168 protein-coding genes, 1 tRNA gene and 1 other RNA gene (1 of these 170 only partly in view) are annotated in these 193442 nt (G+C 71.3%); 108 read left to right on the forward strand and 62 right to left on the reverse strand.

Features of this window, described 5'->3' with window-relative positions; all coding sequences use genetic code 11:
- Positions 1-1040: the 5' portion of a glutamate--cysteine ligase gene (locus EDF19_RS16905; RefSeq protein ID WP_123682034.1), read on the reverse strand. The gene continues 91 nt to the left of window position 1, outside the view; the window shows 1040 of its 1131 coding nt (coding positions 1-1040); its start codon is at positions 1038-1040; its stop codon lies beyond the left edge, outside the window.
- A gap of 127 nt (positions 1041-1167) precedes the next feature.
- Between EDF19_RS16905 and aroA (EDF19_RS16910) the strand changes: the two genes are divergently transcribed.
- The 8 genes from aroA (EDF19_RS16910) (at position 1168) to trmD (ending at position 10733) form a co-directional block, all read left to right on the forward strand.
- Entirely contained in the window at positions 1168-4413 is a 3246-nt protein-coding gene (gene aroA / locus EDF19_RS16910) for a 3-phosphoshikimate 1-carboxyvinyltransferase (RefSeq protein WP_123682035.1), read from the forward strand.
- Complete coding sequence (locus EDF19_RS16915; RefSeq protein ID WP_123682036.1) at positions 4410-5585, forward strand: acyl-CoA dehydrogenase family protein; 1176 nt, start codon at positions 4410-4412, stop codon at positions 5583-5585. Before aroA (EDF19_RS16910) ends, EDF19_RS16915 begins: the two co-directional genes overlap by 4 nt.
- An 83-nt stretch (positions 5586-5668) precedes the next feature.
- A complete protein-coding gene (locus EDF19_RS16920) occupies positions 5669-6511 on the forward strand; it encodes an SDR family oxidoreductase (RefSeq protein ID WP_123682037.1) in 843 nt (280 codons plus the stop codon).
- Between the two features lie 4 nt (positions 6512-6515).
- Positions 6516-8651: an FAD-dependent oxidoreductase gene (locus EDF19_RS16925; protein WP_123682038.1), complete on the forward strand. Its 2136-nt coding sequence runs from the start codon at positions 6516-6518 to the stop codon at positions 8649-8651.
- A 164-nt stretch (positions 8652-8815) separates the two neighbouring features.
- Positions 8816-9232, forward strand: coding sequence for a 30S ribosomal protein S16 (gene rpsP / locus EDF19_RS16930; RefSeq protein ID WP_123682039.1), 417 nt, complete (start codon positions 8816-8818; stop codon positions 9230-9232).
- 4 nt (positions 9233-9236) lie between these two features.
- A complete protein-coding gene (locus tag EDF19_RS16935; protein ID WP_111086067.1) occupies positions 9237-9473 on the forward strand; it encodes an RNA-binding protein in 237 nt (78 codons plus the stop codon).
- A 19-nt stretch (positions 9474-9492) separates the two neighbouring features.
- Complete coding sequence (gene rimM, locus EDF19_RS16940; protein WP_395860610.1) at positions 9493-10038, forward strand: ribosome maturation factor RimM; 546 nt, start codon at positions 9493-9495, stop codon at positions 10036-10038.
- 5 nt (positions 10039-10043) lie between these two features.
- Positions 10044-10733: a tRNA (guanosine(37)-N1)-methyltransferase TrmD gene (trmD, locus tag EDF19_RS16945; RefSeq protein ID WP_123682041.1), complete on the forward strand. Its 690-nt coding sequence runs from the start codon at positions 10044-10046 to the stop codon at positions 10731-10733.
- Between the two features lie 149 nt (positions 10734-10882).
- Here trmD and map (EDF19_RS16950) read toward each other — a convergent pair whose 3' ends face one another.
- Complete coding sequence (gene map, locus EDF19_RS16950) at positions 10883-11674, reverse strand: type I methionyl aminopeptidase (RefSeq protein WP_123682042.1); 792 nt, start codon at positions 11672-11674, stop codon at positions 10883-10885.
- 167 nt (positions 11675-11841) lie between these two features.
- Between map (EDF19_RS16950) and rplS the strand changes: the two genes are divergently transcribed.
- From rplS to EDF19_RS16995, 9 genes are all read left to right on the forward strand, one after another.
- Positions 11842-12198, forward strand: a complete 357-nt coding sequence (rplS, locus tag EDF19_RS16955) for a 50S ribosomal protein L19 (RefSeq protein WP_123682043.1) — start codon at positions 11842-11844, stop codon at positions 12196-12198.
- Positions 12199-12343: 145 nt separating this feature from the next.
- Entirely contained in the window at positions 12344-13087 is a 744-nt protein-coding gene (gene lepB / locus EDF19_RS16960; protein ID WP_123682044.1) for a signal peptidase I, read from the forward strand.
- The gene (locus EDF19_RS16965) at positions 13084-13791 is read left to right on the forward strand and encodes a ribonuclease HII (protein ID WP_123682045.1); all 708 of its coding nucleotides are present in this window, start codon (positions 13084-13086) and stop codon (positions 13789-13791) included. The genes lepB and EDF19_RS16965 overlap by 4 nt, the downstream gene beginning before the upstream one ends.
- Before the next feature lie 105 nt (positions 13792-13896).
- Positions 13897-14220 carry a DUF2469 family protein gene (locus tag EDF19_RS16970; RefSeq protein WP_111086072.1) on the forward strand — a complete coding sequence of 108 codons (324 nt, stop codon included), beginning with the start codon at positions 13897-13899 and terminating at the stop codon, positions 14218-14220.
- A 106-nt stretch (positions 14221-14326) separates the two neighbouring features.
- Complete coding sequence (locus tag EDF19_RS16975; RefSeq protein ID WP_123682046.1) at positions 14327-14677, forward strand: Lsr2 family protein; 351 nt, start codon at positions 14327-14329, stop codon at positions 14675-14677.
- Between the two features lie 120 nt (positions 14678-14797).
- Entirely contained in the window at positions 14798-15220 is a 423-nt protein-coding gene (locus tag EDF19_RS16980) for a YraN family protein (protein ID WP_311317125.1), read from the forward strand.
- Complete coding sequence (locus tag EDF19_RS16985) at positions 15217-16740, forward strand: YifB family Mg chelatase-like AAA ATPase (RefSeq protein WP_123682048.1); 1524 nt, start codon at positions 15217-15219, stop codon at positions 16738-16740. The genes EDF19_RS16980 and EDF19_RS16985 overlap by 4 nt, the downstream gene beginning before the upstream one ends.
- Positions 16737-18008 (forward strand): DNA-processing protein DprA, encoded by a 1272-nt coding sequence (dprA, locus tag EDF19_RS16990; protein ID WP_123682049.1) that lies wholly within the window; start codon positions 16737-16739, stop codon positions 18006-18008. The genes EDF19_RS16985 and dprA overlap by 4 nt, the downstream gene beginning before the upstream one ends.
- A gap of 25 nt (positions 18009-18033) precedes the next feature.
- On the forward strand, positions 18034-18966 hold the full coding sequence (locus tag EDF19_RS16995) for a tyrosine recombinase XerC (RefSeq protein ID WP_123682050.1): 933 nt from the start codon (positions 18034-18036) through the stop codon (positions 18964-18966).
- 101 nt (positions 18967-19067) lie between these two features.
- On the opposite strand, the gene EDF19_RS17000 is transcribed toward EDF19_RS16995, so the two are convergent.
- On the reverse strand, positions 19068-19637 hold the full coding sequence (locus EDF19_RS17000; protein ID WP_185022919.1) for a murein hydrolase activator EnvC: 570 nt from the start codon (positions 19635-19637) through the stop codon (positions 19068-19070).
- Between the two features lie 362 nt (positions 19638-19999).
- Between EDF19_RS17000 and EDF19_RS17005 the strand changes: the two genes are divergently transcribed.
- The 10 genes from EDF19_RS17005 (at position 20000) to EDF19_RS17050 (ending at position 28850) form a co-directional block, all read left to right on the forward strand.
- The gene (locus tag EDF19_RS17005) at positions 20000-21442 is read left to right on the forward strand and encodes a sugar porter family MFS transporter (RefSeq protein WP_123682052.1); all 1443 of its coding nucleotides are present in this window, start codon (positions 20000-20002) and stop codon (positions 21440-21442) included.
- 298 nt (positions 21443-21740) lie between these two features.
- Complete coding sequence (gene rpsB / locus EDF19_RS17010) at positions 21741-22670, forward strand: 30S ribosomal protein S2 (RefSeq protein ID WP_123682053.1); 930 nt, start codon at positions 21741-21743, stop codon at positions 22668-22670.
- 83 nt (positions 22671-22753) lie between these two features.
- Positions 22754-23581 carry a translation elongation factor Ts gene (tsf, locus tag EDF19_RS17015; protein ID WP_123682054.1) on the forward strand — a complete coding sequence of 276 codons (828 nt, stop codon included), beginning with the start codon at positions 22754-22756 and terminating at the stop codon, positions 23579-23581.
- Between the two features lie 134 nt (positions 23582-23715).
- Positions 23716-24435, forward strand: a complete 720-nt coding sequence (pyrH, locus tag EDF19_RS17020) for a UMP kinase (RefSeq protein WP_123682055.1) — start codon at positions 23716-23718, stop codon at positions 24433-24435.
- A 47-nt stretch (positions 24436-24482) separates the two neighbouring features.
- The gene (gene frr / locus EDF19_RS17025; protein ID WP_123682056.1) at positions 24483-25037 is read left to right on the forward strand and encodes a ribosome recycling factor; all 555 of its coding nucleotides are present in this window, start codon (positions 24483-24485) and stop codon (positions 25035-25037) included.
- Positions 25037-26047 (forward strand): phosphatidate cytidylyltransferase, encoded by a 1011-nt coding sequence (locus EDF19_RS17030; RefSeq protein ID WP_260217258.1) that lies wholly within the window; start codon positions 25037-25039, stop codon positions 26045-26047. Before frr ends, EDF19_RS17030 begins: the two co-directional genes overlap by 1 nt.
- Positions 26048-26127: 80 nt before the next feature.
- A complete protein-coding gene (locus EDF19_RS17035; protein ID WP_123682057.1) occupies positions 26128-26676 on the forward strand; it encodes a DivIVA domain-containing protein in 549 nt (182 codons plus the stop codon).
- A gap of 147 nt (positions 26677-26823) precedes the next feature.
- Positions 26824-27762, forward strand: a complete 939-nt coding sequence (locus EDF19_RS17040; RefSeq protein WP_260217259.1) for a lytic transglycosylase domain-containing protein — start codon at positions 26824-26826, stop codon at positions 27760-27762.
- Positions 27763-27774: 12 nt separating this feature from the next.
- The gene (locus tag EDF19_RS17045; RefSeq protein WP_260217260.1) at positions 27775-28077 is read left to right on the forward strand and encodes a hypothetical protein; all 303 of its coding nucleotides are present in this window, start codon (positions 27775-27777) and stop codon (positions 28075-28077) included.
- Positions 28074-28850: an alpha/beta hydrolase gene (locus EDF19_RS17050; RefSeq protein ID WP_123682058.1), complete on the forward strand. Its 777-nt coding sequence runs from the start codon at positions 28074-28076 to the stop codon at positions 28848-28850. The genes EDF19_RS17045 and EDF19_RS17050 overlap by 4 nt, the downstream gene beginning before the upstream one ends.
- Positions 28851-28938: 88 nt before the next feature.
- Here the strand turns inward: EDF19_RS17050 and EDF19_RS17055 are convergent, their stop codons facing one another.
- Complete coding sequence (locus EDF19_RS17055; protein WP_123682059.1) at positions 28939-30777, reverse strand: DivIVA domain-containing protein; 1839 nt, start codon at positions 30775-30777, stop codon at positions 28939-28941.
- A 206-nt stretch (positions 30778-30983) separates the two neighbouring features.
- Here EDF19_RS17055 and EDF19_RS17060 point away from each other — a divergent pair, with 206 nt between their 5' ends.
- Together EDF19_RS17060 and EDF19_RS17065 are read left to right on the forward strand one after the other, a co-directional pair.
- Positions 30984-32726: a hypothetical protein gene (locus EDF19_RS17060; protein WP_148071140.1), complete on the forward strand. Its 1743-nt coding sequence runs from the start codon at positions 30984-30986 to the stop codon at positions 32724-32726.
- The gene (locus EDF19_RS17065) at positions 32723-33730 is read left to right on the forward strand and encodes a tetratricopeptide repeat protein (RefSeq protein ID WP_123682061.1); all 1008 of its coding nucleotides are present in this window, start codon (positions 32723-32725) and stop codon (positions 33728-33730) included. The genes EDF19_RS17060 and EDF19_RS17065 overlap by 4 nt, the downstream gene beginning before the upstream one ends.
- 76 nt (positions 33731-33806) lie before the next feature.
- Here EDF19_RS17065 and glgB read toward each other — a convergent pair whose 3' ends face one another.
- From glgB to EDF19_RS17080, 3 genes are all read right to left on the reverse strand, one after another.
- Complete coding sequence (gene glgB / locus EDF19_RS17070) at positions 33807-36368, reverse strand: 1,4-alpha-glucan branching protein GlgB (protein ID WP_260217261.1); 2562 nt, start codon at positions 36366-36368, stop codon at positions 33807-33809.
- A complete protein-coding gene (locus tag EDF19_RS17075; protein WP_185022920.1) occupies positions 36365-38365 on the reverse strand; it encodes an alpha-1,4-glucan--maltose-1-phosphate maltosyltransferase in 2001 nt (666 codons plus the stop codon). Before EDF19_RS17075 ends, glgB begins: the two co-directional genes overlap by 4 nt.
- 173 nt (positions 38366-38538) lie before the next feature.
- A complete protein-coding gene (locus tag EDF19_RS17080) occupies positions 38539-40695 on the reverse strand; it encodes a glycogen-debranching protein (protein ID WP_123682185.1) in 2157 nt (718 codons plus the stop codon).
- Between the two features lie 59 nt (positions 40696-40754).
- Between EDF19_RS17080 and EDF19_RS17085 the strand changes: the two genes are divergently transcribed.
- The 4 genes from EDF19_RS17085 (at position 40755) to EDF19_RS17095 (ending at position 43267) form a co-directional block, all read left to right on the forward strand.
- A complete protein-coding gene (locus tag EDF19_RS17085; RefSeq protein WP_123682062.1) occupies positions 40755-41936 on the forward strand; it encodes a cysteine desulfurase family protein in 1182 nt (393 codons plus the stop codon).
- A 283-nt stretch (positions 41937-42219) separates the two neighbouring features.
- Positions 42220-42714: a GNAT family N-acetyltransferase gene (locus EDF19_RS17090; RefSeq protein WP_221180693.1), complete on the forward strand. Its 495-nt coding sequence runs from the start codon at positions 42220-42222 to the stop codon at positions 42712-42714.
- 77 nt (positions 42715-42791) lie between these two features.
- On the forward strand, positions 42792-42989 hold the full coding sequence (locus EDF19_RS18870) for a hypothetical protein (RefSeq protein ID WP_148071141.1): 198 nt from the start codon (positions 42792-42794) through the stop codon (positions 42987-42989).
- An 11-nt stretch (positions 42990-43000) separates the two neighbouring features.
- On the forward strand, positions 43001-43267 hold the full coding sequence (locus EDF19_RS17095) for a hypothetical protein (RefSeq protein WP_123682064.1): 267 nt from the start codon (positions 43001-43003) through the stop codon (positions 43265-43267).
- 18 nt (positions 43268-43285) lie between these two features.
- Here EDF19_RS17095 and EDF19_RS17100 read toward each other — a convergent pair whose 3' ends face one another.
- Complete coding sequence (locus EDF19_RS17100) at positions 43286-43915, reverse strand: hypothetical protein (RefSeq protein ID WP_123682065.1); 630 nt, start codon at positions 43913-43915, stop codon at positions 43286-43288.
- Between the two features lie 77 nt (positions 43916-43992).
- Positions 43993-45198 (reverse strand): glycoside hydrolase family 16 protein, encoded by a 1206-nt coding sequence (locus EDF19_RS17105; protein WP_185022921.1) that lies wholly within the window; start codon positions 45196-45198, stop codon positions 43993-43995.
- A 199-nt stretch (positions 45199-45397) separates the two neighbouring features.
- Here EDF19_RS17105 and prfB point away from each other — a divergent pair, with 199 nt between their 5' ends.
- From prfB to EDF19_RS17140, 7 genes are all read left to right on the forward strand, one after another.
- Positions 45398-46507: a peptide chain release factor 2 gene (prfB, locus tag EDF19_RS17110; protein ID WP_123312314.1), complete on the forward strand. Its 1110-nt coding sequence runs from the start codon at positions 45398-45400 to the stop codon at positions 46505-46507.
- A 61-nt stretch (positions 46508-46568) separates the two neighbouring features.
- Positions 46569-47324: a cell division ATP-binding protein FtsE gene (ftsE, locus tag EDF19_RS17115; protein WP_123682067.1), complete on the forward strand. Its 756-nt coding sequence runs from the start codon at positions 46569-46571 to the stop codon at positions 47322-47324.
- Positions 47321-48235 carry a permease-like cell division protein FtsX gene (ftsX, locus tag EDF19_RS17120; protein ID WP_123682068.1) on the forward strand — a complete coding sequence of 305 codons (915 nt, stop codon included), beginning with the start codon at positions 47321-47323 and terminating at the stop codon, positions 48233-48235. Before ftsE ends, ftsX begins: the two co-directional genes overlap by 4 nt.
- Before the next feature lie 257 nt (positions 48236-48492).
- Complete coding sequence (gene smpB, locus EDF19_RS17125; RefSeq protein WP_123682069.1) at positions 48493-48969, forward strand: SsrA-binding protein SmpB; 477 nt, start codon at positions 48493-48495, stop codon at positions 48967-48969.
- A 102-nt stretch (positions 48970-49071) separates the two neighbouring features.
- Positions 49072-49448: a transfer-messenger RNA gene (ssrA, locus tag EDF19_RS17130) on the forward strand.
- Between the two features lie 157 nt (positions 49449-49605).
- On the forward strand, positions 49606-50454 hold the full coding sequence (locus EDF19_RS19260) for a hypothetical protein (protein ID WP_185022922.1): 849 nt from the start codon (positions 49606-49608) through the stop codon (positions 50452-50454).
- A 126-nt stretch (positions 50455-50580) separates the two neighbouring features.
- Entirely contained in the window at positions 50581-52248 is a 1668-nt protein-coding gene (locus EDF19_RS17140; RefSeq protein WP_221180694.1) for an APC family permease, read from the forward strand.
- Here the strand turns inward: EDF19_RS17140 and EDF19_RS17145 are convergent.
- Together EDF19_RS17145 and EDF19_RS17150 are read right to left on the reverse strand one after the other, a co-directional pair.
- Positions 52245-53552: an LLM class flavin-dependent oxidoreductase gene (locus tag EDF19_RS17145; RefSeq protein ID WP_123682070.1), complete on the reverse strand. Its 1308-nt coding sequence runs from the start codon at positions 53550-53552 to the stop codon at positions 52245-52247. The genes EDF19_RS17140 and EDF19_RS17145 overlap by 4 nt on opposite strands.
- 3 nt (positions 53553-53555) lie before the next feature.
- Entirely contained in the window at positions 53556-54953 is a 1398-nt protein-coding gene (locus tag EDF19_RS17150) for an O-acetylhomoserine aminocarboxypropyltransferase/cysteine synthase family protein (RefSeq protein ID WP_123682071.1), read from the reverse strand.
- A 191-nt stretch (positions 54954-55144) separates the two neighbouring features.
- On the opposite strand from EDF19_RS17150, the gene EDF19_RS17155 reads away from it, so the two are divergent.
- Positions 55145-56362: an amidohydrolase family protein gene (locus EDF19_RS17155; RefSeq protein ID WP_123682072.1), complete on the forward strand. Its 1218-nt coding sequence runs from the start codon at positions 55145-55147 to the stop codon at positions 56360-56362.
- 163 nt (positions 56363-56525) lie between these two features.
- Here the strand turns inward: EDF19_RS17155 and EDF19_RS17160 are convergent, their stop codons facing one another.
- The 4 genes from EDF19_RS17160 to EDF19_RS17180 form a co-directional block, all read right to left on the reverse strand.
- A complete protein-coding gene (locus tag EDF19_RS17160) occupies positions 56526-57059 on the reverse strand; it encodes an NUDIX hydrolase (protein ID WP_123682073.1) in 534 nt (177 codons plus the stop codon).
- A gap of 154 nt (positions 57060-57213) precedes the next feature.
- Positions 57214-57927, reverse strand: a complete 714-nt coding sequence (locus EDF19_RS17170; protein ID WP_123682074.1) for a M50 family metallopeptidase — start codon at positions 57925-57927, stop codon at positions 57214-57216.
- A 198-nt stretch (positions 57928-58125) separates the two neighbouring features.
- Entirely contained in the window at positions 58126-59940 is a 1815-nt protein-coding gene (gene glmS / locus EDF19_RS17175; protein WP_123682075.1) for a glutamine--fructose-6-phosphate transaminase (isomerizing), read from the reverse strand.
- Positions 59941-60357: 417 nt separating this feature from the next.
- The gene (locus tag EDF19_RS17180) at positions 60358-63054 is read right to left on the reverse strand and encodes a LuxR family transcriptional regulator (RefSeq protein WP_123682076.1); all 2697 of its coding nucleotides are present in this window, start codon (positions 63052-63054) and stop codon (positions 60358-60360) included.
- A gap of 533 nt (positions 63055-63587) precedes the next feature.
- On the opposite strand from EDF19_RS17180, the gene EDF19_RS17185 reads away from it, so the two are divergent.
- Entirely contained in the window at positions 63588-65090 is a 1503-nt protein-coding gene (locus EDF19_RS17185) for an MFS transporter (RefSeq protein ID WP_123682077.1), read from the forward strand.
- A gap of 28 nt (positions 65091-65118) precedes the next feature.
- On the opposite strand, the gene hisN is transcribed toward EDF19_RS17185, so the two are convergent.
- From hisN to aroA (EDF19_RS17205), 4 genes are all read right to left on the reverse strand, one after another.
- Complete coding sequence (gene hisN / locus EDF19_RS17190; protein ID WP_123682078.1) at positions 65119-65901, reverse strand: histidinol-phosphatase; 783 nt, start codon at positions 65899-65901, stop codon at positions 65119-65121.
- Positions 65902-65920: 19 nt separating this feature from the next.
- A complete protein-coding gene (locus EDF19_RS17195; RefSeq protein ID WP_123682079.1) occupies positions 65921-67093 on the reverse strand; it encodes a hypothetical protein in 1173 nt (390 codons plus the stop codon).
- A 429-nt stretch (positions 67094-67522) separates the two neighbouring features.
- Positions 67523-68632, reverse strand: a complete 1110-nt coding sequence (gene rsgA, locus EDF19_RS17200) for a ribosome small subunit-dependent GTPase A (RefSeq protein WP_123682080.1) — start codon at positions 68630-68632, stop codon at positions 67523-67525.
- A gap of 3 nt (positions 68633-68635) precedes the next feature.
- On the reverse strand, positions 68636-70009 hold the full coding sequence (aroA, locus tag EDF19_RS17205) for a 3-phosphoshikimate 1-carboxyvinyltransferase (protein ID WP_123682081.1): 1374 nt from the start codon (positions 70007-70009) through the stop codon (positions 68636-68638).
- Positions 70010-70153: 144 nt separating this feature from the next.
- Between aroA (EDF19_RS17205) and EDF19_RS17210 the strand changes: the two genes are divergently transcribed.
- From EDF19_RS17210 to EDF19_RS17220, 3 genes are all read left to right on the forward strand, one after another.
- Positions 70154-70909 (forward strand): sigma-70 family RNA polymerase sigma factor, encoded by a 756-nt coding sequence (locus EDF19_RS17210; RefSeq protein ID WP_123682187.1) that lies wholly within the window; start codon positions 70154-70156, stop codon positions 70907-70909.
- Positions 70906-71148, forward strand: a complete 243-nt coding sequence (locus tag EDF19_RS17215) for a zf-HC2 domain-containing protein (protein ID WP_123682082.1) — start codon at positions 70906-70908, stop codon at positions 71146-71148. Before EDF19_RS17210 ends, EDF19_RS17215 begins: the two co-directional genes overlap by 4 nt.
- A 75-nt stretch (positions 71149-71223) precedes the next feature.
- Complete coding sequence (locus tag EDF19_RS17220) at positions 71224-71664, forward strand: GNAT family N-acetyltransferase (RefSeq protein ID WP_123682083.1); 441 nt, start codon at positions 71224-71226, stop codon at positions 71662-71664.
- Between the two features lie 18 nt (positions 71665-71682).
- Here EDF19_RS17220 and EDF19_RS17225 read toward each other — a convergent pair whose 3' ends face one another.
- A complete protein-coding gene (locus tag EDF19_RS17225) occupies positions 71683-75420 on the reverse strand; it encodes a multifunctional oxoglutarate decarboxylase/oxoglutarate dehydrogenase thiamine pyrophosphate-binding subunit/dihydrolipoyllysine-residue succinyltransferase subunit (RefSeq protein WP_185022923.1) in 3738 nt (1245 codons plus the stop codon).
- A gap of 166 nt (positions 75421-75586) precedes the next feature.
- Between EDF19_RS17225 and EDF19_RS17230 the strand changes: the two genes are divergently transcribed.
- On the forward strand, positions 75587-77026 hold the full coding sequence (locus tag EDF19_RS17230) for a GuaB1 family IMP dehydrogenase-related protein (protein WP_123682084.1): 1440 nt from the start codon (positions 75587-75589) through the stop codon (positions 77024-77026).
- A 96-nt stretch (positions 77027-77122) separates the two neighbouring features.
- Here EDF19_RS17230 and EDF19_RS17235 read toward each other — a convergent pair whose 3' ends face one another.
- From EDF19_RS17235 to EDF19_RS17250, 4 genes are all read right to left on the reverse strand, one after another.
- Positions 77123-78160: a hemolysin family protein gene (locus EDF19_RS17235; RefSeq protein WP_123682085.1), complete on the reverse strand. Its 1038-nt coding sequence runs from the start codon at positions 78158-78160 to the stop codon at positions 77123-77125.
- Between the two features lie 55 nt (positions 78161-78215).
- On the reverse strand, positions 78216-79610 hold the full coding sequence (locus EDF19_RS17240; RefSeq protein ID WP_123682086.1) for a hemolysin family protein: 1395 nt from the start codon (positions 79608-79610) through the stop codon (positions 78216-78218).
- Positions 79611-79766: 156 nt separating this feature from the next.
- On the reverse strand, positions 79767-80849 hold the full coding sequence (locus tag EDF19_RS17245) for an NADH:flavin oxidoreductase/NADH oxidase (RefSeq protein ID WP_123682087.1): 1083 nt from the start codon (positions 80847-80849) through the stop codon (positions 79767-79769).
- 10 nt (positions 80850-80859) lie between these two features.
- On the reverse strand, positions 80860-81492 hold the full coding sequence (locus EDF19_RS17250; RefSeq protein ID WP_123682088.1) for an HAD family phosphatase: 633 nt from the start codon (positions 81490-81492) through the stop codon (positions 80860-80862).
- Positions 81493-81516: 24 nt separating this feature from the next.
- On the opposite strand from EDF19_RS17250, the gene EDF19_RS17255 reads away from it, so the two are divergent.
- Positions 81517-82377: an ADP/ATP-dependent (S)-NAD(P)H-hydrate dehydratase gene (locus tag EDF19_RS17255; RefSeq protein WP_260217263.1), complete on the forward strand. Its 861-nt coding sequence runs from the start codon at positions 81517-81519 to the stop codon at positions 82375-82377.
- Between the two features lie 264 nt (positions 82378-82641).
- Here EDF19_RS17255 and EDF19_RS17260 read toward each other — a convergent pair whose 3' ends face one another.
- Positions 82642-83352: a YceI family protein gene (locus EDF19_RS17260; protein WP_123682090.1), complete on the reverse strand. Its 711-nt coding sequence runs from the start codon at positions 83350-83352 to the stop codon at positions 82642-82644.
- 62 nt (positions 83353-83414) lie between these two features.
- Here EDF19_RS17260 and EDF19_RS17265 point away from each other — a divergent pair, with 62 nt between their 5' ends.
- Both EDF19_RS17265 and EDF19_RS17270 read left to right on the forward strand, forming a co-directional pair.
- Positions 83415-84674 (forward strand): glycosyltransferase 87 family protein, encoded by a 1260-nt coding sequence (locus tag EDF19_RS17265; protein ID WP_185022924.1) that lies wholly within the window; start codon positions 83415-83417, stop codon positions 84672-84674.
- The gene (locus EDF19_RS17270) at positions 84671-84979 is read left to right on the forward strand and encodes a thiamine-binding protein (protein ID WP_123682092.1); all 309 of its coding nucleotides are present in this window, start codon (positions 84671-84673) and stop codon (positions 84977-84979) included. The genes EDF19_RS17265 and EDF19_RS17270 overlap by 4 nt, the downstream gene beginning before the upstream one ends.
- A gap of 23 nt (positions 84980-85002) precedes the next feature.
- On the opposite strand, the gene EDF19_RS17275 is transcribed toward EDF19_RS17270, so the two are convergent.
- Positions 85003-85191 carry a hypothetical protein gene (locus EDF19_RS17275; protein ID WP_148071142.1) on the reverse strand — a complete coding sequence of 63 codons (189 nt, stop codon included), beginning with the start codon at positions 85189-85191 and terminating at the stop codon, positions 85003-85005.
- Between the two features lie 124 nt (positions 85192-85315).
- Between EDF19_RS17275 and EDF19_RS17280 the strand changes: the two genes are divergently transcribed.
- Together EDF19_RS17280 and EDF19_RS17285 are read left to right on the forward strand one after the other, a co-directional pair.
- Positions 85316-85501, forward strand: coding sequence for a hypothetical protein (locus tag EDF19_RS17280; protein WP_123682094.1), 186 nt, complete (start codon positions 85316-85318; stop codon positions 85499-85501).
- 425 nt (positions 85502-85926) lie between these two features.
- Complete coding sequence (locus EDF19_RS17285) at positions 85927-87192, forward strand: MFS transporter (protein ID WP_123682095.1); 1266 nt, start codon at positions 85927-85929, stop codon at positions 87190-87192.
- 187 nt (positions 87193-87379) lie between these two features.
- Here EDF19_RS17285 and EDF19_RS17290 read toward each other — a convergent pair whose 3' ends face one another.
- The 6 genes from EDF19_RS17290 to EDF19_RS17315 form a co-directional block, all read right to left on the reverse strand.
- Positions 87380-88051: a response regulator transcription factor gene (locus tag EDF19_RS17290; protein WP_017888182.1), complete on the reverse strand. Its 672-nt coding sequence runs from the start codon at positions 88049-88051 to the stop codon at positions 87380-87382.
- Between the two features lie 115 nt (positions 88052-88166).
- Positions 88167-89489, reverse strand: a complete 1323-nt coding sequence (locus tag EDF19_RS17295) for a hypothetical protein (protein ID WP_123682096.1) — start codon at positions 89487-89489, stop codon at positions 88167-88169.
- On the reverse strand, positions 89486-90643 hold the full coding sequence (locus EDF19_RS17300; protein ID WP_123682097.1) for an ATP-binding protein: 1158 nt from the start codon (positions 90641-90643) through the stop codon (positions 89486-89488). Before EDF19_RS17300 ends, EDF19_RS17295 begins: the two co-directional genes overlap by 4 nt.
- A gap of 223 nt (positions 90644-90866) precedes the next feature.
- Positions 90867-92066, reverse strand: coding sequence for a homoserine O-acetyltransferase (locus EDF19_RS17305; protein WP_123682098.1), 1200 nt, complete (start codon positions 92064-92066; stop codon positions 90867-90869).
- A 342-nt stretch (positions 92067-92408) separates the two neighbouring features.
- Complete coding sequence (locus tag EDF19_RS17310; RefSeq protein WP_123682099.1) at positions 92409-93740, reverse strand: bifunctional o-acetylhomoserine/o-acetylserine sulfhydrylase; 1332 nt, start codon at positions 93738-93740, stop codon at positions 92409-92411.
- Positions 93741-94199: 459 nt separating this feature from the next.
- The gene (locus EDF19_RS17315) at positions 94200-95291 is read right to left on the reverse strand and encodes an acyltransferase family protein (protein ID WP_123682100.1); all 1092 of its coding nucleotides are present in this window, start codon (positions 95289-95291) and stop codon (positions 94200-94202) included.
- A gap of 155 nt (positions 95292-95446) precedes the next feature.
- Between EDF19_RS17315 and EDF19_RS17320 the strand changes: the two genes are divergently transcribed.
- The 5 genes from EDF19_RS17320 to EDF19_RS17340 all read left to right on the forward strand — a co-directional run bounded on the left by EDF19_RS17320 (position 95447) and on the right by EDF19_RS17340 (position 98957).
- The gene (locus EDF19_RS17320) at positions 95447-96223 is read left to right on the forward strand and encodes an SDR family oxidoreductase (protein WP_123682101.1); all 777 of its coding nucleotides are present in this window, start codon (positions 95447-95449) and stop codon (positions 96221-96223) included.
- A 173-nt stretch (positions 96224-96396) separates the two neighbouring features.
- Complete coding sequence (locus tag EDF19_RS17325; RefSeq protein WP_185022925.1) at positions 96397-96930, forward strand: phosphoribosyltransferase; 534 nt, start codon at positions 96397-96399, stop codon at positions 96928-96930.
- Positions 96927-97646 carry a Type 1 glutamine amidotransferase-like domain-containing protein gene (locus EDF19_RS17330; protein ID WP_123682102.1) on the forward strand — a complete coding sequence of 240 codons (720 nt, stop codon included), beginning with the start codon at positions 96927-96929 and terminating at the stop codon, positions 97644-97646. Before EDF19_RS17325 ends, EDF19_RS17330 begins: the two co-directional genes overlap by 4 nt.
- 5 nt (positions 97647-97651) lie before the next feature.
- The gene (locus EDF19_RS17335; RefSeq protein WP_123682103.1) at positions 97652-98335 is read left to right on the forward strand and encodes a uracil-DNA glycosylase; all 684 of its coding nucleotides are present in this window, start codon (positions 97652-97654) and stop codon (positions 98333-98335) included.
- 10 nt (positions 98336-98345) lie between these two features.
- On the forward strand, positions 98346-98957 hold the full coding sequence (locus EDF19_RS17340) for a GNAT family N-acetyltransferase (RefSeq protein ID WP_123682104.1): 612 nt from the start codon (positions 98346-98348) through the stop codon (positions 98955-98957).
- Positions 98958-99026: 69 nt separating this feature from the next.
- On the opposite strand, the gene EDF19_RS17345 is transcribed toward EDF19_RS17340, so the two are convergent.
- Positions 99027-99743 (reverse strand): FadR/GntR family transcriptional regulator, encoded by a 717-nt coding sequence (locus EDF19_RS17345; protein WP_123682105.1) that lies wholly within the window; start codon positions 99741-99743, stop codon positions 99027-99029.
- A 205-nt stretch (positions 99744-99948) separates the two neighbouring features.
- On the opposite strand from EDF19_RS17345, the gene EDF19_RS17350 reads away from it, so the two are divergent.
- Together EDF19_RS17350 and EDF19_RS17355 are read left to right on the forward strand one after the other, a co-directional pair.
- Positions 99949-101514: a GntP family permease gene (locus EDF19_RS17350; RefSeq protein ID WP_123682106.1), complete on the forward strand. Its 1566-nt coding sequence runs from the start codon at positions 99949-99951 to the stop codon at positions 101512-101514.
- Positions 101515-101570: 56 nt separating this feature from the next.
- On the forward strand, positions 101571-102047 hold the full coding sequence (locus EDF19_RS17355; RefSeq protein ID WP_221180695.1) for a gluconokinase: 477 nt from the start codon (positions 101571-101573) through the stop codon (positions 102045-102047).
- Between the two features lie 78 nt (positions 102048-102125).
- Here EDF19_RS17355 and EDF19_RS17360 read toward each other — a convergent pair whose 3' ends face one another.
- Genes EDF19_RS17360 through EDF19_RS17385 form a run of 6 tightly spaced genes read right to left on the reverse strand, consistent with a single transcriptional unit; the run spans position 102126 to position 107533 of the window.
- The gene (locus EDF19_RS17360) at positions 102126-102509 is read right to left on the reverse strand and encodes a VOC family protein (protein ID WP_123682108.1); all 384 of its coding nucleotides are present in this window, start codon (positions 102507-102509) and stop codon (positions 102126-102128) included.
- A 33-nt stretch (positions 102510-102542) separates the two neighbouring features.
- Entirely contained in the window at positions 102543-103457 is a 915-nt protein-coding gene (locus EDF19_RS17365) for a L,D-transpeptidase (protein ID WP_148071143.1), read from the reverse strand.
- Positions 103457-105121: an ABC-F family ATP-binding cassette domain-containing protein gene (locus EDF19_RS17370; RefSeq protein WP_123682110.1), complete on the reverse strand. Its 1665-nt coding sequence runs from the start codon at positions 105119-105121 to the stop codon at positions 103457-103459. The genes EDF19_RS17365 and EDF19_RS17370 overlap by 1 nt, the downstream gene beginning before the upstream one ends.
- Complete coding sequence (locus EDF19_RS17375) at positions 105118-106029, reverse strand: biotin-dependent carboxyltransferase family protein (protein ID WP_123682111.1); 912 nt, start codon at positions 106027-106029, stop codon at positions 105118-105120. The genes EDF19_RS17370 and EDF19_RS17375 overlap by 4 nt, the downstream gene beginning before the upstream one ends.
- Complete coding sequence (locus EDF19_RS17380) at positions 106026-106766, reverse strand: allophanate hydrolase subunit 1 (protein ID WP_123682112.1); 741 nt, start codon at positions 106764-106766, stop codon at positions 106026-106028. The genes EDF19_RS17375 and EDF19_RS17380 overlap by 4 nt, the downstream gene beginning before the upstream one ends.
- On the reverse strand, positions 106763-107533 hold the full coding sequence (locus EDF19_RS17385) for a LamB/YcsF family protein (protein WP_123682113.1): 771 nt from the start codon (positions 107531-107533) through the stop codon (positions 106763-106765). The genes EDF19_RS17380 and EDF19_RS17385 overlap by 4 nt, the downstream gene beginning before the upstream one ends.
- A 67-nt stretch (positions 107534-107600) precedes the next feature.
- Here EDF19_RS17385 and EDF19_RS17390 point away from each other — a divergent pair, with 67 nt between their 5' ends.
- The 3 genes from EDF19_RS17390 to EDF19_RS17400 are packed head-to-tail and all read left to right on the forward strand — an operon-like array spanning position 107601 to position 110730.
- Positions 107601-108581: an NmrA family NAD(P)-binding protein gene (locus EDF19_RS17390; RefSeq protein ID WP_123682114.1), complete on the forward strand. Its 981-nt coding sequence runs from the start codon at positions 107601-107603 to the stop codon at positions 108579-108581.
- Positions 108582-108628: 47 nt separating this feature from the next.
- Positions 108629-109273 carry a dihydrofolate reductase family protein gene (locus EDF19_RS17395; RefSeq protein ID WP_123682115.1) on the forward strand — a complete coding sequence of 215 codons (645 nt, stop codon included), beginning with the start codon at positions 108629-108631 and terminating at the stop codon, positions 109271-109273.
- A gap of 11 nt (positions 109274-109284) precedes the next feature.
- On the forward strand, positions 109285-110730 hold the full coding sequence (locus tag EDF19_RS17400; RefSeq protein WP_123682116.1) for an amidase: 1446 nt from the start codon (positions 109285-109287) through the stop codon (positions 110728-110730).
- A gap of 291 nt (positions 110731-111021) precedes the next feature.
- Here EDF19_RS17400 and EDF19_RS17405 read toward each other — a convergent pair whose 3' ends face one another.
- The 3 genes from EDF19_RS17405 to EDF19_RS17415 form a co-directional block, all read right to left on the reverse strand.
- A complete protein-coding gene (locus EDF19_RS17405) occupies positions 111022-112677 on the reverse strand; it encodes an extracellular solute-binding protein (RefSeq protein WP_123682117.1) in 1656 nt (551 codons plus the stop codon).
- Between the two features lie 111 nt (positions 112678-112788).
- A complete protein-coding gene (locus EDF19_RS17410) occupies positions 112789-113682 on the reverse strand; it encodes a carbohydrate ABC transporter permease (RefSeq protein ID WP_123682118.1) in 894 nt (297 codons plus the stop codon).
- Positions 113679-114662 carry a sugar ABC transporter permease gene (locus tag EDF19_RS17415; protein ID WP_123682119.1) on the reverse strand — a complete coding sequence of 328 codons (984 nt, stop codon included), beginning with the start codon at positions 114660-114662 and terminating at the stop codon, positions 113679-113681. Before EDF19_RS17415 ends, EDF19_RS17410 begins: the two co-directional genes overlap by 4 nt.
- Before the next feature lie 110 nt (positions 114663-114772).
- Here EDF19_RS17415 and EDF19_RS17420 point away from each other — a divergent pair, with 110 nt between their 5' ends.
- The 4 genes from EDF19_RS17420 to EDF19_RS17435 all read left to right on the forward strand — a co-directional run bounded on the left by EDF19_RS17420 (position 114773) and on the right by EDF19_RS17435 (position 119636).
- Positions 114773-115894, forward strand: a complete 1122-nt coding sequence (locus tag EDF19_RS17420) for a substrate-binding domain-containing protein (protein ID WP_123682120.1) — start codon at positions 114773-114775, stop codon at positions 115892-115894.
- A gap of 83 nt (positions 115895-115977) precedes the next feature.
- Positions 115978-117042 carry a hydroxyacid dehydrogenase gene (locus tag EDF19_RS17425; protein WP_123682121.1) on the forward strand — a complete coding sequence of 355 codons (1065 nt, stop codon included), beginning with the start codon at positions 115978-115980 and terminating at the stop codon, positions 117040-117042.
- Positions 117043-117072: 30 nt separating this feature from the next.
- On the forward strand, positions 117073-118980 hold the full coding sequence (locus EDF19_RS17430) for a heparinase II/III family protein (RefSeq protein WP_123682122.1): 1908 nt from the start codon (positions 117073-117075) through the stop codon (positions 118978-118980).
- A complete protein-coding gene (locus tag EDF19_RS17435) occupies positions 118977-119636 on the forward strand; it encodes a ThuA domain-containing protein (RefSeq protein ID WP_123682123.1) in 660 nt (219 codons plus the stop codon). The genes EDF19_RS17430 and EDF19_RS17435 overlap by 4 nt, the downstream gene beginning before the upstream one ends.
- An 82-nt stretch (positions 119637-119718) precedes the next feature.
- On the opposite strand, the gene EDF19_RS17440 is transcribed toward EDF19_RS17435, so the two are convergent.
- The 7 genes from EDF19_RS17440 to EDF19_RS17470 all read right to left on the reverse strand — a co-directional run bounded on the left by EDF19_RS17440 (position 119719) and on the right by EDF19_RS17470 (position 127595).
- Positions 119719-121332 (reverse strand): DUF4832 domain-containing protein, encoded by a 1614-nt coding sequence (locus tag EDF19_RS17440; protein ID WP_123682124.1) that lies wholly within the window; start codon positions 121330-121332, stop codon positions 119719-119721.
- Positions 121333-121630: 298 nt separating this feature from the next.
- Positions 121631-122413, reverse strand: coding sequence for an ABC transporter ATP-binding protein (locus EDF19_RS17445; RefSeq protein WP_123682125.1), 783 nt, complete (start codon positions 122411-122413; stop codon positions 121631-121633).
- The gene (locus EDF19_RS17450; RefSeq protein ID WP_123682126.1) at positions 122410-123228 is read right to left on the reverse strand and encodes an ABC transporter ATP-binding protein; all 819 of its coding nucleotides are present in this window, start codon (positions 123226-123228) and stop codon (positions 122410-122412) included. Before EDF19_RS17450 ends, EDF19_RS17445 begins: the two co-directional genes overlap by 4 nt.
- Positions 123225-124100 carry an ABC transporter permease gene (locus EDF19_RS17455; RefSeq protein ID WP_123682127.1) on the reverse strand — a complete coding sequence of 292 codons (876 nt, stop codon included), beginning with the start codon at positions 124098-124100 and terminating at the stop codon, positions 123225-123227. Before EDF19_RS17455 ends, EDF19_RS17450 begins: the two co-directional genes overlap by 4 nt.
- Positions 124097-125050, reverse strand: coding sequence for an ABC transporter permease (locus EDF19_RS17460; RefSeq protein WP_123682128.1), 954 nt, complete (start codon positions 125048-125050; stop codon positions 124097-124099). Before EDF19_RS17460 ends, EDF19_RS17455 begins: the two co-directional genes overlap by 4 nt.
- Positions 125047-126591, reverse strand: coding sequence for an ABC transporter substrate-binding protein (locus EDF19_RS17465; RefSeq protein ID WP_123682129.1), 1545 nt, complete (start codon positions 126589-126591; stop codon positions 125047-125049). The genes EDF19_RS17460 and EDF19_RS17465 overlap by 4 nt, the downstream gene beginning before the upstream one ends.
- A 56-nt stretch (positions 126592-126647) precedes the next feature.
- A complete protein-coding gene (locus tag EDF19_RS17470) occupies positions 126648-127595 on the reverse strand; it encodes an alpha/beta fold hydrolase (protein ID WP_185022926.1) in 948 nt (315 codons plus the stop codon).
- A 58-nt stretch (positions 127596-127653) separates the two neighbouring features.
- Here EDF19_RS17470 and EDF19_RS17475 point away from each other — a divergent pair, with 58 nt between their 5' ends.
- The gene (locus EDF19_RS17475; RefSeq protein WP_123682131.1) at positions 127654-128586 is read left to right on the forward strand and encodes a siderophore-interacting protein; all 933 of its coding nucleotides are present in this window, start codon (positions 127654-127656) and stop codon (positions 128584-128586) included.
- On the forward strand, positions 128559-129389 hold the full coding sequence (locus EDF19_RS17480) for an ABC transporter ATP-binding protein (RefSeq protein ID WP_395860689.1): 831 nt from the start codon (positions 128559-128561) through the stop codon (positions 129387-129389). The genes EDF19_RS17475 and EDF19_RS17480 overlap by 28 nt, the downstream gene beginning before the upstream one ends.
- A gap of 403 nt (positions 129390-129792) precedes the next feature.
- On the opposite strand, the gene EDF19_RS17485 is transcribed toward EDF19_RS17480, so the two are convergent.
- Genes EDF19_RS17485 through EDF19_RS17505 form a run of 5 tightly spaced genes read right to left on the reverse strand, consistent with a single transcriptional unit; the run spans position 129793 to position 135211 of the window.
- A complete protein-coding gene (locus EDF19_RS17485; RefSeq protein ID WP_311317126.1) occupies positions 129793-130161 on the reverse strand; it encodes a Fe-S oxidoreductase in 369 nt (122 codons plus the stop codon).
- 2 nt (positions 130162-130163) lie between these two features.
- The gene (locus EDF19_RS17490) at positions 130164-131567 is read right to left on the reverse strand and encodes an NAD(P)/FAD-dependent oxidoreductase (protein ID WP_123682132.1); all 1404 of its coding nucleotides are present in this window, start codon (positions 131565-131567) and stop codon (positions 130164-130166) included.
- A 54-nt stretch (positions 131568-131621) separates the two neighbouring features.
- Positions 131622-132443, reverse strand: a complete 822-nt coding sequence (locus EDF19_RS17495) for an arginase family protein (protein ID WP_123682133.1) — start codon at positions 132441-132443, stop codon at positions 131622-131624.
- A gap of 42 nt (positions 132444-132485) precedes the next feature.
- A complete protein-coding gene (locus EDF19_RS17500) occupies positions 132486-133211 on the reverse strand; it encodes a PspA/IM30 family protein (RefSeq protein ID WP_123682134.1) in 726 nt (241 codons plus the stop codon).
- Between the two features lie 53 nt (positions 133212-133264).
- Entirely contained in the window at positions 133265-135211 is a 1947-nt protein-coding gene (locus EDF19_RS17505; RefSeq protein ID WP_185022927.1) for a YgcG family protein, read from the reverse strand.
- A gap of 284 nt (positions 135212-135495) precedes the next feature.
- Here EDF19_RS17505 and EDF19_RS17510 point away from each other — a divergent pair, with 284 nt between their 5' ends.
- Both EDF19_RS17510 and EDF19_RS17515 read left to right on the forward strand, forming a co-directional pair.
- Entirely contained in the window at positions 135496-135699 is a 204-nt protein-coding gene (locus EDF19_RS17510) for a hypothetical protein (protein ID WP_071255966.1), read from the forward strand.
- A gap of 109 nt (positions 135700-135808) precedes the next feature.
- The gene (locus EDF19_RS17515; protein ID WP_123682136.1) at positions 135809-136381 is read left to right on the forward strand and encodes a 4'-phosphopantetheinyl transferase superfamily protein; all 573 of its coding nucleotides are present in this window, start codon (positions 135809-135811) and stop codon (positions 136379-136381) included.
- On the opposite strand, the gene map (EDF19_RS17520) is transcribed toward EDF19_RS17515, so the two are convergent.
- On the reverse strand, positions 136362-137132 hold the full coding sequence (gene map, locus EDF19_RS17520; protein ID WP_123682192.1) for a type I methionyl aminopeptidase: 771 nt from the start codon (positions 137130-137132) through the stop codon (positions 136362-136364). The two genes, EDF19_RS17515 and map (EDF19_RS17520), sit on opposite strands and share 20 nt — an antisense overlap.
- Positions 137133-137164: 32 nt before the next feature.
- On the opposite strand from map (EDF19_RS17520), the gene EDF19_RS17525 reads away from it, so the two are divergent.
- Positions 137165-137437 (forward strand): helix-turn-helix domain-containing protein, encoded by a 273-nt coding sequence (locus tag EDF19_RS17525; protein WP_123682193.1) that lies wholly within the window; start codon positions 137165-137167, stop codon positions 137435-137437.
- Here the strand turns inward: EDF19_RS17525 and EDF19_RS17530 are convergent.
- From EDF19_RS17530 to EDF19_RS17545, 4 genes are all read right to left on the reverse strand, one after another.
- Positions 137434-138762, reverse strand: a complete 1329-nt coding sequence (locus EDF19_RS17530) for a M1 family metallopeptidase (protein WP_260217267.1) — start codon at positions 138760-138762, stop codon at positions 137434-137436. The two genes, EDF19_RS17525 and EDF19_RS17530, sit on opposite strands and share 4 nt — an antisense overlap.
- An 8-nt stretch (positions 138763-138770) precedes the next feature.
- Entirely contained in the window at positions 138771-142631 is a 3861-nt protein-coding gene (locus EDF19_RS17535) for a Pls/PosA family non-ribosomal peptide synthetase (RefSeq protein ID WP_123682138.1), read from the reverse strand.
- Between the two features lie 334 nt (positions 142632-142965).
- Positions 142966-143037 (reverse strand) — tRNA-Arg (locus EDF19_RS17540).
- Positions 143038-143171: 134 nt separating this feature from the next.
- Complete coding sequence (locus EDF19_RS17545) at positions 143172-143741, reverse strand: hypothetical protein (protein ID WP_123682139.1); 570 nt, start codon at positions 143739-143741, stop codon at positions 143172-143174.
- Positions 143742-143800: 59 nt separating this feature from the next.
- Here EDF19_RS17545 and argS point away from each other — a divergent pair, with 59 nt between their 5' ends.
- From argS to prmC, 9 genes are all read left to right on the forward strand, one after another.
- Positions 143801-145471, forward strand: a complete 1671-nt coding sequence (argS, locus tag EDF19_RS17550) for an arginine--tRNA ligase (protein ID WP_123682140.1) — start codon at positions 143801-143803, stop codon at positions 145469-145471.
- A 221-nt stretch (positions 145472-145692) separates the two neighbouring features.
- A complete protein-coding gene (locus EDF19_RS17555) occupies positions 145693-146445 on the forward strand; it encodes a DUF2993 domain-containing protein (protein WP_185022928.1) in 753 nt (250 codons plus the stop codon).
- 58 nt (positions 146446-146503) lie between these two features.
- The gene (gene lysA / locus EDF19_RS17560) at positions 146504-147937 is read left to right on the forward strand and encodes a diaminopimelate decarboxylase (protein WP_123682142.1); all 1434 of its coding nucleotides are present in this window, start codon (positions 146504-146506) and stop codon (positions 147935-147937) included.
- Between the two features lie 49 nt (positions 147938-147986).
- A complete protein-coding gene (locus EDF19_RS17565) occupies positions 147987-149294 on the forward strand; it encodes a homoserine dehydrogenase (RefSeq protein ID WP_123682143.1) in 1308 nt (435 codons plus the stop codon).
- Positions 149295-149366: 72 nt separating this feature from the next.
- A complete protein-coding gene (gene thrC, locus EDF19_RS17570; RefSeq protein WP_123682144.1) occupies positions 149367-150446 on the forward strand; it encodes a threonine synthase in 1080 nt (359 codons plus the stop codon).
- Positions 150447-150523: 77 nt separating this feature from the next.
- The gene (thrB, locus tag EDF19_RS17575; protein WP_123682194.1) at positions 150524-151462 is read left to right on the forward strand and encodes a homoserine kinase; all 939 of its coding nucleotides are present in this window, start codon (positions 150524-150526) and stop codon (positions 151460-151462) included.
- A 194-nt stretch (positions 151463-151656) separates the two neighbouring features.
- Entirely contained in the window at positions 151657-153933 is a 2277-nt protein-coding gene (gene rho / locus EDF19_RS17580) for a transcription termination factor Rho (RefSeq protein WP_123682145.1), read from the forward strand.
- A gap of 3 nt (positions 153934-153936) precedes the next feature.
- The gene (gene prfA, locus EDF19_RS17585) at positions 153937-155019 is read left to right on the forward strand and encodes a peptide chain release factor 1 (protein WP_110859015.1); all 1083 of its coding nucleotides are present in this window, start codon (positions 153937-153939) and stop codon (positions 155017-155019) included.
- A gap of 14 nt (positions 155020-155033) precedes the next feature.
- Complete coding sequence (gene prmC, locus EDF19_RS17590) at positions 155034-155921, forward strand: peptide chain release factor N(5)-glutamine methyltransferase (RefSeq protein WP_123682195.1); 888 nt, start codon at positions 155034-155036, stop codon at positions 155919-155921.
- A 36-nt stretch (positions 155922-155957) separates the two neighbouring features.
- On the opposite strand, the gene EDF19_RS17595 is transcribed toward prmC, so the two are convergent.
- On the reverse strand, positions 155958-156611 hold the full coding sequence (locus tag EDF19_RS17595; RefSeq protein ID WP_148071144.1) for an HAD family phosphatase: 654 nt from the start codon (positions 156609-156611) through the stop codon (positions 155958-155960).
- Between the two features lie 37 nt (positions 156612-156648).
- Here EDF19_RS17595 and EDF19_RS17600 point away from each other — a divergent pair, with 37 nt between their 5' ends.
- From EDF19_RS17600 to EDF19_RS17700, 22 genes are all read left to right on the forward strand, one after another.
- On the forward strand, positions 156649-157323 hold the full coding sequence (locus EDF19_RS17600) for an L-threonylcarbamoyladenylate synthase (RefSeq protein ID WP_123682147.1): 675 nt from the start codon (positions 156649-156651) through the stop codon (positions 157321-157323).
- Positions 157320-158546: an MraY family glycosyltransferase gene (locus EDF19_RS17605; RefSeq protein ID WP_123682148.1), complete on the forward strand. Its 1227-nt coding sequence runs from the start codon at positions 157320-157322 to the stop codon at positions 158544-158546. The genes EDF19_RS17600 and EDF19_RS17605 overlap by 4 nt, the downstream gene beginning before the upstream one ends.
- Positions 158543-159034 (forward strand): hypothetical protein, encoded by a 492-nt coding sequence (locus tag EDF19_RS17610; RefSeq protein ID WP_123682149.1) that lies wholly within the window; start codon positions 158543-158545, stop codon positions 159032-159034. The genes EDF19_RS17605 and EDF19_RS17610 overlap by 4 nt, the downstream gene beginning before the upstream one ends.
- A gap of 107 nt (positions 159035-159141) precedes the next feature.
- Positions 159142-160002 (forward strand): F0F1 ATP synthase subunit A, encoded by an 861-nt coding sequence (gene atpB, locus EDF19_RS17615; RefSeq protein WP_260217269.1) that lies wholly within the window; start codon positions 159142-159144, stop codon positions 160000-160002.
- 61 nt (positions 160003-160063) lie between these two features.
- Positions 160064-160300, forward strand: coding sequence for an ATP synthase F0 subunit C (atpE, locus tag EDF19_RS17620; RefSeq protein WP_027465781.1), 237 nt, complete (start codon positions 160064-160066; stop codon positions 160298-160300).
- A gap of 9 nt (positions 160301-160309) precedes the next feature.
- Positions 160310-160864 (forward strand): F0F1 ATP synthase subunit B, encoded by a 555-nt coding sequence (locus tag EDF19_RS17625; protein ID WP_123682150.1) that lies wholly within the window; start codon positions 160310-160312, stop codon positions 160862-160864.
- Positions 160865-160866: 2 nt separating this feature from the next.
- The gene (locus EDF19_RS17630; RefSeq protein WP_123682151.1) at positions 160867-161661 is read left to right on the forward strand and encodes a F0F1 ATP synthase subunit delta; all 795 of its coding nucleotides are present in this window, start codon (positions 160867-160869) and stop codon (positions 161659-161661) included.
- Between the two features lie 107 nt (positions 161662-161768).
- On the forward strand, positions 161769-163397 hold the full coding sequence (gene atpA, locus EDF19_RS17635) for a F0F1 ATP synthase subunit alpha (protein ID WP_123682152.1): 1629 nt from the start codon (positions 161769-161771) through the stop codon (positions 163395-163397).
- A complete protein-coding gene (locus EDF19_RS17640) occupies positions 163398-164300 on the forward strand; it encodes a F0F1 ATP synthase subunit gamma (protein ID WP_123682153.1) in 903 nt (300 codons plus the stop codon).
- Positions 164301-164347: 47 nt separating this feature from the next.
- The gene (gene atpD, locus EDF19_RS17645; protein WP_123682154.1) at positions 164348-165802 is read left to right on the forward strand and encodes a F0F1 ATP synthase subunit beta; all 1455 of its coding nucleotides are present in this window, start codon (positions 164348-164350) and stop codon (positions 165800-165802) included.
- A 1-nt stretch (position 165803) separates the two neighbouring features.
- Positions 165804-166067, forward strand: a complete 264-nt coding sequence (locus tag EDF19_RS17650) for a F0F1 ATP synthase subunit epsilon (RefSeq protein ID WP_110902146.1) — start codon at positions 165804-165806, stop codon at positions 166065-166067.
- Positions 166068-166072: 5 nt separating this feature from the next.
- The gene (locus tag EDF19_RS17655) at positions 166073-166834 is read left to right on the forward strand and encodes a YaaA family protein (RefSeq protein ID WP_123682155.1); all 762 of its coding nucleotides are present in this window, start codon (positions 166073-166075) and stop codon (positions 166832-166834) included.
- A 117-nt stretch (positions 166835-166951) separates the two neighbouring features.
- Entirely contained in the window at positions 166952-167518 is a 567-nt protein-coding gene (locus EDF19_RS19460; protein WP_260217271.1) for a hypothetical protein, read from the forward strand.
- A 25-nt stretch (positions 167519-167543) separates the two neighbouring features.
- Complete coding sequence (locus tag EDF19_RS17660; protein WP_260217272.1) at positions 167544-168365, forward strand: FHA domain-containing protein; 822 nt, start codon at positions 167544-167546, stop codon at positions 168363-168365.
- A gap of 3 nt (positions 168366-168368) precedes the next feature.
- Positions 168369-169190: a PP2C family serine/threonine-protein phosphatase gene (locus EDF19_RS17665; RefSeq protein ID WP_123682157.1), complete on the forward strand. Its 822-nt coding sequence runs from the start codon at positions 168369-168371 to the stop codon at positions 169188-169190.
- A gap of 132 nt (positions 169191-169322) precedes the next feature.
- Positions 169323-170735 carry a serine/threonine-protein kinase gene (locus EDF19_RS17670; protein ID WP_123682158.1) on the forward strand — a complete coding sequence of 471 codons (1413 nt, stop codon included), beginning with the start codon at positions 169323-169325 and terminating at the stop codon, positions 170733-170735.
- Positions 170708-176602 carry an Ig-like domain-containing protein gene (locus EDF19_RS17675; RefSeq protein ID WP_123682159.1) on the forward strand — a complete coding sequence of 1965 codons (5895 nt, stop codon included), beginning with the start codon at positions 170708-170710 and terminating at the stop codon, positions 176600-176602. Before EDF19_RS17670 ends, EDF19_RS17675 begins: the two co-directional genes overlap by 28 nt.
- A gap of 63 nt (positions 176603-176665) precedes the next feature.
- A complete protein-coding gene (locus EDF19_RS17680) occupies positions 176666-177637 on the forward strand; it encodes a MoxR family ATPase (RefSeq protein WP_123682160.1) in 972 nt (323 codons plus the stop codon).
- Positions 177638-177735: 98 nt separating this feature from the next.
- The gene (locus EDF19_RS17685) at positions 177736-179049 is read left to right on the forward strand and encodes a DUF58 domain-containing protein (RefSeq protein ID WP_260217273.1); all 1314 of its coding nucleotides are present in this window, start codon (positions 177736-177738) and stop codon (positions 179047-179049) included.
- Complete coding sequence (locus tag EDF19_RS17690; protein WP_123682162.1) at positions 179046-181436, forward strand: DUF3488 domain-containing protein; 2391 nt, start codon at positions 179046-179048, stop codon at positions 181434-181436. The genes EDF19_RS17685 and EDF19_RS17690 overlap by 4 nt, the downstream gene beginning before the upstream one ends.
- Positions 181437-181496: 60 nt before the next feature.
- Entirely contained in the window at positions 181497-183395 is a 1899-nt protein-coding gene (locus EDF19_RS17695; protein ID WP_123682163.1) for a zinc-ribbon domain-containing protein, read from the forward strand.
- Positions 183396-183460: 65 nt separating this feature from the next.
- The gene (locus tag EDF19_RS17700) at positions 183461-184153 is read left to right on the forward strand and encodes a hypothetical protein (RefSeq protein ID WP_123682164.1); all 693 of its coding nucleotides are present in this window, start codon (positions 183461-183463) and stop codon (positions 184151-184153) included.
- A 64-nt stretch (positions 184154-184217) separates the two neighbouring features.
- Here the strand turns inward: EDF19_RS17700 and EDF19_RS17705 are convergent, their stop codons facing one another.
- Positions 184218-185210 (reverse strand): asparaginase, encoded by a 993-nt coding sequence (locus EDF19_RS17705; RefSeq protein ID WP_123682165.1) that lies wholly within the window; start codon positions 185208-185210, stop codon positions 184218-184220.
- 36 nt (positions 185211-185246) lie between these two features.
- On the opposite strand from EDF19_RS17705, the gene EDF19_RS17710 reads away from it, so the two are divergent.
- The gene (locus EDF19_RS17710) at positions 185247-185756 is read left to right on the forward strand and encodes an OsmC family protein (protein ID WP_123682166.1); all 510 of its coding nucleotides are present in this window, start codon (positions 185247-185249) and stop codon (positions 185754-185756) included.
- Positions 185757-185762: 6 nt separating this feature from the next.
- A complete protein-coding gene (locus EDF19_RS17715) occupies positions 185763-186734 on the forward strand; it encodes an FKBP-type peptidyl-prolyl cis-trans isomerase (RefSeq protein WP_123682167.1) in 972 nt (323 codons plus the stop codon).
- A 99-nt stretch (positions 186735-186833) separates the two neighbouring features.
- Here EDF19_RS17715 and EDF19_RS17720 read toward each other — a convergent pair whose 3' ends face one another.
- The gene (locus EDF19_RS17720) at positions 186834-187214 is read right to left on the reverse strand and encodes a hypothetical protein (RefSeq protein WP_148071145.1); all 381 of its coding nucleotides are present in this window, start codon (positions 187212-187214) and stop codon (positions 186834-186836) included.
- An 11-nt stretch (positions 187215-187225) separates the two neighbouring features.
- On the opposite strand from EDF19_RS17720, the gene dxr reads away from it, so the two are divergent.
- The 5 genes from dxr (at position 187226) to ispG (ending at position 193065) form a co-directional block, all read left to right on the forward strand.
- Complete coding sequence (dxr, locus tag EDF19_RS17725) at positions 187226-188317, forward strand: 1-deoxy-D-xylulose-5-phosphate reductoisomerase (RefSeq protein WP_123682169.1); 1092 nt, start codon at positions 187226-187228, stop codon at positions 188315-188317.
- A gap of 123 nt (positions 188318-188440) precedes the next feature.
- The gene (locus EDF19_RS17730) at positions 188441-189775 is read left to right on the forward strand and encodes an RIP metalloprotease (RefSeq protein WP_185022931.1); all 1335 of its coding nucleotides are present in this window, start codon (positions 188441-188443) and stop codon (positions 189773-189775) included.
- Between the two features lie 24 nt (positions 189776-189799).
- Positions 189800-191302 carry a cytosine permease gene (locus tag EDF19_RS17735; RefSeq protein WP_123682171.1) on the forward strand — a complete coding sequence of 501 codons (1503 nt, stop codon included), beginning with the start codon at positions 189800-189802 and terminating at the stop codon, positions 191300-191302.
- On the forward strand, positions 191299-191865 hold the full coding sequence (locus EDF19_RS17740; protein ID WP_123682172.1) for a cysteine hydrolase family protein: 567 nt from the start codon (positions 191299-191301) through the stop codon (positions 191863-191865). Before EDF19_RS17735 ends, EDF19_RS17740 begins: the two co-directional genes overlap by 4 nt.
- A 66-nt stretch (positions 191866-191931) precedes the next feature.
- Positions 191932-193065, forward strand: coding sequence for a flavodoxin-dependent (E)-4-hydroxy-3-methylbut-2-enyl-diphosphate synthase (ispG, locus tag EDF19_RS17745; protein ID WP_123682173.1), 1134 nt, complete (start codon positions 191932-191934; stop codon positions 193063-193065).
- Positions 193066-193442 lie beyond the last annotated feature (377 nt).

A 193442-nucleotide genomic window follows, 5' to 3' on the forward strand; every position in this document is an offset into this window, starting at 1 on the left:
TACGAGGCGCCCTTCTCGATCATCGTGTCGAGGTGGTGCAGTTCGTCGAGGCAGCCGAGGCGTTCGGCCACCGGGTCGAGTCGCTGCACCAGGTCGTGGACCTCGTCGGTCACGAGCCGCTCGTCCCCGGCGGCGTTCGTGATGATCTCGGCTTCCATGCCGTAGCGGGCCGCGCGCCACTTGTTCTCGCGGATGAACCAGGGCTGCATCGTCGGCAGGGTCTCGCCGGCGTCGAGCCGGTCCGACATCGCGGTGACGAGGCACTGCACGAGCGCGGTGACGGCCCCGACCTCGTGCAGGGTGGAGATGCCGTCGGAGACGCGGTTCTCGAGCGTGCCCCACTTCGGTGACGGCCGGATGTCCCAGCGCAGGTCCTTGACGCCGTCGATGACGCCGGTGTGGGTGAGGTCGCTCACGACCTCCTCGAAGTTCGCCCAGGCGCCGAGCGCTGGCGGCAGCCCGCCGGTCGGCAGCTGCTGGAACATGAGCGCCCGGTTCGAGGCGTACCCGGTGTCGATGCCGGCCCAGAACGGGCTCGACGCGGTGAACGCCTGCAGGTGCGGGACGTACGCGAGCATCGCGCCGAGGATCGGCAGGGCCTTGTCGCGGTCGTCGATGCCGACGTGGACGTGGACGCCCCAGATGAGCATCTGGCGCCCCCACCAGCGGGTGCGGTCGATGAGGGTCGTGTAGTGCTCGCTGTCCGGGGTGATCTCCTGCTGGTCCCAGACCGCGAACGGATGCGTGCCGGAGCACATGACCTGGGCGTCGAGCGGTTCGGCCGCGTCGATGACCTCGCCGATGATCCCGGAGAGTTCGTCGGTCGCAGCACCCACGGTGCGGTGCACACTGGAGACGACCTCGACGGTGTTGGTCAGGAGTTCCTCGGTCACCCGTTCGTGATCACCGAGCCGTTCGTGCACGGCCGCGATCACGGCGGGGGCCCGGGGAGCGAGGTCGCCGGTCGCGCGGTCGACGAGCGGGAGTTCCCACTCGACGCCGATGGTCGACGGCCGTGACTCGGTGAAGCGGATGTCCATGCGACCATCCTGCCCGCCGCCTTGTCGGAAACGCACAAGGATCACCGCCGGGGGTCGTGCACCTCGTGTCCTCGGCAGTACCAGGTCGGTACTACCGTGGAGTTCGCTCATACGGAAGAAGGCACACATGCAGTTGGTCGTGCGCGGCACCTCCGCCCCGCTCGTCGGAGAGCTCGACATCCCGGTCTCGAAGTACCACGCCCACCGTGCGCTCGTGCTGGCGTCCCTGGCGAAGGGGACGAGCATCGTCTCCGGGATCAGCGCGACCCGCCAGGTCGAGTGGACCGTCGGCACGCTCCGGGCCCTCGGGGTCGACGTCAAGCGCCGGGGGAACGAGTACCACGTCACCGGACTCGGCGGCCGCTACGAGGCCACCGACGTCGTCGACCACGGCTCCCGTGGCGCCGACGGGATCCTCAACATGGGGTCCTCCGGCACCACGCTCTACTTCATGACCGGACTGGCATCCCTCGCGGACAAGCCGATGACGTTGTCCGGCATGAAGTACTTCCAGCGCCGGCCGATCAAGGCGCTCCTGACCTCGCTGACGCAGATGGGCGTCGAGCTCGAGGCGACGAACGACTGCCCGCCCGTGACGGTGCAGCCGAAGCGCCCCCGCGGCGGCGACGTCACCATCGCCGGCACCCTGTCGCAGTGGGTCTCCGGCCTGCTCCTCGTCGCGCCCTTCGCCGAGCAGGAGACCCGGATCCACATCACCGGCGGCCGCCTCAACGAGCAGCCGTACGTCGAGCTCACCGTGCGCATGATGCGGCAGTTCGGCCTGCGGGTCGAGGTCTCCGACGACTGGCTCGAGTACCGGATCCCGGCGAACCAGCAGGCCACCCCGCACGACTACGTCATCCCGCCGGACATCGGATCGGCGGCCTTCGGCATCGCCGCGGCCGGCATCCGCGAGTCGAACGTGCTGCTCCGCGGCATGACGGCGTTCACCACCGCCGAGACCGACCACCCGGAGAGCGAGTTCCTCGACCTCGCCACGGCGATGGGCGTGCCGATGCGGATCGACGAGGAGACCGGCTTCGTGCGCATCGAGCACGACGGCTCCCCGCTCCGCCCGCTCGACATCGACTGCCAGCCGATCCCCGACCTGCTGCCCGTCCTGTCCACGATGGCGACCTTCGCCGAGGGCACGACCCGGCTCTGGAACGTGGCGCACATCCGGCTCAAGGAGTCCGACCGGGTGGCGGCGATGCTCCAGCTCAACCGGATGGGCGGCCGCGCCGAACAGGGTGCGGACGAGCTGCGCGTCACCGGCGTCGGCGCCGAGGGGCTGCACGGTGCCCAGATGTCGTCGTTCAACGACCACCGCGTGCTCATGTCGCTCGCCGTCGCCGCTTCGAAGGCGAGGGGCACCTCGGGGCTGACCTACCCGCGGGCGTACCGGATCTCGTACCCGACGTTCCTCGAAGCGATGAACTCCGTCGGCCTGGACATGGAGGTCGGCGACGCGCTGGCCGCCCAGGTCGCACGGGACGACCGGATCGACGCGGCCGAGGCCGCTGCCGAGCGGACCGACCTCGGGACGACCGAGACGACCGCGCCGGACACCCGTGACCAGCACGAGCAGCCGCAGGCCGTGGCAGTGCCGGCCGCTGGCACCGCTGGTACCGCCGGCACGGCCACCACCACCGCCCTGCCCGAGCTCGCCGGCGTCGACGCCGACCCTCTCGTCCTGAGCGAGAAGGTCCGCGCGCTCTCGGTGAGTGACCCCGACGGCCTCGCGGTCATCGAGGTCGGTGGCGCCGCTCCGGTGAACACCACGTGGAAGGAACTGCAGGACGAGGCCGACAAGGTCTCCGCGCTCCTGCTCGAACTCGGCGTCCGCACCGGTGAGTCGGTGGCCATGCAGCTGCCGAACTGGCGCGAGTTCGTGTCCATCACGCTCGGCGCGATCCAGATCGGTGCCGTCGCGACCCCGATCATGCCGGTGTTCGGCCCCCGCGAGACGACGATGACCCTCGCCCGGTCGCGTGCCCGCGTCGTGTTCCTGCCGAACGTGTTCCGGAAGCGCCGCCCCGCGCTCGAGCTGCTCGACGTCATCGACGAGGCGCAGGCGCAGAAGCGTCGTCTCTCGGTTGAGCACGTCATCGTGCTCCGCTCCGAGGCACGCGGTCAGGCCGACTCCCCGACGAACCAGGCGCCGCTGCCCGCGGACGCCGCCGACCGGGTGGCCGCGAGCGACTGGAACTGGCGCTACTTCGACACGGCGCTGGAGTCGGTCCAGGTGGACGTCGACCAGATCACGTCGCACGCCCCGGGCCCGGACGACATCTGCCAGCTGCTCTTCACCTCCGGCACCACGGGGGAGCCGAAGGGTGTCCAGCACCCGCACCGCACGCTCGGCCTCGCCACCGCGATGCACGTCGCCCAGTCCGGGCTGACGAGCGCGGACCGGATCTACATCCCGTCGCCGCTCGCCCACCAGACCGGGTTCCTGTACGGCATGCTCCTGGCGTTCCGGCTCGGAGCACCGCAGGTCATCCAGCCGGTGTGGGACGGCACCGTGGCACTCGAGCAGGCATTCGGCGTCGCGGGGGCGTCGTTCGTGCAGTGCGCGACGCCGTTCCTGACCGACCTGGTCGACCTCGTCGAGGCCGGCGCAGCGCAGCCCGAGTCCCTGCGGATCTTCGTACCGACCGGTGCCGCCGTCCCGCGGGCGCTCGCCCAGCGCGCGGCGACGGTGCTCGGGACGGCGATCCTCGGCGCCTTCGGCACGAGCGAGACGTGCCTCGGTGCGCTGTCGAGCCCGACCGACGACCCGGCCGACGCGTACGGTCACGACGGCCGTGCCCTGCCCGGCATCCGGATCCGCATCGTCGACGACGCCGGCCACGAGCTGCCGGCCGGCACCGAGGGCAACTTCGAGCTGCACTCGGCGACGATGTTCGACGGGTACCTCGACCGACCGGACCTGACCGACGACGTGTTCACCGAGGACGGCTGGTACCGGACCGGCGACCTCGCGAAGGTCGACGAGAAGGGCTTCCTGTCGATCACCGGTCGCGTCAAGGACGTCATCAACCGCGGTGGTGAGAAGATCCCGGTCGTCGAGATCGAGAACCTGCTCTACCAGCACCCCCTCGTCACGGACGTCGCGATCGTCGCGATGCCCGACGCGCGGCTGGGGGAGCGGGCGTGCGCCTTCGTGGTCAGCGCCCGCGTCGGCGAGCCGCTCGACTTCGCCGGGATGCAGCAGTACCTCGACAACGCCGGCGTGAGCAAGTACTACTGGCCGGAGCGCCTCGAGTACATCGACGAGCTGCCCCGCAACGCGGTCGGCAAGGTCCAGAAGAACGTCCTGCGGGAGCAGGCAGCCGCGCTCGTCGCGACGAAGGAGAACGAGACACGATGACGATCAACGCCACCGACCAGGCGCTGGACGAGACCACGTTCCAGCAGCTCAAGGCCGAGGTCACCGAGTGGGTCCGCGGCCGCGGCGAGGAGTGGGCCGACGAGATCGAGCGCACCGGTCAGGTCGCGCCCGAGCTGTTCCAGGAGCTCAAGGACAAGGGGTGGCTGAGCCTCGCCGCCCCGACCGAGCTCGGCGGCCGGGACATCCCGTTCTCGCGCTACCTCGAGATCATGGAGATCATCTCCCGCTCGCATGCCTCCATCCGCATGCTCGTGCACGTCATCAACGGCACCTGGCGCGCGATGGCCCCGTACGCCACGCCGGAGCAGATCGAGCAGGTCGTCAAGCCGAGCGTCGCGGGCGACAAGCTCGTCGCGTTCACGCTGACCGAGGCGACCGCGGGCACCGGCGCGGACATCCGCACGACGGTCCGCCGCGAGGGCGACACCTACGTGATGAACGGTGAGAAGCACCTCATCACGTTCGGCGTGAAGGCCGACTACTGGCTCATCGCCGCTCGCCTCGAGGGCACCACCGGCCAGGACGGCACCGTCGCGTTCCTGATGCCGAACAGCGGCCTGCCGGGCGCCGAGGTGATCGACGACTCGGACACCATGGGCATCCGCGGCACCGACCACGCGATCCTGCGCTTCACCGACGTGCCGGTGCCCGCCAGCGCGCTGCTCGGCGCCGAGGGCCAGGGCCTCGAAGTCGCACTCGGCGGCTTCCTGCTGCCGAGCCGGGTGTCCGTCGCGATGAGCGCCGTCGGCCTCGCCGAGCGCGCGAACGAGCTCGCCGTCGAGTACGCGAACAAGCGCGAGACGTTCGGCAAGCAGCTCTCCAGCCGGCAGGCGATCCAGTTCTACCTGGCCGAGAACTATGCCGACATCGCCGCGGCCCGCGCCCTGGTGCTCGAGGCCGCCCGCGCCTACGAAGCGGGCCGCCCGGACGCCGGCACGCTCTCCAGCGCCTCGAAGATGGTCGCCGTCGACATGCTCGCCCGCGTCACCGACAAGGCCCTGCAGGTGCACGGTGGCCAGGGCTACTGGAAGCGCAACGCGATCGAGCGCGTGTACCGCGACGCGCGCGCGCAGCGCTTCGAGGAGGGCACCAACGAGATCCAGAAGCTGGTCGTCGGCCGCGCCGTCGTCACCGGCAAGGCCGGGTTCTAGACCACAACCAACCACCGGACAGGAGGCGCGGTGCGGGCCCGCCACGCGCCTCCCGTCCTTCCCCACGCACCTAGAGGACCGCAGTGACCGACAGCACCAACGCACCCATCGCACTCAGCTCGCCCATCGCACTGATCACCGGCGCTTCGCGCGGCATCGGCCGCCTGCTCGCGCAGAAGCTCGGCCAGCGCGGCGTGACCGTCGTGGTCACGTACAAGGGCAACGCCGACCTGGCCGAGGAATCGCTGGCCGACGTCAAGGCCGCCGGCGGCGACGGCATCACCGCGCAGGTCGACATCGAGCAGCCGGAGTCGATCGACGCCCTGTTCGACCTGGTGCGGGACACCTACGGGCGCCTCGACTACTTCGTCGCGAACGCCGCCGCGAGCGCGTTCAAGCCGGTCGCCGACCTCAAGCTGCACCACCTGGACCGCAGCTACGCGACCAACGCCCGCTCGTTCGTGCTCGGCGCCCAGCGTGCCGCCGAGCTCATGGACAACGGTGGGCGCATCGTCGTCGTGACCTCGTACGGGTCGCTCCGCGCGTTCCCGACGTACGCCGCGCTCGGTGCCGCCAAGGCCATGAGCGAGTCGTACATGAAGTACATGGCGGTCGAGTTCGGCCCGCGCCAGATCACGGTGAACGCGGTCAACGGCGGGCTCATCGACACCGACTCGCTCGAGTACTTCTACACGAAGGTCCCCGGCCAGGCGCCGATCGAGACCGTCTACGAGAAGCTGCCGCTGCAGCGTCCGGGCACGGCCGACGACATGGCCGACGCGGTGGACTTCCTGCTCTCCGACAAGGCGTCGTACATCACGGGCCAGGTGCTGTCGGTGGACGGCGGGCTGACCGTCATCGCGCCGCCGTACTGGGCGGACACGACCTCACCGCTGCGCGACGCGGTGCTGCCCGCGGCAGAATAGGCGCATGAGCAGCGTCGCTTCCGCCCCCGTCGTGCCGGACTCCCTGCGGACGGTCGCGTCGCCGTGGACGCTCGGCCCGCTGACCATGCCGAACCGGGTGGTCATGGGGTCGATGCACACCGGACTCGAGGTGCACGACGACGGCGGGGCCGGGATGGCGGCGTTCTACCGTGAGCGTGCCGCCGGCGGTGCCGCGTGCATCATCACCGGCGGCATCGCCGTGAACGACGAGGCCCGCGGTGGTCCCGACTTCGCCGTCTTCGGCGTCGGGGGAGCGGACGAGCGCTTCCGTGCTGCGGTCGACGCCGTGCACGAGTCGGGTTCGGTGATCCTCGCGCAGCTCTTCCACGCCGGCCGGTACGCGCTCGCGTCGGGAATGGTCGACCGGCACGGGGACCCCCAGCGCGTCGTGGCACCGTCGGCACTGCCGTGGGCCGCGGCCCGTGGCGTGGTGCCGACGGCCTTGACCGCTGCCGAGATCGAACGCACCATCGAGGACTTCGCCGATGCGGCCCGGTCCGCGCGCGACATCGGTTTCGACGGCGTCGAGATCATGGCGTCCGAGGGCTACCTCATCAACCAGTTCCAGTCGCCGCTGACGAACCTGCGTGACGACGAGTGGGGCGGTTCGCCGGAGCGTCGGCGGCGCTTCACGGTGTCGGTCGTCGAGGCCGTCCGGAGAGCGGTACCCGACCTGGCCGTGACCATCCGGCTCTCCGGCGCCGACCTGATGCCCGGCTCGTCGACCGAGGACGACGTCGACGCCCTGGTGCACGACCTGCTGCCGCTCGGGCTCGACGGGATCTCGGTCGGCATCGGCTGGCACGAGTCCCGCACCCCGACCGTGCAGGCCGCGGTGCCGCACGGTGCCTGGCTCGCCTACGCCGCACGGATCGCGGGGGTCGTGCGGGCGTCGCAGTACCCGGACGTCCGGGTGATCGCCTCGAACCGGATGACCGACCTGCGCGACGGCGAAGCGGTGCTGCAGGACGGGCTCATCGACGCCGTCGCCCTGGCCCGGCCCTTCCTGGCGGACCCCGCGCTCGTGTCCCGCTCGCTGGAGGGCGCGTTCGCCCTCGTGAACACCTGCATCGGCTGCAACCAGGCGTGCCTCGACCGGTCGATCATCGGCGCGCCGGTGTCGTGCCTCGTGAACCCCCGTGCCGCTCGGGAGGTCGCGTTCCCCGCACGCCCGACCGCGGACCCGAAGCGCGTCGACGTCGTCGGTGGCGGGCCGGCCGGACTCGCCGCCGCGGTGGACGCCGCCCGCCGAGGCCACGACGTGACCGTCTGGGAAGCATCCGACCGACTCGGCGGCCAGTTCGGCCTCGCCGCGCTCGTCCCGGGCAAAGAGGACTACGCCGCCACGGTGCGGTCCGCCCGCGCTGAGCTCGAGGAGCGGGGCGCCACGATCCACCTCGGTCGCCCGGCCACCGCCGACGACCTCGCCGGCAGCGACGCCGTCGTGCTCGCCGCCGGGGTGGTCCCGCGGAGCATCGACGTCCCCGGCAGCGACCTGCCGCACGTGCGCTCGTACGAGCGAGCGCTCCGCGAAGGGGTCCCCGAGGGCACCGTCGCGATCATCGGCGGCGGCGGCATCGGCGTCGACACCGCGGCCTTCCTGACCGAGTCGCCCGACGAGTCGGTCCGGGCCACCGAGTTCGCGGCGCGTTGGGACCTCGACGTCTCCGAGGAGCTCGTCGGCGACGTGCCCCAGCGGCTCCCCGCGGCGGCGCGCACGATCCGACCCGGGTCCCAGGTCACCGTGCTCCGGAGATCGGGCAAGTTCGGTCAGGGTGTCGGCATCACCTCGCGCTGGGTCGCGATCGGGCGGCTCCGCGACGCCGGGGTGCGCATGGTCGGCGGTGTGCAGGAGTACCTGCGCATCGAGCCCGGGCTGCTCTGGATCCGCGACGAGCACGGCGAGGAGCGCGCGGTCCCGGCGGACACCGTCGTGGTCTGCGCTGGGCAGGAGCGCGCGATCGACGCGGAAGGTGACGCGCCTGACGGACTCGTGGCGGGCCTCCAGGCTGCCGGCGTGCCGTTCGCGGTCGTCGGTGGCGCACGCGACGCACGGAGCGTGGACGCGGTCCGCGCGACCTCCGAGGCACTCGAAGCCGTCCGACGACTCGCGCCGTAGCGCGTCGGCTCGCATCACGGCCGGGAATCTGTAAGAATGAACGGTCGAATCGCCGCAGCTCGACCCTCTATCCAGCTGTGAGCGATCTCTCTCGAGCTTTCACCGTGTGTGCCCCCACGCCCGCGGTTCCAGTTCAACCACAACGTAAGCAAACAGGAGCAATTGTGGCTGTCAAGATCCGTCTGAAGCGTCTCGGTAAGATCCGTGCGCCCTACTACCGCATCGTCGTCGCCGACTCGCGCACCAAGCGCGATGGTCGTGTCCTCGAGGAGATCGGTCAGTACCACCCGACCGAGGAGCCCTCGGTCATCAAGATCGAGTCCGAGCGTGCGCTCTACTGGCTCGGCGTCGGCGCGCAGCCGACCGAGCAGGTCGCGGCCCTCCTCAAGCTGACCGGCGACTGGGCCAAGTTCAAGGGCGAGAAGGACACCGCGTCCAAGGTCAAGGTCGCCGAGCCGAAGCAGGCCTTCGTCGCCGACACCTCGAAGAAGGCCGTCCTCAAGCCGAAGTCGGAGAAGACGGCTCCGGCCGCCCCGGCTGCGGACGAGACCGCTGACGCCGCCGAGACGACCGAGGCGTAATTCCTTGCTCGAATCCGCGCTGACGCACCTCGTCAAGGGGATCGTCGATCACCCTGACGACGTGCGCGTCGCCAGCTCCACCTCTCCACGTGGCGAGGTCCTCGAGGTGCGCGTGCACCCCGAGGACCTCGGCCGCGTGATCGGACGCGCCGGGCGGACCGCCAAGGCGCTCCGCACCCTCGTCTCGGCCCTGGCCGACGGCAAGCGGGTGCGGGTCGACGTGGTCGACACCGATTCCTAGGGAGACGACCCAGCTCCGGGTGGGTCGGATCACCAAGGCACACGGGCTCAAGGGCGGCATCAAGCTCGAGCTCTACACCGACGACCCGGATCGTCGGTTCACCCCGGGTGCCACCTTCACGCTCCAGGTCCCCGACGACTCACCGTGGTCGGGCAAGACCCTCGAGCTGGACGAACTCCGCTGGTACAACGGTCACCCCGTCGCGTTCTTCGCCGGGATCGACGACCGGACCGGCGCCGAGTCGCTCGCCCGCGCGATCCTCTGGGTCGAGCAGGACGCCGACGCCGAGACCGGCGAGGACGACGCCTGGTACGACCACCAGCTGGTCGGCCTCAAGGTGCTCCGCGACGGCGTCGAGGTCGGCACCGTCGCACGGGTCGACCACCTGCCGGCGCAGGACCTGCTCGCGATCGACACGCCGTCCCGCGGCGAGGTCCTCGTGCCGTTCGTCTCGGCGATCGTGCCCGCGGTGGACATCGCCGCCGGCACCGTCACCGTCACGCCCCCGCAGGGCCTGTTCGAGGACCCCGAGGACACGTCCCGGCCCGAGACGGTCACGGACTAGTCCCCGTGCGCATCGACATCGTCACGATCTTCCCGGAGTTCTTCTCCGTGCTGGACGTGTCCCTGCTCGGCAAGGCGCGGTCCGGCGGCCTGCTGGACCTGCACGTGCACGACCTCCGTTCGTGGACGACCGACCGGCACCGCACCGTCGACGACACCCCGTACGGCGGCGGCGCCGGCATGGTCATGAAGCCGGAGCCGTGGGCGCAGGCGCTCGACGCCCTGCTCCGGCCCGACGGGTCGTCGACGCTGGTCGTCCCGACACCAGCCGGCACGCCGTTCAAGCAGACCATCGCCCGGTCGCTCGCGGAGCACGACCACCTCGTCTTCGCCTGCGGGCGGTACGAGGGCATCGATGCCCGCGTGTTCGAGTGGGCGGCGTCGCGCTGCTCGGTCGTCGAGCTCTCGCTCGGCGACTACGTGCTGAACGGCGGCGAGGTCGCGGCGATGGCCATCATCGAGGCCGTCGGGCGACTCGTCCCCGGCGTGGTCGGCAACCCCGAGTCCCTCGTCGAGGAGTCCCACGAGGACGGCTTGCTCGAGTACCCCTCGTACACCAAGCCCGCGTCGTGGCGGGACCACTCCGTGCCCGAGGTGCTGCTCAGCGGCCACCACGGACGGATCGCCGCGTGGCGGCACGAGCAGCAGGTGGAGCGGACGCGGCGCGTCCGGCCGGACCTGCTGCCGCCGGCCTGACGCTGGCGCGGCGCGGTACGGCGCGCGCTTTTCGCGCTGGGCGACACTTCACGCGTTCGCGGTCCCGTGAACTGTCGCTTCGCACGAAATCCGGCTCCGCCGTCACGGACTGGAGGCGCGGTGCGGGCCCGCACCGTGCCTCCAGGCCGTCAAACGGTCGCGTCGGCGCGCTGGGCGCGACGCAGGGTGAGGACCTCAGGACCGTGTTCGGTGACCGCGACGGTGTGCTCGACGTGCGCGGCACGCGAGCCGTCGACGCTCTTGAGCGTCCAGCCGTCGTCGTCCTGGTAGAGCTCGTCGGTGCCCTGCATCAGCCACGGCTCGATCGCGACCACGAGTCCCGGACGGAGCTTCAGGCCGCGACCCGGGCGTCCGTCGTTCGGGACGTGCGGGTCACCGTGCATGGTGCGACCCACGCCGTGACCGCCGAACTGCAGGTTCACGTCGTAGCCGGCCTGGTGCGCGACGTGCCCGATGGCGTGCGAGACGTCGCCGAGCTTGTTGCCCGGCGCCGCCTGCGCGATCCCGGCGGCCAGGGATCGCTCGACCGTGGCGATCAGGGTCTGGTCGTCCTCGCGCGGTGTGCCGACCTGCACGGAGACGGCGGAGTCGGCGACCCAGCCGTCGACGCTCGCGGCGAAGTCGAGGCTCACCAGGTCGCCGTCCTGAAGCGTGTAGTCGAACGGCAGACCGTGCAGCGCGGCGTCGTTGACCGACGTGCAGAGGTTCTTGCCGAACGGCGAATTGCCGAACGAGGGGTGGTAGTCGACGTAGCAGCTCGCCGCGCCGCGCTCGGCGATCATCCGCGCCGCCACCCGGTCGAGGTCGAGGAGGTTCACCCCGACGTCGACGGTGTCGAGCAGCTCGTCGAGGACGTCGGCGACGAAACGGCCGGCGGCACGCAGGCCGTCCAGCTCGGCGGGGGTGCGCAGTTCGATCATGGGTCCATCCTCGCTGTTTTGTCCCGCGCGCTCTCTGTGGCAGTATTGATCGCTGTGCCCTGGCTGGACTCTGCCACGGGGGAGTCGCCGACACCGGGCACGCACCACTACTTTCCGATTACCGATCCGCGGCGACCCGTGCGCGTCCGCAGAGAGTGAAACCCACCATGAGCCAGCTCCTCGACAACGTCGACGCAGCATCGCTGCGTACCGACGTCCCGGACTTCCGCGCCGGTGACACCATCAAGGTGCACGTCAACATCATCGAAGGAACGCGCTCGCGTATCCAGGTCTTCCAGGGCGTCGTCATCGGCCGCCAGGGCCACGGCATCGGCGAGACCTTCAAGGTCCGCAAGGTGAGCTTCCAGGTCGGCGTCGAGCGCTGGTTCCCGGTGCACTCGCCGATCATCGACCACATCGAGATCGTCACCCGCGGTGACGTCCGTCGTGCGAAGCTCTACTACCTCCGCGAGCTCCGCGGCAAGGCGGCCCGCCGCAAGATCAAGGAGAAGCGCGACGCCTGATCGCCTTCACAGTGAGCGTCCGCGAGCCGGACGGCGCTGTCAGCCCCTCGTCCATGTACGGTTGTGCATCGACGGGGGGCTTTCCCTTTGCCTCGCGGTCAGCCTCGCTCCATCCGGGCGGGAGCCCGTGTGAACGAGAGCGGAAATGACGGACACGACTGGTGAACCCGGGCGCAGGCCCCGTGCCGAGAAGAAGCGCAACGGCGTCCTCACCTTCCTCCGGGACCTCGTCATCATCTTCATCGCGGCGCTGCTCGTGTCGTTCCTCGTCAAGACGTTCCTGATCCGCTCGTTCTACATCCCGTCTGCCTCGATGGAGAACACGCTGCAGATCAACGACCGGGTGATCGTGAACGAACTCGTCCCCGGCATGGTCGCGCTGAAGCGTGGGGACGTCGTGGTGTTCAAGGACCCGGGTGGATGGCTCACCGGGTCCGAGGTGCCGAGCGTCACGCCCGACACCCAGCCGGCGAAGGCGATCGACTGGCTCCTGACCCAGGTCGGCCTCGGCACCGGCGACAGCGACGACCACCTCATCAAGCGCGTGATCGGCCTGCCGGGGGACAAGGTCTCCTGCTGCAACGACCTCGGGCAGATGTCCGTCAACGGTGTCCCGATCAAGGAGCCGTACCTGAAGCTCCCGGCCGGCGCACCGGCGTCGGCGACCGACTTCTCCGTCACCGTCCCCAAGGGCACGATCTGGGTGATGGGCGACAACCGCAACGACTCGAAGGACTCGCGCTACAACGGGGACACGCCGTCGAAGGGCTTCGTGCCGCTGTCCGACGTCACCGGGCGCGCGTTCGTCATCTCGTGGCCGACCAGCCGCTGGACCTGGCTCGACGACCACCCCGAGGTCTTCGCCGGGGTCGAGGAACGCGACCAGTGACCGCGGTTCGTCCGTCGCTGCGCGTCGAGAAGCGGCTGCTCGCCGAGGGCCGCGTGACGGTCATCGGCATGGACGAGGTCGGCCGAGGCGCCATCGCCGGGCCCGTCGGGGTCGGGGTCGCCGCGGTGACGATCGACGTCGGGCGTGTGCCGCAGGGCCTCGCCGACTCGAAGCTGCTCTCCGCCGCACGCCGGACCGAGCTCGTCCCGGTCGTCACGCGGTGGGCACGGACCGCCGTGGGACTTGCCTCGGCGGACTTCGTGGACCAGCAGGGCATCGTCCCCGCCCTCGGTGCCGCGGGTGCGCAGGCGCTCGAGACGCTCGTCGCCGACGGACTGTCGCTCGACGGCGCCGTGGTCGTGCTCGACGGGTCGTTCGACTGGCTGAGCCGTGCTGTGCCGGCGTCGCTCCGGGCCGCGGTGGACCCACTCGAGGTCGTCGTCCGGGTGAAGGCCGACCGGGACTGCGCGTCGGTCGCCGCGGCGTCGGTCGTGGCGAAGGTGACGCGTGACGCCCTCATGATCGCGGCGCACGACGAGGCGCCGCACTACGCGTGGGCGTCGAACAAGGGCTACGGGTCCACGGCGCACTACGACGCGATCCGGACCGTCGGGGCGCACGCGCTGCACCGGAAGAGCTGGCTGCACCAGGCGTCGAGTGTGTCGCTCGACGGGTTCGACGAGTTGGACGTCCTCGCGGGTTGAGCTGCGCTGGTCCCGGGGTGTTCGAGGGTGTCGCTCGCTGGGGGTTCGAGGGTGTCGTTCGCTGGGGGTTCGCGGGCGTCGCTCGCGCCGTAGACTGTGGGCGCAATGGATGAGGACGAATTCGACGACTACGACCGCGAGGTCGAGCTGGCCCTGTACCGCGAGTACCGCGACGTCGTGTCGCAGTTCCGCTACGTGGTCGAGACCGAGCGACGTTTCTACCTGGCCAACGAGGTCGAACTGGTGCGCCGCGACACCGAGCACGATTTCTACTTCGAACTGACGATGAACGACGTCTGGGTGTGGGACGTCTACCGTTCCGACCGGTTCGTGAAGGGCGTGCGCGTCCTGACGTTCAAGGACGTGAATGTCGAGGAACTCACCTCGCGGGAACTCGAACTCCCGAAGGAACTCGCGCTCGACGAGTGATCGTCAATTACGGCTGATGTCGGGAATCGCCGACGATGCGTGACCGGATGTATTTGTGCGCGCTATTCTGAACGGGAATTCCCGTCCAGATGAACAGGAGCCGCAGATGGCACAGAAGGTCACCGTCCAGCTCGTCGACGACCTCGACGATTCCCCGATCACCGCTGGCGAAGGCCGTACCGTCGAATTCGGTTTCGACGGGTCGTCGTACGAGATCGACTTGACGAACGACAACGTCGACAAGTTCCGCGAAGCGATCTCCGACTACGTGGCCGCTGCGCGCAAGGTCTCCGGCCGACGCACCGGCGGCACGTCGGCGCCGAAGTCCGCGCCGAAGCGTGGCAACTCCGAGGAACTCGGCAAGATCCGCGAATGGGCGAAGGAGAACGGTTACGAGGTCTCGACCCGTGGCCGCATCTCGACCCAGGTGCAGGAAGCGTACGCCGCCGCGCACTAGCGAGCGACGCTGCAGGACCCGGACGATCACGATCGTCCGGGTCCTTCGTCATTCCTCCACAATCACTGTTCGTTCCGAGTCATTCCACAGGTGGCCGGGGTGCCGATTCACTGTGGTGCCGTGTGCCCGATCGTTGTCGGCGGAGGCAACGACATGGAACAGACACTGCACAGCACGACCGGGCGATCACTTCGGAACGGCAGACTCGGGCGATTCGGAGAAGACGCAGCGGCGACGTGGTTGCAGGCGCGTGGATATCGCATCGTCGATCGGAATTGGCGGTGTGCGCGCGGTGAGATCGACATCGTCGCGTGGGATTCCTGCACGCTTGCGTTCATCGAGGTGAAGACCCGGTCGGGTGTCCGGACCGGGCATCCGTTCGAAGCGATCACGGCATCGAAACTCACGCGGCTCCGCCGACTCGTGCCCGCGTGGTTCGAGGACCACCCGGAGACTGCCGCACGAGCGGTCCGCATCGACGCCGTCGCCGTCCACGTCGACGGGCCGCGCACCGTCGTCGAGCACCTGGTGGGTGTGCTGTGAGCGGCATCGGTCGCGCCGCAGCCGTCGCACTGCTCGGGGTGACGGGCCGCCGCATCGAGGTCGAAGCGCACCTGACCAGTCAGCTGCCGGCCTTCAGCATCATCGGTCTCCCGGACACCTCCCTCGGTGAAGCACGAGAACGGGTCCGGGCAGCGGCGGCGAACGCGGGCTGTCCGTTGCCGGCGCGGCGGATCACCGTCAACCTGACCCCGGCCGCGATCCCGAAGCGCGGATCCGGTTTCGACCTCGCGATCGCCATGGCCGTGCTCGCCGGCGCCGGCTTGGCCCCGATGGTGTCGGAGCACATCGTCTACATCGGCGAGCTCGGGCTGGACGGCCGCGTCCGTCCGGTGCCCGGTGTCATCCCGATGCTGCTCGCCGCCCGCGACGCCGGGGCGGAACGGGTGGTGCTGCCCGTCGGCAACGTGGCCGAGGCTCGCGTGGTGAGCGGCGTCCGGACGATCGGCGTCGACTCGTTGCGCGCGGCGGCGATCGACGCCGGGGCACTGCTGCCGGCGGTGGACGTCGAGCCGGTGCTCGCGGCGGCCGTCGGTGCGGTCCCGATGCCGGTCGCCGAGCTGGCGGACGTCGTCGGCAATCCGATCGGGGTGCGTGCCGTGATCGCCGCCGCGGCCGGAGGGCACCACGCGCTGCTCCTCGGTCCACCCGGTGCCGGCAAGACGATGCTCGCCGAACGGCTCCCCGGGCTCCTGCCCGACCTCGACGACCAGGCCGCACTCGAGGTCGCAGCCGTCCGGTCCGTGGCCGGGCTCGGGGCTGCCTCCTGGAGCACCCGACCGCCGTGGGAGGCCCCGCACCACTCGGCATCCGCCGTCTCGCTCATCGGCGGTGGCTCGGGCACACTCCGGCCCGGCGCCGTCTCCCGTGCGACGCGGGGCGTGCTGTTCCTCGACGAGGCGCCCGAGTTCCCGCGCGCGGTGCTCGATGCGCTCCGGCAACCGCTGGAGTCCGGACGGATCACGATCCACCGTGCTGCCGGGGCCGCGGAGTTCCCGGCGCGGTGCCAGGTCCTGCTCGCCGCGAACCCGTGTCCCTGCGGCAACGCCGGCGCTGCCAACGCGCAGCCCTGCGAGTGCCCGCCGAGCGCCGTCCGCCGGTACCTCGGCCGGATGTCCGGGCCGCTCCTGGACCGGATGGACATCCGGGTGCTCGTGCCGCGGGTCACGACGGCCCGGATGCGCGGCGCCGACGGCAGCACGCCCACGACGGCCGCCGCGCGGGCCACCGTGGCCTCGGCCAGGGCTCGGATGTCCGAGCGGCTCCGCGGAACCGGGTGGACGCGGAACGCGGAGGTGACCGGTTCGTGGCTCCGTGTCGCCGGACGGATCGAACCGGGCTCCACCGTCGACCTCGACCGGGCGCTCGACCTCGGCACGTTGACCATGCGCGGGTGGGACCGCGTGATGCGGTTGGCGTGGACCCTCGCGGACCTCGACGCGGTCGACCGTCCGGGGAAGCGGCACGTCGGCGGCGCCCTCGCGCTGCGGAGCGCGCTGTGAACCCCGTGAGCCGTGGCCTGCTCGACGCCGTCGGCCGAGTGCTCGGGGCCGAGCGTGACTCGGTGGACCGGGTCGAGACCGCGGCACGGGTGGCCTGGTCTGCGGTGGTCGAGCCGGGCGACGCCGTCGCGGGGGAGCTCCTCGCCGCACTCGGACCGGAGCGCGCACTCGGTGCCGTCCTGCTCGCCGCCGACGGCGACTCGGCTGAGCTGCTCGACGGCTGTGTCGAGGCAGGGGTCGCCGGCGCCGAGGACCCGGACGCCTTCGGTCCGGCGCTGGAGTCGGCGCTCGCCCGCTGGCGGCCGCGTCTGACCGCGGTCGACGTGAACGGGGTGTTCGCAGCGGCCGAAGCCGTCGGTGCGCGGCTGCTCGTACCAGGGGGAGCGGGATGGCCGAGCGCGCTCGACGACCTCGGGCCCCACGCCCCGGTCGTGCTCTGGATCCGCAGCGCCTCGGCGCTGGTCGGGGACGGGCTGCCGGCCCTCGCGGTCGTCGGGTCGCGGGCGAACACGGTCGCGGGTGCGGAAGCGGCGGCCGAGGTCACCTCGACGAGTGCTGACGCCGGGTGTGCGATCGTGAGCGGAGGCGCGTACGGCATCGACGCCGTCGCGCACCGGGTCGCGATCGCCGCCGGGTCGCCGACCGTCGCCGTCCTGGCGGGCGGGGTGGACCAGCTGTACCCGGCCGGCAACGTCGAGCTGCTCCGGAACGTCGCGCGGCAGGGGGCGCTCCTGGCGGAGTCCGCGCCGGGCACCCGACCCACTCGTTGGCGCTTCCTCGCGCGGAACCGACTGATCGCTGCGCTCGCGGACGCGACCGTGGTGGTGGAGGCCGGAGCGCGGTCCGGTGCGCTCAACACGGCGCACCACGCGGCGCAGCTCGGGCGGCCGGTGTTCGCGGTGCCCGGGGCGTTCGCGTCGTCGGCGTCCGTCGGGTGCCACCGGCTCGTCGCGCAAGGGCGGGCGCAGCTCGTCGTGCACCCGGGGGACCCGACAGCTGCGGTCCTCCGTCGGGGTGCGGTGACGACCGGGGCGGCGGGAACGCGGACCGCGGGACGGCCACTCGCGGTTCCGAACGAGCCCCTGGTGTCGGCCGACCAGGACCCCGAGGTCGTGCGGGTGCTCGATGCCCTCGGACGACGTGCCCTGCCCGACGACGAGGTCGCGCGGCGATCCGGTATGTCCCTCGCCGAGGTCGCCGACGCGATCGCGCTGGCGCAGCTCCAGGGGCTCGTCGAGCGTCGCAACGGCGGGTGGGCCCGGGCATGACGGCACCCCGCTCTACGCTGACCAGGTGGCGGAGCAGACCGACGGACGACTCGAGGTGGCGGTGCACACCTTCCTGGCGCACGCCCGCCATGCCCGCGGCCTCAGCGAGCAGACGCTCCGTGCGTACGCGAACGACCTCGAACAGCTCGTGGCGTTCGCCGCCGCCCGTGGTGTCGACGACATCGCCCGGCTGGACCTCGAGGTCCTGCGCGACTGGCTCTGGGACGCCGACCAGCGCGGACTCGCCCGGTCCACCATCGCGCGGCGGTCCTCGTCCGTGCGCGCGTTCACCCGGTGGGCGAGCGAGACCGGGGCGACCGCGACCGATGCCGGCGTGCGGCTCCGGGCACCGAAGGGCGGCTCGCACCTGCCGCGGGTCGTGTCCACCGACCAGGTGCGGGTGCTGCTCGACGGCCTCGGTGCGCGCGCTGCGACCGACGATCCCGGGGCACTGAGAGACCTGGCCGTCGTCGAGCTCCTGTACGCCGCGGCGATCCGGGTGAGTGAGCTCGTCGGGATCGACGTGACCGACGTCGACCGCGGGCGGCTCACGGTCCGGGTGCTCGGCAAGGGCGGGAAGGAGCGGGTCGTACCGTTCGGTGTCCCGGCTCGCGACGCACTCGAGCGCTGGCTCGAGCACGGACGCGCGGCGCTCGCGGCCCGGTCGGAGGAGCCGACCGGCCCGGCGCTGTTCCTCGGCGACCGCGGGGGTCGGCTCGGCGTCCGGAGTGCGTACCGGATCGTCGCACGGCTGCTCGCCGACCTGCCGGGGGAGGGGCCGAGCGGGCCGCACACCTTCCGGCACACGGCGGCGACGCACCTGCTCGACGGGGGAGCTGACCTGCGTGCGGTCCAGGAGCTCCTGGGGCACGCGAGCCTCGGCACCACGCAGATCTACACCCATGTCTCCTCGGCGCGACTCCGTGAGGTCTACCGCACCGCGCACCCCCGCGCCTGACGCGCCCCGTGCCTGACGCGCCCCGTGCCTGACGCGCCCCGTGCCTGACGCGCCCCGTGCCTGACGCGTCCCGAGCCTGACGCGCTCTCGTGCCCGACCGCTCACCCCGGCCAGGCCGACTCCGGCAGCAGCACCGGCCACTCCGCGGGCGGCAGGTACGGCGTCGGGTCGACGTACCTCCCGTCCACCCGGGCGCCGAGGTGCAGACACGGATCCGCAGCGGAGCAGTGCCCGACGGACACCGTCCCCACCGGCTCGCCCTGCTGCACCGGGTCGCCCGCGGCCACGAGGGGCGTCACGGAGTCGAGGGTGCTCACCAGCCCTCCGCCGTGGTCGACCGTCACCACCGTCCGGCCACCGACCGAGCCGGCGAAGGCCACTGTGCCGTCGTCCACCGCGCCGGCCGGCGTGCCGAGCGGCGCCGGGACATCGATCCCGCGGTGCCCGGCGGAGTAGTCGTCCGACGGCCGTTCCCATCCCCGCTCGACCACCCTCGTGCCGGTGGGCCAGACCCAGGGCGCGGCGCCCCTCGGCGCCCCCACCGACGCAGAAGCCCGCGCGGACGCGATCGTGCCCGTGGACGTCGTTCCCGGTGCGGTGCCCGTGAGCACCGCGACGAAGACGGCGAGCAGTGCGGACACGAGCCACGCGGCCGGGCGGGAGGAGGACATGCACCCAGCGTGCGGTTCCCTGGCCGACCACGGGACCGACGGAGGTCGATCTGTGGAGCGTGAGTCGTGCCTCCAGGCCTGTGGAGGAAGGGCACGCGCGCCGGACGCGACCATGCAGGTGCATGGTGCGACGAACCACGAGGGGATCGACCGGTGGATCGTCGGAAAGCTCGTGCGCGTCAAGCGAAACCCCGCACCCGACGCACCCGCCACTCCCGTACCCCACCCGGTTATGACCACGTCCGCCACGAGGAGTACAGTCGGGGCCGCTCCGGACCACGCAACGCCGCACGGACGGCGAACGAGCCGACCGCCGGGGCACCGTGCACACAGCAGCACGGCCGGCAGAACCCAGGAGCATCGTGTCGAACACAGCCACCGGGCACGGCGAGGACCGTGCGTTCAAGGGGAAGGTCACCGCGTTCGCCATCGCCGCAGCGGTGGGCGGGTTCCTCTTCGGATTCGACTCGTCGGTCATCAACGGCGCGGTCGAGGCCATCAAGGGCGAGTTCGGCCTGTCCGAGGCCGCGAGCGGCTTCGCCGTGGCCTCCGCCCTCATCGGCTGTGCGTTCGGCGCCTACTTCGCCGGTCGACTCGCTGACCGCTGGGGTCGCACCCGGGTGATGTTCTGGGCCGCCGTCCTGTTCCTGGTGAGCTCGATCGGCTCCGGCTTCGCGTTCGCCACGTGGGACTTCGTCCTGTGGCGTCTCGTCGGTGGTCTCGGCATCGGTACCGCCTCGGTGATCGCGCCGGCGTACATCTCCGAGGTCTCGCCCAAGGCGATCCGTGGGCGGCTGGCCTCGTTCCAGCAGCTCGCCATCACGCTCGGTATCTTCGCCGCGCTGCTGTCCGACCAGTTCTTCGCCGTGACCGCCGGTGGCGCCTCGGAGGTCGTCCTCGGCCTGCCGGCGTGGCGCTGGATGTTCCTGGTCGGCGTGATCCCGTCGGTGGTCTACGGCATCCTGGCGATCACGCTGCCGGAGTCGCCGCGGTACCTGCTCGCCAAGGGGCGGACGGAGGACGCCCGCGCGGTCATGACGAAGATCGTCCCGCGCGACACGGTGAACACGAGCCTGGAGGAAATCCAGGACGGCATCAAGAAGGAAGCCAACGAGAAGAAGGGCTCGATCCGGGGCAACCGCTTCGGCCTGCAGCCCATCGTCTGGGTCGGCATCATCCTGGCCGTGCTGCAGCAGTTCGTCGGCATCAACGTGATCTTCTACTACTCGACGACGCTGTGGCAGGCCGTCGGGTTCAAGGAGAGCGACTCGTTCCTCATCTCCACCATCACCTCGGTGGTCAACGTCGCGGTCACGTTCATCGCGATCTTCCTGGTCGACAAGGTCGGTCGGAAGCCGCTGCTCGTCACCGGTTCGGCCGGCATGTTCGTGTCGCTGGCGATGGTCGCGATCGCGTTCTCGCAGTCGACGATCGTGGACGGCAACCCGAGCCTGCCCGGCGCGTGGGGCGTCATCGCCCTCATCTTCGCGAACCTGTTCGTCGTGTCGTTCGGTGCGACGTGGGGTCCGCTCATGTGGGTGCTGCTCGGTGAGATGTTCCCGAACCGCATCCGTGCCACGGCGCTCGGCATCGGCTCGGCTGCCAACTGGGTCGCGAACTTCATCGTCACCATCACGTTCCCGGTGCTGTCCGGGTTCAACCTGACGGTGACCTACGGCATCTACGCGCTGTTCGCGCTGATCTCGTTCTTCTTCGTCATCGCGAAGATCCCCGAGACCAAGGGCCGTTCGCTCGAGGAGATGGGCATCTCCGCCGAGGGCGACACGGTGAACGCCAAGGCCTGATCCTCCGGATCACCAGGCCGGGAGGCCCGGATCACGTCAGCCGGTCGGCGAACGTGATCCGGGCCTCCTTTCTGCTAGCATTTCCCCAGCAGTGCGCTGATGCGCGCTGACTTCGCGTGTCCACAGGGCCGTCAGCGGTTCGCCGCCGTCGACTCGGCACCCGACCACCGGTCCCCCTCTCACGAGTGGGCGGTCGCGTGCCAGGACACCAGGGACCACGACCTCCGGTCGTGTTCGACACAACCGCAACAGGGGCACAGCGCAGCTGTGCGCCGAGAACACAGAAGGAGGACGGCACATGGCCGTCGTCACCATCCGCCAGCTGCTCGACAGCGGCGTCCACTTCGGACACCAGACCCGTCGGTGGAACCCGAAGGTGAAGCGCTTCATCCTCGCCGAGCGCTCGGGCATCCACATCATCGACCTGCAGCAGTCGCTGGCCTTCATCGACCGCGCATACGACTTCGTCAAGGAGACGGTCGCGCACGGTGGCACGATCCTCTTCGTGGGCACCAAGAAGCAGGCGCAGGGCTCCATCGCCGAGCAGGCGACCCGCGTCGGCCAGCCGTACGTCAACCAGCGTTGGCTCGGCGGTCTGCTCACGAACTTCCAGACGGTCTCCAAGCGCCTCGCGCGCATGAAGGAGCTCGAGGAGATCGACTTCGACGACACGACGAAGGGCTTCACCAAGAAGGAGCTCCTCATCAAGAAGCGCGAGCTGGACAAGCTCCACAAGACCCTCGGTGGTATCCGCAACCTCACGCGCACCCCGAGCGCGCTCTGGATCGTCGACACCAAGAAGGAGCACCTCGCCGTCGACGAGGCGCAGAAGCTCGGGATCCCGATCATCGGCATCCTCGACACGAACTGCGACCCCGACGAGATCACGTACCCGATCCCGGGCAACGACGACGCGATCCGCTCCGTCGGTCTCCTCACCCGCATCGTCGCCGACGCCGCGGCCGAGGGCCTGAAGACCCGCCACAACGGTGGCGACGACGACGAGGCCACCGAGCCCCTCGCCGAGTGGGAGCAGGAGCTCCTCGGTGGCGACGCCGCAGCCACGCCGTCCGCTGACGCCGCCCCCGAGGGGTCGACCGTCGAGGAGAACGACGCTGACGCGCAGGTCGCCGCGAAGGAGATCGGCGAGCCGATCGCCGACGACGCGAAGAACGCGGAGCCGACGGCCGAGGCCGAGGCAGCCGCGGAGACCACCCCCGCCGAGTGAGCCATCGCAGGCGCCGGATCCGATCGGGTCCGGCGCCTGCGACCTCCACTCTCCACACACGTACAGTCCAGAAAGGACAGTCAATGGCAAACTTCACCGCTGCTGACGTGAAGAAGCTCCGCGAGGACCTCGGCGCCGGCATGATGGACGCGAAGAACGCGCTCGTCGAGGCCGACGGCGACTACGACAAGGCCGTCGAGCTGCTCCGCATCAAGGGTGCGAAGGCCGTCGCCAAGCGCGATGACCGCGCCACCTCCGAGGGTGTCGTCGTCGCGAGCTCCGAGAACGGCGCCGCCACGGTCGTCGAGCTCGCGAGCGAGACCGACTTCGTCGCGAAGAACGAGAAGTTCACGACCCTCGCCGACAAGGTGCTCGGGGCCGTCGCGGCCGCCGGTGCTGCCGACGTCGCCGCCGCGAACGCCGCCCCGCTGGACAGCAAGACCGTCCTCGAGGTCGTCAACGAGGCCGCTGCTGCGCTGGGCGAGAAGCTCGAGGTCCGCACGGTCCGCCGTGTCGAGGGCTCGGCCTTCGAGATCTACCTGCACAAGACCAGCCAGGACCTGCCGCCGCAGATCGCCGTCGTCATCGCGTACGAGGGTGACAACGCTGCGGAAGCCCGTTCGATCGCTCAGCACGTCGCGTTCGCGAACCCGACGTACCTGACCCGCGACGAGGTCCCGGCCGACGAGATCGCCAAGGAGCGTGCGACCGTCGAGGCGATCACGCGTGAAGAGGGCAAGCCCGAGGCTGCCCTCCCGAAGATCGTCGAGGGTCGGGTGAACGCCTACATCAAGCAGGTGTCGCTCCTCGACCAGGACTACGCGAAGGACAACAAGATCTCCGTCGCGAAGGCCGCCGAGAACGCCGGCATCACGATCCAGGGCTTCGCCCGCGTCAAGGTCGGCGCGTAACGAACCCGTGACGGGGCCAGGAACCAACGAGGTTCCTGGCCCCGTTTTCGCGCGCACGAGCGCGCACGAGCGCGCACGAGCGCGACACATCCGCGAGTACATTTCCACGAGACCACGACGAAGGGTGCGATCAGATGACCGACGAGAAGACCGGACGACGCCGCGTACTGCTGAAGCTGTCGGGAGAGGCCTTCGGCGCCGGGTCCCTCGGGGTGAACCCCGACGTGATCGGCTCCATCGCCAGGGAGATCGCCGTGGCCGCCCGTGAGGTCGAGATCGCGATCGTCGTCGGCGGTGGCAACTTCTTCCGCGGCGCCGAGCTCTCGCAGCGCGGCATGGACCGTGGCCGCGCCGACTACATGGGCATGCTCGGCACCGTCATGAACGCACTCGCGCTGCAGGACTTCCTCGAGCAGGCCGGAGCCGCCACCCGCGTGCAGTCGGCCATCGCGATGACCCAGGTCGCCGAGCCGTACATCCCGCGCCGCGCCGAGCGGCACCTCGAGAAGGGCCGCGTCGTGATCTTCGGCGCCGGTGCCGGACTGCCGTACTTCTCGACGGACACCGTGGCGGCGCAGCGGGCGCTCGAGATCAAGGCCGACGAGGTCCTGGTCGCCAAGAACGGCGTCGACGGCGTGTACACCGCGGACCCGAAGAAGGACGCCACCGCCGAGAAGCTGCACCACGTGACCTACCAGGACGCGCTGCTCAAGGGCCTCAAGGTCGTCGACGCCACGGCGTTCTCCCTCTGCATGGACAACGGCATGCCGATGCACGTCTTCGGCATGGAGGGCGACGGCAACGTCCAGGCCGCCATCCGGGGCGAGCGCATCGGCACCGTGGTCAGCAACTGACCCGCCGCGCTGACTAGACTCGACGCCAGTACCGAAGGAGAAACACCGTGATCAGTGATGTCCTGACCGAAGCCACCGAGAAGATGGCGAAGGCGGTCGAGGTCGCCAAGGACGACTTCTCCACCGTCCGCACCGGCCGCATCAACGCCGCGCTCTTCCAGAAGATCCCGGTCGAGTACTACGGCACCCCGACGCCGCTCGCCCAGCTCGCCTCGCTGCAGACGCCCGAGGCCCGCACGCTCATCGTGACGCCGTACGACAAGACGGCCCTCAAGGAGATCGAGCGCGCCATCGCGACGTTCCCGAACCTCGGTGCCAGCCCGACGAACGACGGTGACATCGTCCGCGTGACGATCCCCGAGCTCACCAAGGACCGCCGCAAGGAGTTCGTCAAGCTCGTGCGGACGAAGGGCGAGGACCACAAGGTCGTCATCCGCAACATCCGCCGCAAGGCGAAGGACGACCTCGACGCCCTCAAGGGTGAGATCTCGGACGACGAGATCGCTCGCGGCGACAAGGACCTCGAGGCCCTGACGAAGAAGCACGTCGACCAGATCGACGACTCGCTGAAGAAGAAGGAAGCGGAACTCCTCGAGGTCTGATGCGTCGTCCAGACCAGGGCGGTGAGCGCCCCACAGCAGAGAACGGGCCCGGGCAGACCGGGCCCGTGAAGAAGGGGCTGCGCCAGGACTTCGATGCGCGGGCCCGTGCCGCACGCAACGACTTCGAGGCGCAGCTCCGGCAGCGGAAGGCCGACTTCGGCGCGCGCAACGAAGCCCTGACCGCCCGGACCGGACGGAACCTGCCGGCCGCGATCGGCATCGCCCTCGCGTTCGCCGTGGTGATGCTCGGCACGCTCCTCATCTGGACGCCGTCGTTCATGGTAGTGGCGGCGTTCCTGCTCGGCGTGGGCGTCTACGAGCTCACGAGCGCCATGCGCTTCGCCGGCCGGGACGTCCCACGGATCCCGAGCGTCGCCGTCGCGATCGCGATCGTGCCGGCGGCGTTCCTGTACGGGCAGATCGCGGCGCTGTTCACGCTGCTCGGCGGCATCGTGCTGATCATTCTGTGGCGACTGGTCGAGGTGGCGGTGACCCGTCCGAAGCCACCCGCGGGCAACGTCGCCCGTGACCTGACGAACGGCTTGTTCGTGCAGGCCTACATCTCCCTGCTCGGTGCCTGTGTCGTGCTGCTGTCCGCGCAGCCGCAGGGCAACCTCTGGGTGATCGCGTTCATCCTGGTCGTCGTCGCGGTGGACACCGGTGCGTACGCGACCGGTCTCAACCTCGGCAAGCACCCCATGGCACCGCGGATCAGTCCGAAGAAGACCTGGGAGGGCTTCGCGGGCTCGGTGGCGGCGAGCATCGTCGTCGGCATCCTCGTCACCTGGCTCATGCTCGGGCTGCCCTGGTGGACCGGCGTGGTGCTGGGAGTGCTCATCTCCGGCTCGGCGACGCTCGGCGACCTGACCGAGTCGATGATCAAGCGCGACCTCGGCATCAAGGACATCTCGTCCTTCCTGCCCGGGCACGGTGGGCTCCTCGACCGGATCGACAGCATCCTGCCGTCGGCCGCGGTCGCCTACGTGTTGTACCTGATCGTCAACCACTGACCGGATCCGTCCGGGCTCCCTGAACGGCGCGCCCAGCGCGTCCAGGTTGTGCCACGGGTCGGGACTGGCAGAATGACGCCGTGGCCACCACCTTCCCGACCGCAGCCCGTTCCGCCCTCGGTTACGACGTCGACGAGGTCGAGCGTTTCCTCGAGGACGCCCGGCGTGCGTACTCAGCCGACGACAGCGCCCCCGGCATCGAAGCCGCGAAGATCCGCGCCACCGCCTTCTCGATGCGGAAGGGCGGGTACTCGACCGCCCACGTCGACGCCGCGCTCGAACGCCTCGAGGACGCCTTCGCGGCCCGCGAGCGCGAGCGCGAGATCGGTGAGGTCGGCCAGAAGGCCTGGTACTCCGACGCGCGCACGAAGGCCTCCGACGTCGTCGCACGGCTCGAGCGTCCGGACGGTCAGCGGTTCAGCCGTGTCAGCGTGCTCGGCACCGGCTACCACCCGAAGGACGTCGACGCGTTCGCGGCGCGTCTCGGTGGCTACTTCCGCGAGGGCAAGCCGCTCAGCCTGACCGAGGTGCGGTCGATCGTGTTCCGGCCGAAGCACGGCGGGTACCGCGAGGGCCAGGTTGACGCGCTGCTCGACGCCGTCGTCGAGGTCATGCTCGCTGTCCGGTGACGACGCGCTGGGCCCAGGTGCTTCGCTTTCCGTGATCGTTCCGTTACCCTGGTCCTACTCATGGGCAGGCACACGGCAGACAACAGCTCCGACCGCGATACCCGCGAGCACCTGAGCCAGCTGGCTCCCGGTGAGCGCCGCGCGGCAATGAACCGAACCCGCTCGACGGACACCTCGGTGCTCCAGGCGAACCCGCAGGTGCTCCCCGCGGTGACCGAGCCGATCGCGACGCCGAAGTCGGTGGCAGCGAACCGCGTCTCCGACGAAGCCGTCGCCGCGTTCGCACACGCCGTGCCGAGCACCCCGGCGGACCCGCGCATCGTGAAGCAGCGTCGCGCCCGCACGACGGCAGCCCGCACGACGGCAGCCCGCACGACGGCAGCCGTCGCGACGCGCCCGAGCGGTGGCATGTCCGGTGTGAACTCCTTCGCCCGGAAGCGTTCGTCGATCCCGGCGTTCTCGTTCTTCGGCGTCTTCCTCTTCGTCGGCGCCTCGCTGTTCAACCCGCTGCAGGCCGACGTCGCACAGGCCGCGGTCGACACCCCCGTGCTCGTCAAGGCCCCGGCGCCGCAGCAGTACACGGCGCACGGCACCTACGGCGACGCCGCTGCCGGTCGCGACGACTACGGCGTCACCGTGCCGGCTCCGAAGGTCGTCAAGAAGGCCGAGACCGAGACCGCCACGACGGACGACGCGACGGCGACGACGGACGACACGACCGCCGCAGCGTCGACCGAGTCCGTCTCCGCGGCGAACACCCTAGCAGCGACGGCCGCGGTGCCCGACGCCGGCAGCGCCCAGGCGATCGCGCTCCAGCAGGTCACCGCCCGTGGCTGGGGGACCGACCAGTACAACTGCCTCGTCTCCCTCTGGAACAAGGAGTCGGGATGGCGCGTCAACGCGTACAACCCGAGCGGTGCCTACGGCATCCCGCAGGCGCTCCCGGGCAGCAAGATGGCTTCGGCCGGTGCCGACTGGCAGACGAACCCCGCGACGCAGATCACGTGGGGCCTCAACTACATCGCGGGTGTCTACGGCACCCCGTGCGGCGCGTGGGGTCACAGCCAGGCCAACAACTGGTACTGATCGGCAGAACGGGTGCCGCGCAGCAACCGACCGCGGCGGCCCCGTGGTCGCGACGTCGAGCCTGACGAGGACACCGGCCTCGATCGGCTGATGAGCTCGTGGAAGCGCACCGAGGTGCGTCGTGGCCGCGAGTTCCTCGTGCAGCCCGTGTCCGCCGCCTCGGCGCAGAAGGAGTACGTCTGCCCGGGCTGCGGTGGCACCGTCCTGCCCGGCACCGCGCACGTGGTGGTCTGGCGATCCGACGGGGTGCTCGGCGACGCCGCCGACCTCGCGTCCCGCCGACACTGGCACAACCACTGCTGGAGCATCGCATGACCACCGACCGGACCAGCACCGACGAGACCAGCACCGACGAGACCAGCACCGACGAGATCCGCTCCGGCACCGAACTGCCCGCCCGGCGCACCGACGTCGAACTCGTCACCGACGACCACCTGACACTCGTCGGCGAGCTCGCGGAACCGCTGGAGCACCCGGCCCGCGGAACCATCGTCACGCTGCACCCGCTCCCCACCGCGCACGGCTTCATGGACTCGCACGTCCTGAAGAAGGCCGCCGCTCGCCTGCCGGCGCTGGCGGACATCGCCGTGCTGCGCTTCAACTTCCGGTCGGTGTCGTCGCCCCGGGGGACCTCCGAGGGCACCTTCGGCGAGGGCGTCTCCGAGGGCTTCGACCTGCGCGCCGCGGTCGCCGAGGTCACGGACCGAGGACTCCCGACGCCGTGGCTGGTCGGCTGGTCGTTCGGCACCGAGGTGATCCTCAAGCACGCGCTCGAGCACGTCGAGGCCGGCACTGTGGCAGGTGTCGTCCTGCTCTCGCCGCCACTGCACCGCACCACCGACGAGGAGCTCGCGCGCTGGGCCGGCGCCGCCGTCCCCGTGGTCGCCCTGGTGCCGGAGCACGACGACTTCCTGCAGCCCGACCAGGCGGCTGAGCGGTTCGCCCTCGCCCCGAACGTCCGGGTCGTCCCGGTGGCGGGTGCGAAGCACCTCTGGGTGGGGGAGCGGTACGTCCGCATCGTGCTCGATGCGATCGCGGACCTCGTGGTGCCCGGAAGCGCCCCGCTGCCGACGCACTGGCCGGTCTGACGGACGCGGGCCGGGTGCCCGAGGCCGGGTCACGTCGGTGACGTGAGTCAGCCTGGAGGCGCGACTCGCGCCTCCAGGCCGGGTCGCGTCAGCGTGTGGTCGCGTCTTCGCTGTCGTCGGCCGGCTCGGACTCGCTGCCGGGTGCCGTCCCGAGCAGCCCGGTCGCGTGCGTCAGCACGCCGCGCAGGTTCTCGAGGTAGCCCGCCACGGCTTCGCGCTCGGTCCGGATCGCCGCGAGGCGGTCCTCGGCCTCGGCGATGGTGGCTGCGGTGCGCTCCTCGGCGTCCGCGACCATCCGGTGCACCCGGTCCTGCGCGTCGGCGACGATGGTGCGCGCGTGCTCCTGCGCGTCGGCCGTGCTCGTGCGCTCGAGGTCGTCGGCCTCCTGCTGCAGGCGCTCGGCACGCTCGCGTGCCTCGGTGGCGCGGCGGGTGGCCTCGGCGAGCTGCAGGTTCGCCTCGTCCAGGTACTTCTGCGTCTCGGTGACCGTCTCGTGGTGCTTCTGCAGGTAGTCCTGCTCGGCGTCGTCACGGCGGGCGGCGAGCTCCGACTCGAGCGTCGTCCGGGCCTCGTCGCGTTCGCGGGCGATCTCGGCACGGGCTTCGTCGCGCTCCTTCGCGAGGTCGGCACGCGCGGTGTCGATCTCCTGGCGGAGGGCGGTGCGCTCGGTCTCGAGGGTCCCGAGCTCCGCGGTGCGGCGGTCGGCGATCTCGGTGTCGACCTCGGCGTGTTCGCGCTCACGGCGGGCTGCGAGCTCGTTCTCGTGCTCGCGGAGTGCCCGCTCGGCGTCGGAGTCGGCTTCGGCGCGCTCTCGGGCGATCCGGGTGTCGTGCTCCTCGAGCTCACGGGCGATGCGGTCGGCGGTCTCCTGTACGAGCCGCTCGTTCTCGACCCGGGTCTGCTCCTCGTCGACGCGGAGCTGGGCGCGGGCGGCCTCGACCTCCTGCGCCAGGGCGGTGCGTGCCGTGGCGAGTTCGCGGTCCCACTCGGCGCGGGCGGCCGCGAGCTCTTCCTCGACCACACGACGGCGGTCGGCGAACTCGGTGTCCAGCTCGGCGCGACGGCGCTCGACCTCGGACTCGAGCTCGGCGCGACCGCGTTCGAGCGCGATGGCGTGGGTCTGCTGCTGCTCGTCGCGCTCGCGGTGCCAGGCGGCACGGCCCTCGGTGACCTCGCGCTCGAGCGACTCGCGGCGCGTCGATTCCTCGCGGTCGAGGTCCTCGGTGCGGCGGGCGTGGTCGGCCTCGAACACGGAGCGGCGGTGCTCGGTGTCGCGGTCGAGCTCGGCGGCGGCGGTACGGGCGTCCGCGGACTCGCGCTGGGCGATCTCGCGCAGCTCGGCGACCTCGTGCTCGACCTGCGCACGCAGGGCGTTGGTCTCGCGGATCGCGACGGAACGGACCTCGGCGGCCTCGGTCACGGCGGCACCGCGGATGGCGGCGGCCTCGTTCCGGGCGTCCTGGGTGAGCAGGCCCGACTCGGCGCGGGCGCGTTCGACGGTGTCGGCGGCCTCGGCGCGGGCGCGGGTCAGCTCGTTCGTCGCGCGGGTCCGGGCGTCGTCGAGGGTGTCGCGCGCTTCTTCCTGGGCCTCGCGCACGATGCGCTCGGCGTCGGCACGGCTGGACGCACGGAGACGTTGTGCGTCGATGTCCGCCTGGCTGATGAGCCGCGTGGACTGCTCTTCGGCGACGCGCAGGGTCGACTCGAGCCGGGTGCCGAGTCCGCTGTAGGTGGGGGTGCCGGCCTCGTCGAGCTCGCCCTGGAGCTCGGAGACGCGGGACTGCAGGAGACGGATCTCCTTCGCGGCGTCCGCGCGGTCGGTGTTCGACTTGATCAGCTCGCGGCGCAGGTCGTTCAGGGCCCGTTCGACCTCGTCGCGGCGGTAGCCGCGCAGTTCGGTCCCGAACTCTGCCTCGTCGTTCGCCACGTGTCGCTCCTGTGTGCTCGGCGGAGGGCCAGCGCAGGCCCGGCCTCGATTGTAGTGGTGGGCCGATGGGGTCGTCTGTGACCGCCGGCACCCGCGCCTGTGACCGGCGTCAGCACGGATGGATGCACTGTCCAGCGTTGCTCGCTATCCTGAGTCGCTGATTCGCGCGCCGACACCCCCACCCCGGCGCGGTAGGGAGAGTGTTCGTGCGATTCGTCCTGGCGATCGTCAGTTTCGTCATCGGCCTGCTGCTCGTCGCGCTCGCGGTCGGACAGCGGACCGTGTTCGCTCCACCGTCCTCGCTCGTCGCCGAGAGCTCGACCACGAGCTCCGCTCCGGTGACGGTCATCCCGGGGACGACGCTCAACGCGAACCCCGGCTACCAGCGCATCAACGTCTCCGGCTCCGGCAAGGTCTTCGCGGCGTACGGCAAGACCGCCGACGTCGACGCGTGGGTCGGTGACGCCGAGCACACCACCCTCCGGTTCGACGCCGAGAAGGCCGCGCTCGTGGGCAAGACCACGGGCTCGGAGACCAGCGTCCCCTCGCCGGCGGGCAGCGACCTCTGGTACCAGGAGTACGACGGTGCCGGGCAGTTCACGGTGCGTCTGCCGCAGGACGTCTCGGTCCTCATCGTGAGCGACGGCAAGGCCGCTGCCCCGAGCAACGTCTCCGTGACGTGGCCGAAGGACACCGCGACCCCGTCGGTCGGCCCGCTCCTCGTCGCGGGCGGCGTGTTCGTCCTCGGTGGGCTGGTCCTCCTCGTGCTCGCGTTCCTGCACCAGCGCCGTGGCCGTGGGCCGCGTCGTCGGAGCGGTGGGACGCGTCCGCCGCGTGTGCGTGCGTCGCGTCGCGCCGCCGCCGCCGGTGCGCAGGTGCCGAGCCGTGGTCGTCGCGGGTCCCGCGCCTTCATCGCCGTCCCGGTGGTGCTCGTCGGCACGCTCGCCCTGGCCGGGTGCTCGTCCGACTACTGGCCGCAGGGCGGCGACGACTCGCTCGCCACCCCGACGCCCACCGCCAGTGCGACGGGAGCGGCCGACACCACCGAGCCGACCGCCGCCACGAAGCAGCAGATCACCCGCGTCGTCGAGCGCATCGCCACCGTCGCGAAGCAGGCCGACGGGGCGCGCGACCGCGACCTGGCGAAGACCCGGTTCTCCGGAGCGGCGCTCGACCTCCGCCTGGCGAACTACTCGATCCGCGGCAAGGACTCCGACGTGAAGGCGCCGCCGGCCATCTCGGCCGGACAGGTGTGCGTCGCGCTCCCGCAGCAGACCGACACGTGGCCGCGCACCGTGTTCGCGATCGTCGCCGAGGACTGCGACGCCAAGTCCGCGCCGCAGGCCCTGACGCTCGTGCAGGACTCGGCCCGTGACCCCTACAAGGTCGCGTACGACGTCTCCCTCGAGGCCGACGCGAAGATCCCGAGCCTCGCCCCGACGTCGATCGGCGCGGCGCTGCTCGCCCCGCAGTCGAAGCTCCTCGCGATCCAGCCCGACCAGGTCGCGACCGCCTACGGCGACATCCTGTCGAAGGACAGCAAGAGCGAGTACGCCGACCTGTTCGAGAGCGACGGCGACGGCCTGCGCACCACGATCGGCAAGTCGTACAAGGACAAGAAGGCCGCGTCCCTGCCGGACACGGCGAAGATCGAGTACTCGTCCGAGGCACCGGCCGAGAGCGCGGTGGCGATCGCGACCGACGACGCCGGTGCGCTCGTGTCGGCGGACCTGAACGAGATCGAGAAGGTGACCCCGACGGCCTCCGGCGCCGAGGTGAACACCGAGGGTGCCGTGAAGGCGCTGTCCGGTGTCGACACCAGCAAGAAGGGCATCAGCGCCACGTACGGCGTCCAGCTGCTCTTCTACGTGCCGCCGGTCGCGTCGGATGAGAAGGTGGTCCTGCTCGGGTTCACGCAGGGCCTGACCGCAGCGAGTGAGGTGCAATGAGCAACATCCCCCCGACCCCGTCCGGGCTCCGCGGAGCCGTGGACCTGTCGTCCCTCGTCGACCGTGCACAGCGGCCGCCCCAGCCGCCCGCCGGTGCTCCGGCGCAGCAGGGCGGACCGACCGGTGCCGCCGTGCCCGGTGGTGAGACCGGCGCGGACCTGACCGTCCCGTCGCTCGTCATCGACGTCACCGACGCCACCTTCCAGGACGTCCTCCAGCTGTCGACCGTCGTCCCGGTGATCGTCGACATCTGGGCCGAGTGGTGCGGGCCGTGCAAGCAGCTCTCACCGATCCTCGAGCAGCTCACGGCGGAGTACGACGGCCGCGTGGTGCTCGCCAAGGTGGACGCGGACACCAACCCGCAGCTCGTGCAGGCGTTCCAGGCACAGTCGATCCCGACGGTCGCCGCTCTCATCGGCGGACGGCCGCTCGGGCTGTTCGTCGGCGCGCTGCCCGAGGCGCAGGTGCGCGACGTCTACGAGCAGGTGCTCCAGGCCGCCGAGCAGAACGGCGTCTCCGGCCGCGTGACCGTCGACGGGGCTGCTGCCCCCGAGGACACCGCGGAGCAGGGCGAGCCGGAGCCCGAGCCGCTCCCGCCGCACCACCAGGCCGCCTACGACGCGATCGAGCAGGGCGACTACGCCACGGCGATCACCGAGTACAAGACCGCGATCCTGCAGGACCCGCACGACCAGATGGCCGTCGCGGGCCTGGCGCAGGTGTCGCTCCTCGACCGCCTGGACGGGCACACGGCTGACGACATCCGTGCCGCAGCCGCCGCCGGTCCGTCGGACGTGTCGGCGCAGCTCGCCGTCGCCGACCTCGACATCTCCGGTGGGCACGTCGACGACGCCTTCGGGCGCCTGCTCGACCTCGTGCCGACGGTGTTCGGCGAGGACCGCGAGGCGCTCCGCGTGCGACTCGTCGAGTACTTCGAGCTCATCGGCAGCGACGACCCGCGCGTGGTCGCTGCTCGCCGTCGTCTGGCGAGCGCCCTGTACTGACGCACGTGACAGACGGACGGGAGGCCCGGTGCCAGCTGGCACCGGGCCTCCCGTCCGTTCGTCGGTCGCGGCTGCGCTAGCGCGCGAGCTTCAGCCACACGGCGCCGAGCGGCGGCACCACGAGGTGCGCCGACGCGGGCCGTCCGGCCCACGGGGTGTCCTCGGCGGTGACGACGCCGAGGTTCCCGACGCCCGATCCGCCGTACTCCGTCGCGTCGGTGTTGAGGACCTCGTGCCAGGCACCGGCGGTGGGCAGGCCGAAGCGTCGCTCTACCGGTACACCCGAGAAGTTCACGAACACGGCCACACGGTCGTCGCCGTCCTTGCGGAGGAACCCGAGCGTCGAGTGCGGTGCGTCGCCGCCCTCGAGCCACTCGAAGCCCTCGGCCGTGGAGTCGTGCGTCCACAGCGCCGGCGACTCCTTGTAGACGCGGTTCAGCGCCGCGACGAGGTCCTGCACACCGCGGTGTCCGGGCTGGTCGAGGAGCCACCAGTCCAGCCCCTTCGCCTCGGACCACTCCGAGGGCTGGGCGAACTCCTGGCCCATGAAGAGCAGCTGCTTGCCGGGGTGCGCCCACATGAAGGCCAGGTAGGCGCGCACGTTCGCGAGCTTCTGCCACTCGTCGCCGGGCATCTTGCCGAAGAGCGAACCCTTGCCGTGCACGACCTCGTCGTGGCTGATCGGCAGGGTGAACTGCTCGCTGAAGGCGTACACGAACGAGAACGTGATCTCGTCGTGGTGGTAGCTGCGGTACGCCGGGTCGCGCTGCACGTACTCGAGCGAGTCGTGCATCCAGCCCATGTTCCACTTCTGGCCGAACCCGAGCCCGCCGGCGTTCGTCGGCTGGGTCACCCCGGGCCAGGACGTGCTCTCCTCCGCGATCATCACGATGCCGGGGTAGCGCTTGTACGCGGTCGCGTTCGTCTCCTGCAGGAACGAGATCGCCTCGAGGTTCTCGCGCCCGCCGTGGATGTTCGGCAGCCACTCGGTGCGGGAGTAGTCGAGGTACAGGATCGAGGCCACGGCGTCGACCCGGAGGCCGTCGATGTGGAACTCCTCGAGCCAGTACAGCGCGTTCGCGACCAGGAAGTTCCGGACCTGCGGCTGGCCGAAGTCGAACACGTAGGTGCCCCAGTCGAGCTGTTCGCCGCGGCGGGGGTCCGGGTGCTCGTAGAGGGCGTGACCGTCGAACCGGCCGAGCGCCCACTCGTCCTTCGGGAAGTGTCCTGGCACCCAGTCCATGATCACGCCGATGCCGGCCGAGTGCAGGCGGTCGATGAGGTAGCGCAGGTCGTCGGGGGAGCCGTACCGGGAGGTCGGTGCGTAGTACCCGGTGACCTGGTAGCCCCAGGACCCGCCGAACGGGTGCTCGGCGAGCGGGAGGAACTCGACGTGGGTGAAGCCGGTGTACTGCACGTGCCCGATGAGCTGGTCCGCGACCTCGCGGTAGGACAGCCCCGGACGCCACGAACCGAGGTGGACCTCGTAGACGCTCATCGGCCGGTCGTGCGTGGTGGTCTTCGCCCGGTGCTCCATCCACGCCGCGTCGCCCTCGGACCACTCGTACGAGGACTCGGTGATGACGGAGGCGGTGGACGGCGGGACCTCGGCACGGCGGGCCATCGGGTCGGCGCGTTCCACCCACCCGGAGTCGGTGAGGATCTGGAACTTGTAGCGCTGCCCGACGACGGCGCCCGGCCAGAAGAGCTCCCACACGCCGAGGTCGCTCAGGCGGCGCATGGCGGTGGTGCGGCCTTCCCAGCCCTCGAAGTCACCGATCACCCGGACCGCGGTGGCACGGGGCGCCCAGACCGCGAACGAGACGCCGTCCACGCCGTCGACCGTGCGGACGTGCGCGCCGAGGTGGTGCCACAGCTGCTCGTCGCGCCCCTCGCCGAACAGGTGCAGGTCGAGTTCGCCGAGCGTCGGCGGGAACCGGTACGCGTCGTCGGTCGTCCACGTGGTGTCGTCGGTGTCGGTCGTGGGGTCGTAGTCGTAGTCGGCTTCGACCCGGTACCGCCCGAGTTCCTCGGCGGTGGCGCCGGCCCACATGCCGTCGCCCTCGTGCGTCAGCTCGATGTCGTCGCCGTCGAGGCGGACGAGCCGGACGGCGTCGGCCAGGTGTCGGACCACGCGGACGCTCGTGCCACCGTCGACGCGGTGCGGGCCGAGCACGTCGTGCGGCTGGGACCAACGCCCCTCGGCGACCTGCTGGCGGAGCCACCCCTCGACCGGAGCCGGGCGCGGCGCCGCACCGTCGACGGAGTCAGGAGCCGAAGCCGGATCCGACGTTCCAGCTGCAGGAGCAGCGGGACCAGCAGGACCAGCAGGAGCAGCAGGAGCAGCAGCACCACCCGCAGCAGCGGCGGGCGCGGCGACCGGGGACTCGCGCGGGTGCGTGGCATCGGCGGCGTGGCCGGCCAGCGTCGCGGACTCCGGCACGTCGCGGTCCGGTGCCTCGCGGTGGGCCGGCGGTGCACCGGGCAGGTCCTCGTCGGGGCCGGAGACCTTCGGCTCGTACCGCGGTTCGGCCGGAGCACGCGCGGGGACGGGCGGCGGCGGGGGCGGCACCGGCGGCACGGCGGGACCCCGGCCCGAAGGCGGGGTCGACTGGGGTGCGGTCGGGTCGTTCGTCATCGGTGGGGTCCTTCCACGACGAGCAGGTGCACGGGTTCCTGGAATGCGTCCAGGCGGACGTAGTTCGACGATCCCCAGACCCAGCGCTGCCCGGTGACGACGTCGCGGACGTCGAAGAGCCCGTCGGTCGGCAGCCCGAGCGCACTCAGGTCGAGGTGGACCGTGGCCTCGCGAGCCGAGTGCGGGTCGACGTTCGCGACGACGATCACGGTGTCGTCGTGACCGGAGCGGATGAACCGTCCGGGCAGGTGCTTCGAGTACACGACGATCGCGGGGTCGTCGGCGGCGTGCACGTGCAGGTTCCGCAGCTGCCGGAGCGCGGGGTGCGCTGCCCGCAGACGGTTGAGCATCGTGACGTACGGGGCGAGCGAAGCGCCCTCTGCCTCGGCCAGGGCGAAGTCACGCGGCTTGTACTCGTACTTCTCGTTGTCGATGTTCTCTTCCGAGCCCGGTCGGGCGACGTCCTCGAACAGCTCGTACCCGGAGTACATGCCCCACGTCGGGGCGCCGGTCGCGGCGAGCGCTGCTCGGACCTTGTAGCCCGCACGGCCGCCGAACTGCAGGTACTCCGTGAGGATGTCCGGCGTGTTGACGAAGAGGTTCGGACGCAGGTAGTCGCTCGTCTCGTGGGAGAGCTCCTGGAAGTAGTCCTCGATCTCCTCTTTCGTGTTCCGCCAGGTGAAGTACGAGTACGACTGCTGGAAGCCTGCCTCGGCGAGCGCGCGCATCATCGCCGGGCGGGTGAACGCCTCGGCCAGGAACACGGTGTCCGGGTGTTCGTCGCGGATCTCACGGATGACGCGCTCCCAGAACCACAGCGGCTTGGTGTGCGGGTTGTCGACGCGGAAGATCCGGATGCCGAAGGCGATCCAGTGCCGGAGCACCCGTTCGACCTCGGTCACGAGGCCCTCGGGGTCGGAGTCGAACTGGATCGGGTAGATGTCCTGGTAGCGCTTCGGTGGGTTCTCGGCCGTGGCGATGGAGCCGTCGGCGCGCTGCGTGAACCAGTCCGGGTGCTCGGTGACCCACGGGTGGTCGGGGGAGCACTGGAGCGCGAAGTCGAGCGCCACTTCCATCCCGGTGTTCTTCGCGGTCTCGACGAAGTCGCGGAAGTCGTCCTCGGTGCCGAGGTCCGGGTGGATCGCGTCGTGCCCGCCCTCGGCGGAGCCGATCGCCCACGGGCTGCCGGGGTCGTTCGGACCGGGGGTCAGGGTGTTGTTCGGCCCCTTGCGTGCGGTCGTGCCGATCGGGTGGATCGGCGGGAGGTAGACGACGTCGAAGCCCATCCGTGCGACGGCGGGCAGACGGCGGGCCGCCGTGCGGAAGTCGCCGCTCTTCCAGGAGCCGTCCGGGTTCTTCTTCGCGCCTTCGCTGCGGGGGAAGAACTCGTACCAGGCGCCGACGCCCGCGCGGGTGCGCTCGACGTCGAGCAGCTGCGTCGGGGAGTGCGTGCGGAGCGAGGTGAGGGGGGCTTCCTCGACCTCGGCGACGATGCGCGGGTCGTCGACGGCTGCCAGGCGCTCGGCCGGGTCGAGGTCGGTGTCCCGGACCCGGGCTGCCGCGCGGGTGGCGGCGGGGGAGTCGGTCTCCGCTGCCAGCCGGTCGAGCAGCAGGGCGCCGTCGAGCAGGGTGGCCTCGGTGTCCACACCGGCGGCGATCTTCAGGCGAGCGGCGTGCAGCCAGGTGGCCCAGTCGTCGGAGTAGGACTCGACGTGCCAGGTCCAGACGCCGACGTGGTCGACCTGGACGGTCGCTGCGTAGCGGTCGGTCCCCGGGGCGCCGACGGTCAGGGGGACGGTTCGTGTCCCGCCGTCCGGGCGTTCGAGCACGAGGTCCGCGCCGATGATGCCGTGTCCTTCTCGGAAGACGGTCGCGCCGAACGTGATCACCTCGCCGTCGAAGGCCTTGGCGGGGAACCCGTTGGGTGTCCTCGGGGAGAGCTCGGTGATCGGGATGCGCCCGATCTTCGGGCGGCGGGGTCGGTCTGCGGTGGCCACGGAGCCGACGCTACCCGGCGAGGGCCTCCACGTTCCCCGGAATCCTCACCTCGTGCCAGAGCCGGGCGCGCCGTGGACCTGTGGAGGAACCGGCCTGGAGGCGCGTGGCGGGGCCGCCACGGGCCTCCAGGCCGGTCTGTCGTCGCGTCTCGGGACGCGCGCCGACACCGCTGTCAGGCGACCTCGAACAGGTGGATCCCGGGGCCGTAGGCCGTGAACACCTGCCCGGCGGGACGGAGCCGCTCGAGGTCACGGTGCTTCTCGCTCGACCACGCCAAGCGGTACCCGAGCACGTCCTCACGCACCGGCAGTGTGAGGTCGCGGGTCCGCCCGCTGCCGTGCACGACGACCAGGACACGGTCGAACGGCTCGTGCTCCGGCGTCGACTCCGCGAAGTACTGCATGACCCGGTGCACGGGCTGGTCCCAGCCCTCGACCGTCATCGGGTGCCCGTCCGGCCCGTACCAGGACATCCGGGACGCCCCGGGGGTCTCCTGCCCCTCGATCCCGAACCGCGTCGGTCGGAGGGACGGGTGCGCGCTCCGGAACCGGGCGAGGGCGGCGACGGCCTCGGTCATCGACTCGGAGTCCTCGTCGGTGGACCAGCACACCGGCGTGAGGTCCTCGGACACCACGTACGCGTTGTTGTTGCCGTGCTGCGTGCGGCTCCGCTCGTCACCGGCGGTGAGCATCGGCACGCCCGCCGACAGCATCAGCGTGGCGAGCAGGTTCCGCATCGAGCGACCGCGTGCAGCCCGCACCCCACGGTCGGCGGTGTCGCCCTCGATGCCGTGGTTGAACGAGCGGTTGTCGTTCGAGCCGTCGCGGTTCTCCTCACCGTTCGCCTCGTTGTGCTTGGAGTCGTGCGACACCAGGTCGAGCAGCGTGAAGCCGTCGTGCGCGGTGACGAAGTTGACGCCGGCGAGGGGACCGCGGTCCGCACCGAACAGACTCCTCGACCCGGTCAACGCATCAGCGAGCCGGCCGATGCCGGTCTGGGGCATGCCGTTCCGACGCTCCTCGGCGATGTCGGTCAACCAGAACTGCCGCACGGTGTTGCGGAACCCGTCGTTCCACTCGCTGGTGTGGGCACCCGCCCCACCGAACGACCCGGTCTTCCAGCCGTCCGGGCCGACGTCCCACGGCTCCGCGATGACCAGGGTGTCCTGCAGGTCGGGGTGGTTGCGGATCCGCTCGAGCAGCGGGTGCCCCGGGTCGAAGACGTGGTCGGCGTCGCGGGCGAGCGCGGCCATCAGGTCGAACCGGAAGCCGTCGACCTGCACGTCGCGTGCCCAGTACACGAGGCTGTCGACGATGAGGTCCGCGGTGGCCTCCACCGACGTGTCGAGGGTGTTCCCGCAGCCGGTGGTGTCGTAGTACGCGTCGGGTTCGCCCGCCGGGACGCTCGCCCACCGGTACCGGTTCGCACCGTCGATGCCCCGCAGGGACGTGGTCGGCCCGCCGAGCCCCTCTTCCGCGGTGTGGTTGTAGACGACGTCGAGGACGACCTGGATGCCGGCCTCGTGCAGCAGCCGGACCATCCCCTTGAACTCGCGGAGGACCGTGCTCGCGCCCGCGGCCCGGGCTGCTGCAGAGGCGTGGGCGGCGTGCGGCGCGAAGAACCCGAGGGTGTTGTACCCCCAGGCGTTCTCGCGGCCGGCGTCCCGCAGCCAGTTCTCGGTGTCGAAGGCGTGCACGGGGAGGAGCTCGAGCGTGGTCACGCCGATGCGGTGCAGGTGCGCGATGGTGCTCTCGTGGGCGACGCCGGCGTAGGTGCCGCGGAGTTCCTCGGGCAGGTGCGGGTTCGCGGCGGTCAGGGTGCGGACGTTCGCCTCGTAGACGACGGTGCGGTCGAGCGGGGTGGTCGGCTTCACGACGCCGCCCCAGTCGAAGGCGTCGTCCACGACGACGCTCGTCCAGCGCGGGGCGGCAGCCGGGGCCGCGCCAGCCGCACCGGTCGGAGCCGCGCCGGCCGCGCCAGCCGGGGCCGCGCCAGCCGGGGCTGCGCCAGCCGCGCCGGCCGCGCCCGTCGGGGCGATACCGCGCGCGTACGGGTCGAGGAGGGGCCTCGTCGCGTCGAACTCGTGGCGACCCCCTGCCGGGCCGTCCGCCAGCAGGTGGTACCGGTCACCGGGGACGACGCCCGGGGTCTCCGCGACCCACACGTCGGTCTCCGGCAACTGCTCGAGCGGGAACCGAACCGACTGTCCGTCGGCAGCCCGCTCGACCACCAGGACGACCTCGGTGGCGGAACCGGACCGCAGGGAGAACCGCGGGACGTCGGCCCCGAGGGAGAACCCCGGAGTGTGGTCGATCGCTGTCTCGTGCACCACACAAGGGTACGAGTACCGGCGCGTATCCTGGACACCGCTCGATCCAGGGGGTGCATGTGCCGGTCTACCTCGACCACGCCGCGACGACGCCGATCCTTCCGGAGGCGCTCGCCGCCTTCACCGACGCGCTCGGAACCGTCGGCAACCCGTCGTCGATCCACAGCGCCGGGCAGCACGCCAAGATGCTGCTCGAGGACGGCCGTGCCGCGGTCGCGCGTTCGCTCGAAGCCGACACCGTCGAGGTCGTGTTCACCTCCGGCGGCACCGAGAGCATCAACCTCGCCGTGAAGGGCCTGTTCTGGGCACGCCAGCGCGACCGTGCCCGCCCCCGCATCGTCGTCCCAGGTGGCGAACACCACGCCACCGTCGACACCCTGACCTGGTTGGAGACGCACGAGGGCGCCGTCATCGACGTGGTCCCGTTGGACGCGCAGGGTCGCGTCGACCTCCCCGGCCTGGAGGCGCGACTCGCCTCCGCCGACGACGTCGCCCTGGTCACGTTCCTGTGGGCGAACAACGAAGTGGGCACCATCGCGCCCGTGTCACGGATCGTCGAGCTCGCGCACGCCGCCGGCGTGCCCGTGCACAGTGACGCCGTCGCCGCCTACGGCCAGGTGCCGGTGTCGTTCGCCGCGTCCGGCCTCGACGCCCTGAGCGTCTCCGCGCACAAGGTCGGCGGACCGGTCGGCATCGGTGCACTGGTGCTCGGACGGAAAGCCACCGTCGAGCCCCTCATCCACGGCGGCGGGCAGCAGCGGCAGGTGCGGAGCGGCACCCAGGACGCCCCCGCCGCGGCATCGTTCGGCGTCGCGGCCACGATGGTCGCTGCCGAGCCGATGCCGCACCCGTCGCTCGTCGCCCTGCGCGACCGCCTCATCGCCGGTGTCCGTGCGGCCGTGCCGTCCGCCGTGCTGATGGGCGACCCCGACGACCGGCTGCCCGGCAACGCGCACTTCACGTTCCCGGGCTGCGAGGGCGACTCGCTGCTGTTCCTGCTCGACGCGGCCGGGGTCGCCGTGTCGACCGGGTCGGCCTGCCAGGCCGGCGTTCCCGAGGCGTCGCACGTGCTGCTCGCGATGGGCCTGTCGGAGCAGGACGCCCGCGGCGCGCTCCGGATCACGCTCGGGCACACCTCGACCGATGCGGACGTCGACGCCTTCCTGGCGGCGCTGCCGGACGCGGTGGCGCGGGCCGGCGCTGCGGGCATGGCGTCGCGGGAGCCGCTGCTGGGGCGGTAGCGGTCGACCCGGGCATGTTCCACTCGACCGCCCGCCGACGGAAACGGCTGCCGCCGGATCCAGACGCCGACCGAGACGTGCGAGAGACCGGTCGCAGCGAGACAGACCATCGCGACGGTGCCCAGCAAGACCGCGATGCTCGCTGCGAGCAGACCTGTTCCAGCCACGGCGCGATGGTGACGCGGCAGTGCATCTCGCGACGGAGCCCCGGCACTCGAGGCGATGTCCCCGAGGGGATCGCCACCGACCCGCATCGTTGGGATACTCGGACATGCTCGAGTTGGTGAGACCGCAGACGGCGTTGCACGAGGCATGGGCTGAGGCGCATGCCGAGTGGGGGCCGGGCCTGCACGAGGACGGGTTCGGGATCACCGCACACGACGACGTCGGCGACGAGGACGGGTTCCGCACCTGGGTCGGCCGACTGCACGCCAGACCCGGAGCGTTCTGGTGGATACTCGAGGACGGCCGTGTCCTGGGCGGGATCGCACTCCGGGCCCCGGGAGACGTCGCCGGCGTGCAGCGGTTCGGCCACGTCGGGTACGGGATCTGCCCGTCGGCGAGGGGCCGAGGCGTGGCGACGTGGGCGCTGGGCCAGGTGCTCGCGCACGCATCGCGGGTCGGTATCGACCCGGTGGTCGCGGTCTGCCGCGATGACAACGCCGGCTCCATCGCGGTGTTGGAGCACTACGACGCTTCGCTCTTGGCGACCGAGCTCCGAGAGGGCGTGCGGCTGCGACGGTACGCCATCGCCAAATCGCACAGGCGTCCCGGGTAGTGCGTGGTGGAGGGAACGACGGGTGGACACGCTCCGGCGCTCCCGATCCGCGGGGCGCCCGCCGGTAGCCTGGGCCGGTGACCGATCCGCAATCGCAGGGAAGCTCCGACCTGGTGGGCCTGCTCGTCGGTGCTCCGCTCGCGCTCATCGGGATCGTCCTGCTCGTGGCCGCAGGAAGTGCAACCACAGCCATCGTCGGGGCCGCCGTGCTGGTCTCCGGCACGATGCTGGTGTGCACTGCCCTGCTCATCCGAGGGCTGCGCCGGGAGCGCTGACAGCGGCCAGGATGGCGATCCTGGTACTGGTCGATCCCGTCTGCAGCCAGGCCACGGTGGCCTTCTGGTGGCCGACGATCGGGATCGCGATCCAGGACCGCGAGCGAGCGGCGCGTGCGCGACTCGACCGCGGCCTCCAGGTCGACCGACGGTCGCTCCTGTCGCCTCCGTGGCTCGAACCGACGTGCGCGGTCTTGCTCACCTCGGGAGCGCCGCTCTCCTCGTCGGTCTCCTGGCGGACCTGGGGAAACGGCGCCGCCGACAGCCGAGCGCTGTAGACAGCCGGCCGGACGGCGTCAGCTCAGCGGCCGCTCCGAGAGGAACCGTCCGGCACGCCGGTACTGGAAGGCGAGCTGCACGAGCCCGACAACGAACGCGAGCGACGCAACGAGCTCGAGCAGCTTGATGGCCAAGCTGTCCGTGCTCACCGCTGTCGAAGCGGCGAACAACATCGCAGCTCCGAAGATCGGCAAGATCCCGAGCGTGGCTCGACGGTTCTGCACTGCGACCGCGGCGACGATGTCCGCGTGCTCGTCGTCGATCGGCTCCCTGCCGGCGATCTGACGCCGCACCGATCGCTGCTCAGCGCGCGAGAGCGGGCTGCTCACCGATCGCCAGCGAGTGATGTGGTGACCGGAGCGGTACGCCCACACGAAACCGACGATGCCGACGACCAGCCCGAGCAGCAACAGCACGAGCTGGACGAGCTGCGCGTCGTCGCCACCCGCGTCGGTGCTCCCGATCGTCGACGGCAGCACCAGTGCCATCACCACCCCGACGGCCCACGAGATCAGGACGAGCGCACCTGCCCACACGAACACGCGCGTCCGGCGACGGAGGAGGCTGTCGTCGCTCTGGCCGGCGGCAAGCCTGGCGGCGGCCGCCCAACGCTCGGCTCCGGCCGGCTCGTTGTCGGCGGTGGTCATCGTTCTGTTCCTGACGTCGAGGGGCTGCCGGATCTGCGGTTCACCGTTCGGCCGCAGCCTGTACGACGGACGGCGACCTACCCCACGTAGCTGTAGGCCGTCGCCCAGTCGACCTCGACGTGACCCACGGCGCCTGCCGGGATCGGTACATCGGCGGCGTTGAGTGCCTGCAGCACCCAGACGTGTTCTGACGTCGGCACGTGCGCCGGGTCGGTGTCGCTCGCGAAGAGCTGGCCGTCCAGGTAGTAGGTCAACGATTCGCCGGGCTTCCACTCGATCGTCCAGGTGTGCCAGTCCTGGAACCCGTCGGTCAGCGCTGCGTGCAAGTTGACCTCGTCCGGGTTCCCCGGCGCCATCTCGTGTTGGTTCAGGAGGGCGTCACCGCCGAGCGAACCCTCCGGGAAGTCGACCTCGCCTTCGCTCCAGACGTTGTCGATCGGCCACAGCAGGTTGCAGACGCCGTAGGCCGTCTCGATGTTGTAGTCGGCCTTCATGCGGATGGAGAACCGTCCACCCGTGTAGGCCCAGTCGTTGTCCACATCGTTGAGGAACCAGATCTGCGCGCCGCTGGTGTCCGTACCGTCGGCGGTGTGGCGTTCGGTGAGGTCGAGCGTGCCGTCGTGCACGGACAGGTTGCGGCTGTTCTGGTAGACGCCGATGTCGTTCGTGCCGCGCTGTCCGTCGGGCGTGAGGTGCAGCCGATCGACGTAGTCGGTTCCGACCGAGCCGGCGGCGGAGCTCTTCGTGAAGTCCTCGGTCCAGAGCTGCGTGAACCCGTTCACGTTCCCGACCGGAGCGGTGGTGAGGCCGGTGCTCGGAGGTGTGCTTGCTGCGTCGACGGTGAAGTCCGCCACGTTCGACTTCCCGAGCGAGCCGTACCAGGTACTGCCGGAGGAGAGTCGGAAGCACGTTCCGAACGTGTAGGTCCCGGGTGCGAGCGTGGCTGTCTGCACCAGCGAGTACCCACCGTTCGCATCCGTCTTGATGCTGACGTTGCCGCCAGCGTTGATCGGAGCGAGATCGAGGTTCGTCCCGTTCTGATCGCGGATGCAGATGGAGAGATCGCGAACGGTCACTGCCGGTGAGGCGCCGATGTAGGAGTCGAAGGAGACGGACGTGCCGCTCACGACTGGGACGGTGTCCCAGTACGAGAACTGCGGGGTGGCTGCGTTCGCGGGCGCGGTGCCCGAGAACGCAGCGATCACTGAGGCAAGGAGCACCGTCAGGGTCGCGAGGAACGGCCGAGTGCGCGTGGTGCGTGCACGGCTGACGGTACGAGACATGAGTCCTCCGCGTTCGGCGAGGCAGCCGCGGTCCTGGCAGGACTGACGAAGGCGCCCCTCGACGGTCAGCATAGGTACTTGAACTTCGCTCAGTACACCCCGCATGGGTGAGTCTGCGGGAAACCGCGACCGGCGGGACGGACCTGCACCGGGCCTCCCGGTCTGCTGTGGCGGGCTCGCGCCGGTAGGATCGGTGACCATGGTCGAACTGGACTTCACCGAGCAGCTCTCCGCCCTCCGAGAGACCTTCGGCAACATCCGCTCGGTGGTCGACGTCGACCGCCTGCAGCGTGAGATCGCCGACCTCAGCGAGCAGGCGGGCGCCCAGGACCTCTGGGACGACGTCGAGCACGCGCAGCAGGTGACGAGCGCGCTCTCGCACCGGCAGTCGGAGCTCAAGAAGATCACCGACACCGAGCGACGCATCGACGACCTCGAGGTGCTGGTCGAGATGGCCAACGAGGGCGACGACCAGGACTCGGCCGACGAAGCCGTGGCCGAGCTCAAGGCGATCCAGAAGACCATGGGTGACCTCGAGGTGCAGACGCTCCTCGACGGCGAGTACGACGACCGCCCGGCCGTGATCACCATCCGAGCCGGGGCCGGCGGCGTCGACGCCGCGGACTTCGCTGAGATGCTCATGCGCATGTACCTCCGGTACGCCGAGCAGCACGGCTACAAGACCACCGTGATGGAGACGTCCTACGCCGAAGAAGCGGGCATCAAGTCCGCCACGTTCGAGGTCGACGCACCACACGCCTTCGGCACCCTGTCGATCGAGGCCGGCACCCACCGACTCGTCCGCATGTCGCCGTTCGGCGCTGCGGGCAAGCGGCAGACCTCGTTCGCCGCGGTCGAGGTCATCCCGCTCATGCCGGAGACGATGGTCATCGACATCCCCGAGAACGACATCCGCGTCGACGTCTTCCGCTCGTCCGGCCCCGGCGGGCAGTCCGTCAACACGACCGACTCCGCGGTCCGCCTGACGCACATCCCGACCGGCACCGTCGTCTCGATGCAGAACGAGAAGTCGCAGATCCAGAACCGTGCCGCCGCCATGCGCGTGCTGCAGTCGCGCCTGCTCCTGCTGAAGAAGGAAGAGGAGAACGCGAAGAAGAAGGAGCTCGCCGGCAACATCACGGCGAGCTGGGGCGACCAGATCCGGTCGTACGTGCTGGCGCCGTACCAGATGGTCAAGGACCTCCGGAGCGAGCACGAGGTGAACAACCCCTCAGCCGTGTTCGACGGCGACCTGGACGGGTTCATCAACGCGGGCATCCGCTGGCGCAAGCAATCCGTCGACGCCTAGGGGTTCGTGAGCCGCGCGCCTCGCTTGCTTTCCAAGCGGGGCGACCTACCCTGATCCGGTCATGATCAAATTCGACCAGGTCACCAAGGTCTACTCGGGCAACCCGAGTCCGGCGCTCGACAACCTCACCCTCGAGATCCTCAAGGGCGAGTTCGTGTTCCTCGTGGGCGCCTCCGGCTCCGGCAAGTCCAGCTTCCTGCGCCTCGTGCTCAAGGAGGAGAAGCCGACCAGCGGGCAGATCCACGTGCTCGGGCAGCGGCTCGGCTCGTTGGCGTCGCGGAAGGTCCCGTACTTCCGCCGGAACCTCGGCGTCGTGTTCCAGGACTTCCGGCTGCTGCCGAACAAGAACGTCTTCGACAACGTCGCGTTCTCGCTGCAGGTCATCGGCAAGAGCAAGGGCTTCATCAGCGAGGCGGTGACCGACGTCCTCAAGCTCGTCGGACTCGCCGGCAAGGCCACGCGCATGCCCCACGAACTCTCGGGCGGTGAGCAGCAGCGTGTGGCGATCGCCCGCGCCGTCGTGAACAAGCCGGCCGTGCTCCTCGCCGACGAGCCCACCGGCAACCTGGACCCCACAACGTCCGCCGGCATCATGGCGCTCCTCGAACGCATCAACCAGGGAGGCACCACCGTGCTCATGGCGACGCACGACGCCAGCATCGTGAACCAGATGCAGCGCCGGGTCATCGAGCTCTCGAACGGCACCGTCCTGCGCGACGAGCAGTCCGGCGGGTACCAGACCCAGGCGGTCCCGATCCAGCGAGGCACCGTGTCCAACACCACCGGCATCCAGACCATCCCGGGGCTCATCCGATGAGGCTCGGACTCGTCATGTCCGAGGTCGGCTCGGGCCTGCGGCGCAACGCGTCGATGGTCGTCTCCGTCGTCCTCGTGACCTTCATCTCGCTCACCTTCGTGGGCACGGCGATCCTGCTGCAGATGCAGATCAACCAGATGAAGGGCTACTGGTACGACCGGGCACAGGTCGCGGTCTACCTGTGCACCGACACCGACACCACCGGCAACTGCACCGGCGCGAAGGCCACCGAGGACCAGCGCAAGCAGGTCCAGGCGCAGCTCGAGTCGTCGACCCTCAAGCCGTACATCGAGAAGACGTACTACGAGGACCAGGACCAGGCGTTCACGCGGTTCAAGGAGCAGTTCAAGGACTCGGCGGCGACGGAGTTCGTCAAGCCCGAGTACCTGAACGAGACCTTCTGGGTGAACCTGAAGAACCCGTCGCAGGCCGACGTCCTCGTCGAGAGCCTGTCGAAGGTCGCCGGCGTGCAGAGCGTCGTCGACCAGCGCGGGTACCTGCAACCGATCTTCAACCTGCTGAACGCGTCGTCGTACACGGCGATCGGCATCGCGGCGTTGATGCTCGTGGCGGCCGTGCTGCTCATCGCGACCACGATCCGGCTGTCGGCCTTCAGTCGACGGCGAGAGCTCGGCATCATGCGACTCGTCGGAGCGTCGAACCGGTTCATCCAGACACCCTTCGTGCTCGAGGGGGTGATCGCCGCCGCCATCGGAGCCGTCCTGGCCGGCGGTGCGATCACGGCCGTGGTGTGGTTCTTCGTCCGGAACTTCCTGGCGGAGCGCTTCACCGGGACGGCGTTCATCGGCATGGGTGACGCGGCGGTGGTGGTGCCCGCGGTGATCGTCATCGGTGTGTTGCTCGCGGCGGTGTCCGCGTCGATCGCGATCCGCCGCTACCTCAAGGTCTGAGCCGCGGCGCCGGTCGGGCGGGCTGCGCCGGTCGGGCTGCGCCGGTCGGGCGCTTCGTTTCGTGCTGGGCGACACTTCACGGGGCGAAGCGCGCGTGAGGTGTCGCTCAGCGCGAGAGTTCGGGCGGTGCGGGCCGGTGCGGGACAGCGCGGGCCGGCGCAGCGCGAGCGCGGCACGCCGGGAAGGTGCGCCGGGCCCCGTGCGTTGGGTAGTCTGTAGGGCTGCGCAGTGCAGTGCCCGCAACGAGAGGAGTCGTCATGGCGAAGGAACGCGGTGAGAAGATCGTCGCGACGAACCGTCGCGCGCGGCACGACTACCTCATCGAGGACACGTACGAGGCCGGCATGGTCCTGACCGGCACCGAGGTGAAGTCCTTGCGGATGGGGCGCGCCTCGCTGGTCGACGGCTACGCGTTCATCGACGGCGGCGAAGCGTGGATCGACTCCGTGCACATCCCGGAGTACACCGAGGGCACGTGGAACAACCACTCGCCGCGGCGCAAGCGGAAGCTCCTCCTGCACAAGCAGCAGATCGTGAAGATCTCGCACAAGACGTCGCAGGGCGGCTACACCCTCGTGCCGCTGCAGATCTACTTCCACGACGGCCGTGCCAAGGTGGAGATCGCCGTGGCGAAGGGCAAGCGCGAGTTCGACAAGCGCCAGGCCCTGCGCGAGAAGACCGACAAGCGTGAGGCCGAGCGGGCCATGCGCACGAAGAACCGCGTCGGAGAGTAGCGCCGCGCACCTCGGTCGGCTAGACTGAGGGACTGCTCCGATCGGAGCGTTGCACCACAGAAACTCAACAGCGTGACAGCGGCTCGCACGTCCGGCCCGCATGGGGATGATCGGTTTCGACATTGCCTGTGTGCCGACGGGAAGCGGGCCGAGGACCCACGGTTATCTCGTTAACGATCCGTGGAAAACAACAAGTGCCAATTCCAAGCGCACTGACTTCGCTCTCGCTGCGTAAGCAGCCCAGCACATGAAGTCCGTCGGCCAGGTGACCGTCCCCTAACCTGATCCCGGCGTCATCCAGAGGACTTGCTGCACGGTTGCGCCTCAGGGTCGTGCGGGACTTGCACTGAGACTGGGCCCGTCGTCCTAGATGCCGGTAGCAAAGGACGGGGCCGAGCAGAACGAATCATCCGGATACGCCCGTAGAAGACGTCGAATTGCAGCGATGGACGGGGGTTCGATTCCCCCCATCTCCACCATTCGCCGGTCGTCGAGCCGCTGTCACCGTTGACTGAACGCCCCGTCATCGTCCTCGGACGATGCCGGGGCGTTCGCTGTTCCGCCACCCACGGGGACTACGATCCGGATGAGGCGCGGGAAGTCGCCCGCGTCGACGTCGAACGGAAAGGCCGCCACGTGGTGCAGGAGATCGCGATCCGAGTCCGTCTGCGCGAGCAGGAACGAGTGGTGCTCGCCGAGTACGAGCGGATCGTCGCGTCCGTGGCGACGGTCGCAGCTCTCGCCGCGTGGCTCCCCACGCCCGATGCTCGTCTGGTCGTCCGCGGCCGCGGCGCCGAACCGGTGCGGCTCGAGACCGTCACGTACGGGTCCGTCGTCGAGATGCTCGTCGTGCTCGACCAACGCTCGGCCGCGGTCGAACGGGGTGCCGCAGCCATTGCGGCGTTGATCGAGTCGGTGCGGCACGAGCACGTGGCCGATGACGTCTCCGGGGTCGCCGGCGAACTCGACCGCCTGGACCGAGCTGCACCCCGCGGCCGCTCGGTGGTCGAGCGCACGCTCCGCAGCTTCCTCGAAGGGGCTCGTGCGGACGTCCTCGCCGGGAAGACGACGACCCGTGTCCGCACGGCCCAGGCGCTGCTGCGGCTCGCCGAGGACGACGCGGTGCTGACCGTCGAGCGGGTGGCTGACGCCCTGGCTCCGGTGCTCGAAGAGGAAGCAGTGGACATCGCGGTCGACACCGGCTCGGCGGTGGTGGTGGAGCCGATCGACGGGATCGAGTCGCCCGAGCGCGAGCCGGAGGGTGCACCGGAGCCGGAGCAGCAGCCCGAGCAGCGAGACGAGAAGAAGAGCGACAAGAAGGCCGACAAGAAGAAGAGCGACAAGAAGGCCGACAAGAAGAAGAGCGACAAGAAGAGCGACAAGAAGAGCGACAAGAAGGCCGACAAGAAGAAGAGCGACAAGAAGGCCGACAAGAAGAAGGCCGACAAGAAGAAGAGCGACAAGAAGAAGCAGTCGAAGAAGTAGCCTGAGTGCTTATACAGCACTCATGTTTCCGGCGTGTTACAAAAACCGGCCGGGTCGCGATCGCAGTGCCAGAGTCGATGAGCACGACCCCTGTTCGCGGGGTCTGACCTCTCGACAGGAGCAATCGTGGCGACAACGACGACTACGGCGCTGCCGGACTCCGGCCTCAAGCGCAACGTCGGGTTCATCGGGCTGATCTGGGCATCGACGGGCTCGATCATCGGCTCCGGCTGGCTCTTCGGCTCGCAGGAAGCGCTGAAGACCGCCGGGCCCGCCGCGATCATCTCGTGGCTCATCGGCGGCGTGGCGATCCTGGTGCTCGCGCTCGTGCACGCCGAGCTCGGTGGCATGTTCCCGATCGCTGGTGGCACGGCGCGGTTCCCGCACATCGCCTTCGGTGGGATCGCCGGTGCATCGTTCGGCTGGTTCTCCTGGCTGCAGTCGGTGACCGTCGCCCCGATCGAGGTCGAGGCGATGATCAAGTACGCGCAGCACTGGCAGTTCGCGCACCCCTGGTTGCACACGACGACGGTGGACGGCGAGACCCAGCAACTGCTCACCGGGTCCGGCATCGCCGTCGCGATCCTCTTGATGGCGGTCGTCACCGTGATCAACCTGCTGAGCGTCCGGGTCCTCGCGAACACGAACTCGGCGGCCACCTGGTGGAAGGTCGCCATCCCCCTGCTCGTCATCATCGTCCTGGCGTTCAGCGGCTTCCACGGCTCGAACTTCACCGCGGCGGACGGCTTCATGCCGGAGGGTGCGAAGGGCATCCTCGCCGCCGTGTCGACGTCGGGCATCATCTTCGCGTTCCTCGGTTTCGAACAGGCCGACCAGCTCGCGGGCGAGGCGAAGAACCCCCGGCGGGACATCCCCCGAGCGGTGATCGGGTCGGTCATCATCGGCCTCGTGATCTACCTCGCCCTGCAGATCGTGTTCCTCGGGGTGCTCCGTTCGGACGTGATCCAGGGGTCGTGGGCGACGGCGGACTTCACGAAGTACACCGGCCCGTTCGCCGACATCGCGATGGCAGCCGGGCTGACCTGGCTCGCCGTGGTCATCTTCGTCGACGCGATCATCTCGCCCGCCGGCACCGGTCTCATCTACGTGACGGCGACGAGCCGCATCTCGTACGGGCTCAGCCGCAACGGGTACTTCCCGAAGGCGTTCGAGTGGACGACGAAGCAGGGTGTCCCGTGGGTCGGCCTCGTGACGGCGTTCGTCGTCGGGTGTGCGTGCTTCGCGCCGTTCCCGTCGTGGCAGGGCCTCGTCAGCCTGATCACAAGTGCGTCGGTGCTCATGTACGCGGGTGCTCCGTTGGCGCTCGGGGCGTTCCGGAAGCGCATCCCCGAGGTCGAGCGGCCCTACCGACTGCCGATCGCGTCGGTCCTGTCGCCGATCGCGTTCATCGTCGCGAACCTCATCATCATGTGGACCGGGTGGGACACCGACTGGAAGCTCGGGGTCGCGATCCTCATCGGCGCCGCGGTGATCGTGCTGAACAACGTGTTCCGTGGGGCGTCGAGCGTCCGGCCGCGCTGGGACTGGAAGGCGGCCCAGTGGCTCCTGCCGTACCTGGTCGGGATGGGGCTCATCGTGTTCCTCAGCGACTTCGGACCGCTCACCCACCCGGTGTTCCCGCTGTGGATCGACATCGTCGTCGTCGCGGCGTTCTCACTCGTCATCTACTACTGGGCGATCAACTCGGCCAGCCCGCGTGACGAGATCCTGCGGACCGCCGACGACGTCCGCGACGTCGAGGAGTCGGGCGTCGTCGAACCGGTCCACCACTAGAAGTCGAACAGGTTCGCCCGGATGCCTCCGGCGCCGTACTCCCGACGCAGGAGCCCACGGCGCCGGAGTACGGGTACCAGGTCACCGAGCATCCGGGAGATCTGCGCCGGGTGCAGGTCGCCGGAGAAGATGATGCCGTCGTTGTCGGCGTCTGATCCGAGCTCCTCGATGAAGTCCGCGAACTCGTCGGCGGTGCCGACGAAGCCCTCGCGCGAGGACACCCGCCCCTTGCGGGCCTTGCGCTCCAGGAGCGAGCGCAGCGGGGCGTCCGGAGTGTCACCGAGCAAGCCGCGGATCGTGCCGGCCGACACGTGGTCGCCGAAGGTCCCCGCCGGGACGGGCGCGTCGAGGTCGAGCGCGAGCAGGTCCGTCTCGGAGTCGCTCGACCACGCGATCGCCGCCGTGCGCAGGTCGTCGTCGGACGGGTGGCGCGACGCCTCCACGACCCGGTCGGCCTCCTCCGGCGACGAGACGATCTCGGGCTTCAGGACGAACAGGATCCGCAGGTCGGCGGCGACGCGTCCCGCAGCCTGCGCGGCTGCGATCACGCGATCGCGGTAGTCCGACACCGCGGACGCCGAGAGCGGCGCGAGGGCGAGCTGGACGTCCGAGTGGGTGCCGGCGAACGCGAGTCCACGACCCGAGCCGCCGGGGGAGACGACCACCGGGTCGGACTCGAGCGGCAGCGCGTTGAGCGGTCCGTCGGCGGTGAAGTACGAGCCCTCGTGGTGGAAGGCGTCGAGGGCGTCACCGTTCGCGAAGTGCCAGTCGGCGGGATCCCCGACGTACCCGGACGATCCCCAGGACCCCCAGAGCCGGCGGAGCAGCGTGATCCACTCCTCGGCACGGTCGTACGCCTGGTCGTGGGGGAGCGGCGGGAGTCCGGCGTGCCGAGCGCTGCCGACGTCGGTCACCACGTTGATCCCGAGCCGTTCGGACGACAGGTGTGCGAGCGTGGCGAACTGCCGGGCTGCGAGGTACGGCGGGGTGATCCCGGCGTTCACCGTCGGCGCGATGCCGATGTGCGACGTCGCGGCGAACAGGAACGGCGCGAGCAGCAGGGGATCGTGCTTCGGGCCCCCGTACGCCTGGCGGATCCGCAGGTCGAGCGTCGACGGGTTGCCGAGCGAGATGGCGTCCTCGGCGATCACCAGGTCCATCCCGGCCTGCTCGAGGGTGCGGACGGACTGCTGGTACAGCTCCGGCTTCGTCCAGTCGTGGCCCCAGTCCCAGTCGGAGCGGCCCCACGCCTGCGGGCCGAACCCGCGTGAGAAGAAGTACCCGAAGTGCTGCAGTCCGGCCATCGACTAGATCTCCTCCGCGATCACGTGCGTTCCCGGGACCGAGTGTTCCAGGGACGCGCGCTCCGCGTCGGACTCGACCCGTGCCTCCAGGCCGACGTCGCCGTCTGCGGAACGCAACGCGGCGAACCCGCGTTCCAGGTCGCGGAGCAGGTCCGCGACGTCCTCGATGCCGACGGACAGTCGGATCAGGCCGTCGTCGATGCCCTGGTCGGCGCGCTCCTCCGGCGTCTTGCCGGCGTGCGTGGTCGTGGCGGGGTGCAGGATCAGCGAGCGCACGTCACCGAGGTGGGTCATCCGGCTGAAGAGCTGCACCGAGTCGATGAAGGTGCGCGCCGCGGCTTCGCCGCCGGCGAGCGTGAAGGCGAAGACGGAGCCGGCCCCACGGGGCAGGTAGCGCTGGGCGAGGTCGTGGAACGGACTGGAGGCGAGACCCGCGTGATCGACGCTCGTCACCTCCGGCTGTGCTTCCAACCACTGCGCCACCGCCAGCGCGTTCGCGCTGTGGCGTTCCACCCGGAGGCTCAGCGTCTCGATGCCCTGCCGGATCAGGAAGGCGTTGAAGGGCGACGGGGTCGGACCGATCCGCGAGGCGACGACGTCCCGCGCGAACACGATGTACGCGCGGTCGCCGTACCGTTCGACGTAGCTCTCACCGCCGAGCGAACGCTCCGGACTGGTCAGGTGCGTCCAGCGCTCAGGGGAGGCGGACCAGTCGAACGTGCCGCCGTCGACGACCACGCCGCCGAGTCCCGCGCCGTGGCCGGACAGGAACTTCGACGCCGAGTGGATGACGATGTCGGCACCGTGCTCGACCGGGCGGACCAGGTACGGCGTGGCCAGGGTGTTGTCGACGATGAGCGGCACGCCCGCACGGTGCGCCGTGTCGGCGACGCCGGTGATGTCGAGGACGTCGTTCTTCGGGTTCGGGATCGTCTCGGCGAAGAAGGCCTTCGTGTTCGGCCGGACGAGCCGTGCCCACTCGTCGAGGTCGCGCTGGTCCGCGACGAAGTCGACCTCGATGCCCAGACGGCCGAGGTTCTGGACGAGCAGGCCCTTGGTGCCCTCGTAGATGCTCCGGGCAGCGACGACGTGGTCGCCGGCCTGCACGACACCGAGGAACGCGATGGTCGCGGCGGCCTGCCCGCTGCCGACGAGGATCGCCTCGACGCCCCGCTCGAGCAGCGCGACGCGACGTTCGACGTCGGCGTTCGTCGGGTTGCCGAGGCGGGTGTAGGTGTAGCCGTCGTCGGTGCCGGCGAAGCGGTCCCTGGCCTGGTCGAAGTCCTCGAACAGGAACCCGGAGGACATGTGGATCGCCGGGATCCTGGCACCGTGGCCCGCATCGGGCACGAAGCCGCCGTGGACCTGCTCGGTCGCGAAACCGTGTTCGTCGTTCGCCATGGGACACCTCCGGGAGTCGTCTGGCGGTAGCCTCGCAGCCTTCGCTCCGCGGACAGGCGTTTGCGGCGTTCCGTTACGTGATCGGGTGTTCCGTCAGGCGTTCCGTCGGTGTTCCGTCGCGCGTTCCGTTCCGTGGAACGAGGGTCGGCTGTCGGTCGCGGCCGGGTCGCGGGGGCTGGCACGATGAGGGCATGACGACGGACGAAGCGACCCTGATCATCCGCGACGTGCGCCCCTGGGGCGGTGCGCGATCGGACATCCGGGTCGCCGACGGTCGCATCGTGTCGGTGGTGCCGACGTCCGCCGACCCGTCCGACCCCGGAGCCACCGTCGTCGACGGGCGCGGGCAGCTCGCGCTCCCCGGGCTCGTGAACACGCACGCGCACGTCGACAAGAGCTGGTGGGGCCACGAGTGGGAGCCCTACGGCGGCGAGGGCGGGACCCAGGGGCGGATCGCCCACGAACGCGCCCGTCGTGACGCGCTCGGCATCCCGAGCGAGGGCGTCGCGACCAGAGTCCTGCGCGAGGGGCTCCGCACCGGCACGACCCGGGTCCGCACGCACGTCGACGTCGACCTCGGCGTCGGGCTGCGGGGGATCGAGGCGGTCCGGGCCGCTGCCGCAGCGCTCGACGGTGCGGTCGAGGTCTCGATCGTCGCCTTCCCGCAGGACGGCGTGCTCCGGCGGCCCGGCGTCCTCGACCTCCTGCGGCAGGCGGCGCTCGCAGGGGCCGACCACGTCGGTGGGCTCGACCCGTCCCTGATCGACCGCGACCCGGTCGGGCAGCTCGACGGGCTCTTCGCCATCGCCGCCGACACCGGGTGCGGCATCGACATCCACCTGCACGAGCCCGCGGAGCTCGGTGCGTTCTCGTTCGACCTCGTGCTCGACCGGGTGGAGCGGCTCGGGATCGCGCCGGGCAAGGTGAACATCGCGCACGGGTTCGCGATCGTCGACGTGGGCCCGGTGCGCCGTCGTGACCTGCTCGCACGGATGGCCTCGCTCGGGGTCACGATGACCACGGTCGCCCCGGTCCGGATGCGGCAGCTTCCCCTGCACGAGTTCGACGAGGCCGGTGTGCGGTTCGGCTTCGGCACCGACGGCATCCGTGACCTGTGGAGCCCCTACGGCGACGGCGACCTGCTCGGCATCGCGTGGCAGTACGCCCGGGCTGGCGGGATCGTGCGGGACGAGGACCTGGTGCGTGTGGTGGAGCTGGCGTCGCGGGACGGGGCACGGTTCGTCACCGAGGAGCAGCACGACCTGGTGGCCGGGGCGCGTGCCGACGTGGTGCTGCTCGATGCGGAGAACCCGATGGACGCCCTGGTGCGCCGGGTGCCGCGGTCGTTGGTCGTCGCCGGTGGGCGGGTGTTCGACCCTGCGGCGCTCGCGCAGCGGCCGTGGGAGTGAGCGCGGCCGCGGGGGCGTGCCGGGGGCGTGCACCAGTTTTGCGACAGGACACGACGGGAACGACGCGTGGATCGTCGTGAAGGTGGTGGGAGCCGGGCGCGCGGCGTGGGGCGGGCCTCCCGACAGGTGGCGCGCGACGCATGAGCCGGGAGCGCGGGAGCCGTCAGCCTCGGTAACCGACCGCTGCGACGGCCGCCGTCAGGCGTGCCGGCAGGTTCGCGGGCACCTCGGCGGGCAGGGCGTCGAGCGGGAACCACCGGACGTCGTCGCTCTCGTCACTGACGGTGGTGGTGACGGCAGGGTCGACGAGTGCGACGAAGCCGACGTCCCAGTGCGCGGCGCAGGAGAACCCGCCGTGCAGGTCGTGGCGGTCGAGGTCGGCGACGGCGGTGTCGAGGAGCTCCAGGTCGGCGATGCCGGACTCCTCGCGGGCTTCGCGGCGTGCCGCATCGGCGAGTGAGGCGTCGGCCGGTTCGAGGTGCCCGCCGAACTGCACCCAGAAGCCTCCCTTTCGGTGCAGGCAGAGCAGCACACGGCCGAGGTCGGGGGAGAACACGAAGCACGACGCCGTGAGGTGCTCGGGTCCGCCGTCCCGGTGCAGTGCCGATTCGCCGCGCTGCGCGACGAAGGCTCCGAAGGCCGCGCGGTGCGGGTCGGCGGTGGCGGCGAGGTCAGCGGTGACGGAGTCGAGCAGCACCGGACCATCCTCGCAGCGGTCGGGTGCGAGCGCGTGCGGGCGAGCGTGTGCACCCGCACCCGCCGCGCGCACCCGCACCCGCCGCGCGCACCCGCACCCGCACCCGCACCCGCACCCGCACCCGCACCCGCACCCGCACCCGCACCGAGCGCGCTCACACCAGCGCCTGCACCCCCGCCACGACCGTGTCCCACACCTCGAGCAGGGGCCCGCGCGCGAGCCACACCGCCCCGGCGTTCACGAGCACGAACAGCACGAACCAGACCCCGGCGGGCACCCGCATCTCGGCGGCCGCGATGTGGAAGTCCGTCTGCACCCGGGCCCCGGTGAGCAGCCACCGTGCGACCTGCAGCACCGAGCGGAGGCCGTCGACCACGAAGAACGCCCCGACCGCGGCGACGACGAGCACGGTGGTCTCGGACGGCCGGAGCGCCACCCAGAGGGCGAGGACGTCGAACCCGACCACGACGAGCAGCCCGAACCAGTTCCGGACGAAGACGAGCGCGACGAGGCCGATCACGCCGAGCACTGCGACCGGCAGCCACCGCGAGCCGTTCAGGACTCCGGTGACCAGGAGCACCCCGGCCCAGAGTGGTGCGCTGTAGCCGGCGTAGAGGTTGAGGATCCGGACGGCCCAGCGGATGGCGCCTGGGACCCGCCCGAGCTGCACCCAGGCCTCGCCGGAGCCGTCGGGGTGCAATTCGATGCGCTGGATGCGTCCGCCGAAGGGCACGACGGCGATGGAGTGGCCGACCTCGTGGGCGATGGTCGCGGCGATCCTGGCGACCCGTCCGACGACGGGCAGGAACGGCAGGACGGCACCGACGACGAGGGCGACGAAGACGAGGGGCGGGGCTGCAGTGGTCAAGTGACCAGCATCGCAGCCCCGCCCGGGGAAGCACCTCGGCGAACCGGGGAAGCACCCCGGCGAACCAGGGGAGTGACCAAGAGGGTCAGGGGGTGACCGGCATGAGCACCAGGACGACCAGGACGGCCGTCGCGACGATCGCGAGCGCGGTGAGGACGGCGAGGAACACCGTCAGACGGTTCATGCGGTTGTGCCTGGCTATTCGACCGTCACCGACTTCGCGAGGTTGCGCGGCTTGTCGACGTCGCAACCGAGCTGGAGGGCGAGTTCACGGGCGAGCATCTGCAGGGGGACGACGGCCTCGAGCGGACCCCACGGTGCCGTCGCCGAACCCCAGGCCAGGTCACCGGCACCGCGACGGCCGAGCGCGGGGATGTCCGTACCTTCGCCACCGATCGTGATGACGAAGCCGCCGCGGGCACGGACCTCGGCGATCGCGGCCTGGATCTTCGGTTCGCCGTGGTCGATGACGACGACCGGGGTGCCGTCGTCGACGAGTGCGAGCGGACCGTGCTTGAGCTCCCCGGCGGGGTACGCCTCGGCCCAGCGGTAGCTGAGCTCCTTGAGCTTCAGGGCGCCCTCGGCGGCGTACGGCAGGCCGGCGCCGCGTCCGAGGAACAGGAACCCGGTGGCCTCCTTGACGCTCGACACGAGCAGCGGCATCCGGTCGGCAGCGACCTGGGTGGCGTGGTCGATGCGCGCCGGCAGGTCGGTCAGTTCTGCGACGAGGGCCGCGGCACGGCCGGTGTCGATGCGGCCCGAGGCGACCATCGCGGAGATCATCGCGGCGACCCCGACGACGACCTGCGCCGTGAAGGTCTTCGTCGCGGCGACCCCGATCTCCGGTCCGGCGTGGCAGTCGAGCACCGCGTCGGCGCGGCGGGCGAGGGAGGAGTGCATGTTGTTCGTGAGCGCGAGGACCGGGTGGCGGTCCTCGAACCGGTCGAGCGCACGCAGCACGTCGGCGGTCTCGCCGGACTGGCTGATCGCGACGACGAGGGTGTCCGGGCCGAGCACGGCCTGGTCGGCCTCGCTGGCGACGACGATGTCGGTGGGGACGCCGCCGATGCCACGCAGGGCGGTGGCGATCACCTGCCCGGCGTTCAGGGACGTGCCGCAGGCGACGATCGCGAGTCGGTGGAACCCGGGGAGCCCGAGGCCGACCCACATGCTGCCGTCGGCGGTGCGGCGGGCGACGCGGTCCAGGATCGTGGCGACGACGCCGGCCTGCTCGTCGATCTCCTTCGCCATGTGGTCGGGGTGGTCGCCGAGGTCGAGCGCGGTCGCGGCGAACGGCGACGGGGTGGGGAAGGGGACGGGGACGGTGATGCCGTTCGACGACCACGTCCAGGCCTCGCCGAGCTCGACGACGTCGCCGTCGCGGAGGGCCACGAACGTCTCGCACCACTCGGCGATCGCACCGATGTCGCTCGCGACGAAGTCACCGCGGGCGGACCGGGCGACGACGAGCGGGGAACGGTCGGCAGCGACCACCATCCGGCCGTCGCGGGCGTCGAGGACGACGATCGCCCAGGATCCCTCGAGCTGCGCGGTCGCGATCTGCACGGCGAGCATGAGGTCGGGGTCGACCGCCAGGGCACGTTCGACGAGGTGCGCGATGACCTCGGAGTCGACCTCGGACCGGAACCGGTGCCCCTGCGCGGTGAGCATCTCGCGCAGGCGGTCGGCGTTCTCGACGATGCCGTTGTGCACGATGCTGATCCGGCGGGAGCAGTCGGCGTGCGGGTGGGCGTTGACCTCACGCACGGCACCGTGCGTGGCCCATCGGGTGTGCCCGATGCCGACGCCGGTCAGGGCGTCGCCGGAGCGCGCCGCGACGAGCGTGCGGAGGTCGCCGACCCGGGAGACGGACCGGATGGTCTCGGTCCCGCCGGTCGCGGTCCGCACGGCGATGCCGGCGGAGTCGTAGCCGCGGTACTCGAGGCGTTCGAGTCCGTCGAGCAGGTAGGGCGTCGCGTCGTCAGACACGCGAGCCGCGATGATGCCGCACATCGGCTGTCCCTTCGGGTGGGGAACGTGGGGGAGTGGAACAGGGGGTGGAGCGGTGACGGGTGGTGCTGGGAGGTCGGCACCGACCGCCGTCGGGTTCTGCCGCGCGTCCGGGTCCTCCGCCCCTGACCGGCGCCCGTCCTCGGATCAGGCGAGGACGGACGGCGGGGCTGTGGGGCGTCGGGTCGGGTACCGGACGGGGTACCGCGGGCTGTCCCCCTGAGGGGTACGGCGGTCGGTGCAGGAGAAGCCTCACCCGGCCGCGCCGCCACGGCAACAGGCGTCGTCGCCTCTTGCGGTTCCCCGCGTGCGGGGCGGTCCCGCGGTGCGGGCGCGTGCGGACTCCCGCAACCACGCGCAGACGGGAGGCCCGGTACCAGCTGGTACCGGGCCTCCCGTCCGATCTGTGGTCGCGTCCTCCTACGTCAGGAGCGCGACCAGGTGCGAGCGCGAACGCGCGCCCACCTTGCGGTAGATCTGCGTCAGCCGCAGCTCCACCGTGCGCTGCGACATGAACAGTGACGACGCGATCTCCCGGTTGCGGTAGCCCTCCGTCACCTTCTGCACGACGGCGCGCTCCTCTGCGGTGAGCGAGGTGAGCACCGCCGAGGCGTCGGGCGCGCTCCGGGGCGTGCCCGGCATCGACGCGGACAGCACCGGTGCGGACCGGAGCGAGGACACGGAACCGAACTGCGGCATCGCGACCGTCGGCGCCGGCGTGGCGAGCGGACGGCGCATGCCGGCCGCCTCGTACGCCGCCGCGGCAGCCGCACCGAGACGCGGGCGCTCGGCGGGGTTGCCCACGGCCGCGAGGGCCGCGAACGTCCGAGCACGCTCGAACTGCGAGTCGTGCGGCTGGAACAGCTCCAGTGCCCGACGGCGCGCGGTGTCCCTCGTGGTGTCGTCGGCGACGAGCGCGAGGCTCCTCGCCAGCACGAGCGCACCCCAGCGACCGGGACGGGCGTGGTGGTCCGCCGCCAACCGTGCGGTGATCGCACGGGCGTCGTCGATCCGACCGAGCCGGACGTAGGCCTCGACGAGGTCACCCAGGTGCCGGAGCACGGCGGGGTTCCGCAGCGAGCGACCGATCGCGTCGGCGGCCTCCAGGGCTGCCGCCGCCTCGTCCAGCCGGCCGTCGAGGAGCAGGACCCGGCCGCGGAGTGCGTGCAGCTTGGCCGTCGCCCCCCACAGTCGGCTCGTCGAACGGTGCTCGAGGCACCGGTCCACGACGTCCAGCGCGTCGACCGTGCGACCCTCGGCGAAGTGCCGCCAGGCGATCGCGATGGCACGGGACGGCTCACGGAGCCGCTCGACCACCGACGAACCGGCTTCCCACACGTCGATCGCGCGGAGCGCCTGCCGGAAGTTCCCGGAGCGCACCTCGTTCTCGGCGGTCAGGTAGCGCGCCGCCTCGGTCCACACCGCAGCCGTCTCGGAGCCGCGAGCGAGGACGAGTGCGAACACCCGACGCGCGCTGCGGTACCGCTCGGCGATGCTCAGCGCGTGTGCGAGGAGCAGCAGTGCGGGGTCGGACATCACGAGCAGTTCGGAGGTCGCGAGCCCGTCGTGCAGCTCGGTGTCCGGCGGGAGGGTGCCGTCGACCGCCGCGATGAGCTCGCGAGCAGTCTTCGTGATCTCCAGCGTGTGCGTGGACGCCGACGCCTCGAGCGGCTCGACCCGGCGCAGGAGGTCCTTCGCCTGGTCCAGCTCCCACGCCTCGGCACGGAAGCACGCCACCATGGCCATCAGCCCGGCGACCGCGTCGACCTCGTCGGCTTCGGTCGTGTCCACCGGCACGAGGAGTTCGTCCGCGTGCACGGCGTCGCCGCTGAGGTACTGCGTCGAGTACTGCAGGCGCAGACGACGCACCTCGTGCGGCATCGACCGGAACGGCCGGAGCGCGGCGAGGTACCGCGCCGCGAAGCCGAGCAGCCGGTTGCCGAGGAGCGCCTCGGCGACCCCGAGGAGCGCCACGTGCTCGTCCTCGGTGCCACCGCCGATGTGCAGGGCACGCTCGGTGAGGGCGATCGCGGCGTCCGCGTTGCCACCGACCGCGTACGACCGTGCGGCCTGGAGCAGCGCGACCACGTCGGGGACGTCGTCGACGAAGCTCCGGTGCCACGCGGCTGCGCGCGGGTCGGAGTCGGCGCTCGCCGTGGCCAGCGCGGTGTGTGCCGCGCGTCGGTCACGGGCGGGCATCCGCCAGTAGAGCGAGGACCGGACCAGGGGGTCCCGGACGGTCACGCTCTGGCCACGCACGGTCGCGAGGCCCGCTCCCACCAGGTCGTCCAGCTCGTCGCGGTCCCAAGCCGTGGTCTTCGCGACCGGCACCAGGGCGAGCTTCGCGAGGACGTCCAGATCGCGTCCCGCGGCGGACCCGAGTGCGAGTGCCGCGACGGCCTCGGTCGTCGGGGTGGGTCGGAGGGGGAGCACGAGCGGCTCCGCTCCGGTGAGCTGCTCACGGCTGAGGACCGCGAGCTGTTCGCGGAGTGCTCCCGGGTTGCCCCCGGTCTCGTCCGCGAGGACGGCGAGGACGCCGTCGTTCGCTTCCTCGGGTGCCATGGCACGGGCGAGGATGAGTGCCTCGTCCGCGGGCAGCGGTTCGATGCGCAGCGCGGGGAGCGCGGCGAGCGGACCGTCGGACGGAACCCGGCGGACCGATGCCACGACGCGCAGGGCGGTGCCCGCGAGTCGGCTGGCGAGGAACGCGATGAGCTCCTGGCTCTCGACGTCCATGCGGTCGAGGTCGTCGATCAGCACGAGCGTCGGCGGCAGGGTGAGGGCGTGCACGGCGTCGAGGAAGTCGTGCGCCGCCGCCAGACCGGCCGTCGCCGCGACCGTGGTGGAGCCCGCCTGCAGCAGGTGGGCGATGTGTGCGGTCGCACGGGGGTCGTCGAGTGCGGTGAACAGGGAGGTCACCCCGGCCAGTGGCCAGCGGGCTTCACTCCCGTTGACACCGACCCGGACGACGGGGAGGGAGACGCGGTTCGAGACCGCGTCGAGGACGCTGCTGCGTCCGGAACCAGGGTCGCCGACCACGACCATCGCGGACTCCCGAGGGAGTACAGCGAGGGTCGCGATCCGGTCGACCTCGAGACGTCGACCGGTGAGTCCCATGACTCACCGGCCTCCGGGCCCGGAAGCGGATGCGGAGAGGTCGTCGGCGAACGCTGCGTTCGCGTCGACGGGGCGCTGTGAGGCGGACCGGACTGCTGCACGGCGGGTGACCGTGGTGGAGTGCGGACGAGTGGCGGCGAAGGAACGCGCGCCGGAGCTGTCGTGGATTGAATGCGGTCGACGAGTGAGGGTGCACTCGGTTCCGCTCGGGAACGATGATGTCATCGTCTGTATCACCCCTCGGGTTAGGGTCTTCGGACGAACACGGCCGGTTGCGCACCTGCACTCGGGTCTAGGGAACCCAGGTGGCTGCGTGACCAGCCGCATGAGCACGATAACTCAGGTCCTGGCCCGCTTGGCCGACTGGCGCAACCCGATGTCGCGCCGGGTGCCCCCAGTCCGGGGGGCCACGAGGGGGGTGCGTCACCCGGCCGGGGGTGATCGGGCCGGACGCCGGTCCGCGGTGTGGTACAGAACCGGGGTACGCCGGTGTCCGCGTCTCCACGAGCCGCACCGGTGTAGGACGGACGGTGATGTCCACCGCTGACCCGTCCGCCACCCACCTCGACGACCGCACGCGGTGGCGGGCCTTCGCCGTCTGCGTCGCGGTCGCCGCCCTGACGATCCTCGACCTGTCGAAGGTGAACGTCGGTCTGCCGTCGATCGAGCGCTCGCTCGGCGCGACCAGTTCCTCGCTGCAGCTCATCGTCGCGGGGTACGCGCTCGCGTTCGGGCTCGCCCTGGTGCCCGCCGGGCGGCTCGGCGACCTGAAGAGCCGCCGTGCCCTGTTCATCACCGGGCTCATCGCGTTCACCGGATCGAGCCTGCTCTGCGCCCTCGCCCCGACCATCGAGGTGCTCATCGTCACGCGCATCCTGCAGGGCTTCGCCGCCGGCACCCAGATGCCCCAGGTGATCGGCCTGGTGCAGCAGCTCTTCCGTGGTCCGGAGCGCGGCCGGGCGTTCGGTCTGTTCGGTGCGATGATCGGCATCTCCACCGCGCTCGGCCCCACCATCGGCGGCGGCCTCATCGCGATCGGCGGCGAGGAGTCCGGCTGGCGGCTGCTGTTCTGGATGAACGTCCCGCTCGGCATCGCCGCGCTGCTCTTCGCCATCAAGCTCCTGCCGAAGGGCAGTCAGGGTCAGGCGCGGGACAAGGAGCTCGACATCGTCGGCATCCTGCTGCTCGGTGCGGCGATCGTCACGCTGATGCTGCCGTTCGTGCTCACCACCGGCGCCGGCGACTCCGGGACCCGGTGGCTCTGGCTCATCGCGTTCGCGGTGTTCCTCGGACTCTTCGTCGCCTGGGAGCTCCGGTACAAGCGCCGCGGGAAGTCCCCGGTCGTTCACTTCGAGCTGTTCCGACTGTCGTCATACCGGAACGGGCTGTCGATCGTGGCCGTCTACTTCGCAGCCCTGCCGGCATCGTTCCTGATGGTCACGCTCTACCTGCAGGAGGGCCTCGGGCTGTCCCCGCTCTCCGCCGGCATGGTGAGCATCCCGTTCGCCGCGACGAGCGCCGTCGGGTCGTACGTCGGCGGACGCATCGTCGACCGGGTCGGGCGGGCGCTCGTCGTCTTCGGCCTGTTCATGGTCGTCGTCGGCTTCGTGCTGCTCATGCTCGCCGCGGTCCTGACCCCGCCGGAGGTCACCCCGTGGGCGATGGCCGGGGCGTTCCTGGTCGGGGGGCTCGGCGGCGGGTTCGTGGTGTCCCCGAACCAGACCCTGACGCTCGCGGAGATCCCGGTCGAGCAGTCCGGGGTCGCCGGGTCGATGCAGCAGCTCGGGCAGCGGGTCGGGACGGCGATCGGCACCGCGGTCGCGACGAGCATCTTCTACGGGATCGTGCGGGGCTCGGCCGGCGACGGCGGGGCAGGAGGCGGCGGCAAGCTCGACGCCTACCACGACGCGTTCCGGAGCGGCACGACGTTCACGGTGTCCCTGATGGCGCTCGCGCTGGTGCTCGCGGTGGGGGACCTGGTGGTGCGGCGGCGCGCGGCGCGGCGTTCGGAGTCGGAGCGCTCGAAGTCGCGCTAGCGGCGGAGTCGCTGCCGACCGGGTCGCGTCAGCGGCGGATGATCTCGACGACGGCGTCGTGGACGAGGCCGTTCGTGGCGAGTGCGCTGCCGTGCCACGGGCCCGGGTCGCCGTCGAGCGAGGTGAGCCGACCGCCGGCCTCCTCCACGATGGGCACGAGCGCGGCGATGTCCCACGGCTTGAGGTCGGGCTCGCCAGCGATGTCGAGGACCCCCTCGGCCACCATCATGTACGACCACATGTCCCCGTAGGCCCGGGTGCGCCAGACCGTGCGGGACAGGTCGACGAGCGACTCGAGCCGGTCGTCGTCGTCCCACTGCTGCAGGCTGTTGTAGCTCAGGCTGGCCTCGTCGAGGTCGGAGACGCCCGACACGCGGAGCGGTCCGTCGAACGAGTGCGCGCCCTCGCCCTGCGCGGCCCACCAACGTTTGCCGAGCGCCGGCGCGCTGACCACGCCGAGCACCGGTCGGCCGTCCACCGCGAGGGCGATGAGCGTCGCCCAGACCGGGACCCCGCGCAGGTAGTTCGCGGTGCCGTCGATCGGGTCGACCACCCACTGGCGGTGCCCCTCGCTGACGGCCTCGGCGCCGGTGTCGGCCGTGGTCTCCTCACCGAGGAAGGCGTCGTCCGGACGTTCGGCCGCGAGCCGCTCGCGCAGCGCCCGCTCGACGGCCTGGTCGGCGTCGGTGACGTGCGTGCTGTCCGCCTTCTTCGACACGTGCAGGTCGGCGGCACGGAAGCGCTCGAGGCTGATCGCGTCGGCGGTGTCGGCGAGGGAGCGGGCGAAGTCCAGATCGGCGCTGAGGTCCACGGTCGTCAGCGTAGCGGGGCTACGCCGCGACGACCTCTTCCTCCTCGAGGCGGCTCACCTCGCGCTCGCGGGCGATGCGGGTGCGGCGGGCGACCAAGCCGTGCACGACGACGCAGAGCAGGACCGCGGCGGCCATCCAGAGCCCGAGGACGAGTGAGGCCCGACCGAGCGACGCACCGGGGAAGTACTGCAGGTCCTGGGCAGCCTGCAGCCACGCGGCGCCGCTCCAGAAGGTGTGCAGCCCCGCGAAGAACCCGGGCTGGAACGCCGGCTGGAAGATGCCGCCGGAGGACGTGAAGTTCAGCATCACGAACAGCATCGTCAGGACGGGTGTGGTCCACCGGCCGAGGATCGGGTGCAGGCCCACCCCGATCGCGATGATGATGGCGTCGTACAGCCAGGCGAACAGGAACACCTGCCACTGGTGCGTGGTGATGACGCCGTAGATCGGTCCGGCGATCACGATGCCGATCCCGGCGACCACGCCGGCGGTGGCGAGGCCGATCACGGCGGTCCACACCGCGCGGAGCTTCGTCGCGACGGCCGCCACCGCGATCGCCGAGGCGTAGCCGCCGACGCTCAGGGCGACGAGCAGGAAGAACAGGCCCTGCCCGGTGGTGTCCTGGTCGCCGGTCGGGACGACGTCGACGACCCGGAACGGCACGTGCTGCTCGTACGCGATCGGCAGGAAGATCTTCTGCGCCGCGGACGCGGTCGTCTCGGACGCGGCGGACGACACGTAGAGGGTCGCGCCGGTCGTCGTCGGGGCGTACACGGCGGCGAGCTCGCGGTCACGGACCTGCTGCTCGGCCGCCTTCGTCGACGCGACGACGTGGGCGACGAGCGCACCGTCCGACTGGTCGGTCACGGTCTGCGCGAACACCTGGCTCGCGGCACCCTGGCCGACGATGCCGACCGGCAGGTCCTTCGGCGCCGGGGCGTGGAATGCGCCGAGGTAGGCCAGGCCCATGCCCGCCGCCAGGAACAGCGGCACGAGGATGTGCGTCGCGAAGGTCAGCAGGACGCGACCGAGGCCGGCCGGGCGGAGGACGCCGTCGAACCGCTGGGGTCGGGGCGTGACCGGGAGCTTGTGGGTGGGGGAGTGGTGCGCGTGCGACGTCGTTGTCGTGCTCGAGGACGGGGCGTCGACAGCGGGGGTCGGCGCAAAGTTGTACTTTGCAACTTCTGACACGAAGGACAACTGTACAACTCCGATGCGCATTTGTCGACGCCGGCCCCGAGTCGAGGCGTCGTCCGGTGCGAGGTTGCCCACTCCGTGCGAGGCCCGCGGGCCCGCACGGAGTGCACAACCTCGCACCGTTCACGCGCCACCTCGCACGGTGCGAGGTCTTCACCTTGCGAGGGGTGCACCGTGCGAGGCCCCGTGGCCGGGGTGGTCACGACTCACCGCGCGAGGCGCCGCTGGCCGGGGTGGTCACGACTCACCGCGCGCCGATGCCCGAGCGGTCACGAACGGTCGGGTGCCGCCTCCCCAGCCGACAGTTCGTGACCCCTCGACGCACACACCGCGGGGTGTCGTGACCAGCCGCCGACCAGTCGCCGACCAGCCGCCGACCAGCCGCCGACCAGCCGCCGACCACCCGGCCGGCACCGCCCGGCGCTACTCCTGGCCGGGGTCGGACGCGCCCATGCCGGTCAGCAGCGCGCGGAAGGAGTCGAGCCGCTCGACGCCGGTCGGCCCGAGCTCCCCGTCCTGCACCCGGTCGACGATCTCCCAGTCGTGCGCCTGCGCCAACGGGATGCCGTCCCGCGCAGGGAGCACCGGGATCGCGTGCGAGGCGAACGCCCGGAAGACGTTGGCGGGGTCGACGTGCCCGAGCCCGAAGGACCGCACGCCGGGGGTGTCGATGATCCAGCCGCCGTCACGGACCCGCAGCGCGATCGACGACGACGACGTGTGCCGCCCGCGACCGGTCACCGCGTTCACGACGCCGATCGCCCGCGTCGAGCCGGTCAGGGCGTTCACGAGCGTGGACTTGCCGACGCCGGAGTGCCCCACCGTCACCGTGACCTTGTCGTCGAGCAGGTCGTGCAGCGCCTCGAACGGGACGTCGTCGGACCGGCTCGTCACGATCCGGAGGTCGAGGCAGGCGAAGTGCGCCAGGAACGGTGTCGGGTCGGCCAGGTCCGTCTTCGTGATGCAGAGGATCGGGTCGAGCCCGGCGTCGAACGCGGCGACGAGGTAGCGGTCGATGAGCCTCGTGCGGGGCTCGGGGTCGGCGGCCGCCACGACGATGAGCATCTGGTCGGCGTTCGCCACGATGACGCGCTCGACCTCGTCCGAGTCGTCGGCACTGCGGCGGAGCAGCGTCGTCCGTTCGGCGACCTTCACGATGCGAGCGAGCGAACCGGGGTCGCCCGAGAGGTCCCCGACGAGCGACACGTGGTCACCGGTGACGACGGACTTCTTGCCGAGCTCGCGCGCCTTCGTCGCCGTGATGACGTGCTCGCCGCCGCCGCCGCCGCCGCCGCCGGAGCCGCCGCCGGAACCGGAGCCTGAGCCGGAATCGGACGCCACCAGCACGCCGAACCGCCCACGGTCGACGTTCGTCACCCACCCCACCGGGGCGTCGTCGTACGTCGGCCGGGTCTTCGTGCGGGGCCGGTTGCCCTTCGGGTTCGGCCGCACCCGCACGCTCGACTCGTCGTACTGCCCGTACGGCTCGTCCGCGTCGGAGTCGTCACCGTCGACGTCGTCCCACCAGCTCATGCGTCAGCTCCCGCTCACCGGTGCAGCCCGCACCGAGGACGCCACCAGCGCGGCCCACAGCTCCGGGAACTGCGGCAGCGTCTTCGCCGTCGACCCGATGTCGTCGACGGCGACGCCGTCGACGACGAGGCCCACGACGGCCCCCGCCGTCGCCATCCGGTGGTCGTCGTACGCGGCCCAGTCGCCGCCGTGGAGTGCGGCAGGCTCGATCCGCAGGCCGTCGTCGAGTTCGTGCACCGCGCCTCCAGACCGGTTGACGTCCGCCGCCAACGCGGCGAGCCGATCAGTCTCGTGCCCACGCAGGTGGCCGATCCCGGTGATCTCGCTCGGCCCGTCGGCCAGCGCGGCCAGCGCGACGAGCGCCGGTGCGAGTTCGCCGCCGCGGCTCAGGTCCAGTTCCACACCCGGCAAGGAGGCCCCACCCCGGATCCCGACGCCGCCGTCGACGACCAGGTCGTCACCGTCACGGGCCACGGTCGCGCCCCACAGGGGCAGGAGCGTCTCGAGGTCGGCCCCGACCTGCGTGGTCTCGGCGGGCCAGGTGCGGAAGCGGACGGTGCCGCCCGCGACGAGCGCGGCGACCGCGAACGGTGCGGCGTTCGACAGGTCGGGCTCGATCGTGACGTCGCGCGCACCGATCGGTCCGGGGTGGACGACCCACTCGCCGACCACCGGTTCGTCGACCCGCACGCCGCGGGCACGGAGTGCGGCGACGGTCATCTCGATGTGCGGCAGGCTCGGCAGGCGCTCTCCGACGTGGGTGAGGTGCAGGCCCTCGTCGAAGCGCGGTGCGGAGAGCAGCAGCCCGGAGACGAACTGCGACGACGCCGACGCGTCGATCGACAGCGCACCGCCGCGGACCGAACCGGTGCCGGTGAAGGCGAACGGCATCGCGCCGTCGCCGTCGTCGGTGACGTCCACCCCGAGGTCGACGAGCGCCTGGATGATCGCGTGCATCGGGCGCTTGCGGGCGTAGGGGTCGCCGTCGATCACGACGGGGCCGACGGCCAGGGCGGCGAGCGGCGGCAGGAACCGCATCACGGTGCCGGCGAGCCCGCAGTCGACACGCACGTCGCCGCGCATCGGCGCCGGGGTGATCCGGAGGTCGGGGCCGTAGGGGTTCGGCTGCTCGCCCGGTGTCGGCACGACCTCGTCGATCCCGACGCCGAGCTGCCGGAGCGCCGCGATCATCAGCGCCGAGTCGCGGGAGTGCAGCGGCAGACGGACCACGGACGGGCCGTCGGCGAGGGCGGCGAGCACGAGCTCCCGGTTCGTCAGCGACTTGGAGCCGGGCAGCGCGACGTCGCCGCGCAGGGGGCCACGTGCGAGCGGGGCGATCCAGGGCTCGGCGGTCTGGGAATGCGTCGTGTCTGCCATCAGTTCACCAGGGTACTGAACCCAACGGGAGGACCCTTGGCGACTGCAACACTCGCGCGGACGTCGACGCGGCTGCCGGATGCCGTGACGACGCTCGTCGAACCGGACGGCCACGCCACCGGCGTCCGCCTAGACTGGTCGGCGATGACGACCGACGAACCGCAGGCAGCTCCGCACGACCTGGTCGAGGAGACCGAGGTGCAGCTCGACGCGGTCGAGGAAGAGGCGTCGCTCGTCGACGCCAAGACCGTGCCGGCCGACGAGCTCCGAGCGCTGTTCGAGACCCAGGCGCTGCCCTTCATGGACCAGCTGTACGGCGCGGCGATGCGGATGACCCGCAACCCGGCCGACGCCTCGGACCTCGTGCAGGAGACCTTCGTCAAGGCGTTCGCCGCGTTCCGCCAGTTCAAGCAGGGAACGAACCTGAAGGCCTGGCTGTACCGGATCCTGACGAACACGTTCATCAACACGTACCGCAAGAACCAGCGGAACCCGTACCAGGGCACCATCGACGAGCTCGAGGACTGGCAGCTCGGCGGCGCCGAGAGCGTCACCCAGTCGATCTCCGCACGTTCGGCCGAGGCCGACGCGATCGACCACCTGCCGTCCTCCGCCGTGAAGGACGCCCTGCAGGCCATCCCCGAGGACTTCCGGATGGCCGTGTACTTCGCCGATGTCGAAGGGTTCTCCTACCAGGAGATCGCCGACATCATGAAGACGCCCGTGGGGACGGTCATGAGCCGCCTCCACCGTGGTCGCCGACTCCTCCGGGGGCTCCTGGCCGACCACGCCCGTGAGACCGGCATCGTCCCGGACGCAGCGTCGACGGCGACGATGCGCGGACGAGGCCGGAAGACTGCCGCGACCGAGGGTCGCGTCGAAGGGAAGGAACCACGATGAGCGGCTGCGACTGCTCGAAGGCGAAGGCCGAGCTCGAGGAGTTCCTCCACGACGAGCTCCGTCACGAGGACGCCGCGGACATCCGCGAGCACATGGAGGGGTGTGAGGACTGCACGACGGAACACCGCGTCGGCGTCGTCCTCATCGAGACCGTGCGCCGCGCCTGCAAGGAGACCGCTCCCGAGGCGCTCCGCTCCGAGATCCTCGCGCGCATCCGGGTGGAGCAGGCAACGCACTGACGACGGCCCGTCGGCTGGCGGTCGTCACACGGTGGCGGTCGTCACACGGCAGCCGCGGTCGGTAGGGTCGCCAGCATGACCCTCTCCGTCGAGTCGATCGCCTCCTGGTCCGACACGGACGTCGCCGACGTCGCCGCCCTCGTCCGTCTGCTCGGCCACGACGTCGACGACACGTCGATGCGCGCGCGACTCGAGCGGCTCACGCCCGAGGCCGGCCACCGCACCTGGGTGGTCCGTGACGACGACGGCCGAGCCGTCGCCGTCGCCGGCGCGCAGGTCACGTGGGCGTACGCGAGCGACGAGCCGACGGCGCAGCTGCTCCTGATGGTGGTCGACGAGACGGCCAGGAGGCTCGGCACCGGTTCGGCGCTCATCGCCACGTTTGAAGCATGGGCGGTCGAGCAGGGCGCGCGTCGCCTCAGCGCCGTCAGTGCGGCCGCGACGGACAGCGCGCACCGGTTCTACCAGAAGCGCGGGTACCACGACGCCGGGGTGCGCTACACGAAGATCGCGTAGCGCACCCCGGCGTTCGGCCTAGCGCAGCGCCTTGTTGATGACCTCGGTCGCCTCTTGCGCGGAGCGCTTCGAGGAACCCGTGGCCGGGGCGGCACTCGCAGCTCGTGCGGCGACCGACAGCGGCCGACCGTCGAGGTGCGGCGACAGGTTCATGCAGACGAACGGCCAGGCGCCCTGGTTCTCGGGCTCCTCTTGCGCCCAGACGACGTCGGCGTCCGGGTAGCTCGCCAGCACCTCGAGGATCCGCTCGAGGGGGAGCGGTGCGAGCTGCTCGAGCCGCACGAGCGCGATGTCGGTCGCGCCACGCTTCTCGACCTCGGCCCGGAGGTCGTGGTGCACCTTGCCGGAGTGCAGCACCACACGACGCACGGCGGACTTGTCGGCCACCCGGTCGTCGTCGATGACCTCTTGGAAGGTGCCGCTCGTGAAGGCGTCGACCGCGCTCGTCGCCTGGCGGAGCCGGAGCATCGCCTTCGGGGAGAACACGATGAGCGGCTTCTGCGGCCGCTCCCATGCCTGGCGGCGCAGCAGGTGGAAGTAGGACGCCGGGGTCGACGGACGCGCGACGACCATGTTGTCCTCGGCGCACAGCTGCAGGTAGCGCTCGATGCGGGCGGACGAGTGGTCCGGCCCCTGGCCCTCGTAGCCGTGCGGGAGCAGCAGCACGAGACCGGACCGCTGGCCCCACTTCTGCTCGGCGGACGAGATGAACTCGTCGATGACCGTCTGGGCGCCGTTCGCGAAGTCGCCGAACTGCGCTTCCCAGAGCACGAGGGCGTCAGGTCGTTCGACGGAGTACCCGTACTCGAAGGCCATCGCCGCGTACTCGCTCAGCAGCGAGTCGTAGATGGTGAAGCGCGCCTGGTCCTCGGTCAGGTTCGACAGGGGCAGCCACTCCTGGCCGTTGTTCCGGTCGTGGAACACCGCCTGGCGCTGGACGAACGTGCCGCGACGGGCATCCTGCCCGGCGAACCGGACGGGCTTGCCCTCGACCAGGAGCGACCCGATCGCCATGAGCTCGGCCATCGCCCAGTCGACGCCGCCGTTGCGGGTCATGTCGGTGCGCTTGGACAGCAGCTGCTGGAGCTTCGGGTGCACCTGGAACCCGGCGGGCGGGTTGCTGTGCGCGTCGCCGATCGCCCGGACGAGCTCCTCGGACACCGCGGTGTCGTGCACCTCGACCTCGGAGTCGTCGCGCTGTGCCGCCGGGCGTTCGAGACCCTGCACGGCGCCGTCGTCATCGACCTGGATCACCGGGATGGTGCCGGTCTGCGCCTCGTGCGTCTCGGCGAAGGCACGCTCGAGCCGGTCCTGGAAGTCCCGGTGCGCCTCGTCGTACTCTTCCTGCGTGATGTCGCCGCGGCCGACGAGGGCCTCGGTGTACAGGGTGCGGACGGAGCGCTTCGCCTCGATGAGGTTGTACATGAGCGGCTGCGTCATCGAGGGGTCGTCGCCCTCGTTGTGGCCGCGGCGGCGGTAGCAGATCAGGTCGATGACGACGTCGCGCTGGAACTCCTCGCGGTACGCGAAGGCGAGCTCCGCCACGCGGGCGACGGCTTCGGGGTCGTCGCCGTTGACGTGGAAGATCGGCGCCTGGATCGTCTTCGCGACGTCGGTGGAGTACACCGAGCTGCGCGCGGACTCGGGCGGGGTGGTGAACCCGACCTGGTTGTTGATGACGAGGTGCACGGTGCCGCCGGTGCGGTACCCGCGCAGGCGCGACATCTGCAGCGTCTCGACGATCACGCCCTGCCCGGCCATCGCCGCGTCGCCGTGGACGAGCACCGGGAGGACGTTCGTCGATCCCGGCGCGATGCGGTCCTGCTTGGCGCGGACGATGCCCTCGAGCACGCCGTCGACGGCCTCGAGGTGGGACGGGTTCGCGGCGATCGTCACCGGGATGCTGGAGCCGTCCGACGTGCGGAACAGTCCCTCGGTGCCGACGTGGTACTTCACGTCGCCGGAGCCCTGCCCGGAGACCGATCCCGGCAGCGACGAGCCCTCGAACTCACGGAAGATCTGGCCGTACGTCTTGCCGGCGATGTTCGTCAGCACGTTGAGGCGACCCCGGTGGGCCATGCCGATCGCGACCTCGGCGAGGCCGGCACCGGCGGCGTTCTGGATGAGGGTGTCGAGGAACGCGATGGTCGACTCGCCGCCCTCGAGCGAGAAGCGCTTCTGCCCGACGTACTTCGTCTGCAGGAAGGTCTCGAACGCCTCGGCCTCGTTGAGCTTGCCGAGGACACGGAGCTGTTCGTCCTTCGAGGGCTTCGAGTACGGGACCTCGATGCGCTGCTGCACCCAGCGGCGCTGCTCCGGGTCCTGGATGTGCATGTACTCGATGCCGACCGTGCGGCAGTAGGCGTCGCGGAGGATGCCGAGCACGTCGCGGAGCGGAGCCGAGGTCGTGCCGGCGAGACCACCGGTGACGAACTCGCGGTCGAGGTCCCAGAAGGTCAGCCCGTGGCTCTCGATCTCGAGGTCGGGGTGCGTGCGCTGGCGGTACTCGAGCGGGTCGATGTCGGCCATCAGGTGCCCGCGGACGCGGTAGCTGTTGATGAGCTCCTGCACGCGAGCGGTCTTGTTGACCCGGTGCGCCAGGTCGACGTTGATGTCGTTGGCCCACTGGATGGGCTTGTACGGGATCCGGAGCGCCGCGAAGATGCCGTCGTAGAAGCCGTGCTCGCCGATGAGGCGCTCGTGCACGTGCTTGAGGTACTCGCCCGAACCAGCACCCTGGATGACGCGGTGGTCGTAGGTGCTCGTCAGGGTGATGGTCTTGCCGATGCCGAGTTCGACGAGGGTCTTCGACGCCGAGCCCTGGAACTGCGCCGGGTACTCGAGGGCGCCGGCGCCGATGATCGCGCCCTGCCCCTTGGTCAGACGGGGGACCGAGTGCACGGTGCCGATGCCGCCCGGGTTCGTCAGCGAGATCGTGGTGCCCTGGAAGTCGGCCGGGGTGAGCTTGTTGTCGCGGGCCCGCTTGACGAGGTCTTCGTACGCCGACAGGAACTGGCCGAACGTCAGCGTCTCGGCCCGCTTGATGCTCGGGACCAGGAGCGACCGGGTGCCGTCCTTCTTCGGGACGTCGATCGCGATGCCGAGGTTCACGTGCGCCGGGGCGACGACGAACGGCTTGCCGTCGCGCTCCTCGTAGAACACGTTCTGGCTCGGGAAGTCCTTGAGCGCCTGCACCATCGCCCACCCGATCAGGTGGGTGAAGGAGATCTTGCCGCCGCGGGCACGGCGCAGGTGGTTGTTGATGACGATCCGGTTGTCGATCATCAGCTTCGCCGGGATCGTCCGGACGCTCGTGGCCGTCGGGACCGTCAGCGAGGCGTCCATGTTCGACGCCAGGGTCTTCGCCATGCCACGGAGGGGGGTCGCCACGTCCTCGTGGGTCTCCTCGTGGTCGTCGGCGGCGTCGTTCGCCTCGGCCGGGATCGGCTGCGGGGACGGCTGGCGCGACGTGGTCCGTGCCTGGATCGGGCCACCCTGCTGCGACGCCGCAGCGGGAGCAGCAGCGGGCGAACCAGCGGAAGCAGCGGCGGGCGAGGCGGCAGCAGGCGAAGCGGCGGGGGTGTCTGCCGGAGCGCCGCCGACCTGCGTGCGGTGGTAGCTCTCGAGGACCGGCCACCAGGACTTGTCGACCGACTCCTTGTCCGCGACGAACTGCTCGTAGAGCTCGTCGACGAGCCACTCGTTCGCCCCGAATTCGCCCGCGGTCTCGTCCGTTCCGGTCAGATGGCTCGACACAGCCGATCGCCCACTCTCCGTCGATAGATGCTCGTGTGTGTCGTGCGGTGCAACCCTGCCCCGCACAGGTGCCAAGCCTAGCCGCTCGCACATGTCCGTTCGGTGTCAGCCGCGGCGCGAGTCGGGCCCCGGTCCCGGGCGTCCGGAGCGCCGTACAGTGGGGCGCATGAGGTTCTACGAGACGCGGCCGACACACGACCTGACCTACTCCGACGTCTTCCTCGTCCCCAGCCGTTCCGGGGTGACGAGTCGCTTCGACGTGGACCTCGCCGCGAACGACGGCAGCGGCGCCACGATCCCGATCGTCAGCGCCAACATGAACTCCGTCACCGGCCCGCGACTGGCGGCGACGCTGGCCCGACGCGGTGGCCTCGGCGTCCTGCCGCAGGACATGCACCTGCAGGACCTCGACGCCGCGATCCGGTGGGTGAAGGACCAGCCGGTCGACTACGACACCGCCTACGAGATGGGCTCGGGCACCACCGTCGCCGAGGCACTCGAGCACCTGCTGCCGGTTGCCGGCCGCGGTGTGGTCGTGCGGGACGCCGACGGGGAGTACCTCGGCTGCGTGCCGGCCAGCCGACTCGGCAACGCCGGCGCCGACGCCACCCTCGGTGACCTGCTGCACGGCGCGTCGACGGCGATCGACGCCGAGGACGCCGGCACACCCCGCCACGTCTACGACGTGCTGACCGGTGCCGAGGTCGACTTCGCGCCGGTGATGCGCCACGGCAAGGTCGTCGGCACCACCAGCCAGACGAGCGCGATCCGCTCGGACATCTACACGCCGGCGGTCGACGCCTCGGGCCGCCTCCGGGTGGCCGCCGCGATCGGCATCAACGGCGACGTCGCCGCGAAGGCGCAGGCCCTCGCCGCCGCCGGGGTCGACGTGCTCGTGCTCGACACCGCACACGGACACCAGGAGGGAATGCTCACCGCCCTCCGTACGGTCGCTGCACTCCGTCTCGGCATCCCGCTCGTCGCGGGCAACGTCGTCACCGCCGACGCCGTCGCGCACCTCGTCGAGGCGGGCGCGGACATCATCAAGGTGGGCGTCGGCCCCGGCGCCATGTGCACGACCCGGATGATGACCGCGGTCGGCCGTCCGCAGTTCTCCGCCGTGCTCGAGACCGCCGCTGCCGCCCGGTCGCTCGGTGCGCACGTGTGGGCCGACGGTGGGGTCCGCTACCCGCGTGACGTCGCGCTCGCCCTCGCGGCCGGTGCCTCCGCGGTGATGATCGGCTCGTGGTTCGCCGGCACGCTCGAGGCGCCCGGAGTCCTGCGCCGCGACGCCGCGGGCAAGGCGTACAAGGAGAGCTGGGGGATGGCCTCGGCCAAGGCCGTCCGCGAGCGCTTCGAGCGGCTCGACCCGTACGAGCGGGCCCGCAAGGCACTCTTCGCCGAGGGGATCTCGTCGTCGACGATCTACCTCGACCCGGAGCGTCCGAGCGTCGAGGACCTGCTCGACATGATCACGACCGGTGTCCGCAGCTCGGCCACGTACGCCGGGGCGTCGTCCCTCGCCGAGTTCTCGGAGCGTGCCCTCGTCGGCATCCAGTCCGCAGCCGGCTACGAAGAGGGCAAGCCGCTCCCCGTCAGCTGGTAGCGCGGACGGGGCGGGCGGCGCCCTGGTCGCGACCACAGACGGACGGGAGGCGCGGTGCCAGCTGGCACCGTGCCTCCCGTCCGTCTGTTCTTGGGTCTACCGGCGTCGGGTCGCGTCCTCGACCTCGCCCACGAGCTCCTCCAGGATGTCCTCCAGGAAGAGCACGCCGAGCGTCCGGCCGTCCGCGTCGAACGCCCGCGCGACGTGACGACCCGCGGCCCGCATGGTCGCCAGAGCGTCTTCGAGGTCCATCTCCGTGTACAGCGAGATGAGCTGACGGATGCGCTTCGGCGGCACCGGGTCGTCGAACTCGTCCGGTCGCAGGTCGATGACGTCCTTCACGTGCACGTAGCCCGTGGGGGAGCCGTCCTCGGCGACGAGCACGTACCGGGAGAACCCGCGCTGGGCCACCGCACGCTCGACGTCGGCCGGGGTGGCGTCCTCGGGCAGGGTGACGAGCTCGGACATCGGCACGGCGACGTCCTTGACCTTCTTCTCGGTGAACTCGAACGCCAGGGCGAGTTTGCCGTCGTCGGTGAGGGTGCCCTCGCGGCGGGACTGCTCGACGATGGTTTGCACCTCCTCCACCGTGAAGGCACTGACCGCCTCGTCCTTCGGCTCGACGCGGAAGAGCCGCAGCACCGCGTTCGCGACCTCGTTCAGGCCGACGATCACCCAGTGCAGGCCGTGGCCGATGTACCAGAGCGTCGGGACGAGCATGAGGGCGGCACGGTCCGGCATCGAGAACGAGATGTTCTTCGGGACCATCTCACCGAACACCACGTGCAGGAACGACACGAGCAGCAGCGTGAACACGAAGGCCACGGTGCCGATCACCTCGGCGCTCCAGCCGGTCAGGTGCAGCGGGACCTCGAGCAGGTGGTGGATCGCCGGCTCGGACACGTTCAGGATGAGCAGCGAGCACACCGTGATGCCGAGCTGCGTGGTCGCGAGCATGCGGGTGGCGTGCTCCATCGCCCAGAGGGTCATCTGCGCGGCCTTCGAGCCCTCTTCTGCTCGGGGCTCGATCTGCGAGCGGCGGGCGGAGATGACGGCGAACTCGGCGGCGACGAAGTACGCGTTGCCCATCAGGAGGACGACGAGCCAGAAGATGCCCCACCAGTCGGAGCTCATCGCAGTTCCTCCTTGGAGCCAGAAGATGCCGCTGCGCCCGTCACGAAGTCGGAGCTCATCGGGTGCTGCCCTTCGTCGAGGTCTTCGTGGTGGTCTTCGTGGACGTCTTCGTGGACGGGATGATGATGGCCGTCGCCGCGGTATCGGTCGCTTGCGGCGTCGGGGTCCAGCGGATCCGGTCGATCCGACGGCCGTCCAGGCGCTCGACGCGGAACACGCCGCCGTCGAGCGCGACCTCGTCGCCGACCACCGGCAGGCGGCCGAGCGTCGACATGACGAACCCGCCGACGGTCTCGTACGGCCCGTCCTCCGGCACCTTCACGCCGGCGCGGTCCTCGAGCTCGTCAGGGCGCAACAACCCGGGGAACGTCAGCCAGTTGCGCGAGCGGACCACGTCGATGCGAGCGCGGTCGTGCTCGTCGGACACCTCGCCGACGATCTCCTCGATCAAGTCCTCGAGCGTGACGACCCCGGCGGTGCCGCCGTACTCGTCGACCACGATGACCATCTGGTAGCCGCGACCACGGACCTCGGCGAGCAGGGTGTCGCCGGGCATGGTCTCGGGTACCCGCTCGGCGTCGGTCATCAGGGCCCCGACGGGGACCTCGGGGCGCTTCTCGCGCGGGACGGCGACGGCCTGCTTGACGTGCACGATGCCGACGACGTCGTCCGCGTCCTCCTCGATGACGGGGAAGCGGCTGAAGCCGGTCTTGCGGGCCAGGGCGATGACGTCCTCGGCGGACTCGGACACGCGGATCGTGGAGAGCCGCGGACGCGGGGTCATCACGTCGCTCGCGCTGAGCTCGGAGAACGAGATCGTGCGCTCGAGGAGCGTCGCGGTGTCCTGCTCGAGCGACCCCTCGGACGCCGACCGACGGAGCAGCGAGGTGAGTTCCTCGGCGCTCCGGGCCCCGGACAGTTCCTCTTGCGGTTCGATGCCGATGGAGCGCAGGACGGCGTTCGCGGTGCCGTTCAACACTGCGACCGCGGGCTTGAACACCGTGGTGAACGCGATCTGCAGCGGCACCACGAGCTTCGCGGTCTGCAACGGCAACGCGAGCGCGAAGTTCTTCGGCACGAGCTCGCCGAGGATCATCGACAGCAGGGTCGCGATCACCAGGGCGATGATCGAGCCGACCGTCTCGACGATGCCCTCCGGCAGGCCGAGCGCGAGGAACGGCGTCTCGAGCAGCGTCGCGATGGAGGGCTCGAGCAGGTAGCCGGTCAGCAGCGTCGTCAGCGTGATGCCGAGCTGCGCGCTCGACAGGTGCGTCGAGGTGACCTTCAACGCCCCGATGACGGGCGCGAGGCCGGGCTCACCGCGGTCGCGACGGGCCTCGACCTCGGCGCGGTCGAGGTTGACGAGCGCGAACTCGGACGCGACGAACACACCGGTGCCGAGTGTCAGCAGGATGCCGCCGACGAGCATGACGATGTCGATCGGACTCATGATTCACCCCCGTCCGTGCGCAGGGATGACGTGCAGCTCACCGAGTGAGCGGCGGATGAGTGAGGCGAAGAACTATTCGGGGGATCGTCCACAGTGCTGCCAATCGTACTGCCTGCCGGGGCACGGAGCCGTGAATCCGTACAGAACCGCGGGTCCCTACGCCGTCACCCGAGCGCGGTGGTACTGCTGCGGCTCGTAGTCGACGCTGACGCCCAGCTCGGTCGCGACGCGCAGCGGGAAGGCGGGGTCGCGGAGGAACTCCCGGCCGACCATCACGACGTCTGCCTGCCCCGTCGCGACGATCTGCTCGGCCTGGAACGCCTCGGAGATCATGCCGACCGCGATGGTCCCGATGCCGGCGTCGCGCTTGATCGCGGCGGCGTGCGGCACCTGGTAGCCGGGGCCGACCGGGATCGGCGCGCTCGCGACGTTGCCGCCGGTGGAGACGTCGGCGAGGTCAGCCCCGTGCTCGGCGGCCCAACGGGCGACCTGCGTCGTCTCGTCGAGGGTGAGCCCGCCGTCGACCCAGTCGGTCGCCGAGAAACGCACGACGATCGGGAAGCCCTCGCCGACCTCGGCGCGGACGGCGTCGACGACCTCGAGCAGCGCCCGTGCGCGGTTCTCGAGCGAGCCGCCGTACGAGTCGGTGCGGTGGTTGCTGAGCGGCGAGAGGAACTGGTGCAGCAGGTAGCCGTGGGCGGCGTGGATCTCGACCAGGTCGAACCCGGCCTCCACCGCACGACGAGCGGACTGCGCGAACGCCAGGGCGACGACACGGATGTCCTCGGTCTCGAGCTCACGCGGGACCGCGTAGCCGTCGAAAGCCACGGCGGACGGGCCGACGGTCGACCAGCCGCCCTGGTCGGCGGGGACCGAGCCGTGCGAGGACTCCCACGGCCGGAACGTCGAGGCCTTGCGGCCGGCGTGCGCGAGCTGGATGCCCGCGGCGGCGCCCTGCGCGTGCAGGAAGTCGACGATCGGCGCGAAGGCGTCGCGCTGCTGGTCGTTCCACAGACCGAGGTCCTGCGGGCTGATCCGTCCCTCGGGCACGACGCCGGTCGCCTCGACGACCACGGCGCCGGCGCCGCCCTTCGCGAATCCGCCCAGGTGGACGAGGTGCCACGGCGTCGGCACACCGTCCTGCTGCTCGACCGAGTACTGGCACATCGGGGAGACCCAGATGCGGTTGCGGACGGTCAGGTCGCGGATGGTGATCGGCTCAAACAGGGCGTGCGTCACGCGGGACTCCTCAGATGACGGGCGACGGCTCGGCCGCGAGTTCCGTCAGGAACGACCGCAGTGACGCCGACGACGAGTAGTGGTGGCCGACCGCCCCGATCGCTTCCGCACCGGTGGCGTTCTCGGCCCTGTTGTCCACGAACACCATCTGACCCGGCGCGATTCCCAGACGCGCACAGGTGTCGCGGTAGATGGATGCGTCGGGCTTCAGGACGTGCTCCTCGGCGCTCACCACGACGGTCTCGAACAGCGAGCCCATCGGGGAGCGGCGGTACGGGTCGCCGAAGTCGAAGCCGGCGTTCGAGAGCAGCGCGAGGCGGGTCCCGGCGTCGTGCAGCTCCTCGACGATCTCGAGCGTCTCCGGCTCGACCTCGAACCAGCCCGTGAAGTCGACCGCCCAGAACCGGTGGATGTCCGTGATGCTCCAGGTCCGCCCGACGCGCTCGCCGATCGCTCGCCAGTAGGCCACGACGGAGAGGTCGCCGCGGTCCAGGTCGTGCCGGAGCTCCTGGTAGACGGGGAACAGCTCGTCCGCCGGCACGCCGGTCAGTGCGACGAGGGCATCACGAGAGGCATGCGGCGTCCGGCTGATCACCTCGCCGTAGTCGAAGACCACCACGCGACCAGGCAGGAACAGGCTCATGCGCTCCACCGTAACGTGGGGCCGGTGAACGACTTCGTGCCCGTCCAGCCGTCCGATGCCGCCGCGTGGGTCACCGCGCCGACGGGGGAGTCCACCAAGTACCGCCGCGGGGTCCTCGGCGTCGCGACTGGGTCCGACCAGTACCCCGGTGCAGCCGTCATGGGCGTCGACGCCGCCGTGCACACCGGCGTCGGCATGGTCCGCTACGTCGGGCCGCCGCGGGCGACCGACCACGTGCTCACCCGTCGCCCCGAGGTGGTCTCCGGCGTCGGTCGCGTGCAGGCCTGGTTGGTCGGCTCCGGCATCTCGGCATCGACGCTCGGTGACCTGGACGAGACGACGGCGTCGGGGTTCACCCACGCGTCGGACGACGGTGTGCCGGTGGTCGTCGACGCGGGCGCGATCCCGCTCGTCGACCTCGGACCGCTCGCCGTCCTGACCCCGCACGCCGGGGAGCTCGCGTCGGTGCTCGGGGTCTCGCGCGATTCGATCGAGCAGGACCCGGCCGCCGCCGCCCTCCGAGCCGCCGAGCAGACCGGCAGCGTCGTGCTGCTCAAGGGCGAGCGCACGCACGTGGTCACGCCGGACGGGTCGGTGCGGCTCGTCGCGTCGTCGGCGACGCCGTGGCTCGCGGCCGCCGGTGCCGGGGACGTGCTCGGCGGGGTGCTCGGGGCGCTCGTCGCCGCGCGACAGGGTGCCGCCGAGGCCGCTGGGTCGTCGTTGACGCCGTCGGACCTGGCACACCTGGCCGCGTCGGCTGCCGTGGTGCACGGGATCGCGGCGCGACGAGCGTCCGGCGGCGGGCCGTTCCCGATGGCCCGGCTGATCGCCGAGCTGCCGGGGGTGGTGCGGGACCTCGTCGTCGACGGCGACGCGCGGGGGTAGCGGTCGGTGCGCGTGCACCTTCCGACGATCCACGAGGTGATCGACGCGTGTTCTGTCGGAGGATGCGCACGCAATGGGTACGTGCGCATCCTTCGACGGAACACCACGGGTTCGACAGGTGGAAGGTCGCAACATGCGCACGCATGCGTGGGCGGGCACGGCCGGTGACGTGAGCGGGGGACGGCCGGGAGGCGCGGTGCCAGCTGGCACCGCGCCTCCCGGCCGTCTGCGGTCACGTCACGGACGCGACGCGCGTCGCGGACGTCAGCTCGCGGGGGTCGCGTGCACGAGGAACTCGACCGCGCCGGAGTCGTCGACCTTCACGAAGCCGAGGCTCGGCGCCTGCACGTCGTAGTCCGAGAACGTGACCGGGATCGAGCCGGAGATGTCGACGCCGTCACCGTTCAGGCCGACCTGCAGGTCGGCGGTGACGTCCTTCGTCACGCCGTGCAGCGTGAGCTTGCCCGTCGCCTCGACCTTCGTGGTGTCCGAGCCGCTCGGGACCGCATCGGCGATCGGCTCGGTGAGCTCGAAGGTCGCGGTCGGGAACGCGGACGTGTCCATCGCGGAGTCGCGGAAGTACGAGTCGCGCTGGTCGGAGTCGGTGGCGATGTCGGCGACCTCCACCGTGATGGTGGCGGCGGAGATGCTCGTGCCGTCGACGGTGGCACTGCCCGTGACGCTGTCGGTGCGGCCGGTGACGGTGACGTCGGAGCCGTTGAGGACCTCGTGGACGCGGTACCCGGCCTCCGAGTCGCCGCCGACGGTCCAGTCGCCGGAGAGGTCCGAGTCGTCGAGGGTGGAGGCCTCGCGGCTCGCCGCCACTGACGGCGCCGCCGAGGCCTTCGCGTTCTCGTTGCTCGTGTAGACGTTCGTGAAGACGACCGCCCCGACGACGCCGAGCACGACGACGGCGGCGATGACGGAGATCCAGATGACGGCCTTGCGGCGCTTGCGCGGGGTTTCGGAGGTCACGAGCAGAACGGTGACACGTCATGGTTGGGGAAGCCTGGGATTCTCGCCGCTACGCTCGTCCGGTGCTGAAGACCTCGAACCGGTGGATCGAACTCGCCGGATTCGTCCTGGCCTTCCTCGTCGTGCACGCGCTGCTCTGGTGGCTGACCGCGATCTCGGCGAACCTGCCGCTCGGCGACGTGACGATCACCTACAGCCGGTGGATCGAGACCGGGCACACCGCGGACTTCTGGGTCGGGATCGACGGCCCGTGGGTCTACCCCATCCTGGCGATCGTGCCGATGGCCGCCGCGGCGCTCGGGGGCGTGACCTCGATCGGGACCGGGTGGCTGGTGCTGATGGTGCTGCTCGACGCCGTGGCCTGCGCGTTCCTGTGGCGGTTCCGGGTGCGGGGCGTCCTCGGCGCGCCGGTGGCCGGCGGTCGTGGCATCCGCGTCGTCTGGTGGTGGCTCGCGTTCCTGCTCGCGCTCGGGCCCATCGCGCTCGGGCGCATCGACACCGTCGCGACCGTGTTCGCCCTGGTCGGTGTGGCGTTCGTGGCCACGCGGCCCGCAGTCGCATCGGCGCTGTTCACCGCTGGTGCGTGGACGAAGGTGTGGCCCGCCGCGCTCGTCGGGGTGCTGCTGCTCCTGCGGAAGGGACACCGTCGCGGGGTGCTGGCGGGGGCACTCGTGCTGAGCGCCCTCATCGTGCTCGTCGACGTGCTCTGGGGCGGAGCGCCGTACCTGCTGTCGTTCGTCGGTGAGCAGACCGGCCGAGGGTTGCAGATCGAGTCGCCGCTCGCGACCCCGTTCATGTGGGCAGCGGCGTTCGGCGCTCCGGGTGCCGCGGTGTTCTACGACCAGGTGATCCTGACGTTCGAGGTGTCCGGCGCCGGCACGCACGCCGCCGCGGTCCTCTCGACGCCGCTGATGGCCGTCGTGGTCGTCGCCGGGGTGGTCCTCGCGCTCTGGGCCGCACACCGCGGAGCCCGACGCGCCGAACTCGCGCCCGTCCTCGCGCTCCTGCTCGTCGCCGCGCTCATCGCCACGAACAAGGTCGGGTCGCCGCAGTACATCGGGTGGTTCGCCGTGCCGATCGTGTGGGGGCTCGTCGCGGGGACGCCGAGTGCCCGGCGGTTCCTGCCGATCGCCGTGGCCGCGCTGCCCACCGCCGTCCTCACGCAGCTGATCTACCCGGCGTACTACGACCAGGTGCTCACGCTGCAGCCGTGGATGCTCGTGGTCCTGACGCTCCGGAACGTCCTCGAGGTCGCGATCCTGGCGTGGACGGTCGTCACGCTGGTGCGGATGGGACGCCACGCGGGCAGGATGGACGCATGATCGTCGCCTTCTCCGTCGCTCCGTCCGGTGGTTCCGCTGCAACGTCGGACGGGTCCGTGCACGACGCCGTCGCGGCCGCCGTCCGGATCGTCCGTGAGAGCGGGCTGCCGAACCGGACCTCGTCGATGTTCACCGAGGTCGAGGGGGAGTGGGACGAGGTCATGGACGTCGTCAAGCGCGCCACCGAAGCCGTCGGCGCGTACGGCACGCGTGTCTCGCTCGTGCTCAAGGCCGACATCCGCCCCGGACACACCGGCGAGATCGACGGCAAGCTCGAGCGGCTCGAGGCTGCGCTCGACGAGTAGGCCTCAGCGGCGCCGAGTAGGCCTCAGCGGCGTCGACGGGGGCGTCTGCGACGGCGCGGATCGGTGCCGAGCACGGCGAACACCGTCAGCAGCACGATGCCGGCGACCACGAACACCACCACCGTGACCATCGCGAGCGGATCGGTGACGTCCTCGCAGTTCGCGGGTGCCCCGGCGGCGCAGGAGGCCAGGACGGTCGTGACGGTGGGCACGTCGTCATCCTGCATCAGCGGCGCGGACGACACGCCGGAGCGCTCCCGCGGATGTCGGTGGTCGGGTGTCTCATGGTCCACATCGAGCCACACCCGGTGGGTCCGAGACGACGAGGAGCGCGTGATGATGCACGACGGCTGGTGCCCTGACTGCGACCTGCGAACGGTCGTCATCGACACGGACGAACAGGGCGACCACGCCTGGGCCACGTGCTCGGAGTGCGGGACCGGATGGGTCCACCGCGACGAGCTGCCCGAGCCCGCCGTCGCCACCGCACGTCCGGCCCACGTGGAGCGTCAGGCCGCCTGACGCGGAGCGCCGGCGGGCGGGCTGTCGGTCGTGCTCGCGGCCGGGGCTTGCCGCTCGGTCTGACGGCTGGGTCCGACCGCTGGGTCTGCCCGCTCGGTCTGACCTGATTCGCGCGCTGACGGACACTTCACGGGCCGCAGACCGCGTGAACTGTCCGTCTGGCCGAAACTCGGCGCCGACGCCACGCGGACGCGTCGCCCCGCTGGCATGCCGACCGCGCGGACCGCGGCGACCGGCACCGTGCTGTCCGGCTTCCGTTGAGGCTTTGGAGCGGTCTACACTGCGAGGACCGGGTGGTCGACACCACCCGGCCAGTCCCGTTCGCCGCTGAACCCGGACCGGCACTCCCCGCCGTGACCGCGCTGCCCGAACGGCAGTCCCGCTGTGACGGCCGCCCAGACCCTCCCGTCCCGAGAACAGGCCCCATGTCACAGCTCACGCCGGCGCGTCGCACCCTCGCGCTCATCTCGCTCGCCCTCGGTGGCTTCGCCATCGGTTCGACCGAGTTCGTCGCGATGGGGCTCCTGCCGAACATCGCCGAGGCACTGCTGCCGCAGCAGTACGGCATCGACCCGGACGCCGGCATCGCCCACGCGGGCTGGCTCGTCAGCGCGTACGCCCTCGGTGTCGTCGTCGGCGCCCCGACCATCGCGGCGATGTCGGCCCGGTTCCCGCGCAAGGGCCTGATCCTGGTGCTGCTCGTCGGCTTCGTCCTCGCCACGGTCGCCAGTGCGCTCCTGCCCTCGTTCGGGCTCGTGCTCGTCGCCCGGTTCGTCGCCGGCCTGCCGCACGGTGCCTACTTCGGCATCGCGTCGATCGTCGCCGGCGACATGATGGGCCCGGGCAAGCGCGGCAAGGGCATCGCGATGGTCCTGCTCGGCCTGTCCGTCGCGAACGTCGTCGGTGTCCCGGCCATCACCTGGGTGGGGCAGCTCGCCGGCTGGCGGGTGGCGTACGCCGTCGTCGCAGCGCTCTTCGCCCTGACGTTCCTGGCCGTGGCGGCCTTCGTGCCGAAGAGCGCCCGTGACGAGCACGCGACGATCGGCCGCGAGCTCCGCGCCTTCCGGGTCCCGCAGGTCTGGATCGTGATGGGCCTCGGCGCCGTCGGGTTCGGCGGGTTCTTCGCCGTCTACTCGTACATCTCACCGCTCGTGCAGCACGTCACCGGGATGCCGGAGTCCTTCGTCCCGATCGTCCTGGTGGTCGTGGGCATCGGCATGGTCGTCGGTGGCGTCCTCGGCGGGCACCTGGCGGACCACAGCGTGAAGGGCACGATCTACGTCGGCATGTTCTCGCTGATCGGGGCGCTGCTGCTCACCGTCCTCACCGCGCAGTGGCTCTGGGGCATGCTGCTCGGAGCGTTCCTGCTCGGTGCGACCTCGTCGGCGATCCCGCCGGCGGTGCAGTCGCGGCTCATGGACGTCGCGGGCGATGCCCGCACGATCGCTGCGGCGCTCAACCACTCGGCGTTCAACATCGGCAACTCGATCGGTGCGGCCCTCGGCGGCGCCGTCATCGCCGCTGGTTTCGGCTTCGTCGCACCCGGCTGGCTCGGCATCGTGCTCGCACTGCTCGGCGTCCTCGTGACGATGGTCAGCTACTCGGTCGAGCGACGCAGCACCCGCCGCGAGAAGGCGCGCTCGAAGTCCCCGACGACCGGCCCGATCACCGCGCCGATCCCAATCGCCTGACCGCGCGCGGTGGGCGCGCCCACCCACCGGACGGGAGGCCCGTGGCGACGCCGCCACGGGCCTCCCGTCCGATGTGGGGCGCGGCAGACCGCCCATGGTGAGCAGAAATGGTCGGGTCCCGTGATTGGACCCGACCATTTGTGCTCACGAAGCGTATAAACGCGCACGTGCGCACGCGCGCTCCGCGCTACAGCCCCAGGGGGCTGCCGTCCTGCACGATGATGCCGTCGGTGATCGCACGCTTCCGGAGCGCCACCTTCGTGCCCACGTCGAAGCCCGCGACGCGGTACTTCTCGCGGATGCGCTTGAGGTAGCTCTTCGCGGTCTCCTCGGAGATGCCGAGCTGGTACGCCACGCTCTTCACCGGCTCACCGCCGCCGTACAGGGCCATCACGCGACGCTCCTGGGCGCTGAGCTTCGGGACGCCACCGACGTCGCCGCTGTTGATCGCCAGGTCGAGCTCGGCGGACACGTACTGCTCGCCGCGCTGCGCGGAACGGATAGCCTCGACGATCATGTCCGCGTCCTCGCTCTTGACGAGGTAGCCGAGGGCGCCGGCGCCGAGGGCCTCACGGACGACGTTCGGCTCCGAGTACGTGCTCATCACGACGGTCTTCACGCCGGCGGTCTTCAGCGTCGAGATCTTCAACGACACCGGGATGGAGTCCTTGAGGTCCAGGTCGAGCAGCACGACGTCGACCGGGAACGCCGGGCTCGTCAGGAGCTCGGGCCAGGTCGTCACGGCGGCCACCAGGGTGATGTCGTCGGCGGCGTTCCGGATCCACTCCGTCAGCGCGCCGAGCAGCATCCTGTGGTCGTCGACGAGTGCGAGTCGGATCGGTTCCTCTGGAGTCGCCATGCTGGCGTCCTTTCTCGGGGGCGGTACGTGGCCGATCCTAGGGGGAGCGGGCAGGTGACACGGGCAGGTCGGTGCGGGTGTCCGGCGTTCGGGTCGACCGGGTCCGGGGGTGGCGCTACATGGAGGGATGTCGGTTCACGACGCAGTGGGCGACGATGTGGAGTGTGCCGTCCCGGACCGTCTCGGTGTACGGGCCGATGCGCTGCAGGGCACTCCACGCGGCCGGACCGAGGCGACGTCGCTGGACGCCACGAGACTCGATGACGACGGGGACGTCCATCATCTCGTCGGTCACGGGGTGACCGTCCGAGCCGACGGGGCCGAGCGTCACCGACACCACGGGCAGACCGGGCTGGGCGGTGCGGCCGTCGCCGACCATCTGCCACACGGCCTGCAGCAGGCCGTCGCGCTGCGCGGGGGACAGGTGTCCGGCGAGGGCGGCGGGATCGGCGACGCTCACCGAGCGGCCGAGGTGGTCGGACTCGGTGATCGCGTGGTACAGCCAGGTCTCACGGCGGCCCTCGATGAGGTGCAGCCGGAGTTCGGTCGCGAGCGAGGCGGCGACGGACGACGACGCGTCGGACAGCGGGAGCGGGTCGGTGCCGTTCGCCACGGCGTCGAGGAGCTTCTCGGCGGCCAGGTCGAGGCGGGCGAGCTCGTCGGACGCCAGCATGCCGACGGCGAACTGCGGCGCCTGGACGTTGCTCTGCACGAGCACCCGGTCGAGTTCGCGCTGGACGAGCTGGCGGAACCGCTGCACGACGTACAGGGCGATGGACGGCGGGACGACGACGAGCGAGACCATCGACACGATGCCGGGCAGGGTGTCGGTCGTGATCGGCGTCGACGCCACGGCCATCCCGACGAAGGCCAGGCCGAGGACCGCGATCGCCGCAGCGACCTCGCGAGCGGGCCGCAGGGTGGCGATCGGCAGGAGCGCGAACCCGGCGGCCACCGAGGCCGTCGCCGAGTGCGCGATGTCGTGCTCGGGCCAGATCCCGATGAAGTCGAGGGTCACGACGCACGCGAGCACGACGCAGATCAGGGCGAAGGCGAGTCCGGTGAGCCGCTCACCGTAGGTCAGGACGCTCAGGCCCACCCCGACGGCGGCGACGACGTACAGCGCCCACGCGGCAGCGGGGAGCCACGGGTCCGTGTACTCGGTCCAGCGCACGAGGAAGAACGCGATGCCCGCGACTGCCTCGATGGCGGTGAGGACGGCGGCGCCGAGCCCGAGGTAGCCGGCGCCGAGCGAGGCACCGGGCTTCGCGGCCTGGCGGAGCGATCGTGCACCGGTGGAGGTCGACGGCAGCCCGCGGGCCTGACGGCGTTCGCTGGTGCGGTACCGCTCACGGGCCTCACGGCGGGTGCGGGGCGGGGGCGCGGGGGACTCGCCGGGCAGGCCGCGGCCGATGGTGTCCTCGGTGACGCGGCTCATCGCGGGGCCTCCAGCACGACGGTGGTGCCGGAGCCCGGCGCGGAGAAGAGCTTGGCGTCGCCGCCGACCTCGCGCAGGCGGCTCACGACGCTCTCCTTGAAACCGAGGCGCTCGGCGCTCACCGTGCCGAGGTCGAACCCGACGCCGGAGTCGGTGACCATCGCGCGGACCATCTCGTTGTCGTGCACGATCGTCACGTGCGCCTCGCCGACGCCGGCGTGCCGACGGACGTTCTCCAGGCACTCACCGAGGGCCAGCAGGAACGCGTCGAGCACGTGCGACGGCAGCAGCACCTGTCCGGTGCCGTGCCAGCTGACCTCGAGGCCCATCCGACCGAAGCGCTGCTTGACGGACTCGAGGGTCTGGCCGAGGGGCGACTCCTCTTCGCGCGTCAGCGAGTAGTCGCCGGACTGCGACGGCTGCGGCGTTGCGCCGAGTCGCAGGTGCCGGAGGAGCCTGGCGTCTTCGGCGGCCTGCTCGCGCATGGCCTGCTCGGACACGCCGACACCGGAGTGGGCCAGGAGGGTGAGCGTGGCGAGCACGGTGTCGTGCAGGAGCCGGGCCCCCTGTCGCCGCTGTGCCTCGGTCTCGCTGGCCTGCCGTTCGGCGCGGTGGGCGGTGCCGATGCTGTAGATGCGGCGGGCGACGCGGGGGATGCTCCGGGAGATCCAGACGGCCACGACCGCGATGAGGACCCAGCCGAGGACGACGCCGTTCACCGAGCCGGACAGGACGCTGCCGCTGGCCCAGACGAGGGCGACGATGACGACCGCGCCGGCGCCGATGGTGAGTCCGAGGCCGAGCGGGTGGCCGCGCTGTGCCATCAGGGGGGAGGAGATCCCTCCTGCTGCGAGGGGCACGACGGCACTGGCGATGAGCGGGCGGACCGGCTCGTCGACGCCGAGGAACAGGATCGCGAGCGCACCGAGGCCGGTGGCGAGGACGGCGGCGGTCCACCACACCGCGCCGCTGCGGCCGAAGAAGAACAGCGAGGCGAGCATCGCGGCGATGCACACGAGGCCGCCGATGAGCGGCAGTGGCGGGACCGCGACGGCGCAGACGATCGCCACGACGCTGACGAGCGCGCACACGGTGCCCACGACACGGGTCGTCGACCGGAGCAAACGGTCACGTTCCTGTGCGATGAAGTCCATCGAAGTCCTGGTTGTCACGTACTGGTGGGACCCGCGGGGGCTGGGCGGGCGAAGGGAAACCGAGCGTCGTTCAGTGCCGACCTCCACGCCATCATTCCACGCGCGACACCCGTTGGGGGGTGTTCGGCGCGCCCGGTCGTGTCGGATGGGTCTGAGATTGTTATCGCAGACGCGATGTGAAAGCCGCAACGGGTTGACGCGCGGTCAGAACGACAGGTGTCGGTCAGTCCAACAGGCGCCGGAGATGTGCGCCCACCTGCTCGTGCTCGATCAGGAACCCGTCGTGCCCGAACTCACTGTCGATCACCGCGGCACCGTCTCCGTCCAGGGCGTCCGGCACGCCGGCGGCGATCCGGTGCTGGTCCTCGATCGGGAACAGCCGGTCGCTCGAGATCCCCACGACGAGGGTCCGCGCCGTCACCTGCGCCAGCGCGGCCGCGACCCCGCCACGGCCGGCACCGACGTCGTGCGAGTCCATCGCGTGCGTGAGGGTGATGTAGGTGGAGGCGTCGAACCGCCGGGTGAACTTGTTGCCGTGGAAGTCGAGGTAGCTCTCCACCGAGAACCGTCCGTCGTCGCCGAGCGGGGAGACGTCGCTCTGCCACGACCGGGCGAACCGGCCGTTGAGCTCGTCGGAGGCCCGGTAGGTCATCAACGCCATCCGCCGCGCGAGCGCCAGCCCCCGGTGCGGACCCTCGCCGGCGTCGGCCTCGTAGTAGTCGCCGCCCGCGAACGCCGGGTCCATCTGGATCGCCGAGCGCTGCAGCGAGTTCGCCGCGATCTGGTCGGCGGTGGTCTGCGCCGTCGAGGCGAGCACCGCCAGCCGCTCGACACGGTCGGGGTGCGAGACCGCGAACTCGAGCGCGTGCATGCCGCCCATCGACCCGCCGACGACGGCCGCGAACACGTCGATGCCGAGCCGGTCGGCGAGCTGCGCCTGCACGGCGACCTGGTCGCGGACGGTGACGAACGGGAACCGGGAGCCCCACTCGAGGCCGTCCGGGGACACCGACGAGGGCCCCGTCGTGCCCTGGCAGCCGCCGAGCATGTTCGGCGCGATGACGAACCAGCGGTCGGTGTCGATCGCCAGGCCCGGACCGACGACGTCGCCCCACCAGCCGGCCGTGCGGTGCCCGGGGCCCGGTGCGCCGGCGACGTGCGAGTCGCCGGTGAGGGCGTGGAAGAGCAGGACGGCGTTGTCCCGCCGTTCGTTGAGCGACCCCCACGACTCGTAGGCGACCCGGACCGCCGGCAGTCGGCCGCCGCGGACCCACTGTTCGCCGAGCGACTCGAAGTGTCGAGCGCCGGGGTGGTCGCCCGGGCGCCAGGCCCCGGTCACCGGAGGCTTGCCGAGGGTGCCGAGTTCGGTGCCGGGCACCAGGGTGGACGGCACGGAGTCCTCGGGGATCGTCTGCCAGTCCATGGTGCGTCCAGTCTGCCGGGAGGCGCGGGTCACCGCCGCCGTGTTACGTCACGCCGGGCGCGTGGCCGGGTGCTGGGGCCGTGCTCGGGTCGCGCTCGGGTCGTGCTCGGGCCGCGCTCGGGCCGCGCTCGGGCCGTGCTCGGGCCGTGCTCGGGTTTTGCGTGCGTGTGCATGTTCCGACATTGCGCGCGTTGTTCGACTCGTGGATCGTCGCACCATGCGCACGCACCGGATGCGTGCGCAACGAGCGACGTCCCACGAGTCGATCGACTCGTGGGACGTCGCAACATGCACGTGCATCCAATGCGCCGTGCCTCGGTGCCTCGGTGCCTGAGCGAACCCCTACGCCCGCTGGCCCTCCTGCGAGACCGCTCGAGCAGCGGCGAGCCCGGCCTCGAGGTCGGCCTTCAGGTCCTCGATGTTCTCGATGCCGACGGACAGGCGCACCAGGCCCGGCGTGACCCCGGTGGTGAGCTGCTGCTCGGGCGTGAGCTGCGAGTGCGTGGTCGACGCCGGGTGGATCACGAGCGAGCGCACGTCGCCGATGTTCGCCAGGTGCGAGAACAGCGTCAGGTTGTCCACGAACGCCTTGCCCGCGGGCACGCCGCCCTTGAGCTCGAACGACAGCACCGCTCCGACGCCCTTCGGCGCGTACCGGTTCGCCGCGGCGTACCAGGGCGACGTCGGCAGGCCGGCGTAGGCGACGGTCGCGACGTCCGGGTGGCGGTCGAGCCACTCGGCGATCTCCTGCGCGTTCGACACGTGCCGTTCGATGCGGAGCGACAGGGTCTCGATGCCCTGCAGCAGCGCGAACGCGGTGTCGGCCGAGTTCGACGCCCCGAGGTCGCGGAGCAGCTGCACGCGCGCCTTGACGATGTAGGCGAGCTCGTTGCCCACGGCCTCGGCGAAGACCGCGCCGTGGTACGACGGGTCGGGCGTGTTGAACTCCGGGAACTTGTCCGGGTGCTGCGACCAGGCGAACTTGCCACCGTCGACGATGATGCCGCCGATGACGGTGCCGTGGCCGCCGAGGAACTTCGTCGCCGAGTGCACGACGATGTCGGCGCCGTGCTCGAACGGACGGATGAGGTACGGCGTCGCGATCGTGTTGTCGACGATCAGCGGCACACCGGACTCGTGGGCGACGTCGCTGACGCCGGTGATATCGAGCACGTTGATCTTCGGGTTGCCGATGGTCTCAGCGAAGAAGAGCTTCGTGTTCGGGCGGACGGCGCGGCGCCACTCCTCGAGGTCGTCCTGGTCCTCGACGAACGTCGTCTCGATGCCGAGCTTCGCGAGCGTGTACTTGAACAGGTTGTACGTGCCGCCGTAGATCGACGACGACGAGACGATGTGGTCACCCGCACCCGCGATGTTGAGCACCGCGTACGTCTCGGCGGCCTGGCCGGAGGCGACGAGGAGGGCACCGCTGCCACCCTCGAGCGCGGCGATCCGCTGCTCCACGACGTCGTTCGTCGGGTTCATGATCCGGGAGTAGATGTTGCCCGGCTTGGCCAGGGCGAACAGGTCACGTGCCTCGTCCGAGTTCGCGAAGACGTACGAGGTCGTCTTGTAGATCGGCGTGGCGCGGGCACCCGTGGTCGGGTCCGGCTGCGCGCCGGCGTGGACCTGGGTGGTCTCGAACCGCCATGCGGCGGCGTCGTGCTCGGTCATCTTGGTGCTCCTGTCCGGTGCGGCTGGTCGTCGGGTCGCCCTGCACCCGGTCTGGAGGCACGGCGCGGCTTTGCGTCGACCGTCACGGTACGCAGGTGGCAGCGCCGGTACCAGCGCGCCCGCCTCGGGGCGTAACGCGCGTGCCGGGCGCACCACGCGCCTCCAGGCCGGAGCCGCAGGTCGCACCGTGCGAGGCGGCGCGGGGCAGGCGCGCCACGGTGCGAGGTTCCGATCACGGTGGGACGTTGCGCCCCTCGCACGGTGTGCGGAACCTCGCACGGTGGGGAAGCGGCGCTCGCACGGTGCGGGGTGCGGGCCCGGTGGGGCGCACGGTGCGAGGTCGCGGGACACGCGCGCCACGGTGCGAGGTTTCGACCACGGTGGGACGCCGCGCCCCTCGCACGATGCGCGGAACCTCGCACGGTGCGGAAGCGGCGCTCGCACGGTGCGAGGGGCGGGTCAGGCGGGATCGCGCCGGAACAGCCAGTCGACCTTCGGTTCGAGCAACCAGCGCATCCCGCGCCGGACGAACGGCTGCGCCAGGAACAAGCTCACCGCGCAGGCGATCGCAACCATCAGGAGCACGAACGGCCATGCGGAGTGCGGGCCGGCAAGGACGCCCGACTCCCGGATCGGGTAGAGCACGAACGTGTGCAGCAGGTACACGTACATCGTCGCCGCACCGAACTGCGTGAGCCAGATGTTCCGACGGGGGACCAGCACCAGGAACGAGGCGGTGAGGAGCGTCGCGAGCAACATGAGCGCGAAGCGGACCGCACCCGCCCACCAGGCGTCCTCGCCGAGACCGGAGTACGAGTCGTCGTAGAAGAACCAGTGGTGCAGGTCGAACTCCTTGAACTGGGGGATCCAGATCGCACAGGACACCGCCCACGCCACGAACACGATGCCGGCCGCGATCCGCACCCGCACGACGATCCGGCGCGGAGCCTCGTACCAGCGGTCGAACACGCCCCACTGCTTCACCTGCCAGCCGAGCAAGAAGAACGGCAGCAGGCTGATCGCCCGCGAGAGCGACAACGTGGAGTCGACGTTGTCGAAGTACCCGACGCCGATGCTGAACACCACGGCCCAGAACAGCGGCCACCGCAGCTGTGCCAGGTACGGCAGGATCAGCTTGAAGATCCCGAGGGCCAGCAGGAACCACAGGGTCCACGTCGGCTGCGTCGGGTTGAAGTCCTTCCCGCCCTCGACGATGCCCTGCACCACGGTCCAGATCGTCTGCATGATGATGTACGGCACCACGATGTCGGTGATGGTGCGGCGCATCCGCTTCGCCGTCGGGGTGTCCGCCGACGAGAAGTACCCGCTGATCACACCGAACGCGGGCATGTGGAACGCGTAGATGAAGGTGTAGAGCGCCAGCGCGTGCTCGCTCGCCGTCGTCTGCCGCTGGATCGCGTGGCCGATCACGACCAGGGTCACGGCGAGGAACCGCGCGGTGTCCCACATCGGGATACGGCGCGGAGCACGGCCGGGCTCGAGCTGCGTCGCCGGGGCCGAGGGGGCGGGAGGGGCGGCATCCGTCGTCATCGCCCGTCACGTTACCGGATCGTGATCTGCGTGGCTCGGTACGGTGGACGTGACACCACGGCGGCGCGACATCACGGCGGCGCGACACCACGGCGGCGCGACACCACGGCGGCGCGATGCCGTCGGGGCACCCCATCGACCAGGAGGCAGATCACATGGCAGCACGGCGCGCAGTCGTCACCGGAGCGAGCTCGGGCATCGGGGCGGCCACCGTCCGGCTGTTCCGCTCGCGGGGATGGGACGTCCTCGCGGTCGCCCGCCGGGCCGAGAAGCTCGAAGCGCTCGCCTCGGAGACCGGCGCGGACGTCCTGACGGCAGACATCACCAGTGCCGACGACGTGCAGGCGCTCGCCGCCCGCGTCGCGGAGCTCGGCGGTGCGGACGTCCTCGTCAACAACGCGGGCGGCGCCTTCGGTTCGGCGAGCGTCGAGGAGTCGGACGTCGACGACTGGCGCGCCATGTTCGAGGTCAACGTGATCGGCACGAAGCGCGTCGTCGCCGCACTCCTGCCGCACCTCCGGGACCGCGCGCGGGAGACCGGCAGCGCGGACATCGTCACCGTGACGAGCACCGCCGGCTTCGTGGCGTACGAGAACGGCGGCGGGTACAACGCCGCGAAGTTCGCCGAGCACGCCCTCGTGGGTGCGCTCCGGCTCGAGCTGAACGGCGAACCGATCCGCGTGGTGGAGATCGCCCCGGGCCTGGTGAAGACCGACGAGTTCGCGCTGACCCGGTTCCGCGGTGACGAGCAGAAGGCCGCCGCGGTGTACGACGACGTGCCGGGACCCCTGGTGGCGGAGGACGTCGCCGAGGCGATCGTGCACGCGGTGGAGCTGCCGGCGCACGTGAACCTCGACCTCGTCACGATCCGGCCGGTCGCGCAGTCGGCGCAGCACAAGCTCGCACGCGGCACGCTGACGCCGAAGGCCTGAGCGCCGGCGCCGGCGCCCGCGAGCCGCCGCCCGCGCCGGCACGCGCCGCCGCCCGCGAGCCGCCGCCCGCGCCGGCACGCGCCGCCGCCCGCGCCGCCGCTCGCGTCCCCGCGCAGCGCCCGGGCAGCGACCACGGGTCGCGGGCGCGGGGTCCCTGCCGGTACCGTGGTCGGATGCCGATCAGCAGCGAACCCGAGCCCACGGCGCCGGCTCAGTCGACCGTGACCGTGACGAGCGGGCCCGAGGTGCTCGGATGGCTGGAGTTCGGCGACGCCGCACGCCTGCTCGCGAAGGACGTCCTGTCCTCCGGCTTCGAACCCGAGGTCGTCGTCGCCGTGGCCCGTGGCGGGCTGATCATCGCGGGTGCCGTGGCGTACGCGCTCGGCACCAAGGAATGCGGCTCGATCAACGTCGAGTTCTACACCGACATCGAACAGCGGCTGGAAGAGCCCGTCGTGCTCGCACCGGCGCTCGACGCCCCGAGCCTCGCCGGCAAGCGCGTCCTCGTCGTCGACGACGTGTCCGACTCCGGCCGCACCCTGCGCCTGGTGGTCGACATCATCGCGAACGCCGGCGCAGACGTCCGCAGCGCCTGCTTGTACTCGAAGCCCGGCACCGTCCTCGAGCCCGACCACGTCTGGCGTCGGGTCGACGGCTGGATCACGTTCCCCTGGAGCGCCCTCGCACCGGTGACGGCCGAGTCGTGAGCATCCACCTCGTCGGCGGCGGACCCTTCGCCGCCTCGGACGCCGCTGCCCCCTTCCTCGCCGAGGCCACCGCGCGCTCGGCAGCCGTCGGCCGCACGGTCCCGCGCATCGCGCTGCTGTCCGTGGCGGGCCCCGACGGCGGCAGCCCCTCGTCGACGGCCGACATCGCCGAGGTGCTCGGTGGCGCCCGCGCGGCCGAGGTCCTGGTGACCGAGATCGCGTCCGGCCAGGCGTTCGACACCACGGTGCTCAGCGACGTCGACGCCCTCGTCGTCGGTGGCGGCGTCACCCCCGACTACCTCGCCGCGATCGCGCCCCTGGTGGACCAGATCCGGCTGCTCGTGGCCGACGGCCTGCCGTACCTCGGCTACTCGGCCGGAGCGATGATCGCCGCCGACCGAGCACTCGTCGGCGGTTGGCGCATCGGCGGCGTCGAGATCTGCCCCGAAGAAGCGTCCGAGGGCCTCGACGAGGTCGAACTGCGTGAGGGCCTCGGGCTCGTCGACCTGACGATCGACGTGCACGCGGTGCAGGCCGGCACGCTGGCCCGGCTGATCGCGAGCGCCGAGGCCGAGTTCGTCACCGCTGGGCTCGCGATCGACGAGGACACCACCCTCGTCGTCGGTGAGGGCGCACTCGAGGTCCGTGGCACCGGGAGCGTCTGGCGGGTCGTGGCCGGCGAGGAGTCGGTGGCCGTCGCCACGATGGGCGCGTAGCCCTCGTGGAACCGCGGCCGCTCGCCGAGCTCGTCGACCCGGGTTGGGCGTCGGCGCTGGCGCCCGTCGAGGACGACGTGCACCGGATCGGCGCGTGGTTGCGGGACGAGCACGCCGCCGGACGGCACTCCCTGCCAGCCGGTGCCGACGTGCTCCGTGCCTTCACCACACCGTTCGACGCCGTGAAGGTCCTGGTCGTCGGCCAGGACCCGTACCCGACGCCCGGACACCCGATCGGGTTGTCCTTCGCGGTCGACCCGGCGGTCCGGCCGGTACCGCGCAGCCTCGCGAACATCTACAAGGAGCTCGCCACCGACGTCGGGGTCGCGCCGCCCGTGCACGGTGACCTCCGTGCCTGGTCGGATCAGGGTGTCCTGCTGCTCAACCGCGTGCTGACCGTGCAGGCCGGTGACGCTGGCAGCCACCGCGGCAAGGGCTGGGAGGCCGTCACGGACCAGGCCGTCCGGGCGCTCGTGGCCCGGGGGACCCCGCTCGTCGCCGTGTTGTGGGGTGCGCAGGCCGGCTCGGTGCGTCCGCTCCTCGGCGACACCCCGGTGGTGGCGTCCGCACACCCGAGTCCGCTGAGCGCGTCGCGGGGGTTCTTCGGCAGCCGCCCGTTCTCGCAGGTGAACGCCCTGCTCGAGGCGCAGGGTGCGGAACCGGTCGACTGGGCACTGCCCGCGGAATAGGCTCGGCACCGTGCTCGAGGAGGAATACCAGCGACGGCGGGTCCTGCCGCGACACCTGCGTGCCCGGCCGGCGAGCGAGACGGCCTTCGAGTACCGCATCCGTGCCGCCGAGCCGAGCGACCTGCCCGACGTGCGCGAGATCCACACCCACTACGTCCGGAACTCGTCGGTGACCTTCGACCCGTCGGCGTTCACGTTCGCCGCGTGGAAGAAGCGCTACGACGACATCCGGAAGCGGAAGCTGCCGTTCCTGGTCGCCGAGAACCCCGCCGGGCACATCCTCGGCTACGCCCTGGTCGACGCGTGGAACCCGCGGGACCGGTCGAACCGGGTCGTCGAGGACTCGATCTACCTCGGTGCGGCGTCCGGCGGCAAGGGCCTCGGACGGGCGCTCATGGAGGCGTTGCTCGACGAGTGCCGGTCCGCCGGGGTGCGCGAGGTCGTCGCCGTGATCGCCGACCGCCAGGCCGAGGCCTCGATCCGCCTGCACGAACGGCTCGGCTTCGAGGAGGTCGGCCGGATGGGCAAGGTCGGCTACAAGTACGACCGCTGGCTCGGCACCGTCACGATGCGGCTGCGCCTGCGCGGTCCCCGGCTCTTCACGCGCAGCGTGCGTCGCTGACGCGGGAACCACCGGACTGGAGGCCCGTGGCGACGCCGCCACGGGCCTCCAGTCCGGTGTGGGGTCGCGTCAGCCTGCCGGGGCCTCGGTGATGAACTCGTCGCGCGTGATGCGGACCAGTTCCGCGGCGGCGGCTGCGGCCGCAGCCGCGTCGCCGTCGACGAGCGCCCGTCCGACGGCCTCGTGCCGGAGTGCGGCCTCGCGCGTCCAGCGGGTGATGGTGTCGCGGGACTCGGACGTGCGGGTGCGGAGGAGCGCCTCGACGGTTCCGGCGAAGTGGGCGAAGACCGCGTTGCCGGAGCCGGTGAGCAGGGCGGTGTGGAAGCGGACGTCGGCTTCGAGGTAGGCGCGGCTGTCCTCGCGGGAGCAGGCGTCGAGCATGTCCTCGGCGGCGCGGAGCACCGCGCGTGCACCGGCACCGGCACCGGCACCGCTGCCGCTCGCTGTGAGTGACGCCGCGACGGGCTCGACGCCGAGCCGGAGTTCCAGCAGCTCACGCTGCTGCTCGAAGTACGAGGGGGAGGCGCCGCGCCACCGGATGACCGTCGGCGCGAGGAGTTCCCACGACCCGATACCGAGCACCTGCGTGCCGACGCGCTGCCGGGGTTCGACGAGTCCGAGCGACTGGAGGACCCGCAGTGCCTCGCGGACGACGGACCGCGACACACCGAACTCGGCGGCGACGAGTTCCGGCCGGACCACTGCTCCCTGCGCGAGCTCGCCGTCGACGATGCGCTGCCCGAGCGTGTCGAGCACGTGGGCGTGGAGACCTCGTCCGGTCGGCATCGTTCCTCCATGCAGTACGCATCGCGCGATCGCGTGACGTCGGGTCCATCGAATCGGCAGACTGCTCCGGAGGACGGGTGGCGCGCGGTGGATCGTCGTATAGTCTGATTAATCAGATTATTGAGGGTCGACGCACCGAGCGCCAGACCGCCCTCGACACGAAGGCGACGGAGCCGCGCGGCAGCGGCTCCAGGAAGGGGCCCTGATGCCTCACGCTCTCCCGGATCACCTGGGCACGGTCCGTGCCGCCGGCAGCGTTCTCGCTGCCGGCACCGAGACGGTCGACCCGTCCGGTCCGATCCCGCAGCTGATCATCGCGGCGCTGCTCGGCATCGTCGTGATCATCGTCCTCATCACGTGGTTGAAGGTGCACCCCTTCATCGCGCTGACCATCGGCGCCCTCGGGGTCGGCATCGGTGCCGGCCTCGCACCCGACAAGGCGGTGACGAGCTTCGGCGTCGGCTTCGGCGCGACGATGACGAGCGTCGGCATCCTGGTCGGCCTCGGGTCGATGTTCGGCAAGATGCTCGTCGACTCCGGCGCCGCGGACCGGGTCGTGGACACCCTCGTCCGCAAGTCGTCGAAGGCCGCGCTGCCCTGGACGATGGCGCTCATCGGGGCCCTGATCGGGCTGCCGATGTTCTTCGAGGTCGGCCTCGTGTTGTTGATCCCGATCATCGTCCTCGTCGCCAAGCGCAGCGACGTCCCGATCATGAAGATCGCCGTCCCCGCCCTCGTCGGGCTGTCGACGATGCACGCGTTCGTCCCGCCGCACCCCGGCCCGCTGGTCGCGATCTCCACCGTCGGCGCGAACCTCGGGACGACCCTCGCGTTCGGCATCGTCCTCGCGATCCCGGTGATCATCCTGGCCGGCCCGGTCTTCGCGCAGTTCGCGGCGCGCTGGGTCGACATCCCCGCGCCCGACCTGTTCGGTTCCCGCGGTTCGGGCACTGGTTCCGGCTCGGGTTCCGGTTCCCGTGCGGCGTCCGACGACCCGGCCCACGCCGGTCGACAGGCCCGTCGCGGCACCGCGACCCAGGACACGGCGTCGCTGCCGAACGGCAAGAGCGACTTCACCCGCGTCATCAGCGAGCCGCGCAGCCCGTCCTTCACGGTCGCGCTCATCGGCATCCTGCTGCCCGTCGTGCTCATGCTCGCCCAGGCCGTGCGCGAGGCAACCGTGCCCGACGCCGCCGGCTCGTGGGTCAGCCTGCTCGACTTCCTCGGGTCGCCGATGATCGCCATCGGCATCGCCGCCGTGTACGCCATGATCTTCTTCGCGATCGGCGGCGGCATGGACCGCTCAGCGGTGGCGAAGTCGCTCGAGAGCGCACTGCCGCCCGTCGCCGGGGTGCTCCTCATCGTGGGTGCCGGTGGTGGCTTCAAGCAGGTCCTCATCGACACCGGCATCGGCGGCGTGATCGCCGACGCGGTCAAGGACTCCGGCATCTCGGTGCTGCTCGTGGCGTGGGTCGTGTCGGCGCTCGTCCGCGTGGCCACCGGGTCCGCCACCGTCGCCACGGTCACCGCGGCCGGCATCATGGCCCCGATCGCGCAGGACCTGTCCTCGCCGGTCGTCTCGCTGCTCGTGCTCGCGATCGGCGCCGGATCCGTGTTCCTGTCGCACGTCAACGACGCCGGCTTCTGGCTCGTCAAGGGCTACCTGAACACCACCGTCGGCCAGACCTTCAAGACCTGGACGGTCCTCGAGTGCCTCATCTCGGTGTTCGGTCTGCTCGGTGTGCTGCTCGCGGGGGTGTTCATCCATTGAGCGAGTCGTCCGCCACCGCGCCCGACGCAGCCCTCGACGCCCGCGTCCTGGTCGTGATGGGCGTCTCCGGGTCCGGCAAGTCCACCGTCGCGGCGATGGTCGCCGAACGACTCGGGTGGGAGTTCGCCGAGGGGGACTCCATGCACCCGCAGGCCAACGTCGACAAGATGCACGCCGGGACCCCGCTCACCGACGAGGACCGCTGGCCGTGGCTCGACGTCGTCGCCGGCTGGATCCGCGGGCACCTCGAGGCCGGCACCAACGGGGTCGTGACCTGCTCGGCGCTGAAGCGGTCCTACCGCGAGGTGCTCCGGGCACCCGGCGTCGTGTTCGTGCACGTCGCCGGGGACGGCGCGCTGATCGAGGCCCGCATGAGCTCGCGGTCGGGGCACTTCATGCCCACGTCGCTCCTCTCCTCGCAGCTCGCGACCCTCGAGCCGCCGCAGCCCGACGAGGCGCACGTCACCGTCACCGCCGACCGCACCCCAGAGGCCGAGACGGACGAGGTGCTCGAGCTGCTCGGGCTGGGCTGAGGGTCGGTCGGTCCCCGGCACGATGGCCGGCACGGCCATCGACGACTCGCTCTCGCGCCTCGCAGGTTCGCCGACCGCTCAGCCGACCGCACCGTCAGCGCCGGCCGGCTGCCAGAGCTGCAGACCGTTCCCCTCGGGGTCGACCAGGTTCGCGAAGCGCCCGTTCGGGTAGGCCGCGGGGTCGACGTCCACGGTGGTGCCGGCCCGTCGCAGTTGCTCGACCATCCGGTCGAGTGACTCGACGCGCAGGGTGACGGACCACCGTGCCGTGGTCGTGGCCAGGTGCGGGGAATCGGCGTCCATCGGACCGAAGACGGTCGGACCGGCCTGCTGCCGCCACGACGACGTCTCGTAGTCGCCGGGCGGGGCGTCGATGCCGAGGTGGTCGGCGTACCAACGCGACAGCTCGTCGGGGTGCTCAGCCGCGAAGAAGAACCCGCCGATCCCCGTGACCTTCTCCATGGCCGCAGTGTGCCACGTCGGGGCGCCCCGAGGTCAGCGGAAGCGGATCGCGGTGCCGACCGGTAGTTCGGCGAGGGTGTGCGTCATCGCGGCGGAGATCCGGACGCAGCCGTGCGAGCTGCCGGTGGGGTCCGGGTAGTAGTGCAGCGCGGTGAGCGCCGCGTTGCCGCCGTACGACGGGATGCGCGACGAGTGCGCGCCGGTGAGGATGATCGGGTTGCCCTGCGTGTACGCCACGCGGGTGTCGACGTACGAGGCTTCGACGTACGTGGCGGTGTCGACCGGGGTCGGGTCCTCATCGGTGCCGAGCCGCGCGGTCTCGGTCGCGGTGACCTCGCCGCTCTTGGTGACGACGGACACGGTGCTCGCGGCGACGTCCACCTCGACCATGCGGTCGGTGGCGGCGACGGTGAAGTCCGCCGCACGCGCCCAGGCGAAGGTCGCACTCGGTGCGTCCGGGTCGCCGCCGTCGCCGGGCGTGCGGTTGCGGGCCGGCGTCGAGACGAGCAGCATCCCGCCGTCGGCTCCGGGGGAGCGTCCCCACACGGCGGTGGCGGCCGGCAGGTCGATCGTCGAGACCAGGTGGGAGAGCGTCGCGACCGGACGGGCCCGGGAGGACGGGCTGGCGTAGAGGGCCACGAGGTCGTGGCGCGGGGTGGCGATCAGCCAGGTGTCCTCCGGCGTGACCGACGCCCCGTCGAGCAGCTCGGGGACGACGGCGTCGTGGTACGCCAGGGGCAGGGCGGCCAGCGTCGCGGCGGACGGGGCGGCGGGGACCGCTCGGAGCGTCGGCGTGGGTGTCGGCGTCGGGGTGGGACTCGTCGTGGTGGTGCGTGCCGCTCGGGTCGGTCCGGGATCGCCGGGCGCCGTGGTCAGTCCGACCACGATGCCGGCCGCCGCGAGCAGCGCTGCCCCGCCGGCCACCGCCGCCCAACCCCGGCGACGCATCAGCGTTCCGTGACCCGGCCGGCCTCGACCCGCCACTGCCGGTCGAGCCGGACGGTGTCGAGCATGCGGCGGTCGTGGGTGACGAGCAGGAGCGTGCCCTCGTAGGACTCCAACGCCTGCTCGAGCTGTTCGATGGCGGCGAGGTCGAGGTGGTTGGTGGGTTCGTCGAGCACGAGCACGTTGACCCCTCGGGCCTGCAGCAGCGCGAGGCCGGCACGGGTGCGCTCGCCGGGGGACAGCGCCGAGGCCGCGCGCGCGACGTGGTCAGCCTTCAGCCCGAACTTCGCCAGCAGGGTGCGGACCTCGGCGGTGGTGTACTCGGGCACCAGCGCCTCGAACGCGTCGGCGAGCGGCTGGTCACCCGTGAACGCGGCGCGGGCCTGGTCGATCTCGCCGATCGCGACGGCGCTGCCGAGTGACGCGGTACCGGTGGTCGGTGCCTGCTTGCCGAGGAGTGCGCGGAGGAGCGTGGACTTGCCGGCGCCGTTCGGGCCGGTGATCCCGATCCGGTCGCCGCCGTCGACCTGCAGCGACACCGGCCCCAGGGTGAAGTCGCCCTGCGTGAAGGTGGCGTCGGCCAGGGTGGCGACGACCGCTGACGACCGGGGTGCCGCGCCGATCGTGAACTCGAGCTGCCACTCCTTGCGGGGCTCCTCGACCTCGTCGAGCCGCGCGATGCGGGACTCCATCTGCCGGACCTTCTGCGCCTGCTTCTCGCTCGACTCCGAGGCCGCGCGACGACGGATCTTGTCGTTGTCGGGGTTCTTCTTCATCGCGTTGCGGACGCCCTGGCTGGACCACTCCCGCTGGGTGCGGGCACGCGAGACGAGGTCGGCCTTGGTGGCGGCGAACTCGTCGTAGGCGTCGCGCTTGTGCTGGCGTGCGACGGCGCGCTCCTCGAGGTAGGAGTCGTAGCCGCCGCCGAACAGCCGGTGCGAGTTCTGCGCGAGGTCGAGTTCGAGGACGGCGGTCACGGCCCGGCCGAGGAACTCACGGTCGTGGCTGACGAGGACGACCCCACCGCGGAGCCCCCGGACGAACTGCTCGAGCCGATCGAGCCCGTCGAGGTCGAGGTCGTTCGTCGGCTCGTCCAGCAGCACGACGTCGAACCGGGACAGCAGCAGGGCAGCGAGTCCGACCCGTGCGGCCTGCCCGCCGGAGAGCGCCGTCATCAGGGAATCCGGGCCGACGCCGTCGACGTCGGTGCCCACCTCGAGCCCGAGGTCGGCCAGGACGGCGGGGATGCGGTCCTCGAGGTCCGCGGCGCCGGCGGCGAGCCAACGGTCGAGCGCGACCGAGTACCGGTCGGCGGCAGCGTCACCGGCGTCCGGGTCTCCGAGGGCGGCAGCGGTGGCGTCCATGACAGCCGTGGCCTCGGCGCACCCGGTCCGTCGACCGATGTAGCCCGCGACGGTCTCGCCCTCGACCCGCTCGTGCTCCTGCGGCAACCAGCCGACGAAGGCGTCCCGCGGTGACAGCGAGACGGTCCCGGCAAGGGGTTCGTCGACCCCGGCGAGCAGCCGGAGGAGCGTGGACTTGCCGGCACCGTTCACGCCGACGAGGCCGATCACGTCACCGGGGGCGACCGTGAGGTCGAGCCCCTCGAACAGTGTGCGGGCGGCGTAACCGCCGGAGAGGCCCTTGGCGACGAGCGTGGCGGTCATGCCCCAATCGTCCCATCTCGGCGGGCCCCGACGATCCGGAAGCGGATCGCGTCGCCGGGGCGGAGCTGCGCGGCACGGTCGACCGACGCCGGGGTGAGGACGGCGACGACCGGGTAGCCGCCGGTGACCGGGTGGTCGGCGAGGAACACCACCGGGGAGCCGGTCGGTGGGACCTGCAGCGACCCGGTCTCGACGCCCTCGCTCGGGAGTTCACGGGTGACGGTGCGTCGGAGGGGCTCGGCGCCCTCGGTCCGGACCCCGACCCGGTCGCTGTCGGTGCCGACGCGGTACTCCTGGCCGGTCAGCACCCGGTGCCAGTCCTCGGTGAACCAGTCGTCGCGCGGACCCGCGGTGACCTCGAGCACCGTGGGCTCCCACGGTCGGGGGAGCAGCGGGGGTGCGACCGCGTCGACGATCGGCCACCCGGCAGCATCCGAACCGACCGGCAGCACGTCCCCGGCGGCCACCGGCGCCGGACCGAGCTGCGCGAGCGTGTCCCACGAGCGGCTGCCGAGGACCGGCTCGACCGCGAACCCACCGCGGACGGCGAGGTACACCCGGAGGCCCGACGCGGGCGCGCCGACGTGCAGGGTGTCGCCCGGAGCAAGGGTGAGCACCTCGAACGCGGCCGCGCCGCGGACGCTCCCGTCTGCCCGCGTGACGGACACCGGACAGGCCGCTCCGGCCGTGGCGGCGACCACGTGCGCGTCCGTGCGCAGCGAGACGGAGCCGAGCAGTGCCTCCAGGACGGCCGCTTCGGGGAGGTTCCCGACCATGCGGTTGGCGAGCGCCGCGGATCCTTGGTCGGCGGCGCCCGCCGCTCCGAGGCCGACGTCACTGAACCCGGGGCGACCTAGGTCCTGCACGGACGCTCCGGGGCCGGCGCGGACGACGGTGAGCGCACTCATGCTGGACGGGCCTCGACGAAGCGGATCCGGGTGCCGGCCGGTGCCAGTGCCGGCTCGGTGCGGTCGAGGGACCACATCGCGACGTCGGTGCGGCCGATCAGCTGCCAGCCGCCGGGCGACGTGCGCGGGTAGACGGCGCTGAACTCGCCGGCCAGGGCGACGGCGCCGCTCGGGACCCGGGTGCGAGCGGTGGGGTGCCGCGGGACGTCGAGCGAGGGTTCCGTGCCGGTGAGGTACGCGAAGCCCGGTGCGAACCCGCAGAAGGCACTCGTCCAGACCTGACCGGTGTGCCACGCCACGAGCGCTCGGGCGCTCCGGCCCGTCGCACGGGCGACGGCGTCGAGGTCCTCGCCGTCGTAGGTGACCGGGATGACGAGCGGGTCGGTGCGCACAGCCGCGGTGTCGACGACCGGTTCGACGTGGTCGAGTGCGGAGTGCACGCGCAGCGCCCCGGTGACGGCGGGGTCGAACCGGACGAGGAGCGTCCGGGCGCCGGAGACCACCTCGGTGACGCCGGGGACGACGGTGGCGGTGAGACCGGCGCGGAACGCGACCGTGTCGGCGAGGGTGGGGAACGTGACGAGGAGCGCTGCGGTGCCGGCGGCACGGACGTCGAGGGTGCCGGGGGCGCTGGGGGTACCGGGGGCGCCGGGGGCGCCGGGGGCGCCGGGGGCGCCGGGGGCGCTGGGGGTGCCGGGGGCGCTGGGGGTGCCGGGGGCGCCGTCGAGCTCCGTCACGGTGCCGGCGGGGCGAACGGGGCGATCTCGATGCCCCGCTCCGTCAGCAGCGACCGGATCGCCCGGGCCGTCTCGACCGCCCCGGGGGAGTCCCCGTGCACGCACACCGACTCGGCGGCCACCCGGATCTCCGACCCGTCGACCGCGGTCGCGACACCCTCGGTGACGATCCGCAGCACCCGCTCCGCGACCACGTCCGGGTCGTGCAGCACTGCACCCGGGCGGCTCCGCGACACCAGGGACCCGTCGGGCTCGTAGGCACGGTCCGCGAACGCCTCGGCGACGGCACGGAGCCCGTGTGCTCCGGCAGCGCGGAGCAGCTCGGACCCCGGCAACGCCAGGACCGCGAGCGTCGGATCGACGTCGGCGACCGCCCGGACCACCACGTCCGCCTGCACCGGGTCCGCACACGCCGTGTTGTACAGCGCACCGTGTGGCTTCACGTAGGTCACGGCCGTCCCCGCCACCCGCGCCGCGGCGACGAGGGCGCCGAGCTGGTGGACGACGTCGGCGTACAGCTCGTCGGGCGTGACGTGCACGAGCCGACGGCCGAAGCCCGCCAGGTCCCGGTACGCGACGTGCGCCCCGACCGACACACCCCGCGCCGCCGCCGCCCGCGCGGTGGCGAGCATGATCACCGGATCGCCGGCGTGGGCCCCGCACGCGACGTTCGCGCTCGACACCACGTCGAGCATCGCCGTGTCGTCGCCCGCCGTCCAGGCACCGAAGCCCTCGCCGAGGTCGCTGTTGAGGTCGATCGTCGTCACGCACGCTCCCTGTCGTCGGCTGGCCCGATCACAACCTACCGACCCGGGTGTCCGTAGCGTGGGCGGCATGACCACCACCACCGTCCTCGTCGCCGGCGCCACCGGGGACCTCGGTGGACGCATCGTCGCCGCGCTCCTGCAGCACGACACACGCGTCCGCGTCCTCACCCGTCCAGGCAGCGGGGCCGCCGACCGGCAGTACGGCGGCACCGGCACAAGCACGAGCACCGGCACGGGCACCGGCGCCGGAACCGGCACGGGCGCCGGCACCGGCGCGGACGTGCCGGCCGACCGCGTCGACGTCGTCACCGCCGACTACTCCGACCACGCCGCCCTCGTGTCGGCGCTCGCCGGGGTCGACGTCGTCGTCTCCGCCGTCAGCGGCACCCGGGCCGTCATCGTGGACGCACAACGTGCCCTGCTCGCCGCCGCGGTCGAGGCCGGTGTGCAGCGCTTCATCCCCTCCGACTACGCCGCGGACTACCGGTCCATCACCCCGGGGTCGAACCGCAACTTCGAGCTCCGCCGCGAGTTCGCCGCCGACCTCGACGCCGCCCCGATCCGCGCGACCTCGGTGCTGAACGGTGCGTTCACCGACATGCTCACCGGGCAGGCGCCGATGATCCTGTTCGACCGCCGCCGGGTGCTCTACTGGTCGTCCGCTGACCAGGTGCTCGACTTCACCACGAAGGACGACGTCGCCAGGGTGACCGCCCTCGTCGCGCTCGACCCCGGTGCACCCCGCGTCGTCGAGGTCGCGGGGGACCGGGTCACCGCACGGCAGATCGCCGCGACGTTGTCCCGCCTGACGGGTACGACCTTCCGCCTGCAGTGGGCGGGGACCGTCGGCACGTTGTCCGCGATGGCGAAGGTCGGACGGCGGCTGTCGAAGGACGACGACGAGCCGTTCCCGGCGTGGCAGGGGATGCAGTACTTCGTCAGCATGTTCAGCGGCGAAGCGGAACTCCACCACGTCGACGACGAGCGGTACGGTGAGCACCACTGGACGACCGTGCGGGACGTGCTCGCCGCGCACCTCGGCGTCTGAGATCCGCCCGACGGGAGACCGCCCCGCCGGCCGCCGAGAGGGATGCGATGCCGCACACGACCTGCCACATGTCCGTCTCGCTCGACGGGTTCGCCGCCGGACCCGACCAGAGCATCGACCACCCGCTGGGTGTCCGCGGCCACGAGCTGCACGGCTGGCACATGGGCGACCCCCGCGCCACCGACGCCGATGCGCTCGCCGTCTCCTGGCTGATGCGTCCGCGGGGCGCGTACGTGATGGGCCGCAACATGTTCGGTCCGGTCCGCGGCGAGTGGGACGGCGACTGGCAGGGCTGGTGGGGTGACGAGCCGCCGTACCACGCGCCCGTGTTCGTGCTCACGCACCACCCGCACGACCCGATCGAGCTGGCCGGCGGCACCACCTTCCACTTCGTCACGGACGGTTTCGACGCGGCGTACGGACGAGCGAGCGAGGCCGCCCGGACCGGCGGTGGGGACGACGGCGTCGACATCGCCGGCGGTGCCTCCACGGTCCGCCAGGCCCTCGCGACCGGGGTGGTCGACGAACTGACCCTCGACATCGCGCCGGTGCTGCTCGGCTCCGGGGAGCGGATCTTCGGCGAGGTCGGCACCGGCGGCATCGGCACGTTCGGCTTCGAGCCCGTCGAGGTGCTGCACTCCCCGCTCTCGACGCACATCCGGTACCAGCGTGTCGGGACCACCGCCGCCTAGGCTCGGGAACCGTGTTCGAACTCCACCACCTCACGGCGCAGGAACTCTGGGACTGGATCCGTCGGGGTGAGGTGACGGCGCGCGAGGTGACCGATCACTTCCTGTCCCGCATCGAACGCCTGGACCGCGGGCTCGGCGCCTTCGTGACGCTGACGCCGGACGCCGCGCGCTCGAGGGCCGACCGTCTCGGCGACCTGGTGCCGACGTCCAGACCGTTGTGGGGCCTCCCGTCCGCCGACAAGGACCTGTACGACCGCGCCGGGGTCCCCACGCGCAGCGGCACCACGAGCCTGCCGGAGCGGCCAGCGTCGGGTGACCACGCGCTCGTCGCGGCCCTCGACGAGGCCGGCACGGTCAGCCTCGGCAAGACGGCGTCGCCGGAGTTCGGCATGTCCTCGTCGTCGGAGACCCGCTTCGGCGTGACCCGGAACCCGTACGACACCGCGCGCGCGCCCGGAGGCTCGTCGAGCGGAGCCGCCGTCGCGGTCGCAGCCGGACTGCTGCCCGCCGCGGTCGGGTCGGACGGCGGCGGCTCGGTCCGGATACCCGCCGCCGCGACGGGACTCGTCGGCCTGAAGCCCAGTCGGGGCCGGGTGCCGTCGATGCCCGGACGCTCCGGTGTCGGTGGGCTCTCCGTCGCCGGGCCGCTCACCCGGACCGTCGCGGACGCGGGCATGCTGCTCGACGCCCTCGTGATGCCGGCCGGGCTGCCGGAACCGTCGCCGTACGCGCTGGTCACCCCCGAGGTCGGCGAGGGACCGTTCACCGCCGCGGCCGTCCGTGGCGAGGGACGCTTCGTCGTCGGGCTGCTCGACGGCTCCCCGTGGGACGACACCGTCGACGTGGTCGTCGACCCCGCGGCCCGTGCCGCCGTCGAGACGGCCGTGCGGGTGCTGGGCGAGGTGGGCCACGGCGTCGAGGACGTCCCGATGCCCCGCGTGCCGTACGCCGACGCCTTCCGGGTCGCCTGGGAGAGCTCGGCTGCTCGGCTGCCACAGGTGCCCGGGATCGACCTGTCGGCGCTCACGCCGCTCGTGTCCTGGCTCGTGGCGCGCGGGCAGGCGCTGACCGGGACGCAGGTCCTCGACGCGATGACGGCGCTCGACACCTTCTCGGCGGCGCTCATCGGTGCCTTCGACTGGTTCGACGCGGTCCTCACGCCGACGCTGGCGCTCACCCCGCGACCGCTCGGCTGGTACGGCGACGACCCGGAGGAGGACTTCCGTCGCCAGTGCGCCTACTCGCCGTGGACGTCGATGGCGAACGTCGCGGGACTCCCGGCGATCACGTTGCCGGTCGGGGTCACCGCCGACGACCATCCAGACGGCGCCGGGTTGCCGATGGGCGTGCAGCTCATCGGGCGGCCCGGTGGCGAGCGGGTCCTGCTCGCGATCGGCGCGCAGCTCGAGCGCCGGTTGCGGTGGCAGCGGCGGCATCCGGCAGCCTGGACCGCGTAGCGCGGGGGCGCGGGGCGGGTGCGGCCGGCGCGGGGGCGGGCGCGGCCGGTCGATGCGTGTGCATCCTGCGACAGAACACGTGCAGATCGACGCGTGGTTCGTCGCACGATGCGCACACATCGGATGCGGGTGCATGCGTCGACGGAACACCTCGCGATCGACACGTGGTTCGTCGCTTCGTACGCGCGCATGCGTCCGCAGCGCACGTGCGGCCCGCAATGCACCCAACGGCGGCCGGGAGGCACGGTGCCAGCTGGCACCGTGCCTCCCGGCCGGTGGGTGGTGACGTCCTCAGGACTGCTTCTCGATGGCTTCGGAGTACTCCCGGCGCATCTTGTCACCAGCGGCCGAGGTCCACGTCGCCACGCCGGCCTTGACCTTCGCCAGGTTGGTGCGCCCGAGGACGTAGTCGTTGCAGACGCTGTTGAACGCCTGGTTCGCGGACTGCGTCGAGGTCGCCGAGGGGGAGTAGAACCCGTCGACGGGGTTCTTCACGAGCATGTCCTGCGTCGCGACCTGCCACTTGTGCGACTGCCGGAGCTGCTCGTCGATGCGCTTCGCGGTGTTGAGGACCTGCGGACCGGCACCGAGGCGGTAGAGCGCACTCGCGTTGATCATCTGCTCGCCGGCCGTGGTGAGCACCGCGTCCGGACCGCTGCCGGTGTAGTGCACGTTCTCCTTGCCGTGGGTGAGCGTGAACGCCTCTCGCGATCCGAACGGTGCGGAGAGGTAGTCGATCAGGCGGAGCTGTGCCTTGATGCGCTCCGGCGAGGTCTTCTTCAGGGCGGCGAACGAGAAGCTCGAGGTGCCCTGGTAGTTGGCACCCTTGCCGCCCTCGGCACCGAACGGCACGATGCCACCGGTCACGACGCCCTTCGGCATGGTGACGTCGAGCATCGCGGAGATGCCGTCGAGGTGCATCATGACGGTGCCGTTGTTGATGTACGTCTTCGCCTTGGCGCTCTCGAGGCTCGGGGTGTCCGGGTGGTAGACCCCGAGGTTCCAGAGCTTCTTGACGTAGCTGAGCGTCTCGAGCCAGGCGTCGGTCTCGTTCTTGTGCGTGAGCGTCCCGCCCTTCGACATCGACCACTGGTTCGGGACGCCGAACGCCGCACCGATGAAGTCGTACGCCCAGTCGACGCCGCTCGCGCCTCCGCCGCCGGCGATCGCGTACCGCCCGGCCTTGGCGTCGGTGACGGCGGTGCAGAGCTCGGTGAAGTCGTCCTTGTCCTTCGGCGCCGGGGCCTCGCCGGTGCGCTGCTCGATCAGGTCCGGCCGGCAGATCATCACGGACCCGAACGGCGGTCGGTGCTCGGGGACGCCGTAGATCTTGCCGTTGATGCGGGCGCTCCGCCACGACGCCGTGGGGATGTTCGCGAGGTTCGGGTAGTCCTTCACGGCGTCGCCGGAGAGGTGTTCCGACAGGTCCGAGAACTTCGCGTCGAGCAGCTGCGGGAACCGCGGGGGCATCGCGAAGGTCAGGAACTCGACGATCGACGGGATGTCGTTGCCCGCCGTCATCGTGGCGAACTTCGTGTCGAACGAGTCCCCGGGCACGAACGTCAGGTCGTACTCGGTGTTCGTCAGACCACCGATGTAGTCGAGGAAGCTGTTGTTCGCGGGGGGCGGGGCGGCGTAGGTGACGACGAACCCGGTGGTCTCCTCACCGTCGCCGACCTTGCCGGTCACCGAGGTGAACAGCTCGCTGTCCTTCGGGTACGAGTAGTAGACGGGCTGGACGATGTCGTTGCCGGGCAGGTCCGGCTTCGGGCCCTTCGTGATGGGCACGTAGGTCGGCAGTGCGGCGACCGTGTCCGAGATCGTCGCGGCGTTGCCACCGGTGGAGCAGCCGGTCAGGCTGCCGGAGGCACCGAGGGCGACGAGCCCGAAGGTGGCGCCCGAGATGAGGGTCCGGCGGCTGAGCGTGCCGGTGGTCGTGTCGGTCATGGCTTCTCCCTTGAAGCGTTGCTGGGACGGGTGTGCTTGGCGGGGCCGTGTCAGCCCTGGACGGGGCCGTGTCGCCCCTGACGGGGCCGTGTCGCCCCTGACGGGGCCGTGTCAGCCCTTGACGGCGCCGGTCAGGACGCCCTTGGTGAGGTGGCGCTGGACCAGCGGGTAGGCGGCCAGGATCGGGATGATCGCGATCATCACGACGGCCATCTGGATCGACTCCGACGGCGGCTGCATCGTGGCGTCCGACCCGGCGCCGGACACCAGGTTCGAGCCCTGCAGGACGTAGGTGCGGAGCACCAGCTGCAGCGTCCACTTCGTGGAGTCCGACAGGTACAGCAGGGCGTTGAAGAACGCGTTCCAGTACCCGACCGCGTAGAACAGGCCGACGACGGCGATCACCGCGCGGGACAGGGGGAGCACGAGCTGCCAGAGGATGCGGAACTCCCCGGCGCCGTCGATCTTCGCGCTGTCGACGAGTTCCTGCGGGATGCTCATCATGAAGCCGCGGACGACCACCATGTTGAACACGCTGAACGCGCTCGGCAGGATCAGCGCCCAGTAGTTGTCGAGCAGGCCGAGCTGCTTCACCATCAGGTACAGCGGGATCATCCCCGGTGCGAACAGGAACGTGATGAGCACGAAGGTCAGCAGCGGCCGCTGGAACAGCGACCCCTGCCGGCTCAGCGCCCATGCGGCGAGGACCGTCGACGCCAGGCTGATCGCGGTGCCGACGACGGTGACGAGCAGGGTGACGACGACGGCGCGGGTGACCACCCCGCCGGACAGGATCTGCACGTAGGCGGACAGGTCGAACGACCGCGGCCACACGACGTAGCCGCCGGCGGCGGTGATGTCGGCCTGGCTCGACACGCTCGTCGAGAAGACGATGAGGAACGGGAACAGCACCACGGCGAGGATCAGGACGATCGCGACCGACTTCAGTGCGAGGACGACGGGCTTCGGCTTTCCGGCCCAGACCGGACGGGCGATGGTGCTCATGATCGCGAATACACTCCCTGCTCACCGAGCATGTGGGCGGCCTTGTTCGCCGCCATGATCAGGACGAAGCCGACGAGCCCCTTCACGAGCCCGACCGCGATGCCGGCGGACCAGTTCCCGTCGACGACCCCGTGGTAGTAGACGTACGTGTCGAGGACTTCGGCAGCGTCCGCGCCCACCGCGTTCCGTTGCAGGATGATCTGCTCGAACCCGACCGACAGGGCCTCGCCGAGCCGCAGGATGAGCAGCAGCACGATGATGGGACGGATCCCCGGCAGGGTGACGTGCCAGAACCGGCTCCACACCCCCGACCCGTCGATCGCCGCCGCCTCGTACAGGTTGTCGTCGATCGCGGCCAGCGCGGCGAGGAAGATGATCGTGCCCCAGCCGGCGTCCTTCCAGATCACCTGCGACGTCAGCAGCAGCTTGAACGTCTCCGGGTCGCTCATGATCCCGATGGTCCCCATGTCGAGCTGCCGCAACGCGTGGTTGACGACCCCGCCGGACCCGAGCGACTGCTGGAAGAACCCGACGACGATCACCCACGACAGGAAGTGCGGCAGGTACAGCACCGACTGCACGGTCGCCCGCAGCCACGGCCACACCAGCGAGTGGATGAGGAGCGCCAGGGCGATCGGCACCGGGAAGAACAGGATCAGCTGGATGAACGTGATCTCCAGCGTGTTCACCGTCGCCCGCCAGAAGTCGGGGTCGGCGAACATCACCTGGAAGTTCGTGAACCCGACCCACGGGCTCTCGGAGATCGGGATGTACGGCTGGTAGTCCATGAACGCGATCACGTTGCCGAGCATCGGCACGTACACGAACAGGAGCAGCAGCAGGACCGCCGGCGCCACCATGACGAGCAGCGGGTAGTCACGGCGCAACCGTGCGGTGAACGGGACCTTCCGCGGGGGTGGGACACCGTCCGACCGGGGGGTCCTCGTCTCGGTGGTCGGATCGACCAGCGTCGCGCTCATGTGGCTCCTTTGCTCACGTGGGCTGGGGGTTTCGTCATCCTGTGGCGTCCGTATGATGACGGTCAAGCCGCGGTATTCACCCGCACACGAATCGAACATGGGGAGCAACGATGCACCCGAACAGACGCCAAGAGCGCATCCTCGCGGAGCTGCGCGTCCACGGCACCCTCTCCGCCTCGGACTTCGCCGACCGCGAGGGCATCTCGGCCATGACCGTCCGCCGAGACCTCGCCGAACTCGCCGAACGCGGGCTGGTCCGACGCGTGCACGGCGGCGCCGTGTCCGTCGAGACCCTGCCCACCGCCGGCGCCCCGCACCGACCGGCGCCACGCCCGGCACCGCGCCCGGGCACCGGCGAGCCCGGCAGCGACCCAGGCGGCGCCCTCTTCACCCTCGGTCTCGTCGTCCCCGACCCCGGGTACTACTTCCCGAAGATCGTCGCCGGCGTCGCCGAACGCGCCGAGGCCCTCGGCGGCCGAGTGGTCCTCGGCGTCTCCCGGTACGACCCCGCCCGGGAACGCCAGCAGGTCGAACGGCTCATCGCCGCGGGCGTCGACGGCCTCCTCGTCACCACCACCGTCGCCGACGCCTTCGACACCCTCGCGCTCCTCGACCACGCACCGATGCCCGTCGTCGTCGTCGAACGCTCGGTGGCCGAGGCGCCCGTCGGCTCCGAGCTCGAATCCGTCCGCAGCGACCACGAGGCCGGCGCCGGCATCGCCGTCCGCCACCTCGCCGAACTCGGCCACCGCCGCATCGGGATGGCCGTGTTCGACACCCCCACCACCCCGCAGCTCCGCACCGGCTACGACCGCGCCGTCCGCCAGCTCGGCCTGGAACCAGACGCACCCGTCGAGGTCATCACCGACGGCGACGGCGTCGGCACCGACACACGGGCGTTCATCGAACGCTGCCTCGCCACCGGCACCACCGCCGTCTTCGTGCACTCCGACCACTACGCCGTCGAGTTCGTCGAGACCGTCACCGAGATGGGACTCTCGATCCCGGACGACCTGTCCGTGGTCGCCTACGACGACGAGGTCGCGGCGCTCGCCGACGTCCCCCTCACCGCCGTCGCACCGCCGAAGAACGACGTCGGCCGGTTCGCGGCGACGATGTGCTTCGAACGGATCTCGGCGACGGCACAGGTCGGGTTCGCCCGGCGGCACATGACGCTGACGCCGACGCTGAGCGTGCGCGCCTCCACCGCGGCGGTCGTGTTCGATTCGTGAGCGTTTGCGCTCCCGCACTTGACCACGAACACGGGCCGGCGCTGGCATGGGGAGGCCGTACTCCCGAGAGGAGCCGTTCGACGATGACGTCACGCCCCGTCACACCCCCAGCCACGCCGACCCCGGCCGACCCCGCTCACCGCGCCCCCGTCCCGGTCGGGTTCGTGATGCCGGAGCCGACGTTCACCCGGGTGTTCGACCCGGCAGACCTCGCTGCGCTGCACGCCTCCGGAGCGGTGCGACTCGTCGCCGACCGGCCGCTCGACCCCGACGACCCCTGCGACGCGGCGCTGCTCGGCGACGTCGAGGTGATCGTCACCGGGTGGGGGAGCCCGGTGCTCGACGCGGCTCGGCTCGACCGGATGCCCAGGCTCCGGGCCGTCGTGCACTCCGCCGGTTCCGTGAAGCCCGTGGTCGACACCGACGTCTGGTCCCGCCGGATCGCGGTCACCTCGAGCGCCGCAGCGAACGCCGTGCCGGTCGCCGAGTACACCGTCGCGGTGATCGTCCTCGCCGCCAAGCGCGCGTTCGCGAGCGCCTCCGCACTCCGCAGCGACGAGCGGCCCGACGTCGAGGGGTCGTGGCCGGTCGTCGGCATGCACGGCGTCACCGTCGGGGTCGTCGGAGCGTCCCGCGTCGGCCGGGCCGTGATCGAGCGGCTCCGCGACTACGACGTACGCGTGCTGGTGAGCGATCCGTTCCTCGACGACGACGAGGCCGCGCTCCTCGGCGTCACCGCGGTCGACCTCGGCACGCTCGCCGAGACGAGTGACGTCGTCACCCTGCACGCCCCGCTGTTGCCCACCACCAGGGGGATGATCGACCGGTCGGTGATCGCGCGGATGCGACCGGGGACGACCCTGGTGAACACGGCTCGCGGCGGGATCGTGGACCAGGACGCGCTCGCCGACCGGCTCGAGCGCGGTGACCTCGCCGCCGTCCTCGACGTCACCGAACCCGAGCACCTGCCACCGGACGCACGGCTCCGCTCGACGCCGAACACGTTCATCACGCCGCACATCGCCGGCTCGCTCGGCAACGAACTGCGACGGCTCGCGGAGAACGCAGTCCGCGAGACCATCGCGTTCGCCTCGTCCGGCGCCTTCCTCGACCCGATCGTGCCGGCTGGCTTCGCCGTCCAGGCCTGAGACCCCCACCACCACCCGGAGACCCACCTCATGACCGTCACCGTCGACGCTCCGTCCTTCACCGACCGCTTCACCGCGGCAGCGCGCGCGGCGCTCCGTCCGCGCACGTGGCGACCCGCGCCTCCCGTCAGCGACCGCGCAGCGTGGGCCGACGTCACGGACGCCGACCGGGAGGCCCTGCTCACGGTCGCGCACGCCCGTCGCGACGCCGCTGCGGTCACCTTCCCGACCCTCGCCCTGTGGGCGACGTACAGTCGCGACGGCGACCGCCGACCGTACGAACGGGCGCAGCGGAACCTGCTCGAGTCCGCCGGCACCGCAGCGCTCGCACTCGGCGTGACGGGCGAGGACGAGTGGGCCGACGTGCTCGCCGACCAGCTCTGGCGGATCTGCGAGATGCGCGCCTGGTGCCTGCCGTCGCACTACGCCCTGCCCGAGGACGGCAGCCGCCCCTTCCTGCCGCTGCCGGGTCGGGACGTGCTGGACCTGTCGGACGCCTACGTCGGCGGGATGCTCGCGGCGATCGACGCGATCGCGGGGGAGCGCCTCGAACGGGACCGCCCCGGCATCCGCGCGCACGTCCACCACGAGATCCGCCGCCGGGTCCTCGACCCCTGGGAGCAGGACGTCTACTTCTGGCACGGGGTCGACGGGCCACCGAACAACTGGGCGCCGTGGATCGTGTCGAACGTGCTGGTCTGCGCCGCCGTCGTCGAGCCCGACGCTGACCGCCTCGAGGCCACGATCGACCGGGCGCTCGTGATCCTCGACCGGTTCCGTGCCGGGTACGACGCCGATGGCAGTTGCGACGAGGGCGCGACCTACTGGTGGTGGGCCGGCGCGACCCTGTTCGAGGCGTTGGACCTGGTCGAGGAGCTGACCGACCGGACGTTCGACGGGTTCTCGGTCGCGCCGGTCGCCGCGATGGCGCGGTTCCCGATGGGCATGCAGATCGGCGCTCGGTCGCAGGTCAACCACTCCGACGGGTCCCCGGCGTTGGCGGAGAACGCGAACTGGCACCTGCTCGGCCGCTTCGGGGAGCGCGTCGGTGACGACCAGGTCGTCCGGCACGCACGGTGGATGGGTCGGCAGCACCCGCTGCGCTTCGACGGCCAGCTCGCCGCCCTCTTCCGCCGGACCACGGCCGAGCTGCTGGACGCGTCGTGGACCTCCGACGACGCCGGTCCCGCCGAGCCGGGCATGCCCGCGTCGCTCTGGCTGCCCGGCACCGAGGTCGCCGTCGCCCGCGACCACGACGGCGCCGTCGACGGCTTCGTCCTCGCGGTGAAGGGCGGGCACAACGACGTCAGCCACAACCACAACGACGCCGGCGGGGTGATCGTGTCCCTGGACGGCGAGCCGGTCCTGATCGACGTCGGGGTCGGTGTGTACCGCCGCGAGACCTTCATGCCCGAACACCGCTACGGCATCTGGACGATGCGGAGCGCCTGGCACGGGGTCCCGCTGCCGAACGGCGTCGAACAGCACGAGGGGGCGTCGTACCGGGCGACCGGCACCGCGTTCGAGGACGACGGCGCCCGAGCGGTGTGGTCCGCCGACCTCGCAGCCGCCTACCCACCCTCGAGCGGGCTCGTCACGCTCGGCCGGAGCGCCACGCTGGACCGTGCTGCCGAACGGGTGGTCGTCCGCGACACCTGGACGTTCGCGGAGCCCGGCACGATGACCCTGGTCCTCATGACCCGTGACGAACCCGTCCCCGTGGACGGCGGCCTCCTGGTCGGCCCCGCACACCTGGCCGTCGACACCGGACGGTTCGACGTGCTCGTCGACCGACGGGAGGTCGACGACGAGAAGCTCGAGCGCGTCTGGGGTCCCGCCGTGCACCGCGTCCGGCTCGTCGCGCGTGACCACGCCACCGCGGGCGAGCACGTGCTCACCCTGACCCGGGCGACCGCGCCCGCTGGGAAGACCGCGTGAGCGCTGTGCTGCTCGGCGGAGCCGGTCGCTGGACCGATCCGTGGCACCCGTTCGCCGAGACGAACGCCGCGATCGCCGAGATCGCCGCCGACGCCGGCGTGCCGCTCGAACAGCCCGACGACGTCGACACCGCCCTCGCCGGGTTCGCGAGCGGGCCGCTGCCGTCGCTCGTCGTGGTGAACGTCGGGCTGCCCCGCGACGAGCGCCCGGTGCCGTTCACCGACGCCGTCCGCGGGTTCCACCGGCTGCTCGCCAGTCCGGTGCCGCTGCTCGTGCTGCACGTCTCGACGACGTCGTTCGCCGACGACGACGCCTGGGAGCGCGCCGTCGGCGGGGTCTGGGTGCGTGGCACCACGATGCACCCGCCGTACGGGCCCGCACGGGTGCGGGTCGTGGACGACGAGCACCCGATCACGGCCGGGTCGTCGGACTTCACCCTGCAGGACGAGCGCTACACCCGCCTGCGCGTCGCCCCGGACGTCCGGGTGCTGCTCGAGCACGAGCACGAGGGCGAGCGGCACCCGCTCGCGTGGGTGCACGAGCGTGCCGGCGGCGGGACGACGGTCCACGATGCGCTCGGCCACTCGGCTGCGTCGTTCGCATCCCCGGAGCACCGCGCGTTCCTGCGGCGCGCGCTCGTCTTCCTGACCCGCTGACGGGCTTCGACCCGACTGCCTGGAGGCCCGGTGCCGGTCTCGTGGACCGGCACCGGGCCTCCAGGCGGTTGCGTCTCGTGCGTCAGCCCACCGTGACCTCGCCCACGACGACCCAGCCACCTTCCTGCGCCGCCTGTGCGGCGAGCTGGATCCCCGGGGTGCCGCCCGAGGTCGTGTCGACGATCGCGATGCCCCAGCGGTACTGACCCGACGGCACCCCGGCCAGCGAGGCGCGGAACGCGTACGCGGTGGGTGACCCCTTCAGCCAGGTCGACGGGTCGGACGCCGTGTCGACGAAGGACTTCGCGACGGACCCGTCCGCACGGAGCAGCGCCAGCGCCGCCTTGTACTTGCCGTTCCACACCGGCAGGTTGTCGGGCAGGTAGCCCCAACCGGTGTTCGTCCACTCGTGGGTGAGGTCCACCGTGGCGCCCACGGCGACCGCACCGGGCACGACGACGTGCGACGGGTGGAGGCGGTACCCGCCCTCCGCGTCGAAGCGCTGCGTCAGCGGGTACGTCTCGTCGGTGAACCACGAGAGGGTCTCGCCGTTCCGGAGGTCCATCATGTTCACGTGGGCCTCGACCGAGTCGTCGAACTCGCCCCGCCGGACGTCGGCGGTGGTCACGTAGCCGCGGGGATCCTGCGTCACGTCGTGCTGGGCGGTGACCCAGCCACCCTCCATGATGATCGGCCGCTTGTACCGCCACTTCGCCGCCATCGACTTCTCCCAGTCGGCGTAGTACGTCGTCATGCCGAACGCGTCGTGGCGCAGGACGTAGCCCTTCTCGTAGGCACCGTCGAGCATGCGTTCGCTCTCGGGATCGGGCGTGCCCCAGTCCTTCGGGCCGCCGATCATCCGGTGGTAGTTCAGCGCCAGGGGCACCCGGGTGAAGTGCTCCTGGTACAGGTCGATGATCCAGTCGAACACCGGCTCCCGGTTCGTCGCGTCCTGGTAGAGCATCGAGTGGCCCTCACCCCACTTGCCGAGCCCGTACCCGTCGATGAAGTCCGTGGTGGCCGGGTCGTCGTACTGCGCGCCGAAGGCAGCGATGAAGGCGGCGTACTTCGCCTGGAACACCGGGTCGTCGGGGTACGGACTCCACACGGTCGTGCTGCCGGTCTGCGTCTCGTAGCCGGCGGCACCCGCTGCCCGTACCCAGGCGGGCGTGAAGTCCGACGACTTGTCGCGGCTGTCGACCACGACCCGGAAGGCCAGCCGGAGGCCGCGGCGCCGGGCCTCGGCGAGGATGCCGGCGAAGGCCGCGTTCGTGTCCCAGCCGTAGACGCCCTCGGACGGTTCGAGGATCGTCCACGACACCCGCATGTACATCACCGAGGCGTAGTCGGACACCGAGATCGTGGTGCCGTCGGGCAGCGGGACGTCGTCGTACTTCGTCCAGTAGTCGGCGGGTGGGGCCGAGGAGCCGTAGAGCGCCCAACCGGTGAGCGGGTTCTTCAGCAGGGTCGTGGTGTCGGCCGCGAAGTGCTTGTCGAGCACTGCGCCGGTGGCGGTCGCTGCGGTGGTGGTCGCCGCGGTCGCTGCGAGCGTGCTGGTGGGGCGGCTCGTGCTCGTGCTCGTGCTCGGTGCGGCGCTCGCCGGTGGTGTGCCGAGTGCTCCGGACGCGGCGGAGGCGGTGGCGGCGATGCCGAGACCGAGTGCCGTCCTCCTGGTGATGTGGTGCGACGTGCTCATGCGTTCTCCCCTTCGAGAAGCGGTCAGTGCAGGTCGATCGTCCTCGGCGTCCCGCTGTGTGGGCAAGGCGTCCCGCCCAGTCGAACAGGACTCGCACACCCGTCGGATGCGGGCGCATGTTCCGACGATCCACGAGTCGTTCGCGTCGTGGTCTGTCGGAACTTGCGCACGCATCGTGTGCGGGCGCATGTTCCGACGATCCACGAGTCGTTCGCGTCGTGGTCCGTCGGAACTTGCACACGCATCGACCCGGGCACGCCGACCGCCGCGCCCGCCGCAGGCCCGCGCGCCGCGCGCCCTACGGCAGCGTCGGCGCCGCCTCCACCAACGCCCGCGTCACCGGGTGCTGCGGCGCATCGAGCAGCGACACCGGCCCGCGCTCGACGATGCGCCCCTCCGACATCACCGCGACGGTGTCGCACAGCCGCTGCACCACACCGATGTCGTGCGACACCAGCACCAGGGTCAGCCCGAGGTCGTCGGCGAGCGAGCGGAACAGGTCGATCACGCGGGCACGCACCACCACGTCGAGGGCGCTCATCGGCTCGTCCCCGAACAGGATCCGCGGCGAGTGCACCACGGCCCGGGCGATCGCGATGCGCTGACGCTGCCCGCCGGAGAACTCGTGCGGGTACCGGTCGACGACGTCCTCGGGCAGGTCCACCCGGGCGAGCACGTCGCGCACCAGGTCGGGATGGGAGCCGGGCAGACGCAGTGCCCGCAGCGGCTCGGCGACGATCGCCCCGACGCGCATCCGCGGGTCGAGCGATGCGTACGGGTCCTGGAACACGATGCCGGTCTCGCGCCGGAACCAGCGCATCGCGGCAGCGGATCCGGACGCCACCACCGGACGACCGGAGGCGGTCACGGAACCTGCGGAAGGTGCCTCCAGGCCGGCGAGGAGCCGCACCAGGGTCGACTTGCCGGATCCCGATTCCCCGACGATCCCGAGGCGTGCGCCGGGGGCGACCGTCAGGTCGACCCCGTCGACGGCGGTGCGGACCGGCCCGGGCTCGAACGGACCGCGTCGGGGGAGTCGGTAGGTGCGGTGCAGGCCGCTGGCGTGCAGGGCATCGGTCATGAGGCACCCCCGGTTCGACGTGCGGTGGCGCGGGCTGCCTCGACGAGGGCGACCGTCGCCGGGTGCTGCGGCGCGGCGAGGAGCGACGCCACCGACCCCTGCTCGACGACCCGTCCGCCGTCGAGCACCACGGCGGTGTCGGCGATCCTGGACAGCACCGCGAGGTCGTGCGTGACGAAGAGCATGCCCGCGGAGACGCGCTCGAACAGTTCGAGGATCCGGGCCTCGGTCGTGACGTCGAGCGCCGTGGTGGGTTCGTCGGCGACGAGGTACGCGGGTTCGCCGGCCATCGCCATCGCGATGCAGATCCGCTGCCGCTGCCCACCCGAGAGCTGGTGCGGGTACTGCCGCAGCATCGACTCCGGGTCCGGCAGTCCGACGTCGGCGGCGAGGGCGGTCGCCGCAGCGCGAGCCGCCCGCCGGTCCAGCCCGCGGTGCAGCCGGAGTGGTTCGGCGATCTGCGCGCCCACACGCCGCAGCGGGTCGAGGGCGGTGCCGGGCTCCTGGAACACCATGCCGATCCCGGCGCCGCGGAGCCGCGCTCGCTCCCGCTCCGGCATCCCGATGAGCTCGGTGCCGTCGAGGCGGATGCTGCCGCTGACGGTCGCACCGGTGGGCTCCAGCCCCATCAGGGCGAGCGAGGTCATCGACTTCCCGGATCCGGATGCGCCGATCACGCCCACCCGACGGCCGGGAGGCACGGTGAACGTCACGTCGTCCAGGATCGTCCGCCCCGTGATGCGGACGGAGAGCCCCACCACCTCGAGTCCGCCGGCTGCGGCTGGTCCTGCTGGTGCTGCCGCTGGGTCCGTCATGCGGTCACCCCCGTCGTGGTCGTCGCCGGGTCGCCGCCCGCTGCGCGGTCGTTCGTCGTCAGGCGCGGGTCGCTGGCGTCGCGGATGCCGTCGCCGAGCAGCGAGAGCGCCGCGACGACGAGTGCGATCGCGGCTCCCGGCCAGGTTGCGCTCCACGGGTGCACGCCGATGTAGGTCTGCAGGTCGGAGAGCAGGCTGCCCCACGACGCCGTGCCCGACCCGGCGCCGTAGCCGAGGTAGGACAGGCCGGCCTCGGCGAGGACCGCCGTCGCCATCGCGAGCGAGAGCTGCACGGTGAACAGCGGCGCCGCGTTCGGCACGAGGTGGCGGAACAGCACGCCCGCCCCGCCGACGCCGGACGCCCGGGCCGCGGTGACGTAGTCGCTCCGGGCGATGCGACGGATCTCGCCCCGGGAGACCCGCGCGATCGTCACCCCGAACGACAGCCCGACGCTGACGATGACGACCCCGAGCGAGCCGCCGAAGATCGCGGTGAGGAGCATCGCGGTCAGGAGCGTCGGGAACGCCACGAGGATGTCGAGCAGGACGGCCGTGCCCTCGCGGACCCAACGCGCGGTGAGCGAGCCGATCGCCGTCAGGACGATGCCGACGACGCTCGCGATCACGCCGGACCCCACGGCGACGAGCACCGTCGTGCGGGTGCCGGCGAGCAGGTAGCTCGCGATGTCGCGACCGGAGGCGTCGGTGCCGAACCAGTGCGCGGGGCTCGGGGCTTCCCACTGCGAGAACGGGTCGGCGCGGAACGGGTCCTGCGGCGTCCAGAAGAGCGAGACGGCGGCGAGGACGACGAGCAGGCCGAGCACGACGACGGCGAAGACGCCGGTGGGACGGGAGAGCAGGCGGCGGATCATCCGGACACCTCGCGCTGGCGGGGGTCGAGGGTGCGGTGCACGACGTCGACCGCGAAGCCCACGAGCAGCACGAGCCCGGTGAGCACGAGCAGCTCGGACTGCACCTTGGTGATGTCACGACGGCCGACGTCGGTGACGAGCATCCGGCCGACCCCCGGCAGGGAGAACAGCTGCTCGACGACCACTGCGCCGACGAGCAGCCCGGCGATCTGCACGCCGAGCACCGCGAGCACCGTGAGGGCCACGCTCGGCAGGCCGTGGCGGATCAGCGCCTGCGTGCGGGTGAGCCCGATCGCGGCGGCGGTCCGGACGTGGTCCGCGTCGAGCACCGACAGGGTCGCGGACCGGGTGAACCGGAGGATGACGGCACCCTCGACCGCACCGATCGTCAGCGCCGGGAGCACGAGCGAGGCGAACGCTCGACCGGGCTCGGACCAGCCGTCGAGCGGGAACCCCTGCGTCGGCAGCCAGTGCAGCGTCACCGCGAACAGCGCGACGAGCAGCATGCCGGCCCACACGATCGGGACGGCCGCGACCGCCTGCGCGACGAACCCGATCACGGCGCCGCCCGGTCGTCGGCGGAGCACCGCGGCGACGACCCCGAGCGGGACACCGATGACGAGTGCGGCGACGAGGGACATGCCGGCGAGCGGGAGGGTGATGCCGAGCTTCTGCACGATCTCCGGCGCGACCGGGCCGTCGGTGACCAGGGACCGGCCGAGGTCACCGCGGAACAGGCCGCCGATCCAGTCGAGGTACTGCACGACGACCGGCCGGTCGAGGCCGAGCTGCTCGCGGAGCTGGTCGACCTGGTCCGGACTCGCCTGGGTGCCGGCGACGATCTGTGCGACGTCGCCGGGCAGGATCCGGAGCGTGGCGAAGATGATGAGGCTCGCGACGAGGAGACCGACGACGAGCAGCAGCAGCCTGCCGACGAGGAACCGGGTCACGAACCCGATGACACGGCGAGCCCCGACAGGTCGAGACGCGAGTTGGTGCCGTCGAAGGGGACGCCCGTGACGCCCTTCCGGACGGCCGTGATCGAGGTCGAGGTGTACAGCCACTCGCCGGCGGCGTCCTCGCTCACGATCTTCGCCGCCTTCTTGAGTGCTTCGGCCTTCTCGGACTCGCTCGTCGCGGCGACGGACTCGGCGTAGAGCGCCTGCACCTCGGCGTTGTCGTACCCGAAGTAGTACTCCGGGTTCGCCCAGTTGCCGAAGTCGCGCGCCTCGACGTGGTCCACGAGGCTGAGGTCGAAGTCACGGGTGCCGCTCTTCGGCGCCTGGAACACCTGCGACAGCCAGGTGGCGAAGTCGACGCGCTTGACGGTCAGGGTGATGCCGACGTCGGCGAGCTGCGACTTCAGCACGTCGCCGATCGTCGTCGGGTAGATGTTCGCGTACGTGAGCGTCAGCTTGAGGTTCTCCTGTCCGGCGGAGGCCAGCAGCTTCTTCGCGTTCGCGGGGTCGTACGCGTCGATGTCGGTCAGGTCCTCGTAGCCCGGGTCGAGCTCGGGGATCGGGCCGCCCTGCTCCACACCGGTGCCGCCGATGGCCTTGATGATCGCCTTCGCGTCGATCGCCTGCCGGATCGCCTGGCGCACCTTCTTGTCGGTGAAGGGCGCCTTGGCGTCGTTGAACGCCAGCGTGTACTTGTCCGTGGTCTTGCCGGTGTGCAGCGTGATGTCCGAGTTGCCCTCGAGCTGGCTCTTGAGCGTGCCGTCGACGGCGGTCTGCACGTCGAGGTCACCGTTCGCCATCGCGTTCACGGCGGTGGAGGGCTGGGTGATGTACCGGAAGACGACCTTGCCGACCTTCGCCTTGGTGCCCCAGTAGTCGTCGTTCCGCTCGAAGGTGAGCGAGTCGCCCTGCTTCCACGACGCGACCTCGTACGGGCCGGTGCCGTTCGCAGTGTCGGAGAGGTCGTTCTTCGCGGCCTTCTCGAGCACCAGGCCCGAGCGGCCGGTGAGGTTCCACAGCAGGTCGGAGTCGGGCTTCGCGAGCTTGAGTTCGACGACCCCAGCGGACGGCGACGTGATCGACGAGACGTTCGCGAGCTTCGCCGAGTCGACGTAGGTGTCGTTCGACTTGACCTGCTCGAGCGACCAGACGACGTCGGCCGCGGTGACGTCCTTGCCGTCCTGGAACGTGGTGCCGTCGCGGAGCGTGAACGTGTAGGTGAGTCCGTCGTCGGAGACGGTGTGCTTCGAGGCCAGCACGTCGCGGACGTCGCCGTCGGCGGTGCGCCCGACCAGGCCCTGGTACACGTTGTCGATGAGCACCTGGTCGAGGGCTGCACCGGACTGCGTGCGGATGTCGAGGCTCGTCGGTTCGAGCACCAGCCCGACGCGCACGGTGGCGTCGTCGCCGCCCGTGTTCGTGGAGGTGCCGGAGCAGCCGGTCAGCGCGATCGCGGAGACGACGGCGACCGCCGTGGCGGCGAGGGCCGCGCGTCCGAGTCGGGCGGTGCGGCGGGGGAGGAGCGGACTCATGGGTTGTGGGTTCCTTCCGGGCGCGGGCGGTGGTCGGAGCTCGCGCTCGCACGAGGTTACCGGCGGCCGGTGTCGTCCGGGGACGGTTCCTCGATCGGGTGCAACAAACCGTTACGTTCCGCCCATGCCCGAATCGCCGAAGCGAGTTCGAGCGGTGCCTGGTTCTGCACCGCGTGCCGCGCGGTGACGGTGACGATCTCGGCGTCCGGCAGCCGTTCGGCGAAGGCCGCGTGCAGCTTCGGGGAGACGTAGCCGCGGTCGCCGCGGACGAGCAGGATCGGGACGTCGAGGGCCTCGAGGTCCGGCCACGCGTCCGCGAAGCGCCCAACGGAGGACATCGCGCCCGCCGGGAGGTGCGGGAAGTGGTGCCGCCGGACGAGCTTCCCGTCGGCACCGAGGCGCGTGGTGTGCCGGGCCTCGCGGAGCAGCACGTGGCGGTCGTCGCCGACCCGTGCCTCGATCGCGCGGTCGACCACCTGGTCGAGCGACTCGAACGGCTCCTCGGCCTCGAGCGCACGGGCGATCCGGTCGACTGCCCGCTGCGCGAAGTCGGGGGACATGTCGACGAGCACCAGGCCGGTGACCCGCTCGGGCGCGGTCGCCGCGAGCCGGGCCGACAGGATCGCACCGAGGGAGTGCCCGACGACGATCCCCGGCGGCACCGCGAGGGCGTCCAGTGCGTGGAGGACGCTCGGTGCGGTGGCGGCCGCCGCGTAGTCGGCGTCGTCCCGCCACGAGGACCGACCGTGCCCCGGCAGGTCGATCGCGACCGCCGGCTCGCCGACCGCGATCGCGGTCTGGTCGAAACTGTGCGCGTCGATACCGAGCCCGTGCAGGTAGGTGATCCGGGCCTCCCGGCCGTCGTCCCCCCACCGGATCGCAGCGATCTCCTGTCCGTCCGTGGTGCGGACCACCTGCCTGGAGGCGCGGAGCGGCGCATGCACGCCGCTCGCGTGGGCGAGCGCGGCCAGGTCTGCGAATTCGTCGTCGGGGGCATCGGACACGGGGACGATCCTCGCACCGTTCGTGCCCCCGTCCGACCCTGGAGAGGTGAGGTTAGGCATGCCATACTTGGTCCTCGTGGCAACCCGGTACCGCGTCTTCCCCGTGCACGTCGCATCCGTGACGTCGCTCACCCCGCACTTCGTCCGGGTGACGCTGACGGGCGACGCCCTCGCCGACTTCTCCTCGGTCGGCCTCGACCAGCGGATCAAGATCGTGCTCCCGCTGCCCGGCATCGGCTTCTCCGAACTGCCGGAGGACGACGACTGGTACGGCGCCTGGCGCGCACTGCCCGACGAGGCCCGGAACCCGCTCCGCACCTACACCGTGCGGTCCTTCCGTCCCGATGCCCGCGAGCTCGACATCGACTTCGTCGCCCACGGGGACGCCGGACCGGCCTCGCGCTGGGTGTCGGCGTGCCGTGTCGGGGACGAGCTCCGCATCGTCGGCCCGATGGTCCCGTCCTCGCCGGCGGAGCTGCCCACCGGGGCCGCCGAGTTCGCCCCCGGCCACGCCAACCGCATCCTGCTCGCCGGTGATGAGACCGCCGCCCCGGCCATCTGCGCCATCCTCGAGGCGCTCGACGTCACCACGGTCGGGCACGTGTTCATCGAGGTCCCGACCGACGCCGACCGGCTGCCGGTGCGCGCGCCCGCCGGTGTGGAGGTCCGCTGGATCGCGCGGAACGGTGCGACGCACGGGGTCCGGATGACCGACCAGGTGCACGTGTGGGCGTCGACCGTGGCCGCGGCACCGGGCTCCGGCGCCGCTCCCGCCTGTGGGGACGCCGTCGAGCTGGCCGATGTGGACGTCGACGAACAGGTCCTCTGGGACGTCCCCGCGCCCGTGGAGTCACGCCCCGTCTACGCCTGGATCGCGGGCGAGGCCGGGTGCGTCAAGGAACTCCGACGGCACCTGGTGCGGGGCGTCGGCATGGACCGGAAGCAGGTCGCGTTCATGGGGTACTGGCGGCACGGCAAGGCCGAGCACTGAACGCCGCGGCCGGTCTGCCGACCACGGCACTCGGTGCCCGCGGGCTGACGCTCGCGTACGACGACCGCGTGGTGGTGGACTCGCTCGACGTGGACATCCCGGACGGTGAACTGACCGTCATCGTCGGCCCGAACGCCTGCGGCAAGTCGACGCTGCTGAAGTCCTTCGCCCGCACCCTCAAGCCGACCGCGGGCACGGTGTACCTCGACGGCGCCCCGATCGGTTCCTACCGTCCCAAGGCCGTCGCACGCCGGGTCGGCATGCTGCCGCAGACCCCGATCGCGCCGGACGGCATCACCGTGCGTGACCTGGTGTCCCGCGGACGCTTCCCGCACCAGGACCTGCTGCACCCGTCGTCCGGATCCGACCGGCGTGCCGTGCAGGCCGCCCTCGAGCAGACGTCGACCGTCGAGCTGGCCGACCGCGGCGTCGACGAGCTCTCCGGTGGGCAGCGGCAGCGGGTGTGGATCGCGATGGTGTTGGCGCAGGAGACGGACATCGTCCTGCTCGACGAGCCCACGACCTTCCTCGACATCGCGCACCAGTACGACGTGCTCGAGCTCGCGTCGGCGCTGCACGCGGCCGGGCGGACCGTCGTCGCGGTGCTGCACGACCTCAACCAGGCGGCGCGCTACGCCACCCATGTGATCGCGATGCGCAGTGGGTCGATCGTGGCCGCCGGTCCGCCGTCGTCGGTGCTGACCGCCGATCTCGTCGAGGACGTCTTCGGCCTGTCGTGCGTCGTCGTCCCCGACCCGGAGACCGGCACGCCCCTGGTGGTCCCGCGCCGCCGGGCCGCCTGACCCGCGCTCCCGCCCGCGCCGCCCCGCGCCGCCCCGCCCGCCCGCGCGGTCGCTGACCGTCGGCCACGGCCGGTGCGGCCGACGGCCAGCGACCGCGCGGCGCCCTCCGACGGGGTGTCGCGACCGATCAGCGCTCCGCAGCCGGGCAGGTGGGCCGGACCACGGCGGACGGGAGGCCCGTGGCGGCCGTGACCCGTGCCTCCCGTCCGCCGTTCGGTCACGTCTCGTCGCCCGCCCGGCCCTCACCGGAGGTCACGGCGCGCCGCGCGTGCGGCGCCGACCGGTCGCAGACCGTCGGATGCGGCCGGCGAAGCCGACGGTCTGCGACCACTCGGCGCCGGCCGACGGGGTGTCGTGACCGATCGGCACACGGCAGAGGAGGGGAGCCGCGCACGCGCGCCCGTCAGCGGTAGCCGCCGTCCTCCAGGCCGGCCTCGACCTCGAAGCGGTTGCGCAGGGGGTCACGACCGGCGACCGCGTACAACAGCGGCATGAGCATCCCGTAGCGCCGCCACTGCTCGACGTGCACCCGCTCGTGCCGCAGCACCCGGGGGCCGTCGTTGTCCCGCGTCAGGTACACCGACCCGACGCAGGTGCCACCTCGGCGGAACACCCACCGCGGCAGCCCCGTGCAGACGACGAGCCCGTCGACGACTCGGATCCGCCCGGTCGACAGCGGCACGCCGACCGCGAGCCCGACAGCGGTCGCGAAGACCCACCCCGCTCGGGACACGGGGGAGTCGAGCAGCGCCCGGCGCACCAGACCGAGCACGTTCAGGCCGGTCGGCCGTAGGTCTCGAGCAGGCGCAGCCAGATCTCGTTCATCGTCGGGTACGCCGGCACCGCGTGCCAGAGCCGGTCGATCGGCACCTCGCCCACGACGGCGACGGTCGCGGCGTGCAGCATCTCGGCGACGTCCTGCCCGACGAACGTGACGCCCACGACGACCTTCCGGTCCTCGTCGACGACCATCTTCGCCCGGCCCGTGTAGCCGTCGGCCTGCAGTGCGGAACCAGCGACACCGCCGAGGTCGTACTCGACCGCGCGGACGTTCAGCCCCTGCTGCCGGGCCGCGGCCTCGGTCAGCCCGACGCTCGCGACCTCGGGGTCGGTGAAGGTGACCTGGGGGACCGCGGCGTGGTCGGCGGTGGCGACGTGGGCGCCCCACGGCTCGGTGTGCAGCGGCGTGCCCTGGTACCGGGCGGCGATCGCCTCACCGGCGGCACGGGCCTGGTACTTGCCCTGGTGGGTCAGGAGCACCCGGTGGTTGACGTCGCCGACGGCGTACAGCCAGTCGGTGCCGTGCACGAGCATCGTGTCGTCGACGTCGAGCCATTCGCCCGCGGTCAGTCCGACGGTCTCGAGCCCGAGGTCGGCGGTGTGCGGAGAGCGTCCGGTTGCGGCGAGGACCTCGCTCGTGATGACGGTGGTGCCGTCGTCGAGGACCGCGGTGACCAAGCCGTGCTCGTCGCGGTCGACGCGGACCGGGTCGACGCCGGTGCGGACGTCGACGCCGAGCTCGCGGAGGGAGTCGGCGACGAGCTCTCCGGCGAAGGGCTCCATCGTGCCGAGGAGGCCGTGGCGGGCGACGAGGGTGACCTTCGACCCGAGGGACGCCCACGCGGTGGCGAGTTCCGATCCGGAGACACCGCCGCCGATGACGAGCAGGCTCTCCGGGACCTGCTGGGCGCTCGTGCCCTCGCGGGTGCCCCACGGCTTCGCGTCGGCCAGGCCCGGGATGTCCGGCAGCGCGTGCAGCGAACCGGTGACGACGGCGACGGCGGCGCGGGCGGTGTGCGTCTCGCCGTCGACCTCGATCGTCTTCTCGCCTGTGATGCGAGCGTGGCCGCGGATCAGCGCGATGTCGGCGGACTCGAGCCAGGACACCTGCCCGTCGTCCTTCCAGTCGGAGGTGAACGAGTTGCGGCGGGCGAGGACCCGGGCGGCGTCGAGCTCACCCGTGACGGCCTGCTTCGCACCGTCGAGCCGCTTCGCCGCGGACAGCGCGTGGCCGCTCCGGAGCAGCGCCTTCGACGGCATGCACGCCCAGTAGGAGCACTCACCACCGACGAGCTCGGCCTCCACGATGGCGACCGACAGGCCGCGCTTGTGGGCGTAGTCCGCCACGTTCTCGCCGACTGCGCCGGCGCCGATCACGATGAGGTCGTAGTCCGTCATGAGGCCGAGCGTACGCGGACCGGCATGGGTTCCGCCCGGCGTGCCGAGTCGCGTTCAGGCCACCCGGGAGGCGCTGGTCAGGGCTCCGACGACGCGCAGGATCACGCCGAGGTCGTCCACTGCGCGTTCCGGGTCGACGGGAGCGAATCCGGTGAGCGCGGCGCCCGCGAGGCGCCGGCCGCGGGTCGCGGCCTGGACCCGCTCCACCAGCCCGGCACCGTCGAGCCCGAACGGCACCGGCTCGAGCAGGCCGTCGACCTCGGACGGGTCGAGCACGTCGAGGTCGACGTGCACGAACACGGACGAGGCACCGGTGGCGTCGACCGCGGCCGCGATCGCTTCGGGGGTGGCGGCGTCGACGTCGAGCGCCCGGATGCCGGCACGGTCGAGCGCGCTGGACTCGGCGTCCTCGATGCCGCGGACGCCGGCGAGCACGACCGACGCCGGCGACAGCGTCGGCAGCCCGGGGAACAGGTCGTCGGCACGGTCGACGAGCAGTCGGAGCGCCGCGGTCTCGGCTGCGACGGGCTGGGCTCGGTTGAGTGCTCGGTAGCCGCTCGACCCGGCGATGCGGACGAACGCGGTGTCGGTGTCGAGGGCGACCGTCGCGCCGAGGACACTGGCACCGTCGCCACCGACGACGAGGACGGGTTCGCTGGCGACACCGGTCTCCTCGGCGACCCGCTCGGCGACGGCGAGCACCGAGGTGTAACGCGCGACGGCCGTCTCGAGTCGATCGCCCGCTCCGGCCGGTACCGCGACGACGGTGGTGGACGCCCGGGGGAGGTCGGCCGCGATCGCCGATGCTCCGTCACCGAGACGCATCGCGCGCGACGACGCCGAACCCTGCCACTGACCGACCACGAGGAACTGCATCGTCTCAGTCTGTCAGGTGGGGTCCGACGTCGTCAGGGGAGTTCAGAGGCTCGACGAGCCGCCGGACTTCAGCGCGGCCAGGCGCGCCTCGACCTCGGCGTCCGTGCCGACGTCCTCGAGGCTCTCGAACTGCGCGTCGAGGCTTGAGGCCTGGAGCTCCTGCTGCCCCATCACCTTGGCCTCTTCGCGGCGGACCTTCTCCTCGAAGCGACCGAGGTCGCTCGTCGGGTCGAGCACGTCGATGTTGCCGAGCGCGTCGTTGACCTTCGACTGGGCCTCGGCGGTCTTGGACCGTGCGACGAGGTTGTCGCGGCGCGAACGGAGCTCCTCGAGCTTCTGCTCCATCCCGGCGAGGCCGGTCTTGAGCTTCTCGACGGCCTCGTTCTGCGAGGCGAGGTTCGGCTCGGCGTCCTTGACCTCTTGCTCGGCGGAGATCTGCTTGCCGATCGCGATCTTCGCGAGGTTGTCGAACTTGTCCGCCTCGGCGGTCTTGCCCTCGGCGCGGTACTTGTCCGCTGCGGCCGACGCGTTCTGCGCCTTCTGCCCCCACTCGGTGGCGGCGCGCTTGTCCTCTTCGTGGTCCTGCTCGAGCAGCCGCACGTTGCCGATCGTCTGCGCGATCGCCGTCTTCGCGTCCGCGATGTTGTTCGTGTAGTCGCGCACGAGCTGGTCCAGCATCTTCTGCGGGTCCTCGGCGTTGTCGATGAGCTGGTTGATGTTCGCTCGGACGAGGGTCGAGATGCGACCGAAGATCGTCTGCTTTGCCATTGCTGTTCCCTTTCCTTGGAAGGTCTGACGTGTCGTGCTGTCCTGCTGGTGGGTCAGAAGCGGCCGCCGCCGGAGAAGCCGCCTCCGCCGCCGCCGCCCCCGCCGCCACCGAAACCGCCCCCGCCGCCGAAGCCCCCGCCGCCGCCGAAGCCGCCGCCCCCGAAGGAACCGCCGCCGTAGCTGCCGCCGCGACCGCCGAGCAGGCCGCCGAGGACGATGCCCGTGACGAGGCCGCCGAGCTGCGCACCGTTGCCGCCACGGCCCCCGCCGCCCTGTCCTGGCCAGCCGCCCATGTCGTCGTTCGCCGAGTCCATCGCCGCTGCGGCGTACTGCTCGGCGGCCCGTGCGGCCTGGAGCGCCTGCCCGGGGTCGGTCGTGGCCAGCTGCACGGCGTCGTCGAGTGCCCGTTCGGCTTCGGACAGCCGCGTCCGTGCGGTCGGTCCGACCCCGCCGCGGTGCAGCGAGATGAACTCGCGCGCCTGACTGATCCGGTTGCGGGCGTCGCGGAGTGCGTCGTCGAGCGCCCTGGACGCCCGGCGCTGTTGTTCCTCGGCACCGCGCGCCGCGGCGATCGCTTGGTCGATGTCGGTGTTCGCCTTCGTGAGGGCGTCGACCGCCGCGATCGGGTCCTTCGGGTCGAGTCCCTGCCGGAGCACGGTCTCGGCGCGGGTCACCGCGGCGGCGAGGTCCGGTCCGGTCACGGTGAGGGTCTTCGCGGCGGCGACGTCGCCCTCGATGTCGATGCGCATCGCCTCGGCGCGCGCGGTCGCCTCGGCGAAGGTGCTCTCCGCCGCGACGGCGCCGTTCGTGAGTTGCTGCACCTGGGCGAGCGCGTGCTGGGCGTCACGGACGGCGATGACGGCCTCGCCCTTGTCACCCGACGCGATCGACGCGGTCGCCGCCGCCGAACGCTCGGTCGCGTAGGCGAGGACCTGCCGTGCCTGGTCGACGTTGTCGGAGACGGTCGCCAGGGTCCGGCCGGTGTACTGGCCGCGCACCCGCTCGAGCGCGGCTGCGGCGGCGTCCACCGAGGCGGGTGCCGCGGCGACGGCCGTCGCGAGGGCGGCCGCGGCGTCCTCCACGCCGTCCTCCAGCGAGCGGAGCTGGTCGAACGACTCGGTCTGCTCCTCGATCGAGGCGTGTGCCTGTTCGCAGATCGCGATGATCTGGTTCGCCCACTCGGCACGCTGCTGCGGGGTGTCCGGGATCTCGTCGTCGAGCTGCTGCTGGTACGTGAACGCCGTGCGGACCGCCTGTTGCGCGGCCGCGACGGCGTCGGCGAACGGCTTCGCGGCGTCGGGGCCGAACTGGGCCGCGGCGAACCCGACCTCTTGCTCGGCGGTGCGGAGCTCGTCGTCGATGGTGACGAGTGCGCCACCTGCGGTGCGTTCGAGGTCGGCGAGCGAGGCTTCCTGCGCCCGGGTCGCCGCTGCCGTCCGGCGCTTGTTGCGCGTCCGGATGACGAGGACCGCGACGATCGCCGCGACGACGACCACGAGGAGCATGATCCACAGCCAGGTCAGGTCCGCCGGCGCCTGCGTGTCGGTCAGCCCGTTCGCGAACGCCACGGCCGCCCCGGACCAGTCGCTCTGCTTGAGCCTCGGGATGAGGTCGTCGTCCACCGCGGACTGGACGTCGGACGAGGGGATCGAGCTCTGGTCGGTCTGCTGGACGTCGTAGTTCCGGTCGTCGACCGCGACGGAGAGCAGGATGCCGTCCGAGTCGATCTGGTTCTGCTCCATCGTGGCCGAGCCCCAGGCGGTGTGGTCCGTCGGGTCGGTGAACGTCGGGACGAACACCACGTAGAGCTGCGTCTGCGTCTCGGCGTAGAGGTCCTGTGCGGCCTGCTCGATGTCGGCCTGCTGCGACTCGCTGAGGACGTCGGCCTGGTCGAGGACGTAGGCGCCGCCGAGGTCGACGGGGGCGGTGGCGCGGGCGGTGGCTGCCGGTGCGAGGACGATCAGCATCGCGAGGACCGCTGCTGCGACGCGGCCGGTCAACCGCTTCGTCGTCCTCCTGCTCCCACCCGTGTCGCTCGTGGCCGATCCGCGTTGGACCGCTCGCATCCGTCCTCCGTCCGTCGCCGGTCGATGCGCTCGACATCGCCCGGATCACGCCCAGGGGCGCTGTCGCCCGGAGTCTATCCACGCCGCGCAGCCTGCGGTCAGGCCGTGGGCAGACTCCTGGGGAACGCCCGTCACCACTGGGTTCCGTGAGTGTCTTGTCCCCCGGACCGGGGTATGCTGGCGACCACTGTTCGATGACGAACGGAAGGGGAACAGCAATGGAGCGAACCACGAGTACCGAGGTCGTCCCGCTCGAGGACGGCTACCACCGCGTGTCGACGCCGGCGACCGGCGTGATCGGCTTCGTGCGCGAGCACGACGGCCGCTACGAAGTGCTGCGCGGACGCGTCCGCCAGGCGACCCGATCCGAGGGTCTCTACAGCACGATGAACGTCGCACTGATCGCCCTCACGCACGCCTGATCCACCCCGGCCCCTGATCCACCCGTGATCAGACCGGATCCGGACCGCAGCCGCGCGGGCGATGTCGAACCACGCCCGCGCGACCGTCCGCCGGACGTAGGCTGCGCGCATGGGTGAGTCGCGCCTCCAGGCCGTCGTGGTGACGCTCTGCGCACCGGGCCCGGACCGCGCATCCGACCGGGAGGCCCTGGTCGCCGCCGTCGCGTCGGTGACCGGCGTCGAGACGGTCGCCGTGCGCACGGGGCGCGTCTGTGCGCATTGTGGCGGGACCGACCACGGCCGTCCGTGGGCGTCCGCCGACGGCGACGCCGTCGGCGTCAGTCTGTCGCGCGCGCCCGGTGCCCTCGCCCTGGCCGTCGGCCCCGGCGCCGTCGGGGTCGACGTCGAGCGCGTCTCGCGGGTCGTCGCTGCGCCGCTCGACGCCTTCACGGTCGGGGAACTCGAGCGGGCGCACGGCGACAGCTCGTTGCTCGCCGCCTGCTGGGCCGCGAAGGAGGCCGTCCTGAAACGGGACGGCCGGGGCCTCCGGGTCGATCCGCTCGCCGTGGACGTCGACGTGACCACCGGCACCGCACGCATCGAGGGCGTCGAGCACCCCGTGACGATCACGTGGCCGGCGACGGACCTGGTGCTCGCGGTCGCCGCTGACGGAGCGCCGGTGGTCAGCGCCGGGGGAGCGTGAGGACCTCGGCACCGTCCTCGGTGATCGCGATCGTGTGCTCGGTGTGGGCCGTCCGGGCACCCGTGGCGCTGCGGAGCGTCCAGCCGTCGGGGTCCGTGACGAGCACGTCGGTGTCCGCCATCACCCACGGCTCGAGCGCGAGCAGGAGCCCCGGCCGCAGGGTGTAGCCGCGTCCGGGCCGCCCGGTGTTCGACACGTGCGGGTCCTGGTGCATGGTCGACCCGATGCCGTGCCCGCCGAACTCGACGTTGACGGGGTACCCGGCGGCCTCCAGGACGGTCCCGATGGCGTGCGAGAGGTCCCCGATCCGGGCGCCGGGTCCTGCGGCGGCGATGCCGGCGGCCAGGGCGCGCTCGGTCGCGTCGATCAGGGCGAGGTCCTCGTCGCGGGGGGTGCCGACCACGAAGCTCACGGCGGCGTCGGCGGCGATGCCGTCGAGGGAGACGGCGAGGTCGAGGGTGAGCAGGTCCCCGTCCGCGAGTGCGCGGTCGTGCGGCAGCCCGTGCAGGACGGCGTCGTTGACGGCGGTGCAGATGTGGTGCCCGAACGGCCCGCGGCCGAACGAGGGGGCGTAGTCGACGTAGCAGGAGTCGGCGCCGGCGTCCTCGATCATCTGCTTCGCCCACCGGTCGATCTCCAGCAGGTTCGTGCCGATGCGGGTGCGCTCGCGCAGGGTCTGCAGGATCGTGCCGACGAGGGCTCCGGTGGCGCGGGCCCTGTCGACCTCGGCGGGGGTCAGGATCTCGATCACGCGGATGATCATACCGGTATTACTATGTGGTCATGGTTCGACTCCCGCTCCGTCCCGACGAGGTCGCCCGCGGCCGTCGTCTCGGCGCACTGCTCCGTCGCGCGCGCGGCCCGCGGTCGATCGTCGACACCGCACTCGACGCCGGGATCTCGCCGGAGACCCTGCGGAAGATCGAGACCGGACGCATCGCGACCCCGGCGTTCTCGACGATCGCCGCCGTCGCCGGGGTCGTCGGGCTGTCCCTCGACGCGGTCTGGTCCGAGGTCAGCTGCGAACCGGCCGACGCCGGCGAGCTCGCGGGTTAGGCGGCTCGGACCGTCGGCAGCGCGGGGACCGGTTCCTCGTCGATCCACGGACCCGTGACCGCGCGCACCGCCTCGACGTCGCGGTCGGCCGCGTCGGCGAAGGCACCGAGCACGTCCGGGACCGTGACCGAGCCGTGGCGGTGCCGCTCGGTGATGTTCCGGAGCCCGGTGAAGAACGCCGCGTCGCCGAACGTGCGACGGACGGCGTGCAGCGCGAGCGCCCCGCGCTTGTAGACGCGGTCGTCGAACATGTCCTCCGGGCCCGGGTCACCGACCACGAGGTCCTCCGGCTGGTCGAGCAGCCCCTGCCGGTACCGTTCGGCGAGGTCGTCCGCGCTGTCGCCGCCCCGATCCTCGGACCAGAGCCACTCCGCGTAGCAGGCGAAGCCCTCGTGCAGCCAGATGTCCTGCCACCTGCTGACCGTCACCGAGTTGCCGAACCACTGGTGCGCGAGCTCGTGCGCGATGAGCCGGTCCGTGCCGTGTTCGCCGTCGACGTGGTTCCGGCCGAACACCGCCAGCCCGTGGGCCTCGAGCGGGATCTCCAGCTCGTCGTCCGTCACCACGACGCCGTACGCCGGGAACGGGTACGGCCCGAACCGGTCGGCGTACAGCGCGAGCATCTCCGGCACCTGCCCGAAGTCCGTCTTCGCGGCGGCCGCGAGGTCGGCGGGGTGGTGCAGCGTCACCGGGACGACCGCGCCGCGGAGCTTCGTCGTCCGGTACCGGCCGATCTGCACCGTGGCCAGGTACGTCGCCATCGGGTCGGTCGTCGCGTAGGTCCAGCGCGTCCCGACCCGGTCCCGCTCCTTGCCGAGCAGCTCGCCGTTCGCGATGACGTCGTACGCGGCCTCGGCGGCGATCTCGAACCGGTACGTCGCCTTGTCGTCCGGGCGGTCGTTGCACGGGAACCACGACGGCGCGCCGGTGGGCTGCGCGGCGACGATGACGCCGTCGGTGAGTTCCTCCCAGCCGACCTGACCCCAGGCGCTCCGGACCGGGCGGGGGTTGCCGCGGTACCGCAGGTGCACGGTGAACGGGGTGTCCGCCGGGATCGGCGCTGCGGGCGTCACGGTGACCTTGTGGGTCGCCTTCGACACCTTCTTCGCGCGGGTGCCGTCGACGTCGACCCGCTCGACGCTCAGGCCGTGCAGGTCGATCACGATGCGGTCGAGCGGTTCGAGCGCACGAGCGGTGATCGTCGCGGTGCCGTCGAGGCGGTTGGTCGCGACGCGGTAGTCGAGGCGGAGCTCGTAGTGCTCGGCACTCCAGCGTCGGTCGCCGCTGTGCGGGGTGTACGGGTCGGCGGCTGGAGTGTTCGGCACGCTGCCAGTCAACCCCATGGAGCGATGGGGTTGCCCGACCAGCGCGACCCGGTCGGCACCTGCTCGCCGCGCATCACCAACGAGGCCGGTCCGACGGTCGCCCCGGTGCCGATGCCCGCGGCGGGCAACACCACGCTGTGCGGGCCGAGCGTCGCCCCGGCGTCGAGCCGCACGGCGTCGAGTTGCATCACCCGGTCGTGGAACAGGTGCGTCTGCACGACGGTGCCCCGCGCCACCGAGGCGCCGGCGCCGATCGTGACCAGGTCGGCCTCCGGCAGCCAGTAGGTCTCGAGCCAGGTGCCGCGGCCGATCGTCGCGCCGAGGCTCCGGAGCCAGGCGGCGAGGGCCGGGGTGCCGGTGGCCTGCTCGGCGAACCACGGCCGCGCGACCGTCTCCACGAAGGTGTCCTGCACCTCGTTGCGCCACACGAACGACGACCACAGCGGGTGCTCCCGTGCCGTGATCCGACCGACGAACACCCACTTCGCGACCGTCGACACGACCGCGGCGACGGCTCCGGCGACGATGAGCACCGGACCGGCGAGGAGCACCGTCCAGCCGAACCCGACCGTCGACCAGAGCGCCAGGAGCGTCCCCGCGACCCCGAGCGCGATGGCGGCGGACACCATCGGGGCGACGAGCCGCAGCAGTTCCCAGCAGCCGCGGGCCACCTTGAGCCGCGTCGGCGGGCGGAAGGTGCGCTCCTCGTCGAACTGCGTCGCCGCGCGGCGCAGCCGGACCGGCGGTGACCCGAGCCACGACGAGCCGCGCTTGGCCTTCTTCGGCACCGCCGACAGCACCGCGACCAGCGCCTCGCGCGGCACCGAACGCCCGGCGCCCGTCATGCCGCTGTTGCCGAGGAACGCCCGCCGGCCGACCTTCGATCGACCGATCCGCACCCGACCGCCGCCGAGCTCGTACGTCGCCACCATGGTGTCGTCGGCCAGGAACGCGCCCGAGGCGATCTGGGTCAGGGCCGGGATGAGCAGCACGGTGGAGATCTCGGTGTTCCGCCCGACCCGTGCGCCGAGCAACCGGAGCCACACCGGCGTGACGAGCGACGCGTACAGGGGGAACAGCAGCGTCCGAGCGGCGTCGAGCACCCGTTCCGTCGACCAGGCCTGCCAGCCGATCCGGGAGCGCACCGGGTGCCGACCCTCGCGCAGCCCGATGCCGAGCAGCCGCACCGACGCCACCACGAGCAGGGCGTACACCGCTCCGGCGACCAGGGTCGCGAGCGGCACGGTGACCAGGCCGCGGAGCACGGCGTCGCCGATCGACGACGCCCGTCCGACCAGCGCGACCGCGACCAGCAGCCCGACGGCGACACCGATCACGGGCAACCCGGCCACGGCCACGGACCCGGCCCCGTACGCGACCAGCCAGCGTCGACGGGACGGGGGACGGGCCTCCCGGCCGTGTCGGGCCGATCCGACGCGTTCCGCCGGCGATCCTGCCCACCGTTCGCCGGCGGGGACCCGGCCGGTGACGGCGGATCCGGCCTCGATCTCCGAACCCGCGCCGACGTGGGCGCCCGGCAGCAGCGTCGTCCGGCTGTGCACGACGGCGTCGTCGTCGATCCGCACCCGACCGAGGTGGAAGACGTCCCCGTCGACCCAGTGCCCCGCCAGGTCGACCTCGGGTTCGATCGACGCGTGCTTGCCGACGTCGAGCATCCCGGTCACGGGCGGGAGGGTGTGCAGGTCGACCTCGCGGCCGATCCGGGCACCGAGGGCACGGGCGTAGTAGCTGATCCACGGAGCCCCCGCGGTGGAGGGCCCGTCGACGGCCTCCGCGATGCGTTCGGCGAGCCACACCCGCACGTGCACCGAGCCGCCCCGCGGGTACGCCCCGGGGCGGACCCCGACGAGGAGCAGCCGCGCGAGCACGACGGTGAGCGCCATCTTGCCGATCGGGGTCACGAACACCAGGAGCACCAGGACGAGCACGGGCCAGGGGAGCACCGGCAGGAACGGCAGCGTCGTCGCGTGCAGCACCGCGGCGACGAGTGCCGTCCACGACAGCACCCGCAGACCACGGAGCACCTGCACCGGCAGCCCGAGCAGCGTCATCACGACGCCCGTCGACGGCGGCACGGGTCGGACGTCGCGGGACGACGCCGCGACCGGTCCGGACTCGTCGAGCGCCGCGGCCAGGGCGCCGATCCGCGGGTGGTCGTAGACGTCCGCGACGGTCGTCGTCGGGAAACGTTCGCGGATCGCGGACACGAGCTGCGCCGCCGTGAGCGAGCCACCGCCGTGCGCGAAGAAGTCGTCGTCGACGCTCGACACCGGCACCCCGAGGATCGCGGACCACCGCTCCGCGATCCAGGCGACGGTGTCGGGGAGCATCGCGGCGTCGGTCGCCCCGGGGAGCGGCCACGGCAGCGCCGCCCGGTCCACCTTGCCCGAGGTCCGGGTCGGCAGGGCGTCGACGACCGCGACGAGGGGCACGAGCGCGGCCGGCAGCTCCTCGCGCAACCGCGCGTTCGCCGCCTGGACGTCCACCGTCGCTCCCGCCACCGGTGCCACGTACCCGACGAGCACCTGGTTGCCCGCCGGTGTCCGCTGCACCACGGCTGCCCCACCGGCGACGTCGTCGAGGGCCTGCAGTGCTGCGTCGATCTCGCCGAGTTCGATGCGCCGACCGCCGAGCTTCACCTGGTCGTCGGCACGGCCCTGGAACACGAGGCCCTCGGGGTCGTACCGCACCAGGTCACCGCTCCGGTACGCCCGGTCCCAGCCGAGCTCCGGGAACGGCGCGTACTTCTCGGCGTCCTTCGTCGGGTCGAGGTACCGGCCGAGCCCCACGCCGCCGATGACGAGCTCGCCGACACCACCCGGCGCGACCCGCACTCCTGCGGAGTCGACGACGGCCAGGTCCCAGCCGTCCAGCGGCAGCCCGATCCGGATCGGCTGCGAGCCGTCGAGCAGGGCGCCGCACGCGACGACGGTGGCCTCGGTCGGACCGTAGGTGTTCCAGACCTCGCGGTCGCGGCTCGCGATGCGGGCGGCGAGTTCGGGCGGGCAGGCCTCGCCGCCGAAGATCACCAGGCGCACCTGCTCCAGGGCGTCGTCGGGCCACAGGGCCGCGAGCGTCGGGACCGTCGAGACGATCGTGATGGTGTGCGCGATGAGCCAGGGTCCGAGGTCGACCCCGGTGCGGACGAGCGAGCGGGGTGCCGGCACGAGGCAGGCACCGTGGCCCCAGGCGAGCCACATCTCCTCGCACGACGCGTCGAACGCCACGCTGAGCCCGGCGAGCACGCGGTCGCCGGGGCCGATCGGTGCTGCCTGCAGGAACATCCGCGCCTCGGCGTCGACGAACGCGGCGGCGGAGCGGTGCGTCACGGCGACACCCTTCGGCACGCCGGTCGAGCCGGAGGTGAAGATGATCCATGCGTCGTCGGTCTCGCGGGGGAGCGCTGCACGCGCCGCAGGGTCCGTCACGGGCAGTTCGCCGCCGTCGCGGCTGCGCAGGACGCCGCCAGCGCCGATCACCCCGACGACGCCGGCCTCGCCGAACACGAGCGTGGCGCGTTCCTCCGGGTCGTCCGCGTCGACGGGGACGTAGGCGGCACCGGCGGCGAGCACCGCGAGGATCGACAGGTACAGGTCGCGGCCGCCGGAGGGGATGCGCACCCCGACCCGGTCGCCGCGTCGGACGCCGCGGCGCGCGAGGTCGTCGGCCTGCGCGCGCACGAGGTCGAGCAGGGTGGCGTAGTCGATCGTGCCCTCGGGGTCCTCGAGTGCGAGGGCGTCCGGGTGGGTGGACGCGGTGGCCTGGAGGACGTCGAACAACGTGCGCGGTGCTGGTGCGTCGCCGCCCCGGGCGAGTTCGAGCTGCGGGTTCGCGGTGCCGGTGGTCATCGGTGCCTCTTCCCGGTCGCGTGCAGGTCGACCGGCCCGTGATCCTAGGGGACGACCGTGACGCCCAGGCAAACACGTTCCGCGCGGCGGCGGGGAGTACTTCGTGAGCAGGAACTGTCGAGTCGCTTCCCCCGACCCGACCATTCCTGCTCACCATCCGCGCGCCGCAGCCGCGAACGCCGACCACCCACGAACGCCGACACCACCCACGAGATCGCCGACGAGAAGCGCAACCCGCCCCGGAGGAGTCTCAACCGGGAAAGGCCGCCGCAGGCGGCATCGGCCGGTGCCGACTTCGCGAAGCGAAGACGTCACCTTGGCCGGCGATTTCCAGTGCCCCCAGGAGGATTCGAACCTCCGCCCCTGCCTCCGGAGGGCAGTGCTCTATCCCCTGAGCTATGGGGGCCGAGGGGTGTCACCAACCGTAGCAGGTCCCGGGGACGCATCTGCACGTCGCGTGTCGCGCAGACGCGACCCACGATCGGACGGGAGGCGCGGTGCGGCGCCGCCACGCGCCTCCAGTCCGGCAGTGGGGTCGCGTCAGCCTGCCGGGGTCGCCGACGACGTCGGCTGCAGCACCGCGCGGACGGCGTCGACGACGGGTTGGGCGCCTCCCGGCTCGGTGAAGAGCGTCGACTGCGTGGTGATCCAGTACGGGTCCGCGAAGGCGTCCGCGCGCCCGACGCCGTCGTTCAGGGCGAAGTACCCCTCGACGCGGTAGGTGGGGACCGATCCGCCCCGGTCGTACAGGGCGTCCTTCAGGTTCGTGAGCGACTTCTCAGGCAGGTCGGCGACGGCGAGGGTGATCGTGACGGCGTCGTCGTCGCTGGCCACGAACTGACAGACACGTCCGCGTTGCTTCGCGATGGTCGCGGCGGGGGAGCCCTTCGCGGGGGTGAAGTCGTCGTCGAGCGTGAACGTCTTGCCGTACACGGACAGGGCCGAGGTCGGCAGGAGTTCGGCGCAGGTCTGCGAGACCGTCGTGCCGACCGGCGTGGCACTCGGCGTCGGGCTGTCGTCGCCGCCGCCCGAGCAGGCCGACAGCACGAGGACTGCGGCGGATGCGACGGTGGCGATGGTGATCGCCCGGGCGCGGCTGCGGGAGGTCATCTGGTCATGATGACGCATCGTCCGGCGTGCGCCTGGGTGTCCCGGTAGACTCGTCCGCCGTGACTCCTGCCGAACTCTCCGCCGCGTACCTGTCGATCCTGACCGGGATCGTCGAGCGACGAGGCGCGTCCGAGACCGTGACGATCGAGGAGTCCCACGTGGTCCTCGAGCGTCCGAAGAACCGCGCGCACGGTGACTGGGCGTCGAACGCCGCGATGCAGCTCGCGAAGCGCCTCGGCACGAACCCCCGCGAACTCGCGACGGAGATCGCCGGTGAGCTGACCGAGCTCGACGGTGTGGACTCGGTCGACGTCGCCGGCCCGGGCTTCATCAACATCACGCTCGAGGCCGCGGCCGCCGGTGAGATCGCCCGCACCATCGTCGAGAGCGGTGCCGCGTTCGGCAACGGCGACCTCTACGACGGCGTCCGGATCAACCTGGAGTTCGTGTCCGCGAACCCGACCGGCCCGATCCACATGGGAGGCGTGCGCTGGGCAGCGGTGGGCGACAGCCTGGCCCGCGTGTTCCAGGCGCAGGGCGGTCTCGTCACCCGCGAGTACTACTTCAACGACCACGGCGCGCAGATCGACCGGTTCGCCCGCTCCCTGGTGGCGAGCGCCCTCGGCGAGCCCACCCCCGAGGACGGCTACGGCGGCGCGTACATCGCCGAGATCGCGGCGCGGGTCATCGCGACGCTCGACTCCTCGGTCGACGTGAAGGACCTGCCGCGCGACGAGGCGCAGGAGCTCTTCCGCCGCGAGGGCGTCGAGTTCATGTTCGCCGACATCAAGTCGTCGCTGCACGACTTCGGCGTCGACTTCGACGTCTACTTCCACGAGAACGCGCTGCACGAGTCGAAGGCCGTCGAGCGTGCCATCGCCCGGTTGCGTTCGGCGGGCGTGATGTACGAGGCCGAGGGCGCCGAGTGGCTCCGCACGACCGACTTCGGCGACGACCGCGACCGCGTCGTCATCAAGTCCGACGGTGAGCCCGCGTACATCGCCGGCGACCTGGCGTACTACCTCGACAAGCGCGAGCGTGGGTTCGACCGCAACCTGATCATGCTCGGTGCGGACCACCACGGGTACGTCGGCCGGATGATGGCGATGTGCGCCGCGTTCGGTGACGAGCCGGGCAAGAACCTCGAGATCTTGATCGGGCAGATGGTCAACCTGCTCAAGGACGGCGAGCCGATGCGCATGTCGAAGCGCGCCGGCACGATCGTCACGATGGAGGACCTCGTCGACGCCGTGGGTGTCGACGCCGGTCGGTACTCCCTCGTCCGGTTCGCCAGCGACACCGCGATCGACATCGACCTCGACCTGCTGGTCAAGCGCACCAACGACAACCCGGTGTTCTACGTGCAGTACGCCCACGCGCGCACGCAGTCGGTGGCCCGGAACGCCGAGGCCGCCGGGGTCGACCGGTCCGCGTTCGACGCGTCGCTGCTGACGCACGACTCTGAGGGCGCGCTCCTCGGGGCCCTCGCCGAGTACCCGCGCGTGGTGCGTCACGCCGCCGAACTGCGTGAGCCGCACCGGATCGCGCGGTACATCGAGCAGCTCGCGGGGCTGTACCACCGCTGGTACGACTCGTGCCGTGTGACGCCCCTCGGCGACGAGCCCGTGACGGACCTGCACCGCACGCGCCTGTGGCTGAACGACGCCACCGGCCAGGTCGTCCGCAACGGCCTCGGCTTGCTCGGCGTGACGGCCCCCTCCCGCATGTAGCGGAGCGGCGCGCCCCGGGGCACTGACCGCCGAGCCGTTGTCGAATCGCGCCCTCTGACGGTCATCGCGCCCCGGTGAGCGGGGGCGCGATGACCGTGGCGGGGCGCACCCGCCCGCACCCGCACCCGCACCCGCACCCGCACCTGCGCCCGCACCCGCACCCGCACCCCCGCGCCGCGCCTCCAGGCGGGCTGACGGGACCACCTGGCAGGGTGGGACCCATGTCCGTCGCCACCGAACGCCCCCGGAAGCGCCGCTGGCCCGTCGTCCTCGTCGTGGTCGTCGTCGTGCTCGCCGCCCTGGTCGTGATCGCCGAGTTCGTCCTCCGCGGCGTCGTCGACCGCATCATCGCCCAGCAGGTCGAGCAGTCGCTGCCGGACGGCACCACCGGCCAGGTCGAGGCCCACGCCGACGGCATCGTCATCCCGCAGCTCATCAGCGGCACGCTCGACCAGGTCGAGATCTCGTCCGAGAAGCTCACCGTGGACGGCATCCCGCTCGCCGCCGACGTCACCGCGCGGGACGTCCCGGTCGACGGCAAGGGCGACGTCCACGACGTCGACGGGACCGTCACGCTCGCGGCGTCGAGCGTGAAGGACCTGGCGAAGTACAGTCCGCTGTTCGACCGGCTCAGCCTGGTGGACGGCGGCGTCGAGCTCTCCGGCTCGACCGCGGTGCTCGGCTACGACATCACCTACGCGGCGAAGGGCGACGTCGTCGCGCAGGACGACGGCCGCGGCATCACGATCACCCCGAAGAGCGTCCGGATCACGAACTCCGACCTCGGCCTCAAGGTGGACTCGATCCCCGGTGTCTCGAACGTGCCGGTCGAGGTCTGCACGGCGCAGTTCCTGCCCGAGGCGCTGCGGGTTCGGTCGCTCGACGTCTCGAAGACGGATGCGACGGTCCGCGTCACCGCGGACGCGCTGCCGCTCAACGAGGAGGGCCTGCAGACGGTCGGCAGCTGCAGCTGATCACGTGGCTGCGTCACACGGCCGGGAGGCGCGGCTCGCGTCGGTAGGATCGGGTCCCGTGAGCGAGAACCCCCTTGCACCGCCGCGGCTGCGGTTCCCGACGGACGCCTCCGAACTGGTGGACCGCATCTGGCCCGCGTCGGCGACGCGGACCGACGGCGGCGCCCTGGCGATCGGCGGCGTGACCGCCGCCGACCTCGTCGCGCAGTTCGGCACGCCGCTCTACGTCGTCGACGAGCGCGACGTGCAGTCCCGCGCCGTCCGGGTGCGCAACGCGTTCTCCGAGGCGTTCGAGGGCATCGGCACCCGAGCGCACGTGTACTACGCGGGCAAGGCGTTCCTGACGACCCAGGTCGTCGCGTGGATGGCGGAAGCCGACCTGCGCGTCGACGTCTGCACCGGCGGTGAACTCGCGGTCGCGCTGGCCGGCGGCATCGACCCGGCGATGCTCGGGTTCCACGGCAACGACAAGTCCGACGCCGAGATCGCCCGCGCGGTCGAGGTCGGTGTCGGCACGATCGTGCTCGACAGCCACGAGGAAGTGCAGCGGGTCGCCCGTGCCGCAGCCGACGCCGGTGTCGAGCAGCGCGTGCGCATCCGGATCAACAGCGGTGTGCACGCCTCGACGCACGAGTACCTGGCGACCGCTCGCGAGGACCAGAAGTTCGGCATCCCGCTGACCGAGGCGGTCGCAGCCGCCGAGGCCGTCCGCGCGGAGCCGTCGCTCGTGTTCGTCGGGCTGCACTCGCACATCGGTTCGCAGATCTTCGACGAGTCCGGCTTCCGCGAGGCCGCTCGGCGCCTGATGGACGTGCACGCCACGCTCGTCGCCACCGGACCCGTGCCGGAGCTGAACCTCGGCGGCGGCTGGGGCATCGACTACACCGAGGCCGACTCCGCGTTCGCGCCGGAGGACGTCGCCGACGCACTCGCCGCGATCGTCGCCGAGGCCTGCGCCGAACGGGACATCCCGGTGCCCGAGATCGCCGTCGAACCCGGCCGCTACATCGTCGGCCCCGCCGGCATCACGCTCTACCGCGTCGGGACGATCAAGCCCGTCACGCTCGAGACGGGCGACGGCAGCGACGCCCGCACCGACGACGCGGAAACCGGCCACGCCACCCGCACCTACGTCTCCGTCGACGGCGGGATGAGCGACAACGCCCGTCCCGCGCTCTACGGCGCCGACTACACGGCCAGGCTCGCCCGGACCTCCGAGGCCCCGGCGGTGCTCACCCGCGTCGTCGGGAAGCACTGCGAGAGCGGCGACATCGTGGTGAACGACGAGTACCTGCCCGGTGACGTGCACCGCGGTGACCTGCTCGCCGTCGCGGCCACCGGTGCGTACTGCTGGGCGCTGTCGAGCAACTACAACCACGTGGGTCGTCCGCCCGTCGTCGCCGTGGCGGACGGCACAGCCCGTATCCTCGTCCGGGGCGAGTCGATCGACGACCTCCTCGCCCGCGACACCGGGGTCGCGCCCGTGGCCTGACGCCCCCGGCCACGACCTGCGACTCCCGACGAACAGGAACCAACACCAGATGATCGAATACCGCAACGTCCGCGTCGCGCTGCTCGGGGCCGGCTCGGTCGGTTCCCAGGTCGCGCGGCTCCTCCTCGAGCACGGTGCCGAGCTGGCCTCGCGCGCCGGTGCCGGCCTCGAACTCGTCGGGATCGCCGTGCGCGACGTCGATGCTCCCCGCGACGTCGACCTGCCGAAGGAGCTCTTCACGACGGACGCCGAATCGCTGATCCTCGGTGCGGACATCGTCGTCGAGCTGATCGGCGGCATCGAGCCCGCTCGGACCCTGGTGCTGCAGGCGCTGCAGTCCGGTGCCGACGTGGTCACCGGCAACAAGGCGCTCCTGGCGACCCACGGTCCGGAGCTCTTCGCGGTGGCCGAGCAGGTCGGCGCGCAGCTCTACTACGAGGCCGCCGTCGCCGGGGCGATCCCGATCATCCGACCGCTGCACGACTCGCTCGCCGGTGACCGCATCGAGCGGATCATGGGCATCGTCAACGGCACCACGAACTTCATCCTCGACCTGATGGACCGCAAGGGCTCCACGTTCGAGGACGCCCTGGCCACCGCGACCGAGCTCGGGTACGCCGAGGCCGACCCGACCGCCGACATCGAGGGCTACGACGCTGCGCAGAAGGCCGCGATCCTGGCCTCGCTCGCGTTCCACACCTCGGTGCCGCTCGTCGCCGTGCACCGCGAGGGCATCACCCACATCACGATCGAGCAGGTCCGCGCGGCGCGGAAGGCCGGGTACGTCGTGAAGATCCTGGCGACGGCCGAGCGGCTGACCGACGAGAACGGCCGCGAGGGCGTCAGCGCCCGCGTGTACCCGGCGCTCGTGCCCGAGTCGCACCCGCTCGCGAGCGTGCACGGCGCGAAGAACGCCGTGTTCGTCGAGGCCGAGGCCGCCGGCGACCTGATGTTCTACGGTGCAGGCGCCGGTGGTGTCGAGACGGCCTCCGCGGTCCTCGGCGACCTGGTGTCCGCCGCCCGCCGGCACGTCATCGGCGGCCCCGGCATCGCCGAGTCGACGCAGTCCGACCTGCCCGTCTTCCCGATCGGCACCGTCCGCACGCGCTACCAGATCACCCTGCACGTCACGGACGCCCCCGGCGTGCTGTCGGCGGTCGCCGGGGTGCTGGCCACGCACGGCGTCAGCGTCGAGACGGTCGAGCAGACCACGGCCGGTGCGTCCGAGGGCACCGCGGCGCTCGTCATCGGCACGCACCTGGCGCGCGAGGCCGACCTCGCGGACACCGTCGTCGCCCTGCGCGGCGAGGACGTCGTCCTGGACGTGACCAGCGTCCTGCGCGTCATCGGCGCCTGACGCGGCCACGGGCCTCCAGGCCGACCAGCCCACCCACCCCACACCGATCCACCGGACAGAGAGAGAAGCCTGATGGCCCACCAGTGGCAGGGAGTCCTGCGCGAGTACGCCGACCGACTCGACGTGACCGAGGCGACGCCGATCGTCACGCTGGGTGAAGGCGGCACGCCGCTCATCCCGGCTCGTCGGCTGTCCGAGCGCACCGGCGCGAACGTCTACGTCAAGTTCGAGGGCATGAACCCGACCGGCTCCTTCAAGGACCGCGGCATGACGATGGCGATCTCGAAGGCCGTCGAGCACGGTGCGAAGGCCGTCATCTGCGCCTCGACCGGCAACACCAGCGCCTCGGCCGCCGCGTACGCAACCCACGCCGGCATCACCGCCGCCGTGCTCGTGCCCGAGGGCAAGATCGCGATGGGCAAGCTCAGCCAGGCCGTCGCGCACGACGCCCAGCTGCTCCAGGTGCAGGGCAACTTCGACGACTGCCTCGACATCGCTCGTGACCTGGCGGCGAACTACCCGGTGCACCTCGTCAACTCGGTGAACAACGACCGCATCGAGGGGCAGAAGACCGCCGCGTTCGAGGTCGTCGACGTCCTGGGCGACGCGCCGGACTTCCACTTCCTGCCGGTCGGCAACGCGGGCAACTACACCGCGTACTCCCGCGGGTACCGCGAGGACGTCGCCGCGGGCCGCACCACGAAGCTGCCGCGCATGTTCGGCTTCCAGGCCGCCGGTTCCGCCCCGATCGTCCGCGGCGAGGTCGTCAAGAACCCCGACACCATCGCGTCCGCGATCCGCATCGGCAACCCGGCGTCGTGGCAGTTCGCCCTCGAGGCCCGCGACGAGACCGACGGCTACTTCGGCGCGATCTCCGACGAGGCCATCCTCGCCGCGCACCACATCCTGTCGGCCGAGGTCGGCGTGTTCGTCGAGCCCGCGTCGGCCATCGGTGTCGCCGGTCTGCTCGAGCGTGCCGACGCGGGCGTCGTGCCGAAGGGCGCGACCGTCGTCATCACGGTGACCGGCCACGGTCTGAAGGACCCGCAGTGGGCGCTCCGCACCGAGGACGGCAGCGAGGTCACCCCGACGAGCGTCCCGGTCGACACCAAGTCGATCGCCGACGTGCTCGGACTGGTCAGCGAGCAGTGAGCCTCGACCGCTCGTCCGGACCGGGGGAGGGCATCACCGCCCACAGTGCTGTACCGGCCGGACGGGCGGTCCGTGCCGTGCCCGCCGGACGCGCCGTCCGCGTGCGCGTCCCCGCCACGTCCGCGAACCTCGGTCCGGGGTTCGACTCGCTCGGGCTCGCACTCTCGCTCTACGACGAGGTCGTCGTGCAGGTGCGTCCGGAGGCCGGCGCGACGGTCACGGTCGAGGGCGTCGGCGCCGGTGAGGTCGCCACCGACGACTCGAACCTCGTCGTGCGCGCTGTCCGCCGTGGCCTCGAGCACGCCGGGGTCGAGCAGCCCGGCCTCGAGCTGCACGCCACCAACGCCATCCCGCACGGTCGGGGCCTCGGGTCGTCGGCCGCTGCGATCGTCGCCGGGCTGATGGCTGCCCGCGGGCTGCTCGAGGGGATCGCCGAGCTCGACGCGTCGACGCTCCTGACCCTCGCCACCGAGATGGAGGGTCACCCGGACAACGTCGCACCGGCGCTCTTCGGCGGCCTGACCATCGCGTGGATGACGGCGGAGGGGCCCGCGTACAAGCGGCTCCTGGTGCACCGGGGTGTGTCGCCAGTGGTGTTCGTGCCGACGTCCACGCTCTCGACGAAGCTCGCGCGTTCGCTGCAGCCGGAGAACGTCCCGCACGCCGACGCGGCGTTCAACGTCTCCCGCTCGGCGCTCCTCGTCGCCGCGCTCATCCAGAGCCCCGAGCTCCTGCTCGCCGCGACCGAGGACCGCCTCCACCAGGCGTACCGGGCGAGCGCGATGCCGGAGACCGACGCACTGATCGGTCTGCTCCGGCAGCACGGCCTCGCCGCCGTCGTCTCCGGTGCCGGACCGAGCCTGCTCGTGCTCGGCAGTGACCCCGCGCAGCGCCTCACCGCCGCGGATCTGCTGGACCGACACGCCGAATCCGAGTGGCGCGCGCTCATGCTGGCCGTCGATCTCGGTGGTGCTACAGTGGTGCCGCACTCGGCGCTCGAAGCCGAACCCGCGTAGTCTCACGGACTGCTCGTGCCACGGACCATCCGTCCATGGCCAGCTCCAGCGCATCGCAGGGTCCGGTGCGCGGGGGCACTCTCTTTCTGATCACCGAATCCCGGTCCGTCGTCTGAACGGCGGTCGATGCATACCCGTGCATCCGGGACGGTGGAAACTCTCCGCGTTCTGCGGTTCGAAAGGAAACACCGACCTTGACCGACAACAACTCCACCCAGGTGGAGATCCCCAGCGACCTGCGCGCCCTCCGACTGCCGGAACTCCAGCGCATCGCCTCCTCGCTCGGCATCACCGGGCTCTCCAAGCTCCGCAAGGGCGACCTGATCGCCGCCATCGAGGACAAGCGCCCCGTCACCGACGAGGCACCGGCAGCAGCAGAGGCAGCAGCACCGGCGGCGTCGCCGGCCGCGTCGCCCGTCACCGAGCAGCCCACGCTGCCCGAGCCCGCAGCGTCCGGCGCTGCAGCCCCGGAGACCGCTGCACCCGCAGCGGCACCGGTCGTGGACCCCGAAGCGCCCGCCGCTTCGTCCGCTGCCGCCGCCGACACCGAGCCGGCCGCGCCGTCGCGTGCCCGTCGTTCGCGCCGCGCCTCGTCCGGTGGCACCGTGAACGCCGGCCCGACCTCGGCCGCCGAGCACACCAACGCCGGTCACACCGGCACCGAGGACCTGCTCGCCGGGCTCGACCAGGTGCGTGCCGAGAAGGACGCCCAGGAAGCCGCCACCCAGACCGGCGGGCAGCGTCGTGGCCGTGGTCAGCGTGGCGCCGACCAGCAGGCCAAGCAGCAGAACGAGTCGGCCGAGCAGCAGACGCCGACCTCGGCCCCCGCGCAGGCGGACCAGCGGGCGCAGGACGCCGACGGCGAGTCCCAGGACCAGTCCGGCGACCAGAGCGACCAGAACGACCAGAACGACCAGAACGACCAGCAGGGTGACGGCGGTTCGCGTCGCGGCCGTCGCAGCCGTGGTCGCGGCCGTGGCCGTGGACAGAACGGCGAGAACGGCGAGCAGCAGAACGGCGACCAGAACGCCGGTCAGCAGCAGGGCCAGAAGCAGAACAACGGCGACCAGCAGAAGGGCGAGGCCAAGCAGGGCGACGCGAAGCAGGGCGACGCCAAGCAGGACGACCGCGCCGAGCAGAAGCAGCAGGCGGCCGCCCAGCAGAAGCAGAACCAGCAGAAGCAGAGCCAGCAGCAGAACCAGCAGCAGGCCGCCGACGAGAGCGAGGGCGGCCGCAGCCGTCGTCAGCGTGACCGCAAGCGCGGCCGTGGCGGCCAGAACGACGACTTCGAGCCCGAGGTCACCGAGGACGACGTCCTGATCCCGATCGCGGGCATCCTCGACGTCCTCGACAACTACGCGTTCGTCCGCACCACCGGGTACCTGCCGGGCCCGAACGACGTCTACGTCTCCCTCGGCCAGGTGAAGAAGTACCACCTGCGCAAGGGTGACGCCGTCGTCGGCTCGATCAAGCAGCCGCGGGACAACGAGCAGCAGAGCCGCCAGAAGTACAACGCGCTCGTCACCGTCGACTCGGTCAACGGCCAGACCGCGGACGAGGCAGCAGCCCGTGTCGAGTTCTCGAACCTGACCCCGCTGTACCCGAACGAGCGCCTGCGTCTCGAGACCGAGCCCTCGAAGGTGAGCACCCGCATCATCGACCTCGTGTCGCCGATCGGCAAGGGCCAGCGCGGCCTGATCGTCTCGCCGCCGAAGGCCGGCAAGACCGTCGTGCTGCAGGCCATCGCCAACGCCGTCGCGAAGAACAACCCCGAGGCGCACCTCATGGTCGTCCTCGTCGACGAGCGGCCCGAAGAGGTCACCGACATGCAGCGCACGGTGAAGGGCGAGGTCATCGCCTCGACCTTCGACCGTCCCGCCGAGGACCACACCACCGTCGCCGAGCTCGCCATCGAGCGTGCGAAGCGCCTGGTGGAGCTGGGCCACGACGTCGTGCTGCTGCTCGACTCGATCACCCGTCTGGGCCGCGCGTACAACCTGTCCACCCCGCCGTCGGGCCGCGTGCTCTCCGGTGGCGTCGACTCCGCGGCGCTCTACCCGCCGAAGCGCTTCTTCGGTGCGGCGCGCAACATCGAGGACGGCGGCTCGCTGACCATCCTCGCCACGGCGCTCGTCGAGACCGGTTCCAAGATGGACGAGGTCATCTTCGAGGAGTTCAAGGGCACCGGCAACATGGAGCTCCGCCTCAACCGGCACCTCGCCGACAAGCGGATCTTCCCGGCCGTCGACGTGAACGCCTCCGGCACCCGTCGCGAGGAGCAGCTGCTCTCCGCCGACGAGGTCAAGATCACCTGGCGTCTGCGTCGTGCCCTGGCGGGTCTCGACCCGCAGCAGGCCCTCGAGATCGTGCTGCGGAACCTCAAGGAGACGCAGTCGAACGTCGAGTTCCTGGTGCAGGTCCAGAAGTCGGTCCCGACAACCGGCGGCTCGCACAACGGTCACCAGGAGTAACGCGTGTTCGAGTCGGTGGCAGGGCTGCTGGCGGAACACGAGGACCTGACGCAGCAGCTGTCGGACCCCGCGCTCCACGCCGATGCGGCCCGCGCGAAGAAGGTGAACCGGCGCTACGCCGAGCTCAACCAGATCAAGTCCGCGTACGAAGCCTGGCAGGCGGCGGGGGACGACCTCGCCGCCGCCCAGGAACTCGCACGTGAGGACTCGGCGTTCGCGGACGAGGTCCCCGGGCTCGAGGAGCAGCTGTCGGAGCGCCAGGAGCGTCTCCGCCGGCTGCTCATCCCGCGCGACCCGGACGACGGCCGTGACGTCATCATGGAGATCAAGGGCGGCGAGGGCGGCGAGGAGTCGGCGCTGTTCGCGGCCGACCTCCTGCGGATGTACTCGCACTACGCCGAGACCAAGGGTTGGAAGGTGGAGCTCCTCGAGCGCACCGAGTCCGACCTCGGTGGCTACAAGGACGTCCAGGTCGCGATCAAGTCGAACACGACCGATCCGTCCCAGGGCGTCTGGGCGCACCTGAAGTACGAGGGCGGCGTGCACCGCGTGCAGCGTGTGCCGCAGACCGAGTCGCAGGGCCGGATCCACACCTCGACCACCGGCGTGCTGGTGTTCCCCGAGGTCGACGAGCCGGAAGAGGTCCAGATCAACCAGAACGACCTCAAGATCGACGTCTACCGGTCCTCCGGCCCCGGCGGGCAGTCCGTCAACACGACGGACTCCGCGGTCCGCATCACCCACCTGCCCACGGGCATCACGGTGGCGATGCAGAACGAGAAGTCGCAGCTGCAGAACCGTGAGGCCGGCATGCGCGTGCTCCGTGCACGCATCCTCGCGCGTCAGCAGGAGGAACTCGACGCGATCGCCTCGGACGCGCGCAAGTCGCAGATCCGCGGGATGGACCGTTCGGAGCGGATCCGCACGTACAACTTCCCGGAGAACCGCATCGCGGATCACCGCACCGGGTACAAGGCGTACGACCTCGACCGCGTCATGAACGGCGCGCTCGAACCCGTCATCCAGTCCGCCATCCAGGCGGACGAAGAGGCACGTCTGGCCGCCATCGGCGACCAGGACGCCTGATCGGTGTGACCGGACTGGAGGCCCGTGGCGGCTCTGACGGGCCCGTCACGTTCGCCGCGGATCGCCTGCTCGAGCAGGCGGCCGCGGCGCTCGTCGCCGCCGGCGTCCCGACGCCCCAGGTCGACGCCGAGCTGCTGCTCGCGTGGGCGACCGACACCTCCCGCGGTGCGGTCCAGGCACGGGCGATGATCGGGGGCGCCATCGCCTCAGAGCACGTCGAGCGCTTCCGGCACGCCGTCGCCCGTCGGAGCACCCGCGAGCCGCTGCAGCACATCACCGGGCAGGCGTACTTCCGTGCGCTGACCCTGGCGGTCGGACCGGGCGTCTTCGTGCCCCGGCCGGAGACCGAGGGCGTGGTGCAGTTCGGCATCGACGCGCTCCGGGCGGTGGCCGTCCCCTCGCCGATCGCGGTCGACCTCGGTTCCGGCAGTGGCGCCATCGCGATCGCCATGGACACCGAGGTGCCGAACGCCGTGGTCTACGCCGTCGAACGCTCGCCCGAGGCCCTGCCCTGGACCCGGCGGAACATCGACGCCCACGGCGGTACGGTCCGACTCGTCGAGGGCGACCTCGCCGACGCGCTGCCCGAGCTCGACGGCACGGTGTCGGTCGTCGTGTCGAACCCGCCGTACGTCCCCGACGACGCGGTCCCGGTCGACCCCGAGGTCCGCGACCACGACCCCGCGATGGCCCTGTACGGCGGCCCGGACGGTCTCGATGCGGTCCGTGCCCTCGCCGAGACGGCGTGGCGGTTGCTCGTGCCAGGGGGAGTGCTCGTCATCGAGCACGCCGAGCCGCAGGGCGCCGGTGTCCGCGACGTGCTGGCGCGTCGGGGGTTCCGGACCCCGGAGACGCACGTCGACCTCACCGGGCGCGACCGAACGACCACCGCCACGCGCTAGACGGACGCGAGCCGCGCCTCCAGGCCGGTGACGGGTCTACGCGACCGGAGTCGCCGTCTGATGCTGCGACACGACGAAGGCGCGGACGTGCTCGCGCAGGTCCGTGTCGTGCTCGACGAGGACGGCGTGGATGCCGACGCTCCGAGCGCCCGCGATGTTCTCCGGCATGTCGTCGGCGAAGAACGTGCGGTCGGCGGGGACGCCGTGGTGTTCGAGCGCGCGGCGGAAGACCTCCGGCTCGGGCTTCCTGGCGCCGAAGTTGCTCGACGTGTCGAGGTGCTCGCCGAACAGGTCGGGCAGGGACGGCGCCCAGCGGTGGATCCACCGGCCGGCGAGGGGACCGTTGTTGGTGAGCAGTCCGACACGCCCGTGCTCGGAGGCGATCCGGACGGCCTCGATGCGCTCGGGCAGCTCCGTCATCGCGGAACCGCGGATCCGGGCCCACTCGGCCTCGGGGACGTCGCACTCCATGGCCTGCTCGAACGCGGCGAGGTAGGCGTCGCCGTCGGCGAAGTGACCGGCCTCGGCGCGCATCTCCTGGCCGCAGTCCCACCAGCGCCGCCGGAGCTCCACGAACTCGTGTCCGGTGAACTCGGAGAGTGCGGCCATCCGCACCTGCCAGTCGTACCGGACGAGCACGTCGTCCATGTCGAAGAGGAAGAGGAGCGGGGGCGCTGGGGTCTCGTTCACGATGTCCTCCATTGTGTCGCACTATCATCGTCGAGTCATGGCATCCCGATACGACTGCACCGACTCCGACGGGCTCCTGACCGGGATGCGGCTCGCACGTGCCGCCCTCGGGCGCGGAGAGCTCGTCGTCGTCCCCACCGACACCGTCTACGGCCTCGCCGCGGACGCCTTCAGCGCGACTGCCGTGCAGCGCCTGCTCGACGCGAAGGGCCGGACCCGGCAGTCGCCGCCGCCGGTGCTCATCCCCGGTCCGCCGACCCTCGACGCGCTCGCGAGCGACGTGCCGCAGCAGGTGCGAGACCTCGTGGCCGAGTTCTGGCCAGGCGGGCTCACCGTCATCCTGCGCGCCCAGCCGTCCCTCGACTGGGACCTCGGCGAGACGCGGGGCACGGTCGCCCTGCGGATGCCGGACTCCCGGATCGCGCTCGAGCTCCTGCAAGAGGTCGGACCCCTCGCCGTCTCGTCGGCGAACTCGACCGGCGACCCCGCTGCGATGGACGTCGACGACGCCGAACGGATGCTCGGCGACAGCGTCGCGGTGTACCTGGACGGCGGCGCGATCGGTGCGCACGACGGCTTCGAGGCCTCCACCGGCTCGACGATCGTCGACGCCACGGGGCTGTCGGACGGCGGCAAGCTCCGCATCGTCCGGCACGGGGTGATCTCCGACGACGAGATCATCCGGGTCGTCGGAGCCGACCTCGTCACATGAAGTACTACCTGCTCGCGGGGGCGATCGCCGCGGTCGTGAGCTTCCTGGTCAGCTTGCTCGTGTGGAAGCTCGGCCTGAAGTACAAGTGGTACCCGAAGGTCCGCGAGCGGGACGTGCACCGCACGCCGACGCCGCGGCTCGGTGGGATCGCGATGTACATCGGGGTCATCGTCTCGCTGCTCGCGGCCTGGTTCCTGTTCCCGTCGATCGCGGGGACCGACTACTTCCGGCTCGTGTTCTCGGAACCCGGCCGCGTGCTCGCGGTGCTCGGGGGAGCGACCATCATCGTCGTGCTCGGTGTCGCCGACGACATCTGGGACCTCGACTGGATGACGAAGCTGGCGGGGCAGATCATCGCCGCCGGCATCCTCGCGTGGCAGGGGGTGGCGATCGTGTCGCTGCCGATCGGCAACACGCTCGGCGTCGGGTCGTCCTACATGAGCCTGATCTTCACCGTGCTGGCGGTGGTGCTCGTGATGAACGCGGTGAACTTCATCGACGGGCTCGACGGCCTGGTCGCCGGGGTCGCGATCATCGCCGGCGGGGTGTTCTTCCTCTACACGTTCTTCATCAACCGCGTGGTCGTGCAGACCGAGTTCTTCTTCAACCTGCCGTCACTGCTGACCGCGGTGCTCGTGGGGGCGTGCTTCGGCTTCCTGATCCTCAACTGGCACCCCGCGAAGCTGTTCATGGGCGATGCCGGGGCACTCCTGGTCGGGTTCCTGATGGCGACCAGTGCGGTGTCCGTCACCGGCAACATCGACCCAGCGGCGGTCCAGACACGCCAGGCGCTCCTGCCGGCCTTCATCCCGATCCTGCTGCCGTTCGCGATCCTGATCGTCCCGATCCTGGACTTCGGGCTCGCGGTCACCCGGCGGTTGAGCGCCGGCAAGTCGCCGTTCTCCGCCGACCGCAAGCACCTCCACCACCGCCTGCTCGACATGGGGCACTCGCACTTCCACGCCGTGCTGATCTTCTACGCGTGGACCGCCACCGTCGCGGTCGGGTGCCTGCTGTTCCTCTTCGTGGACTGGTACTGGGTCGTCGTGTTCGTCGCCGTGGGCTTCACCGTGTGCGCCGTGGCCACGTTCGCCCCGCTCGGTCGCAAGCGCACCGAGATCGCCGCCCAGACCGCCAACCGTTCCGCCGCCGTGGTGGACGCCAGCCTCGACCCGCTCGACCGGGCCGCCAACGACCGCACGATCCCAGGAGACATCACGTGACCGCACCGAACGCGCTCGACCACGTCCGGCCGGTGTTCCGCCGCATCATCACCTGGGGCGCGATCCTCGCCGTCGCACTGGCGGTGGTCGGGGGAGTCGTCGGGTTCCTCGTCGCCGGTGGCCCCGGCCTCGTCGGCGGGCTGCTCGGCGCCGTGCTGAGCGTCGTGTTCCTCGGCCTGACCGCGGTGAGTGTCCTCGTCGCGCTGCGGGTCTCGAAGGGCCAGATGATCTCCGGTGCGTTCTTCGGCATCGTGATGGGCACCTGGATCCTGAAGTTCATCCTCTTCATCGTGCTGCTGGTCCTGCTCAAGGACCGCGACTGGGTCGACTTCCCGGTGCTCGCGATCGTGATCATCATCGGGGTCGTGGGGTCGCTCGTGATCGACGTCGTCGCCGTGGCGAAGGCCCGCATCCCGATCGACGTGCAGCTGCCGGGCGACGGGGGAGCCGCCTCCGGGAAGCCTGGGAACGACGACCCCGCCATCTGAGAGGCCGGGAAGCCTCTCGCACCTGATAGGCTTCTCGGAGTCCGCCACCGGAGCCTTTCGCTCGGGGCGGGCGAGCCTCCACAACGTCCACCATCGCGTGCCATGATGTGCGCGCGCCGACACAGGAGACAGCGCTGCTATCCCACGCTCTTCCCCTGTCCCTCTCCGCTGCGGTTGACACCGTCGCGGCGGGGAGCAGCAAGGCCGCCGAGTTCCATGGTCCGTCGATCAACGAGTTCTTCCCGGATGCGATCTTCTTCGCCGGGACGCCGTTCGAGATCGATCGGGTCGTCCTCATCCGCTTCTTCGCCGTCGCCGTGCTCCTGGTGTTCGCGTTCGTGGGTACCCGTGCACTGAAGCTGGTGCCGAACCGCGGTCAGGCGTTCATCGAGTACGCGTTCGACGTCGTTCGTCGCAACACCTTCGACAACCTCGGCGAGAAGGACGGCAAGCGGTTCCTGCCGCTCCTCGCGTCGATCTTCTTCGGTGTGCTGTTCATGAACCTGACCGGTCTGATCCCGGGCATGAACCTCGCCGGCACCAGCCGCATCGCGATGCCGATGATCCTCGCGATCATCGCCTACGTCGCGTTCATCTACGCCGGTCTCCGCAAGCACCCGGGCACGTTCCTCCGGAACTCGCTCTTCCCGCCCGGGGTGCCGTGGTTCCTCTACATCATCGTGACGCCGATCGAGCTCGTGTCGACCTTCGTGCTCCGTCCCGTGACGCTGACGCTGCGACTCCTGATGAACATGGTCGTCGGGCACCTGCTCCTCGTCCTGTTCTTCTCGGCCACGCAGTTCTTCTTCTTCGACGCATCGCTCGGCTTCAAGGCCTTCGGCGTCGGGACCCTCGCGTTCGGCATCGCGTTCAGCTTCTTCGAGATCCTCGTCGCGCTGCTGCAGGCCTACGTCTTCATGCTCCTCACCGCCGTCTACATCCAGCTGGCGCTGGCCGACGAGCACTGATTCCTCACTGACCCCCTACGGGACCGGCGACCGTCGGACCCGCACCTCGAAAGGAAAACACGTGGACGCAACGACCGTTCTCGCGGAGATCAACGGCAACATCGCGACGGTTGGCTACGGCCTCGCAGCGATCGGCCCGGCCATCGGTGTCGGCATCGTCGTCGGCAAGACGATCGAGTCCGTCGCTCGCCAGCCCGAGCTCCAGGGCCGCCTGACGACCCTCATGTACATCGGTATCGCCTTCACCGAGGCCCTGGCCTTCATCGGTATCGCCACGTACTTCATCTTCACCAACTAAGGTTCCTCGATGCAGAACGCACTCATCATCGCGGCGGAGGAAACGCACAATCCGCTGATCCCGCCGGTGTACGACATCGTGTGGTCCGCGGTGGCCTTCGTCATCATCTTCCTGGTGTTCTGGCGTGTCGTCACGCCGCGCATCACGAAGATGCTCGATGAGCGCACCGAGGCCATCGAGGGTGGCATCAAGAAGGCGGAGGCCGCACAGGCCCAGGCTGCCGCGGCGCTCGACGAGTACAACACGCAGCTCGCCGAGGCTCGTGCCGAGGCTTCTCGCATCCGCGAGCAGGCTCGCGCCGACGCCACGGCGATCGGCAACGAGGTCCGCGAGCAGGCGTCCGCCGATGCAGCACGCATCACCGCGAACGCCCAGGCGCAGATCGAGGCCGAGCGTCAGAGCGCCCTCCAGTCGCTCCGGTCCGAGGTGGGCACCCTTGCCCTCGACCTCGCGTCCGGCGTGATCGGCGAGTCGCTCAAGGACGACGCCAAGTCGACCGCAGTGGTCGACCGCTTCCTCGCCGACCTCGAGGCCTCGCAGGCCACGAAGACCGGAGAGCACTGAGCATGCGCAGCGCGACCAGAGAAGCACTCGCGTCCACCAGGGCGGTGCTCGCCGACCTCGGCAGCAGCGCTGACCTGGCCGTGGGTGCCGAGATCCTCGCCTCCGGGCGTGCGATCGCCGGTGCGCCGCAGCTGCTCGGGCTGCTGTCCGACCCGACGGCCGACGCGGCCGGCAAGAAGGTCCTCATCGACCGTGTCTTCGCCGGCCAGGCAGCGGCGACGCGTGCGGTCCTGACCGCGGTGGCCGGCTCGCGCTGGTCCTCGCAGCAAGACCTGCTCGCCGGCATCGAGGACGCGGGCATCCGCGCCGTCGCCGCCACCGCGGGTCCGGACTCCTCGATCGAGTCTGAGCTGTTCGCCTTCGAGACCGCCGTCCGTTCGGACGCCGGCCTCGAGCTCGCGCTCGGCACCAAGCTCGGCAGCCCGGAACAGAAGGGCGCGCTCGTCGAGCGGCTGCTCGGCGCCAAGGCGTCGCAGCAGACGATCACGATCGTCTCCGCGCTCGTGCAGCAGCCCCGCGGCCGCCGCATCGGCGAGATCGTCCGCGATGCTTCGCGCATCGTGGCCGAACAGGCCGGCAAGCTCGTCGCGACCGTCGTCACGGCCTCGGCCATGACGGCCGCCCAGTCCGCCCGCGTCGCACGCGGCCTGGCTGAGCGCTACGGCAAGGACATCAGCATCAACCAGGTCGTCGACCCCTCGGTCGTCGGCGGGGTCCGGGTGCAGATCGGCGGCGACGTCATCGACGGCACCGTGTCCACGCAGCTCTCGGAGCTCCGGCTCCAGCTCGCCGGCTAGGCGTACGGTCGAAGCCGCTCCTCCCAAGTCCACAACGGGAACTGCCGAGTCCGGCAGCGTCACCCTCTCGGAGCCGAAGGGCCCCGGAAAACCACAAGGAAAATCCCATGGCAGACATCACCATCAGCCCCGATGAGATCCGTGATGCCCTGAAGGACTTCGTCTCGAACTACGAGCCGACGAAGGCCTCCACGGCCGAGGTCGGGCACGTCACCGACGCCGGTGACGGCATCGCGCACGTCGAGGGCCTCCCCGGCGTCATGGCCAACGAGCTCATCCGCTTCGCGGACGGCACGCTCGGCCTCGCGCAGAACCTCGACGAAGACGAGATCGGCGCGATCGTGCTCGGCGAGTTCGCCGGTATCGAAGAAGGCATGGAAGTCACGCGCACCGGCGAGGTCCTCTCGGCCCCCGTCGGCGACGGCTTCCTCGGCCGCGTCGTCGACCCGCTCGGCGCTCCGATCGACGGTCTCGGCGAGATCGCCGCAGAGGGCCGTCGTGCACTCGAGCTCCAGGCCCCCGGCGTCATGTCGCGCAAGTCGGTCCACGAGCCGCTGCAGACCGGCATCAAGGCCATCGACGCGATGATCCCCGTCGGCCGCGGTCAGCGTCAGCTGATCATCGGCGACCGCCAGACCGGCAAGACGGCCATCGCGATCGACACGATCATCAACCAGAAGGCCAACTGGGAGTCCGGCGACGAGGACAAGCAGGTTCGCTGCATCTACGTCGCCATCGGTCAGAAGGGCTCCACGATCGCCTCCGTCAAGGGCGCGCTCGAGGACGCCGGTGCGATGGAGTACACCACCATCGTCGCCGCCCCGGCCTCCGACCCGGCTGGCTTCAAGTACCTCGCCCCGTACACCGGTTCGGCCATCGGCCAGCACTGGATGTACGCCGGCAAGCACGTCCTCATCATCTTCGATGACCTGTCGAAGCAGGCCGAGGCCTACCGTGCGGTGTCGCTCCTCCTGCGTCGTCCGCCGGGCCGCGAGGCCTACCCGGGTGACGTCTTCTACCTGCACTCCCGTCTGCTGGAGCGTTGCGCGAAGCTGTCCGACGAGCTCGGCGCCGGCTCGATGACGGGTCTCCCGATCATCGAGACCAAGGCGAACGACGTCTCGGCGTACATCCCGACCAACGTCATCTCCATCACCGACGGCCAGATCTTCCTGCAGTCGGACCTCTTCAACGCGAACCAGCGTCCGGCCGTCGACGTGGGCATCTCGGTGTCCCGCGTCGGTGGTGACGCCCAGGTGAAGTCGATCAAGAAGGTCTCCGGCACGCTGAAGCTCGAGCTGGCGCAGTACCGCTCCCTCGAGGCGTTCGCGATGTTCGCGTCCGACCTCGACCAGGCGTCGCGTCGTCAGCTGGACCGTGGTGCGCGTCTGACCGAGCTCCTCAAGCAGCCGCAGTACTCGCCGTACCCGGTCGAGGAGCAGGTCGTCTCGATCTGGGCCGGCACGAACGGCAAGCTCGACACCGTCCCGGTGCCGGACGTGCTCCGCTTCGAGTCCGAGCTGCTCGACCACCTGCGTCGCAACTCCGACGTCCTCACGACGCTGCGCGAGACGAACCAGCTCAGCGACGACACGGTCGCCGAGATGTCGAAGCAGATCGACGAGTTCACGAAGAGCTTCCAGACGAGCGACGGCAAGACCCTCGGTTCCGAGCAGTTCGACGCGGCAGACGCCGAGGACGTCGACCAGGAGCAGATCGTCAAGGGTCGTCGCTAGATGGCAGCGCAGGTCCGGGTCTACCGCCAGCGAATCAAGTCCGCGAAGACCACGAAGAAGGTCACCCGCGCGATGGAGTTGATCTCGGCGTCGCGGATCCAGAAGGCGCAGGCGCGCATGGCTGCGTCCGGCCCGTACTCGCGAGCCGTGACGCGCGCGGTGTCGGCCGTGGCGACGTTCTCGAACGTCGACCACGTGCTGACCACCGAGCCGGAGTCGTCGACCCGTGCTGCCGTGGTGCTGTTCACCTCGGACCGCGGCCTGAACGGCGCGTTCAGCACGAACGTCCTCAAGCAGGGCGAGGAGCTCGCCTCCCTGCTCCGCAGCGAGGGCAAGGACGTCGTCTACTACCTGGTCGGTCGCAAGTCCGTCGGGTACTTCGCGTTCCGTGAGCGTTCGTCCGAGCAGCAGTGGGTCGGCAACACCGACCAGCCCGAGTTCTCGACGGCCAAGGAGATCGGCGACGCCGTCGTGGCGAAGTTCCTCCAGGACACGGCCGAGGGCGGCGTGGACGAGATCCACATCGTGTTCAACCGGTTCCTGAGCCTCGCGACGCAGGAGCCGCAGGTCGTTCGCCTGCTGCCCCTCGAGGTCGTGGAGGGCATCGAGGAGCCCGAGGGCAACGAGCCCCTGCCGCTCTACGAGTTCGAGCCGGACGCCGATGCGGTGCTCGACTCGCTGCTCCCGGTCTACATCGAGAGCCGCATCTTCAACGCCATGCTGCAGTCGGCTGCTTCCGAGCACGCCGCGCGACAGAAGGCGATGAAGGCTGCGAGCGACAACGCGGACTCGCTGATCCGTGACTTCACCCGACTCGCGAACAACGCGCGTCAGGCGGAGATCACGCAGCAGATCTCCGAGATCGTCGGCGGCGCCGACGCACTCTCGTCGAAGAAGAAGTAGTCCGCGTCGTTCGCGGACAGATACCCACCCTCAGGAAGGCACCAGCCATGACCGACACCGCAACCACCGCGGTCGAGACGTCGTCGGCGCCCGGTGTCGGCCGGATCGCCCGTGTCACGGGTCCCGTCGTCGACATCGAGTTCCCCCACGACGCAATCCCGGAGATGTACAACCTCCTGTTCACGACGATCACCATCGGTGACTCGTCGCAGGAGATCGGCCTCGAGGTCGCCCAGCACCTGGGCGACGACCTGGTCCGTGCCATCTCCCTGAAGCCGACCGACGGCCTGGTCCGTGGCCAGGAGGTCCGTGACTCGGGCGCTCCGATCTCGGTCCCCGTCGGCGACGTCACCAAGGGCAAGGTCTTCGACGTCCTCGGCAACGTGCTCAACACGGACGAGAAGCTCGAGATCACCGAGCGCTGGCCGATCCACCGCAAGGCCCCGGCCTTCGACCAGCTCGAGTCCAAGACCTCGATGTTCGAGACCGGCATCAAGTCGATCGACCTCCTCACCCCGTACGTGCAGGGTGGCAAGATCGGTCTCTTCGGTGGTGCGGGCGTCGGCAAGACCGTCCTCATCCAGGAGATGATCCAGCGCGTCGCGCAGGACCACGGCGGTGTGTCGGTGTTCGCCGGTGTCGGCGAGCGCACCCGTGAGGGCAACGACCTCATCGGTGAGATGGAAGAGGCGGGGGTCTTCGACAAGACGGCCCTCGTGTTCGGCCAGATGGACGAGCCGCCGGGAACGCGTCTCCGCGTGGCCCTGTCGGCGCTGACGATGGCGGAGTACTTCCGCGATGTCCAGAAGCAGGACGTGCTCCTCTTCATCGACAACATCTTCCGCTTCACGCAGGCCGGCTCCGAAGTCTCGACGCTGCTCGGCCGCATGCCGTCCGCCGTGGGCTACCAGCCCAACCTCGCCGACGAGATGGGTGTGCTCCAGGAGCGCATCACCTCGACGCGTGGTCACTCGATCACCTCGCTGCAGGCGATCTACGTGCCGGCTGACGACTACACCGACCCGGCTCCGGCCACCACGTTCGCGCACCTCGACGCGACGACCGAGCTCTCCCGTGAGATCGCGTCGCAGGGTCTGTACCCCGCGATCGACCCGCTGACCTCGACGTCGCGCATCATGGACCCGCGGTACCTGGGCGCCGACCACTACGAGACGGCCACGCGCGTCAAGCAGATCCTCCAGAAGAACAAGGAACTGCAGGAGATCATCGCCATCCTCGGTGTCGACGAGCTCTCCGAAGAGGACAAGATCACGGTCGAGCGCGCTCGTCGTATCCAGCAGTTCCTCTCACAGAACACGTACATGGCGAAGAAGTTCACGGGTGTCGAGGGCTCCACGGTGCCGCTCAAGGACACCATCGAGTCCTTCCGCGCCATCGCCGACGGCGAGTTCGACCACGTTGCGACGCAGGCGTTCTTCAACGTCGGTGGCATCAGCGACGTGGAAGAGAAGTGGGCTCAGATCCAGAAGGAGAACCGCTGACATGGCGGGTCTCACCGTGAGCGTCGTCTCGGCCGACCGCGAGGTCTGGTCGGGCGACACCACCATGGTCGTCGCACGCACGACAGAGGGCCAGATCGGCATCCTCGCCGGACACGAGCCGATGCTCGCGATCCTGGCGCAGGGTCAGGTCCGCATCACGCGGGCCGACGGGTCGACCGTCGCGGTCGACGCCGAGGACGGCTTCCTGTCGGTCGAGCACGACACGGTGACGATCGTCGCGCGGCAGGCCGCGCTGGCGTCCTGACCGGACTGACCGTCCTCCTCCCGCCTTCGGAGACGAAGCGGGAGGGTGGGGACACGGGCCGCACGCTCGATCTGCGTGCGCTCTCGTTCCCGGAACTGATCGATGAGCGGGCCGCGGTGATCACCGCGGCCCGCTCCGTCAGTTCCGAGGAGTCCTCTGCCCGGGCGGCTCTGAAGCTCGGTCCGAAGTCCGTCTCCGAGCGCTTGCGCAACCTGGAGCTGGACACCTCGGGCACGATGCCGGCGATCGAGCGGTACACGGGGGTCCTCTACGACCCCCTCGTCGCGCAGGACGCGGACGACGCGACGCGCGCGTGGTGGTTCGATCACGTCGTCGTCCAGTCGGCCATGTTCGGCCCGATCGGCGCGGGGGACCCGATCCCGGCGTACCGGCTGTCGCACGACTCGCGGCTCGGCTCGCTGCGTCTCGCGTCGCACTGGCCGGCGGTCTCGTCGCGGGTCCTCGAGTCGCGCACGGACGGCCTCGTCCTCGACCTGCGGTCCGAGGGCTACCGCCAGCTCGGCCCGGTTCCCGGTGCGGTGGCACCGCGGGTCGTGAGCGTGGACGGCTCCGGTCGTCGTCGGGCGCTCAACCACTGGAACAAGACGGCCAAGGGTCGCCTCGTCGCGCTCCTCGGGCGCACCGGTGCCGACGTCTCGTCGATGGAGGCCCTAGTCGCGTGGGCCGCCGAGTCCGGTGTCGTGTTCGAACGCGGCGACGACGGGTGGGACCTCGTCGCGGAGAGCCTCGAGCCCGTCGCCGTCTGATCACGATCCCTCCGCCCCGCACAGTCCTTCCTCAACAGGACCGTGCGGGGCGTCGTCGTTCCACAGATGGTCGGTTCACCCCGGCCTGGAGGCCCTGCTCGCGCTTCGATTGCGTGCATGATCCCCAGCACCGCTCGTTCCGACCACGAGACCGCCGTCCGTTTCCCTCGCGAGATCGCCGCTGCGGTCACCCTCCCCGCCGCTGCGGCAGCGCTCGTGGCCGTCGGGACCGTCGGGACCGTCGGGCTCACGCCCGCCGCGGCGACCGCGATCGTCACCGCCTGCGGTGCTCTCGCGACGCGGATGGCGCTCGTCGGGTTCGTCGCGGATGTCGATGCCCCCGCCCCGCGGTCGATCCGGTCCTTCGATCCCTTCGACGACGCCGTGCCGCCGGCACTCCTCGGGTTCGGCCCGGAGCCACCGCGCGACCGTGTGCGCACGGCGGGCGACCGGTGTGCTGAGTCGTGGCGGATGTGGCGCGCCGACGACGGTTCGCCGGACGCGGCCACGGGGGCTGCCGGAGCCCTGGCCGTCGGCGCGTGGTGCGCGTGGGCGCTGGGGTCGTCCGCCCGCGCCGAGACCCGGTCGCGGTACGCGCTCGAGACCCGTCCGGACGACCCGCTCGCCGGACTCGTGCTCCGGTCGGTCCTGGCGGACAGTCGCCCGTCGTGGGAGCGCCGCTGATGCCGAGCGGACCGCATCGTCTACGGTGGAGTGGACCACGCTCGAAGGGGAACGGTTGCGCGACGACGACAACGACGACACCGTCATCCGACGACCCCGCGGCGCGCTCTCGAGCGACCGTGTCGGCGACGCCCTGGACGACACCGTCATCCGGCCGCCGGGAGACCCTGCCGATGCGGGGTCGCCCCTGGACGACACCGTCATCCGTGCCCCCGGCTCCCGGCCCACGCTCGAGCCGATCCCCGCTGCGCCCGGCGCCGCTGTGGCCGGAGTCGACGCGCCCGACCTCGACGCGCCAGACCTCGACGACACCGTCGTCCGTGCACCAGGGCGACCACCCGGAGCGCCGAGCCGGTCCGGTCCTGGTGATCCGGGCCTCCCGGCCACCGCGTCCACCGAGCCCGCGCGACGTGTGCCGTCGGTGCGGATCGCCGACCGGACGTTCCGACTCGACCGGCCGGTCGTCGTCGGCCGTCGGCCGTCGTTGCCGCGCGTCGCGCACGGAACGGAACCGGAACTCGTCACGGTGCGGTCGTCGAACGGCCAGGTGTCGTCGACGCACGTCCGACTGCACGCCGAGGGCGAGGCCGTCGTCGTGCAGGACCTCCGTTCGACGAACGGCACCGTCATCCGACCGGCCGGCGCCCCCGCGTACCGCATGCCGTCGGGTGCGTCGATCGTCGCGCTGACGGGTACGGTAGTCGAGATCGGTGACGGCAACGCCATCGAGGTCCTGTCCCCGTACCTCCGGGTCGCACCGACGACGGACGGACTCCCACCGGTTCCCCCGTGGCCCACCGATCAGACAGCACACGGCACGCCCCGAACCCCCAGAGAGCGATCCTGAAACGTGACCGAACTCGGCCGAGCAGCGACTGCGCACGCCATCGACGTCCCCGGTGCCGACGGTGCCTCCCTCACCCTCTCGTGGGGAGCAGCGACCGACGTCGGACGTCGTCGTGACCACAACGAGGACAGCTACATCGTCGGGGCGCCGTTCTTCGTCGTCGCGGACGGCATGGGCGGCCACCTCGCGGGGGACCGCGCGAGCGACGCCGTCGTGCGTCGACTCGAGCAGATCACCCACGAGCCCTTCACGACTCGGCAGGGCATCCAGCGTGCGCTGCTGCTCGCCACGGCGGACATCGAGCGCGCCGCCGGTGGCAACGCGATCGGCGCCGGCACCACCGTCACGGGCATCGCGCTCGTCGCCTCCCTCGGGCAGCCTGCCGCGCTGGTGTTCAACGTCGGTGACTCACGGACCTACCGGATCGAGGACGGCGTGCTGCGCCGGGTCACGGTCGACCACTCGGTGGTGCAGGAGATGGTGGACGCCGGTCTGCTCCGTGCCGAGGACGCCGAGCAGCACCCGGACAGCAACGTCATCACCCGTGCCGTCGGGTTCGGCGAGCCGCCGGCACCGGACTGGTGGACCCTGCCGCTCCGCGCCGGTGACCGCTACATCGTGTGTTCCGACGGCCTCACGAAGGAGCTCGGCGATGCCGGCATCGGGCGCATCGCAGCACGGGTGCCCGGCGCCCAGGAGCTCGCCGAGCGACTCGTCGGCGACGCCGTGATCGCCGGTGGGCGCGACAACGTGACGGTCGTCGTGCTCCAGGTCGATGCCGCCCCCGACGACGGCGACCTCGAGGACACGCTGCCCCGGCACTGAGGAGACCCCCCGAACTGGGGGACTCGGCCGTCGCTCCGTGCAGCAGAGTGCGGAATGTCGGTCACCAACGGTTCGTAGAATGACTGGGCCACGACGAGAGAGCTGGCCGCTCGGCCGGGGGAGGAGAGGACCATGGCGCGACGCCTGCCGTCCAACCCGCCCGTGATCGGTGGGTTCAGTCCCGTGCACGTCCTCGGCTCCGGCGGGTTCGCCGACGTGTTCCTCTACGAGCAGGACATGCCCCGGCGTCAGGTCGCGGTCAAGGTCCTCCTCGACGAGGTCGTCGACGACCGCGTCCGACAGATGTTCCAGGCCGAGGCCAACCTGATGGCGCGGCTCAGCACGCACCCCTCGATCCTCACCGTCTTCCAGGCGAGCGTCGCGGCCGACGGTCGTCCGTACCTCGTGATGGAGCTGTGCTCCTCGTCGCTGAGCGAACGCTACCGCCGCGAACCGATCCCGGTGTCGGAGGTCCTCGCCATCGGGATCCGCATCGGGTCCGCGCTCGAGACCGCGCACCGCGAGGGCGTCCTGCACCGCGACATCAAGCCGTCGAACATCCTGCTCACGGCGTACGGCAACCCGGTCCTGTCCGACTTCGGCATCGCCGCGACGATCGGCGGCACCGACCCGGACGAGCCCATCGGCATGTCGATCCCGTGGTCCGCACCAGAGGTCCTCATCGACGAGTCGCGCGGCACGATCCAGTCCGAGGTCTACTCGCTCGCGGCCACCGTGTACTCGCTGCTCGCCGGACGCAGCCCGTTCGAGATCCGCGGCGGCAAGAACGGTGCATCCGACCTGATGCACCGCATCGACAAGGGCGGCGTGAAGCCGACCGGGCGCACGGACGTCCCACCGTCGCTCGAGCGGCTGCTCGCCACGGCTCTGTCCCGCAAGGTGCAGTCCCGCCCGGCCACCGTGATGGAGCTCGTCCGCGGGTTCCAGCAGGTCGAAGCCGAGCTCGGGATCCCGCAGACCGCGGCGGACGTCGCGGTCGAGGCCTGGGCGCTCGCGACGCCGACGCCCGATGGTGACCGCACGATGATCCGAGAGCTCCAGCCGCCGACGCGGGTCGGCGGACGCCGTCGGACGCGCCGGGCCGTGCAGGGTGGCGTCGTCGCGGGTGGATCGCAGAGCGTCGGGACCGTGCACCGGACGGGTTCGGTCACGCGTGCCCGTCGCCGCACGAAGTCGACGCTCGTGTGGGCGACCTCGCTCGCGGTCGTCGTGGTCGCCGCACTCGCCATCGCGACGGTCGTCGTCGTCGGTCGCCTCGGCACCGGTGCGATCCCGGTCGTCGCCGACGTCCGCGCCGAGCCGGCCGCCGAGTCCGTCTCCTTCACGTGGGCGGACCCGGGGCTCCGGAGCGGCGACACCTACGTGATCTCGTCCAACGGAGCCTCGAGCCAGCAGTCCGGCACGACCTTCGTGGTCTCCGGGCAGCGCGGCGACGAGGAGTGCATCGCCGTCGCGGTGAACCGTGACGGCAAGACGGGCGCCGCGAGCGCGCAGAAGTGCGCGACGATCGGGAGCGCCGGGTGATCCGCGCCTTCCTCGCGAAGCACCGTTCCGCTGCGATCACGACGGGGGCTTCCGTACTCGTCGCCGCGGTCGTCGCCACCACCGCCATCGTCTCGACGGGCTACCACACGCAGCGCGTCGACCTCGGCGACGGCACCGTGTGGGTACCGTCCGCCGAGTACGGCGCGATCGGCCGCGCGAACACCGGCGTCCTCCAGCTCAACACCGCCGTCGAGACAGCGAGCGACGACCTCTCCGTGCTCCAGCGCGGGGCGACCGTCTACAGCGTCGACGAGACGAAGGGCACCGTCGCGAAGGTCGACGTCGCGGACGCCACCGTCGGCGACGCGGTCACGCTGCCTGCCGGCACCCCGCAGGTCTTCTTCGCCGGCGACACCGCGGTGATCGGCAACGGTGACACCGGCGAGCTCTGGGCGACGCCCGCCGCCGACCTCGCCGAGTTCGACGCCTCCACCAAGGCCGACCTGACCCTCGGCGCCGACGCCGTCTTCGACGCCTCGGACGGCCACGTGGCCGTGTTCTCCGCGAAGACGGGCACGGCGTCGCTCGTCGACGTCGGCACGACGCTCACCGTCGACCAGCGGTGGAAGGTCGACACGGACCGGGGCGACGACTACCAGGTCGCGACGTTCGACCGCCACCTCGCCGTCCTCGACCGCACGAGCGGTGCGCTCTCGATCGACGGCCGCACGGTCGAGCTCGGCGACCGCGTCGGGACGTCCCCGGCACTGCAGCGCTCGTCGGACAGTTCCACGCAGGTCACCGTCGCCGGGACGGCCGGCATCGTCCGGGTGAGCGCGTCGGGGAACGTCGACGCCACGTCGCTGCAGGTGTCCGGTCGCGCGGCACGCCCGTACGTCGACGGGTCCTGCACCTACGCCGCGTGGGCCGGTGGGCAGGCGCTCGACACGTGCTCGGGCAGTGCGCTCCAGCGGCTCGCGAGCACCGGCGGCACGAGCGAGATGCAGATCCTGCACAACGGGCAGACGATCGTCGCGAACGACCCGTCGAGCGGACGGTCCTGGGCGATCGACCGGAGCGGGCAGCTCATCGACAACTGGGCCGACCTGATCAAGCAGGACGACGAACAGCAGCAGGAGCAGGTCTCCGACGACGACCCCGAGGTCGACAAGGACCAGAAGCCGCCGGTCGCGGTCGACGACGACCTGGGCGCGCGTCCCGGACGCACCACGAGCCTGCCGGTCCTGCTCAACGACTACGACCCGAACGGCGACCCGATCATCGTGTCCGAGGTCGGGACGATCCCGGACTCCGCCGGTCGCGTCGCCATCGTGGCCGACGGGCAACGACTCCAGGTGACGCTGTCGTCCCGCGCCACCGGGACCGTGACGTTCCCGTACACGATCACCGACGGCAACGGCGGGTCCGACACCGCGACCGTCCGGGTCACGGTCCGACCCGAGACGGTGAACGAGGCGCCACGGCAGGTCCGGGACACCTCGGCCGACGTCGTCGAGAACGGGCACGTCGTCACGAACGTCCTCGGCGACTGGGTGGACCCCGACGGAGACCCCGTCTACCTGAAGTCCGCGACCGCCTCCGACGGCGACCGCGTGTCGACGACGCCGGACGGTCTGCTCGACTACCGCAACGACAGCGGCCGCACCGGCGACCGCTCAGTCCAGCTCGTCGTGAGCGACGGCCGGGCCGACGGACGCGGCTCCGTCACCGTCCACGTGGCGAAGCAGGGCAGCGTGCCGCTCCGGGCCGACCCGTTCCCCGTGCAGGGCTACGCCGGCAAGGCGTTCACGGCCGACCCGCTCGACCACGTCCGCGGCGGCAACGGCACCGTCACCCTGACGAGCGTCTCCTCCGTCTCCGGCCTGACGGTGACCCCGAGCTACGACGCCGGGACCTTCCGTGTGCAGGGCGCGTCGGCGGGGGACCACCAGCTCGAGTACACGGTGACCGACGGCGTGAAGACCTCGAGCGGCATCGTGCGGGTGACGATCCTCGCGCCGCCGGATGCCTCCTCCGCGCCCATCACCACGCCGAAGACGGTGTTCGTCAACACGCTGTCCACGAAGGACACCGACGTGACGGCCACGGACATCGACCCGGCGGGTGGCGTCCTGCTCGTGACCGCGCTCGACGGTCCGGCCAGGGGCAGCGGCGTCCGTGCGAGCATCCTCGACCAGCACACCGTGCGGGTCACGCTCACCACACCGCTCGACGGCCCGGTGTCGTTCGGGTACACCGAGACGAACGGACTCGCCTCGTCGACCGGCACGATCACCGTCGTGGAGATCCCGCGGCCGGACCGCATCCAGCCGCCCGTCGCGCAACCGGACACCGCGACCGTGCGCGTCGGCGACGTCGCGAACATCGACGTCCTGGCGAACGACACCCAGCCCGAGGGCGAGCCGCTGACGCTCCAGCCCGACCTGGTGCAGAACGTGCCGGGTGACGGTGGGCTGCTGTTCGCGTCCGGCGACCACCTGCGCTACCTCGCACCGAAGACCCCGGGCAACTACACCGCCGTCTACCGGGTCGCCGGGCCCGACGGCCAGTACGCCGACGCTGCGGTGTCCATCTCGGTGCGCGAGCGGGACGCGGCGACGAACAACCCGCCGGTGCCGCAGACCGTCACCGCACGGGTCGTCGCCGGCTCGTCGGTCCGCATCTCGGTGCCGCTGAACGGGATCGACCCGGACGGCGACTCCGTGCAGCTCGTGGGCGTCGGCTCCAACCCGGACAAGGGGTCCGTCACGGACGTCGCCTCGGACGCGCTGACCTACGAGGCCGGCGACTACTCCGCCGGCACCGACGAGTTCACCTACACGGTCGTCGACGCCCTGGGCTCCCGGGCGACCGGGACCGTCCGCGTCGGCATCGCACCGCGTGCCGAGCAGGCGTCGAACCCCGTCGCCGAGGCCGACCACGTCACGATCCGACCCGGCGGTTCGGTCACCGTCCGCGTGCTGCAGAACGACTCCGACCCCGAGGGCGGTCTGCTCACGGTGACCGGAGCCGACCCCACCGCCGACGACGTCACCGCCAAGGTCCTGCGGAAGCAGCAGATCCGCGTGACCCCGCCGAAGGCCGCGAAGTCGGGGGACTACGCCGTCCTCTACACGGTGGCGAACGCCAGCGGCGGGTCGAGCACCGCCTTCCTGACCGTCACCGTCGACCCGGACGCCCAGCCCCTCCGCCCCGAGGTGGACGACACGACCCTCGACCTGCAGGACATCCTGCACCGGCAGAGCGTCACCGTCGACGTGCTCGAGAACGTCTTCTTCGCCGAGGGCACGGCGGCCGACCTGCGCGTCGGCATCGTCGACGGCTACGGCGACAACGCCCGGCTCACGGACGACGGACGGATCTCGGTGCGGCTCACCGACGACTCGCAGGTGATCCCGTTCTCGGTCGCCCGCGTCGACCACCCCGACATCATCTCCTACGGCTTCATCAACGTGCCCGGGTTCGACGACGCCCTGCCGCAGATCAACCGGTCGGCCGGCGCCGTGACCGTGAAGAGCGAGGCGACGGTCAGCATCCCGCTGGCGGACTACGTCGTGACCGCGAACGGCAAGACCGCCACGATCACCGACCGCGGGACGGTCAAGGCGACCCACGCGAACGGCGACAGCCTGGTCGTCGACTCGTCGACGCTCCGGTTCACCTCGTCGAAGCTCTACTACGGCAACGCCTCGATCTCGTTCGAGGTCACCGACGGGTCCTCTGCGAACGGCGGCAAGGGCCGCGTCGCGACGCTCGTCCTGCCGATCACCGTGACGCCGCGGTCGAACCAGCCGCCGGCCTTCACCGGCTCCGCGCTCGAGATGCAGCCGGGCGAGACCCGGACGGTCGACCTGACGAAGCTGACCGACTACCCGTACCCGAAGGACCTGCCGGAGCTCCGGTACTCCGTGGTCAGCCGACCCGCTGCGGGCACCACCGCCACCATCGCGAAGCAGCAGCTGACGATCACGGTCGCCGACACCGCGAAGAAGAACTCCACCGCCGCGATCGGCATCGGCGTGACGGACGACGCCAACGCCGGTCGCGCGGGCACGGTGACCGTCGGCATCGTCGCGTCCACCCGGCCGCTCGTGCAGCCCGGCGCCGACCGCTCCGTCACCAAGCGCGGGGCGACGACGACGATCGACGTCCTGACGAACGACCAGCCGACGAACCCGTTCCCGGGGGAGCGGCTGCGAGTCGTGAACATCCGCGGCCTGTCCGGCGGCCTGCCGAGCGGAGTCTCCGTGACCCCGAGCGCCGACCGGTCGCGGCTGCAGGTGCGGGTGTCCGACACCGCCAAGCCCGTCGACGCGCACCTGCAATACCAGGTCGCCGACGCCACGAACGACCCGGACCGGTACGTCTGGGGCGACGTGACGATCTCCGTGCAGGACGTCCCCGACGCTCCGGGCATCCCGACGCGCACGGGGTCCTACGACGGCGGGCAGGTCACGCTCACCTGGTCGACGCCGCAGGGCAACAACTCGCCCATCACCGGCTACCGCGTCACGGGCACCAACGGCGTCTCGAAGAACTGCGGCACCGCCACGGTCTGCACGATCAACGGGCTCGACCCGAAGGCGTCGTACCGGTTCCAGGTCGTCGCCACCAACGCCGTCGGCGACTCCGACCCGTCCGCCCGGTCCTCGGCGATGAGCGCCGACTTCGTGCCCGCTCCGCCGAAGGGCATCACGGTCACGCCCAGCAGCTCCACGCCGAACCAGCTCGACGTGAAGTGGAACGCCGTGCCCGCTCCGAACCGGGGCAGCGCCGTCGACGACTACATCGTGACGATCGAGGGGCCGGGACTCTCCGCCACCCGCCACACCGGCACGGCCACGAGCACCGCCATCACCGGGGCGCAGAGCGCCGCGCAGTACAAGGTGACCGTCTCCGCTCGGAACGACGCCGACCGCAACGGCACCGTCGTGCAGTGGAACTCCGGTTCGGCCACCGGGACCGCGGTCGGGACCCCTGCAGTGCCGACCCTCAACGCATCGCGCGACACCTCGCCCGGCCGGACGTCGGTGTCGCTGAGCGCCACCGAGGGCGACTGGGCGGGCAGCGGACGCACCCTGACGATCGTCCGCTACCCACCGGGGGCGAACATCCCGTCCGGCTGCTCGACCACCGGCTCGGACAAGAAGTGGGACGGCGGCAGCGCCACCGACACGCTGAGCGCCAACGGGAACTTCCAGTACGTGGCACTCGCCGACAACGGCCTGTTCTGCACGCCGAGCCGAGCCGCGTCGGTCCAGGGGTACGCCGCCCCTGGAGCCGCCTCTGCCGACATCGCCGTCGAGAAGTTCAGCGACGACGACGGCACCTACGCCATCCGCATCCGCAACCCGCGCGCTCAGGCGAGCGCGAACGGCTCGATCGACCACTACGCGTACTCCGTGAACGGCGGCGGGCAGGTCACGTTCGGTGGCAACGGCACGTGGGTGAACGGAGTGGCCTACGGGTCCGCCGTCAGTGTCACGGTGGTGGCGTGTGCCGACGGCACGGCGAACTTCTGCGGTGACGGCACGACCGTGAACGACCTCCGTCCCGTGCAGACGCGCGCCTCGGTCCCCGACACCGTGACGGCCGGCACGCAGTTGACCGTCGGCGCTCCGCAGAACGGTGGCCTGCAGCCGTCCGGGTACCGGATCGTGTTCTGCGCCTCGCGCTACTTCGGGCTCTGCGGCGACGGTGCGGTGTACGCACCGGACGCGCTGCCGACGGTCGAGGACTCGTTGACCGCGCGGTACGTCTACGTCATCGGCATCGTCGACGGTCACGAGGACCCCACGTCGAACCCGCCGAGCGCGACGATCGCGGCAGCACCCGCCCCGGCACCCGACCCCGAGCCGGAACCCGACCCCTCGCCGACGTCCTAGCGCGATCCGTCACCCGTCCGCCCTACGCTGCCCCTACCGCCACCACAGAAGGATCGACACCGCATGAGCATGACCCCGGAGCAGGCCACCTGGTTCGCCGACGTCGCCGGCCGGATCGTGACCAACGTCGAGCAGGTGCTCCTCGGGAAGACGTTCGTGATCCGGCTCGCGGTCACGGCGATGCTCAGCGAGGGCCACCTCCTGCTCGAGGACGTGCCCGGCACCGGGAAGACGAGTCTGGCGCGCGCGATGGCCCAGAGCGTGCAGGGCACGACGAACCGCATCCAGTTCACACCGGACCTGCTGCCCGGTGACATCACGGGCATCAGCGTGTACGACCAGCGCACGCAGGAGTTCGACTTCCACCGCGGACCGGTCTTCGCGAACATCGTCCTCGCCGACGAGATCAACCGGGCGAGCCCGAAGACCCAGTCCGCCCTGCTCGAGGCGATGGAGGAGTCCGCGATCACGGTCGACGGCGTCAACCACCGCCTCGCCGCTCCGTTCATGGTCATCGCGACGCAGAACCCGATCGAGCAGGCCGGCACCTACCGCCTGCCCGAGGCGCAGCTCGACCGCTTCCTCATGAAGACCTCCATCGGCTACCCCGACCACGCCGCCACGGTCAAGATCCTCGAGACCTCGTCGGCGCCGTCGGCGTCGGTGCCGCTCGCGAGCGTCGTCCCGGCGGCGACGATCACCGAGATGGCGACGCTGGCCCGCACGGTGCACGTCGACGCCGTGATCGCGGACTACGTCGCACGTCTGGTCGACGCGACCCGATCCGCCAGCGAGGTCCGGCTCGGTGTCAGCGTCCGCGGTGCGATGGGGCTGATCCGCGCCTCGCGTGTGCTCGCGGCCCTGAGCGGCCGCCACTACGTCACCCCGGACGACGTCAAGGCACTCGCCGTGCCGGTCCTCGCACACCGCCTCGTCCTCGACGCCGAGGCCGAGTTCGACGGCGTCAGCGCGCCGAGCGTGATCGCGCAGCTGCTGGTGGAGACCCCGCCGCCCGCCGACCGAGTCACGACGTGACGGACCGCCGGCCCGTCTCCACGCGCTCGCGCCGTCCGTCCTCGACGCGGTCGCGTCGTGGCACGACGGCGTACGAGCGCACGGGGACGGTCGCCGGCATGACCAACGTCCGCACCCGGATCGTCGGCGACCGCGAGGGCGTCGCAGCGGATGCGGTCATCGGGATCGTGCGCGTGTGGGCGATGGCCTGGAGGCTCGTCACGCGTACCTGGGACGAGGTCTCGTCCGTCGTCACCGGGCTCGGCTGGACGGTCGCCGCGCTCACGCTCGTCGCGATCGTCGTCGGCTACCGGTTCGGTCTGCGCGAGATCGTGGTCGTCGGGTTCGCCGGCGCCGTGCTCGTGGTCGTCGCGGCGATCGCGCTCATCGGCCGTTCTCGTCTGCTGATCCGGATGCGCCTGCCGCAGCACCGGGTGGCCGTCGGCGACGAGGCCGGGGTCGTCGTCACCGCCGAGAACCCGACGCGTCTGCCGTCCGTCCCGACCACGGTCGAGGTCCCGGTCGGTGCCGGACTCGTCGACGTCGCCATCCCCGCGATCGGCCCACACGGCACGGTCGAGCGCGAGGTCCCGGTGCCGACGCTCCGCCGCGGCGTGCTCGACGTCGGACCGGTGACCGGCGTCCGTGCCGACCCGGTGGGACTCGTCCGCCGCGAGATCGTCTGGACGGCACGCGAGCAGGTCATCGTGCACCCCCGGACCATCGCCATCCCGTCGACGAGCACCGGTCTGGTCCGCGACCTCGAGGGGCAGGCGACGACCGACCTGTCCCCGGCGGACATCGCGTTCCACGCCATCCGCGAGTACATGCCCGGCGACGACCCGCGCACCATCCACTGGAAGTCGACGGCGAAGTCCGGCGCGCTCATGGTGCGCCAGTTCGAGGACACCCGCCGATCGCACCTCGTCGTCGCCCTGGGCATCGCCCGGAGCGAGTTCGCCGACGACGAGGAGTTCGAGCTCGCGGTCAGCGCTGCCGCGTCGCTCGGCGCCCGCGCGATCCGTGACGGCCGAGAGGTCTCCGTCGTCGTCTCCGAGCGCACGCCGGAGTTCGCCAAGCGTGCCGTCTACGCGGTGCGGTCGCTCCCGACGGTCACCCCGACCCGACTGCTCGACGACTTCGCGTCGGTCGGTCTGGCCGACGCCTGCCTGCCGATCGCCGAGGTCTCCCGCATCGCCGGCAGCGAGGCCGAGGGGATCTCGGTGGCCTTCCTGGTCGTCGGGTCCACGGTCGGGCTCCCCGCGCTCCGGCTCGCCGCGACCCGGTTCCCCGTCGGCGTCGAGGTCGTCGCCGTGATCTGCGAGCCCGAGGCCCAGCCGCGGTTCCTCCGGGTCGCCGGACTGACCGTCATGACCATCGGCTACCTGGACGACCTCCGCCACGCCCTGCACCGATCGGCCGCTGCCGCGTGAGCGCCGTCCAGACCCCTGCTCCGCCGGTCGACCGTCCACGTCGCTCGACCAGACGCTCCGACCGGCGCGACGCCCGGCGTCTCGCCCCGCTCCGGCTGGTCGGGGGCACGCTCATGGTGTGGCTCCTGCTGGCGGTCGCGAGCGTGTCGTGGTGGCCGGTCTACCGAGACGACTCGATGGTCGTCGCCGCGGTCACGGCGATCGTGTTCGGCAGCCTCGTCGCACTCGTCGGCACCGTCCTGCGCCTGCCCACCGTCGTGGTGGCGGTGGCGACGGTCGCGGCCTTCACCCTGACCGGCGTCCCCGCGGCGGTACCGGGCGAGGCGAACGGCCTGCTGCCCACCGGCCGTGGCCTCGTCGACCTCTTCGCGGGCGTGGCGCTCGGCTGGAAGCAGCTGGTGACCATCAGCCTGCCGGTCGGCTCCTACGAGGCGCTGCTCGTGCCGTACTTCGTCACGCTCCTCGTCGCCACGGTGACGGGCGTGAGCGTGGCGACCCGCGCCTCCAGGCAGGAACTCGCGGCCATCCCTGCACTGGTGCTCTTCGCGATCGGCGTGGTCGTGGGGCCGAGTCGGCTCGACACGTCCATCGTGACCGCCGTCGTCCTCGTCGGCATCGCCCTGGTCTGGGCGCTGACGGTGCGCCACGCGCGCCGCGCCGTGGCGGTCGCGACCACGATCGGTGCGAAGGTCTCGGTCACCCGGTCGGTGGTGCGTCCGGCGCTCGTCGGGACGGGCACGATCGTGGCGGCAGCGGTCGTCGCGACCGGCCTCGGACTCGTCGCGCCGCCGTCGGTGGGACGCACCGTCGCCCGGACGGACGTCGTGAAGCCGTTCGACCCGCGCGACTACGTCAGCCCGCTCAGCGGCTTCCGCGCGTACCAGGAACAGACCGCGGCGGACACTGCGCAGCTCCGGGTCAGCGGACTGCCCGAGAACGGGTTCGTGCGCATCGCGACCCTCGACACCTACGACGGGGTCGTGTACCGCGTCGGCGGCCCGGACGGATCCACCTCGTCCGGCACCTTCGAGCGCGTCCCGACCTCGGTGGACGTCCGCGGCGTCGACGGGACGACGGTCCGGGTCGGTGTGACGGTGGACGGCTACCGGGGCGTGTGGCTGCCGACCGTGGGTGACCTCGAGCGCGTCGAGTTCTCCGGCTCCGGCGCTGACGACGACCGGAGCGCGTTCTTCTACAACGCCTCGACCGGCACCGGCGCGGTCGTCGGTGGCGTCGGCGAGGGCACGTCCTACGACCTCACCGCGGTGATCCCGGACCAGCCCAGCGACGAGCAACTGGCATCGGCGCGACCGGGGAACGCCTCGGTCCCGACGGCGCGCGACGTGCCGGACGCCGTCCGCGAGACGGTCGAGTCGACGACCGCCGACGAGAGCGGCGCCGGCGCGAAGCTCGTCGCGATGATCCAGTCGCTCAAACGCACCGGGTACATCAGCCATGGCGTGGGCGACGACCGGGCGAGCCGCTCGGGGCACGGTGCCGACCGCATCCAGGAACTCCTGACGTCGCCGCTGATGATCGGCGACCAGGAGCAGTACGCCGCGGCAGCAGCCCTGATGGCTGACGACCTCGGCTTCCCGGCGCGCGTGGTGATGGGCTTCGCGGCGGGCGGCGACTCCGGCACGAGCACCGGGACGACCTCCGGTGGCACGACGACGTTCCGCGGATCGGACGTGACCGCGCGCATCGAGGTCGACACCGCCCAGTGGGGGTGGGTCATGCTCGACCCGAACCCGCCGGTCCGCGAGATCCCGGACGAGCAGCAGCAGACCCCGCAGCCCGTGACCCGCCCCGAGACCGTCGTGCCGCCGCCCCCGGTCACCCAGCTGGACCAGGACCAGCAGGCGCCACCGCAGACCGACCGGAACACGCCGCCCGTGCAGCCCCTCTGGCTGCAGATCCTGCTCGCGGCGCTGCCGTGGGCCCTCGGCACCCTCGGCTTCATCGCACTCGTGCTGCTGCCGTTCGCGGTGATCGTCCTGGCGAAACGGCTCCGTCGACGTCGGCGGCGTCGAGCCCCGACCCCGCGAGGCCGCATCGTCGGCGCATGGGACGAGTACCGTGACGCCCTGCTCGACCGCGGCCACGACGTGGCGCGCTCGTCGACGCGGCGCGAGGCCGTCGTCGGAGCGCCTGGTGACGGCGGGACCGGGCTCGCCGCACTGGCCGACCGCGCGGTGTTCGGTCCGAGCGACGTCGACACGACGACGGCCGACCGGATGTGGTCGGCGACCGACGACGCGATCGGCTCGTTGCGGAGCGGACGGACCCGTCGGGAACGGTTCCGCACGGCGGTGTCGTTGCGGTCGCTCCGGGCCGGCACCCCCCCGACGTTCCAGGGACGACCAGGGTCCGGCGGGCCGCGGTGACTACGATGGCCAGAGGCCTGGCGAGCGTCGTGCACGGCCGAGTGAGGACAGAGGCAACCCGTGATCAGATGCGAACACTGCGGATCGATGCTCCCGGACGGGGCGATCTTCTGCGGTGAGTGCGGACGTGCGGTGACCGCCGCCGCGAGCCGTCGCCCGGTCACCCAGGCTCCGGTGGAGCAGGCCCCGCCGCCACCCCTGCAGCAGCCCGACGCCCACGGCCGCCGCTCGGACCCCGCCACCGACGCGTGGCTGCCCGAGTCGACCCTCGACCCGGCCACCCGTGCGTGGCTGACCGGTGCCGACCGCCAGGAGACCGCGCAGCCTCCGGCGGTCCCGGTCCAGCGACCTGACGACTTCGCCCCGCGTGACGCTCCGTCGCACGTGCACGGCGCCGGTTCCGGACTGTCCGACTGGTCCGGTTCGTCGGAACCGGTCGAGGAGCCGCCGCTCGACCCGAACGCCTACCCGTCCGAGCCCGCCGAACCGACGGCCGACGACCCCGAGCGGACGCGCTTGTCGCCGCTCGACGAGGCGCGCGCGCAACAGCAGCAGCAGCAGGCTGCTCCGGTCTGGGCACCGCCGGTGGCACCCGTGCCGCCCGCAGCGCCCGCGGGGCCGTCCTGGTGGGTCGGACGTGGCGGGACTGCCGAGCCCGAGGCCGCTGCGCCGGTCGTCCCGCCCGTGCCCAGTGCGCCGCGCCCGGAGACCGCAGCAGCGTCCGACGGTACCGCCGACGCTGTGGACGCTGGCGTGGTCGATGCGCCGACCGGTGACGCCGCGGGCGATCCCGCCGCTGCCGACGCGCGTGACCAGTCCTCCGTGGTGGACGCACCCACCCCCGCTGGCGAGCCGGCCGCGGCACCCGAGGCCGACGTCGTCCAGCACGATGCCCCGCCGGTCGTCTCGCCGCCACAGCCGGGGGACACCGCGGTCGTCGAGCCGTTGGTCGACCGCCGTCCGGTCCGCCCAGCGCCGCTCGTGACGCCGGGCATGCACGCCACCACCATCTGCCACGTCTGCGGTAACCGCCTGGAGCCCGACGACATCTTCTGCGGCGAGTGCGGAGCGGTCCGTCCCGCCGTGACCGCCGCATTCACCGGACCGGTCGTCCCGTTGCCGATGGCACGCCCGGACTGGGCTGCCGAAGAGACCGACGGCGCCGACGAGTCCGGGGTGTCCGGGGAGTCTGGAGTGTCCGACGACGACGGTGCCAGTGACGTGCTCGGAGAGTCCGACGAGCTCGACGTGCCCGGTCCGCGCGCCGACGAGGTCCCGAGCAGCTCCGCCACCGCGCCGACCGCCGACCTCGCCGACTCGCAACCCTGGCTCCGCCGACCGCGTGGTGCCCACGCGGCACCGGAGCCAGCGCCCGAGCCGACTTCGGAGCGCTCAGCCGTCCCGCCGATGACACCGATCGCGCCGATCCCGGGCTCGGCGACCGCACCCTCCTCAGCGCCCTCGGCGACCCCCACCGACGGGTTCCCGCTCCGCGCCCCGCTGCCGCCCGTCCCGGGTGCGACCGGTCCCGTGACGCCGCCGCCGTCCGACCAGCGCCCCGAGTCGAGCGCCGTCGATGACGACCTCGACGCGGACGTCGACGAGACCCGTATCGTCGCGAAGACCCCGACGCGAGCACCCTTCGTCCTGCACTTCAGCACGGGCGAGCGCTTCGGCGTGCACGGCACCGGGTTGCTCGGCCGCCTGCCGCGTCCGCAGCCGGGGGAGCGCTACGACGACCTCCTGACCGTGCACGACCCGGGGAAGTCCGTCTCGAAGACCCACCTCGAACTCGGCCGCGACGGCGACGACCTGTGGGTGTCCGACCGGTTCTCCGGCAACGGCACCGTGGTGCGGCACATCGACGGGTCCATCCGTCGGTGCGAACCCGGCCGGCGCTACCGCGTCGAGCGGGGCGCACGCGTGGACATCGGGGAGCAGTTCTTCCTGGTGCAGTAGCCGCACTTCTCCACAGAAGTGCGAGTGGACCCCCGGCGCGTCCGGGGTTCTGCTGCGATGGACCCATGTCGCCGTTCACCGCCCGCTGCGTGCTCGTCGGCGCCGCGCTCGTGCTGGTGCTCGCGGGCGTCCTCGGCCCGGTGTCGGGGAGCGCCCGAGTGGTGCTCCTCGCGGCCGGTGCGTGCTGTGCGGTCCTCGACGTCGCGGTGCACCGGACGGCGACCGTCGCGGACACCGACGAACCGACGGTGGTCGTCGTGGAGCCATCGCAGGTCGGTGCCGACGCCAGAGCGACCGAGGTCGGTGCATCCGAGGACCGCGAGTCCGACGTCGGTGACCTCGACCGCAGCTCGTTCGACATCGTGACGCCGTCGCTCGTCCTCGGTCACCGGCCAGACGGCACGGCGCTGCGGGCGGCTCCCGATGCACACGTCGTCGTCACGGGGGCCGGCGTGCTCGCGGTCGCGGTCTTCCGGGCGATCGCCGAGCAGGTCCGCGAGCTCGCCGAGCCCGGGGACGAGGTCCGTCAGTCCACCACGACGGACCTGCCCGACGGCACCGCCGTGGTCGCCCGGGTCGACCGGGCGGGAACAGCTCGTGGCACGGTGGTGCTCGTCGCCGGCCTCGGCTCGACGCCGCGTGAGTGGGACGTCGCCGTCCACGTCACCCGGTACGGCTGTTCGGTGCGCCGGCCCGATGACCGACACGGCACGGTGGTCCGGCCGGTCCTCCCACTGCTGCGGGCCGATGCCGCGTGATGACGCGACGACCCGACCACCCGACGACCCGACGACCCGACGACCCGACCGTCGGGCGGCCCGCTCAGCGCAGCCCGGCTCCGACCCGCACGGCACCGACGGGCACCCCGCCGCCGAGCACCTGCTCACCCGTCGCCGCAAGGACGTCGGTGACGCCCTCGGCACCGACCAGCCCGTTCCGCTGCAGCAGCGTCAGCGCCGCCAGGGTGCCGGCACGCTGAGAACCGTCCAGCACCTTGACCGCGACCGCAGCGCCGCCGGGCAGTCCCATCACCATGACGCCCTCGGCACCGAGCTTCGCGAGCACCTGCAGCCGCTCGATCGTGACCGTGTTGGCGCGCCCGACCCCGTCGATCGCCCAGGGGTGCGCCAGGACGGCGTCGGTCAGGGCAGCGGAGTCGTCGTCGGCACGGGCGACCACGCCGGCGAAGCCCCGCGCCAGACCGGTCAGCGTGAGCGGGAAGACCGGCGCACCGCACCCGTCGGTCCCGACCAGGTCGACGGTCTCGTGGGTGTACTCCTCGACCACCGAGCGGACGCGCTGCTGCATCGGGTGCGCGATGTCCAGGTAGGTCGCTTCGTCCCACCCGTTGACCCGGCAGGCGGCGAGCATCCCGGCGTGCTTGCCGGAGCAGTTCATCGCGAGCCGGCGCGGGCCGTCCATCGTGCGGCCGGTCGCCCGGTCGAAGGGCATGTCCGGCGGGCAGCCGAGGTCGGCCTCGACGTGGTCGAAGGACTCGAGCATGTGCAGCGCGAGTGCTTGGTGCGCAGCGGTACCGGCGTGGCTCGCGGTGGTGAGGACGAGTTCCTCGTCGGAGAACAGCGCTCCGGCCCGACGGACCGCCAGCGCCTGGAACGGCTTCATGGTCGAGCGCGGGTAGATGCTCGCCTCGACGTCCCCGACAGCGTCGAGGACGGTGCCGTCGGCGGCCACCACGACACCGGCGCCGACGTGGCGGCTCTCGTCGAACCCGGAGCGGTCGACGACCGCCAGTTCGACCGACCCGTCGGCGGTGAGAGGATGGCGATCAGTGCGGACTTCGTGGCTCACCGTCATGCCGCAACAGTACCGAAGCGCAGAAGGGCCACCGACGTGAACGATCACTCCTACGAGGTCTCCGTCAGCTGGACGGGGGACCGCGGCACCGGCACGTCCGGCTACCGCGAGTACGGCCGCGACCACGTCGTCTCGGCCTCCGGCAAGCCCGACGTCCCCGGCTCGGCAGACCCGACGTTCCGCGGCGACCGCGACCGCTGGAACCCGGAGGAACTCGTGGTCGCGGCGCTCGCCCAGTGCCACATGCTGAGCTACCTGCACGTCGCGGTCACCCAGGGCTTCACGGTCGTCGACTACCAGGACACCGCGACCGCCTCGCTCCGGCTGAACCGGGACGGCTCCGGCGAACTGACCGAGGCGGTGCTGCACCCGGTCGTCACGATCCTCGAGGCCGACCGTGTCGCAGATGCCGACGCCGCGCACGCGACCGCCAACCAGCTCTGCTTCATCGCCCGTTCGGTGGCGTTCCCGGTGCACCACGAAGCCGAGACCGTCGTCCGTGCTGCGTCGTTGGCAGGGGACTCATCGACGCGTGAGGCAGACTAGGGTCCCGTGAAGCGTCTTCGCCTGCTCCCGATCGCCCTCGTCCCCGCCGTCGTGCTGGGGCTCGCTGCCTGCTCCGGCTCCGGTTCGAACGGCTCCTCGGCATCGCCGACCCCGACGGCCAGCGCCACGGCCGCCGCGATCACGTCCTGCCCGGACCCCGGCACGTCCTCCGACGCGATCCGCGCATCCGGTTCGTTCGGCGGCACGAAGGCCCCGACGGTCAAGTTCAAGGCCGGGCTGTCCGCGAAGAAGCCGCAGGCCACGAAGCTCATCACCGGCAAGGGCGCAGCGCTCGACGACGGCGACTACGCGCAGGTGTCGTACTCGGTCTACGAGGCGTCGGACGCGAAGAAGCTCGGCACGGTCGGTTTCGACGAGGGCAACCCGCAGGTGCTCTCCGTCGGCGGCACCGGGTTCGGTGCGCTCCTCGCGTGCTCGAAGGTCGGCGACCGGGTCGCAGCAGTCGGCCAGTCCTCCGCCCTCGGCTTCAACACCGGCGGTGAGATCGTCGTGGTCGCCGACGTCGTCGCGCAGACCCCGACGAAGGCGAACGGCACCCCGCAGGACCAGGACCCCGGCCTGCCCACGGTCAAGGAGAAGTCCTCCGGCGAGCCGGAGATCACGATCCCCGACGGTGTGAAGGCCCCGACGAAGACGACCGTCGAGGTCATCAAGCAGGGCGACGGCGCCGAGATCGCCGACGGCGACACCGCGCTCGTGCAGTACAAGGGCGTCGTCTACTCGACCGGCAAGGAGTTCGACTCCTCGTGGTCGAAGGGCGCCCCGACGACCTTCACGGTGTCGGAGAGCGCACTCATCAAGGGCTTCGTCACCGGACTCGTCGGCCAGAAGGTCGGCTCACAGGTGCTCATCGTCGCGACCCCGGAGGACGCCTACGGCGACAGCCCCCAGGAAGGCTCGGGCATCCCGAAGAACGCCACGCTGGTCTTCGTCGTCGACATCCTCGCCAAGGGCTGACCAAGACCCTCGCGGATGACGAGAGCCCGGCCGACGATCTCGTCGGCCGGGCTCTCGTGTTCCCGTGTTCAGCGACCCGCCCGTGCGGTTCGTCGGAGCTCACCCGAGTGGCGCACCCGTTCCGGCGTGCAGGGTGGCGACGAAGGCGCGGGAGCGTCCGGGCAATGCTGCGAGCACCGCTCCCGTGTCCGAGTCCACCAGCGCCTCCACCGCGTCCCCGTCCATCAAGGTCGCAATCGCCGCTCGGGATTGCGTGCCCTGGATCTCGGTCAGAGTCTCCACGATGTCCTGGGACCCATGCGTGGCCGTCGTCGCGGTCGCTGCGGTGGGAAGCGCCGTAGCCGTGCACAGTGCGATCGCCGCGGCGGCGATCATCTGCTTCGTGATCGTCTTCATGTCGTTCCTCTCGTTGTTCATCAGACCGTAGTGGAACTGGAATGTCACGTCCAACATTGTTCGCGGCGGCGCGTCGACCTGCATAGGCTGTCAGGGTGAAGACCTCTCGACCACGCCGCATCGTCGTCCTCGGCAGCACCGGCTCGATCGGCACGCAGGCACTCGACGTCGTCGCCCGCAACCCCGACCGGTTCGAGGTCGTCGGCCTCACAGCTGGCAGCAACCGTGAACTCGTCGCCGAGCAGGCGGCCCGGTTCGGCGTCCGTGACACCGCGTTCGGCGCCGCGGACTCGGAGCGACTGGTCCGCACCGTCGAGGCCGACGTCGTCCTCAACGGCATCACCGGTTCGGTCGGCCTCGGCCCGACACTCGCGGCCCTCGAGTCCGGCGCGACGCTGGCGCTGGCCAACAAGGAGAGCTTGATCGTCGGCGGCTCCCTGGTGCAGCAGGCTGCGGCTCCCGGACAGATCGTGCCGGTGGACAGCGAGCACTCCGCGATCGCGCAGGCGCTCCGCTCCGGCGCCCCGACCGAGGTGCAGCGGCTCGTGCTCACCGCGAGCGGCGGCCCCTTCCGCGGGCGCTCCCGCGAGGAGCTCCGCGACGTCACCCCGGCCGAGGCGCTCGCGCACCCGACGTGGGACATGGGCCTCGTCGTCACGACGAACTCCGCGACGCTGGTCAACAAGGGCCTCGAGGTCATCGAGGCCCACCTGCTCTTCGACGTCCCCTACGACCGCATCGACGTGACGGTGCACGCGCAGTCGATCGTGCACTCGATGGTCGAGTTCGTCGACGGCTCCACCATCGCCCAGGCGTCACCGCCGGACATGCGACTGCCGATCGCGCTCGGCCTCGCCTGGCCGGACCGGGTACCCGGCGTCGGTGTCCCGCTCGACTGGACAGCGGCGAGCACGTGGACCTTCGAGCCGCTCGATCCCGACGCGTTCGGCGCCGTCGCGCTCGCGAAGCGCGTCGGCGAGCTCGGCGGGACGTTCCCCGCCGTCTTCAACGCCGCGAACGAACAGGCCGTCGCGGCGTTCCACGCCGGCGCGATCGGGTTCCTCGACATCGTCGACACGGTCGAGCGCGTGGTCGATGAGCACACGGCGGGGGAGCTGTCACTCGACGGCGTGCTGGCGGCGGAGCACTGGGCCCGCGCCGCGGCGGACCGCGCGCTGTCCCGCTGACGCGAGTCGCGCCTCCCGTCCGACTCGGAGGCGGCAGACCGCGGACGTGACGGACGGGAGGCCCGGATCACCTCTCAGACGGCGCTCGGCTCCGTCATGGAATCAGTCCCGTACTCTTTCCCGGTGACCGTCGAATCCGTCCTGCTCTTCGTCCTCGGCGTGGTCGTCTTCATCATCGGCCTGCTGGTCTCGATCGGACTCCACGAGCTGGGGCACCTGTCCTTCGCGAAGCTGTTCAACGTCAAGGTGACGCAGTACTCGCTGGGCTTCGGCAAGGCGATGTGGTCGTTCACGCGGGGTGAGACCGAGTACGGCATCCGCCCGATCCTGCTCGGCGGCTACATCTCGATGGTCGGCATGTTGAAGCCGCGTGCCTCCGGCCGGCCGAGTGCGATCACGAACACCGGCATGTACGGCGCGTTCGTGCAGGACGCACGCCAGGCCAGCGCCGAGCAGATCGCGGATTCGGGTGGCGACGACTCCCGGGCGTTCTACCGGCTGACCCCGTGGAAGCGCATCATCGTGATGGTGGCGGGTCCGGCGATGAACCTCGTCATCGGCATCGTCCTGTTCGGCGTGCTGCTGTGCGGCTTCGGTGCGCCGACCACGACGTTCACCTCGAGCGTCGACTGCGTCCTGCCCACCAGTCAGACGACCGAGTGCACCTCGGGCGACGCGGTGTCCCCGGCGAAGCAGGCCGGCATCGAGTCCGGCGACGTCGTGCTCTCGGTGAACGGCGAGCAGGACCCCTCCATCGCACGCGTCTCCGAGGTGTTCCAGGAGTCCGCCGGCGAGCAGGTCACGGTCGTCGTGAAGCGGGACGGTGCCGAGAAGACCCTCGAGATCACCCCGACGACCGCCACCCGTGACGTCTACGACGCGGACGGCACCGTCGTCAAGAACGACGACGGCACCACGAAGACCCAGCGTGTCGGCGTCGTCGGCGTCAGCATCGGGCAGTCGCTCGTGCGGCAGTCCCCGGCCGAGGTCCTGCCGGCGACGGGCGCGCAGATCTCGGCGTCGGCGCACCTCATCATCGACCTGCCGCAGCGGCTGGTCGCGGTGTGGAACGCGGCGTTCGGTGCACAGGAGCGCTCGCAGGACAGCCCGGTGTCGGTGGTCGGCGTCGGCCGGGCGATCGGCGAGGTCTCGTCGATGAGCGGCGTCCCCGTGGTCGACAAGGCGTACACGATCCTCGGGCTGCTCGCCTCGCTGAACATCGGCTTGTTCGTGCTGAACATGGTGCCGCTGCTGCCCCTCGACGGTGGCCACATCGCCGGCGCCCTCTGGGAAGCGGTGAAGCGCCGCTCGTTCAAGCTCGTCGGCAAGGCGGACCCGGGGCCCATCGACCTCGCGAAGACGATGCCGCTCACCATGGTCGTCGTGGTGCTGTTGGCGGGCATGAGCGCCTTGCTGATCTACGCCGACATCGTGCGGCCCGTGAACCTGTTCGGGTAGTCGCGGCAGCACTACGCTCGTTCCATGAGCACAGCTCCGGAAGTCCGCACGGTGGAGCGGCAGGGCCTCGACGTCATCGCCGAGTCCGATCGGAAGGGCACCCCCAGCGGGCTGTTCTGGCCGTGGTTCGCGGCGAACATCTCCGTCCTCGGCCTGAGCTACGGCTCGTTCGTCCTCGGCTTCGGGATCTCGCTGGCACAGGCGACCGTCGTCTCGGTCGTCGGCGTCGCGTTCTCGTTCCTGCTCTGCGGCATCGTCGCGATCGCGGGCAAACGCGGATCGGCGCCCACGATGGTGCTGAGCCGTGCGGCGTTCGGCGTGCGCGGCAACCGGGTGCCCTCGTTCCTCAGCTGGATCCTCACCGTCGGGTGGGAGACCTCGCTCGCCGCGCTGGCCGTGCTCGCGACGTCCACGGTCTTCCGTGAGCTCGGCTGGGACGGCGGCGTGGTCACCAAGCTCGTCGCACTCGTCGTGGTGGCGGCGCTCGTCATCGGTGCCGGGGTCGCCGGCTTCGACGTGATCATGCGGCTGCAGACCTGGATCACCGTGATCACCGCCGTGCTGACCATCGTCTACATCGTGCTCGCGGCGCCGTCGATCGACCTCGGTGCCCTCACCGCGCTGCCCTCCGGCAGCGCGCAGAACGTGATCGGGGCGCTCGTCCTCGTGATGACCGGTTTCGGGCTCGGCTGGGTGAACGCCGCGGCGGACTACTCCCGGTACCTGCCGCGGACGGCCTCGACCCGCGGCGTCGTGTGGTGGACGACGTTCGGCGGTGCGCTCGCCCCGGCGATCCTCGTGGTGATCGGCGTCCTGCTCGCCGGCTCGTCACCGGACCTGAACTCCGCGATCCAGGACGACCCGATCGGCGCGCTCACCACGATCCTGCCGGTGTGGTTCCTCATCCCGTTCGCACTCGTGGCGATCCTCGGGCTCGTCGGCGGCGCCGTGCTCGACATCTACTCCTCGGGCCTCGCGCTCCTGAGCGTCGGCGTGAAGATCCCGCGTCCGGTGGCCGCCGGGGTCGACGGCGTCTTCATGGTCGCCGGCGCCATCTACGTCGTGTTCTTCGCGCAGGACTTCATCTCGCCGTTCCAAGCGTTCCTCGTGACCCTGGGCGTACCGATCGCCGCGTGGGCCGGCATCTTCGTCGCCGACGTCGTGCTGCGCCGGACCTCGTACGCCGAGGCCGAGCTCGACGACCGCCGGGGCCGCTACGGCGACGTCCGGTGGACGGCGATCGGCCTGGTGCTGCTCGGCACCGTGCTCGGTTGGGGGCTCGTCACGAACACGTACGGTGTGCCGGCGTGGCTGAACTGGCAGGGGTACCTGCTCGAGCCGTTCGGACTCGGTGGGCGTGAGGGTGCATGGGCCTACGCGAACCTCGGTGTGCTGGTCGCGCTCGTCGTCGGGTTCCTCGGCACGCTCGCCCTCAGCCGCCGGGCGATCCGGCGGCAGGAGTCGCTGCCGTCGCAGTCGTCGACGGCATCCGCCCCGTCGGAGCAGCCCCGGCTGGCCAAGCGGTGAGCGTCGACATCCCCGACGACGCCTGGCTCGTCGTCATCGACATGCAGCAGGTCTTCACGGGCGAGAGCCCCTGGGCGGCGCCGCGGTACGACCACGCCGGTGCGGGCATCGAGCGGCTGCTGCCCCGGTTCACCGGCCGCACCGTGTTCACCCGGTTCGTCGCACCCACGCATCCGCAGGGAGCCTGGGAGCCGTACTACCGGGAGTGGCCCTTCGCCCTCGTCCCCGACGCCGACCCGCTGTACGCGCTGACCGAGCCGTTCGCGAGTGCGGCAGCGGACCGGAACGACCCCGTCGTCACGGAACCGACCTTCGGGAAGTGGGGGACGGGCCTCCAGGCGGTCGTCGGTGACCACCCGCACCTGGTGCTGACGGGTGTGTCCACCGACTGCTGCGTCCTGTCCACCGCGTTGGCGGCGGCGGACGCCGGCGCGACGGTGACCATCGTGGCCGACGCCTGCGCCGGAGCGAGCGACGAGGACCACGAACGCGCCCTCGCGGCGATGCGGTTGTACGCGCCGCTCATCACCGTCGTCCCGTCGGGCGCCGACCTGGCGACCTGAGTCCCCGCACCGGGCGTGGTCGGACCGAGCGCGTAGAGTGCTCACGTGCCCGCAGTGAACCTCGGTATGCCGACGACTCCCCAGACCCTCGCCCCGCGTCGCAAGTCGCGACAGATCCGGGTCGGCAAGGTGCTGGTCGGTGGTGACGCCCCCGTCTCGGTCCAGTCGATGACCACCACGCCGACGACGAACATCAACGCGACGCTGCAGCAGATCGCCGAGCTCACGGCCTCGGGCTGCGACATCGTCCGCGTCGCCGTCCCCACGCAGGACGACGCCGACGCGCTGGCGATCATCGCGAAGAAGTCGCAGATCCCGGTGATCGCCGACATCCACTTCCAGCCGAAGTACGTCTTCCAGGCCATCGACGCCGGCTGTGCTGCGGTCCGCGTGAACCCGGGCAACATCCGCAAGTTCGACGACCAGGTCGGCGCGATCGCCCGTGCGGCGAAGGACGCCGGCGTGTCGCTCCGCATCGGTGTGAACGCGGGGTCCCTCGAGCCGAGCCTGCTGCAGAAGTACGGCAAGGCCACGCCAGAAGCCCTCGTCGAGTCCGCCGTGTGGGAAGCCTCGTTGTTCGAGGAGCACGACTTCCACGACTTCAAGATCTCCGTCAAGCACAACGACCCCATCGTGATGGTGCAGGCCTACCGGCAGCTCGCCGCGGCCGGCGACTGGCCGCTCCACCTCGGCGTGACCGAGGCCGGACCCGAGTTCCAGGGGACCATCAAGAGCGCGACCGCGTTCGGCATCCTGCTCGCCGAGGGCATCGGCGACACCATCCGCGTCTCGCTCTCCGCTCCGCCCGCGCAAGAGGTCAAGGTCGGCCTGCAGATCCTGCAGTCGCTGAACCTGCGCGAGCGCAAGCTCGAGATCGTCTCCTGCCCGAGCTGCGGCCGTGCGCAGGTCGACGTCTACCAGCTCGCGAACGACGTCACGAAGGGGCTCGAGGGCATGTCCGTCCCGCTCCGTGTCGCCGTCATGGGGTGCGTCGTGAACGGCCCCGGCGAGGCCCGTGAGGCCGACCTCGGCGTCGCCTCCGGCAACGGCAAGGGGCAGATCTTCGTCAAGGGCAAGGTCGTCAAGACGGTGCCGGAGCGCGAGATCGTCGCCACGCTCATCGCCGAGGCGAACCGCATCGCCGACGAGATGGGCCCCGAGGCGGCGCTCGGCTCGCCCGAGGTCATCACGACGCCGTAGTCGCGACCACCCCTTCGGACGGGAGGCCCGGTGCCAGCTGGCAACGGGCCTCCCGTCCGTCGTGGGGCGCGCTGGCGCCGGGGGCGCGCGTGGGGTGCGGCGGGCATGTGCGTGCGCTGGCTGGGTGCAAGGTTCCGCGCTGTGTGCGAGCCGTCGAGCCTCGCACCGTGTGCGGTACCTCGCACGGTGCGTCCTGCCGGCTGCTCGACGTCGCACGGTGCGAGGTGGCTGAAGCGCCCCGGCACGGTGCGAGGTGGTGGACGCGCGCGCTGGCTCGGTGCGAGGTTCCGCGCAGTGTGCGAGCCGTCGAGCCTCGCACCGTGTGCGGAACCTCGCACGGTGCGTCCTGCCGGCTGCTCGACGTCGCACGGTGCGAG

The sequence above is a fragment of the Curtobacterium sp. PhB115 genome, from assembly GCF_003752025.1.
In the GTDB taxonomy this organism is placed as follows: Bacteria; Actinomycetota; Actinomycetes; order Actinomycetales; family Microbacteriaceae; genus Curtobacterium.

What these genes read in the sequence shown, in the direction of transcription:
- EDF19_RS17345 (WP_123682105.1), bottom strand. Translation starts at nt 99,743, where the DNA reads ATGCCGACCGGACGAGGTCTCCACGCCCACGTGCTCGACACGCTCGGG.
- tsf (WP_123682054.1), top strand. Translation starts at nt 22,754, where the DNA reads ATGGCAAACTTCACCGCTGCTGACGTGAAGAAGCTCCGCGAGGACCTC.
- EDF19_RS17705 (WP_123682165.1), bottom strand. Translation starts at nt 185,210, where the DNA reads ATGACGGTGAGCCACGAAGTCCGCACTGATCGCCATCCTCTCACCGCC.
- rpsB (WP_123682053.1), top strand. Translation starts at nt 21,741, where the DNA reads ATGGCCGTCGTCACCATCCGCCAGCTGCTCGACAGCGGCGTCCACTTC.
- aroA (WP_123682035.1), top strand. Translation starts at nt 1,168, where the DNA reads ATGCAGTTGGTCGTGCGCGGCACCTCCGCCCCGCTCGTCGGAGAGCTC.
- EDF19_RS17625 (WP_123682150.1), top strand. Translation starts at nt 160,310, where the DNA reads ATGCAGAACGCACTCATCATCGCGGCGGAGGAAACGCACAATCCGCTG.
- EDF19_RS17490 (WP_123682132.1), bottom strand. Translation starts at nt 131,567, where the DNA reads ATGACGGACTACGACCTCATCGTGATCGGCGCCGGCGCAGTCGGCGAG.
- EDF19_RS17565 (WP_123682143.1), top strand. Translation starts at nt 147,987, where the DNA reads ATGATCGAATACCGCAACGTCCGCGTCGCGCTGCTCGGGGCCGGCTCG.
- atpA (WP_123682152.1), top strand. Translation starts at nt 161,769, where the DNA reads ATGGCAGACATCACCATCAGCCCCGATGAGATCCGTGATGCCCTGAAG.
- EDF19_RS17185 (WP_123682077.1), top strand. Translation starts at nt 63,588, where the DNA reads ATGTCCACCGCTGACCCGTCCGCCACCCACCTCGACGACCGCACGCGG.
- EDF19_RS17355 (WP_221180695.1), top strand. Translation starts at nt 101,571, where the DNA reads ATGGGCGTCTCCGGGTCCGGCAAGTCCACCGTCGCGGCGATGGTCGCC.
- EDF19_RS17405 (WP_123682117.1), bottom strand. Translation starts at nt 112,677, where the DNA reads ATGACCGACACGACCACCGGCACGCTCAGCCGCCGGACCCTCATCTCG.
- lepB (WP_123682044.1), top strand. Translation starts at nt 12,344, where the DNA reads ATGACGGACACGACTGGTGAACCCGGGCGCAGGCCCCGTGCCGAGAAG.
- EDF19_RS17495 (WP_123682133.1), bottom strand. Translation starts at nt 132,443, where the DNA reads ATGCAGTTCCTCGTGGTCGGTCAGTGGCAGGGTTCGGCGTCGTCGCGC.
- EDF19_RS17030 (WP_260217258.1), top strand. Translation starts at nt 25,037, where the DNA reads ATGCGTCGTCCAGACCAGGGCGGTGAGCGCCCCACAGCAGAGAACGGG.
- EDF19_RS17685 (WP_260217273.1), top strand. Translation starts at nt 177,736, where the DNA reads ATGACCAACGTCCGCACCCGGATCGTCGGCGACCGCGAGGGCGTCGCA.
- EDF19_RS17240 (WP_123682086.1), bottom strand. Translation starts at nt 79,610, where the DNA reads ATGAGTCCGATCGACATCGTCATGCTCGTCGGCGGCATCCTGCTGACA.
- EDF19_RS17650 (WP_110902146.1), top strand. Translation starts at nt 165,804, where the DNA reads ATGGCGGGTCTCACCGTGAGCGTCGTCTCGGCCGACCGCGAGGTCTGG.
- EDF19_RS17735 (WP_123682171.1), top strand. Translation starts at nt 189,800, where the DNA reads ATGAGCACAGCTCCGGAAGTCCGCACGGTGGAGCGGCAGGGCCTCGAC.
- EDF19_RS17415 (WP_123682119.1), bottom strand. Translation starts at nt 114,662, where the DNA reads ATGAGCGCGACGCTGGTCGATCCGACCACCGAGACGAGGACCCCCCGG.
- EDF19_RS17065 (WP_123682061.1), top strand. Translation starts at nt 32,723, where the DNA reads ATGAGCAACATCCCCCCGACCCCGTCCGGGCTCCGCGGAGCCGTGGAC.
- EDF19_RS17445 (WP_123682125.1), bottom strand. Translation starts at nt 122,413, where the DNA reads ATGACCGATGCCCTGCACGCCAGCGGCCTGCACCGCACCTACCGACTC.
- EDF19_RS19460 (WP_260217271.1), top strand. Translation starts at nt 166,952, where the DNA reads ATGATCCCCAGCACCGCTCGTTCCGACCACGAGACCGCCGTCCGTTTC.
- EDF19_RS17360 (WP_123682108.1), bottom strand. Translation starts at nt 102,509, where the DNA reads ATGGAGAAGGTCACGGGGATCGGCGGGTTCTTCTTCGCGGCTGAGCAC.
- rplS (WP_123682043.1), top strand. Translation starts at nt 11,842, where the DNA reads ATGAGCCAGCTCCTCGACAACGTCGACGCAGCATCGCTGCGTACCGAC.
- EDF19_RS17305 (WP_123682098.1), bottom strand. Translation starts at nt 92,066, where the DNA reads ATGGACTGGCAGACGATCCCCGAGGACTCCGTGCCGTCCACCCTGGTG.
- smpB (WP_123682069.1), top strand. Translation starts at nt 48,493, where the DNA reads ATGGCGAAGGAACGCGGTGAGAAGATCGTCGCGACGAACCGTCGCGCG.
- EDF19_RS17375 (WP_123682111.1), bottom strand. Translation starts at nt 106,029, where the DNA reads ATGAGTGCGCTCACCGTCGTCCGCGCCGGCCCCGGAGCGTCCGTGCAG.
- EDF19_RS17220 (WP_123682083.1), top strand. Translation starts at nt 71,224, where the DNA reads ATGACCCTCTCCGTCGAGTCGATCGCCTCCTGGTCCGACACGGACGTC.
- EDF19_RS16975 (WP_123682046.1), top strand. Translation starts at nt 14,327, where the DNA reads ATGGCACAGAAGGTCACCGTCCAGCTCGTCGACGACCTCGACGATTCC.
- EDF19_RS17390 (WP_123682114.1), top strand. Translation starts at nt 107,601, where the DNA reads ATGACCACCACCACCGTCCTCGTCGCCGGCGCCACCGGGGACCTCGGT.
- atpD (WP_123682154.1), top strand. Translation starts at nt 164,348, where the DNA reads ATGACCGACACCGCAACCACCGCGGTCGAGACGTCGTCGGCGCCCGGT.
- EDF19_RS17525 (WP_123682193.1), top strand. Translation starts at nt 137,165, where the DNA reads ATGGTTCGACTCCCGCTCCGTCCCGACGAGGTCGCCCGCGGCCGTCGT.
- EDF19_RS17510 (WP_071255966.1), top strand. Translation starts at nt 135,496, where the DNA reads ATGGAGCGAACCACGAGTACCGAGGTCGTCCCGCTCGAGGACGGCTAC.
- EDF19_RS17465 (WP_123682129.1), bottom strand. Translation starts at nt 126,591, where the DNA reads ATGAGTCCGCTCCTCCCCCGCCGCACCGCCCGACTCGGACGCGCGGCC.
- EDF19_RS17430 (WP_123682122.1), top strand. Translation starts at nt 117,073, where the DNA reads ATGACCGTCACCGTCGACGCTCCGTCCTTCACCGACCGCTTCACCGCG.
- EDF19_RS17680 (WP_123682160.1), top strand. Translation starts at nt 176,666, where the DNA reads ATGAGCATGACCCCGGAGCAGGCCACCTGGTTCGCCGACGTCGCCGGC.
- EDF19_RS16925 (WP_123682038.1), top strand. Translation starts at nt 6,516, where the DNA reads ATGAGCAGCGTCGCTTCCGCCCCCGTCGTGCCGGACTCCCTGCGGACG.
- ispG (WP_123682173.1), top strand. Translation starts at nt 191,932, where the DNA reads ATGCCGACGACTCCCCAGACCCTCGCCCCGCGTCGCAAGTCGCGACAG.
- EDF19_RS17600 (WP_123682147.1), top strand. Translation starts at nt 156,649, where the DNA reads ATGGCATCCCGATACGACTGCACCGACTCCGACGGGCTCCTGACCGGG.
- ftsX (WP_123682068.1), top strand. Translation starts at nt 47,321, where the DNA reads ATGAGGCTCGGACTCGTCATGTCCGAGGTCGGCTCGGGCCTGCGGCGC.
- EDF19_RS17425 (WP_123682121.1), top strand. Translation starts at nt 115,978, where the DNA reads ATGACGTCACGCCCCGTCACACCCCCAGCCACGCCGACCCCGGCCGAC.
- EDF19_RS17050 (WP_123682058.1), top strand. Translation starts at nt 28,074, where the DNA reads ATGACCACCGACCGGACCAGCACCGACGAGACCAGCACCGACGAGACC.
- EDF19_RS17105 (WP_185022921.1), bottom strand. Translation starts at nt 45,198, where the DNA reads ATGTCTCGTACCGTCAGCCGTGCACGCACCACGCGCACTCGGCCGTTC.
- EDF19_RS17605 (WP_123682148.1), top strand. Translation starts at nt 157,320, where the DNA reads ATGAAGTACTACCTGCTCGCGGGGGCGATCGCCGCGGTCGTGAGCTTC.
- thrC (WP_123682144.1), top strand. Translation starts at nt 149,367, where the DNA reads ATGGCCCACCAGTGGCAGGGAGTCCTGCGCGAGTACGCCGACCGACTC.
- EDF19_RS17280 (WP_123682094.1), top strand. Translation starts at nt 85,316, where the DNA reads ATGATGCACGACGGCTGGTGCCCTGACTGCGACCTGCGAACGGTCGTC.
- EDF19_RS17535 (WP_123682138.1), bottom strand. Translation starts at nt 142,631, where the DNA reads ATGACCACCGGCACCGCGAACCCGCAGCTCGAACTCGCCCGGGGCGGC.
- EDF19_RS17325 (WP_185022925.1), top strand. Translation starts at nt 96,397, where the DNA reads ATGCCGATCAGCAGCGAACCCGAGCCCACGGCGCCGGCTCAGTCGACC.
- ftsE (WP_123682067.1), top strand. Translation starts at nt 46,569, where the DNA reads ATGATCAAATTCGACCAGGTCACCAAGGTCTACTCGGGCAACCCGAGT.
- EDF19_RS17670 (WP_123682158.1), top strand. Translation starts at nt 169,323, where the DNA reads ATGGCGCGACGCCTGCCGTCCAACCCGCCCGTGATCGGTGGGTTCAGT.
- EDF19_RS17210 (WP_123682187.1), top strand. Translation starts at nt 70,154, where the DNA reads ATGACGACCGACGAACCGCAGGCAGCTCCGCACGACCTGGTCGAGGAG.
- EDF19_RS17320 (WP_123682101.1), top strand. Translation starts at nt 95,447, where the DNA reads ATGGCAGCACGGCGCGCAGTCGTCACCGGAGCGAGCTCGGGCATCGGG.
- EDF19_RS17440 (WP_123682124.1), bottom strand. Translation starts at nt 121,332, where the DNA reads ATGAGCACGTCGCACCACATCACCAGGAGGACGGCACTCGGTCTCGGC.
- EDF19_RS17450 (WP_123682126.1), bottom strand. Translation starts at nt 123,228, where the DNA reads ATGACGGACCCAGCGGCAGCACCAGCAGGACCAGCCGCAGCCGGCGGA.
- glgB (WP_260217261.1), bottom strand. Translation starts at nt 36,368, where the DNA reads ATGACGAACGACCCGACCGCACCCCAGTCGACCCCGCCTTCGGGCCGG.
- EDF19_RS17150 (WP_123682071.1), bottom strand. Translation starts at nt 54,953, where the DNA reads ATGGCGAACGACGAACACGGTTTCGCGACCGAGCAGGTCCACGGCGGC.
- EDF19_RS17250 (WP_123682088.1), bottom strand. Translation starts at nt 81,492, where the DNA reads ATGAGCCTGTTCCTGCCTGGTCGCGTGGTGGTCTTCGACTACGGCGAG.
- EDF19_RS17100 (WP_123682065.1), bottom strand. Translation starts at nt 43,915, where the DNA reads ATGACCACCGCCGACAACGAGCCGGCCGGAGCCGAGCGTTGGGCGGCC.
- EDF19_RS17515 (WP_123682136.1), top strand. Translation starts at nt 135,809, where the DNA reads ATGGGTGAGTCGCGCCTCCAGGCCGTCGTGGTGACGCTCTGCGCACCG.
- EDF19_RS16970 (WP_111086072.1), top strand. Translation starts at nt 13,897, where the DNA reads ATGGATGAGGACGAATTCGACGACTACGACCGCGAGGTCGAGCTGGCC.
- EDF19_RS17720 (WP_148071145.1), bottom strand. Translation starts at nt 187,214, where the DNA reads ATGCAGGTCGACGCGCCGCCGCGAACAATGTTGGACGTGACATTCCAG.
- EDF19_RS17235 (WP_123682085.1), bottom strand. Translation starts at nt 78,160, where the DNA reads ATGAGCTCCGACTGGTGGGGCATCTTCTGGCTCGTCGTCCTCCTGATG.
- EDF19_RS17295 (WP_123682096.1), bottom strand. Translation starts at nt 89,489, where the DNA reads ATGAGCCGCGTCACCGAGGACACCATCGGCCGCGGCCTGCCCGGCGAG.
- EDF19_RS17230 (WP_123682084.1), top strand. Translation starts at nt 75,587, where the DNA reads ATGAGGTTCTACGAGACGCGGCCGACACACGACCTGACCTACTCCGAC.
- EDF19_RS17455 (WP_123682127.1), bottom strand. Translation starts at nt 124,100, where the DNA reads ATGATCCGCCGCCTGCTCTCCCGTCCCACCGGCGTCTTCGCCGTCGTC.
- prfB (WP_123312314.1), top strand. Translation starts at nt 45,398, where the DNA reads ATGGTCGAACTGGACTTCACCGAGCAGCTCTCCGCCCTCCGAGAGACC.
- EDF19_RS17310 (WP_123682099.1), bottom strand. Translation starts at nt 93,740, where the DNA reads ATGACCGAGCACGACGCCGCCGCATGGCGGTTCGAGACCACCCAGGTC.
- EDF19_RS17395 (WP_123682115.1), top strand. Translation starts at nt 108,629, where the DNA reads ATGCCGCACACGACCTGCCACATGTCCGTCTCGCTCGACGGGTTCGCC.
- EDF19_RS17000 (WP_185022919.1), bottom strand. Translation starts at nt 19,637, where the DNA reads ATGTCCTCCTCCCGCCCGGCCGCGTGGCTCGTGTCCGCACTGCTCGCC.
- pyrH (WP_123682055.1), top strand. Translation starts at nt 23,716, where the DNA reads ATGACCGACGAGAAGACCGGACGACGCCGCGTACTGCTGAAGCTGTCG.
- EDF19_RS17475 (WP_123682131.1), top strand. Translation starts at nt 127,654, where the DNA reads ATGCCATACTTGGTCCTCGTGGCAACCCGGTACCGCGTCTTCCCCGTG.
- EDF19_RS17270 (WP_123682092.1), top strand. Translation starts at nt 84,671, where the DNA reads ATGATCGTCGCCTTCTCCGTCGCTCCGTCCGGTGGTTCCGCTGCAACG.
- map (WP_123682042.1), bottom strand. Translation starts at nt 11,674, where the DNA reads ATGATCGAACTGCGCACCCCCGCCGAGCTGGACGGCCTGCGTGCCGCC.
- EDF19_RS17630 (WP_123682151.1), top strand. Translation starts at nt 160,867, where the DNA reads ATGCGCAGCGCGACCAGAGAAGCACTCGCGTCCACCAGGGCGGTGCTC.
- EDF19_RS17095 (WP_123682064.1), top strand. Translation starts at nt 43,001, where the DNA reads ATGGCGATCCTGGTACTGGTCGATCCCGTCTGCAGCCAGGCCACGGTG.
- EDF19_RS17290 (WP_017888182.1), bottom strand. Translation starts at nt 88,051, where the DNA reads ATGGCGACTCCAGAGGAACCGATCCGACTCGCACTCGTCGACGACCAC.
- EDF19_RS17180 (WP_123682076.1), bottom strand. Translation starts at nt 63,054, where the DNA reads ATGGGACTCACCGGTCGACGTCTCGAGGTCGACCGGATCGCGACCCTC.
- EDF19_RS16915 (WP_123682036.1), top strand. Translation starts at nt 4,410, where the DNA reads ATGACGATCAACGCCACCGACCAGGCGCTGGACGAGACCACGTTCCAG.
- EDF19_RS17700 (WP_123682164.1), top strand. Translation starts at nt 183,461, where the DNA reads ATGTCGCCGTTCACCGCCCGCTGCGTGCTCGTCGGCGCCGCGCTCGTG.
- EDF19_RS17155 (WP_123682072.1), top strand. Translation starts at nt 55,145, where the DNA reads ATGACGACGGACGAAGCGACCCTGATCATCCGCGACGTGCGCCCCTGG.
- EDF19_RS17315 (WP_123682100.1), bottom strand. Translation starts at nt 95,291, where the DNA reads ATGACGACGGATGCCGCCCCTCCCGCCCCCTCGGCCCCGGCGACGCAG.
- EDF19_RS17040 (WP_260217259.1), top strand. Translation starts at nt 26,824, where the DNA reads ATGAACCGAACCCGCTCGACGGACACCTCGGTGCTCCAGGCGAACCCG.
- EDF19_RS17555 (WP_185022928.1), top strand. Translation starts at nt 145,693, where the DNA reads ATGTCCGTCGCCACCGAACGCCCCCGGAAGCGCCGCTGGCCCGTCGTC.
- EDF19_RS17545 (WP_123682139.1), bottom strand. Translation starts at nt 143,741, where the DNA reads ATGACCTCCCGCAGCCGCGCCCGGGCGATCACCATCGCCACCGTCGCA.
- EDF19_RS17215 (WP_123682082.1), top strand. Translation starts at nt 70,906, where the DNA reads ATGAGCGGCTGCGACTGCTCGAAGGCGAAGGCCGAGCTCGAGGAGTTC.
- EDF19_RS17300 (WP_123682097.1), bottom strand. Translation starts at nt 90,643, where the DNA reads ATGGACTTCATCGCACAGGAACGTGACCGTTTGCTCCGGTCGACGACC.
- EDF19_RS17350 (WP_123682106.1), top strand. Translation starts at nt 99,949, where the DNA reads ATGCCTCACGCTCTCCCGGATCACCTGGGCACGGTCCGTGCCGCCGGC.
- EDF19_RS17365 (WP_148071143.1), bottom strand. Translation starts at nt 103,457, where the DNA reads ATGCGTCGCCGGGGTTGGGCGGCGGTGGCCGGCGGGGCAGCGCTGCTC.
- glmS (WP_123682075.1), bottom strand. Translation starts at nt 59,940, where the DNA reads ATGTGCGGCATCATCGCGGCTCGCGTGTCTGACGACGCGACGCCCTAC.
- EDF19_RS17500 (WP_123682134.1), bottom strand. Translation starts at nt 133,211, where the DNA reads ATGGCAAAGCAGACGATCTTCGGTCGCATCTCGACCCTCGTCCGAGCG.
- EDF19_RS17285 (WP_123682095.1), top strand. Translation starts at nt 85,927, where the DNA reads ATGTCACAGCTCACGCCGGCGCGTCGCACCCTCGCGCTCATCTCGCTC.
- EDF19_RS17640 (WP_123682153.1), top strand. Translation starts at nt 163,398, where the DNA reads ATGGCAGCGCAGGTCCGGGTCTACCGCCAGCGAATCAAGTCCGCGAAG.
- aroA (WP_123682081.1), bottom strand. Translation starts at nt 70,009, where the DNA reads ATGGCAGACACGACGCATTCCCAGACCGCCGAGCCCTGGATCGCCCCG.
- EDF19_RS17370 (WP_123682110.1), bottom strand. Translation starts at nt 105,121, where the DNA reads ATGACCGCCACGCTCGTCGCCAAGGGCCTCTCCGGCGGTTACGCCGCC.
- EDF19_RS17410 (WP_123682118.1), bottom strand. Translation starts at nt 113,682, where the DNA reads ATGAGCACCATCGCCCGTCCGGTCTGGGCCGGAAAGCCGAAGCCCGTC.
- rsgA (WP_123682080.1), bottom strand. Translation starts at nt 68,632, where the DNA reads ATGAGCTGGTGGGACGACGTCGACGGTGACGACTCCGACGCGGACGAG.
- EDF19_RS17420 (WP_123682120.1), top strand. Translation starts at nt 114,773, where the DNA reads ATGCACCCGAACAGACGCCAAGAGCGCATCCTCGCGGAGCTGCGCGTC.
- EDF19_RS17145 (WP_123682070.1), bottom strand. Translation starts at nt 53,552, where the DNA reads ATGGCCGGACTGCAGCACTTCGGGTACTTCTTCTCACGCGGGTTCGGC.